The organism is Kibdelosporangium banguiense, assembly GCF_017876405.1.
In the GTDB taxonomy this organism is placed as follows: domain Bacteria; phylum Actinomycetota; class Actinomycetes; order Mycobacteriales; family Pseudonocardiaceae; genus Kibdelosporangium; species Kibdelosporangium banguiense.
In genome coordinates this window covers 1,028,482-1,256,091 of the sequence record NZ_JAGINW010000001.1, presented here as the reverse complement: position 1 = coordinate 1,256,091, position 227,610 = coordinate 1,028,482, and the positions used below count along the sequence as shown (strand labels likewise).

At 66.7% G+C, this 227,610-nt stretch carries 219 protein-coding genes, 1 other RNA gene, 3 pseudogenes and 1 riboswitch (2 of these 224 cut by a window edge); of the genes and pseudogenes, 142 read left to right on the top strand and 81 right to left on the bottom strand.

The window, feature by feature from the left end:
* The 3 genes from JOF56_RS05955 to JOF56_RS59995 all read left to right on the top strand — a co-directional run.
* Positions 1-505: the 3' portion of an ArsR family transcriptional regulator gene (locus JOF56_RS05955; RefSeq protein ID WP_209635302.1), read on the top strand. The gene continues 83 nt to the left of window position 1, outside the view; only the last 505 of its 588 coding nucleotides appear in the window; its start codon lies off the left edge, out of view; its stop codon occupies positions 503-505.
* Positions 505-972, top strand: a complete 468-nt coding sequence (locus JOF56_RS05950; RefSeq protein WP_209635300.1) for a hypothetical protein — start codon at positions 505-507, stop codon at positions 970-972. The genes JOF56_RS05955 and JOF56_RS05950 overlap by 1 nt, the downstream gene beginning before the upstream one ends.
* Positions 973-1,077: 105 nt before the next feature.
* Positions 1,078-2,127, top strand: a complete 1,050-nt coding sequence (locus JOF56_RS59995) for a restriction endonuclease (protein ID WP_504739832.1) — start codon at positions 1,078-1,080, stop codon at positions 2,125-2,127.
* A 177-nt stretch (positions 2,128-2,304) separates the two neighbouring features.
* Here JOF56_RS59995 and JOF56_RS05940 read toward each other — a convergent pair whose 3' ends face one another.
* Positions 2,305-3,528, bottom strand: coding sequence for a cytochrome P450 (locus tag JOF56_RS05940; RefSeq protein WP_209635296.1), 1,224 nt, complete (start codon positions 3,526-3,528; stop codon positions 2,305-2,307).
* A 779-nt stretch (positions 3,529-4,307) separates the two neighbouring features.
* Between JOF56_RS05940 and JOF56_RS60660 the strand changes: the two are divergent.
* Positions 4,308-4,481: pseudogene (locus JOF56_RS60660) on the top strand (response regulator transcription factor); the annotation flags it as partial.
* Positions 4,481-6,601 carry an ATP-binding protein gene (locus JOF56_RS05930; RefSeq protein ID WP_209635292.1) on the top strand — a complete coding sequence of 707 codons (2,121 nt, stop codon included), beginning with the start codon at positions 4,481-4,483 and terminating at the stop codon, positions 6,599-6,601. The pseudogene JOF56_RS60660 and the gene JOF56_RS05930, both read left to right, overlap by 1 nt.
* 70 nt (positions 6,602-6,671) lie before the next feature.
* On the opposite strand, the gene JOF56_RS05925 is transcribed toward JOF56_RS05930, so the two are convergent.
* The 5 genes from JOF56_RS05925 to JOF56_RS05905 all read right to left on the bottom strand — a co-directional run bounded on the left by JOF56_RS05925 (position 6,672) and on the right by JOF56_RS05905 (position 11,711).
* A complete protein-coding gene (locus tag JOF56_RS05925; RefSeq protein ID WP_307854944.1) occupies positions 6,672-8,474 on the bottom strand; it encodes an alkyl/aryl-sulfatase in 1,803 nt (600 codons plus the stop codon).
* A gap of 440 nt (positions 8,475-8,914) precedes the next feature.
* Positions 8,915-10,003, bottom strand: coding sequence for an IS630 family transposase (locus tag JOF56_RS05920; protein ID WP_209633336.1), 1,089 nt, complete (start codon positions 10,001-10,003; stop codon positions 8,915-8,917).
* 44 nt (positions 10,004-10,047) lie between these two features.
* The gene (locus tag JOF56_RS05915; RefSeq protein ID WP_209635290.1) at positions 10,048-10,626 is read right to left on the bottom strand and encodes a Uma2 family endonuclease; all 579 of its coding nucleotides are present in this window, start codon (positions 10,624-10,626) and stop codon (positions 10,048-10,050) included.
* A 55-nt stretch (positions 10,627-10,681) separates the two neighbouring features.
* Positions 10,682-10,858, bottom strand: a complete 177-nt coding sequence (locus JOF56_RS05910; RefSeq protein ID WP_209635288.1) for a DUF397 domain-containing protein — start codon at positions 10,856-10,858, stop codon at positions 10,682-10,684.
* A 1-nt stretch (position 10,859) separates the two neighbouring features.
* Positions 10,860-11,711, bottom strand: coding sequence for a helix-turn-helix domain-containing protein (locus JOF56_RS05905; protein ID WP_209635286.1), 852 nt, complete (start codon positions 11,709-11,711; stop codon positions 10,860-10,862).
* A 257-nt stretch (positions 11,712-11,968) separates the two neighbouring features.
* Between JOF56_RS05905 and JOF56_RS05900 the strand changes: the two genes are divergently transcribed.
* From JOF56_RS05900 to JOF56_RS05885, 4 genes are all read left to right on the top strand, one after another.
* On the top strand, positions 11,969-12,193 hold the full coding sequence (locus tag JOF56_RS05900; protein WP_209635284.1) for a hypothetical protein: 225 nt from the start codon (positions 11,969-11,971) through the stop codon (positions 12,191-12,193).
* A 141-nt stretch (positions 12,194-12,334) separates the two neighbouring features.
* Complete coding sequence (locus tag JOF56_RS05895) at positions 12,335-14,149, top strand: carboxypeptidase-like regulatory domain-containing protein (protein ID WP_209635282.1); 1,815 nt, start codon at positions 12,335-12,337, stop codon at positions 14,147-14,149.
* A gap of 145 nt (positions 14,150-14,294) precedes the next feature.
* Positions 14,295-14,678, top strand: a complete 384-nt coding sequence (locus JOF56_RS05890) for a VOC family protein (RefSeq protein WP_209635280.1) — start codon at positions 14,295-14,297, stop codon at positions 14,676-14,678.
* A 53-nt stretch (positions 14,679-14,731) separates the two neighbouring features.
* On the top strand, positions 14,732-14,887 hold the full coding sequence (locus JOF56_RS05885) for a DUF6131 family protein (protein WP_209635278.1): 156 nt from the start codon (positions 14,732-14,734) through the stop codon (positions 14,885-14,887).
* Between the two features lie 51 nt (positions 14,888-14,938).
* Here the strand turns inward: JOF56_RS05885 and JOF56_RS05880 are convergent, their stop codons facing one another.
* From JOF56_RS05880 to JOF56_RS05870, 3 genes are all read right to left on the bottom strand, one after another.
* Positions 14,939-16,303 carry a M20/M25/M40 family metallo-hydrolase gene (locus JOF56_RS05880; protein ID WP_209635276.1) on the bottom strand — a complete coding sequence of 455 codons (1,365 nt, stop codon included), beginning with the start codon at positions 16,301-16,303 and terminating at the stop codon, positions 14,939-14,941.
* A 143-nt stretch (positions 16,304-16,446) separates the two neighbouring features.
* Positions 16,447-18,504 carry an N-acetylmuramoyl-L-alanine amidase gene (locus tag JOF56_RS05875; protein ID WP_307854942.1) on the bottom strand — a complete coding sequence of 686 codons (2,058 nt, stop codon included), beginning with the start codon at positions 18,502-18,504 and terminating at the stop codon, positions 16,447-16,449.
* Between the two features lie 261 nt (positions 18,505-18,765).
* A complete protein-coding gene (locus tag JOF56_RS05870) occupies positions 18,766-19,062 on the bottom strand; it encodes a 4a-hydroxytetrahydrobiopterin dehydratase (RefSeq protein ID WP_209635273.1) in 297 nt (98 codons plus the stop codon).
* 24 nt (positions 19,063-19,086) lie between these two features.
* Positions 19,087-19,199: riboswitch (TPP riboswitch) on the top strand.
* Between JOF56_RS05870 and JOF56_RS05865 the strand changes: the two genes are divergently transcribed.
* The 3 genes from JOF56_RS05865 (at position 19,195) to JOF56_RS05855 (ending at position 22,750) form a co-directional block, all read left to right on the top strand.
* Complete coding sequence (locus JOF56_RS05865; RefSeq protein ID WP_209635271.1) at positions 19,195-20,199, top strand: thiamine ABC transporter substrate-binding protein; 1,005 nt, start codon at positions 19,195-19,197, stop codon at positions 20,197-20,199. It overlaps the preceding riboswitch by 5 nt.
* Positions 20,175-21,731 (top strand): ABC transporter permease, encoded by a 1,557-nt coding sequence (locus tag JOF56_RS05860; RefSeq protein ID WP_372447840.1) that lies wholly within the window; start codon positions 20,175-20,177, stop codon positions 21,729-21,731. The genes JOF56_RS05865 and JOF56_RS05860 overlap by 25 nt, the downstream gene beginning before the upstream one ends.
* The gene (locus tag JOF56_RS05855) at positions 21,731-22,750 is read left to right on the top strand and encodes an ABC transporter ATP-binding protein (protein WP_209635269.1); all 1,020 of its coding nucleotides are present in this window, start codon (positions 21,731-21,733) and stop codon (positions 22,748-22,750) included. The genes JOF56_RS05860 and JOF56_RS05855 overlap by 1 nt, the downstream gene beginning before the upstream one ends.
* On the opposite strand, the gene JOF56_RS05850 is transcribed toward JOF56_RS05855, so the two are convergent.
* Genes JOF56_RS05850 through JOF56_RS05840 form a run of 3 tightly spaced genes read right to left on the bottom strand, consistent with a single transcriptional unit; the run spans position 22,712 to position 25,601 of the window.
* The gene (locus JOF56_RS05850) at positions 22,712-23,548 is read right to left on the bottom strand and encodes an ABC transporter permease (protein WP_209635267.1); all 837 of its coding nucleotides are present in this window, start codon (positions 23,546-23,548) and stop codon (positions 22,712-22,714) included. The two genes, JOF56_RS05855 and JOF56_RS05850, sit on opposite strands and share 39 nt — an antisense overlap.
* Positions 23,545-24,507, bottom strand: coding sequence for an ABC transporter ATP-binding protein (locus JOF56_RS05845; RefSeq protein WP_209635265.1), 963 nt, complete (start codon positions 24,505-24,507; stop codon positions 23,545-23,547). Before JOF56_RS05845 ends, JOF56_RS05850 begins: the two co-directional genes overlap by 4 nt.
* On the bottom strand, positions 24,504-25,601 hold the full coding sequence (locus JOF56_RS05840; protein WP_209635263.1) for a LolA family protein: 1,098 nt from the start codon (positions 25,599-25,601) through the stop codon (positions 24,504-24,506). Before JOF56_RS05840 ends, JOF56_RS05845 begins: the two co-directional genes overlap by 4 nt.
* Before the next feature lie 125 nt (positions 25,602-25,726).
* Between JOF56_RS05840 and JOF56_RS05835 the strand changes: the two genes are divergently transcribed.
* Together JOF56_RS05835 and JOF56_RS05830 are read left to right on the top strand one after the other, a co-directional pair.
* Positions 25,727-26,443: a response regulator transcription factor gene (locus tag JOF56_RS05835; RefSeq protein WP_209635261.1), complete on the top strand. Its 717-nt coding sequence runs from the start codon at positions 25,727-25,729 to the stop codon at positions 26,441-26,443.
* Positions 26,444-26,487: 44 nt separating this feature from the next.
* Positions 26,488-27,765 (top strand): sensor histidine kinase, encoded by a 1,278-nt coding sequence (locus JOF56_RS05830; RefSeq protein WP_209648039.1) that lies wholly within the window; start codon positions 26,488-26,490, stop codon positions 27,763-27,765.
* On the opposite strand, the gene JOF56_RS05825 is transcribed toward JOF56_RS05830, so the two are convergent.
* A complete protein-coding gene (locus JOF56_RS05825; protein WP_209635259.1) occupies positions 27,760-27,951 on the bottom strand; it encodes a ferredoxin in 192 nt (63 codons plus the stop codon). The two genes, JOF56_RS05830 and JOF56_RS05825, sit on opposite strands and share 6 nt — an antisense overlap.
* A 338-nt stretch (positions 27,952-28,289) precedes the next feature.
* Between JOF56_RS05825 and JOF56_RS05820 the strand changes: the two genes are divergently transcribed.
* Complete coding sequence (locus JOF56_RS05820) at positions 28,290-28,733, top strand: (deoxy)nucleoside triphosphate pyrophosphohydrolase (RefSeq protein WP_209648038.1); 444 nt, start codon at positions 28,290-28,292, stop codon at positions 28,731-28,733.
* A 69-nt stretch (positions 28,734-28,802) separates the two neighbouring features.
* On the opposite strand, the gene trpS is transcribed toward JOF56_RS05820, so the two are convergent.
* Positions 28,803-29,768 (bottom strand): tryptophan--tRNA ligase, encoded by a 966-nt coding sequence (gene trpS / locus JOF56_RS05815; protein WP_209635256.1) that lies wholly within the window; start codon positions 29,766-29,768, stop codon positions 28,803-28,805.
* Between the two features lie 239 nt (positions 29,769-30,007).
* On the opposite strand from trpS, the gene JOF56_RS05810 reads away from it, so the two are divergent.
* A complete protein-coding gene (locus JOF56_RS05810; RefSeq protein ID WP_209635254.1) occupies positions 30,008-30,307 on the top strand; it encodes a YciI family protein in 300 nt (99 codons plus the stop codon).
* A 135-nt stretch (positions 30,308-30,442) separates the two neighbouring features.
* Here the strand turns inward: JOF56_RS05810 and JOF56_RS05805 are convergent, their stop codons facing one another.
* A complete protein-coding gene (locus tag JOF56_RS05805; RefSeq protein WP_209635252.1) occupies positions 30,443-30,595 on the bottom strand; it encodes a hypothetical protein in 153 nt (50 codons plus the stop codon).
* Positions 30,596-30,741: 146 nt separating this feature from the next.
* On the opposite strand from JOF56_RS05805, the gene typA reads away from it, so the two are divergent.
* The 10 genes from typA to JOF56_RS05755 all read left to right on the top strand — a co-directional run bounded on the left by typA (position 30,742) and on the right by JOF56_RS05755 (position 42,941).
* Positions 30,742-32,661, top strand: coding sequence for a translational GTPase TypA (gene typA / locus JOF56_RS05800; RefSeq protein WP_372448365.1), 1,920 nt, complete (start codon positions 30,742-30,744; stop codon positions 32,659-32,661).
* Positions 32,662-32,973: 312 nt separating this feature from the next.
* Complete coding sequence (locus JOF56_RS05795; protein WP_307854940.1) at positions 32,974-34,539, top strand: ABC transporter family substrate-binding protein; 1,566 nt, start codon at positions 32,974-32,976, stop codon at positions 34,537-34,539.
* 250 nt (positions 34,540-34,789) lie between these two features.
* Positions 34,790-36,613, top strand: a complete 1,824-nt coding sequence (locus JOF56_RS05790) for an ABC transporter family substrate-binding protein (RefSeq protein WP_209635245.1) — start codon at positions 34,790-34,792, stop codon at positions 36,611-36,613.
* 132 nt (positions 36,614-36,745) lie between these two features.
* Positions 36,746-37,744, top strand: coding sequence for an ABC transporter permease (locus JOF56_RS05785; protein WP_307854939.1), 999 nt, complete (start codon positions 36,746-36,748; stop codon positions 37,742-37,744).
* Positions 37,737-38,687, top strand: a complete 951-nt coding sequence (locus JOF56_RS05780; protein WP_245378166.1) for an ABC transporter permease — start codon at positions 37,737-37,739, stop codon at positions 38,685-38,687. Before JOF56_RS05785 ends, JOF56_RS05780 begins: the two co-directional genes overlap by 8 nt.
* Complete coding sequence (locus JOF56_RS05775) at positions 38,684-39,874, top strand: ABC transporter ATP-binding protein (RefSeq protein ID WP_209635243.1); 1,191 nt, start codon at positions 38,684-38,686, stop codon at positions 39,872-39,874. Before JOF56_RS05780 ends, JOF56_RS05775 begins: the two co-directional genes overlap by 4 nt.
* The gene (locus JOF56_RS05770) at positions 39,871-40,905 is read left to right on the top strand and encodes an ABC transporter ATP-binding protein (RefSeq protein ID WP_209635241.1); all 1,035 of its coding nucleotides are present in this window, start codon (positions 39,871-39,873) and stop codon (positions 40,903-40,905) included. Before JOF56_RS05775 ends, JOF56_RS05770 begins: the two co-directional genes overlap by 4 nt.
* 28 nt (positions 40,906-40,933) lie before the next feature.
* Positions 40,934-41,782, top strand: a complete 849-nt coding sequence (gene mshB, locus JOF56_RS05765; RefSeq protein ID WP_209635239.1) for an N-acetyl-1-D-myo-inositol-2-amino-2-deoxy-alpha-D-glucopyranoside deacetylase — start codon at positions 40,934-40,936, stop codon at positions 41,780-41,782.
* Complete coding sequence (locus JOF56_RS05760; protein WP_209635237.1) at positions 41,779-42,171, top strand: hypothetical protein; 393 nt, start codon at positions 41,779-41,781, stop codon at positions 42,169-42,171. Before mshB ends, JOF56_RS05760 begins: the two co-directional genes overlap by 4 nt.
* A complete protein-coding gene (locus JOF56_RS05755; protein WP_209635236.1) occupies positions 42,171-42,941 on the top strand; it encodes a hypothetical protein in 771 nt (256 codons plus the stop codon). Before JOF56_RS05760 ends, JOF56_RS05755 begins: the two co-directional genes overlap by 1 nt.
* On the opposite strand, the gene JOF56_RS05750 is transcribed toward JOF56_RS05755, so the two are convergent.
* The gene (locus tag JOF56_RS05750; protein WP_209635234.1) at positions 42,923-43,648 is read right to left on the bottom strand and encodes a GNAT family N-acetyltransferase; all 726 of its coding nucleotides are present in this window, start codon (positions 43,646-43,648) and stop codon (positions 42,923-42,925) included. The genes JOF56_RS05755 and JOF56_RS05750 overlap by 19 nt on opposite strands.
* A 154-nt stretch (positions 43,649-43,802) precedes the next feature.
* Between JOF56_RS05750 and fdxA the strand changes: the two genes are divergently transcribed.
* Complete coding sequence (gene fdxA, locus JOF56_RS05745) at positions 43,803-44,129, top strand: ferredoxin (RefSeq protein WP_033389506.1); 327 nt, start codon at positions 43,803-43,805, stop codon at positions 44,127-44,129.
* Positions 44,090-45,220 (top strand): succinyldiaminopimelate transaminase, encoded by a 1,131-nt coding sequence (gene dapC / locus JOF56_RS05740; RefSeq protein ID WP_245378165.1) that lies wholly within the window; start codon positions 44,090-44,092, stop codon positions 45,218-45,220. Before fdxA ends, dapC begins: the two co-directional genes overlap by 40 nt.
* Here dapC and JOF56_RS05735 read toward each other — a convergent pair.
* The gene (locus tag JOF56_RS05735) at positions 45,204-46,130 is read right to left on the bottom strand and encodes a CHAD domain-containing protein (RefSeq protein ID WP_307854938.1); all 927 of its coding nucleotides are present in this window, start codon (positions 46,128-46,130) and stop codon (positions 45,204-45,206) included. The genes dapC and JOF56_RS05735 overlap by 17 nt on opposite strands.
* A gap of 39 nt (positions 46,131-46,169) precedes the next feature.
* The gene (dapD, locus tag JOF56_RS05730; protein WP_209635232.1) at positions 46,170-47,147 is read right to left on the bottom strand and encodes a 2,3,4,5-tetrahydropyridine-2,6-dicarboxylate N-succinyltransferase; all 978 of its coding nucleotides are present in this window, start codon (positions 47,145-47,147) and stop codon (positions 46,170-46,172) included.
* 45 nt (positions 47,148-47,192) lie between these two features.
* On the opposite strand from dapD, the gene dapE reads away from it, so the two are divergent.
* On the top strand, positions 47,193-48,260 hold the full coding sequence (gene dapE, locus JOF56_RS05725) for a succinyl-diaminopimelate desuccinylase (RefSeq protein ID WP_209635230.1): 1,068 nt from the start codon (positions 47,193-47,195) through the stop codon (positions 48,258-48,260).
* 18 nt (positions 48,261-48,278) lie between these two features.
* Here the strand turns inward: dapE and JOF56_RS05720 are convergent, their stop codons facing one another.
* Positions 48,279-50,477 (bottom strand): M4 family metallopeptidase, encoded by a 2,199-nt coding sequence (locus tag JOF56_RS05720; RefSeq protein WP_245378164.1) that lies wholly within the window; start codon positions 50,475-50,477, stop codon positions 48,279-48,281.
* A 198-nt stretch (positions 50,478-50,675) separates the two neighbouring features.
* Here JOF56_RS05720 and JOF56_RS05715 point away from each other — a divergent pair, with 198 nt between their 5' ends.
* A complete protein-coding gene (locus tag JOF56_RS05715) occupies positions 50,676-51,437 on the top strand; it encodes an LOG family protein (RefSeq protein WP_209635226.1) in 762 nt (253 codons plus the stop codon).
* A complete protein-coding gene (locus tag JOF56_RS05710; RefSeq protein WP_372447839.1) occupies positions 51,437-51,994 on the top strand; it encodes an LOG family protein in 558 nt (185 codons plus the stop codon). The genes JOF56_RS05715 and JOF56_RS05710 overlap by 1 nt, the downstream gene beginning before the upstream one ends.
* 31 nt (positions 51,995-52,025) lie before the next feature.
* Here JOF56_RS05710 and JOF56_RS05705 read toward each other — a convergent pair whose 3' ends face one another.
* Positions 52,026-53,495, bottom strand: a complete 1,470-nt coding sequence (locus tag JOF56_RS05705; RefSeq protein ID WP_209635224.1) for a Dyp-type peroxidase — start codon at positions 53,493-53,495, stop codon at positions 52,026-52,028.
* Positions 53,496-53,734: 239 nt separating this feature from the next.
* Positions 53,735-54,403 (bottom strand): lysophospholipid acyltransferase family protein, encoded by a 669-nt coding sequence (locus JOF56_RS05700; RefSeq protein ID WP_209635223.1) that lies wholly within the window; start codon positions 54,401-54,403, stop codon positions 53,735-53,737.
* A 161-nt stretch (positions 54,404-54,564) separates the two neighbouring features.
* On the opposite strand from JOF56_RS05700, the gene folP reads away from it, so the two are divergent.
* Together folP and JOF56_RS05690 are read left to right on the top strand one after the other, a co-directional pair.
* Positions 54,565-55,380 carry a dihydropteroate synthase gene (folP, locus tag JOF56_RS05695; RefSeq protein WP_209648032.1) on the top strand — a complete coding sequence of 272 codons (816 nt, stop codon included), beginning with the start codon at positions 54,565-54,567 and terminating at the stop codon, positions 55,378-55,380.
* Entirely contained in the window at positions 55,377-56,300 is a 924-nt protein-coding gene (locus JOF56_RS05690; protein ID WP_372447838.1) for a glucosyl-3-phosphoglycerate synthase, read from the top strand. The genes folP and JOF56_RS05690 overlap by 4 nt, the downstream gene beginning before the upstream one ends.
* A gap of 107 nt (positions 56,301-56,407) precedes the next feature.
* Here JOF56_RS05690 and JOF56_RS05685 read toward each other — a convergent pair whose 3' ends face one another.
* The 3 genes from JOF56_RS05685 to JOF56_RS05675 form a co-directional block, all read right to left on the bottom strand.
* Positions 56,408-57,112, bottom strand: a complete 705-nt coding sequence (locus JOF56_RS05685; RefSeq protein ID WP_209635220.1) for an ATP-binding cassette domain-containing protein — start codon at positions 57,110-57,112, stop codon at positions 56,408-56,410.
* The gene (locus JOF56_RS05680) at positions 57,091-57,720 is read right to left on the bottom strand and encodes an ABC transporter transmembrane domain-containing protein (RefSeq protein WP_372448364.1); all 630 of its coding nucleotides are present in this window, start codon (positions 57,718-57,720) and stop codon (positions 57,091-57,093) included. Before JOF56_RS05680 ends, JOF56_RS05685 begins: the two co-directional genes overlap by 22 nt.
* Positions 57,721-58,175: 455 nt before the next feature.
* Positions 58,176-58,640, bottom strand: a complete 465-nt coding sequence (locus JOF56_RS05675; protein WP_209635215.1) for a cytochrome ubiquinol oxidase subunit I — start codon at positions 58,638-58,640, stop codon at positions 58,176-58,178.
* A 96-nt stretch (positions 58,641-58,736) separates the two neighbouring features.
* Between JOF56_RS05675 and JOF56_RS05670 the strand changes: the two genes are divergently transcribed.
* The 6 genes from JOF56_RS05670 (at position 58,737) to JOF56_RS05645 (ending at position 62,663) form a co-directional block, all read left to right on the top strand.
* Positions 58,737-59,075: a PadR family transcriptional regulator gene (locus JOF56_RS05670; RefSeq protein WP_209635213.1), complete on the top strand. Its 339-nt coding sequence runs from the start codon at positions 58,737-58,739 to the stop codon at positions 59,073-59,075.
* Complete coding sequence (locus JOF56_RS05665; protein WP_209635211.1) at positions 59,057-59,734, top strand: hypothetical protein; 678 nt, start codon at positions 59,057-59,059, stop codon at positions 59,732-59,734. The genes JOF56_RS05670 and JOF56_RS05665 overlap by 19 nt, the downstream gene beginning before the upstream one ends.
* A gap of 16 nt (positions 59,735-59,750) precedes the next feature.
* Positions 59,751-60,062 carry a DivIVA domain-containing protein gene (locus JOF56_RS05660; RefSeq protein WP_209635209.1) on the top strand — a complete coding sequence of 104 codons (312 nt, stop codon included), beginning with the start codon at positions 59,751-59,753 and terminating at the stop codon, positions 60,060-60,062.
* Positions 60,059-60,625 (top strand): DNA-3-methyladenine glycosylase I, encoded by a 567-nt coding sequence (locus JOF56_RS05655; RefSeq protein ID WP_307854937.1) that lies wholly within the window; start codon positions 60,059-60,061, stop codon positions 60,623-60,625. The genes JOF56_RS05660 and JOF56_RS05655 overlap by 4 nt, the downstream gene beginning before the upstream one ends.
* Before the next feature lie 288 nt (positions 60,626-60,913).
* The gene (locus JOF56_RS05650; protein ID WP_084429709.1) at positions 60,914-61,081 is read left to right on the top strand and encodes a DUF3117 domain-containing protein; all 168 of its coding nucleotides are present in this window, start codon (positions 60,914-60,916) and stop codon (positions 61,079-61,081) included.
* 88 nt (positions 61,082-61,169) lie between these two features.
* Entirely contained in the window at positions 61,170-62,663 is a 1,494-nt protein-coding gene (locus JOF56_RS05645; protein ID WP_209635207.1) for a leucyl aminopeptidase, read from the top strand.
* A gap of 334 nt (positions 62,664-62,997) precedes the next feature.
* Here JOF56_RS05645 and JOF56_RS05640 read toward each other — a convergent pair whose 3' ends face one another.
* A complete protein-coding gene (locus JOF56_RS05640) occupies positions 62,998-63,849 on the bottom strand; it encodes a LysR family transcriptional regulator (RefSeq protein ID WP_209648029.1) in 852 nt (283 codons plus the stop codon).
* Between the two features lie 109 nt (positions 63,850-63,958).
* Here JOF56_RS05640 and JOF56_RS05635 point away from each other — a divergent pair, with 109 nt between their 5' ends.
* Positions 63,959-65,104 carry an MFS transporter gene (locus JOF56_RS05635; protein WP_307854936.1) on the top strand — a complete coding sequence of 382 codons (1,146 nt, stop codon included), beginning with the start codon at positions 63,959-63,961 and terminating at the stop codon, positions 65,102-65,104.
* Positions 65,105-65,124: 20 nt separating this feature from the next.
* On the opposite strand, the pseudogene JOF56_RS57690 reads toward JOF56_RS05635, so the two are convergent.
* Both JOF56_RS57690 and glgA read right to left on the bottom strand, forming a co-directional pair.
* A pseudogene (locus JOF56_RS57690) lies at positions 65,125-65,367 on the bottom strand (GtrA family protein); the annotation flags it as partial.
* Between the two features lie 88 nt (positions 65,368-65,455).
* Positions 65,456-66,628, bottom strand: a complete 1,173-nt coding sequence (gene glgA / locus JOF56_RS05630; RefSeq protein ID WP_209635203.1) for a glycogen synthase — start codon at positions 66,626-66,628, stop codon at positions 65,456-65,458.
* A gap of 103 nt (positions 66,629-66,731) precedes the next feature.
* On the opposite strand from glgA, the gene glgC reads away from it, so the two are divergent.
* Positions 66,732-67,949 carry a glucose-1-phosphate adenylyltransferase gene (gene glgC, locus JOF56_RS05625; RefSeq protein ID WP_307854935.1) on the top strand — a complete coding sequence of 406 codons (1,218 nt, stop codon included), beginning with the start codon at positions 66,732-66,734 and terminating at the stop codon, positions 67,947-67,949.
* Here glgC and JOF56_RS05620 read toward each other — a convergent pair.
* A complete protein-coding gene (locus tag JOF56_RS05620; RefSeq protein WP_307854934.1) occupies positions 67,946-68,581 on the bottom strand; it encodes an O-methyltransferase in 636 nt (211 codons plus the stop codon). The genes glgC and JOF56_RS05620 overlap by 4 nt on opposite strands.
* Positions 68,582-68,978: 397 nt before the next feature.
* Between JOF56_RS05620 and sigE the strand changes: the two genes are divergently transcribed.
* The 4 genes from sigE (at position 68,979) to tatB (ending at position 72,185) form a co-directional block, all read left to right on the top strand.
* Positions 68,979-69,563, top strand: a complete 585-nt coding sequence (gene sigE / locus JOF56_RS05615; RefSeq protein WP_281065647.1) for an RNA polymerase sigma factor SigE — start codon at positions 68,979-68,981, stop codon at positions 69,561-69,563.
* Positions 69,560-70,141, top strand: a complete 582-nt coding sequence (locus JOF56_RS05610) for an anti-sigma factor family protein (protein WP_209635197.1) — start codon at positions 69,560-69,562, stop codon at positions 70,139-70,141. Before sigE ends, JOF56_RS05610 begins: the two co-directional genes overlap by 4 nt.
* Positions 70,142-70,236: 95 nt before the next feature.
* Positions 70,237-71,763 carry a S1C family serine protease gene (locus tag JOF56_RS05605; RefSeq protein WP_209635195.1) on the top strand — a complete coding sequence of 509 codons (1,527 nt, stop codon included), beginning with the start codon at positions 70,237-70,239 and terminating at the stop codon, positions 71,761-71,763.
* A 44-nt stretch (positions 71,764-71,807) separates the two neighbouring features.
* Entirely contained in the window at positions 71,808-72,185 is a 378-nt protein-coding gene (gene tatB / locus JOF56_RS05600) for a Sec-independent protein translocase protein TatB (protein WP_209635193.1), read from the top strand.
* A 5-nt stretch (positions 72,186-72,190) separates the two neighbouring features.
* On the opposite strand, the gene JOF56_RS05595 is transcribed toward tatB, so the two are convergent.
* Complete coding sequence (locus JOF56_RS05595) at positions 72,191-73,273, bottom strand: sensor histidine kinase (protein ID WP_245378163.1); 1,083 nt, start codon at positions 73,271-73,273, stop codon at positions 72,191-72,193.
* Positions 73,274-73,323: 50 nt separating this feature from the next.
* Positions 73,324-73,983: a response regulator transcription factor gene (locus JOF56_RS05590; RefSeq protein ID WP_209635191.1), complete on the bottom strand. Its 660-nt coding sequence runs from the start codon at positions 73,981-73,983 to the stop codon at positions 73,324-73,326.
* A 131-nt stretch (positions 73,984-74,114) separates the two neighbouring features.
* Here JOF56_RS05590 and JOF56_RS05585 point away from each other — a divergent pair, with 131 nt between their 5' ends.
* From JOF56_RS05585 to JOF56_RS05570, 4 genes are read left to right on the top strand one after another with little or no spacing between them, the layout of a single operon-like run.
* On the top strand, positions 74,115-74,660 hold the full coding sequence (locus JOF56_RS05585) for a DUF3558 domain-containing protein (protein ID WP_209635190.1): 546 nt from the start codon (positions 74,115-74,117) through the stop codon (positions 74,658-74,660).
* On the top strand, positions 74,657-75,742 hold the full coding sequence (locus tag JOF56_RS05580) for a peptidoglycan-binding protein (protein ID WP_209635187.1): 1,086 nt from the start codon (positions 74,657-74,659) through the stop codon (positions 75,740-75,742). Before JOF56_RS05585 ends, JOF56_RS05580 begins: the two co-directional genes overlap by 4 nt.
* Positions 75,739-76,419 (top strand): ABC transporter ATP-binding protein, encoded by a 681-nt coding sequence (locus JOF56_RS05575; RefSeq protein ID WP_209635186.1) that lies wholly within the window; start codon positions 75,739-75,741, stop codon positions 76,417-76,419. The genes JOF56_RS05580 and JOF56_RS05575 overlap by 4 nt, the downstream gene beginning before the upstream one ends.
* A 26-nt stretch (positions 76,420-76,445) precedes the next feature.
* The gene (locus tag JOF56_RS05570; protein ID WP_245378162.1) at positions 76,446-77,612 is read left to right on the top strand and encodes an ABC transporter permease; all 1,167 of its coding nucleotides are present in this window, start codon (positions 76,446-76,448) and stop codon (positions 77,610-77,612) included.
* A gap of 63 nt (positions 77,613-77,675) precedes the next feature.
* On the opposite strand, the gene JOF56_RS05565 is transcribed toward JOF56_RS05570, so the two are convergent.
* Positions 77,676-78,053, bottom strand: coding sequence for a hypothetical protein (locus JOF56_RS05565; RefSeq protein WP_209635181.1), 378 nt, complete (start codon positions 78,051-78,053; stop codon positions 77,676-77,678).
* A 393-nt stretch (positions 78,054-78,446) separates the two neighbouring features.
* On the opposite strand from JOF56_RS05565, the gene JOF56_RS05560 reads away from it, so the two are divergent.
* Positions 78,447-79,172, top strand: a complete 726-nt coding sequence (locus tag JOF56_RS05560) for a MerR family transcriptional regulator (protein ID WP_209635179.1) — start codon at positions 78,447-78,449, stop codon at positions 79,170-79,172.
* 178 nt (positions 79,173-79,350) lie between these two features.
* Here JOF56_RS05560 and JOF56_RS05555 read toward each other — a convergent pair whose 3' ends face one another.
* Entirely contained in the window at positions 79,351-80,484 is a 1,134-nt protein-coding gene (locus JOF56_RS05555; RefSeq protein ID WP_209635177.1) for an Mrp/NBP35 family ATP-binding protein, read from the bottom strand.
* Between the two features lie 87 nt (positions 80,485-80,571).
* On the opposite strand from JOF56_RS05555, the gene JOF56_RS05550 reads away from it, so the two are divergent.
* Complete coding sequence (locus JOF56_RS05550) at positions 80,572-81,033, top strand: MarR family winged helix-turn-helix transcriptional regulator (RefSeq protein WP_307854933.1); 462 nt, start codon at positions 80,572-80,574, stop codon at positions 81,031-81,033.
* Here JOF56_RS05550 and JOF56_RS05545 read toward each other — a convergent pair.
* Together JOF56_RS05545 and JOF56_RS05540 are read right to left on the bottom strand one after the other, a co-directional pair.
* On the bottom strand, positions 81,024-81,557 hold the full coding sequence (locus JOF56_RS05545) for a DUF1003 domain-containing protein (protein ID WP_209635176.1): 534 nt from the start codon (positions 81,555-81,557) through the stop codon (positions 81,024-81,026). The two genes, JOF56_RS05550 and JOF56_RS05545, sit on opposite strands and share 10 nt — an antisense overlap.
* Positions 81,550-82,818 carry a magnesium transporter MgtE N-terminal domain-containing protein gene (locus JOF56_RS05540; RefSeq protein ID WP_209635174.1) on the bottom strand — a complete coding sequence of 423 codons (1,269 nt, stop codon included), beginning with the start codon at positions 82,816-82,818 and terminating at the stop codon, positions 81,550-81,552. Before JOF56_RS05540 ends, JOF56_RS05545 begins: the two co-directional genes overlap by 8 nt.
* A 49-nt stretch (positions 82,819-82,867) precedes the next feature.
* Between JOF56_RS05540 and JOF56_RS05535 the strand changes: the two genes are divergently transcribed.
* The 5 genes from JOF56_RS05535 to JOF56_RS05515 all read left to right on the top strand — a co-directional run bounded on the left by JOF56_RS05535 (position 82,868) and on the right by JOF56_RS05515 (position 85,878).
* Entirely contained in the window at positions 82,868-83,176 is a 309-nt protein-coding gene (locus JOF56_RS05535; protein WP_209635172.1) for a hypothetical protein, read from the top strand.
* A 46-nt stretch (positions 83,177-83,222) separates the two neighbouring features.
* Entirely contained in the window at positions 83,223-84,005 is a 783-nt protein-coding gene (locus JOF56_RS05530; RefSeq protein ID WP_209635170.1) for a slipin family protein, read from the top strand.
* 90 nt (positions 84,006-84,095) lie between these two features.
* Positions 84,096-84,245 carry a hypothetical protein gene (locus tag JOF56_RS05525; protein WP_209635168.1) on the top strand — a complete coding sequence of 50 codons (150 nt, stop codon included), beginning with the start codon at positions 84,096-84,098 and terminating at the stop codon, positions 84,243-84,245.
* 79 nt (positions 84,246-84,324) lie between these two features.
* Positions 84,325-85,521, top strand: a complete 1,197-nt coding sequence (locus tag JOF56_RS05520) for an acyl-CoA dehydrogenase family protein (RefSeq protein WP_209635166.1) — start codon at positions 84,325-84,327, stop codon at positions 85,519-85,521.
* A gap of 66 nt (positions 85,522-85,587) precedes the next feature.
* Positions 85,588-85,878, top strand: coding sequence for a hypothetical protein (locus tag JOF56_RS05515; protein WP_209635164.1), 291 nt, complete (start codon positions 85,588-85,590; stop codon positions 85,876-85,878).
* A 2-nt stretch (positions 85,879-85,880) separates the two neighbouring features.
* Here JOF56_RS05515 and JOF56_RS05510 read toward each other — a convergent pair whose 3' ends face one another.
* Entirely contained in the window at positions 85,881-86,537 is a 657-nt protein-coding gene (locus tag JOF56_RS05510; protein ID WP_209635161.1) for a DUF899 domain-containing protein, read from the bottom strand.
* A gap of 82 nt (positions 86,538-86,619) precedes the next feature.
* Between JOF56_RS05510 and JOF56_RS05505 the strand changes: the two genes are divergently transcribed.
* The 9 genes from JOF56_RS05505 (at position 86,620) to JOF56_RS05465 (ending at position 94,042) form a co-directional block, all read left to right on the top strand.
* Complete coding sequence (locus tag JOF56_RS05505) at positions 86,620-87,078, top strand: winged helix-turn-helix transcriptional regulator (RefSeq protein WP_209635159.1); 459 nt, start codon at positions 86,620-86,622, stop codon at positions 87,076-87,078.
* A 45-nt stretch (positions 87,079-87,123) separates the two neighbouring features.
* Entirely contained in the window at positions 87,124-87,657 is a 534-nt protein-coding gene (locus JOF56_RS05500) for a YflT domain-containing protein (RefSeq protein WP_372447837.1), read from the top strand.
* A 189-nt stretch (positions 87,658-87,846) separates the two neighbouring features.
* Positions 87,847-89,163 (top strand): ABC transporter substrate-binding protein, encoded by a 1,317-nt coding sequence (locus JOF56_RS05495; protein ID WP_209635158.1) that lies wholly within the window; start codon positions 87,847-87,849, stop codon positions 89,161-89,163.
* Positions 89,160-90,113, top strand: coding sequence for a carbohydrate ABC transporter permease (locus JOF56_RS05490; protein WP_307854932.1), 954 nt, complete (start codon positions 89,160-89,162; stop codon positions 90,111-90,113). Before JOF56_RS05495 ends, JOF56_RS05490 begins: the two co-directional genes overlap by 4 nt.
* Positions 90,113-90,955: a carbohydrate ABC transporter permease gene (locus tag JOF56_RS05485; RefSeq protein ID WP_209635156.1), complete on the top strand. Its 843-nt coding sequence runs from the start codon at positions 90,113-90,115 to the stop codon at positions 90,953-90,955. The genes JOF56_RS05490 and JOF56_RS05485 overlap by 1 nt, the downstream gene beginning before the upstream one ends.
* Positions 90,956-90,957: 2 nt before the next feature.
* The gene (locus tag JOF56_RS05480) at positions 90,958-92,139 is read left to right on the top strand and encodes an ABC transporter ATP-binding protein (protein WP_209635154.1); all 1,182 of its coding nucleotides are present in this window, start codon (positions 90,958-90,960) and stop codon (positions 92,137-92,139) included.
* 66 nt (positions 92,140-92,205) lie between these two features.
* On the top strand, positions 92,206-92,532 hold the full coding sequence (locus tag JOF56_RS05475; RefSeq protein WP_209635151.1) for a transcriptional regulator: 327 nt from the start codon (positions 92,206-92,208) through the stop codon (positions 92,530-92,532).
* Positions 92,529-92,966, top strand: a complete 438-nt coding sequence (locus JOF56_RS05470; RefSeq protein ID WP_209635149.1) for a type II toxin-antitoxin system VapC family toxin — start codon at positions 92,529-92,531, stop codon at positions 92,964-92,966. The genes JOF56_RS05475 and JOF56_RS05470 overlap by 4 nt, the downstream gene beginning before the upstream one ends.
* Before the next feature lie 98 nt (positions 92,967-93,064).
* Positions 93,065-94,042, top strand: coding sequence for a hypothetical protein (locus tag JOF56_RS05465; protein WP_209635147.1), 978 nt, complete (start codon positions 93,065-93,067; stop codon positions 94,040-94,042).
* 1 nt (position 94,043) lies between these two features.
* Here JOF56_RS05465 and JOF56_RS05460 read toward each other — a convergent pair whose 3' ends face one another.
* Positions 94,044-94,880: a chromosome partitioning protein ParB gene (locus tag JOF56_RS05460; RefSeq protein ID WP_209635145.1), complete on the bottom strand. Its 837-nt coding sequence runs from the start codon at positions 94,878-94,880 to the stop codon at positions 94,044-94,046.
* Positions 94,870-95,541, bottom strand: coding sequence for a metallophosphoesterase family protein (locus tag JOF56_RS05455; RefSeq protein ID WP_209635143.1), 672 nt, complete (start codon positions 95,539-95,541; stop codon positions 94,870-94,872). The genes JOF56_RS05460 and JOF56_RS05455 overlap by 11 nt, the downstream gene beginning before the upstream one ends.
* Positions 95,542-95,717: 176 nt before the next feature.
* Between JOF56_RS05455 and JOF56_RS05450 the strand changes: the two genes are divergently transcribed.
* The 3 genes from JOF56_RS05450 to JOF56_RS05440 are packed head-to-tail and all read left to right on the top strand — an operon-like array spanning position 95,718 to position 98,099.
* Positions 95,718-96,911 (top strand): hypothetical protein, encoded by a 1,194-nt coding sequence (locus tag JOF56_RS05450; protein WP_209635141.1) that lies wholly within the window; start codon positions 95,718-95,720, stop codon positions 96,909-96,911.
* Between the two features lie 14 nt (positions 96,912-96,925).
* Entirely contained in the window at positions 96,926-97,300 is a 375-nt protein-coding gene (locus JOF56_RS05445) for a hypothetical protein (RefSeq protein ID WP_209635138.1), read from the top strand.
* Positions 97,281-98,099: an ESX secretion-associated protein EspG gene (locus JOF56_RS05440; RefSeq protein ID WP_209635136.1), complete on the top strand. Its 819-nt coding sequence runs from the start codon at positions 97,281-97,283 to the stop codon at positions 98,097-98,099. The genes JOF56_RS05445 and JOF56_RS05440 overlap by 20 nt, the downstream gene beginning before the upstream one ends.
* Positions 98,100-98,174: 75 nt before the next feature.
* Here JOF56_RS05440 and JOF56_RS05435 read toward each other — a convergent pair whose 3' ends face one another.
* Positions 98,175-98,318, bottom strand: coding sequence for a hypothetical protein (locus tag JOF56_RS05435; protein ID WP_209635135.1), 144 nt, complete (start codon positions 98,316-98,318; stop codon positions 98,175-98,177).
* Positions 98,319-98,391: 73 nt separating this feature from the next.
* A complete protein-coding gene (gene corA / locus JOF56_RS05430) occupies positions 98,392-99,468 on the bottom strand; it encodes a magnesium/cobalt transporter CorA (protein WP_209635133.1) in 1,077 nt (358 codons plus the stop codon).
* A 288-nt stretch (positions 99,469-99,756) separates the two neighbouring features.
* Here corA and JOF56_RS05425 point away from each other — a divergent pair, with 288 nt between their 5' ends.
* Entirely contained in the window at positions 99,757-100,260 is a 504-nt protein-coding gene (locus JOF56_RS05425; protein ID WP_209635132.1) for a MaoC family dehydratase, read from the top strand.
* On the top strand, positions 100,257-101,354 hold the full coding sequence (locus tag JOF56_RS05420) for a DUF2332 domain-containing protein (protein WP_209648023.1): 1,098 nt from the start codon (positions 100,257-100,259) through the stop codon (positions 101,352-101,354). The genes JOF56_RS05425 and JOF56_RS05420 overlap by 4 nt, the downstream gene beginning before the upstream one ends.
* Positions 101,355-101,360: 6 nt before the next feature.
* On the opposite strand, the gene JOF56_RS05415 is transcribed toward JOF56_RS05420, so the two are convergent.
* Positions 101,361-101,786 (bottom strand): NUDIX hydrolase, encoded by a 426-nt coding sequence (locus JOF56_RS05415; protein ID WP_209635131.1) that lies wholly within the window; start codon positions 101,784-101,786, stop codon positions 101,361-101,363.
* Positions 101,787-101,929: 143 nt separating this feature from the next.
* On the opposite strand from JOF56_RS05415, the gene JOF56_RS05410 reads away from it, so the two are divergent.
* The 6 genes from JOF56_RS05410 to JOF56_RS57685 are packed head-to-tail and all read left to right on the top strand — an operon-like array spanning position 101,930 to position 105,690.
* Positions 101,930-102,094: a hypothetical protein gene (locus JOF56_RS05410; protein ID WP_209649131.1), complete on the top strand. Its 165-nt coding sequence runs from the start codon at positions 101,930-101,932 to the stop codon at positions 102,092-102,094.
* Positions 102,095-102,112: 18 nt separating this feature from the next.
* A complete protein-coding gene (locus tag JOF56_RS05405) occupies positions 102,113-102,673 on the top strand; it encodes a PH domain-containing protein (RefSeq protein WP_209635130.1) in 561 nt (186 codons plus the stop codon).
* Positions 102,674-102,707: 34 nt separating this feature from the next.
* The gene (locus JOF56_RS05400; RefSeq protein WP_209635129.1) at positions 102,708-103,568 is read left to right on the top strand and encodes a PHP domain-containing protein; all 861 of its coding nucleotides are present in this window, start codon (positions 102,708-102,710) and stop codon (positions 103,566-103,568) included.
* A gap of 46 nt (positions 103,569-103,614) precedes the next feature.
* Entirely contained in the window at positions 103,615-104,244 is a 630-nt protein-coding gene (locus JOF56_RS05395; RefSeq protein WP_209635128.1) for a MarC family protein, read from the top strand.
* A gap of 10 nt (positions 104,245-104,254) precedes the next feature.
* The gene (locus JOF56_RS05390) at positions 104,255-105,088 is read left to right on the top strand and encodes a RecB family exonuclease (RefSeq protein ID WP_307854931.1); all 834 of its coding nucleotides are present in this window, start codon (positions 104,255-104,257) and stop codon (positions 105,086-105,088) included.
* Positions 105,085-105,690 (top strand): hypothetical protein, encoded by a 606-nt coding sequence (locus JOF56_RS57685; protein ID WP_245378159.1) that lies wholly within the window; start codon positions 105,085-105,087, stop codon positions 105,688-105,690. The genes JOF56_RS05390 and JOF56_RS57685 overlap by 4 nt, the downstream gene beginning before the upstream one ends.
* On the opposite strand, the gene JOF56_RS05380 is transcribed toward JOF56_RS57685, so the two are convergent.
* Genes JOF56_RS05380 through JOF56_RS05370 form a run of 3 tightly spaced genes read right to left on the bottom strand, consistent with a single transcriptional unit; the run spans position 105,687 to position 109,554 of the window.
* Positions 105,687-106,565: an alpha/beta fold hydrolase gene (locus tag JOF56_RS05380; RefSeq protein WP_209635127.1), complete on the bottom strand. Its 879-nt coding sequence runs from the start codon at positions 106,563-106,565 to the stop codon at positions 105,687-105,689. The two genes, JOF56_RS57685 and JOF56_RS05380, sit on opposite strands and share 4 nt — an antisense overlap.
* On the bottom strand, positions 106,562-107,911 hold the full coding sequence (locus tag JOF56_RS05375) for an Rv3212 family protein (RefSeq protein WP_209635126.1): 1,350 nt from the start codon (positions 107,909-107,911) through the stop codon (positions 106,562-106,564). The genes JOF56_RS05380 and JOF56_RS05375 overlap by 4 nt, the downstream gene beginning before the upstream one ends.
* Positions 107,912-107,952: 41 nt before the next feature.
* Complete coding sequence (locus tag JOF56_RS05370; protein ID WP_209635125.1) at positions 107,953-109,554, bottom strand: DEAD/DEAH box helicase; 1,602 nt, start codon at positions 109,552-109,554, stop codon at positions 107,953-107,955.
* A gap of 270 nt (positions 109,555-109,824) precedes the next feature.
* On the opposite strand from JOF56_RS05370, the gene JOF56_RS05365 reads away from it, so the two are divergent.
* Together JOF56_RS05365 and JOF56_RS05360 are read left to right on the top strand one after the other, a co-directional pair.
* On the top strand, positions 109,825-110,496 hold the full coding sequence (locus JOF56_RS05365) for a ferritin-like fold-containing protein (protein WP_209635124.1): 672 nt from the start codon (positions 109,825-109,827) through the stop codon (positions 110,494-110,496).
* A 37-nt stretch (positions 110,497-110,533) separates the two neighbouring features.
* Entirely contained in the window at positions 110,534-110,764 is a 231-nt protein-coding gene (locus tag JOF56_RS05360) for a DUF3107 domain-containing protein (RefSeq protein ID WP_209635123.1), read from the top strand.
* A 461-nt stretch (positions 110,765-111,225) separates the two neighbouring features.
* Here JOF56_RS05360 and JOF56_RS05355 read toward each other — a convergent pair whose 3' ends face one another.
* The gene (locus JOF56_RS05355) at positions 111,226-111,534 is read right to left on the bottom strand and encodes a DUF4873 domain-containing protein (protein ID WP_209635122.1); all 309 of its coding nucleotides are present in this window, start codon (positions 111,532-111,534) and stop codon (positions 111,226-111,228) included.
* Positions 111,531-112,232 (bottom strand): TetR/AcrR family transcriptional regulator, encoded by a 702-nt coding sequence (locus JOF56_RS05350; protein ID WP_209635121.1) that lies wholly within the window; start codon positions 112,230-112,232, stop codon positions 111,531-111,533. The genes JOF56_RS05355 and JOF56_RS05350 overlap by 4 nt, the downstream gene beginning before the upstream one ends.
* 63 nt (positions 112,233-112,295) lie before the next feature.
* On the opposite strand from JOF56_RS05350, the gene JOF56_RS05345 reads away from it, so the two are divergent.
* On the top strand, positions 112,296-113,201 hold the full coding sequence (locus JOF56_RS05345; protein ID WP_209635120.1) for an AurF N-oxygenase family protein: 906 nt from the start codon (positions 112,296-112,298) through the stop codon (positions 113,199-113,201).
* Positions 113,202-113,289: 88 nt separating this feature from the next.
* Complete coding sequence (locus JOF56_RS05340; RefSeq protein ID WP_209635119.1) at positions 113,290-114,741, top strand: serine/threonine-protein kinase; 1,452 nt, start codon at positions 113,290-113,292, stop codon at positions 114,739-114,741.
* On the opposite strand, the gene JOF56_RS05335 is transcribed toward JOF56_RS05340, so the two are convergent.
* Positions 114,738-115,364 (bottom strand): TetR/AcrR family transcriptional regulator, encoded by a 627-nt coding sequence (locus tag JOF56_RS05335; RefSeq protein ID WP_245378158.1) that lies wholly within the window; start codon positions 115,362-115,364, stop codon positions 114,738-114,740. The two genes, JOF56_RS05340 and JOF56_RS05335, sit on opposite strands and share 4 nt — an antisense overlap.
* Positions 115,365-115,456: 92 nt before the next feature.
* Here JOF56_RS05335 and JOF56_RS05330 point away from each other — a divergent pair, with 92 nt between their 5' ends.
* From JOF56_RS05330 to JOF56_RS05300, 7 genes and pseudogenes are all read left to right on the top strand, one after another.
* Complete coding sequence (locus JOF56_RS05330) at positions 115,457-116,434, top strand: alpha/beta fold hydrolase (RefSeq protein ID WP_245378157.1); 978 nt, start codon at positions 115,457-115,459, stop codon at positions 116,432-116,434.
* Between the two features lie 280 nt (positions 116,435-116,714).
* Positions 116,715-117,596, top strand: coding sequence for a DUF3152 domain-containing protein (locus tag JOF56_RS05325; protein ID WP_245378156.1), 882 nt, complete (start codon positions 116,715-116,717; stop codon positions 117,594-117,596).
* Between the two features lie 99 nt (positions 117,597-117,695).
* Positions 117,696-118,877, top strand: a complete 1,182-nt coding sequence (gene moeZ, locus JOF56_RS05320; RefSeq protein ID WP_209635117.1) for an adenylyltransferase/sulfurtransferase MoeZ — start codon at positions 117,696-117,698, stop codon at positions 118,875-118,877.
* Positions 118,878-118,935: 58 nt separating this feature from the next.
* Positions 118,936-119,553, top strand: a complete 618-nt coding sequence (locus tag JOF56_RS05315; protein ID WP_209635116.1) for a class I SAM-dependent DNA methyltransferase — start codon at positions 118,936-118,938, stop codon at positions 119,551-119,553.
* Between the two features lie 64 nt (positions 119,554-119,617).
* Positions 119,618-119,821 carry a hypothetical protein gene (locus JOF56_RS05310; protein ID WP_245378155.1) on the top strand — a complete coding sequence of 68 codons (204 nt, stop codon included), beginning with the start codon at positions 119,618-119,620 and terminating at the stop codon, positions 119,819-119,821.
* 24 nt (positions 119,822-119,845) lie between these two features.
* Positions 119,846-120,328: pseudogene (locus JOF56_RS05305) on the top strand (DUF6879 family protein); the annotation flags it as partial.
* A complete protein-coding gene (locus tag JOF56_RS05300; RefSeq protein ID WP_209635114.1) occupies positions 120,315-120,545 on the top strand; it encodes a helix-turn-helix domain-containing protein in 231 nt (76 codons plus the stop codon). The pseudogene JOF56_RS05305 and the gene JOF56_RS05300, both read left to right, overlap by 14 nt.
* Here JOF56_RS05300 and JOF56_RS05295 read toward each other — a convergent pair.
* Positions 120,442-120,819, bottom strand: coding sequence for a hypothetical protein (locus tag JOF56_RS05295; protein WP_209649130.1), 378 nt, complete (start codon positions 120,817-120,819; stop codon positions 120,442-120,444). The genes JOF56_RS05300 and JOF56_RS05295 overlap by 104 nt on opposite strands.
* A gap of 116 nt (positions 120,820-120,935) precedes the next feature.
* Between JOF56_RS05295 and JOF56_RS05290 the strand changes: the two genes are divergently transcribed.
* The 8 genes from JOF56_RS05290 (at position 120,936) to JOF56_RS05255 (ending at position 131,383) form a co-directional block, all read left to right on the top strand.
* Positions 120,936-121,730 carry a TIGR02569 family protein gene (locus tag JOF56_RS05290; protein WP_209648017.1) on the top strand — a complete coding sequence of 265 codons (795 nt, stop codon included), beginning with the start codon at positions 120,936-120,938 and terminating at the stop codon, positions 121,728-121,730.
* Between the two features lie 143 nt (positions 121,731-121,873).
* On the top strand, positions 121,874-123,850 hold the full coding sequence (locus JOF56_RS05285) for a molybdopterin oxidoreductase family protein (RefSeq protein ID WP_209648016.1): 1,977 nt from the start codon (positions 121,874-121,876) through the stop codon (positions 123,848-123,850).
* Entirely contained in the window at positions 123,847-125,265 is a 1,419-nt protein-coding gene (locus JOF56_RS05280; protein ID WP_209635113.1) for an FAD-dependent oxidoreductase, read from the top strand. Before JOF56_RS05285 ends, JOF56_RS05280 begins: the two co-directional genes overlap by 4 nt.
* Positions 125,266-125,277: 12 nt before the next feature.
* Complete coding sequence (locus JOF56_RS05275; RefSeq protein WP_209635111.1) at positions 125,278-126,624, top strand: nitrate/nitrite transporter; 1,347 nt, start codon at positions 125,278-125,280, stop codon at positions 126,622-126,624.
* A gap of 94 nt (positions 126,625-126,718) precedes the next feature.
* Positions 126,719-129,208 carry a nitrite reductase large subunit NirB gene (nirB, locus tag JOF56_RS05270; RefSeq protein WP_209635109.1) on the top strand — a complete coding sequence of 830 codons (2,490 nt, stop codon included), beginning with the start codon at positions 126,719-126,721 and terminating at the stop codon, positions 129,206-129,208.
* Entirely contained in the window at positions 129,205-129,525 is a 321-nt protein-coding gene (gene nirD / locus JOF56_RS05265; protein ID WP_209635107.1) for a nitrite reductase small subunit NirD, read from the top strand. Before nirB ends, nirD begins: the two co-directional genes overlap by 4 nt.
* 2 nt (positions 129,526-129,527) lie before the next feature.
* On the top strand, positions 129,528-130,652 hold the full coding sequence (locus tag JOF56_RS05260) for a uroporphyrinogen-III synthase (protein ID WP_209635106.1): 1,125 nt from the start codon (positions 129,528-129,530) through the stop codon (positions 130,650-130,652).
* An 11-nt stretch (positions 130,653-130,663) separates the two neighbouring features.
* A complete protein-coding gene (locus JOF56_RS05255; RefSeq protein ID WP_307854930.1) occupies positions 130,664-131,383 on the top strand; it encodes a sirohydrochlorin chelatase in 720 nt (239 codons plus the stop codon).
* Here the strand turns inward: JOF56_RS05255 and JOF56_RS05250 are convergent.
* The 4 genes from JOF56_RS05250 to JOF56_RS05235 form a co-directional block, all read right to left on the bottom strand.
* Positions 131,284-132,021 (bottom strand): septum formation family protein, encoded by a 738-nt coding sequence (locus JOF56_RS05250; RefSeq protein ID WP_209635101.1) that lies wholly within the window; start codon positions 132,019-132,021, stop codon positions 131,284-131,286. The two genes, JOF56_RS05255 and JOF56_RS05250, sit on opposite strands and share 100 nt — an antisense overlap.
* Positions 132,022-132,100: 79 nt before the next feature.
* The gene (locus JOF56_RS05245; RefSeq protein WP_209635100.1) at positions 132,101-132,427 is read right to left on the bottom strand and encodes an MGMT family protein; all 327 of its coding nucleotides are present in this window, start codon (positions 132,425-132,427) and stop codon (positions 132,101-132,103) included.
* A gap of 3 nt (positions 132,428-132,430) precedes the next feature.
* Positions 132,431-133,084 (bottom strand): LuxR C-terminal-related transcriptional regulator, encoded by a 654-nt coding sequence (locus tag JOF56_RS05240; protein ID WP_209635098.1) that lies wholly within the window; start codon positions 133,082-133,084, stop codon positions 132,431-132,433.
* 17 nt (positions 133,085-133,101) lie between these two features.
* Positions 133,102-133,869 (bottom strand): alpha/beta fold hydrolase, encoded by a 768-nt coding sequence (locus tag JOF56_RS05235; protein ID WP_209635096.1) that lies wholly within the window; start codon positions 133,867-133,869, stop codon positions 133,102-133,104.
* 101 nt (positions 133,870-133,970) lie between these two features.
* Here JOF56_RS05235 and JOF56_RS05230 point away from each other — a divergent pair, with 101 nt between their 5' ends.
* From JOF56_RS05230 to JOF56_RS05215, 4 genes are all read left to right on the top strand, one after another.
* A complete protein-coding gene (locus tag JOF56_RS05230; protein WP_209635094.1) occupies positions 133,971-135,500 on the top strand; it encodes a spherulation-specific family 4 protein in 1,530 nt (509 codons plus the stop codon).
* Positions 135,501-135,598: 98 nt separating this feature from the next.
* Positions 135,599-136,903 carry a nucleotide sugar dehydrogenase gene (locus JOF56_RS05225; RefSeq protein ID WP_307854929.1) on the top strand — a complete coding sequence of 435 codons (1,305 nt, stop codon included), beginning with the start codon at positions 135,599-135,601 and terminating at the stop codon, positions 136,901-136,903.
* The gene (locus JOF56_RS05220; protein ID WP_209635092.1) at positions 136,900-137,847 is read left to right on the top strand and encodes an NAD-dependent epimerase/dehydratase family protein; all 948 of its coding nucleotides are present in this window, start codon (positions 136,900-136,902) and stop codon (positions 137,845-137,847) included. Before JOF56_RS05225 ends, JOF56_RS05220 begins: the two co-directional genes overlap by 4 nt.
* Complete coding sequence (locus JOF56_RS05215) at positions 137,844-138,554, top strand: putative glycoside hydrolase (RefSeq protein WP_209635090.1); 711 nt, start codon at positions 137,844-137,846, stop codon at positions 138,552-138,554. Before JOF56_RS05220 ends, JOF56_RS05215 begins: the two co-directional genes overlap by 4 nt.
* A 42-nt stretch (positions 138,555-138,596) precedes the next feature.
* On the opposite strand, the gene JOF56_RS05210 is transcribed toward JOF56_RS05215, so the two are convergent.
* From JOF56_RS05210 to JOF56_RS05185, 6 genes are read right to left on the bottom strand one after another with little or no spacing between them, the layout of a single operon-like run.
* Positions 138,597-139,457, bottom strand: a complete 861-nt coding sequence (locus JOF56_RS05210) for an NAD-dependent epimerase/dehydratase family protein (RefSeq protein ID WP_209635088.1) — start codon at positions 139,455-139,457, stop codon at positions 138,597-138,599.
* The gene (locus JOF56_RS05205; RefSeq protein ID WP_209635086.1) at positions 139,454-140,197 is read right to left on the bottom strand and encodes a nucleotidyltransferase family protein; all 744 of its coding nucleotides are present in this window, start codon (positions 140,195-140,197) and stop codon (positions 139,454-139,456) included. Before JOF56_RS05205 ends, JOF56_RS05210 begins: the two co-directional genes overlap by 4 nt.
* Positions 140,198-140,214: 17 nt before the next feature.
* The gene (locus JOF56_RS05200) at positions 140,215-141,531 is read right to left on the bottom strand and encodes a hypothetical protein (RefSeq protein ID WP_209635084.1); all 1,317 of its coding nucleotides are present in this window, start codon (positions 141,529-141,531) and stop codon (positions 140,215-140,217) included.
* Complete coding sequence (gene pelF, locus JOF56_RS05195; protein ID WP_209635082.1) at positions 141,528-142,913, bottom strand: GT4 family glycosyltransferase PelF; 1,386 nt, start codon at positions 142,911-142,913, stop codon at positions 141,528-141,530. The genes JOF56_RS05200 and pelF overlap by 4 nt, the downstream gene beginning before the upstream one ends.
* On the bottom strand, positions 142,910-144,982 hold the full coding sequence (locus JOF56_RS05190) for an Agd3-related carbohydrate-binding protein (RefSeq protein WP_209635080.1): 2,073 nt from the start codon (positions 144,980-144,982) through the stop codon (positions 142,910-142,912). The genes pelF and JOF56_RS05190 overlap by 4 nt, the downstream gene beginning before the upstream one ends.
* Before the next feature lie 3 nt (positions 144,983-144,985).
* Entirely contained in the window at positions 144,986-147,067 is a 2,082-nt protein-coding gene (locus tag JOF56_RS05185) for an Agd3-related carbohydrate deacetylase (protein ID WP_209635079.1), read from the bottom strand.
* Positions 147,068-147,647: 580 nt separating this feature from the next.
* Between JOF56_RS05185 and JOF56_RS05180 the strand changes: the two genes are divergently transcribed.
* From JOF56_RS05180 to JOF56_RS05170, 3 genes are all read left to right on the top strand, one after another.
* Positions 147,648-150,833: an ATP-dependent helicase gene (locus JOF56_RS05180; RefSeq protein WP_209635077.1), complete on the top strand. Its 3,186-nt coding sequence runs from the start codon at positions 147,648-147,650 to the stop codon at positions 150,831-150,833.
* Positions 150,830-151,246 carry a Fic family protein gene (locus JOF56_RS05175; protein WP_209635075.1) on the top strand — a complete coding sequence of 139 codons (417 nt, stop codon included), beginning with the start codon at positions 150,830-150,832 and terminating at the stop codon, positions 151,244-151,246. Before JOF56_RS05180 ends, JOF56_RS05175 begins: the two co-directional genes overlap by 4 nt.
* A gap of 234 nt (positions 151,247-151,480) precedes the next feature.
* A complete protein-coding gene (locus JOF56_RS05170) occupies positions 151,481-154,714 on the top strand; it encodes an ATP-dependent helicase (protein ID WP_372447835.1) in 3,234 nt (1,077 codons plus the stop codon).
* Here JOF56_RS05170 and JOF56_RS05165 read toward each other — a convergent pair.
* Together JOF56_RS05165 and JOF56_RS05160 are read right to left on the bottom strand one after the other, a co-directional pair.
* Positions 154,701-155,447: an endonuclease/exonuclease/phosphatase family protein gene (locus JOF56_RS05165; protein ID WP_209635073.1), complete on the bottom strand. Its 747-nt coding sequence runs from the start codon at positions 155,445-155,447 to the stop codon at positions 154,701-154,703. The two genes, JOF56_RS05170 and JOF56_RS05165, sit on opposite strands and share 14 nt — an antisense overlap.
* A gap of 69 nt (positions 155,448-155,516) precedes the next feature.
* A complete protein-coding gene (locus JOF56_RS05160) occupies positions 155,517-155,876 on the bottom strand; it encodes a DoxX family protein (protein ID WP_209635071.1) in 360 nt (119 codons plus the stop codon).
* A 96-nt stretch (positions 155,877-155,972) separates the two neighbouring features.
* Between JOF56_RS05160 and JOF56_RS05155 the strand changes: the two genes are divergently transcribed.
* Positions 155,973-157,040: a potassium channel family protein gene (locus tag JOF56_RS05155; protein WP_209635069.1), complete on the top strand. Its 1,068-nt coding sequence runs from the start codon at positions 155,973-155,975 to the stop codon at positions 157,038-157,040.
* 33 nt (positions 157,041-157,073) lie between these two features.
* Positions 157,074-157,520: a hypothetical protein gene (locus JOF56_RS05150; protein ID WP_209635067.1), complete on the top strand. Its 447-nt coding sequence runs from the start codon at positions 157,074-157,076 to the stop codon at positions 157,518-157,520.
* Here the strand turns inward: JOF56_RS05150 and JOF56_RS59410 are convergent.
* The gene (locus JOF56_RS59410; protein WP_209635065.1) at positions 157,490-158,641 is read right to left on the bottom strand and encodes a neutral zinc metallopeptidase; all 1,152 of its coding nucleotides are present in this window, start codon (positions 158,639-158,641) and stop codon (positions 157,490-157,492) included. The two genes, JOF56_RS05150 and JOF56_RS59410, sit on opposite strands and share 31 nt — an antisense overlap.
* A 125-nt stretch (positions 158,642-158,766) precedes the next feature.
* Between JOF56_RS59410 and JOF56_RS05140 the strand changes: the two genes are divergently transcribed.
* Genes JOF56_RS05140 through nudC form a run of 4 tightly spaced genes read left to right on the top strand, consistent with a single transcriptional unit; the run spans position 158,767 to position 163,987 of the window.
* Positions 158,767-160,377, top strand: coding sequence for a DUF2207 domain-containing protein (locus tag JOF56_RS05140; protein ID WP_209635063.1), 1,611 nt, complete (start codon positions 158,767-158,769; stop codon positions 160,375-160,377).
* A 9-nt stretch (positions 160,378-160,386) separates the two neighbouring features.
* Complete coding sequence (locus tag JOF56_RS05135) at positions 160,387-161,670, top strand: M16 family metallopeptidase (protein WP_209635061.1); 1,284 nt, start codon at positions 160,387-160,389, stop codon at positions 161,668-161,670.
* Complete coding sequence (locus tag JOF56_RS05130; RefSeq protein ID WP_209635059.1) at positions 161,667-163,031, top strand: M16 family metallopeptidase; 1,365 nt, start codon at positions 161,667-161,669, stop codon at positions 163,029-163,031. Before JOF56_RS05135 ends, JOF56_RS05130 begins: the two co-directional genes overlap by 4 nt.
* A complete protein-coding gene (nudC, locus tag JOF56_RS05125; protein ID WP_209635058.1) occupies positions 163,031-163,987 on the top strand; it encodes an NAD(+) diphosphatase in 957 nt (318 codons plus the stop codon). Before JOF56_RS05130 ends, nudC begins: the two co-directional genes overlap by 1 nt.
* Positions 163,988-164,018: 31 nt before the next feature.
* On the opposite strand, the gene JOF56_RS05120 is transcribed toward nudC, so the two are convergent.
* Entirely contained in the window at positions 164,019-165,182 is a 1,164-nt protein-coding gene (locus tag JOF56_RS05120; protein ID WP_245378153.1) for an IS630 family transposase, read from the bottom strand.
* Positions 165,183-165,251: 69 nt separating this feature from the next.
* Here JOF56_RS05120 and JOF56_RS05115 point away from each other — a divergent pair, with 69 nt between their 5' ends.
* A complete protein-coding gene (locus JOF56_RS05115; RefSeq protein ID WP_245378152.1) occupies positions 165,252-165,575 on the top strand; it encodes a hypothetical protein in 324 nt (107 codons plus the stop codon).
* Positions 165,576-165,615: 40 nt separating this feature from the next.
* Here JOF56_RS05115 and JOF56_RS05110 read toward each other — a convergent pair whose 3' ends face one another.
* A complete protein-coding gene (locus JOF56_RS05110; RefSeq protein ID WP_209635054.1) occupies positions 165,616-165,936 on the bottom strand; it encodes a hypothetical protein in 321 nt (106 codons plus the stop codon).
* A 160-nt stretch (positions 165,937-166,096) separates the two neighbouring features.
* Here JOF56_RS05110 and JOF56_RS05105 point away from each other — a divergent pair, with 160 nt between their 5' ends.
* Together JOF56_RS05105 and JOF56_RS05100 are read left to right on the top strand one after the other, a co-directional pair.
* A complete protein-coding gene (locus JOF56_RS05105; RefSeq protein WP_209635052.1) occupies positions 166,097-166,909 on the top strand; it encodes a helix-turn-helix domain-containing protein in 813 nt (270 codons plus the stop codon).
* A 4-nt stretch (positions 166,910-166,913) separates the two neighbouring features.
* Complete coding sequence (locus tag JOF56_RS05100) at positions 166,914-167,105, top strand: DUF397 domain-containing protein (RefSeq protein ID WP_209635050.1); 192 nt, start codon at positions 166,914-166,916, stop codon at positions 167,103-167,105.
* Here the strand turns inward: JOF56_RS05100 and JOF56_RS05095 are convergent.
* On the bottom strand, positions 167,074-167,451 hold the full coding sequence (locus JOF56_RS05095; protein ID WP_307854927.1) for a TIGR03668 family PPOX class F420-dependent oxidoreductase: 378 nt from the start codon (positions 167,449-167,451) through the stop codon (positions 167,074-167,076). The genes JOF56_RS05100 and JOF56_RS05095 overlap by 32 nt on opposite strands.
* Positions 167,438-167,917, bottom strand: a complete 480-nt coding sequence (locus JOF56_RS05090; protein ID WP_209635046.1) for a gluconokinase — start codon at positions 167,915-167,917, stop codon at positions 167,438-167,440. The genes JOF56_RS05095 and JOF56_RS05090 overlap by 14 nt, the downstream gene beginning before the upstream one ends.
* Before the next feature lie 78 nt (positions 167,918-167,995).
* On the opposite strand from JOF56_RS05090, the gene JOF56_RS05085 reads away from it, so the two are divergent.
* Genes JOF56_RS05085 through JOF56_RS05075 form a run of 3 tightly spaced genes read left to right on the top strand, consistent with a single transcriptional unit; the run spans position 167,996 to position 169,663 of the window.
* Positions 167,996-168,508 carry a PH domain-containing protein gene (locus JOF56_RS05085; protein ID WP_209635044.1) on the top strand — a complete coding sequence of 171 codons (513 nt, stop codon included), beginning with the start codon at positions 167,996-167,998 and terminating at the stop codon, positions 168,506-168,508.
* 40 nt (positions 168,509-168,548) lie between these two features.
* A complete protein-coding gene (locus JOF56_RS05080; protein WP_209635042.1) occupies positions 168,549-169,133 on the top strand; it encodes a hypothetical protein in 585 nt (194 codons plus the stop codon).
* Between the two features lie 26 nt (positions 169,134-169,159).
* Positions 169,160-169,663 (top strand): hypothetical protein, encoded by a 504-nt coding sequence (locus JOF56_RS05075; protein WP_209635040.1) that lies wholly within the window; start codon positions 169,160-169,162, stop codon positions 169,661-169,663.
* On the opposite strand, the gene JOF56_RS05070 is transcribed toward JOF56_RS05075, so the two are convergent.
* The 3 genes from JOF56_RS05070 to JOF56_RS05060 are packed head-to-tail and all read right to left on the bottom strand — an operon-like array spanning position 169,660 to position 176,494.
* On the bottom strand, positions 169,660-173,724 hold the full coding sequence (locus tag JOF56_RS05070) for a TIGR02680 family protein (RefSeq protein ID WP_209635038.1): 4,065 nt from the start codon (positions 173,722-173,724) through the stop codon (positions 169,660-169,662). The genes JOF56_RS05075 and JOF56_RS05070 overlap by 4 nt on opposite strands.
* Positions 173,721-174,944 carry a TIGR02678 family protein gene (locus JOF56_RS05065; RefSeq protein ID WP_209635036.1) on the bottom strand — a complete coding sequence of 408 codons (1,224 nt, stop codon included), beginning with the start codon at positions 174,942-174,944 and terminating at the stop codon, positions 173,721-173,723. The genes JOF56_RS05070 and JOF56_RS05065 overlap by 4 nt, the downstream gene beginning before the upstream one ends.
* Complete coding sequence (locus JOF56_RS05060) at positions 174,941-176,494, bottom strand: DUF2397 domain-containing protein (RefSeq protein ID WP_307854926.1); 1,554 nt, start codon at positions 176,492-176,494, stop codon at positions 174,941-174,943. The genes JOF56_RS05065 and JOF56_RS05060 overlap by 4 nt, the downstream gene beginning before the upstream one ends.
* A 74-nt stretch (positions 176,495-176,568) precedes the next feature.
* Between JOF56_RS05060 and JOF56_RS05055 the strand changes: the two genes are divergently transcribed.
* Together JOF56_RS05055 and JOF56_RS05050 are read left to right on the top strand one after the other, a co-directional pair.
* Positions 176,569-177,504, top strand: coding sequence for a cobalamin biosynthesis protein (locus JOF56_RS05055; RefSeq protein ID WP_209635034.1), 936 nt, complete (start codon positions 176,569-176,571; stop codon positions 177,502-177,504).
* 1,328 nt (positions 177,505-178,832) lie between these two features.
* Positions 178,833-179,720 carry a TIGR04222 domain-containing membrane protein gene (locus JOF56_RS05050; RefSeq protein ID WP_209635032.1) on the top strand — a complete coding sequence of 296 codons (888 nt, stop codon included), beginning with the start codon at positions 178,833-178,835 and terminating at the stop codon, positions 179,718-179,720.
* On the opposite strand, the gene JOF56_RS05045 is transcribed toward JOF56_RS05050, so the two are convergent.
* Genes JOF56_RS05045 through JOF56_RS05030 form a run of 4 tightly spaced genes read right to left on the bottom strand, consistent with a single transcriptional unit; the run spans position 179,717 to position 182,298 of the window.
* Entirely contained in the window at positions 179,717-180,514 is a 798-nt protein-coding gene (locus tag JOF56_RS05045; protein WP_209635030.1) for an SURF1 family cytochrome oxidase biogenesis protein, read from the bottom strand. The two genes, JOF56_RS05050 and JOF56_RS05045, sit on opposite strands and share 4 nt — an antisense overlap.
* Before the next feature lie 13 nt (positions 180,515-180,527).
* A complete protein-coding gene (locus tag JOF56_RS05040; RefSeq protein WP_245378150.1) occupies positions 180,528-181,061 on the bottom strand; it encodes a DUF1349 domain-containing protein in 534 nt (177 codons plus the stop codon).
* Between the two features lie 5 nt (positions 181,062-181,066).
* Positions 181,067-181,891, bottom strand: a complete 825-nt coding sequence (locus JOF56_RS05035) for a fructosamine kinase family protein (protein ID WP_307854925.1) — start codon at positions 181,889-181,891, stop codon at positions 181,067-181,069.
* Positions 181,888-182,298: a low molecular weight protein-tyrosine-phosphatase gene (locus JOF56_RS05030; protein WP_245378149.1), complete on the bottom strand. Its 411-nt coding sequence runs from the start codon at positions 182,296-182,298 to the stop codon at positions 181,888-181,890. Before JOF56_RS05030 ends, JOF56_RS05035 begins: the two co-directional genes overlap by 4 nt.
* Positions 182,299-182,379: 81 nt before the next feature.
* Between JOF56_RS05030 and cobC the strand changes: the two genes are divergently transcribed.
* The 4 genes from cobC to JOF56_RS05010 are packed head-to-tail and all read left to right on the top strand — an operon-like array spanning position 182,380 to position 186,030.
* A complete protein-coding gene (gene cobC / locus JOF56_RS05025) occupies positions 182,380-183,399 on the top strand; it encodes an Rv2231c family histidinol phosphate aminotransferase CobC (RefSeq protein ID WP_209635020.1) in 1,020 nt (339 codons plus the stop codon).
* Positions 183,396-184,223, top strand: a complete 828-nt coding sequence (locus JOF56_RS05020) for a Nif3-like dinuclear metal center hexameric protein (RefSeq protein WP_209635018.1) — start codon at positions 183,396-183,398, stop codon at positions 184,221-184,223. Before cobC ends, JOF56_RS05020 begins: the two co-directional genes overlap by 4 nt.
* Positions 184,220-184,957, top strand: a complete 738-nt coding sequence (locus tag JOF56_RS05015; protein ID WP_209635008.1) for a zinc ribbon domain-containing protein — start codon at positions 184,220-184,222, stop codon at positions 184,955-184,957. The genes JOF56_RS05020 and JOF56_RS05015 overlap by 4 nt, the downstream gene beginning before the upstream one ends.
* Complete coding sequence (locus JOF56_RS05010; protein WP_209635006.1) at positions 184,954-186,030, top strand: bifunctional RNase H/acid phosphatase; 1,077 nt, start codon at positions 184,954-184,956, stop codon at positions 186,028-186,030. Before JOF56_RS05015 ends, JOF56_RS05010 begins: the two co-directional genes overlap by 4 nt.
* Here JOF56_RS05010 and JOF56_RS05005 read toward each other — a convergent pair.
* The gene (locus JOF56_RS05005; protein ID WP_209635005.1) at positions 185,999-187,342 is read right to left on the bottom strand and encodes an FAD-dependent monooxygenase; all 1,344 of its coding nucleotides are present in this window, start codon (positions 187,340-187,342) and stop codon (positions 185,999-186,001) included. The genes JOF56_RS05010 and JOF56_RS05005 overlap by 32 nt on opposite strands.
* A gap of 96 nt (positions 187,343-187,438) precedes the next feature.
* Here JOF56_RS05005 and JOF56_RS05000 point away from each other — a divergent pair, with 96 nt between their 5' ends.
* Positions 187,439-187,990 (top strand): TetR/AcrR family transcriptional regulator, encoded by a 552-nt coding sequence (locus tag JOF56_RS05000; RefSeq protein WP_209635003.1) that lies wholly within the window; start codon positions 187,439-187,441, stop codon positions 187,988-187,990.
* Between the two features lie 859 nt (positions 187,991-188,849).
* Here JOF56_RS05000 and rnpB read toward each other — a convergent pair.
* Positions 188,850-189,234, bottom strand: an RNA gene (gene rnpB / locus JOF56_RS04995) — RNase P RNA component class A.
* Positions 189,235-189,407: 173 nt separating this feature from the next.
* Between rnpB and JOF56_RS04990 the strand changes: the two genes are divergently transcribed.
* On the top strand, positions 189,408-189,944 hold the full coding sequence (locus JOF56_RS04990; protein ID WP_209635001.1) for an NAD(P)H-dependent oxidoreductase: 537 nt from the start codon (positions 189,408-189,410) through the stop codon (positions 189,942-189,944).
* Here the strand turns inward: JOF56_RS04990 and JOF56_RS04985 are convergent.
* Positions 189,910-190,665: a sugar phosphate isomerase/epimerase family protein gene (locus JOF56_RS04985; RefSeq protein WP_209634999.1), complete on the bottom strand. Its 756-nt coding sequence runs from the start codon at positions 190,663-190,665 to the stop codon at positions 189,910-189,912. The two genes, JOF56_RS04990 and JOF56_RS04985, sit on opposite strands and share 35 nt — an antisense overlap.
* 203 nt (positions 190,666-190,868) lie before the next feature.
* Here JOF56_RS04985 and JOF56_RS04980 point away from each other — a divergent pair, with 203 nt between their 5' ends.
* The 3 genes from JOF56_RS04980 to fxsT all read left to right on the top strand — a co-directional run bounded on the left by JOF56_RS04980 (position 190,869) and on the right by fxsT (position 198,136).
* A complete protein-coding gene (locus JOF56_RS04980; RefSeq protein ID WP_209634997.1) occupies positions 190,869-192,656 on the top strand; it encodes a VMAP-C domain-containing protein in 1,788 nt (595 codons plus the stop codon).
* The gene (locus JOF56_RS04975) at positions 192,634-193,728 is read left to right on the top strand and encodes an AAA family ATPase (RefSeq protein ID WP_209634995.1); all 1,095 of its coding nucleotides are present in this window, start codon (positions 192,634-192,636) and stop codon (positions 193,726-193,728) included. Before JOF56_RS04980 ends, JOF56_RS04975 begins: the two co-directional genes overlap by 23 nt.
* A gap of 121 nt (positions 193,729-193,849) precedes the next feature.
* Positions 193,850-198,136: an FxSxx-COOH system tetratricopeptide repeat protein gene (gene fxsT / locus JOF56_RS04970; protein ID WP_281065646.1), complete on the top strand. Its 4,287-nt coding sequence runs from the start codon at positions 193,850-193,852 to the stop codon at positions 198,134-198,136.
* 92 nt (positions 198,137-198,228) lie between these two features.
* On the opposite strand, the gene JOF56_RS04965 is transcribed toward fxsT, so the two are convergent.
* Complete coding sequence (locus tag JOF56_RS04965; protein WP_307854923.1) at positions 198,229-200,040, bottom strand: HEXXH motif domain-containing protein; 1,812 nt, start codon at positions 200,038-200,040, stop codon at positions 198,229-198,231.
* 366 nt (positions 200,041-200,406) lie between these two features.
* Here JOF56_RS04965 and JOF56_RS04960 point away from each other — a divergent pair, with 366 nt between their 5' ends.
* Positions 200,407-200,871, top strand: coding sequence for an SRPBCC domain-containing protein (locus tag JOF56_RS04960; protein ID WP_209634994.1), 465 nt, complete (start codon positions 200,407-200,409; stop codon positions 200,869-200,871).
* Between the two features lie 57 nt (positions 200,872-200,928).
* On the opposite strand, the gene JOF56_RS04955 is transcribed toward JOF56_RS04960, so the two are convergent.
* Complete coding sequence (locus tag JOF56_RS04955) at positions 200,929-202,044, bottom strand: winged helix DNA-binding domain-containing protein (RefSeq protein WP_209634991.1); 1,116 nt, start codon at positions 202,042-202,044, stop codon at positions 200,929-200,931.
* 583 nt (positions 202,045-202,627) lie between these two features.
* On the opposite strand from JOF56_RS04955, the gene JOF56_RS04950 reads away from it, so the two are divergent.
* The 11 genes from JOF56_RS04950 to JOF56_RS04900 all read left to right on the top strand — a co-directional run bounded on the left by JOF56_RS04950 (position 202,628) and on the right by JOF56_RS04900 (position 213,544).
* Positions 202,628-202,894: a hypothetical protein gene (locus tag JOF56_RS04950; RefSeq protein ID WP_209634989.1), complete on the top strand. Its 267-nt coding sequence runs from the start codon at positions 202,628-202,630 to the stop codon at positions 202,892-202,894.
* Between the two features lie 4 nt (positions 202,895-202,898).
* The gene (locus JOF56_RS04945; RefSeq protein WP_209634987.1) at positions 202,899-203,339 is read left to right on the top strand and encodes a hypothetical protein; all 441 of its coding nucleotides are present in this window, start codon (positions 202,899-202,901) and stop codon (positions 203,337-203,339) included.
* A gap of 142 nt (positions 203,340-203,481) precedes the next feature.
* A complete protein-coding gene (locus JOF56_RS04940) occupies positions 203,482-206,310 on the top strand; it encodes an ATP-binding protein (protein ID WP_209648009.1) in 2,829 nt (942 codons plus the stop codon).
* Positions 206,307-208,319 (top strand): hypothetical protein, encoded by a 2,013-nt coding sequence (locus tag JOF56_RS04935; protein WP_209634984.1) that lies wholly within the window; start codon positions 206,307-206,309, stop codon positions 208,317-208,319. The genes JOF56_RS04940 and JOF56_RS04935 overlap by 4 nt, the downstream gene beginning before the upstream one ends.
* Positions 208,320-208,331: 12 nt before the next feature.
* A complete protein-coding gene (locus tag JOF56_RS04930; protein ID WP_209634982.1) occupies positions 208,332-208,994 on the top strand; it encodes a RodZ family helix-turn-helix domain-containing protein in 663 nt (220 codons plus the stop codon).
* 2 nt (positions 208,995-208,996) lie between these two features.
* The gene (locus JOF56_RS04925; RefSeq protein WP_209634980.1) at positions 208,997-209,992 is read left to right on the top strand and encodes a C40 family peptidase; all 996 of its coding nucleotides are present in this window, start codon (positions 208,997-208,999) and stop codon (positions 209,990-209,992) included.
* 19 nt (positions 209,993-210,011) lie between these two features.
* The gene (locus JOF56_RS04920) at positions 210,012-210,491 is read left to right on the top strand and encodes a hypothetical protein (RefSeq protein WP_209648008.1); all 480 of its coding nucleotides are present in this window, start codon (positions 210,012-210,014) and stop codon (positions 210,489-210,491) included.
* Positions 210,488-210,688, top strand: a complete 201-nt coding sequence (locus tag JOF56_RS04915) for a hypothetical protein (protein ID WP_209634978.1) — start codon at positions 210,488-210,490, stop codon at positions 210,686-210,688. The genes JOF56_RS04920 and JOF56_RS04915 overlap by 4 nt, the downstream gene beginning before the upstream one ends.
* Before the next feature lie 54 nt (positions 210,689-210,742).
* Positions 210,743-212,152 carry an RNB domain-containing ribonuclease gene (locus tag JOF56_RS04910; RefSeq protein WP_209634975.1) on the top strand — a complete coding sequence of 470 codons (1,410 nt, stop codon included), beginning with the start codon at positions 210,743-210,745 and terminating at the stop codon, positions 212,150-212,152.
* On the top strand, positions 212,149-212,817 hold the full coding sequence (gene npdG / locus JOF56_RS04905; RefSeq protein WP_209634973.1) for an NADPH-dependent F420 reductase: 669 nt from the start codon (positions 212,149-212,151) through the stop codon (positions 212,815-212,817). The genes JOF56_RS04910 and npdG overlap by 4 nt, the downstream gene beginning before the upstream one ends.
* Entirely contained in the window at positions 212,789-213,544 is a 756-nt protein-coding gene (locus JOF56_RS04900; protein ID WP_209634971.1) for a helical backbone metal receptor, read from the top strand. The genes npdG and JOF56_RS04900 overlap by 29 nt, the downstream gene beginning before the upstream one ends.
* Here JOF56_RS04900 and pip read toward each other — a convergent pair.
* From pip to panB, 3 genes are all read right to left on the bottom strand, one after another.
* Positions 213,541-214,491 carry a prolyl aminopeptidase gene (gene pip / locus JOF56_RS04895; RefSeq protein ID WP_209634969.1) on the bottom strand — a complete coding sequence of 317 codons (951 nt, stop codon included), beginning with the start codon at positions 214,489-214,491 and terminating at the stop codon, positions 213,541-213,543. The two genes, JOF56_RS04900 and pip, sit on opposite strands and share 4 nt — an antisense overlap.
* A gap of 43 nt (positions 214,492-214,534) precedes the next feature.
* A complete protein-coding gene (locus tag JOF56_RS57670; RefSeq protein ID WP_245378148.1) occupies positions 214,535-215,860 on the bottom strand; it encodes a DUF2786 domain-containing protein in 1,326 nt (441 codons plus the stop codon).
* 188 nt (positions 215,861-216,048) lie between these two features.
* Positions 216,049-216,903, bottom strand: a complete 855-nt coding sequence (gene panB / locus JOF56_RS04885) for a 3-methyl-2-oxobutanoate hydroxymethyltransferase (protein ID WP_209634967.1) — start codon at positions 216,901-216,903, stop codon at positions 216,049-216,051.
* Positions 216,904-217,039: 136 nt separating this feature from the next.
* Between panB and lysX the strand changes: the two genes are divergently transcribed.
* The 4 genes from lysX (at position 217,040) to JOF56_RS04865 (ending at position 222,699) form a co-directional block, all read left to right on the top strand.
* Positions 217,040-220,309, top strand: a complete 3,270-nt coding sequence (lysX, locus tag JOF56_RS04880) for a bifunctional lysylphosphatidylglycerol synthetase/lysine--tRNA ligase LysX (protein WP_209634966.1) — start codon at positions 217,040-217,042, stop codon at positions 220,307-220,309.
* A gap of 116 nt (positions 220,310-220,425) precedes the next feature.
* Positions 220,426-221,367, top strand: coding sequence for a glycoside hydrolase family 6 protein (locus JOF56_RS04875; protein ID WP_245378147.1), 942 nt, complete (start codon positions 220,426-220,428; stop codon positions 221,365-221,367).
* A 76-nt stretch (positions 221,368-221,443) separates the two neighbouring features.
* Entirely contained in the window at positions 221,444-221,863 is a 420-nt protein-coding gene (locus JOF56_RS04870; RefSeq protein ID WP_209634965.1) for a YbaB/EbfC family nucleoid-associated protein, read from the top strand.
* A gap of 32 nt (positions 221,864-221,895) precedes the next feature.
* Positions 221,896-222,699, top strand: coding sequence for a hypothetical protein (locus tag JOF56_RS04865; protein ID WP_209634962.1), 804 nt, complete (start codon positions 221,896-221,898; stop codon positions 222,697-222,699).
* A 70-nt stretch (positions 222,700-222,769) separates the two neighbouring features.
* Here the strand turns inward: JOF56_RS04865 and JOF56_RS04860 are convergent, their stop codons facing one another.
* Both JOF56_RS04860 and secA2 read right to left on the bottom strand, forming a co-directional pair.
* Positions 222,770-224,485 carry an NAD+ synthase gene (locus JOF56_RS04860; protein ID WP_209634960.1) on the bottom strand — a complete coding sequence of 572 codons (1,716 nt, stop codon included), beginning with the start codon at positions 224,483-224,485 and terminating at the stop codon, positions 222,770-222,772.
* Between the two features lie 122 nt (positions 224,486-224,607).
* Entirely contained in the window at positions 224,608-226,944 is a 2,337-nt protein-coding gene (gene secA2, locus JOF56_RS04855) for an accessory Sec system translocase SecA2 (RefSeq protein ID WP_209648005.1), read from the bottom strand.
* 152 nt (positions 226,945-227,096) lie between these two features.
* On the opposite strand from secA2, the gene JOF56_RS04850 reads away from it, so the two are divergent.
* On the top strand, positions 227,097-227,610 hold the 5' portion of the coding sequence (locus JOF56_RS04850) for an alpha/beta hydrolase (protein ID WP_209634958.1). It continues 1,043 nt past the right edge of the window; only the first 514 of its 1,557 coding nucleotides appear in the window; it begins with the start codon at positions 227,097-227,099; the stop codon falls past the right edge of the window.

The window sequence follows — 227,610 nt, the reverse complement described above, 5'->3', positions numbered from 1 at the left end:
CCGCGAGTACGGCATCACCGAGCTCGCCGAGGCTTGCGGCGTCACGCCGACCGCCGTGCTGCGCGAAGTCGAGCGGCTGACCGATGGTGGCATTCTGGAAGATCGACGGGTCGGCCGGAATCGTCTCGTCAAAGCCCGCACGGATACCCCGCTCTACCGGCCGTTGACCGATCTCATCGCGGTCACCTTCGGGCCGATGCCGCTGCTCGCTGAGGCCTTGTCCGAGCTGGTCGGCGTGAGCGAGGCTTATATCTACGGGTCGTGGGCCGCGCGCTACAGCGGCGAACCGGGACCGCCGCCTGGTGATGTTGACGTCCTCGTTGTCGGTTCGCCTGATGCGGACGCACTTTTCGACTTGGCTGAGCGCGTGTCGCGGCGGTTGGGACGCGAGGTCAACGTCCATCGGATCTCATCCAAGTCGTGGGCGGGGAGCACCACGGATCCATTCCTCGCCAGCGTTCGCGAGCGTCCGCTGGCCCAGTTGAATCTCAACCAGGAGACCTGATGAGCCGGTGGAACCAGGGGCGCGAAACGATTGACGCGCTCATCGAACGCGGCGCCATTGAGCGGGTCCCGGCCTCTCGGGAGGCTGCCGAGGCGGAGCTTGGCAGAGCCCGCACGCACATCGCTTCGGCGCGGCTGCTGCTGGACTCGGATCCGGAAGGCGCTTACACGCTGGCATACGACGGCGCGCGTCGCGCACTGGCGGCCGTTTTGCAGAACCAAGGCCTGCGTGCGACGAGCCGTGGTGGTCACATTGCCATCTACGATGCTGTTCTCTCTCAGCTCGATCCTCCGCTGGGGTCGGTTTTGCGCCCCTTCAACCGGATGCGGGTCCGTCGCAATGAAGTCGCTTACCGATCCTCGGAAGCTCCTTCGGTGACCGCTGAGGACGTGACGGCCGATGTGTCGAAAGTGGAGGCACTCATCGAGGTTGCCGAGAAAGCGATCCCGAATATGCCACGCTACTGACTGCGGGTCGCATCGTGCGTCGCCAGCCGCTTGGTACTCCATGCTGGCGCCGAACGGTCGCTTCAACGTCTGATCCCAATCAGGCATGACGAGTGTGGGGTGTGGATGCGCGCGTGGCTAGTACGTGCAGGTCGGGCTGGGGAACGTGAGCAGTGGGCGCTCGCGAAAGGCTGTACGGGTGGCGGTTTCGCAGAGGTTCGAGATTTGTCACGCGCGAACGACCGTGACGCAGTGCTTGCCGCCGTGACCGAGGATGTAGCCGGAGTTCAGCAAGGCAAGGCGCGGAACTTCGCTGCTCAGCTGTGGGCGTTGCGTAATCGCATCCAGATCAACGATCTGGTTGTGATGCCACTGAAGAACAAGTCCGCCTACCTCGCGATCGGACGCATTCGGGGCGACTACTACTACGCGGCGGCTGAAGAAGATCCATCGAGACGTCATCGGCGTGACGTCGATTGGATCGCGACCGATGTTCCTCGTACGCTGGTGAAGCAAGATCTGCTGTATTCGCTGGGGGCCTTCTCCACTGTCTGCGAGATGTCCCGGAACGACGCGGCATGGCGGCTCGGCGAACTCATGGGCGGCAAACCTGATCCGGGCACCCGCGGTGCCGTGAAGTCGTCAAGGGTCGTTGAACCGAACGATGATGCCTCTGATGTCAGTCAGAACGCCATCGAAGTCGAGACCTATGCCCGTGACCGGATCACCAGCCGTGTGATCGAGAACTTCGCTGGGCATCGTCTGGCTGATCTGGTTGCGGCTCTCCTCGAAGCAGCTGGATACGTCTGCGAGGTCTCACCAGAAGGGCCTGATCAGGGCGTTGACATATTCGCTGGTACAGGTCTACTCGGCCTAGTTTCGCCCAAAGTGGTCGTCCAAGTGAAATCCGAAGCAAGCCAGGTCGGTCTGCCCGTTGTGCAGCAGTTGCAGGGTGCGATCTCCACTCACGGCGCTGATCACGGCTTGCTGGTGGCTTGGGGCGGGATCACGAAGGACGCCAGGCGGTACCTCTCTACCCAGCGATTCACTATAAGAGTCTGGACTTCGGAGGACGTCCTCCAGGCGATGTTCGCACACTACGACAGATTGCCTGCCGACATCCAACGTGACGTGCCGCTCAAGCGTGTGTGGGCTCTTGTCGAAGAGACTGGATGAGGTGAAACCTCCATAGGTTCGTGGAGCCGTCGTTACGTTGTTCCATGTCGGAACACTGTCGAGTTCCGCTTCAACATTTGACGAGCTTGCTCAGATCCGGCGTGATCGGGAATGGGACCGGCCGTCGCTACCGAACTGCTCGACCATCCCGATGCCGCCTGGATCAACCTGGTTGATCTAGGCCGGGGTGAACTTCACCGGCAGTGCCGACAGGCCGCGAAACAGCGGTGACGGCCGCCATGTCAGCGCGTCGGCCGGTACCGTCAGAGTTACGTCCGGGAGCCGGTCGAGCAGGACCTCGATCGCGGCCTCGGCGATGACCTTGGCGATCTCCTGGGCCGCGTACGGGCACCGGTGTTCGCCATAGCTGAAAGACATGTACGCCTGGTTGCCGGTCGACATCTGAGGGTCCGGTCGTATGAGCGGGTCATGGTTGGCCGCGGCAAGACCGAGGATGAGCAGGTCGCCCTTGCGGATCTGCCGACCGCACAGCCGCAGGTCGCGGACGGCGAACCGGCCCGGGAAGTTCTGGGTGGGCGTGTCCTCCCAGAGCACCTCGTTCAGCGCCTGGCCGACGCTCCGGCGTCCGCCGGACAAGGTCATCGCGAAGCGGTCGTCGGTGAGCATCAGCCGCAGGGTGTTGCCGATCCAGTAGGAGGTGGGCAGCTGCCCTGCGTTCATCAGGTGGAGCAGATCCTCGGTGATCTCCTCGTCGGCGAGCGCGGCCGGGTGGGCCAGTAGCCGCGACGTGACGTCAGGGGCAGGGTCCTCCCGTTTGGACTTGACCAGCCGCCACACCCTCTCCCGGACGCGCGCGTAGGCGTCATTCGCGCCCTCGCCGGCGGCATGCGTCTTGTAGACATCACGGACCAGGTTGGCGGTCTCCGCTTCCGGCACGCCTATCATCTGGGCGACGACGGGCAGCGGTACCCCATCGGCGTACTGGGTGATCAAATCCGCTTCACCGGTTCCGGCGAACGCGTCGATGAGCCGATCGGCGACCTGTTGGGCCTGCGTCCCCAAGGCGAACTGGTCGACATCGGCGAGTGCGCCATTGAACGCTTCGGCACGCCGCTGGTACGCGGCGCCCTCGGCGAACATCATGGTGGGCTGGTACCCGATGAGCGGGAGCAACGGCCAGTCGGGCGGAACTTGATCCCAGGCGTTCCAGCGCCGTGAGTCGCGCCCGAAAACCTCCGGATTGCTCACGACGTATTGCACCTCGCGGTAGCCCAGTACCAGCCACGCGGGCACGTCGCCGTCGAGCAGGACGGGGGCTACCGGCCCGTGTGCACGCCGCATCTCCGCATAGAGATCTGCGGACTTCCGCTGGAACTGCGGCCCGTATAGCGGTACCCGGGACTCGGCGAGCGGATCGCATGATGGCTGCGGGTTCGTCATGGTGCACTCCATTTGCATTACCGGAGGAATCTGTGACACGGATCCAGGCGGCGGTGAAGGTAACAGGCAGCCGGTCAGGACGCGCATCCCACCACCGACGGCCGCCCGACCAGCAAGTCCGACGCCGGCCCGAGGAACCTTGCCCCCTCCCACCACGACCACTGCGAACAGCAGGTCCGCACCGCGCTCGGGGATGAGCAGTTCATCGCGGCCTTCCAGCACGGCACCCGATTCACTCCCGACCAGGCCATCGACTACGCCCTCGACCAGACCAGCGACACAACAACCACAGTCCAGCCCGCACCGGCACCCACAGACTGGCCACCCTGCTGAGTCCAGACTGGCCAATAACGACGCTCAACTGGCCAACTGAAGCGCTCAGTCACACTCGGATGACGCCGCTGCCCTTGCATCGCCTGTCGGTGACACGGAAAGGCGCACTGTCTCGCTGGCGTTTGGTGGCCATTGTCGAGACTGCGTCTGTTCCTGCTGTTCCACCATGCCGGGCTGCTGCCGCATTCTTAACGCTGAAGTTGTGCCTGCTGCCTGGGTCTTCTTTCGGTGCGGAGGTTGGTGGAGTGCTCAGCGAGGGCCGGTACTGGCTTGACCGCGCCCTGGCCCAGCAGTTGCGGCCCTCCGTGGAGCGGGCCCGAGCCCTCTGCACCGACAGCATGCTCGCCGGGCAGCAAAGCGATGTCCCCGCCGCGTCGGCCCTCGTGGAAGAGGGACGGCAGGTCGCGGAGCAGTTGGGCGATGCCTCGACACGCGCGCTGTTCACGGTTGCCGAGCTGGTCGCGCAGGGATTGTCCGACAAGGACATCGCCGTCCGGTTGGTGATCGCCCAGCGCACCGCCGAGGGCCATGTGGAACGCATTCTGGGCAAGCTCGGCTTCACAACCCGCGTCCAGCTCGCCGCCTGGGTCGCCGGACAACGGGAAGGCCGGGACCGGTGATGGCCGGCGCCGGATCAGGCTGGCTGGTGGGCAATCTGCCGGGCGAGGTGACGAGTTTTGTGGGTCGCCGGCGCGAGACCGCCCAGGCCACGCGGTTGCTGCGGCGTGCGCGGCTGGTCACGCTGACCGGGGTGGCCGGGATCGGCAAGACCCGGCTGGCGTTGCGGGTGGCCGCCCAGGCACGTGGGGCCTTCCTGGATGGGGTGTGGCTGGTCGAGCTGGCCGCACTCACCGACGACGCGCTGCTGGCCCCGGCACTCGCCGACGTCCTGGATATCCACTATCCGCAGGGGCAGCGGTCTGCCACGGACATGCTGGTGGACTACTTACAGGACAAACAGCTGCTGCTGGTGCTGGACAACTGCGAGCACCTCCTCGACGTGTGCGCGGTGCTGGCCTGCAGGCTGCTGGCCGCGGCGCCCGGACTGCGGATCCTGGCCACCAGCCGGCAGGCCCTGGCAGCGTCCGGGGAGCACCGGCTGGAGGTGCCGCCGTTGCCGGTGCCGGATCCGGAACAGCCGATGACCCCGCGCACCGTGGCACGTCATGAAGCGGTGCGGTTGTTCGCCGAGCGAGGCGCAGTCGCCCGGCCCGGGTTCGTGATCGATCCGCACAATCGCGCCACGATTGTGCGGATCTGCCGGCGGCTGGATGGCATCCCGCTGGCCATCGAGCTGGCGGCGCTGCGGGTCCGGGCCATGCCGGTGAACGAGATCCTGCATGGGCTGGACGACTATCTGGGGTTCCTGGCCGCCGGGAGCCGCGTCGCGGTCCCGCGCGTGCGGACGTTGCGGGCGGCGATCGACTGGAGCTTCGCGCTGTGCTCGCACGAGGAGAAGCAGCTGTGGGCCCGGGCCTCGGTGTTCGCTGGCGGGTTCGACCTGGACGCGGCCGAAGCGGTCTGCAGCGGCCAGGGCATCGCCCGTGAGGACGTCGTCGACCTGGTGGCCGGACTGGTGGACAAGTCCGTCCTGACCCGAACCCACGAGGACACCGGCACCCGCGCGCGGTACCGGATGCTGGAGGCCATCCACCAGTACGGCCAGGAACGGCTGGCCTCGTCCGGGCAGCAGACGGCCATGCGCGCCCGGCACCGCGACCACTACCGCCGGATGGTCACGCGGGCGGAGCAGGAGTGGCTGGGCCCGAACGAGCTGGCGTGGTTCACCGCTTTGCGGTGCGAGCATGCCAACCTGCGGGCCGCGCTGGAGTTCTGCCTGACCGAACCCGGCCAGGCACGGGTCGGCATCGAGATCGCGGCCGCGTTGTGGCTCTACTGGTTTTTCTCATGCTCGCATACCGAAGGCCGCTACTGGCTCGACCGGGTGCTGGAGTCGAATCCGCAACCGAGTTCGGCACGGGCCAAGGCCTTGTGGCTCAACGGCGAACTCGCCGTCATGCAGTCCGACATCGCTGCGGGGCTGTCGATGGTTGAGGACTGCCGCGGTCTGGCGCACCGGCTGGGCGACGAATCGGCCCTCGCCCATGCCACCCGGATTGTCGGTGTGGCGACGTACTTTCAGAACGACGTTCCGGGCGGGGTCGGGCTCCTCGAGGACGCGCTCGGCCGCCTCCGCGGGCTCCGCAGCCCTGACGTCTGGGTTGCCCTGTTCCAGCTGACCGTGATGACCGCGACTCTCAACGAACCCGAGCGGGCCGTCGACCTCGGCGAGGAGTGCCTCGCGCTGTCGCATCCCCGCGCACACCTGTCCAGGTCCTGGACGCTGTGGGCGCTGGCCATCAGTCGCTGGCTGACCGACGACCGGCAGAGTGCCAACAGGCTGGTTCGCGAGGGCCTGCGCACCGACCAACCGTTCACCAACCGATGGGGCTTGGCCCACAGCATCGAGATGCTGGGCTGGATCGCGGCAGCCGAGGGACAGTACCCACGTGCCGCCCGGCTGCTCGGCGCAGCTGACCCGCTCTGGCGATCGACCGGCGTCCAGCTGACCATGGTGAGGTATCTGGCACAGTCCCACGAGCACTGCGAACACATCGCTCGTCACGCGCTGGGGGATGAGCAGTTCACCGTGGCTTTCCAGCACGGCACCCGATTCACTCCCGACCAGGCCATCGACTATGCCCTTGACCAGACCGGCGAACCATCCACCACGGTCTAGCCCACACCGGAAAATGACCGCCATGACCACCGCGACGCCGCTCGCGCCCATGCCGGCCGGTCGAATGAGCCTAGGGCGTGACGACCGCGAACGCCTCGTTGGGCGTCTCCAGCAGCCCCATCAGCCGGGGCAGCGCGGCGGGATCGCCGTCATGGTCGATCCCGTCCAGCCGTTGCGTGGCGAGCAGGCCGAGGAGCTCCCGTTCGGTGAGGGTGATGGTCAGGTCCGGCGTCGCCGGGCTCTTGGGGTTCTCAGTCTGGATCAGCGCCCCGTTGGACAAGGTCAGCCGCACCGTCGTGCCGCTGTCGGTGAACCGCCAGTCGATGACCAGGGATTCCGCCGCCGCGCGCGGACCGTCGAGCCGGACCGCGAGGCTGTCGAACAGTTGCTGCACGGTGAGCGCGGCCGCCATGCCGGCTGTGGTGACCGGTGACGGCTTGACGCCGTGGCGCAGCTCATAGGCGCCGGTCAGGTAGAAAGTGCGCCAGGTGGCGTTCTCGCAGCCGTAGCCGAGCTTGTCGTAGACCTCGGCGAGGGCGTCCCGGGCGGCGGCGTCGTTCGGATCGGCGAACACAGCGTGCTTGAGCAGTTCGGCGGCGAAGCGGAGGTCGCCGGCATCGGCATAGTCCTTCGCCTTGTCGCGCACCGCCTGCTGCCCGCCGATCACGTCCACATAGCGGGTCGCGGCGGCCTGCGGCGGGTGCGCCCAGAGCGACGAGGGATGGCCATCGAACCAGCCCAGGTAGCGCTGGTAGATCGCCTTGACGTTGTGGCTGACCGAGCCGTAGTAACCCCGTGCGTGCCAGGCAGCGTCCAACGTCGGCGGCAGCGTGAAGTCCTCCGCGATCTCGACGCCGGTCAGCCCGGTGTTCAGCAGCCGCAGCGTCTGGTCGTGCAGGTAGGCGTACAGGTCGCGCTGCTCGGCCAGAAACCGCACCACGTTGCCGGTACCCCAGACAGGCCAGTGGTGCGAGGCGAACGCGACGTCGGTGTCGGCGCCGAACAACTCGACCGCCTCGTTGAGGTAGCGCGACCACGCCCGTGGGTCGCGGACCAGTGCGCCGCGCAGTGTGAGCAGGTTGTGCAGGTTGTGCGTGGCGTTCTCTGCCATGCACAGCGCCCGCCGGTCGGGGAAGTGGAAGTTCATCTCCGCGGGCGCCTCGGTGTTCGGGGTGATCTGGAAGACGATGCGCACCCCGTCGACGATCTCGACCTGGCCAGTACGGGTGATGTCCACCGTCGGCGGGATCAGGCCCAGCGAGCCGGTGGAGGTGGCGATGCCCAGGCCGGTGCTGACCTGCCCGGTGGGGCTCTGGTCGAGCAACATGCCGTACATGTAGTCCGCGCGACGGGTCATCGCCACTCCGGCGTAGACGTTCTCCGACACCGCGTGCCCGAGGAACCCCTCGGGCGCCAGGATCGGCACGTCCCCAGCGCCATCGGGCAGGACTCCTTCCACGCCGCCGAAATGGTCGGCATGCGAGTGGGTGTAGATCACCGCGGTGACCGGCCAGTCGCCGCGGTTGCGCCGGTACAGCGCCAGCGCCGCGTCCGCGGTCTCGGCCGAGACCAGCGGGTCGATGACGATCACCCCGGTGTCGCCCTCGACGAGGGTCATGTTGGAAAGGTCCAGCCCACGCACCTGGTAGATACCGTCGGTCACCTTGAACAGGCCGTTCTTCAGGCACAGCTGGGCCTGTCGCCACAGGCTCGGATTCACCGTGTCCGGACACTCGCCGGCCAGGTAACGGTACGGCTGCAGATCCCAGATCGTCCGGCCATCCGCGGCCTGGACCATGCAGGGATCAAGCCTGTCGATGAACCCCCGCTCGGCGTTCTCGAAGTCCGTCCTGTCCGAATAGTCCAGTGGCACGGTCCCCACCTTCCTTCGCGAGCGAGACCGTCTCTACCGTCGGCAATCCTTCTCGCGCGAGCCGATGGCGGGCATCACCCAGAACAGGTGAAGGCGTGGGCGGAAGGCCGCGGGCAGGATCTCCAGATCCACACATTTGCCGCCGAGGTGAAGGTTGCGCTGAGCGATCGCGCGACGAGGATGCTCAACCATCCGTCGAGACGGCCATGGATCGCGGGCCGCTGGGCTGAGGCCGGAGATATTGACTGCTGGGACGCGATGCGGGATACCGGCCTGCGTGGCAGGCCGGTATTTCAGTCGGATTTGACGCAAAATGGATAGCGTACGGCGAAACGGGGTTATCGAGCAACCGGCAGAATTGTCATGACCTGATCGCGCGTCGTGTGTGAAGTGCGCCGTGTGTCACGGAGATTGCTCTGTATCGCGCACATGGCTTTGGTCTAGTGTCCCGAGTCGTTAATTCGTAGGCAGTAGGCTGCTAGTGTTTCGAGGATCTCGTCGGCGGTCTTGGTCCACACGAATGGTTTCGGGTCTTTGTTCCATTCGTTGATCCAGACGCGAACATCGCGTTCGAGCTCGACGACGCTGCGATGAGCGGAGCGGCGCAGCTTGCGCCTGGTCAGCTCGGCGAACCAGCGTTCCACCAAGTTCAGCCAGGACCCGCTGGTGGGGGTGAAGTGCAGTTGGAACCGTGGGTGGCGCAGCAGCCACTTCTGGACCTCAGGGGTCTTGTGGGTGCCGTAGTTGTCGCAGACCAGGTGCAGATCCAGCTCGGCCGGCACGGCTTTGTCGATCGTTTTCAGGAAGCGCAGGAACTCTTGGTGGCGATGGCGGCGGTGGTGCTCGGCGATCACCGAGCCGCTGTCCAGGTCCAGCGCGGCGAACAAGCTGGTAGTGCCGTGCCGGACATAGTCGTGGGTCATCCGCGCCGGGGTGGTGGGCATGATCGGCAGGATCGGTGCGGTGCGATCCAGCGCCTGCATCTGGGATTTCTCATCGACACAGAGCACCAGCGCGTTCGTCGGCGGGTCCAGATACAACCCGACGATATCCCGGACCTTCTCGATGAACTGCGGATCGGTGGACAGCTTCCACGTCTGCACCAGGTGCGGCTTCAAGCCGAAAGCCCGCCAGATCCGCGAGATCGCCGACTGCGACATGTCCGTGGCCGCCGCCATCGACCGCGTCGACCAATGCGTGTCATTGCGCGGTGGCTTCTGCTCCAGCGTCGCGGTGATCACCCGCTCGACCTGCTCGTCAGTGATCGTGCGCGGCGCCCCCGGCCGCGGCTCATCGGTCAACCCCTCCAACCGATCCCGCACAAACCGCGCCCGCCACTTACGGACCGTCTCCCGCGACACCCCCAGAATCTCGGCAATCTCGCTGTTCGACCGATCTTTCGCACACTCCAGCACAATCCGCGACCGCAACGCCAACGCCTGCGCGGTCATACGACGACGCGTCCAGCCCGTCAGAACCCGACGCTCCTCATCGGACAGTTCCAGCGGCACAGGCTTCGGACTCGGCATCCACCCAGTCTAGTCAACTGCCTAGAAACTTACGACTCGACACACTAGCTCTTCACACGGACCAGATTGTCGAGGTCCAGAGTGATCGGGAACGGCACCTGCACCTCGAGCTTGCTGCGGAAAATGCTGGCCGCTACATAGGCCCGGGTTGGTTCGTCCAGTTCGTAGACATGTACGACTGGTTTGCTGTCATGCTCCTCGACGATCCAGTAGTGCGCGATGCCGGCCTCGGCGTACTTGCGGAGCTTGACAGTGGTGTCACGGTGAGCCGATTCCGGAGATACGACCTCGACTGCGAGCAGCACGTCCGCAGGCGCGAACCAGGTGAGGTCGGGGTCGAATGGCGTTGTGTTCACCATGACGTCCGCCTCTAGGCGGTTGCGGTCATCCAGCCGGATGGTCATCCTGCAGTCCACCCCGACACCGGCCGGGGCATGGTGGGTGAGCGCGTTGGCAAGAGTGGTGACCACGCGGCCGTGCCATGACCGCTGCGGCCACAACATGAAGACGAGTGCTCCGTCGATCAGTTCCGTATGGCGAGGCGCTTCGGGGAGATGGTCCAGATCGTCCGCGAACCAGCCTTCGGGCCGAGGAGGATTCATCCATTCCGGCAGAGCGGTCATGGCTCTACTGTAATGCCTCTGTACGCCTGGTAGCGGCGTACAGAGGCGTCCTTGCTCAACGGTCGAACTGGCCTGTCTTGATGGCGTGCACTAACGCGGCCACATTTCCGTCCAGGGCGGAGCCGGTCGGACTTTTCGAGTCTCGAACCTGCTTGAAGGTATTGCGAATCTCGACACAGTTGGCGTCGTTCTGGCTGTACCGAGATTTTCGCCATGTATCTCCGGTTGCCAATTTACCTCTCCAATCTTTCTGCGAAGTCTGCGATCAGGGCGAGTGATGTCTCTGGAGGCAGGGATTTCTGGATGATCATTTGGATGGCGTTCTCGTAGGCCGCTACATCGTTGTCTTCGTGCAGCATCAGTACCGACCTGCGGGTGCCTACGAACACGATCGACGCTGCGGGCCTTGCAGGAGTTGCTTTGGACTTGATGCACGAAAAGGCGCCTTCCAGTCCTGGATGCCAGCCGCCATGGTCGGGCATTATCCTCAGGGTGATGTTGGGGCGTTTCGCCATGTCGAGCAAATGCTTCATCTGCTCGAGAGTGACCTGTTTGCCTCCGATGTCCTGACGCAGTGCCGCATGGCCGAGCAGGACGAGCAGGTCGGCGGGCCTGTTCTTGGTGATGATCTCCCTGCGGCCGATCCGGGAGGCCACCCGGGCGGCGATCTCGCCGGGCAGCACGCCTCCGCCGGTCATGATCGCCTGGATGTACTCGGTTGTCTGCAGCAGGCCGGGGATCAGCAACGGTGCGACTTCGACGATGCTGGTGGCGTTCTGTTCCCAGTCGATGTAGGCGACCATTTGCTGTCGCTGTTCCGGCAGGGTGGTGGCGACCCATAGCGATTCGTTGGTGCCGTAGGCGAGCGTCATGATCTCGTCGTAACGGTTTCCCTCGACACCCAGTTTAGTGAGAATCTGGGCGACTTGTTCCGGTTTCGGCGTCCGGTCGCCGGTTTCCCATCTGGACACCACGCCGATATCACGACTGACCGCTGCGGCGACCTCACGCAACAACAAGCGCTTGCTTTCCCGAGCCTCTCGAAGTGCCGCGCCCAGAGCTCGTGCCTTCGGTGTCCGAGCCATCCCATCTCCGTAGTTGTCGGCCGGTAACAGCATAGCGTGACCGGATTGCCGGTGGTATCACCCGTTGCGGGCAGGCAAATCACTTGTACGGATTACCTGGTTGTCCAAGACTGAACAAGTCCATGTCATCAATCTAACGCAATTATTCGAGAGGGCAACTCGTGCACATCAAACCGGCCACTGGAATCCCCAATCATGATATTCCCGGCCATTGGCTCGTGCCGCCGTGGCAGGCCCATGCCGATACCACTGAGGTCGTGAGGCATTTTCTCCGCTTCCATCCGCGCGGCGCCACCACGGCCCAGTGCCTCGACTACTACCAGGGGTACGCCAAGGCGCTCGCGGAGGCTTCGACCCAGCACTTGACCCAGCCCGTCGACTGGCGGTGTCACGAGGAGTTGCGTGACTGCATCGCGCGTTGTGTCCTGGCCTACCAAGAGAAGCTTCAGGCCGAAGCCGCCGGTGGTCAACTGGCGTCGTAGGTGTGTGTCCACCTGGCTCGGTGTCGCACGGCCGAACGGCTGCTGACAGATATGGCTGGCGCGCCTTAGATTGCTGGCCTGTTGTGCCGTGGTCGCCGTGGGGGTTCCGCCCTGCCGCGCCGGCGCCGGGGGAGGAAGGCAATGAGGATCCGACTGACGGCATTGGCCGCTGCGATCATGTTGCTTGTCGCGACGGGCGGTACTGCGAGTGCTGAGGTGGTGTTGGCGTACGGCACTGTTGCCGACAGGTTCACCGGCAAGCCGGTGGCCGGGGCCTGCGTCTCGGTGTACGACGCCGGGCAGGTCGAAGTCGGCCGGGACTGCGCCGACGAGGCGGGCAGATACGAGGTCAGTGGCCCGGACAGCGGGTACTACAAGATCAAGGCCACCGCGCCGGGATATGCCGACACCTGGAACGCGGATCTGCTTGGTGACGCCCGCGACTTCGACGGTGCGCAATCGAGGTATCTGTCCCGCGAGTTTCTCAACCTCGGGCTTCGCCCACCGGGTGAAGGGGCGTTGAGCGGCCGGGTGACGGCCGGCCACACCGTACGCGGCCAAATCCAGGTGCGGCCCTATGACGTCGACTATCCGCAGCAGCGGCTCCAGTGGGTCACTGTCGCGGACGACGGTACGTACCGGATCGCCGGACTGTGGTCCGCCCACTACAAACTTGAGATCAGCACGAGCTATGACGGAGACCAGTGGTATCGCCAGAAGGAGACGTTGTCCGAGGCTGATGTGATCACTGTGCCGGCAGGCCCGGACGTCGTCGTCGACGAGCAGATCATTCCACCTGGCACCATCGATCTGACCGTTGTGGACGAGGTGAGCGGTGCCCCGGTCAAGGAATTCTGTGTCTTCGCACCAGGAGTCGGCGCCGAACGGCCGTGTACGACGACAGGTCAGATCAGCTACCAGCTCCCGCGTGGCACGTATTATCTGGCGATCACCACGCAGAAGACCCATTTCTCGTCAAGCGTGGCTGGAGTTGTCGTCCGGCCTGGCGAGGTCACGAAGGTCGTCGAGAAAGCGAAGCCCGCCATCGCGATCCAGACGACTGTCAGGGACGCCGCTACCGGCAGGGCGGTAGCAGACACATGCGTGGAGCCCATCGAGGTGGCAGGCCACGGCGTTCCCGGTTCGGAGTTCGGCAGGAACGAATGGTGCAGTGACCAGAACGGGCAGATCACCATTGGCCCGCTCACCCCGGCCGCGTACCAGCTGCTGGTCCGGCCCAAGGACAAGAAGTACGGCATGCAGTGGGTCGGCCGGCTGAGCGGTGGCACAGGTGACCAGCGCTACGCCCGCAAGATCGACGGCCCGGGAGGTGTCCTCACCCGGCTGCCACCGATCCGCCTGGATCCGGCCGGCACTGTCTCAGGGACCGTCACGGACAAGCAGACGGGCCGGCCCATCGCCAATATCGGTGTCCTTCCATACGCCACAACAACTTCCTATGCCCGCGACGCGGTCCGCACTGATGAGCAAGGCAACTACCGGTTGACTGGGCTCGGCCCGTACTTCTGGCCGCTGGAGTACGTGAACATCCAGGGAACGTACGCGTGGCAGTGGTCGGGCGGCGCGGCGGATCGATTCGACGCCAAGATGCTGAAGGTCGACGCCGGCCGCGACACGAAGGCTGACGAGAGCCTGTCTCCCGGCGGCGCTTTCGCCGGCAGGACGAGCATCGCGGGGCAGCCGTACGGTTGGGTCGAGGTGAAGCCCGTCAACGCCCGGACCGGGGACGTCGCCGGTCAGGTCGAAACCGACTTCAGCCAGGGTTATGTCATCGACGGCCTGGCGACGCAGGACTTGAAGATCCACTTCCGTGAGGTGTCCTCGGCCAGGTACCGGACGATCTGGTACAAGGACGCGACGTCCTACGCGACCGCGACGCCGGTGTGGATCACCGCGGGCCAGACGGTCGGCGGCATAGATCAGCGAATCCAGTAGGACCGACCCGAGGTGTACACAGTGGATGATGGGGCGAATCCGGTTTCTGTCGCTAATCGGTGAGGAATCAACAGGGCTGGCGAGGAGTGGGGGACAGGGCTAGCGTGCGGGACGGACCACTTCGGACAACCTGAAGGGTACGGCGATGAGCGGCAGAGTCGTGCATTTCGAGATCCCGTTCGATGACGGTGAGCGGGCGCGGGCGTTCTATCAGGATGCGTTCGGCTGGAACATCATGGCCATGGGGGAGGACTACCACTTGGTGATGTCCGGGCCGACGGAGCAGGAGACCGGGCCGACGGAGCCTGGGTTCATCAATGGCGGGATGCTCGAACGCGGCAGCAACCCGGTGACGTCACCGGTCCTTGTGGTGGATGTACCGAGTATCGATGAGGCGCTGGAGAAGATCGAGAAGCTCGGTGGCGCGACGGTCACCGGAAAGACACCGGTCGGTGACTTTGGGTTCTCGGCTTACTTCAAGGACCCGGAAGGCAATCTGATGGGCCTTTGGGAATCCGTCGGGCAGTAGGTTTGGCCTCGGATCGGGTGGCTACTCCTTAGGTGTCCCCCTATGGAGGTGTCATGATCATCCTTGGTGCGATCCTGTTGGTGATCGGTTTATTGGCCGGTATCTCGATCCTGACCACGATCGGCGGGATCCTGCTGGTAGTTGGTTTGATACTGACGCTGCTGGGCGCCGTCGGCCGTCCGATTGCCGGCCGTAGGACGTTTTACTGACGCTCTCGCCGAGGGTGCCCGCCGCGAACGGCGGGCACCCTCGCGAGGGTTTCAGTGCCTGCGCAGCAGATCGTAAGACGCGGCACCGATCAGCTCGAGCGAAACCTGAAGGCGCTCAAGCGATACGTTGTCCGCAATGGTGTCCTCCGGCGTGTGATACGTCGGTTCGAGTGCAGCGGGGCCGCTTTCGCCTCGCCAGCTGAAGTTGCCGGACGCGATACCGCGTTCGTGGAAAGGCACGTGGTCACTGGAGCCGCGTGCGACGGGACCGCGTGTACGCGGGTCGTAGCCGAGGCGTTTTGCCGCTGCGGCAACGGCTTGAGTGCACGCGTTGTCGCCGCCGTCGACCGACAGCAGCCAGTACACGGTGGCTGGGTCGAAGCTTGTGGCGACCATGTCGTTCTGGAAACACCCCGCGATGCGGGACACGTCCGCGTCCACCAACTGGTTGACGTAGTGACGAGATCCCAGCAATCCGTATTCTTCCGCGCCCCACAAGGCGAATCGCACGGCTTTGGTCGTCGGCAGGTGCCGCAGCACGCGCGCCAGTTCGAGGCACAGGACCGTGCCGCTGCCGTCGTCGTTGGCGCCTGGTGAGCCAGGAACGCTGTCGTAGTGCGCACTCACCATGACAACGCCCTTGTCCCGGCTCGGGAAAGTCGCCGGCCGTTCGGCGATCACGTTGTGCGAAGTCAAATTCTTGTACTGGACGGTGGTCGCTTTCACGCGCACCGGTCCGGCTGCCAGCCGTTTGCGCAACCGTTCGACCTGAACCTGGGCAATGCCGAGAACCGGAATTGCCACCGGCGTGGGAAGGGTGGGCGAGAATGCACCCAAACGACGTAACGGATCTGCGCCCACTCGGCCGAGTAATACGGCAATCGCGCCACGCTGGGCCGCGGTCGAATAGGCGTCCGCGACATTCTGAACCGCCGCGATAAGGACAATTTTTCCGGTCAGATCGGCGGGCAGCGTGCTGCCGTCGCCCACGTCCACCACAGTCCCCTCGCGGGTGACGTCCTGCAAGGACTGTGGTGACGAGCCCGTCTGCCACGTGTCGCGGCCGACACGAACCGAACCCAGGAACTTGTCGGCGATCGCGAACGGCTGCACGGTGACCTGGTACCGCAGGTCCCGCAGCACCCGGGCGATGTAGTCCTTGGCCTTGAGTTCCCCTGGCGTACCGGCGATCCGCGGGCCGATCTGGTCGCTGAGCACCCGCAGGTGCTCCAGTGCACGATGCGCCCGGACCCGTGCGACTACCGGGTAATCGCCGAAACCCAGCGACGGCGCGTACTGCGCGCCCTGGCGTTGCCGGTTGGCGGACGCCGCCGCAACTGGATTCAGACCGACGGTCGCCGCCCCTGCGAGCGCTACCGCACCGGTCAGGACACCACGTCTGCGCAGACCAGCCATCGCCAGATCCCTCGATTCCTTGACGACACACCCAGTTCAAGTAGCCAAATCGATCCGATGGCCGCCCAACAACCCGCCGAAAGGCCCGTTTTGCACGAAAAAAGAGGGCCCTGCCGAAGCAGGGCCCTCAAGGTGACAGTTAGTTACGGGTAACGGTGATCAGTGGCCTGACCAGTGGCGAAGCTGTAGAAGATGTAGCCGCCCTGGAAGTCGCTGCGCAGCCCGCCCGGGGCCGGGTGCTCGTCGCTCGTCGGGAAGCCGAGGTACGAGGTCTCCCAGCCGAGTGCGGCCCACCGCTGCTTGATGAGGCCTTGGACGGAGTGTGCTCCGGTGGCGTTGGACCAGTAGATCGAGCCGCCCTGACCGGCGAAGTGGTTGTACCGGCCGAGCTTGTTCGGCGTCACGGTCTCGTCGGTGGTCGGGTAGCCGAGCACACCGGCCTCCTTGTTGAGCTCGACCCACTTGCCCTTGATCGCACCCTGGAGCGAATGCGCTCCAGTGGCGTTGGACCAGTAGATCGAACCGCCCTCACCGGCGAAGTCGTTGTAGCGCCCGCCGTTCGCACCGACGAGCTCGTCGGTGGTGGGGTAGCCCAGGAAGCTGTTCTCCCGGCCGAACTCGTTCCACTTGCTCTTGATCGCACCCTGGACCGAGTGCGCCCCGGTGGCGTTGGACCAGTAGATCGACGCGCTTTCCTTCTGGAAGTCGTTGTAGCGCCCGTTGGTGGCGCCCAGCTCGTCGCTGATCGGGTAGCCCAACGGCCCGGCTTCCTTGTTCAGCGCGGCCCACCGCTGCTTGATCGCACCCTGGACCGAGTGTGCCCCGGTGGCGTTGGACCAGTAGATCGAGCCGTCCTGGAACTCGAAGTCGTTGTACCGGCCGAGGGTGTCCGGTGTGGTCAGTTCGTCGGTGGTGGGGAAGCCGAAAACGCCGAACTCGAAACCGAGCTGGGCCCACCTGTCCCGGATGGCGCCCTCGATGATCCTCGCGCCGGTGCCTGCGGACCAGTACACCGACTTGCTGTCACCGGCGAAGGTCGCCCACCGGCCGCCCCGGCCGGAGTCCTGCTCCACCCGGAACGGGCCCTGCAGCGGGCCCGCGTCCGCGCCGGCCGCCTGCCACTTCTGGTAGATCGGGCTCGCGGTCCAGACACCCATCCGCTCGGTGACCTTCTGGCGGATCGTCGGCATCAGGTCGTATGCCTTCTGACCTGGGCATTCGGTGTTGCCGACGTCCCGGTGGGCGAAGATGACCGGCAACGTCACCGGGGTGCCCGCCGGGTACTTCGACGTTCCGCCACCGCCGGAGATCAGCGTGACTGTGCCGTTCGGGTCGCGGTAGCCGTTGGCGAACTTCCACGCCACGACCGAGGCCACGGCGTCGATCTGCGGGCCGGACGGCTCGATGTCCGTTTCGAAGTTGCCCATCATCGACACACCGAAGGTGAACTGGTTGAAGCCACCCGCGTGCGCTCCCCAGACCGGCGACTCGAGCCCGCCGATGCGGCCTTCGAAGATCTGGCCGAACTTGTCGACCAGGAAGTTGTAGCCGATGTCGCACCAGTCACGGTCGATGGCGTGGAACAGGTAGATGCCACGCATGATCGCGGCGGAGTCGGCGGCCGTGTAGTCGTTCGTGCCGGCCGTGTGGTGGATCGTGGCCGCCTTGATCGTGCTGGCGTACTCGATGCCGATCCCTTGCCGGGCAAAGCACGCGGTCCGGACCGATTCGTCCGCGCCCCACGCTGCCCGGCCGGCGATCACGGGCCGTCCTGCGGCCGCCGCGAGCGCTGCCCGCTGCCTCGGGCTGTCGGTCGCCTTCACGCCCGGGTCGATCAGTTTGAGCGCGAGGCCTGCCTGTTCGGCGCCACGCACCCGGATCGCTGTGGAGTGCCCCACCCACAACGGTTCAGTCTTGTTGTCGATCGCGTCATCGGTGTCCAGCGGCTCCCACGCGCCCCAGTCGCCACCCAGCCGCTTGACCTGGATCTCCACGCCTTCTGGAAGCTTCGCGGTGCCCGCGAGGGCGACCATGGCGAAGCGTCTGTCATTGATCTCGTTGACTCCTGCCGACCGTTTCGCCGCGGTGGATTCCAGCGCAACGGTTTCAATCCCTGTCCGGGCCGATTGAGCGTTCGCCACAGGAGCGAACAGCCCGGCTGACAGCACCGCTGTCAGTGTCAGGACGGCTAAAGAACGCACCAGCACCCCCAAGGTGGGTAACGGAAACCATTGATCATGGCCGTCGTGAGGGTACCGGGAGACCATCTGGGAGCATTGGGCATTACCCGGCTCGCCGCAATCTCGTGGACGTAACGGCGTAACGTGGCACTTGATCTTCGCAAAGTCAGGCGGGTGCCGGGCGTCAAAAACCGACATTGATGCCTCCCCTGTTCAACCACGTTACTCAGGGGGTCTGACGGTAATTCTGGGGAATTGTCCCGGCGAAACCGGGCATTACGGTCAGGTGTCGAGTGCCTCGATCACCGAGTCGATTTCGGTGGCCAGTGCGGTGTCCTTGGCGGTGAGCCCGCCTGCGGAGTGGGTGCTCAGTACGAAGGTCAGGGTTCGCCAGCGGATGTCGATGTCCGGGTGGTGGTCGTCGTTCTCGGCGATCTCGGCCACCCGGTTGACCACCTGGATCGCCTGCGGGAAGCTCGCGAGCTCCACAGTGCGCACGATGGTGTTGTCGTCCTGGCGCCAGGCGGGCAGGTGGCTCAGCGCCGATGTCAGCTCGTCGGAGGTCAGCAGTTCGGCCATCTGTCCATGGTGCATCTATGCTCACGGTTCTGCCACGGGAGTCCGGTGCGCCGGGCTGAGAGGAGGGCGATCCAGCCCTCGACCGTATGAACCTGATCCGGGTAATGCCGGCGCAGGGACGGGAGGACGAAGGTGAAACGGGTAGCAGCCGCCGCGCTCGTGCTGGTCACGGCCGGGTGTTCGCTTGCGACTGAGCAGCAGCCGAGCGGGCCCAAGAGCGTGACGCTTGTGACGCACGACTCGTTCAATGTCCGCAAGGAGTTGCTCGAGGAGTTCCAGAAGACCAGCGGCATCACCGTTGAGCTGCGTAAGTCCGGTGACGCGGGCGCGCTGACGAACCAGCTTGTGCTCACCAAGGCCAATCCGATCGGGGACATCGCGTTCGGTGTGGACTCCACGTTCGCGTCCAGGGCGCTGAGCGAGGGCGTTTTCCAGCCTTACGAGAGCCCGGAGGCCTCGAAAGGACCGCAGCGCTACAAAGCCGACGACAGCAACAAGCTGACCGCGATCGACGTCGGCGACGTCTGTGTGAACGTCCACACAGCAGGCCTGAAGGGCGTACCGGAGCCCAAGACGTTCGAGGACCTGGCCGACCTGAAGTACAAGGACATGTTCGTGGTGGAGAGCCCGGCCACGTCCTCGCCCGGCCTGGCGTTCCTGTTCGGCACGATCAAGCACTTCGGCGAGAACGGCTGGCAGGACTACTGGAGGAAGCTGAAGGCCAACGGCGTCAAGGTGGTCAGCGGCTGGGAAGAGGCCTACAACCAGGAGTTCTCCGGCGCGGGCAAGGGAACCAGGCCGATCGTGGTCTCCTACGCGTCCAGCCCGGCCGCGTCCCCGGACACCAAGGCGTTGCTGGACACCTGCTACCGGCAGGTGGAGTACGCGGGTGTGCTGGCCGGCGCCAAACATCCCGACGAGGCCAGGAAGGTCCTGGATTTCCTGCTCTCCCAGCCGTTCCAGGCCGAGGTCGCCGACCAGATGTACGTCTACCCGGCGCGCGAGGGTGTGGCGTTGCCTGAGGCGTGGCAGAAGGCCGCGCCGTTGCCGTCGAGCGCGGAGACGCTGTCCGCCGATGCGGTGACCAAGAACCGGGAGAACTGGGTCAACCAGTGGCGCTCGCTCGTCCAAGGGTAGGAGTCATCGCGCTGGCCCTTGTGCCACTGGGATTTCTCACCCTGTTCTTCGCTTGGCCGGTCGTCTCGATCATCGGCCTGGGCGTCCGCGCGCAGATGCTGGAAACCCTGGCGAGCGCGGACACCTGGAGCCTGGTCGGGTTCACTATCGGCCAGGCCGCAGCGTCCACTATGGTCGCTCTGCTGGCCGGGATGCCGTTGGCGTTCCTGCTCGCCCGGGTGAAACTGCCCGGCCGGGGCCTGGTCCAGGCGATCGTGCTGGTGCCGTTCGTGCTGCCCACTGTTGTTGTGGGACTGGCGTTCCGGACGTTGATGCCGGATGGCGGCGTTCTGTCGATCATCCTGGCGAACGCGTTCTTCAACGTGGCTGTGGTGGCGCGGACGGTCGGCGGATTGTGGGCCAACACGGACCGCAGAGCCGAGGACGCGGCGCGGGCCCTTGGCGCGACACGGTTCAAGGCGTTCACGGCAGTCGTGTTGCCTGCCCTGACTCCGGCGATCGGTTCGGCAGCGGCAGTGGTGTTCCTGTTCTGCTCCACCAGCTTCGGCGTCGTCCTGATTCTCGGCGGATCGGAATACCGGACACTCGAGACCGAGATATACCTGCGCACTGTCCAGCTGTTCGATCTGCCGGGCGCGGCGGCGTTGTCGATCATCCAGCTCGCCGCGGTGGTCGCTGCGCTGGCGGTCGGTGCCGTCGCGCGGAAACGACGGCAGGCCGCGCTGAAACTCCGTGGCCGTCAGGAGACCGCGCGTCGGCCGGTCGGCGGCGAGTGGGTCGTCGTCGGCATCGCGTACGGCGTGATCGCGTTGCTGCTCACGCCGATCATCAGCCTGATCGGCAACTCCAGCCTGGAAGGATTCCGGGCGCTGGCAAGTACCGGGCATGACAACAGCCTTGAGGTGACCGGGTTCCGGGCCGCGATGAACTCGCTGAGCACGGCCACGGACGCGACTGTTCTGGCTTTGATCCTGGGCGTGTTGTCGTCGGTCGCCTTGATGCGGCTGGGGCGTACGGCTGAACTGGTCGACGTGGCGATGATGCTGCCGCTGGGCGTTTCGGCGGTGACGGTCGGCTTCGGTTACCTGATCACCCTCGACGCGCTTCCGGGCGACCTGCGGACGTCGCCGTTGCTTGTGCCGCTCGCACAGGCGATCGTGGTCACGCCGCTGATCATCCGGATTCTGTTGCCGGTACTGAGATCCATCGACAACCGGCTCAGGCAGGCGGCGGGCACGCTTGGCGCGAGCCCGTTGCGGGTATGGCTGGAAGTGGACGTGCCGCTGGCCGGGCGGTCGCTCGTGACCGCGGCCGCGTTCGGATACGTGGTGGCGCTGGGGGAGTTCGGCGCGACAAGCTTCCTGGCCAGGCCGGACGCGCCCACGCTGCCGATCGCGATCGGGCGGCTCATCTCCAGGCCGGGCGAACTGAACAACGAGATGGCCTATGCCGCCTGCACACTGCTGATGGTGGTCACGATCGCGGTCGCGATCCTGATCGAACGCTTCCGGACCACCGTGGAGGAGTTCTGATGCGGATCAGGAACCTGACAGTCCAGTTCGGGGACCTCAAGGCCGTCGACGATGTCGATCTGGACATCGGCCGAGGCGAGGTCGTCGCGTTGCTGGGGCCGTCGGGCTGCGGCAAGTCGACGCTGCTCAGGTCGGTCGCGGGCCTGGAACCCGAGGCGCGCGGCTCCATTCACCGCGGCGACGTCGACCTGACGAAGGTTCCGGTGCACAAGCGGGACATCGGCCTGGTGTTCCAGGACGGCCAGCTGTTCCCGCACCGCGATGTCGCCGGGAACATCAAGTTCGGCCTGCGGATGCACAAGATCAAGGACACCGGCCCGCGCGTCGACGAACTGCTGGATCTCGTTGGCCTGAGCGGATACCAGCGCAGGCGCGTGACCGAACTGTCCGGCGGCGAGCAGCAACGCGTCGCTCTGGCCCGTGCGCTGGCGCCCAGACCCGAATTGTTGCTGCTTGACGAGCCGTTGTCCGCGCTCGACCGAGCGCTCAGAGAACAACTCGCGCTGGATCTCGCCCGGCTGCTGAGAAAAGCAGGCACAGCGGCGCTCGTGGTCACGCACGACCACGACGAGGCCTTCACGCTCGCCGACCGGGTTGCCTTGATGCGCAAAGGAAAGATCGTCCAGACGGGTACGGCTGAGCAGGTCTGGCGGCACCCGGTCGACGAACCCACCGCGACCTTCCTGGGCTGCGGCCTGATCCTCGACGCCGAGATCCGTGACCACGTCGTGGCCTTCGATCTCGGCGAGGTCGAGGTGGCCTGGGCGCCGGACGGGCCGGCCAGGATCGGTCTGCGTCCGCACGCCCTGGTCGCCGATCCGGACGGTGACCTGCAGGGCGAGGTCAGCGGCCGGGTGCACCGCCGTGACCACGTGCGCCTGCTGGTGAAGATCGAGCACCGGGAAGTGGACGCCGTCGCGAGCATCACCAACGCCCCCGAACCCGGCCAGAGCGTGCGCCTCAGACTGGACCCGGACGGGCTAGCCGTCCTTGGTGACCATCCGGGCCAGCGCGAGTGAGTACCCGATCACGATGTAGCACACCGCTCTGAGCAGGCCCGTTATCAGACCGTCCCACGGCATCGGGTCACGCAGGACGTCCACAATGGAGTCCCAGCTCTGGGTGATCAGGAACGGGTGCAGCCAGTCCAGCACCGGGATCGAGCTGAGCAGGCCGAACACGAACAGCCCGCCGATCACCGAGGCCATCACGAGCAACGGGTGCTCGGTCGCCGCGGACACCGCCAGCGCGATCGCGCCGATGGCCCACATCTGGACTGTCACCCACAAAGTCGCGATGACAACCCGCCACAACGCCTCGCCGACCGGCAATGTCGTGCCGGAGATCGTGACCAGGCTGCCCGGACCGGCGATGATCAATCCCGTCACGAACGCGATCACCGCGGTCATCACCGTCGCCGCCATCGACACGACCGCGACACCGAAAGCCTTGACCGCAAGCAGCCTCACCCGGCTCACCGGCGAGAGCAACAGCCCACGCAGCGTGCCATGCGACGCCTCGCCGGCCAGCGCGTCCGACGCTGTCATCGTTGTGCCCAACGGCAGGAAGAACAGCATGGTCGTGGACAACACGATCACCGGCAGCATGAGCCCGTTGCCGGCGACGGCCGCGACGATCGACTGGTTGCCGTTCGCCCGGACCGGCGCGTCGATCACCTGAGTGCCGATGCCGAACAGAATCGGGTACAGCGCCAGCAGACCGAGCAGGATCAACGTCCGTGGCCTGCGGAAGATCCAGCGCAGCTCCGAACGCAGCAGCCTGCCCAGCGGCGCCCTGGACACCGTGAAGGCGGTCATGTCGTCTCCGTGAGCTGGGCGAAGAGGTCTTCCAAACCGGTCCGCTGCCTGCGCACCTCGTAGACCGGCACATCGGCCCGCACCAACGTCGCCACGACTTCGGGCGCGGTCGACGCGGACAGATCCACCAGCAACCCGTCAGGCACGGCACGAGCAGGAATCCGGTTGTCCCGCAACGCGTCCACGGCGGCCGTGACCTCGGGTGTGGACACCAGCAGCCCGGCGTTGCTGGCTTCGAGCAGGTCCTTCAACTCGCCCTGCGCGACCACGGTTCCCTGATGCAGCACGGCCACATGCGTACACGTGGCCTCCACTTCGGACAGAAGATGCGACGAGACGAGCACAGTCGTCCCGGCGGCGTGCAGGTCCGCGATCACGGCACGGACCTCACGGGTCCCAGCCGGGTCGAGACCGTTCGTCGGCTCATCCAGCACCACGAAACGCCGTGGCACGAGCAAAGCCGCCGCCAAACCCATCCGCTGCTTCATACCGAGCGAGTAACCGCGATACCGCCGGTTCGCCGCGTCGGCCAGCCCGACTCGTTCCAGGGCTTCGTCCACCGCGCCAGGAATCGCCTTCGACGCAAGCAGCGGCTCAGCGGCGGCGCATCGCAGCAGGTTGTCGCGACCGGACAGGAAAGGGTGGAAACCCGGACCTTCGACCAGCGCGCCGACCTGCGGCAACACCGCCGCGGCTGCCTCTGGCAGGCGGGCGCCGAACAGTTCGATCTCCCCGGAGGTCGGGGTGGTCAGGCCGAGCAGCAGCCGGATCGTGGTCGTCTTGCCCGAGCCGTTGGGCCCGAGCATCCCGAGCACGGCGCCTTCGGGAACGTCCAGATCGACATGGTCGACCGCGACCGTGTTGCGGTACAGCTTGCGCAGGCCGCGGGTTTTTGCGGCCAACACGGGGGTGGGCACGGCCTCGGCCGTGCCCACCCCTGATGTTTCAGCGAACGTCACTTCACCTGCCCGATGGCCTCGGTGAGCACCTGCTCCGGGACGGCGCCGACCGCCACCCGGCCGTCAGTGGTCACCAGCGCGGTGCCCACCTTGGTGCTGAAAACGTACCCGCTGCCCCACGAGCCCGAGACCTCCTTGGCGAAGGACTTCAGCAGCGCGTTGGCGTCGAAGCCCTTGCCGCGGCCGTTGCCCTGCATCTGGCCCAGCATGCCGTTGAGGTCACCCGGCAGCTTCGCGCCCAGCACGGTGTCCCAGCCTTCGCCGATGGTCTGCAGCTTCAGGTTGCTCAGGAGGTTGCCCATGCCTTTGCGCATGTCGGCGTCGCCGCGGGCCCCCTTGTCGGAGCTGTCGCCTTCTTTCCGCTCTTTCACGGTCGCGCCCTGCGGCGGCGTGAACTTGAACAGGTCGGCGTTCTGCGGGCCGACCGTCAGCTCGGTGAACTCGACCTTGACCGCGGGCTCGGACTGGCCGTTGGCCAGCACCTGCAGCCGCAGCGGCAGCCTGGTCTCGGAGTCGACCGCGACCCGGATCTCCCGCAGCAACGTGCGCTCGGTCGGCTTCGGCGTCACGACCAGCTCGTACGCGGGGCGGGTGGCCACGCGTGCGGTGCCGTCGACCTTGACGTCGCTGTACTGGCGGACCAGGTTGAGCAGGTCCTTGCCCAGCGTCGCCGGGTCGCTGCCGGCCAGCTTCTCCTTGGTCACCGCGTCACCGTGCACGAACTTGCTCACGGTGTTGGACTGCGAGTCCCAGCTCCAGAGCGTGCCGCCGTCCTCGACGAACGTCTTCTCCGAAGTGCGGCTGGGCAACGTGGCGCGGTAGCGGTTCTGGCCGTCCGACCACACCGAGGCCGAGCCGGTGCCTTCCGGCAGCAGCTTCATCGGCAGCCCGAGGTTCTCGCTGGCGGTGACCTTGCCGGCCAGGGCAGGCACCTTCGCGGTCGCCACCGACTCGACCAGCTGGTCAGCGCTGATCTGGGGCAGTACGGGTGGCGGCTCGTCCGCGCCGGCCGGCATGGCCAGCACACCGAGGCCGATCACCCCTGCGAGCACCCCGGCCCCCGCGACGGCCAGTGCCGTCCTCTTGGTGTTCATCCGTTTCTCCCCGATCCACGTCGTTGATGTTCCCGCACCACAGAGGTTGCCGCCAAGCACCTGAGATGAGGCTGAGAGGCTGAGAGAAAGCTCAGAAATGACGGCCGTCTTGACCAAGTACGGGCATGCTGTGGTCCGTGAGACCTCGGGTTCTGGTTGTGGACGACGAGCCGGGCGTACGCCGGGCACTGCAGCGCGGCCTGACCGCGGAGGGCATGGATATCGTGGTGGCCGGGGACGGCCCCAGCGCGCTGCAGGTCGCGCGGACGGGCTCGTTCGACGCCATCCTGCTCGACATCATGCTGCCGGGTTTGTCCGGTTATCGGGTGTTACAGCAGCTCAGGGCCGAGGGGGTACGTACCCCCGTGCTGCTGGTCTCGGCCAAGGACGGTGAGATCGACCAGGCCGACGGGCTGGACCTCGGCGCCGACGGCTACCTGGTCAAACCGTTCTCGTTCGTGGTGCTGGTCGCCCAGGTCAAGGCGTTGCTGCGGCGTGGTGCGACCGAAGGCGGCGGGCACCGGCTCAAGCTGGGGGAGCTCATCGTCGATCGTGCCGCTCGGCAGGTCAGCATGTCCGGCGAGCCGGTGTCGCTGAGCCCGCGTGAGTTCGCGGTGCTCGACGTGCTGGCCAGCCGCGCCGGGTCCGTGGTCACGAAGGACGAACTTCTGCGGGCGGTCTGGGGCGACGAACAGGCGGCCACGCGCAATGCTGTCGAGGTGTATGTCGGGTATCTACGTCGCAAGCTCGACGCCGTCGGCGCGGGGTCCATCGTGCGCACTGTCCGTGGCCACGGCTATCTGGCGTCCACCGGTGAGATCGACGCGGTCATGGGCACGTGAACCTGAGATCAGCCTGGCTCCGGCGATCGGTGCGGTTCCGGATCATGATGATGGCGACCGCGGCAACGCTGGTCATTCTGCTGCTCACGGCCTGGTACACCGGCGGGCGGATCGGCTCGCTGCTGATCACGTCGGCCGACAAGGAACTGCAGCCGATCCTGCAGGCCGCGCTCGTGGACGTCTCAGCTGGCCTTACGCCGCAGCCTGACACGCCGTACGTGCAGGTCCGAGTCCTTGACACGGCCGGTGAACCAGTGGACGGCAAGCCCAAACCGGATCTCAACGACCGCGATGTCAGCGAACTGAAGGCGGGGGAGCCGATCCTGCGTTTCCCGGACGACCCGCCGATCCGCTGGGTAGGCACGGTGGTCACGGCCCCGGACGGCGCGCAGCGGCTCGTGGTGGCCGGGACCGGCCTGACCGGATATCAACAGGCACAACGACATGGCTTGAACTGGCTGCTGCTCGCGGCCGCCTTGGGCGCGGCGGCGACCGGCGTGGCGACGTGGTTCTCCGTCCGGTCGTCCTTGCGCCCGGTCGAACGGATGCGGCTGGCGGCGACAAGACTGCCTGCCGGGCAACGTCTGCCGTTGCCGGAGGCCGACGACGAATTGCGTTCACTGGCAGGCGCGTTGAACGGCCTGCTCGACCGGCGCGACGAAGCGACCGAACGGCTCCGCAGATTCACCGGCGACGCCGCACACGAACTGCGCTCACCGGTCGCGTCCATCCGCGTGCAGGCCGAGGTGGCCGTCGCCAACCCGGATCCCGAGCTGTCGCAGGAAGTCCTCGCCGACATCGTGCACGAGTCCGAGCGACTGTCCACTTTGGTGGACGGCCTGCTCACGCTGGCCCGTGCGGACGCGGGGGAGATCCCGCGCGCCGAACCGGTCGACCTGGTCGCCGCGGCGCAGGCCGCGATCAGCCGGTGCACAGTGGACACACCGAGAATGACACTGCAGGCGCCAACCGGTTCGGCGTGGGTGTCTGCCGCGCCCGCCGAAGTGGATCTGGTGCTGGACAACCTGTTGCGCAACGCTGTCCTCTACGCGCGGGCGCAGGTGATGGTCGGCGTGCTGCCTGCGGGCAACTCCGTGCGGCTCGTCGTGGACGACGACGGGCCTGGTGTGGCACCGGAACACCGCGAGAAGGTGTTCGACCGGTTCTATCGCGTGCAGGACGACCGGGCGAGACAGACCGGTGGATCCGGCCTCGGCCTCGCCCTGGTCGCCGAGATCGTCCGGCGTCGTGGTGGGACGGTCCTGGTCAACGAGTCGCCGGACGGGGGCGCGCGGTTCCAGGTGCGGTGGAAGTCGCTATGACGACAGCCGGACGGCGCCGGACGGGCACAACGTCGCCGCCTGCTTGACCGCGGCTTCCTCGTCCGCGGGCGGTTCGGCGGCGAGCACCGTGACGATGCCCTCGTCGTCCTGGTCGAACACTTCCGGTGCGGTCAGCACGCACATGCCGGCGCCGACGCAAACGTCCCGATCTCCTTCAACGTGCATAACCCACTCCTACCACTTCTGCAGGGCGCTGAACCCCGCTGTCAGGACAATGTCAGGTTTCGGTGCATGCTGTCGGGGTGCCCATCTTGCGAACGACGGCGCTGGTCGACGCGCCCGCCCGGCTCGTCTCGGCAGCCGTGATCGAACTGGCGTCGAGCCGGTCCGAGGTCGTCGACGTGCACGAATCCGGAATGACGGCCGTGCTGCGGGAAGGACCGTTCTCCTCGGCGCGGCTGACCGGTCAGTGCGCGGTGACGGGCGCGGGAACGTTGCTGACGTGCGAGCTGGACTGGGTGTCCCGGAACGCTGTCCTGGACGGTTTCACTGTGCGCCGCCCGATGTTGTCGCTGCTTGAGGCCGTTACCGAGGGCGCGAAGGCGCGAGCGGAGGCGTTGACCGGTGCCCGGGTCGTCGTCGGGACCGCGATCGTCCGTGACAGGCGGCTTTTGGCTCAGCAGCGCGCTTTTCCAGCCGAGGTGGCCGGGTTGTGGGAGCTGCCAGGTGGCCGGGTCGAGCCGGGGGAGAGCGATCAGGAGGCCGTGCGCCGGGAATGTGCCGAGGAACTGGGGATCACGGTCGTTCCCGGGGAGGCCGTGGGGCCGGACGTGATTCTGCCCAGCGGCAAGCTGCTGCGTATCTACCGCGCTTCGACCGACGGCGAACCCGTTGCCGTGGAACACAAGGCTTTGCGCTGGTTGAGCGCGGGCGACCTCACCGATGTCGACTGGCTACCCGCCGACCGCCTCCTGCTCCCCGTGTTCCGCACCCTCCTCAAGAGCTGAATCTGTGTGCCCCCAATGCCACATTGGTGGCATCGGATGTCCCCAATGTGGCATTGGGGGCACCCTCTTTCAACCGATGCCGGCGAGGCGGGTCACGGCTTCCAGGCGGTGTTCGCCGCGCTGCCGGGCACGTTCCGCCCCGGTGGCCCGGATCCGGTCCAGCTCAGCCGGGTCCGCCAGCAGGTCCTGCGTGCGTTTACGAACCTCGCGCAACTCTTCGACCACGGCATCGGCGACGGTTTCCTTCAGTTCGCGGTACGTCGTGATGCTCTCGGCCGCCACCCGCGGTGACTGGTCGGTGCACGCGCCCAGGATCTCCAGCAGGTTGGCCACCCCGGGCTGCTCGTCGGGCCGGTACTCGACCTGGTCGAGCCCGTCGGTCACGGCTCGCTGGAACTTGCGCCGGATCATGTCCGGGTCGTCCAGGAGGAACACCACCCCGGCCTCGTCGCGTGTGGACTTGGCCATCTTGCGATCCGGGTTCGCCAGGTCACGAATCCGGGCCGCGACCTTCGGCGTGACCGCCTTCGGCACCACGAAGGCCTCTCCGTAGGTGGTGTTGAACCGGCGCGCCAGGGTCCGGGCCAGTTCCACGTGCTGCATCTGGTCCTCGCCCACCGGCACCTCGTCCGCGCCCGGCAGCAGGATGTCGGCCGCCATCAGCACCGGATACGTCAGCAGGCCCAGCCGTACCGTCTTGGCGCCCGCCGACTTCTCCTTGAACTGGATCATCCTGGCCACTTCGCCGAACGTGCAGGTGCACTCCAGGATCCAGGTCAGGGACGCCAGTTGGGCCGTGATGTCGGACTGTACGAACACCCGATCGGGGGAGATCGAGGACCCGATCAGGGTGGCCAGCATCTCCCGGCTGAGTGATCTGAGCCGCTGCGGGTTGTACGACGTGGTCATGCCGTGCATGTCGCTCACGAAGTACAGGTCCTCGTCGGTGCCCTCTCGTGCCCAGCGCCGGATCGCGCCCAGGTAGTTGCCCAGGTGGGCGTGCCCGGACGGGGTGGCCGCGGACAGTCTGGTCATGTCTCCTCCTCGGTGCGGTCGGCCGCCGCCGGAGGGCCCAGACAAGCGAAAGGGCCGCCCGGTCGGGCGGCCCTTGGCTGAAGTTCAGCGCACAGCAGGTCGGCCGCCTCTGGCGGCCCACCACATCTGACAGGTGCTGTACACCCCTTCAGGCTATCAGGCCCGCAGGGCATTAAGAACGCGTATATGCGGCACTGTTTCGATTCCCAGTCCGCTAACCCGGGCGTACCGTAAATGCCATGTTTATAGTGAGGCTGGCCTACAAGGCGCCGACTGAAGAGATCGACTATTTGCTGCCCGATCATATCGCGTGGCTGACCAAGCACTATGACGCCGGATACTTTTTGTGTTCGGGCCGTCAGACGGTGCAGGACGGACGGGTGATCATCACCCGGCCCATGCCGCTGGCCAAGCTGGAAGCCTTGCTGGCCACCGATCCGCTCGCGGTGGCCCGGATGGTCCGGCACGAGGTGATCGAGTTCCAGGCCACCCGCACCGCCCCGGAACTGGCCAGGGTGAATGAGGCTCTGGCCGGCTGAAAAAGATTCGAGGGGAGCCGAACTGCCCGGATCGACCCGACGGCGGTCCGGGCCGGAATGCGGATTTGAATATTATTTTACTTTCCCGTTGATTGACCGGGAAGTATGACGCGCGTTCTGTGAGGTCGGGCCGGGCTACGCGGCCTTGGCCTTGATCTTGCGCAGAGCCAGGACCGGGCACTTCTTGCACCGGTCGGACGACTTGCAGCACTTCTTCTTGACCTTGCCGGCCTTCATGAGTTTCTTGACCTGCTCGGCCGGGGTCAGGCCTTTGTGTTTCTTGCCCAACGCGCGCTCCAAGCTCGACGACGACTTTCAGGTAAGGCTAGGTTAACCTTGCTTGATCGTCCTGTGCGGCTGGTCACACAAGGTGTCAGGGTACCCTTTGTGCTGGGCTCTCCGCGCACTGAGGCGACCGGGCCCTCCTCCCCGCTATCGAGTACAGGAGTTCCCGCGTGCCCGCATCAGCCACCGCCAGCAGGACCAGGACGGACCTGCGAAACGTTGCAATCGTGGCGCACGTCGACCACGGCAAGACCACCCTCGTCGACGCCATGCTGCGGCAGTCCGGTGCCTTCGCGGCCCGTGCCGAGCTCGTCGACCGCGTGATGGACTCCGGCGAACTCGAGCGGGAGAAGGGCATCACGATCCTGGCCAAGAACACCGCGGTGCACCGGCAGACCCCGGACGGGGCCGTGACGATCAACGTCGTCGACACGCCTGGGCACGCGGACTTCGGCGGCGAGGTCGAGCGTGGACTGGCCATGGTGGACGGCGTCCTGCTGCTGGTCGACGCCAGCGAAGGCCCACTGCCGCAGACCCGCTTCGTGCTGCGTAAGGCGCTGGCCGCAGGCCTGCCCGTGGTGCTGGTCGTGAACAAAGTGGACCGCCCCGACGCCCGGATCGCCGAGGTCGTGGAGGAATCCCACGACCTGCTGCTGGACCTGGCCGGCGACCTCGAACTGGAAGACCTCGACGCCGTCCTGGACCTGCCGGTCGTCTACGCCTCCGCCCGTGCCGGCCGTGCCTCGCTCACCGCGCCCGCCGACGGCGAGCTGCCCGACAGCGAGAACCTCGACCCGCTGTTCGACGTGCTGCTCCAGCACATCCCGTCGCCGACCGGCGACCCCGACGCGCCGCTGCAGGCCCTGGTGACCAACCTGGACGCCTCCAGCTTCCTCGGCCGTATCGCGCTCTGCCGGATCCACGCCGGACGCCTGCGCAAGGGCCAGACCGTCGCGTGGCTCCGCGCGGACGGCTCCGTCTCCAACGTCCGCATCGCCGAGCTGCTGATCACCGAGGCGCTCGACCGAGTGCCCGCCGAGCAGGCCTCCGCGGGTGACCTCGTGGCGATCTCCGGAATCCCGGACATCACCATCGGCGACACCCTGGCCGACCCCGACGACCCGCAGGCGCTGCCGCGGATCACCGTCGACGAGCCCGCGATCGCCATGACCATCGGCGTCAACACCTCCCCGCTGGCCGGCCGCAACGGCGGCACCAAGCTGACCGCCCGCGTCCTCAAGGCCCGCCTCGACGCGGAACTGGTGGGCAACGTGAGCGTGAAGGTGCTGCCGACCGAGCGTCCCGACACCTGGGAAGTCCAGGGCCGTGGCGAGCTCGCGCTGGCGATCCTCGTGGAGACCATGCGCCGCGAAGGCTTCGAACTGACCGTCGGCAAGCCGCAGGTGGTCACCCGCACCATCGACGGCAAACTCTGTGAGCCGTTCGAGCACCTGACGATCGACGCCCCCGAAGAGCACCTCGGCGCGATCACCCAGCTGCTGGCCGGCCGCAAAGGCAAGATGGAACACATGGGCGGCCACGGCACCGGCCGAATCCGCCTTGAGTACGTCGTGCCGGCCCGTGGCCTGATCGGCTTCCGCACCGAGTTCCTGACCGAGACTCGCGGCACCGGCATCGCCAACCACGTGTTCCACGGCTACTTCCCGTGGGTGGGCGAACTGCGCACCCGCCACAGCGGCTCCCTGGTCGCCGACCGCACCGGCCCCATCACCGCCTACGCCATGATCCAGCTCGCCGACCGCGGCACATTCTTCGTCGAACCCGGCCAGGACGCCTACGAAGGCATGGTCGTCGGCGAGAACCCCCGCGCGGAGGACCTGGACGTCAACGTCGCCCGCGAGAAGAAGCTCACCAACATGCGCTCGTCGACCGGTGACGAGCTCGAGCGTCTCGCCCGGCCCCGCAAGCTCGGCCTGGAAGAGGCACTGGAGTTCTGCGCGAGCGACGAATGCGTGGAGGTCGCCCCCCAGGTCATCCGCGTCCGCAAACTGATCCTCGACTCCACCCAGCGCGCCCGAGCCCGCTCCCGCGCCAAGACCCAGAGCTGAGCGAAGCAGTCCAAGGGCCACCTGTTCGCAGGTGGCCCTTTCGCGCGCCCGAATCCGCGTCCCTGCCCCGCCCGGGGCCGGCCGAGGATGAGGACACTTGCTATCGCCCGCTTGGGGTTCTGGGGCGGGAGATGTGGCTTCTGGCCCATGGGGTGATGGGGTTCTGGGAAACTCGGGTGCGTGGGTTCTTGGAGAGTGGCACCATCCGGGGCAAGGGGGTGTCGAGCCGTGCGCTTGGCTGTGGTTGTTCTTGCTGTGGTGGGGGTGCTTGCTGGGTGCTCGAATACGCCGCCGCCTCCTGTTGTGGGGACTGTGCCGGCGCGGCCGTCGACGGCTCCTGCGGCTAAGCCGGGGGAGATTGTGGTTGGGGTCGACAGCATCGCGGGTGGGTACAACCCGCATGCGCTGGGGGATCAGTCGACGATCACGACGGCTCTGTCGACCATGTTGCTTCCTTCGGTGTTCCGGACCGCGCCTGACGGTAGCCCTCAGATGGACCGGACCCTCATGGTTTCGGCGGAAGTTACCAGGACTGAGCCGTATACCGTTACTTATCGACTGCGCGGGGACGCCGCCTGGTCTGATGGGGCGCCAATTGCCGCGGAGGATTTTCTTTACCTACGAGAACACATGCGCGATGAGCCTGGCGGTGTTGATTCGGCGGGTTACAGGTTGATCTCGGACATCAAGGCCGAGGAGGGCGGCAAGGTCGTCACGGTCACCTTCGCCGCACCGTATCCGGGATGGCGTTCGCTTTTCTCCGCACTGCTGCCCGCCCACCTGTTGAAAGATGCTCCCGGTGGGTGGGATCAGGTTCTGGAAACCGGGTTCCCGGCGACCGCCGGGCCTTTTTCGATCAAGCAGCTTGATATACCGCGTGGCGAAATCGTTCTGGAACGAAATGAGCGCTACTGGGAGCAGCCTGCGGTAGCCGATCGGGTGATTTTGCGGCGTGCCGATCAGGCTGGGCTTGTCGACGCGTTGCGGACTGGGCATGACCAGCTTGTGGTCGCGCGGACCGATGAAGCCGGTGTGGCGATGCTTCAGACGTTGGGGGCCAAGGTCACGGTCAAGGCGGCGCCCCGGCCGACCGTGCTGAACCTTGTGTTCCGGCAGACTGGGCCCGACCTTCAGGACGAACGGGTCCGGACGGCTCTCACCCACATCCTCGACCGGGACGCGATCATCAAAGCGGGCACGGGCGGTGGCCCCAGTGTCCGCGCGGACGCCTTGGTGCTGGCGCCTTCCCAGGCGGGTTACGCCTCAACTGGCCCGCAGGCGCATGATCCGGCCGCCGCGCAACAACTGCTCACCCAGGCTGGATACGCGCTCACATCGGGTGTCTGGACGCAGGAAGGGCGCCCTCTGTCGATCACGATCGGTGCTCCGGCCGACAAGGAGCCGTACGTGATCGTCGCCAAGGAGGTCCAGAAGCAGCTTGTCGCCGCGGGTGTCCAGGTCAAGCTGGTCACGCCGACCGCCGATCAGTTGCTGCGTCCCGCGACCGCCGCTGAGGCGGGGCCGAACATCCTGGTCGCGCCGCGTCCCGTCGGCGACAACCCGGCGGCTGTGCTGGCGTCGATGTATGGTTGCCCGGCGCGATCAAATGACTCCAGTGTGGTGCCGCCCGGCAACATCGCTGGTTTTTGCGATCCGAGCATGCAGCCGGTAATCGATGCCGCGCTGACCGGCTCGATGTCGCTTTCGGACGCTATCGCCAACCTCGAGCCGAGGCTCTGGCGTCAATCGGTCGCAGTGCCGCTCTTCCAGTTGGCCGATTCGGTCGCCGCCCGTTCGGAGTTGGCCACCGGCGAGCTGACCGCGCCATTGAACGCGCCGTTCGCTTCGGCGGTGACTTGGCGCAGAAATCCAAATTGACTCGAAAGGCACGCTGTGTGCCCATTCGACTCCGGAATTGTACCGGCCGGTAACGAACGAGTTGCCGACTGCTATCAACGTGTCACCCTTTGGTCACGATCGCCCTCGTAACAGTGACCGACGGCAATTGGCTTCCTAGCGTTCCACGGCAGCGCCGCCCCACGGCAGTCGGGCGCGCCTTAGAGTCATGGGTGCTCTGAAGCGGAGATCGGCTTCCAGAGGCAACCTTGTGCTAGGAGGGCACGTGTCAATGAGGAGATCAAAGGCAGTCTCCGCGATTGCGCTGTTCGCCGCCGCGAGCATGGTGCTGGGAGCGTGCAGCTCCGGTACTGACGGCTCAGGTGGCAGCGGGGCCAACCAGCAGCAGGACCAGAAGCCGGGTGAGATCGGCGGCGAGGACCAGGTCTACAAGCGGCCGCAGGTTCCGGACATGGGTGAGGTCACCACTGTCACGGAGGAGAACTTCCACGACACCAACAACCTGATCGGCGCGACCAACAACGCGTCGAACCTGCTGGTGTCGGTCGCGACCCTGCCGTCGCCGTACATCGGCGTGGTCAAGGACGGCAAGTTCCTGCAGATGATCGACGGCGACCTGATGGAGTCGGTCAAGGTCACCTCGACCAGCCCGCAGGTGGTCGAGTACAAGTTCCAGAAGGCCGCTGTCTGGCAGGACGGCGCACCGATCGGCTGCAAGGACATGTACCTGCAGTTCCTGGTGCGCGGCAAGAACACCGGCGCCAAGTTCGACTCGTCGACCGCGGGTTACGAGGACATCAAGGAGCTCAAGTGCTCCGATGACCTCAAGACCGCGACGCTGACCTTCTCCAAGCCGGTCGCCGACTACCGTGGCCTGTTCTCCTTCACCAACAACGACGGCCTGCTGCCGGCGCACATCCTGGAGAAGAACGCGAATGTGCCCGACATCACCAAGCTGACCCGGGAGAGCCCGGAGCTGCTGGCCGACCCGGTCGTGAAGTTCTACACCGAGGGCTGGCTGGGCTGGAAGAAGGAGCTGGGCATCTCCGGCGGCCCCTTCAAGGTCGAGAGCACCGACCTGCGTGACGTCACCGTTCTGGTGCGCAACGAGAAGTACTGGGGCCCGAAGGCCGGTCCGTCCAAGGTGACCGTGCGCACGAACACCAACGCCCAGTCCGCGTCGCAGCAGCTGCAGAACAAGGAAGTCCAGGTCATCGACGTCCAGGCGGACGGCCCGACGGCGATCCAGCTCAAGAACATCCCGACGGTCAAGACCGTCGCCCAGGGTGGCCAGACCTACGAGCACATCGACTTCAACATGGCCAAGCCGCTGTTCAAGGACAACCCTGAGATCCGCAAGGCGGTCGCGACCTGCATCGACCGGCAGTCGATCATCGACAACCTGGTCAAGGACATCGACCCGAACGCCAAGCCGCTGGGCAACTTCGTCTTCATGCCGAACGAGGCGGGCTACGAGGACCACTACAGCGACATCGGCAAGGGTGACGTGGCGTCGGCCAAGAAGATGCTCGAGGAGAAGGGCTGGACGCTCGGCTCCGACGGCATCTACACCAAGGGCGGCACGCGTGCCCAGTTCGCCCTCGGCTTCAAGACGCTCGACCGTCGCGCCAAGACCCACCAGCTGGTCGCGCAGAAGTGCAAGGAAGCCGGTATCCAGATCGACGCCGCGCAGTCCGACGGCTTCAACGCCGACCAGCTGCCGGCCAGCGCGTTCGACGCGGCTCTCTTCGCCTGGGTGGGTGGCCTGACCAAGTCCAGCGCCTACCAGAACTACCAGACGAAGGAAAAGGGCGGCAACGCCAACTACAACAACTACTCCAACGCCGAGGTCGACCGGATCTGGGGCGAGGCCAACAGCAACCTGGACTTCGCCGCTCGCACCAAGCAGCTCAACGAGGTCGACAAGCTGATGGCCGCCGACATGGCCTCCATCCCGCTGTTCCAGCTGCCGGACTTCTCCGCGCAGGACGCGAGCATCGGCGTCATGGGCTCCGACGGCAAGGTGGGCGACCTGACCTACCTGAACTTCGAAGGTGGCCCGACCTACAACATGTACGCGTGGGTCAAGCGCTGAGAAAGTAAAGCTCGACTAAGTGACCGTTAAGGTCCACTTGGGAGGGGGCCGGTGCCACGAGCACCGGCCCCCACTCGCGTTCATACTCTGGCTACTCTGGCCACCGCTGGGAGCCGGCTTCTAGGAGAGCAAGTGTTCCGATACATAGTGCGGCGGATCCTGATCACGATCCCGCTGCTGCTCGTCGGTTCGTTCCTCGTTTTCGCCCTGGTCCAGGGCATGGGTGATCCACTCGATGAGTGGAAACTGCAGAAACCGAGGAGCCCCGAGGAGATCGCGCTCGCCTACGAGCGCACGGGTTACAACGACCCCTTCCTTGAGCGTTACGCCAACTGGGTCGGCGGGTTCGTCACCGGTGACTGGGGTACAACGGTCATTCCGGGCAGCGGGGCCAAGGACGTCCAGGACGAGGTGATGCACAGCCTGTGGACCACCCTGCGGCTGGTGATCGGCGCGGAGCTGCTCGCGCTGTTGATCGGCATGGCGGTGGGGGTGATCGGTGCGGTCCGCCAGTACTCGATCTTCGACTACTCGGCTACCGGCGTCGCGTTCATCCTGTTCTCCATGCCGGTCTTCTGTATCGGCCTGATGCTCAAGAGCGCGGCGATCCCGTTCAACGACTTCCTCGAGTCCATCGGCATGGACAGATGGATCACCACAGCCGGGCCGCCACCGGGCGGCTTCACGGGCAGCTTCGGCCATCAGATCACCCAGTACATCGGCACCTTCCTGCTGCCGACGATCTCGTTGCTGGCCATCCAGTTCGCGCTCTACAGCCGGTTCCAGCGGGCGTCCATGCTGGACGTGCTCGGCCAGGACTACGTGCGCACCGCGCAGGCCAAGGGCCTGTCCAGTGGCCGGGTGATCTTCCGGCACGCGTTCCGCAACGGCCTGATCCCGGTCCTCACGGTGTTCGCGGTCAACTTCGGCCAGCTCGTCGGCGGGGCGGTGATCACCGAGACGGTGTTCAACTGGTCGGGCATGGGCAAGCTGCTGATCCGCAGCATCTACGAGAAAGAGCCGTATATGGTGCTCGGCGTGGTCATGGTGACCGCGGTCGGCGTCGTGGTATCCAACCTGATCGCGGACATCCTGTACGCCCGCCTGGACCCGAGGATCCGTCTTGGCTGACCAAACCACCACAGTGACCACGGCGGAGCAGGCCGCCGCCGCGGGAATCGACATCGCCAAGCCGCGCAAGCAGTGGCAGGTGATCACCCGCAGGTTCTTCCGGCACAAGGCCGCGATCGCCGGTCTGATCATCTTCGTGCTGCTGATCCTGTTCGCCATCGTCGGCGACATGGTCTGGAAGTACGAGGCGGGCGACCTGAACCTCGGCCGCTACCAGGCGCCCAACGGCGACCACCCGTTCGGCACCGGCCAGATCGGCGACGACCTGTTCGCCAAGGTCATCCGCGGTACCGGCTTCTCCATGCAGATCGCACTGGTGGCCGCCGCGATCAACACCGCGCTCGGCGTGATCCTGGGCGCGCTCGCCGGCTACTACCGGGGCTGGGTGGACAGCCTGCTGTCCCGGCTGACCGACCTGGTGCTGATCGTCCCGGCGTTCCTGATCGCCGCTGTGCTCTCGCGCAGCACGTTCTCCACCGAGGAGATCGCCAAGGGCGGCGGGTCGAGCAACTGGCTGCAGGTTGCCATCATCATCGGCCTGACCAACTGGATGACCGTCGCACGGACCGTTCGTGGCATGGTGCTCTCGTTGCGGGAGAAGGAGTTCGTCGAGGCGGCCAAGGCGCTCGGCGGCGGCCCCGGCCGGGTGATCTTCCGCCACATCCTGCCGAACACGATGGACGTGGTGATCGTCAACGCCACCATCGCGGTCGCCCAGGCGGTGCTGATCGAGTCCGCGCTGTCGTTCGTGCAGCTGGGCGTGAAATATCCGGACACCTCACTGGGCCTGCTGATCAGTGAGAACCAGAACGAGTTGCTCGTGCATCCCTGGCTGTTCTACTTCCCGTTCCTCTTCATCGTGCTGATCTCGTTGTCGGTGAACTTCGTCGGTGACGGGTTGCGGGACGCGTTCGATCCACGGCAGAAGCGGGTGCGGGCATGAGTGACTTCACGGATTTCGGTGACACCGCGCTGAAAGGCACCACGCGCCAGGACCCCACGACCGACATGCTGCTCGAAGTGGACGATCTGTCGGTGGACTTCGGCACCGAGGACGGTGCCGTGCACGCCGTGCGCAACGTGTCGTTCTCGTTGGGACAGCGGGAGGTCCTCGGCATCGTCGGCGAGTCCGGGTCGGGCAAGTCGGTGTCCTCGATGGCGATCATGGGCCTGCTGCCCAAGACCGCGAAGGTCACCGGCTCGATCAAGTTCCAGGGTGAGCAACTGGTCGGCCTGACCTACAAGCAGCTGCGCAAATACCGCGGCAACCGGATCTCGATGATCTTCCAGGACCCGATGACCTCGCTGAACCCGGTGTACACCGTCGGGTACCAGCTGCAGGAGGCCTACCGGGCCCACCACGACGTGTCCAAGGCGGCGGCCTGGTCCAAGGCCGTGGAAACCCTTGCCCTGGTGGGCATTCCGCAGCCCGACCGGCGGGCCAAGCAGTATCCGCACGAGTTCTCCGGCGGTATGCGCCAGCGTGCGGTGATCGCCATGTCGATCATCAACGACCCGGAACTGATCATCGCCGACGAGCCGACCACGGCGCTGGACGTGACCGTGCAGGCGCAGATCCTGGAGACGCTGCTGTCCATCCGGGACGAGGCCAACGCGGCGATCATGATGATCACGCACGACCTGGGCGTGGTGGCCGGCATGGTCGACCGCGTGCAGGTGATGTACGGCGGCACGATCGTCGAGACCGGTGGCGTGGACGAGGTCTTCGAGACCCCGCGGATGCCGTACACGGTCGGTCTGCTCGGCTCGATCCCGAACCCGACGCTGCTGGGCCGGCGGCTCACGCCGATCAAGGGCGCACCGCCGTCGTTGATGAACCTGCCCACGGGGTGTTCGTTCTCGCCGCGTTGCCCGCTGGTCACCGACGAGTGCTACACGGCTGAGCCGCCGTTGGCGCCGACCGGACACAGTGGACATAGCGCCCGCTGCATCCGCTGGGAACACCTTGCCGGTGTGGAGGATCCGCGCAAGCTCTTCGCCACCGAGGAGATCGGTGTGGTGGAGAATCCGGCCGCACTGGTGGAGGAGCTGCCCGACCTCGTGCAGGTCGAGGACGTCGCCGAAGTGGAGAAGCGGCTCGACGAGCAGCGCTCGGAGGAGGGTTCATGAGCACCGAGGTGCAGCAAACAGCGAGCGCCACCCCGACCGCGCCGCTGCTCGAGGTCACCGATCTGGTCAAGACGTTCCCCGTACGCGGTGGTGGCGTCATCCCGCGCACGATCGGACAGGTGCACGCGGTGTCCGGCGTGAGCTTCTCGCTGTCACCCGGCGAGACGCTCGGTCTGGTCGGCGAGTCCGGATGTGGCAAGTCCACCACCGGCCGTGCCGTCCTGCAGTTGCACAAGCCGACGTCCGGTTCGGTGAAGTTCGACGGCCGGGAGCTGACCAAGCTGGGCAGCCGCGACATGCGTGGTGTGCGGCGGGACATGCAGATCGTGTTCCAGGACCCGTACGCGTCGCTGAACCCGCGGTGGCAGATCAACGACATCGTCTCGGAACCGTTCAACATCCACGGTTTCGAGGGCTCCGCGACCGAGCGGCAGCAGCGGGTGGACGAACTGCTCGAACTGGTCGGCCTCAACCCGGAGCACCGCAACCGGTACGGCCACGAGTTCTCCGGTGGCCAGCGGCAGCGCATCGGCATCGCCCGTGCGCTGGCGTTGAACCCGCGGATGGTCGTGCTGGACGAGCCGGTGTCGGCGTTGGACGTGTCGGTGCAGGCGGGTGTGGTCAACCTGCTGGAGGAGCTGCAGGAACGCCTCAACCTGGCATACCTGTTCGTGGCGCACGACCTGTCGGTGGTCCGGCACATCTCGCACCGGGTCGCGGTGATGTACCTGGGCAAGATCGTCGAGATCGGGCCGCGGGAGGACATCTACAACCGTCCGACGCACCCGTACACCCAGGCGCTGTTGTCCGCGGTGCCCGTGCCCGACCCGCGCCAGGAGCGGGAACGGCAGCGGATCGTGCTGACCGGTGACGTGCCCAGCCCGGTGAACCCGCCTTCGGGCTGCCGGTTCCGGACGCGTTGCTGGAAGGCGCAGGACATCTGCGCGTCGGAGGAGCCGCCGTTGGTGCCGCACGGTTCCGGTGGCCTGGCATCAGCTTGCCACTTCGCTGAGGAACGCCAGGTGCTGTGACCCCGGGCCCGTTGCCTAGGCTTGGATCGTGATACTGACTGCTCCGCCGAGGTTGTTGCTGGTGCACGCCCATCCGGACGACGAGAGTCTCTGGACGGGCGGCACCATCGCCCGGTACGCGGCCAACGGCGCCCACGTCACCTTGGTGACCTGCACGCTGGGCGAGGAGGGCGAGGTCATCCCGGATGGCCTCGCCCTGCTCGCCGCTGACGAGTCCGACCAGCTCGGCGGGTACCGCAACGGCGAGTTGCGGTCCGCGTGCGCCGCGTTGGGCGTGGTGGACCACCGGTACCTGGGCGGGATCGGGCGCTGGCGGGACTCCGGCATGGTCGGCGTGGCGTCCAACGCCAAACCGCGGGCGTTCATCCAGGGCGACTTCACCGAGCAGGCGTCCGCGCTGCTGGAGATCATCAAGGAAGTCCGGCCTGACGTCGTGGTCACGTACGGCCCGGACGGCGGTTACGGCCACCCGGACCACATCCGCGCGCACGAGATCACGACTGTCGCATGTGCACAGTCCTCGGACGTACGCCGGGTCTTCCATGTGGTGACATCCAAGCGCGCCACCGAAGCCGGTGTCGCCGAGCTCTCGGCTGTGCGGGATCTGCCTTACCGGCTACCGGAACCAGGCGAGCTGCCGGTCACGCCGGACGAGCAGATCAGCACAGTTGTGCAGGTCGCCGACCACCTGGACGCGAAACTCCGTGCCCTGCGGGCACACCAGACCCAGGTCACGGTCTGGCAGAACGACTCCGGCTGGTCGTGTTACGCGTTGTCCAACGGCATCGCACAGCCCATTGTGGACTCCGAGTACTACATCCTGGCCAGTGGCGTGCCGGACGGCATCGCCGACGACTTGTTCGGCGGCCTGGGATGAGCGGCCGGGACGGGCTGCGGCTGGCCGGTCTGCTGCTGCTCAGTGCCGCCCTCGCGGCGATCGAACTGCTCTATCTGCCGCTGCGGTTCGACGGTTACCTCCTGCCGATGCTGTGGCGCGGTTTCCCGCTGCCCATCACAGCTGTGGTCGCGGCGCTGACGTTGCCCGCCCTGGTCTCCCGGGCCGGGAACATCTCGCCCCGGCTGGCCATCGCCGGTTCACCGCTGTGGATCTGGCTGCTGTGCGTCCTGGTTTCCGCGCTGCCGGGTCCCGGTGGCGACATCGTCCTGGTCGGTGACTGGCGGGCGTTGCTGCTGCTGGCCTGTGGGGCGTTGCCTGGGGCCGTGGCGCTGGGCGGTGTCCTGGGACGCCAGGCGAAAAGGCCCTGATGGCCGAGGCGATCACCGACGAGCACGTGTCCGCCGTGCTGCGGGTTTTCGTGCGCAGGTGCGAACCCATGGTGCAGCGCCTGCAGGAGGACGGCGAGCCGGTCGAGGTCGAGGACGATCCGGAGATCGACCGCAACGTGCTGGACAAGCTGAAGTCGGCCGTCGCGAACATCAAACGGCCTGGCATGCGGGGCTGGGCGTTGCTTCCGGTCGACGAGCGGGTCGACTGGTGGGTCAGCCGCGTCGGCCGGTTCACCTCGTTGCTGGCCTCGTTCACGGGCCTGGCCGGCGCGTTGGGTGACCGGTTGCCGCTGCAGGACATGCTCGGCTCGGCCAGCCAGGGATTGTTGTTGTGCGCCATCGCATCCGAGCGCGGTGTGGACGACATCGGCACGAAGGTCCGGCTGCTGGGCGCGGTTCTGTTCGAACGGGCCATCGATCCGGACGTCGCGCGTGGCAAGGGCGATGCGGCCGCGGACGAGCAGACTGTGGAAGATCTGGCGCCCGGCGACGACCTGCCCGCCGAGGAACCGGCGAAGGGCAGGAAGTACAGCATCAAGGCGGGCGCCAAGTGGCTGTGGCGGCAGGCCCGGATTCTCTTCTCCATCACCGGAGAGCTGGAGAAACGCCCGCAGGGCCGGTTCTACCACAAGATCCTGGGGATGCTGCCCGTCGTCGGGATGGCCGGCGACTACCTCGGTGAGCGGTCAGCCCTCAAACGGGTCGCCAAGGCAGGCACGAAGTGGCTCGCTCAGGAGGGGATCCAGTAGCGGTAGCGGTGGTGTTCAACACAGCCGAGACCCTCGTACAAGCGGATCGCTGGCGTGTTGTGTTCCGCCACCTGCAACGCCTGACGCCGTGCGCCGCGTTCGTACGCCCACGCGTACAGCGTCTTGAGCATCCCTAAGCCGAGTCCGAGACGCCGATGTGACGGCCTGACCGCCAGTCTCGAGATGTGCAGCAGGTCACCAACGACCGCACCCCGCACGGTCGCGACGAGTTGACCGTCTTTGACGAGAGTTCCGTACCCGACGCCGGGCATGGAGCTGAGCACGTGCCGTTGCGCGACGGTCGGCCGCGCTGAACCCGCAGCTAGTTCCCACCATGTGGACGGCGGCGTGTCGGCGATTTCCGCGCCTTCGTACGAGCCGGGTGTCAACGGTCCGGTCATCACCAATGACTCGGCCCCACCTGGGTGAGCCTCGTTCACCACCCAGCCCTGGCCGGCTATCTCGCCCTCAACCGGCGAACCCACCACCACGTGCGCGCATGGGTCGATGCCGTGCCGCTGCGCGAAGCCGACCGCGTTGTCCAGGGCGGACGCGATCCCGACACCTGGATCACCCAAGGTCAGTGTGCTGTTCGCGCGCCCGGTGAACCCGGCCGCGGCGCGCATGCGCCACTGGCCGAGCGGCTCGTCGACCAACGCGGGCCACGCCGCGGCACACTCGGATTCCAGCCGGATGATCGCTTCCACGGATCGATTCTGCCAATACCGCCCGCCCCGCAATGCTGAGATAGGGGTCACGTGTGGCACCGGGTACGCCTCGACGGTCCCGGCAGGGGATACTTGGGACAACGCGTACCTCCCGAACGCGCGTGACCAAGGTTTCCAGAAGGAGCAGAGCACCGTGACCTACGTCATCGCCGAGCCCTGCGTCGACTTGCTCGACAAGGCGTGCATCGAAGAGTGCCCGGTCGACTGTATTTACGAGGGCGACCGGATGCTCTACATCCACCCTGACGAGTGCGTCGACTGCGGTGCCTGCGAGCCGGTCTGCCCGGTGGAGGCCATCTACTACGAGGACGACGTCCCCGATCAGTGGAAGGACTACACCAAGGCGAACGTCGATTTCTTCGACGAGCTGGGCTCGCCAGGCGGGGCCTCCAAGGTGGGCAAGGTCTCGGCCGACCCGCAATGGATCAAGGACCTGGCGCCGCGAGAGACGGAGCATTGATCTTCAGCCTGCCGGACTTTCCGTGGGACTCGCTCGCCGGCCCGGCCGCCCGGGCCCGTGAGCACCCCGGCGGGATCGTCGATCTGTCTGTCGGTACCCCGGTCGACCCGGTGCCCGACAAGCTCAGAGCCGCGTTGGCGTCAGTCTCGGACCGTGCCGGATATCCCACCACGCATGGCACGCCTGAGCTGCGCCAAGCCGCCGTCGAAGCGCTGAGCCGCCGATACGACGTCGGCGGTGTCCCTGCCGACGCCGTCCTGCCCACGATCGGTTCGAAAGAACTGGTCGCGTGGCTGCCGACGTTGCTGGGGGTCGGCGCGGGCGACCTGGTCGTCATCCCTGAGCTGGCATATCCCACATACGAGGTCGGCGCGCTGCTGGCTCGTGCGTCGGTGATACGCACCGACGGGCTGACCGCTCTGGGCCCGCAGCGGCCCTCGATCATCTGGCTGAACTCGCCGTCCAACCCGACAGGCCGGGTACTTCCGGTCGCGCACCTGCGCAAGGTCGTGGCGTGGGCCCGTGAGCGCGGCGCCATCGTCGTGTCCGACGAGTGCTACCTGTCGCTCGGCTGGGACGTCGAGCCGGTGTCGGTGCTGCACAACTCGGTCAACGAGGGCAGCCTGGACGGCATCATCGCCGTGCACTCGCTGTCGAAGTCCTCCAGCCTGGCCGGCTACCGGGCCGGGTTCATCACCGGCGACTCCGGCCTGGTCGCGTCGCTGCTGGAGATCCGCAAGCACGCCGGGATGATCGTGCCCAGGCCCGTGCAGGAAGCCATGACGGCAGCATTGTCCGACGACGACCATGTCAACGTGCAGCGCTCGCGCTACGAGGCCCGTCGGACCGTGTTGCGCTCAGCGCTGCTCGACGCCGGGTTCCAGATCGACCACTCCGAGGCAGGGCTCTACCTCTGGGCGACCCGCGGCGAGGACGCCTGGACGACAGTGTCCTGGCTGGCCGAGCGCGGAATCTTGGTCGCTCCAGGCACCTTCTACGGTCCCACCGGCGGATCGCACGTCCGCGTGGCCCTGACCGCCACGGACGAGCGAGTCGCCGCCGCCGCGGAACGCCTCAGATCTTCCGGTTGAACTCGGGCGCGAAGGCCGCGACCGCGGCCCATTTGTCTCGCCACTGTTCGCGGTACTCGACACGGCGGGCGTGCTCGCGTTCGACCAGACGGCCGGCCACAAAGATCACTGCCAGGTCTTCGTGGCCCGCCATGAGGCGGCGGATGGTCTCCTCGGCCACGGCGGCGTCCTGGTGCTCGCCGAGTACTTCCTGGAACGCCTTGGTGGCTTTGACCAGCTGTTTGACCGGTTCTTTGCCAGCCGGGCCGACCAGTTCGGCGGCGTAGCGCAAGCGTTTGCCCTTGATCCTGAGGGCGTGCAGCTGCTCGTCCGGCGGGTTCTCGCCCAACGCCTCCACAGCCTTGTACAGCTTCCGGTACGGCTTGTAAATCACGCTGATGACGGCTGCTTCCTGCTGGCCGTTGGTTTCCGCGATCGGTGAGGACACGGTCGCTGCTGCCAGGGACGTGAGAAGCGTGGAGTATCGCTTGGTGCGCATGGCGGCGAGCATCCGTCGACGCGCGGCTTTGCGTTCGTTGACCAACCCGGTGAGCAGACGCTCGACCGCGGTGCGCTCGTCGTCCTCGAAGCCGACAGCTTCCGCGCGCAGACGCTCAAGCTGTACGTCCAGGTCGCGTACGGGGCCGAGCGCGTTGCCCAGCCATTTCAGCTCGTCCTGCAGAGGCGTGGCGGTCTCACCCAGGCCCGCGCCGTCCGCGATCACTGCCGCTCTCAGCCGCCTGATCGTGACTCGCATGTCGTGCAGGTCTTCGGGATCGACGCCCGAACGCGTGCCGGCCTCGTGCGTCAGCAGCGCGCGCAGCTGACTGTCGAGCCGGACACGCACGTGCACAGCTGGCGGGTCCTTGCGGCGTGCGGTCCTGGGCTCGGCGGGTAGCCCAAGATCCACCGGTGTGAGAGATGTGGTCACACGGTGAATCCTAGGTGAACAGAGAGTGTTAGTCGTAGGTCAATCGTTGGCATGCAACGCCGCGTTCAGGGCAATCCCTGAACCGGCACGCTGAACGGCTTCGACCGCGCCAGTGCTGGAATTGCGCCGGAACAGCAGCCCGTCGCTCCCGGTCAGATCGCGCGCCTTGACCAGCCGGCCATCCGGAAGTGTGACCTTTGTCCCCGCGGTGACGTAAAGACCGGCCTCGACAACGCAGTCGTCGCCCAGCGAGATCCCGATCCCGGCGTTCGCGCCGACCAGGCACCGCTCACCGATCGTGATCGTCTCCTTGCCGCCGCCCGAGAGCGTCCCCATCACCGACGCACCACCGCCGATGTCCGAGCCGTCGCCGACCACAACACCCTGCGAGATCCGGCCCTCAACCATGGATGCGCCCAGCGTGCCCGCGTTGAAGTTGACGAACCCCTCGTGCATCACCGTCGTCCCGCTCGCGAGGTGCGCACCCAACCGCACACGGTCCGCGTCCGCGATCCGCACACCCGTCGGCACGACGTAGTCGACCATTCGCGGGAACTTGTCAATGCCGTGCACCGTGACGGCACCGCGCGCCCGCAACGCCAGCCGTGTCTCCGCGAAGTTCTCCACCGGGCACGGCCCGTGGTTCGTCCACACGACATTGCTGAGCAACCCGAAGATGCCGTCAAGGCTGACCGAGTTGGGCCGCACCAGCCGCGACGAAAGCAGGTGCAACCTCAGGTACACGTCATACGCGTCATGCGGCGGCTCAGCCAGCGCGATGATCCCCGTCCGGACCGCGATCACCTCGACACCACGGTCGTCATCGGGGCCCAGCATCGCCGAAACCCCGGCCCCCAGCTCCTCGGCCGCCTCCTGCTCGGACAGCCGCTGCGTGTTCGGCGCCGGCGCCTCCCCCAGCTTGGGCTTCGGAAACCAGCAGTCCAGCACAGTTCCATCAGCGGTCACAGTGGCAAGACCGACGCCATACGCGCCGCTCGACTCGGGGTTCGCACTCACGCGCCAACGGTAACCAACCCGCAGGCAGATGTAGCGTGCTGGGTCGTGACCGTTGAACTGGATCTGAGTGCCGACCCGATCGATCTGACCGTTGCCCTGGTCGATGTTCCGAGTGTCTCGGAGAACGAGGCCGAACTGGCCGGCGCGGTCGAGCGGGCCCTGCGCGGGCTCGGCCATCTCGAAGTCGCCCGATCGGGTAACGCGGTGCTGGCCAGGACGAATTTCGGCCGGCCGCAGCGGGTGGTCTTCGCCGGTCACCTCGACACGGTCCCCATCAACGACAACCTCCCGTCCCGGAGGGAAGGCGACATCCTGCACGGTTGCGGAACGGTCGACATGAAAAGCGGTGACGCGGTCATGCTGCACCTGGCAGCGACCGTGACCGATCCACGGCACGACCTCACGTTCGTCTTCTACGACTGTGAAGAGATCGAAGCCGCACGCAACGGCCTCGGCCGGATCGAGAGGGACCTGCCGGAGTGGCTGCGCGGTGACATCGCGGTGGTGTGTGAGCCGTCCAACGGCGTGATCGAAGCCGGCTGCCAGGGCACGATGCGCATCGAGATCCGTACCCAAGGCAAGCGCGCGCACACGGCCAGGGCCTGGATGGGCGTGAACGCGATCCACGCGCTTGGCGAAGCTCTGCGAAGGCTTGAAGCGTACGAACCGAGGATTGTGGACATCGACGGCTGCACGTACCGCGAAGGCTTGCAGGCCGTGAAGATCCAAGGTGGTGTGGCGGGCAATGTCGTGCCGGACGCGGCAGTCCTCACCGTGAACCACCGCTTCGCGCCGGACCGCAATCCCGAGCAGGCCGAGAAGCATCTGCGGGAAGTGTTCGACGGTTTCGACGTCACAGTCACGGACATCGCTGCGGGGGCGTTGCCGGGATTGCAGGCCCCGGCGGCGAAAGAGCTCGTCCAGGCAGCCGGGGGAGCGCCGGTGGCGAAGCTGGGCTGGACGGACGTGGCGAGGTTCGCCGCGCTCGGGATGCCCGCGGTGAACTTCGGCCCGGGCGACCCGACTTTGGCGCACACCAAGGAAGAACACGTCTACGTTCAGCAGATCCGGGACTGTGCAAGGGTTCTGACCGAGTGGGTGGGCCGCGCGTAGCGACCCACCCGTCGGCTGTCAGACCGTGATGGTCCAGGTGTCGAGCGTGCCGGTGTCGACGCTGTAGGCGTCTGTGACGACCAGCGTCCATGTGCCTGAAGCGTTCTCAGTGGTCACAGGGACGTCGTAGGTCTTGGTGCCGAACTGGCTGCAGCCACCGGTACCGGACTGCTTGGCGGTGTAGGTCCGTCCACTTGGGCCGACGAGCTGAATACGCAGGTCGTAGGCGCAGGTGTGGTTGATGGTCACCGACAGTTTCACCGGTGACACGGCGGAACCCGTCGCGGTCGACGAGACCGGGCTGCGAACCGTTGCCAGGTCGGCGATTGGGAAGTCCGTGCCGTTGGTGAACGTACGCGTCCCCGTCGTGCCGACGGTCAACGTGAACTGGGCGGTGTGGTCGACGTCGGCGCCATCACCGGTCACGGTCACCTGGTAGGTGCCCGCTGGGGTGCTCGTCGTTGTGGCGACGGCCAGCGTCGAGGAAGCACCGGACTGCACGGAACCCGGGTTGAAGGTCGCCGTAGCACCCGACGGCAGGCCGCTGGCGCTGAAGGTGACCGTTTGCGCGTTGCCGGCCGTGATCTGCGTGCCGACGGTTGTGGACGCGGAACCACCAGGCTGTACGGAACCGGACGCCGGCGTCAGAGCGATGGAGAAGTCGTTGCCGCCGTTCGGGGTGCAGGTGGCCTCGCCGCTCTGCACGGGCACGCTGATCGCGTTCCACGCGGCCTTGGTGGCGTTGTATTCGGCGCAGCTGCCCGGGAACAGGCTGACCGCGGCCTGAAGGGTGGCGCGGCGGGCGGCAGCGTGGTTCCACGAGGTCGTCTTCTGCAGCAGGCCGTTGTAGAAGATCTTGCCGGCCTTCTGGATGCCGATCCCGGTCACCGTGCTGCCGTCGCAGGTCGGGCTGGCAGGCTTGCCGCCACCCGGGTTGCTGCCCTCGGACAACAGGTAGAACCAGTGGTTCTGCGGGCCGGCGGCGGCGTGCACCGAGCCGGGCAGCGAGGTCGACCAGCAGTTGGGGTGACCGGAGATCCGGTTGGGCTGGTACATGTAGCGGATCGGGCCGTTGCCCACGAGGTTGACCTCTTCGCCGACCTCGAAGTCGGCCGGGTCGTTCGGGTTGTTGGCGTAGGCCTCGGTCAGCGCGCCGAAGATGTCACCGGTGGACTCGTTCATGCCGCCCTTCTCGGTGCCACCGCCGCCGGAGCCGCCCGGTGTGGTCTGGAAGATCGCGTGGCCGAACTCGTGGCCGACGACGTCCATCGGGGTGACCTGGCGCTGGCTGTCCTGGGTGCGGCCGAACTGCGTGTAGCTGCCGGTCCAGTAGGCGTTGACGTCCGGCAGGCCGACGTAGGCCGGGAAACCCTTGCCCTGGCCGTCGATTCCGTTGCGCCCCAGCCAGTCGCGCAGCATGTCCCACTCGCGCTGCACGGCGTAGAGCGCGTCGGCACAGGCGGTCTCCAGGTCGGTGCCGGATCCGTTGCCCCAGTTGTCGTCCGGACCGGAGAAGACGGTCTTGTTGCTGTCCCGGCCACACAGGACGCCACTGCGCGTGGGGTCGGCCATGCTGAACGTGCCGCCGGACGACGTGGTGTCGAGGTTGACGTCGCCGTTGTAGTACGAATCGCCGGTGCCGGCTTTCACGTCGTCGTAGCTCTCCACGACTGAGCCGTTCGTGGCGTCGACGAACACATGCAGGTTGCTGGGGGTCGTGCCGTTACGGCCCAAGACCACGACCTCGTACGCCAGCTTCGGTGACGAGCCGGCGAGCACGACAAGTTTGGGGGTGTCCACGGAGTTGACAGTGGACACCTTGCTGCGCGCGGTGTTCGCGGCCGTAGCGGCGTCGATCTTCGCGGTTGTGCCGACTGTGAGCGGCGCGGTGTCCGCAGCGGTCGTGTCGTGGACGCGGCCCTGGCCGTCGGTCACGACGACTGCGTCGCCGCCGACCACCTTGAGGCCGCGGTAGGTCCGCTCGTAGGAGGAGTAGAACAGCCCGGCGCCACCAGCGGTGGTGCTGACACGGCTGAAGGATTCGTCGGCGCCACGGGCAAGTGCATCGAGGCCGGTGGCAGCGGCCTGGTCAGCGGCTGCGGTGGCACGGGCGACGGGATCGGCCGTCGGCGCGGCCTGGGCTTGCGGCAGGGAGACGGTCACCGGGACCGTCAGCGCTAAGGCGACAAGCGCCGATAATCCTCGTGTTCTTCTCAAGGCATGCTCCTTTTGGGCGCGTCTCAGCGCCCTTCGCAGGGGGAGTGGCGGTGTTATGCGCATAACCGCATCGATGAGTAAAGAGCTCGTCAAGTCCGCCGGGCAACGGCCGATCGTCGGTAGCCGCTCACCGTTTTTCACCAAGCCGTTCCGGCCAGGTCACCGGCTGGCCGCAACGGCACAACTAGACTTGAGCCGATGACGACGAACGAGGATCGCCCCAAGGAAAAGCAGCGGGGCCCGGTGACTCTGCGACGGGGTCGCAGCGAGGAATCGACCACCACTGACCAGCGCCTGCTCGACTCGCGAGGGCCCTCTGACTGGGTGCACACCGACCCGTGGCGGGTCATGCGGATTCAAGCCGAGTTCGTGGAGGGCTTCGGCGCGCTGGCCGAGGTGCCGCGTGCGGTGACCGTGTTCGGTTCCGCGCGCACCCAGCGTGACCACCCCGAATACGAGCTGGGCCGCAAGATCGGCGCCGCGCTGGCGGAGGCCGGATTCGCCGCGATCACCGGCGGTGGCCCGGGAGCCATGGAGGCGGTCAACCGCGGCGCCTCCGAGGCCGGTGGGCTGTCGATCGGGCTGGGCATCGAGCTGCCGTTCGAACAGGGCCTCAATCCCTGGGTCGACCTGGGCGTGAACTTCCGGTACTTCTTCGTCCGCAAGACGATGTTCATCAAGTACGCGCAGGCGTTCATCTGCCTGCCCGGCGGGTTCGGCACCCTCGACGAGCTGTTCGAGGCGTTGACGCTGGTGCAGACCAAGAAGGTCACCAAGTTCCCGATCGTGCTGTTCGGCAGCGAGTACTGGGGCGGGCTGCACGCCTGGCTGCAGGACGTCGTCTACAAGAGCGGCAAGGTCGGCGAGAAGGACATCGCACTTGTGCACGTGACCGACGACATCGACGACGCGGTCCGGGTCGTGGAGGACGCCTACAGCGCCTGGGAGGAAGTCCACTAGTGCGGATCTGCGTGTTCTGCGGCTCGGCGACGGGCCGTGCCCCCGGATACGCGTCCGCCGCCGCGGCGTTGGGCCGGTTGCTGGCCCAACGTGGCATCGCACTGGTCTACGGCGGTGCCTCGGTGGGGACGATGGGCGTGATCGCCGACGCGGCCGTGGCCGCGGGCGGCGAGGTGATCGGCGTGATCCCGTCGGACATGGTCGACCGGGAGATCGCCCACCAGAGCCTGAGCGAGCTGCGCGTGGTCGGCAGCATGCACGAGCGCAAGGCGCTGATGGCCGAGCTGGCGGACGGATTCCTGGCGTTGCCCGGTGGCGCGGGCACGCTCGACGAGCTGTTCGAGATCTGGACGTGGGCCCAGCTCGGCCTGCACAGCAAGCCGATCGGGCTGGTCGACACGGACGGCTTCTACCAGCCGTTACTGCGGATGGTCGACCATATGGCCGCGGAGGGATTCCTGAAAACGGACTACCGGAAACTGATTCAGGTATCCGCCGACCCCGCCGCGCTGCTGGATTCCTTCGAACTCGTGAGTGGCCGGCCCGGTTGCGGCTAGGGCCGGCCACTCACATATCGTCAATCACATATCACGGTCGCTGCGCGAGACCACGCAGCGTGCTGAGCGCTGGCGCGAAAGCATAGATCGTTCCTTCCGTGCGAACGAATTGCGCGAAGTGGAGCTTCTTTCCGCCCGGCAGCGTGTCCAGTTTGAGGTTCACGTCGGTGTCCTGCCCGATCACCGGGTCGCGACCGGTTTCCTGCTGGCGGAAGTCGGGATTGTTGATCCACCGCCGCTGCAGGAACTCGAACTGGAAATCAATGTCGGACATATAGGCGATGAAAACGAGCCCGCGGTCGGCATCCGGGCCGTGACCGTCGCCGGCAGCCGGGTCGAAAGGCTGCCCGTACGGGATTCCCCGTCGGATGATCCGGCGGACGTCCGCGGGATTGTGGCCGTTGCCAAGGCCATCGCGCGGATTGGTCTTCCGGATGTGGGCGAAATGCGGGGTGACGTGCCCCTCCGGGTCGTCCACGTAACTGATCATGTTGTCGTCCGGCGCGCCTGGTTTGGCCGGCGGCTCGGCATTCGGGTTGTGTGCCACCGACGCGCCGGAACGCCATCGGCCCACCGCGCGAGCGGCCAGCCATTCGGTGCCGGTGCCGGGCGGCAGCTCGACCCCCTCGCGATCCAGCTGCCTACGCACGGCACCGGCCTGCGCCCACCACGCCGGCACATCCTGCGCGAGCCGGCGAACCACCTGGAACGATCCGTTGCGGGTCCATTCCGGCAGCGTGGACGGTTCCCCTTCCAGCTTGGGATGCCCCAGCACGAACTCGCCGGCGGGCACGATCCGGGTCCCGGGCTTGCCGGCGACGTGCACCGGGTCGCTCGGGTCCGGACGGTCGAAACCGGCCACGCCGGGCTGGCTCACCCCGTCCTTGAACCCGAAATGCTCGTGTCCCTTGCTGTTGCCCGGCAGAGTCGCGCCCGTCTGCTCGAAGACGACCGTCAGCCCTGCGCGTGCAGCAGCCACTCGCAGTTCCGATGCCCGTACTTCGAGCAGAGCCTGCTCGTCGGAGGCAACGGTGATCACAGCGTGCACTGGCTGTTCGTCCCGGCCGAACAGCCAGTTCTCCGGTGTCGAGTCCCCTTCGTCACCGTTGATTCCCGCACGCTGGGACGCGCCCTGAACAAATGCCTGTACCCCCGGTGGCGTCTGGTCAGGGAATGGTTCGGCGCCCATCAGGAATTTCAGCCCGGCGTAGGTCAGGCTGAGATTCACCCAGGTCACTCTCAGGCCGGCCGGATCGGTTCCGGCCAGGTTGTGCCGTGCGGCACTGAACTCCGCGTTGAACGCGGCGATCTGGCGGGTCGTCGCGATCTGCGGAATCAACCGGCGCAGCCATTGCCGGACCGGCGCCGGGTCCTGTGGAAAACGCAGCAGCAGGACTGACTCGTGGTCCTTGCGGAAACCGGCGAGAATATCCCCCTGAATCTCGTCGGAATCGCGCAGCGGAAGTTTACGGGCAGCCTCTTCTGCAAGGTGTTCGGTCATGCATCCCCCTGGATCCCCCTGGTGGCGGTGGACAACTCCCCATTTGTTGTCCGGCCTACTTCCAGTGAGCCTGAGGCTAGCAGCTCCTTCAAGTGACTTCACTCGATCGGGCTAAGGATGGGCCAATTGGACCGAATGACGGATACTCTCAGCTGTCAAACCAAGGGCTGATTCATCGGATCTTGTGGCGTTTGTTCGCCGATGTTTGTGCTATGGGAAAAGTTCAGTGCATCGTCTAATCAGGCCGCTTCCGGCCGCTTGTGATAGACGTCCACGTATTCCTGGCCGGACAGTTCCATGATCGAATACATGATCTCGTCGGTGACCGCCCGGCGGATCGCCGGCGACGCGGCCATTCCGTCGTAGCGGGAGAAGTCCAACGGCTTGCCGATCCGGATGGTCACCCGCCGCGGGCGAGGGAAGCGCTGGCCAGGCGGCTGGATCCGGTCGGTGCCGATCAACGCCATCGGGAGCACGGGCGCTCCGGAGGTGAGGGCGAGCTGGCCGACCCCGGTGTGGCCGCGGTAGAGCCGCAGGTCCAGCGACCGGGTCCCCTCCGGGTAGATACCGAATGCCCCGCCGTTTTCCAGCACCTGTCCTGCCACCTCGAGCGCAGCGACGCCCGCCCGTGCCTGCCCGCGCTGCACAGGGATCTGACCGATCGTGCGCATGAACGCGGTCCGCAGCCGCTTGTACGGCGAACGGCCGGTGAAGTACTCCTCCTTGGCCAGGAAGTTCACCTGCCTCGGCACGACCAGCGGGATCAGGATGCTGTCGAAGACGGAGAGATGGTTGCTCGCCAGGATCACCGCGCCCTTGGCCGGGAAGTTCTCCAGCCCTTCCACAGTCGGCCGGAAGAGGGCCTTCGCCACGAAGGCCAGCACGGTACGCAGCGCGCGATAGAGCACAGGGGACCTCCTGCGGTGGGGGATAAGGTCCACTCTAGGCGCCGGAATGTTAAAACAGTGGTCGCCGTAAGTAACTTCACTGGCGGTCATGGCACGATCAGGACGTGCGACCTTCCCTGCAGTTCGGTACCCGTGCGGTGGCCCAGGACCGCGCGTTGGTGATGGCGATCGTCAACCGCACCAGGGACTCCTTCTACGACCGTGGCGCCACGTTCGGTGACGAGGCAGCGATGGCGGCCGTCAGGATGGCGGTTGCGGACGGTGCGGACATCGTGGACATAGGCGGCGTACGGGCCGGAGCGCACGGCGAGCCCGTGGACACCGATGAGGAGTTGCGCAGAGTTGTCCCGTTTGTGGCGGCTGTCCGTGAACGATTCCCGGACTTGGTGATCAGCGTCGACACGTGGCGGCACGAAGTCGGGCGCGCGGCATGTGACGCCGGAGCCGATTTGCTCAACGACACGTGGGCAGGCGCAGACCCCCGGCTTGCCGAAGTCGCTGCGGAGTACGGCGTCGGCATCGTGTGCTCACACACAGGTGGCGCACCGCCGCGTACGGACCCGCATCGTGTGCAGTATCAGGATGTCGTTGCGGAGGTCGTAGCCGAACTGGAGCAGCGCGCAACCCGCATGGTGGAGCTCGGGGTACCCACGCAGGGCGTGCTGATCGACCCGACCCACGATTTCGGCAAGAACACCTGGCACAGCCTGGAACTGCTACGGCGGATGGACGAACTGGTCGCGACCGGCTGGCCGGTGCTGATGGCGGTGTCCAACAAGGACTTCATCGGTGAGACCCTGGATGTGGAACTGAGCGACCGCCTGGACGGCACACTCGCGGCGACATCCGTGGCAGCCATGGCGGGCGCCCGGGTCTTCCGTGCGCACCAGGTGCGTCAGACGAGGAAGGTGGTCGAGATGGTGGCCGCGATCGCGGGCACCCGGCCGCCCGCCCGAGTCCTGCGTGCGCTCGCGTGAACCCGTTGGCGCAGGAGTGGTTCCAGGACCGTACCTGGCAGGATCCACAGTGGAGTGTCGAGGAACTGTGCGCTGCCAAGCGGGGTAGAACTGTCAGTGTGGTGTTACCGGCGCTGAACGAAGAGGCGACGGTGGGTGATGTCGTCCGTACGGTTCGGCCCTTGGTCGGGCCGCTTGTGGATGAGATCGTCGTGATGGACTCGGGGTCTACGGACCGTACGGCTGTCGTAGCTGCTGCGGCCGGTGCTCGGGTTGTGCGGCGGGGGGACGTTGTCCCGTCGCTGGAACCGTTGCCTGGCAAGGGTGAGGTGCTGTGGCGTTCGCTCGCCGCGACAACCGGTGACCTGGTGGTGTTCCTCGACGCTGATCTCGTCGACCCTGATCCGGGGTTTGTCCCTGCCTTGTTGGGGCCGTTGCTCCTGGTTGAGGACGTGCACCTGGTCAAAGGCTTCTATCGGCGGCCGTTGCGCCTGGAGACCGAGGATGTGGGCACGGGTGGCGGCCGGGTCACCGAACTGCTGGCGCGTCCGCTGCTGGCGGCTCTGCGGCCGGAGCTTTCTGGTCTGGTGCAACCACTTGGCGGCGAATACGCGGGCACTCGTGACTTCCTGGAGTCGGTCTCGTTCGCGGCCGGATATGGCGTTGAGATCGGCCTGCTGCTTGACGCGTGCGCGGAGCGTGGCCTCCCTTCCATCGCGCAGGTGAATCTGGGTGTGCGCAAGCACCGCAACCGCAACCTGTTGCAACTAGGTGTGATGGCGTCCCAGATCCTGGGCACAATGCTGCGCCGCTGCGGCATCTCCTCGGCCACAGGTCTCACGCAGTTCGTGCAGGTCGCAGGAGAGTGGCTGCCTGACACAACGGAGACCGTCGTCGCCGACCGGCCGCCTATGCGGTCGGTACCAGCTGGATCCCGGTGACCTTCTGTCCACTATGGATTGATCCACGTTAGGGTGAACCCCCCGATTGGCAAAGACATTCACATTTTCGCCGGGTAGCGTGGACGCCATCGGGGAAGCACCAAAGGTCAGTGTGCGAGTGTGATGAGACGTTCAGCTTCCCAGGAGTCCCGGTAGTAGCCAGGTTCGGCGACCAGTGTGGCATGTGACCCGCGCTGGATCACCTTGCCCGCTTCCAGGACCACGATGTCATCGAAGGACTCCAGCCCGCTCAGCCGGTGCGTGACCTGGACGACGGCGCGGTCCCAGGTCGCCTCGAGAACGTCGGCCAGGATCTTCTCGCCCTGAGCGGGTTCGAGCCCCTCGGCCGGTTCGTCCAGCAGTAGAACAGGGGAGTAGCCGACCAATGCCCGCGCCAGAACCAGCCGTTGCCGCTGACCGCCCGAGATCGTCTCAGCACTGATGCGCGTGTCCCAGCCGTCCGGCAACGACCGGATCCAGGAATCGATCTGCACAAGCCTGGCAGCGCCCTCAAGGTCGTTGCCCGCAAAGGAAAGGTTGTCACGAATGGACGCAGTGAAGATGTGGGCGTCGGCCATGGCCCCGCGAGCGCTGGGCCGCCGGTGGGCGATCGCGGCGAGCAGCGTGCTCTTCCCAGCGCCGCTGGGCCCGACAATCGCCGTCTGTTTTCCCGCCGTCAAATCGATCTCAACCTCCACCGCGGCCCTGGGCGGCGTGGCCGGCGCAGCCAGCAACGACGAAACCCGCCTGACCGCCGGCCGGACATCGGCCCACAGTGCGCCCGCACCTATCAGCGGCAGAAACACTTCCATCCCAGTAAGAACACCGAGCACCAACGCCGCCGAAACAGGCCCGGCCGGCAACGAGCCCCATAAACCTCAAGCTCAGCCGCGCCATGAATCAGATCGACCATATGCTCGGCCAGTTCCACCCGCGCCTCAACGCTCGACCGTGCCGTCCGAGCCGCCAACTTCGCCGACAGCAATGGCAACAGCACCATCACCATCAACCCACAAGCCAACACCCAGAACCCTGTACCCGAAACCATCCCCATCACCACAAGCCCAACAACCCCAACGCAACCAGCAACAAAGGCAGGAACAATGCACCGCAACAACCAGTCCTGGACAGCATCCACGTCAGACACAATCCGCGTCAGCGCGTCCCCCGACCGCACCTCCCTGCGACGCGTCAGAGCCCCATACACCTGACCTCGCAACTCCGCCATCGCCCGCAACATAGCCCCATGCCCCGTAAGCCTCTCCGTATACCTCAACCCACCCCTCGCGATCGCCAACGTCCGCACAACCACAATCGCCACCGCCAAGGCCCCCAACGATGGCTGCCCAGCCGCACTCACAAACAACCACGCCGCCGTCGCCCCCAACCCAACCCCCGCCAACTCCGCAACAACCCCCACAACCCCAGCCCCCACAACCCCAGCCCTCAAAACCTTCCCCACCAAACCCTTCACCGAACCCACCCACTCTCATTCATCGGACAAACAGTGATGCCAGCCAGCGCCCTCAACGCTCCAGAAGAACTCCCGTACTCCCGAGTGCGCCGAAGCAGTACGTGGATGCTCTCCCAGCTAACAGATCGACGTGTCGGCCGAGCCGAGTCAGGCCGAGTACCGGCCGGTTCGGCAGTGACCAGTCGGTTCCGTATAGCTCGGGTACATAGCCTTTGCGTCATCGGTTGTGTCTGCACGTCGTGTCCTCCTCATCCCGACCACAATCCAGCCGCGATGCCAGTCGTCCCAGCGGCAGAATCGGAGCCGCCATCCACCCCATTCATCCTCATCGATCAATTTCCGCATCAGCGTGTTGGGCACCGCCTTCTCGTCAACTCTGTTGTGCAGCGGCAGCAGCAGGGTTAGCTCAGCCACTGCCGTCGGGGTGTTTCCGGCCAGCGTCGTCCGTGCGGCGGAAGGTAGTCGCCTGGCCCGAACCTGGCCCCGCCTGCGGCCTGGATCGCGGCCCGTTGCGCGGCGTCGCCGAGTTTGGCCGGCTGTACCTGGTTGAGCACCTCGAACTGGCCGAACCCGAAGTTGATCAGGAAAACCACGGCGATGGCGGCCACCGCGAGGCCGAGCCGCATCGACCGGCGGAAGAACTCTGCCTCCGGGGTGCGCCTGATGAAGTGGTAGGCGCTCACGCCGGCCATGAAGAACCCGGCAGCCACCAGACCTGCTGTCAGGACGTGCCCGAGCGCGTCCCACAGCGACGGATTCGACAGCAGCGCCCCGAAATCGGTCAGCCGCGCCACACCGTTGTCCATCCGGTAGCCGACTGGGTTCTGCAGGAGCGGGCGATGGTCACCAGATCCATAGGTCGGCACACTATATATTGCCTGTCTATGTATCAATCAGGGGCTTCCTTGAATCTGTGGGAAACCTCTGGGCGGTGTGACTTCCAACCCGTAGACTCGCTACGTATGAAGCCCGACGTGCTGCGAGGTCATCTCGATGCGCTGCTGCTCGCCACGCTCGACGGCAGGCGACTGCACGGATATGCCATCATCGAGGCGCTTCAGCTGCGCAGCGGCGGCGCGCTCGACCTGCCGACCGGAACGGTCTATCCAGCGCTGCGCCGGCTCGAGCGAGCCGGATATGTCAGCAGTGAGTGGAGCACTGTCTCCGGCAGGCAGCGCCGTACTTACCATCTGACGAAGTCAGGGCAGCGTGCGCTCATTCAGGAACGCACTGCTTGGCGTGAGTTCACGGCGGCGATCGAGGGCGTACTCGGGGAGGGGCCATGGCCGGCGCAAGCGTGATCGACGACTACGTCGCCGATCTGGACACGCGGTTGCACGGTCACCAGCGAACCAAGATCGACCTGCTGACCGAGGCCCGGCACAGCCTGCTGGACGCGGCCGAGTGCTATCGCGACGCGGGTTTCTGCGAGGACGACGCCCAGCGCAAAGCAGTCGACGACTTCGGCCCGGCGGCCACGATCGCGCGCAGCTACCAGGGGGAACTGGCTGCCGCGTACGGCGCCCGGACGTTGCGCTCGATCCTGTTCCTGCTGCCGGTGGTGCATCTGATCTGGGAGGCGACCAGGGGCATCTGGTACGGCTCCTGGGACAACTTCCCCGGTGTCACGCCGCCCGACTGGTACTACCCGTTCGCCCAGGTCAACGACAGCATGGGCTGGGCGGTCGCGTCCGCGACCGGGCTCGCGCTGCTGGTCTGCCGGTTGATGTCGCGCCGCGTTCCGGACAGCCGGCTGATCGCGCGGTGCTCGGCGGGCGTCGCGCTGGTCGCGGTCTGCGGTTCCATCTCGGCCACCAGCGCGTTGATGATCGCGACGATTGCCTTCGAACCAGCCAGGATGGTCGCGTCACCACCGCTTTTCCTGGCGTCGGTGGTGGCTTTCGTGGTGATGTTCCGGCTGGCGTTCATGGCCCGGCGAACGGTCCGATTCTGCGTGTAGTGGCAAGATTGTGACCGTGACCACCGCGTTGTTCTACCTCGTTGTCATGGTTTTCGTGGCGGCCGTGGTGTTCCTGCTCGCCTCGGTGCTGTTCGGCCGCGGCGAGGAGTTGCCCCCGTTGCCGCCTGGCGCATCGCCGACCAGACTGCCCGCCAGCGGCGTCACCTCGGATGACCTGCGGAATGTGCGGTTCCAGCTGGTACTGCGGGGTTACAAGATGTCCGAGGTGGACTGGGTGCTGCAGCGCCTCGGCGACGAGGTGGACGGCCTGCGCTCACGGATCGCCGAACTCGAGCAGCAGCTCGAGGAGAAGGCGGCCGCTCAGTGACCACTGGGGCGAAGCCGGTGAAGGACCTGGTCCGGTGCTCGTGGGGGGACTCGGCGCCGGACTACGCCGCCTACCACGACGAAGAGTGGGGAACGCCACTGCACGGGGAAGTGGCGATGTACGAACGGTTGTGTCTGGAGTCGTTCCAGTCGGGCTTGTCCTGGATCACGATTCTGCGCAAAAGAGAGAACTTCCGGCGCGCGTTCGCCGGCTTCGAGCCCAAGCTGGTCGCTCAATTCGGCGACGCGGAGGTTGCCCGGTTGATGGCCGACGCGGGCATCGTGCGTAACCGCGCGAAGATCGATGCCGCGATCCGCAACGCGCGTTCAGTGCTTGAGCTGGATGTGCCCCTGGACGAGTTGTTGTGGTCTTTCCAGCCCAAGCGGCACAAGCGGCCGCGCACGATGGCGGATGTGCCCGCGGTGACTGATGAGTCGAAGGCGATGGCCAAGGAGCTCAAACGGCGAGGTTTCGTGTTCCTCGGTCCTACCACGTGTTATGCGCTGATGCAGGCGACCGGGATCGTGGACGACCATATCGCCGGCTGCCATCGGGCGAACTGAAATGCGCCGGAAAATGGTCCTTCTCCACTGTGGGCGGTTACGTGACCAGGTCGTTACCAAGAATAGTTCCGGCGTGTCGCGCTTCGGCGTGTCGCGTCAGGGTTTGGTAGTTGTCGCATGTAGACGTCCTGGTTCCAATCCGTCACGGCAGGTCGGCGCGTGGTCACCAAACGACACGCAAAAGATCGGTTCGATTTCGTCGCGGTGAGTGGATAGGAGAGAATGACGCTTAGCCGAGGCTGGTGGACCCGGTCTGCGGTGGGCAGGCTATGACGGAGGGAGCACGCTATGGCGGCCATGAAGCCCCGGACCGGTGACGGTCCCCTCGAGGTGACTAAGGAGGGTCGGGGCATCGTGATGCGCGTCCCACTGGAGGGTGGTGGACGCCTGGTGGTGGAGATGTCACCGGACGAGGCCAGCGCCCTGGGGGATGCGCTCAAGGCCGCCGCAGGCTGACGCCCCCGTCCAGAGTCACCGCGCGCCCCGGTATCCACACTGGAGCCGGGGCCGCGTTACGTCCGCGAGCCGCGAGGAGGTCCGCAAGGTGCGCACGCCGGTGCCATCGTTACCGAGTCCGTTGCCAGAGTTCGAGGTGACGGCCGCGCCACGGCGAGGCCTGCCTGTGGCCGTACTCGCGCACGCAGGGGACTCGCCGCTGCTAGGTCCAGGCGGCGCCGATCTCGGTGCGGACTGGGCCGCGGCGGTGGGGCTGACCGGCAAGGCGGGCGAAGTGCACACGGCGGCCACCCAGGGCGCGGGAATCCGCTGGGTCGCGGGCGTAGGCGAGGGCTCGGCGGCCGAATGGCGCAAAGCCGGCGCGGCGCTCGTGCGGGCCTTCGAATCCCGAGCGGCCACAGACGCCGACGCAGGTCGCCGCGTGGCCCGATCGTTGCAGCTCACGCTCCCGCCGGATGCGGAATCCGAGCAGATCGCAGAGCTGGTGCTGGGCGTGAGCCTGGGTGGTTACCGCTTCACGGTGACCGGCAAGCCGGCCAAACCCCGGCTGCGGTCGTTGCGGCTCGTGACGTCCTCGCCCGATGAGTTGCGGCCCGCCGTCGAGCGTGCGGCAGCTTTCGCGGCAGGCACAGCAGCGACGCGTGACATGGGCAACGCGCCTTCGAACGTCAAAGACCCCGCATGGCTCGCGTCGACGGCGGTCAAACTGGCGGCTCAACTTCCTGGCCTGCACGTCGACGTGCACGACGAGCAGTGGATGGCCGCACAGGGCTTCGGCGGCGTGCTCGCCGTCGGTGCCGGTTCTGTCCGGCCGCCTCGGTTCGTCGAGTTGTCGTGGCGTCCGCCCAGGCCGGTTGGCCCGCACGTCGCTTTGGTGGGCAAGGGGATCACCTTCGACACAGGCGGCATCTCGATCAAGCCCGCGGACGGTATGCACCTGATGCGCACCGACATGTGCGGTGGCGCAGCCGTGATCGCGGCCCTGGTGACGGTGGCCCGCCTCGGTCTGCCCGTACGCGTGACCGGCCTCGTTCCCATTGCGGAGAACCATGTTTCCGGCTCCGCGTACCGGCCCGGCGACATCGTCACGCACTTCGACGGCCAGACCACCGAAGTGACGAACACCGACGCCGAAGGCCGCATGGTGCTCGCCGACGCCATGGGCTACGCGGTCAGCCGCGTGAAGCCAGACCTGATGGTCGACGTCGCGACCCTGACCGGAGCGATGAAGATCACCCTCGGCCTGCGCACCGGCGGCCTCTTCGCCACCGACGACGACATCGCCGACCGGATCGTGCAAGCCGGCAAACGCTCTGGCGAGGCCTGGTGGCGCATGCCCCTGCTGCCAGAACTTGAAGAAGGCGTGGTCAGCGACATAGCCGACTGGCGCCAATGCCCACCAGGTCCCAGCGGCATCACCGCGGCCTGGTTCCTCCGCCAGTTCACCGGCGACATTCCTTGGGCCCACCTCGACATAGCCGGCCCCGCTCGGGCCGACAAAACCTATGACGAGGTAGTCCCCGGCGCTACCGGCTTCGCCACCAGAACCCTCGTGGAACTGGTCGCCTCCTACGCCTCCTGAACCAGTTCCAGCCCTGTGGACAACCGGCGGTCTGCGCCGTCACGCCTGGGCGAAGGGCGGCCACGGCCCCCTGTGATCCAGCGTAATCCTGGGTACCGACAGAAAACGGGTGGACAGGGCAGTCCACAGGCTGTGCTGTGGACAAGTCAGCGCCTGTGGACAACCAGGGCCTCGTCACCCACGATCTCGACTTTCTGTCAGACCGCAACGATAGGCTGGAAAACGGGGGGCCGTGGCCTAACCCAGTGCCTGGCATAAGGGTCCGCTCGCCCGACAAGTGAGCTGTTCCCGCGCGCCACCCATGCCGACCTGACACCGGCGCCGGGTGGAAGGTCTATCTGGGGCCTTTGATCAGGGCGAAGTCGCGGAATGCCCGGACTGCCGGGGTCAGGTGGTCGTGGGACGGCCAGGCCAGGGCGACGGTTCGGGTCGCCTTGGGCAGGACTGGGATTTCCACCAGGCGTGGTGCCGGGTGTTCGGCGGCGGGCAGGATCGCGATGCCCAGGCCCGCTGCGACCAGGCCGCGGACTGTGTCGGATTCTTGGCCTTCGAAGGCGAGGCGGGGAGTGAAGCCGGCCGCCTCGCAGAGGTCGTCGGTTATCCGGCGGAGGCCGAAGCCGTGTTCCAGGCCGACGAATTCCTCCTCGGCGAGTTCGGTCACGCGGACCCGGGCGCGGGTCGCGAGCCGGTGGTCCTCGGGGAGCACCAGCATCAGGTCCTGGCTTTGGAGCGGCGCCCAGGCCAGGTCGGGCTCGTCCGGCGGCGGCCCGAAGAACGCCAGGTCCACCTCACCGCCACGGACTCGTTGAAGGATCTCCGCCCGGGAGGCCTGGACCAGCCCGATTCGCACGCCTTCGTGACGCTCCCGGAAGGACTTCACCAGTTCCGGCACGAGTGTGCGGCCAAGCAGGTGCAGGAAGCCCAGTACGACCCGCCCGCTGCCTGGGTCGACTTCTTCGATGACCCGGCGGGTTCCGGCTTCCAGAGCACCCATCGCGGAACTGGCCGCGTCCACGAGCAGCAGGCCCGCACGCGTGAGCCGCACTCCCCGCCCGTCCTTGACCACCACGGGTGCGCCGACTTCGGAGGCCAGGGCAGCGAGCCATCGGCTGACGGTCGGCTGAGGGACGCCGAGCACTGAGGCTGCTTGCGTCACGTTCCCCGACTGGGCCAACGCGCGCAGCATCGCGAGCCGCGGCGCCAAAGCAGCGGCGAGTGATTCATGCGCTGGCGTATCGATAAATCAATACTGCCGTATTGGACGTATGAATCCCAGCTGCTTAGCGTCAAAGTCCGTGGACAGGATCACGATCGGCATCGCGGCCGGTGGGCTGGCGAGCTTCGCGCTGCTCTACGCCCCGCAGCCGGTCCTGCCTCAGTTGGCGCACCAGTTCCAGGTCACGCTGGATCAGGCGTCGCTGGTGGTGGGGGTCGCGACGGGTGCGTTGGCGCTGGGCGTGATCCCGTTGTCGCTGCTGTCCGAAGTGGCCGGCCGGCGCCCGGTGGTCCTGCTGTCCGTCGTGGTCGCGATTGTTCTCGGGTTGGTCCTGCCGTTCGTCTCGGACTTCCATCTCCTTGTCGGCCTGCGTGCGCTGCAGGGGCTCGCGCTTGCCGGGTTCCCGGCTGTGGCCATGGCGTATCTCGCTGAACAGGGCCGGGTGAAGGCGATCGGCATGCTGGTCGCGGGCAACACGTTCGGCGGCATGGTCGGCCGCCTCGCGGCTGGGCTGACCGGCAGTACGGCACCTGTCGCGATCCTCGCCGCGGCTGCGGCGGGTGTCCTGATCTGGGCTTTGCCGCGAAACGCGGAGCAGACCACCACGAGAGCCGGGATCAGTCTGAGCTCGGCGGTACGCCGGCCGATCCTGTGGGCGTTGTACGCGGTCGCGTTCCTGGGGATGGGTTCGTTCGTGGCGCTGTACAACGCGATCGGCTTCCGGCTGGCCGCGCCGCCGCTCGAAGTCAGCCCGCAGGTCGCGTCGTTGGTGTTCGTGGCCTACGCGATCGGTGGCGTCAACTCGGCCACCCTGGGCCGTCGCGCCGGTCGGCAGAAGGTCCTTTTTGGAATGCTCGGGCTGACCACGGCCGGTGCCCTGATCACGATCCCGGCCCATGTCGTGCCGATAGCCATCGGATTCGTGCTGCTCACGGCCGGCTGGTTCGCGGCACACGCGGCCGCGGGCGCCTGGGTGAACGTCGTCGCGCCGCACAAGGGCCCGGCGTCAGGCCTGTACACCGGTGCCTACTACGCGGGGGCCTCTGTCGGAGGCACGGCAGGCACCGCGGTTTACGCGGCGTGGGGCTGGACGGTGCTTGTGTCGGTCTCGGTGTGCTGGCTGTCGTTGTCGGCGTCGGGCGTGTGGTGGATCTCCCGCCGCCGGAAGACCTTGTCCAGTGCGAAGAACTTGAGCAGGAACACCGGCGCGCCACTGGCCAGGTAGGCCACGACCAGGCCGATCGTCCGCCAGCCGCGGTCGGTGATCAACGGATCCAGCAGCCAGTCCATCACCGTGGTGATCCCGATCGACAGCACGCCGCCCGCCGCGGTCACCACGATGTAGGCCAAGATCTCCGCCTGCCGCCCGGCCTTGCCCTTGTTGCCCCAGGCCCAGCGCCGGATCATCAGGAAATGCGGCAGCGAGCCGACCAGGAACGCGATCGTGCTCGCGGTCATCGCGTCGGCTTCCCACGCCCAGTACAACACCAGCAGCACGACCTGGCTGATGCCCGTCGCGATCAGCGAGGCCACCGTGTACCTGGTGAAGATCCGAGTCACACCACGAGGTTTCTCCTCAATCACTGAGGACGCCCTCAGGCAACACCGCGCGGTACACGTCCACAGTCTGCTGCGCGACGGTCGCCCACGCGAACTCCCGCTCGGCCCGCTCCCGGCCCGCGGCGCCCATCGCGGCCGCCCTGGACGGGTCTTTCACCAGCGTGTTGACCATTTTCGCGAGGTCGTCGCGGAAGGCCTCGGTGTCGTGTTCGTCATAGTGCGCCAGCAGCCCGGTCTGGCCGTCGGCCACGACCTCGGGGATCCCGCCGACGTCCGAGGCGACCACGGCTGTGCCGCACGCCATAGCCTCGAGGTTCACGATGCCCAGCGGCTCGTACACCGACGGGCACACGAACACCGTCGCGTGGCTGAGGATCTGCCGGACCTCTGCGGGCTGCAGCATCTGCTGGATCCAGAACACGCCCGCCCGTTTCTCCGCCAGCTCGGACACGGCCTGACGCGTCTCCTCAGCGATCTCGGGCGTGTCGGGTGCGCCCGCGCAGAGCACGAGCTGGGCGTCCGGGTCCATGTTGTGCGCGGCCGCGATCAGATGCCCGACGCCCTTCTGGCGCGTGATCCGGCCGACGAACGCGACGATCGGACGGCCCGGGTCGATGCCGTAGTGCTCGAGTGCGTCCGTTTCGCTGACGGGGTGGTAAGCGTTCGTGTCGATGCCGTTGCGTACGACGTGCACGCGTGACGGGTCGAGCGCGGGGTAGCAGTCGAGCACATCGAGTCGCATGCCGTCGCTGACCGCGATGATCGCGTCAGCCGCCTCGTACGCCGTCCGCTCCACCCACGACGACAGCCGGTACCCGCCGCCGAGTTGCTCGGCCTTCCACGGCCGCCGTGGCTCCAGGGAATGCGCCGTGATCACGTGCGGCACGCCGTGCAGGATCTTGCCCAGATGCCCGGCCATGTTGGCGTACCAGGTGTGCGAATGCAGCAGGTCAACGCCTTCGGTCGCGGCCGTCATGGCCAGATCCACCGACAGCGTCTGCAGCGCCGGGTTGGCATGTTCCAGCCCCGCCGCGGCGTTGTGGGAGTGCGCGTCGGCGCGGTGCCCGCCGAAGGCGTGCACGTCCACATCGATCAGCTCACGGAGCCTGGGGACGAGAAAACCGACATGAACCCCCGCACCGCCGTACACCTCAGGCGGATATTCACGTGTCAGCAGACCGATGCGCACACCTGGTCACACTAGTTGCCGATGCTGCTCTTGGGTGAACGTCACGCCAAACGTGCCGTTTCGATCTGGCAGTGATCGTGGTCCGGACACTAGTGTTCCGTGCGTGACAGGCCAGCCGAAGGTACTCGGGATCGTGCTGGCGGGCGGCGAGGGCAAACGCCTCTGGCCCCTGACCGCCGACCGAGCCAAGCCAGCCGTCCCGTTCGCGGGCAACTACCGGTTAGTCGACTTCGTACTGTCCAACTTGGTCAACGCCGGCTATCACAAGCTGTGCGTGCTGACCCAGTACAAGTCGCACTCACTGGACCGGCACATCTCCACCACGTGGCGACTATCGAACATCCTCGGCCAGTACGTGACCCCGGTCCCGGCGCAGCAGCGCCTCGGGCCGCGGTGGTACACCGGCAGCGCGGATGCGATCTTCCAGTCGCTGAACCTGGTGTACGACGAGCGGCCGGACCACATCGCGGTGTTCGGTGCCGACCACGTGTACCGGATGGATCCGTCCCAGATGGTCAACCAGCACGTCGAGTCGGGACTCGGGGTGACGGTGGCCGGGATCCGGGTGCCGAGATCGGAGGCGAGCGCCTTCGGCTGCATCGACTCCGACGAGTCCGGCCGGATTACCCGGTTCCTGGAGAAGCCCAAGGACCCGCCGCACGTGCCCGGCGACCCGGACGTGACGTTCGCCTCGATGGGCAACTACGTCTTCCGGACCGAGGTGCTGCTGGAGGCGCTGCGCGCGGACGCCGCGAACCCGGACTCCGACCACGACATGGGCGGCGACATCATCCCCATGCTGGTCGACGACAACAACGCGGCGGTCTACGACTTCGACGACAACGTCGTCCCGGGCGCCACCGAACGCGACCGTGGCTACTGGCGTGACGTCGGGACGCTCGACGCCTACTACGACGCGCACATCGACCTGGTCTCCGTGCATCCGGTCTTCAACCTGTACAACCAGGCCTGGCCGATCCGGACCGCGACCCCGCCGCTGGCCCCGGCCAAGTTCGTCAACTCGGGCTCGGCCGTGGAGTCGATCGTGGGTCCAGGAACGATCGTGTCCGGAGCGTCCGTGCGGGAGTCCGTGATCAGCGCGGACGTCGCCATCGAGGACGGCGCCACGGTCGAGGGCAGCGTGCTGCTGCCCGGCGTCCGGATAGGCAAGGGTGCCGTGGTCCGCCGGGCGATCCTGGACAAGAACGTGGTCGTGGCCGACGGTGCGCAGATCGGCGTGGACATCGACGCCGACCGCGAGCGCTACACCGTCAGCGCGGGCGGCGTCATCGTGCTGGGCAAGGGCGCCCGGATCTCCTAGTTCTTGGCCGCGACGAGCAGGCCGTCGCCGACCGGGAGCAGGACCGGGACAAGGCGGTCGTCCTCCTTGACCAGCCTGGTGACCTCGCGCAACGCGACCGTGTCCTGGTCCTTGTCGGCCGGATCGGCGACACGGCCATGCCACAGCACGTTGTCGAACGCGATGACGCCACCTGGCCGCAGCAGGCGGACGCCCTCTTCGTAATAGCTCGGGTACTCCGTCTTGGCCGCGTCCACGAAGATCAGGTCGTAGCCGGAGTCGGTCAGCCTGGGCAGCACGTCCAGGGCCCGGCCCATGATCAGCCGCGTCCGGCCGGGAGCCACCCCCTCGGCCGCGAACGCCTGCTTGGCGGCGGCCTGGTGCTCAGGTTCGACGTCGATCGACGTCAGCACGCCTTCCGTGGCCATGCCACGCAGCAGGTAGAGGCCGCTCAGGCCGGCGCCCGTGCCCACCTCCACAACGGCCTTCGCGCGCAGCGCGGTGGCAAGAAACCGCAGCGCGGCGCCACCAGCAGAACCGATCGGCACACAGCCCAGTTCCAGGCCACGCGCCCGTGCGGCACTCAGCGTCTCGTCCTCGGCCAGGTAGTCCTCGACGTATCCACGTAGCCCGGCCGGCCATTCGGGTGTCACAAGCAGCGAGGTTAGCTGTGTTCGATTGCCCTCGCTTCGCTCGGGCGGGCTTGGTCGCCGAAGCCGGGCGCTGTTACATGCCGACCCCCTACGGGGGCCGCCCACCCCCAACCGCGGTCCACCTCGCCCCACGCGACCGGCAACTTCGCTCGGGGCTGGCCGCCGCTGTAGCTGGGGCGATGCCGGGCGTGTTGCGATGCGTAAACGACCGGCGCGACCAAGCCGGCTTGGGGTGAAATTTCTCAGGTTCGTCTTAGCTGGTTCTCACGCCCCCCATAACGGGGTACCGGAAGCTATCGACATCAAGGGGAGTCGATTGACCGAAGTGGGGAACACCGTGAACGAGGTCCGCGTTGGTGAACGTAGTGGGCAGTCAAGTCCGCGGGAGGATACCCACCTGATGAGCGATTCCGACGTTGCGCTGGCCGAGCCGGTCGAGCTGGGCGACCAGCCGGCCTGGACGCCGCCGACCTGGGACGAGGTCGTGCGTGAGCACGCCGACCGTGTCTACCGGCTGGCCTATCGGCTGACCGGCAACTCGCACGACGCCGAGGACCTCACCCAGGAGACCTTCATCCGGGTGTTCCGTTCGCTGGCCAGCTACAAGCCGGGCACCTTCGAGGGCTGGCTGCACCGCATCACCACGAACCTGTTCCTCGACATGGCGCGCCGCCGTTCGCGGCTGCGGATGGAGGGGCTGCCGGACGACACCGACCGGCTGGCGGGCGACGATCCCTCGCCCGAGCAGGTCTACTCCGAGACGCACCTCGACCCCGACCTGCAGGCCGCCCTGGACGAGCTGCCGCCGGAGTTCCGGGCAGCGGTCGTGCTCTGTGACGTGGAAGGCCTGTCCTACGAGGAGATCGGTGCGACCCTCGGCGTGAAGTTGGGTACTGTTCGCAGCAGGATTCACCGTGGCCGTCAGGCCCTGCGTGCCTCGCTCGAGCGGCGCCGCGAAGTGACCCGGGAGGCTTCCGCATGACCGATCTGCGCGGGTGGAGTCTGCCCGAGCAGCACCTGATGCCGGATGCTGTCGTGGCGTTCGTGGACGGGGAACTGTCCGCCAACGCTCGTGACCGCGTGGCCGTGCACATGATGAGCTGCTCGTTCTGCGCCGCTGAGATCCATGCTCAGCGGCAGGCCCGCTCGGCCGTACGGGCCGCGGACGCACCATCGACCCCCGCGGGCCTGCTGGCCAGCCTGCGGGCGATCCCCCAGAACACCGAGCTGCCCGGTATGCCGGACGAGCTCGCGATGACCGACGACGGCCAGCTCGTGGCCTTGCAAAGACCGGACCGCGCGGGCAAGACCCCTTTTGGATCGAAGCCGGCACTGGGTTCGCAGCCTCGGCTCGGGGAAGGGCCGAACGTGCTCGGTCGCGGTCGCCGTACCGCGCAGGGAGCCGGCGTTGTCGTCTCGGGCCTGGTGCTGGGCGCGCTCGCGCTCGTCGCACCTTCAGGCGCCCCGGCGAACGGTGACGTGGCCGCGCCCGGCCGGGTTGTCCGGCCCCCGGTGCAAGTAGCGCCGGTGCTGGTGGGCCCTGGCCCGATCATTCGCTGAAGACCTTCCGCATAGGACATGCAGCCCCCGTCGCCTGACGGGGGCTGCATGGTTCTTACCGGGCTTTCACCAGCTGAAGAGCACCCTGGACAGTGATGAGCCAGCACCCTGAGCAAGACCCGCGCCCCGAGCCAGGCGTGGAGTCACCTGACCGGCTCGGCCCTCGCCCGTTGAGCCGTCCCTCGGTGGATCCGGCTCAGGCCGCGGTGTTCGGGCGACCGGACGGCGTGGACAGCGCCTTCGCGCGGACGAACGGCAGTCACCCCGACCCGGCGTTGCGTTCCGCGCCACCGCCCGCCGCCGCGCTGATCGAGGCGTTCAGCCGTCCGCCGGACAACTCGGGTGTCATGCTGCAGCGCCCGCCCGGCGACCAGCAGGCCGACGGGGCACGGACCGAGTCCGCTTTGTGGTCGCCGAAGGATGGCGACCCGTGGCGTGACCCGGGTGCCGGCGCGATGATCGGCCCGCCCGCGGTGGACCAGCAGGCGACGGAGTCGGAGACGAAGAAGGCCCGCGCCGCCGGCGCTCTGCTGAGCGTGCCCGAGCTGCTGTTCGGCCGGCGCGTGAAGACGTCCGCGCTGATCATCCTGGCTGTGGTCGCGTTGGTGATCGGTGGTGCGGGTGGGGCGGTCGGCTGGTGGATCGCGCGGACCGGCAACGACCTGACGAGTGATGTGACGTTGGCCGAGGTCCAGCCTGGCGTGCAGCGTCCGCCCGGCTCGATCGCGGATGTGGCCAAGCGCGTGGCGCCCGCGGTCGTCTCGGTCGAGGTGCGCGGGACCAACAGCGGCTCTGTCGGGTCCGGTGCCGTGATCAACGGCGAGGGCTACATCGTCACCAACAACCACGTCATCGACCTGGCGGCCAAGGACGCCTCGATGAAGACGACCGCGGTGTTCCCGGACGGCAGCCGGGCCGACGCCAAGATCGTCGGCCGGGACCCGAAGACGGACCTGGCCGTGATCAAGGTCCAGGTCAACAACCCGACTGTGCTGCAGTTCGGCAACTCCGACAATCTGCAGGTCGGCGACGCGGTGATCGCGGTCGGCTCACCACTGGGGCTGTCCAACACCTTCACCGAGGGCATCGTCAGCGCGCTGCACCGGCCCCGGCTGGTGGCGGGCAATGGCGGTGACCCGCCCGTCGCGTACGACGCGATCCAGACCGACGCCGCGATCAACCACGGTAACTCCGGCGGCCCGCTGGTCGACGCGACCGGCGCACTGGTCGGCATCAACTCGTTCATCGTCGCGCCCAGCGAGGACGGCGGCTCGATCGGTCTGGGCTTTGCCATCCCGGCCAACGACGCCCGCAAGATCACACAGGCCCTGATCCGTGACGGCCAGGTCAAGCACGCGGAGATAGGCGTCAACGCGGTCAGCGACGTGAGCGCCGAGTCCTCCCAGGGTGCGCGTGTGGCCAACGTGGCCGACAACAGCGCAGCCCAGAAGGCGGGCATCCGCGAAGGCGACATCATCACCAAGGTCGGCGACCGTATCGTGCGCAACTCCGCCGAGTTGACCGTTGCGACACGGGCACATGACATCGGGGCGAAGGTTCCGGTTGTCCTGGTCCGCGATGGGCGGGAGATGACAATCGAGGTGGTTTTGCAGTCCGACTGAGTCGGTAAGCTGGGTCTGGGGCGACTCAGGCGGAGGTTGGGGTCATGTTCGACAGCATTGGTTGGTGGGAGATCCTGGTCCTGCTGCTGGCTGCTCTGTTCATCCTGGGCCCGGAACGGCTGCCGTCCGCGGCGGCCTGGATCGGCAAGAGCATCCGCAAGGTCCGTGACTTCGCCACCGGTGCCCGTGACCAGCTCCGCTCCGAGATGGGCCCGGAGTTCGACGAACTGCGCAAGCCGCTGGAGAACCTCCGCGAACTGCGCAATTTCGACCCGAAACGGATGGTCACCCAGCACCTGTTCAACGACGAACCGGCCAACGGCACCAAGCCGAACGGCTACACACCACCGCCACCGGCCGCGTCCACTCCGCCGCCCCTGGCTCCCGGCGAGAAGCCGCCGTTCGACCCGGACGCCACCTGAGAGTTTCAGCGCAGCGACACGGTCACCTCGAGGCCGCCGTCATCTCGGCTGCGGCTGTGCACAGTCCCGTCGTGGGCCCGCACAATTGAGGCCACAATGGACAGACCGAGCCCGACGCCCCGGTCGGTTCCGGTCCGTGCCCGGGTCAGCTGCCGGAACGGCTCGAACAGGGCATGCACCGACTCAGGCGGGACCTCGGGGCCCGTGTTGGCAATCACGATCGTGCTGTCGCCACCCACCCGGACCGACACCCAGCCGCCGTTGTTGTACTTGATCCCGTTGTCGACCAGGTTGCAGATCAGCCGCTCAAGCAGGACAGCGTCGCCCCGGACCACGCACGGCTCGGTCGAGATGCTGAGCTGTACGCCAGCGTGCGCCGCAGCTGTCTCGTAGGTCGCGACGGCGTGCTCGGCCAGCGCGTCGATGCGGACGTCCGATGCCTCGTTGAGCCCACGGTTGCTGCTCGCCAGCATGAGCAGCCCTTCGATGAGCGATTCGCTGCGTTCGTTCATCGTCAGCAGTCGATGGCAGAGCTGGCGGGTGTAGTCGTCGGTGGCCGGTCGGCGGATCGCCACCTCGATCATGGTTCGCTGAGTGGCCAGCGGGGTGCGCAGCTCATGCGAGGCGTTGGCGACGAAGCGGCGCTGGCTGTCGAACGAGTCAGCCAGCCGGTCCAGCATGTCGTCGAACGTGTCGGCCAGCTCGGTGAGCTCGTCGCGCGGGCCTGGCATGCGGATCCGCTGGTCCATGCTGTCCGCGCTGAGCGTGCGCGCGGTGGACACCACGCCGTGCACCTGACGCAGCATCCGGTTGGCGGCGAGCCGGCCGAGCAGTAAAGCGAGGGCCGCGGTGCCGACCAGGGTGAGCCCGGACTGCACGAGCAGCGTGTTCAGCACGTCCGCGCGATACTGCGCGGTGTCCACCAACCGGTCGGTGGAGGCGCCCGGAGTCGTGTTCGCCGAACCGTCCACTTTGGTCTCGGCCGGTACCGTTCCGGCGTTGGGCAGCTCCCCGCCGGCCGGCGGCAGCGCGGCGCGGACCAACAGGTAGTTGGCGCCCAGCAGGATGACGCCGCTGATCAGCAGCAAACCGCCGACGAGTACCGCCAGCCGGGTCTTGATGGAGAACCGGCGCCGGCTTACTCGCCCAGCCGGTAGCCCACGCCCGGCAGTGTGTGGATCACCGCCGGCGTCCCCAGTTTCTTGCGCAGCGTCATCATGGTCACCCGTACCGCGTTGGTGAACGGATCCACGTGCTCGTCCCATGCCTGCTCCAGTAGCTCCTCGGCGCTGACCACCGCGCCTTCGGCCTGCATCAGTACCTGCAGAACGGCGAATTCCTTGCGTGCCAAGGGAACTAGTTGGCCGTCGCGGCGCACCTGGTGCTTGGGGATGTCCAGTTCGATGCCGCCGGACCGCAGCACCGGAGGCAACGCCGGACGCGCCCGCCGGCCCAGCGCCTGCACCCGGGCGAGCAGTTCCTCCCAGGCGAACGGCTTGGTCAGGTAGTCGTCGGCGCCGATGCTGAGCCCGTGCACCCGTTCCACCACCTGACGCGCGGCGGTGAGCATGATGACCCGGGTCGCGCCGCCGGCCGAGACGATCTCCCGGCATACGTCGTCGCCGTGCACCGTCGGCAGATCGCGGTCCAGGATCACCACGTCGTACCGGTTGACCGCGACCATCTCCTGGGCGATCCCCCCGTCGAAACACAGGTCGACAGCGATCGCCTGCTGGCGCAGGCCCTCCGCGATGGCCTCCGCCAGCAGCACCTCGTCTTCGACCACAAGCACCCGCATCCGACCAGTGTGCCCTGTCCAGCCATAAACAGGCCGTAAGCAATAGGCACTTACGGCCGAAATATCCCTCCCACTGTAAATAGGGAACCAACGCCGATCGGCGACCCATTCCGGGGACGAGGAGCATGGCGATGCGAATTCGATCATGGGCAGTTCTGGCAATCGGATCCTGCGTGCTCGCCGCAGGCTGTGGCGCGAGCGAAGCCGGACCGCAGGTCGCGTCTGTTTCGACACCGGGCAGTGCGTCCAGCGGGCCTGCGCGGCCGGGCGACCCGAACAAGGATCCGTTCAGTGAATGCATGCGGCAGCAGGGAGTCGAGCCCCGCAGCGTGGACGACTCGGCAGGCGGCGGGGGCAGCGGCCAGGACCAGGCTGGCCAGCCACCCGCAGGCGATCAACGTAAACGGCAGGAGGCGTTGGACAAATGCCGGCAGTTCCTGCCGGACGGTGGTCAACCCAAACCGATGAGCGCTGAGGCCTTGGAGCAGGCTCGTCAATTTGCGAAATGCATGCGAGGGCTGGGTGTCGCATATCCGGACCCCGATCCGAACGTCGGCGGCGGGGCAGGCACGGCCCCAATCCCCAAGGAAGTGGATATCACTGACCCAGCCGTACGGCAGAAGCTCAACAAATGTTCCGCGGAAACCCAAGGCAGCAGCACGGGGCCGACGCGATGACGGTTCAGGACGGTATCGCCGTCGGGGTACGCCGGCGTCGGCGGCGCAGACGGCTACTGGCCGCCGCGGTGAGCGTCGCGGTACTCGGCACCACTGGCGTGGTCGTGTTCACCCGGCTGACCACGATGCCACGGGTGGCCGCGACACAGCCGGCACCTGAGCCCGCCACCGTCGAGGTGATCCGACGGGACCTGGTCGACTTGGTCAGAGTGGACGGCACGCTCGGATACGGGCCGGCCACCGCGGTCAACGCGCGCCGGACGGGAACGTTGACCTGGCTGCCTGCGGTGGGCACGGTGATCAACTGCGGCGAACCGCTGTACGCCGTCGATGCGGTCGGCGTGCCTGTCCTGTTCGGCAGCACACCCATGTACCGCGAGCTCGCGGAGGGTGTTTCGGACGGGCCGGATATCAAGCTGCTGCAGGAGAATCTGGTCAAGCTGGGGTATTTCAAGGGCGGCGTGCCGGACGGCGACTTCGGCGCCGCGACGACCCAGGCGGTCAAACGCTGGCAGAAGGCCCGCAAGGTGGAGGAGACCGGCCGGCTGGCCCTGGGTGAGGTTGTCGTGCTGGATTCAGCCGTCCGCGTCGACAGCGTCACCGCGCAACGCGGGGCACTTGCGGAGGGCGAGATTCTGAAGGTCAGCAGTGTCGAGCGGTTGGTGACCGTGAAGCTGGAGGAAGTCCAGGCAGGCTACGCGGCGGTCGGCGCGAAGGTCACGGTCGAACTACCGGGCGCGCGCACGGTCGGCGGCACAGTTCGTGCGGTGGCCAATAAACAGGCCGAGGAGAACACCGAAAAGGCCGCCAAACTGGTCGCCACGATCGGCCTCGATGACCCCGGTGCGGCACCGGACACCGGAACGGTCACGGTCGCCCTCACCGCGCAGCGGCACGCCGGGGTGCTGGCCGTGCCAGTGCGAGCGCTGCTCGCCCTACGCGAGGGGGGTTACGGACTGGAGGTGGTGGATAGCGGTCAGCGTCGCCTGATGGCGGTGCAGGTGGGCATGTTCGGTGACGGGATGGTCGAGGTGTCCGGAGACGGTGTGGTGGAAGGCATGCGGGTGGTGGTCCCCGAATGACTCCGGTACTCGAACTTGACGACGTCTCCAGGACATACCCCGGCAGCGTGACCGCCTTGCGGAAGGTGTCGCTGCGGATCCAGGCCGGGGAACTGGTGGCGGTGGTCGGCCCTTCCGGATCGGGCAAGTCCACGATGCTGCACATGATGGGCACCCTGGACCGGCCGAGCACCGGGCGTGTGCTGGTCAACGGTCATGACGCCGGCTCGCTGCCGGACCGCAGGCTGTCGGCGCTGCGGGCCTCGTGGATCGGCTTCGTGTTCCAGCAGTTCCACCTCATCGACGGGCTCACCGCGCGGGAGAACGTGATGGCGGCACAGGTCTACGCCGGAACGCCCGTGCGCCGCCGGGGCGCGGAGGCGGACTTGGCGCTGGAGCGTGTCGGCCTCGCCCATCGGGCCGAGCATCTGCCGACCGAACTCTCCGGCGGCGAGCGGCAGCGGGTCGCGATCGCCCGTGCGGTGGTGAACCGGCCGTCGATCGTGCTGGCCGACGAGCCGACCGGCAACCTTGACTCGACCGTGGGCGCTGGGGTGCTCGCGTTGCTGCGCCGGCTCAACGCGGATGGCACCACGATCGTGTTGATCACGCATGACCGCGCGATCGCCGCGTCGGTGCCGCGCCAGATCGACATGCTCGACGGCCGGATCAACGCAGACACGGGGGCAGGGCAATGACTATGAAACTGCCTGGGCGTGTTCGGATGGCACCGTGGGACACGGTCCGGCTGGGGATGATCGGGTTGCGCACCCGGCCGCTGCGCACTGTGCTTGCCGCGCTTGGCATAGCGATCGGTATCGCCGCCCTGATCGCTGTGGTCGGTGTGCCTGCGTCGAACCAGGCGGCACTGCGCAACGAGCTCGCCGGGCTCGGGCCCAACCTGCTCACCGTGGCGCCCGGCGCCGATCCGCTGACCGGGAAGAAGGCCGTGCTGCCTGCGGAGTCGGTGACCATGATCAAACGGATCGGCCCGGTCCAGTCGGTCAGCGCGATCGGCATGACGACGGCGTCGGTGCGGCGCACCGACCGCGTGCCGAGTACCGAGGGCGGCGGGCTGCGGGTGGTGGCAGGCAATCTGGACCTGCTCGGCGTGCTCAACGCCCGGGTGCGTACTGGGGGATTCCTCGACGCGGCCACCGAGCGGTTCCCGGTGACCGTGCTCGGCGCCCGGGCGGCACAGCTGCTCGCGGTCGGACCGGGCGTGCTGGTGTGGATCAAGGACCGGTGGTTCACCGTGGCCGGCGTGCTGGAGCCGGTGCCACTCGCGCCGGAGGTGGACAACTCGGTCATGGTCGGCTGGCCGGCGGCGCAGACCTACCTCGGCTTCGACGGGCGGCCTGGCCAGATCTACGTGCGGGCGGACGAACGCGCGGTGGACGACGTGAAATCGGTGCTCGGCCGGACCACGAATCCCGCGCGCCCCAACGAGGTGCTCGTCAGCCGCCCGTCCGACGCGCTGGCCGCGCAGCGGCTGGTGGACCAGGCCTACTCGTCGTTGTTCATCGGACTGGGGGCGGTCGCACTGCTGGTCGGGGGGATCGGCGTGGCCAACACGATGGTCATCTCGGTGCTGGAGCGACGCCGTGAGATCGGGCTGCGCCGGGCTCTGGGAGCCAGCCGGCGCCAGATCGGCGGGCAGTTCCTGACCGAGTCGATCGCGCTGGCCGGGCTGGGCGGCGGCCTCGGAGTGCTGCTCGGCACGGCGGTCACCGCCGGCTACTCGGCCTACCAGGGCTGGCCGACGGTGCTCCCGGCGGGGATGCTGGCCGGCGGTGTGGGTGCCGCGGTGCTCATCGGGGTGATCGCCGGTGTGTATCCGGCAGCCCGGGCGGCCAGGCTGACACCGACCGAGGCGCTGGCGACCACCTGACCCTGGCCCGCACAGGGTGTGACCCCCGGTGATGAGGCACCGGGGGTCACAAAAGGAGTGAAATCAGTCGGAGAAATTACGCCCGAACGAGCCGAGTGTGTAACTGCCGCAGTCGACCCACAGGTGGTGCTGGCCGACGCCGACCCACCCTGTGTAGACGCGGCCCCAGCCGATGCAGTCAGCCCACACACGCACGTACCCCGCGCGCACGGTGCACTGGTAGTCGACCCTCTTCGAGTTCCAGGACCAGCTGCACCACACGTCCCAGGGGATCTTGGCCGACTCGACGGCCTGTACCGCTGCCGGTGCCTTCGCCACCTGCACGACGGCGGAGTCGCCGGTGGTGTCGGCCGCAGCGGTGGCCGGTGACAGGCCCATGCCGACGAACAGTGCCAGGCCGGCCAGCAGTAGTTTGATCGCGTTCCGGAAGGACAAATTCATACTCTTTCCTCTCCCGCACGGAGGACAGCGACAACAACCCCGAAAGGATGTCGCCCTGCCCCGTGAAATGGAGAGAGTTGGAGACAAGCCGGTCCTGTGGAAGCAAATGCTTCCACGAGGTGTCCAGCCATTTTCTGGCCCATCCGGGCGATTTGATCACACGGGCCGTCGCCGGGACGACTTATGCCCGGCTTATACCGGCGCTGACATACTTGACCGGCTTGTGTCAAGCGCCCGCAAAATCATCAACCTTGGGGGGTTCCTGGTGAGTCATGCGGACACGTTATGGACCTGCGTCGTTTGGTGCCAGTTGCCCTGGTATGGCCGAACTAGATCAATTCCGCACTCGTGACCAGGTTACCGCTGCCTACCGCGGGCGCCGGACGGCGTTCGATGACAATTGGACAATTCTCGGCCGAGATCGGTCTCACGCCACGGACCGTGCGCTCCTACCACGCGCGCGGGCTGCTCCAGCCGCCGGCGCGGGTGGGACGGACCCCGTACTACGGCCGCGGCCACGTCATCCGCATGCGGCACATACTCCACCTGCAGAGCCAGGGCCTGCCGCTGGAAGCGGTCCGTGCCCTGCTCGAGCCGGACATGGTGCTGGACAAGCTGCTGTCGGTCAGCCAGCTGGTCAGCGAAGTGGTCCGCGGCCGTCCGACCCTGCTCAGCGAACTGGTCGCCAGCGGCGTGCTGTTCTGGGCCGTCGACGGGCGCCTCGAAGTGCGCAACGTCCGCGCGGTGGTGGCCGCCGTCGCGGGCATCCGGCATGATGCCGCCCTCGGCCAGGCTCTCCTGCTGCTCGCGAGGGCCGTCAACGAGGTCATGCCGCACGCCGCCGACGCACTGGACAGTCTGCAGGCCACCGTATTGGCACATCCCACGGATTCCGGCCCGGCACCCGACGACATCGTGGAACTGGCGGTCGAGGTGTTCCGGCTCTGTGCCATGCGGCTGAAAATGCCGGGCGACGGGACCGTTCACTCCAGAACAGACTCGGCGACCGGCGATTCGGGATCTGTCGAACCCTTTCCCGAGCCGAGACAGGCGTCGAACATGAGAATTTTTCCGACGCCGTCGTCGCGACCCCGGCGGTGGAGTAACGGCGCCGAGTAAAGAGGCCGAGTCTGCCGGAAACGACCGGGGAATTCACTGGGCGATGTGATCGGAATCCCTGTTTTGGACCGGGCGTCCGCCGGATGGACGAGTTCTTCTCACGGAATTTCCGGCAGAAGCGAATAACATTCGTCCTTCTTGGCCAACGAGCTGGCCAAGAAGGACGAATGCGATCTGGTCAGCGGCCTGCCGGGGAGACCGACAGCATCCGGCCGGCCAGGCCGCGGGCCCGGACGGTCAGACGTTTGGCAACGTCCTTCAGCACAACCGATGCCGGGGCCTCGGGATCCAGCGTGACCAGGGGAGTGCCGGCGTCGCCGCCTTCGCGCAACCGCGGGTCCAGCGGAACCTGGCCGAGCAGGGGAACCTCGGACCCCACGGCGCGGGAGAGCGAGTCCGACACGGTCTGGCCGCCGCCCGCGCCGAAGATGTCCATCCGCGAGCCGTCGGGCATCTGCAGCCAGGACATGTTCTCGATCACGCCGGCGATGCGCTGACGGGTCTGCAGCGCGATCGCGCCCGCTCGTTCGGCAACCTCGGCGGCGGCCTGCTGCGGGGTCGTCACGACGAGGATCTCGGCGTTCGGGATCAGCTGGGCGACCGAGATGGCGATGTCACCGGTGCCGGGCGGCAGGTCCAGCAACAGGATGTCCAGATCGCCCCAGAAGACGTCCGCGAGGAACTGCTGCAGGGCGCGGTGCAGCATCGGGCCGCGCCACACCACCGGCGTGTTGCCGGGGGTGAACATACCGATCGAGATGACTTTCACGCCGTTGGCCTGCGGCGGCATGATCATCGATTCGACCTTGGTCGGTTTGCCGGTCGCGCCGAGCATCCTGGGCACGGAGTGGCCGTAGATGTCCGCGTCGACGACGCCGACGGAGAGGCCGCGTTCGGCCATCGCGACAGCAAGGTTCACGGTGACGCTGGATTTGCCGACGCCACCCTTGCCGGACGCGACGCAGTACACGCGGGTCATGGAGCCGGGTTCGGCGAACGGGATCTTGGGTTCGTCGCCACGCAAGGACTTACGCATCGCGGTGCGCTGCTCGTCGTTCATCACGTCCAGCTCGACGCGTACCTCTTGGACGCCTTCGAGCGCGGAGACGGCAGCCGTCACGTCACGCGTGATCTTGTCGCGCAACGGACAGCCGGCGACGGTCAAGTACACGCCGACGTCGACAAGGCCGTCCGGGTGCACCGTGACGTCCTTGACCATGCCGAGGTCCGTGATCGGGCGGTGGATCTCAGGGTCCTGCACGCCTGCGAGCGCCTTACGGACCGCTTCGACAGTGGGTATCACCTTTCTCATGCTACTTCCGGTAGGGCGAAACCTGACGCGCCGCCCGTTCAGTGGGGCGCTATGCACTCACTTGCGCGCGTTCCGTAACATCGGCTTGTGCCGGAGTTAGGTGCAACCCGGTTGCCCACCCGAAGCGAAATCGACGCATGGCGTGCTTTCCTGCGCTCACATGCCAAAGTGACGCGTTGCCTCGAAGCCGAATTGCTCGCCGAACAACGTCTTTCGCTGGGTGCGTACGACGTGCTCGCACAGCTCGCCGAAGCCGAGGACCAGCGGTTGCGGATGGCGGAGCTCGCTGAGGCCGTGTTGTTGTCACGTTCGGGCGTGACACGTTTGGTCGACAGGCTGGAACGGGCCGGGCTTGTGATCAGGGAGCGCGTCGACGGCGACGGCCGTGGCGTGGTCGCACGGTTGACGCCCGCGGGCGCGAACCGGCTGGGCATCGCCGCGCGTACGCACCTCGCAGGTGTTGTCCGTCACTTCGTCGAGTTGCTGGATGAGCAAGAACTCGCCACCATCGCGCAGTTGACACAGCGGATCGCGGACGCTCAGCCCTGATCCTGCCAAGCGGGGTTGTCCTTGATGTTCTCGGCCGACGCCCGGCGGCGCGGTTTGGCGTTGAGATCGGTCCGTAGCCGGTCGAGCTCGCTGCGCAGGTAGTCGCGCGTGGCCACTTCGCCGACCGCCAGCCGCAACGCCGCGATCTCCCGCGCCAGGTATTCGGTGTCCGCTTTGGTCTGTGCCGCGCGTTTGCGGTCCTCGTCGAGCGAGATCCGGTCCCGGTCGTCCTGCCTGTTCTGCGCGAGCAGGATCAGCGGCGCCGCGTAGGCGGCCTGCGTGGAGAAGGCCAGATTGAGCAGGATGAACGGGTACGGGTCCCATTGCATCGACGCGGCCGCCAGGTTGAGCGTGATCCACACGATCACGATCAGGGTCTGCCAGAACAGGAACTTGCCGGTGCCGAGGAACCTGGCGAGCCGTTCGGAGAACCGGCCGAACGCCTCCGGGTCGAACTCGAACCGCAGGAACCGGCGCGGCCGGACGGGCTGGTCGAGCCGGCGGCGGGGCAGCAGCTCAGGCATCGGTGGTGGCCTCCCACAACCCGTTCTCCCGCCAGCCTTCGGGCAGCAGGTGGTCGAGCACGTCGTCAACGGTGACCGCGCCGAGCAGATGCTCGGTCTCATCGACCACAGGGCCGCACACGAGGTTGTACGCGGCGAAGTACCGCGTCACCTCGCCCAGCGACGCGGTCGGCGGCAGTTTGGCGAGATCCGCGTCCAGCGCGCCGGCGACAAGCTCGGACGGTGGCTCACGCAACAACCGTTGCACATGTACGCACCCCAGATAGCGGCCGGTCGGCGTGGCGGACGGCGGTCTGGTGACGAACACCATGCTGGCGAGCGCAGGCGTGAGATCGGGGTTACGAACCCGCGCAAGGGCCTCGGCAATCGTGGCGTCCGGCGTCAGCACGACGGGCTCAGGCGTCATCAGGCCACCCGCGGTGTTCGACGAGTACTCCAGCAGTCGCCGGACCGGAGCGGACTCCTCGGGCTCCATCAGTTCCAGCAGCCGGTTCTTGTCCAGTTCGGACAGTTCGGCGAGCAGGTCGGCGGCGTCGTCGGGGTCCATCGTCTCGAGGATGTCGGCGGCACGCTCGTCGTCGAGGTGGGCCAGGATGTCCTTCTGGTCGTCCTCAGGCAGTTCCTCGATCACGTCCGCCAGGCGCTCGTCGTCCAGTGCGTCGGCGACTTCGTAGCGCCGCTTGGTGGGCAGATCCCGGATCGCGGCGGCGACGTCGGCCGCGCGCATGTTGTCGAACACAGCCACGAGTTGTTGGGCGCCTTGAGGTTCCGCCGCAAGCTCAAGGACACCCGGACCCCGGACGTCCTCCCACTTGAGGACCCGGACCGGACCGCGGCGACCGAATCGCCCGAGACGTTCGCGCACGGCGACACGGCCGAGAACCCAGTCCCTGGTGCGGGTGGGCTCCATGCCGACATCTTCGACGACGGCCGCGGCATCGCGGGACTCGATCGTGACGCGGGCATCGAAGAGCTGGCCGACGACAAGAACTTCGTTGGGGCGCTGATGGAAGTGGCGCAGGTTGACCGAGCCTGTGGCGAGGGTCAGCGCGGTCGGCTCGATCGACGTGACCCGGAGCATGGGCACGAAGATCCGGCGCCGGGTGGCCAGTTCGACGACGACACCAAGGACCCTGGGCGGCTGGCGGTCGGCCCGCAGACTCGCGACGATGTCGCGCACTCTGCCGATTCGTTCGCCGTCCGGACCGTAGACCGGCAGTCCTGCCAGCTGACCCGCGAAAACCCGGTTTGTGCCCGCCACGTGATCAGGTTAGTAGCCAACGGCGTGGGCTGCGCGGCATCCTACGGCCATGGAGAGACCACAAGATCCAGTTCCGGCCGGTGGGCCGATCCAAGGCGAGTGGTGCGTGCTGGTGGAGGAGAACATCGGGTCGGATGCGCGGATCTGGGGTCTCAGCCATGTCCGGACTTTTCCGACTCGTGAGGCGGCACTCACCGACGGCGCGATGATGGCCCGGCAGTATCAGCCGCGGCATCCGATGTCCGAGCGCGGCCGCCGGATCTACCGGACCGGCGAGGACATCTGGACTGTTCAGGTTCAGGGTGTCACCAGGACGTTTCACTTCCGGCTGAGTGTCGCCAGAGCAGAGGCCCGGTAAAACGACCGGCGTAGCATTGGGACCATCGAGGATTGGTGGTGCTGCCATGCTCGTCGAGATTCTCACCGGGATCATCGCCATTGGCGGTGTCTGGCTCGGAACCAGTGCGCGGGTCGTCAAACAATATGAGCGGGGTTTGGTGCTGCGCTGGGGCAAGGTGCACCGCAGGCCACGGGATCCCGGGCTGACTTTCATGCTGCCGATCGCCGATCGCATGCGGAAAGTGAACATGCAGATCGTGGCGATGCCGGTGCCCGCGCAGGAGGGGATCACCCGCGACAACGTGACGGTGAAGGTCGACGCGGTGGTGTATTTCCGGGTCATCGACCCGGTGCAGGCGATCATCGGTGTCGAGGACTACCGGTACGCGATGGGGCAGGTCGCCCAGACCTCGTTGCGGTCCATCATCGGCAAGAGCGAACTGGACGATCTGCTGGCCAACCGGGAACGGCTCAACGAGGGCCTGGAGATGATGATCGACAGCCCGGCGCTGGAATGGGGCGTGCACATCGACCGGGTGGAGATCAAGGACGTCGCGCTGCCCGAATCGATGAAACGCTCGATGTCCCGGCAGGCCGAGGCGGAACGGGAACGCCGGGCCCGCATCATCACCGCCGACGGCGAGTTCCAGGCGTCCCAGAAGTTGTCCGAAGCGGCCGCTGTGATGGCCAACACGCCCGCCGCACTGCAACTTCGTCTTCTTGAGACCGTCGTAGAAGTAGCAGCCGAGAAGAATTCGACGCTCGTATTGCCGTTCCCGGTCGAGTTACTGCGTTTTCTGGAAAACGCGTCGAAGGTCACAGAACGATTACAGGACAAATCCGAATAATTACGCTGTGTATCAGGTTGCTATGAGCAGACCCACATTATGTATGAGAAATTTGCCTTTCCCGGGGGTGTTCGGGCAACGCTGGAGGTCATGAGCAAACGCATTCGGATCTTCCGCCGGCGTGAGCAGGACGACTTACTGGAACGCAGCATGCGCACCTGCCCGGGGTGCCGGCGTGATGTGCACGTCTTCGCCGCGGCCTGCCGGCACTGCGCGCGGCAACTCGATATCGCCAGCTGAGAGCCGCTTCACACTGCAGGGCTGTGGCAAAGCGCGATACTGACCGGTAACTGACATCGACGTTTCCCGGGAGCGCACCATGGCTCGCCTCGCCCAGACGGCCGGACTGACCGACATCCAGCGGGAGATCCTCTCGACGGTCCGTACCTTCGTGGACAAGGAAGTCATCCCGCACGCCCAGGAACTGGAGCACGGCGACACGTACCCCGCGGACATCGTCGAGGGCATGAAGGAGATGGGCCTCTTCGGCCTCACGATCCCCGAGGAGTACGGCGGACTCGGCGAGTCGCTGCTGACGTACGCCCTCGTGGTGGAGGAGATCGCCCGCGGCTGGATGAGCGTGTCCGGCGTGATCAACACCCACTTCATCGTGGCGCACATGATCAAACAGCACGGCACCGACGAGCAGAAGCAGCACTTCCTGCCCCGGATGGCGACCGGCGAGGTCCGGGGCGCCTTCTCGATGTCCGAACCGGATCTCGGTTCGGACGTGGCCGCGATCAAGACGCGCGCCAAGCAGGACGGCGACGGGTACGTGATCGACGGTCAGAAGATGTGGCTGACCAACGGCGGAAGCTCCACTTTGATCGCTCTGCTCGCGAAAACCGATGAAGGAGCTTCAAAACCCCACCAGAACCTGACCGCCTTCCTGGTCGAGAAGCCGACCGGCTTCGGTGAGGTCGCGCCCGGCCTCACGATCCCCGGCAAGATCGACAAAATGGGCTACAAAGGCGTGGACACAACCGAAGCGGTGTTCTCGGGATTCAAGATCGGTGCCGACCGGGTGCTGGGTGCCGCGCCGGGCAAGGGTTTCGCCCAGATGATGGACGGAGTCGAAGTCGGCCGCGTGAATGTCGCGGCCCGCGCCTGCGGCATCGCGATCCGTGCCTTCGAGCTGGCGGTGGAATACGCCCAGCAGCGCAGGACTTTCGGCAAGGCGATCGCCGAACACCAGGCCATCGCCTTCAAACTGGCCGAGATGGCCACCAAGGTCGAGGCCGCCCACCTGATGATGGTCAACGCCGCCCGCCTCAAGGACTCCGGCGCCCGCAACGACGTCGAAGCCGGCATGGCCAAACTGATCGCCTCCGAGTACTGCGCCGAAGTGACCCAGGACTCCTTCCGCATCCACGGCGGCTACGGCTACTCCAAGGAGTACGAGATCGAACGCCTCATGCGTGAGGCGCCCTTCCTGCTGATCGGCGAAGGCACCAGCGAGATCCAGAAGACCATCATCAGCCGGGGCCTGCTGCGCGAATACAGGTCCCGCGGCTGAGATCCACCGCTGTGCGGGCAAAGTTGCCCTGGTGGGGCCGAGTTTTGTCGTGCTGTGCTTGGTCCCATGTGGGGAGGCGCCGGTAGGGCGGTCAGGCTGCGTTGCCTGGTGACGGTGATGGTGGTGCTGGTCACCGCCGGCTGCGAGCAGGCTGGTCCGCAACCGCCCGGCAGCGTCGGACCGGCGCGTGAAGTTCGTCCGGCAGATGTGCAGGATCCCGCAGCGGCGCCGAGCGCCTCGCCGGAGTCGGCCACCTGCGGGGATCCCCGGGCGAGCCTGCGCCCGGACGGACCGCCGGCCGAGCCCGGCCGCATGCCACCCGGGTCGACGATGGACGCGATCGTGCGCCGGCCGTGATCTCAGTACTCGTCGCGAAGCCGGACCCGGTTCCAGGTCGGTTCCTGCGGCCAGCCGTCGGGGGAGTCCTCCCAGACTTCCTTACGGCCGTAGGGCGTGAGGTCGAGCAGGTTGAAGTCTGTGCGCAACCGGTCGACGCCCCGCGCGGACGTGTAGTAGGTCCGGAAGACGTCGGAGCCGTCCCGGAGCAGCACGCTCAGGCCGAACCCGTCACCAAGGTCCAGATCCGAATAGAAACTGTTGCCGTAGCCCGAATACCACGGATGGGTCCAGCCGAAGCGATTGCGGACCACGGAAATCTCCGACTGCGGCGCCGGAGACATCAGGATCAGCCTGGTGTCCCGGGCATTCAGATGTGTCTGGTCGGTGGCGAGGTTGTCGGTGAACGAAGAGCAGCCGCCGCAGATGTGCGACGAACCGGGCGAGAGCATGAAGTGGTAGACGACCAACTGTTGCTTGCCGTCGAACAGATCCAGCAACCCCGCGGGGGAGCCGGACGGCGCAGCGAACGAGTAGCCGGTGGACAGCTGGACCATGGGCAGGCGGCGCCGGGCGGCGGCCAGCGCGTCGGTCGCCCGGGTGAGCTCCTTCTCGTGGACGAGCAGCTCGTCGCGGGCCGCCTGCCATTCCGAAGCCGATACCACTGCCGGTCGGTTCATGATTTTCCTCCAAACGAGGGTTCCCTGAGGAAACCCAAGCTAACAGTTCCTTCAGGGAACTCGCAAGGCGTAACCTCGGTCCATGCAGAGGACGAACTTCGGTGACATGGCGTGCTCGATCGCGCGCACGCTCGATGTCATCGGTGAGCCGTGGTCGCCACTCATCCTTCGTGACATCTATGTCGGCATCGGCCGGTTCGATCAGATCCAGCAGGACTTGGGCATCTCGCGCAAGGTGCTCGCCGAACGGCTCAAGTCCCTTGTCGCCAACGGTATCGCCGAACGCCGTCAGTACGAGGCCAACAGGTGCGAATATGTCCTGACCACCAAGGGTTTGGAACTTGCCGATCTGTTGCTCGTGATGGTCCGCTGGGGCGACAAATGGACTGCGGGCGAGGCCGGCCCGCCCGTCCTCTACCGCCACCACGACTGCGGTCAGGTCAGCCACGTCGAGCTGACCTGTTCGACGTGTGGCAAGCCGATGCACGCGGGCGATGTCGACGTCCTGCCAGGCCCAGGAGCAGCCGGGTTCGCGTCCTGATGTCCGGCTTGGCAGGATGGTCACCATCGGTGCAGGTGTGGAGAGGTGACAGTCGTGGCCGGTGGGTTTTCTGGGCAAGGGCGGCCCAATCCTGGGCTGCCGCGGTTGCCGACGCCGCCATCCGGTTGGCCGATCGGTTCCTATGACACGTACGAGGGGGCTCAGCGGGCCGTCGAACACCTGGCGGGAGCCGACTTCCCGGTCACCGAGGTGACCATTGTCGGTGTCGACCTGATGCTGGTGGAACGGATCGTGGGCCGGCTGACTTGGGGCAAGGTGCTGGGGACCGGCGCGTTGTCGGGCGCTTGGTTCGGTCTCTTCGTCGGCATTCTGCTCGCGTGGTTCTCAAGTCAGACCGTGTCGCTTGTGCCGGTGTTGGTCGGCGTGGCGGCAGGTGTGTTGTTCGGGCTCACGTTTGCGGCGGTCAGTTACCTGTCGACGCGTGGCCGCCGCGATTTCGCATCGGCCAGCCAGTTGGTCGCCGGTCGCTATGACGTGCTCTGTCAGCCGCGGAATGCCGAACTGGGCCGCGACTTGCTTGCCAAGTTGTCAATGCGCCCAACGGGTGGTACCCCGTAAACCCTTGACGTAATCGTGTCTGCAGTATTGTGCGATTGGCTTGCGAGGGGTGATCAACCCGCCTAAGTTCAGTGAGCCCGAGCGCGTTACAGGTGAGGTTGGGCACACCCGTCGCGCCCGGGGGCACAACGAGGTGCCGGGCGCTGTGAAGGGGCAAGCCCGGCTTCTCGCAGGACGAGGAGGCAGGGCATGCGCAGCGCCAGTCGCACGTCGCGGCGGCGCCTTGTCGCGGCACTGGGGGCAGCGGTTCTCGCCGCCCCTTTGCTTGCCGCGTGCAGTTCTGAGTCGGGCACGACGATCAATGTGTATTACTCGCCCGAGCAGAACTTCGACAAGGTAGTCGCGAAGTGCAACGAGAAGGCCAACGGCAGATACACCATCGTCTACAACAAATTGCCACGGGAGGCGGACGGTCAGCGTGAGCAGATGGTCCGCAGACTGGCCGCCAACGATTCCGAAATGGACATTCTCGGACTCGACGTGGTCTGGGTAGCGGAGTTCGCCGAGGCCGGGTGGATTCTCGAATGGACCGGGCAGAACAAGGCCGAAGCGGAACGGGATGTCTTTCCCGGCCCGCTGAAGACCGCGACATGGAACGGAAAGCTCTACTCCGCGACGAAGAACACCAACGTACAGCTGCTCTGGTACGACGACCGGCTGGTGAGCACGCCGCCGACGACGTTCGACGAGATGATCTCCCAGGCGCAGCGGCTGCATGGGGAGAACAAGCCGTACCAGATCCTGATGACCGCGGCCAAGTACGAGGGATACGTGGTGCAGTACAACACCATCGTGAACTCGGCTGGTGGGCACATCCTGTCCGACGACGGCAAGAGCGTCGTGATGGATGCGGGCGCGGTCAAAGGCCTTGAGGTTCTCAAGAAACTCGCCACCTCGGACGTCACCAACCCGGCACTGGGCAACTCCAAGGAACAGACCGTCCAGAACGGGTTCGAGGCGCCCAACAGCCAGGCGGCGTTTCTGCTGAACTGGCCGTACGCCTACAGCTCCATCCAGAAGGCCAATCCGGACCGCGCCAAGCATTTCAAGTGGACCCGGTATCCCGGCGTGAACCCGGGCCAGCCGGGCAAAGCCACGGTCGGCGGGTTCAACCTCGCGGTCAGCGCGTACTCCCGGCATCCGCAGGAGTCCTTCGAGGCGACGTTGTGCCTGCGTGCCGCCGACAGCCAGAAGTACCAGGCGATCACCGAAAGCCTGCCGCCGACGATCTCCACGATCTACGACGACCCGAGTCCGGTCGACCCGGCCAAACCGGCCGACGCCAAGGACAACCCGACGATGGACCAGGCGTACCCGATGAAGGACGCGATCCTGGAGTCGTTGGAGAACGCCCAGGCACGGCCGCTGACCCCGGCTTATCAGAACGCTTCCACGGTCATCGCCAACATCCTGTCGCCGCCGTCGGCCATCGATCCGCAGGCGACCGCGAACCGGCTGCGCAGTGAGCTGACGGATGCCTTGAATTCCAAGGGGGTTCTGCCGTGAGCCACGCCGCACCGGAGACCACGGCGGAGAAAACCTCGCCGCCGGCCGGGAAACCGCCGAAGAAGAAGGAAGTCCTCAGCGAGGGCAAGCGCGCTGAACGCAAGCTCGGCTGGCTGCTGTGCGCACCGGCCGCGATCGTGATGCTCCTGGTGACCGCGTGGCCGATCATCTATTCGATCTGGCTGTCGATGCAGCGCTACGACCTGCGGTTCCCCAACCAGACCGAGTTCGTGTTCCTGGACAACTACGCCACCGTGCTGGGCAACGGGTACTGGTGGGACGCCTTCGGCCTGACCTTGCTGATCACTGTCGTGTCGGTGATCATCGAGCTCGTGCTCGGCATGACGCTGGCGCTGATCATGCACCGGACCATCGTGGGCCGTGGCCTGGTCCGCACCGTCACGCTGATCCCGTACGGCATCGTGACCGTGGTGGCCGCGTTCTCCTGGAAGTACGCCTGGCAGGACACCACCGGTTATCTCGGCCAGTTGGTCGCGCCCGGTTCGGACCTGTTGTCCGACCAGGTGCCCGCCTTCTTCATCGTCGTGCTCGCCGAGGTCTGGAAGACCACGCCGTTCATGGCTTTGCTGCTGATGGCGGGTCTGGCCCTGGTGCCGGACGACCTGCTCAAAGCCGCGGCGATGGACGGCGCCGGGCCGTGGCAGCGGTTCACCAAGGTGATCGTGCCGGTGATGAAGCCGGCCATCCTGGTGGCGCTGCTGTTCCGCACGCTCGACGCGTTCCGCATCTTCGACAACCTGTTCGTGCTCACGCCGGGCCTGTCGTCGGTGTCCATCCAGAACTACAACAACCTGATCCGCGGCCTGAACCTGGGCATCGGCTCGACGATGTCGGTGCTGATCTTCATCACCGTCGCGATCATCGCGTTCCTCTTCATCAAGGTGTTCGGCACGTCGGCACCGGGCTCCGATTCGGGAGGTAAGCGCTGATGGCCATGATGATGACCCGGACACCGGGCCGGGTGACCCGCTGGACACTGATCGACATCGTGGTGGTGATCTACGCACTGGTGCCGGTGCTGTGGATCCTGTCGCTGTCGTTCAAGACGACGGCCACACTCACCGACGGCAGCTTCATCCCGACCGAGTGGACGTTGCAGAACTACATCGACATCTTCCAGACCACGGACTTCCTGCGGGCACTGGTGAACTCGATCGGCATCGCGGTGATCGCCACCGTGATCGCCGTGGTGCTCGGCACGATGGCCGCGTACGCCATCGCCCGGCTGGACTTCCCCGGCAAGCAGGCGCTGGTCGGTGTGTCCCTGCTGATCGCGATGTTCCCACAGGTGTCGCTGGTGTCGCCGCTGTTCGACATGGAGCGTGCGCTGGGGCTCTTCGACACGTGGCCCGGCCTGATCCTGCCGTACATCACGTTCGCGCTGCCGCTGTCGATCTACACCTTGTCCGCGTTCTTCCGCGAGATCCCCTGGGAGCTGGAGAAAGCGGCCAAGATGGACGGCGCCACGCCGGCACAGGCCTTCCGCAAGGTGATCGCGCCGCTGGCGGCGCCGGGCGTGTTCACCACGGCCATCCTGGTGTTCATCTTCTGCTGGAACGACTTCCTGTTCGCGATCTCGCTGACGTCGACGAACGCGTCCAGGACAGTGCCGGCGGCACTGCAGTTCTTCACCGGTGCCTCGTACTTCGAGGACCCGACCGGAACGGTGTCCGCGGCGGCCGTCGTGATCACCATCCCGATCATCCTGTTCGTGTTGTTCTTCCAGCGCCGCATTGTCGCGGGGCTGACTTCCGGCGCCGTGAAGGGCTGATCATGGCTGAGATCATTCTGGACAAAGTGACCAAGCGGTATCCCGACGGCGCGCTCGCGGTGTCCGAAGTGGACATCGAGATCGCCGACGGCGAGTTCATCATCCTGGTCGGGCCCTCGGGCTGCGGGAAGTCCACGACCCTGAACATGATCGCCGGGCTGGAGGACATCTCCGAGGGCGAGCTGCGCATCGACGGGCAGCGGGTCAACGAGAAGGCCCCGAAGGACCGGGACATCGCCATGGTGTTCCAGTCCTACGCGCTCTACCCGCACATGAGCGTGCGGGAGAACATGGCCTTCCCGCTCCGGCTGGCCAAGGTGGACGACAAGATCGTCCGGCAGAAGGTGGAGGAAGCCGCCAGGACGCTGGACCTGACCCAGCACCTGGACCGCAAGCCGGGCAACCTGTCCGGTGGGCAGCGCCAGCGCGTGGCGATGGGCCGGGCGATCGTGCGTAGCCCCAAGGCGTTCCTGATGGACGAGCCACTGTCCAACTTGGACGCCAAACTGCGTGTGCAGATGCGGACATCCTTGTCCAAACTGCAGAAGCAGCTCGGCACCACGACGGTCTACGTCACCCACGACCAGACCGAGGCGATGACGCTGGGCGACCGGGTCGTGGTGCTGCGCGGCGGTCTCGTGCAGCAGATCGGCTCGCCGCAGTTCCTCTACGAGCAGCCGGCGAACCTGTTCGTGGCCGGGTTCATCGGCTCGCCGTCGATGAACTTCCTGCCCGCGACCCTGGCCGACAACAACGTGAACTCCCCGCTGGGGGAGTTCACGCTGACCGACCGGATCCGGTCGCTGCTCTCCAGCGCCGACGCGCCCCGCGAGGTGATCCTGGGCATCCGCCCCGAACACTTCGAGGACGCCCGGCTGCTGGACGACTCGGCCAAGGCCGGTGGCGGCACGTTCGACGCCCATGTCGACGTGCTCGAGTCGATGGGCTCGGACAAGTACGCCTACTTCACCGTCGAGGGCGACCAGGCGACCTCCAAGGAGCTGGACGAACTGGCGGCCGACTCGGGCTCGGCCGACGTCCCCGCCAGCGGTTCCCAGATCGTCACCAGGCTTTCGGCCGCCTCCGAGGCGACCGAGGGCACGTCGGTGCCGATCTGGTTCGACGCGGACAAGGTGCAGCTCTTCGACCCGTCCAGCGGCAAGAACCTCACCTACTCGGGCTGAGATCCAGGCGTCATGCTTGCATGCAAGCAGGTTGCTGTCATGGCAGCACACTGCTAGCATGCAAGCATGACGCAGGTGAGCTGGCGGGCAGAGGAAGCGTTAGTGGAGCGTGTCCGCAAGGCGGCCGCAGACCATCGGCGCAGCATGAACGACTACATCACCATGGTGCTGGAGGCGGCGACCAATCCCGACCTGGCTCACGACGAGTACACCCGGATCAGGGAGAAGTTGGCCAGGGTCGATCTGGTCGTGCCTGAGCTGGATGTCAGGATGCGGGCCGAACTCCAGCAGCACCAGGTTCATGCCTCCGAAGAGGAGATTCAGCAGGCCATGGCAGCCGCGGGTCGGGGCACGAGCCTGTCCGACATCGTCAGCGAGGGGCGTGGCGGGTGACTGTATTCGCTGACACCTCGGCCGTGGTCAAGCGCTACGCCAAGGAACCGGGACAGGACTTGATTCGCCAGATCCCGATCCTCGTCGTCTCACAACTCGCCCGGGTGGAAGTTTCTGCCGCATTGTGGGGCAAGGAGCGAATGGGGGAGATCAGTCATCGGGAAGCCGCGGTGCTGGAGTCCTTGTTCGAGCGCGAGTACCACCACCTGGATGACGGTCCACGTGTGTTCAGCCCGGTGCGCGTGACTCCCGTAGTGCTCGAAGCGGGAGCACGGCTGGCTCGCAAGCACAGGTTGCGGGGTTTTGACTCGATCCAACTCGCCTCGGCCATCCTCGCGGCCGAGACCGCACCGGAGATCACCGAATTCGCCGCATGGGACAAGCGGCTGCGTGAAGCCGCCGCGGCCGAGGGATTCGCCCTGATCCCGGACTAGGCCGTCTGGCTGATCCGTGCTGACCTGCGGAAATGTCACTCGATCGGCCCCGGAAAGTGTCAGAGGGCAGTGCCACCATGTACGAGGGGTGAGCGATCATGGTGGAAAATGTCACGGTCGGTTGGCAGGTCGGGGCTGATGTCACCGACTGGCAGCTGACGGTCGAGTCGCGGGCGCGGCGCGTGCGGGCCGATCTGGCGGCGTTGCCGGCCGCGGAGGCCACGGAGGTGGCGCGCAAGGCTGCCGAGGTGTCGTTGGAAGTTGTCGACGCGGCATTGCGCAGTGCGGACAACAAGTGGTGGCGGTCGGGTGCGTCGTGGTGGTCGGGCTGGCACATCGAGCGTGCGTGGCGAGCCTTGCATGAGGCCGAGATCTATTTGGCGGCAGCGGATCCTGACCTTCCGGCGAAGCTTCCCGGGCTGCGGGCCCGGGTCCGGATGTACCTCGACGAGACAGACCCGCGCAGACAGGCGATGGAGCAGCCGGAGCCCGACAAGGCGATGGTGATCGATGCGATGCGTGCGGCGTTCGACGCGTCGGACGATTCGCACGCGGCTGCGAGAGCGTTGCGGAACAAGCTGATTGTCATCAGCCTGGCGTTGTTCGTGCTGAACACCGTGCTCGGTCTGATCGGCATCTTCAAGCCCGGCGTGGTCCCGATGTGCATGCCGCCCAACCTGGCTTTGCAGCAGGCGTTGTGCCCCACGGGAAGCGCCACGCCGAGTGGCTGGGATGTGTGGATGGTCCAGCTGTTCGGTGCGCTGGGCGCGACGATCTCGGTGGTGCTCTTACTCATCCGGCGCCGGCCGGATCTTTCGCCGTACGTCCTGGTCGGCTACCAGGCGTTGGTGAAGATCCTGCTCGGCGCCGCGCTTTCGGCCGTCGGTCTGCTCGCGTTGGGAGCGGGCCTGGTCAGCGGGATCGTCTATGTCGGATCGCAGGCCGCGTTGTTGCTCTGGGCAGTGCTTTTCGGTTACGCGCAACAGGTTGGCACGAGACTGCTGGACAACTACGCAGACCGGCTCATGGACGAAGTACGGCCATTACCCGAGAGAGTCGCCGGCCCGAAGCGCTAGTTCACCGTGTCCGCAAGGTTTCGATCACCTCGTCGTCCCAGCGGTGCGTGCGCATCAGCCGGTAGCGTTGTTCGCTCACCGCGAGGTAGGCCTCTGCCTCGGTCCGGTTGCCGACCAGGCCTGCCTGGCGGAGCATGCCGACCACGGGTTCGAACTCCTCGGTGTAGAAGCGGGCGGCGACCTCGGCGCGGTTGAGGAACCTGCACTCGTCCTGCATCAGCCGGAATCCCCAGGCCTCAACGGTTTCGCTCAGGATCGTGTACGCCCACGGGTCGCTGAGGACCATGGCCGCGCGGGCGGGCCCGGACAGCGGGACGCGTTCCAGGAACAGGCGCCGGTCGTTCTTCACGATCAGGTCACCCCGGAAGCGGATGCCGTTCGCGGAGATCTTCGTCTGCACCTGCGTGACATACGCCTCGATCGTGTCCTGGCCGAGCGCGTGTGCCACTGAGACCCGGTGGTGCCCGTCGGACACGAAATGCATGTCACCGACCCGGTAGACCTCGATCGGCGGGATCGGTTCACCGCGGCGCTGGGCGAGGGCCAGTCGCTGCCAGCGTTCGCGTAGCCGCCCGGATGTCGGGCGGAAACGGCGGTCGAAGTCGTGGGTGCGGTCCATGCTGCCGACGATCGAGTCCAGGCGGATCACCTGCAGGCCGAGTCTGCGTTCGCCGGACCGGCCGAGCGCGTCGACCACTTCGTCGAACGGCAGCATGATGTTGACGTCGTCGGGTTCGCGGCGCAGCCACGCCGCCAGCCGGGACAGCACCTGTCCGCGGCGGGCCCGCAGGAAGTCGTTCTCCGCGTCGGCACTGGGGAAACCGGTGTCAGCGGGCATGATCTCCTCCTGGCTGGATGTCCAGGATCCGGTAGCCGACCGTGTTGACGACCCTGGTCGAGTCGAGCCGCAGTTCAGGGATGTTCTCCCCGTGTGGGTGGATGTGCCCGTGCAGCAGCAAAGCCGGCCGGATCCTGCGCACGGCGTCGTGCAGGCAACGGAAACCTCTGTGTGGTGGGTCCTCGCGGTCCCCCAGACCACGCGGTGGCGAGTGCGTCAGGAGCACGTCGACGCCCCGTCCGTCTCGACGGTACCTGCGGTGCGCGGCCCTGACGAGCCGATTCGCCCGCCGTGATTGTTGTCGCTCGGTCCACTGGTTCGGACCTTCGCTGTAGCGGATCGAGCCGCCCAGCCCGGCGATCCGCAGCCCGGCCACGTCCACGATCCGGCCGTCGGTGTCCAGCCAGCCCTGAGGTCCCGGCCAGCGAGCGGGAAAGCCGTCACGCAGCCACAAGCCGTGTTTGCGGGCGAACCCACCAAGGTCGGCGTCGTGGTTGCCGGGAACCAGCACACACGGTTGCTCAAGCGCGTTGGCCAAGTACTCCAGATAGTCGAAGGGCAGGTCGCCGGCCGCCAGCACAAGATCGACCGAATGGCGGCGGACCTGGTCTGTCCACAGCGATTCGACCACTTCGTCGGACACGGTCAGTACCCTGGTCACGGCCTTGAGCGTACGACGGCAATAAGGCCGTCGCCCGGGGCGCGAGGGTGCACTACGGTAAGCGACGAAACGGACTGTTGTGGCCTAGGGAGGACACACCGGTGCAGGCAGATCAGAGTGGGGTCTTAGGCGGGCTCGGGCCTTTCTACCAGGGACTTCTCCAGCAGGTGCAGGGGATGCTCGGCACTCAGGGCGGGCGGGGCGCCAGAGCGAGCCGTCGTGTGGGCGACCACTACGTCACCGGCGGCACGAACTGGGGCGGCTACAGCCTTGAGTCGCTGATCAAGATGGTGGCCAACGACGCCAACCCGGCGCAGCTGCAGTTTCTCGCCGACACCTGGCGCAGGCAGGGCCAGAAGCTCACCGCCAGCTCGGACAACCTGCAGCGGTCGTTGGTGACGTTGATGCAGTTCTGGTCCGGTGCGGGTGCCGAGGCGGCCGCCAGCACGGTGGCCCGCAACTCCAAGTGGATCTCGAACATCGGTGACGTGGCGACCCGGATCGCCGAGCCCGTCGACGACTCAGGCGGTGCGTTGCGGTCCGCGCAGAGCACGATGCCCGGCGCGCCCAAGGGCGGGTTCTGGTCCGGGCTGGGCACTGCCGGTGGCGCTGCCGCAGCCGGGTTCGCGGTCGGCGGTCCGTTCGGCGCGGCCGCTGGTGCGGTCCTCGGCGGGATCGCTAGCGCGTTCGGCTTCGGCAACAGCAAGAAGAAGCTGAAGCGCAAGGCCGTGCAGACCATGACGCGGTACGAGACCGCGATCCTGGGCATCGACCGCGCGACGCCGCAGTTCACCGAGCCCGCGGACGGGATCATCGACCCGATCTGGAACCGGCCTGGTGGTGGTGACGGCGGCGTGGGCACGTTGCCGCCCGGTCAACGTCCGCCTGGCGGTGGCCTCCCGCCGAATCCGGGCGGTGGCCCGGGAACCCCGGGCTGGCAGTACCCCGGTATCGGCGGCACCGTACCGTCCTTTGCGGACAGTCCGAGCTCCCGTTGGGGCTCGTTGACCGGTGTCGGCCCGCTCGGCGCTGGTGGTGGTGCCGGGGTCGGCTTCGGTTCCCTGGGCGACGAGGCCGCGCGCAACAGCCGGCTGTTCGCTGGTGGCGCTGGTGGCGCAGGCCTGGGTGCGGGCATGATGCCGCCGATGGCGGGCGCGGGTGCCGGACGCGGCGGGGATCTCGAGCGTGGTGCGAACAGGTTCGGCAGGGCCGGAGCCGCCGGCGGGCTTGGCGGGTACGGGCCGGGCGGGATGGGCGCCGGCGGCGGCGCACGCAAGGACGAGGACCAGGAGCACAAGCGCCGGGTCCCGATGGAAGAGGACTTGTTCACCGGTGACCTGAAGGCCGCGCCGCCGGTCATCGGGCTGTAGAGGGGATTTCCGCCATGTACGACGACGACCCTTCGAAGCCTTCGGCCGGCACACCGGCTGCGATCGCCCCGGGCCACGGCTGGGAGGTCTCGCCCGAGCAGGTGCGTGACTTCGCCGCGGCCGTGGCCCAGGTACGGGCCGACCTGGACGAGGTCCGCCGTGAGGTGGAGGAGTTCCGTGACCCCGCGCTGGCGCCGAAGCTCGGCACCAGCCCGCCGGCCAGGGAGCTCTCGGAGAAGTTCGCCGACCGGATCGCCGGGGACAACGGCCTGGCCGGTCAGCTCGAGACCGCGTTGGCCAACCTGCAGGAGTTCGTCGATGGCGCCCAGCGGACCGCAGCGAAGTACCAGGAGTCGGACGCGTCCGGGCGTGACCGCTTCCGTGAGTGAGGACGTCGCGCTGCACCCGGTCGAAGTCGACCTGCTCTGCACGTTCGCCGAAGTCGAACCGCCGTTCCCGCTGGAGATCCCGGAGACGGGCCGCACAGATGCCGAACGGGCGTTGATGTTCCGTGGCGCCCGTGAGCAGCTTGCCGAGCGCGGGCTCGCCGACGACGAGGGCCCGCTGGGCCTGGCCGACGAGTTCGTGCATCTGCTGCGGTTCGGCAGCGGCGTGCTGGATCTGGTTGTGGCACAGGAGAAGACCACGGTCGGTGCGGTCGTTCTGGTGGACCGGAGCGACGCGCTGATCGTGGTGCAGCGCGCCGCCGATCCGTTCGGGACTGTCGTGCTGCGACAGGTGTCGCTCGACGAGGCGGTCGAGGAGCTGGTGCGGATCGTCCCGCGCCTGGACGCCGCCCAGACCACGCCGTTCACGTTGCCGCGCAAGGCTTTGCAGGCCGCGTTCGAAGCGATGATCGCGGACATGCCTGCCGACGACGAGACGAAGCCGAACCGGCTCGCACCGCACCAAGTCGAGGAAATCCTTGCCCGCAACGGAGTCGGCGACCGCGTGTCACGCCGGATGGTGCAGTACATGCAGCCGGTGCTCGGCAATGGCCAGGCCGGTGTGGCCCGCAGGTCCGGGCCCGCCGACGACTGGGACCGTGTCGGTGACGAGGTTCGTTGGCTGGACACCGAGCACGGCCGCTACCAGCTCGCCGGCGACGGCGAATGGATGAGCGTGAACCCGTTCGCCCTCGACGAGATCCGCTCATCCCTGCGAAAACTCGCTTCGGTACTGCGTTAGTCGTTGTGTCCCCAATGCCACATTGGGGACGCTGGATGCCCCCAATGTGGCATTGGGGGCACAAGAACCTCTGGGTTAGTGGGCGGCGACCTCGGAGGCGGGCAGGGTCTGCGCCCGGGCGCCCTCGGGGTTGCTGGCGATCGACATGGTGACGAACACCATCCAGGTCAGGATGATGGCGATCGCCCAGAACAGTGGGTTGAACAGAAGCCGGGACACGATGTGACCTCCCTGCGGGATCAGGGGGTGGACGGGGGAAGGGACCGTGCAGCAGCCGGGCGTCATTGCCCGGCTAGAGCCATCGGTTCTTCCGGAAGACCCGGTAGAGATAGCCGCAGACCACCAGGATCACGAGGATCACCAGTGGATAGCCGAACTTCCAGTGCAGTTCGGGCATGTAGTCGAAGTTCATCCCGTAGACACCGACCAGCATGGTCGGGATCGCGATGATCGCCGCCCACGCGGTGATCTTGCGCATGTCGGTGTTCTGCTGCAGCGTGATCTTCGCCAGGGTCGCGTCGACCAGTGTGTTGAGCAACTCGTCGAACGCCATGACGCGCTCGGACACTGTGGTCAGGTGGTCGTCGACGTCACGGAAGTACGACCGCACCTGCTCGGGGACAAGCGGTGTGTAGCCCTCGGCCAGCCGGCGCAACGGGTTGGCCAACGGCGTGACCGCGCGGCGCAGCTCGAGAACCTCACGCTTCATCAGGTAGATCTGCTCGGCACTGACCCGGGAGCGCGGCGCGAAGATCGCGGCTTCCATCTCCTCGATGTCGTCCTCGAATGCCTCGGACACATCGAGATAGCTGTCCACCACGCGGTCCGCGATGGCGTGCAGCACCGCTGCCGGGCCGACCTTCAGGCGGTCGGGAGACTTGTCCAGTTCCGCGCGCAGCGACGCGAGGCCGGAGTGGTTGCCGTGCCGGACCGTGACGATGAAGTCCTTGCCCAGGAACGCCATCAGCTCGCCGGTCTCGACGATCTCGTTGGTGGTGTCCGGGGTGTCGTGCTCGACGAAGCGAACTGTCTTGAGCACCATGAACAACGTCTCGTCGTAGCGCTCCAGCTTCGGGCGCTGGTGCGCCTGCACCGCGTCCTCGACCGCGAGTTCGTGCAGGCCGAACGTGTCGGCGATGCCCTTGATCTGCTCGCCGTCGGGCTCGTGCAGGCCGATCCAGACGAATCCCTCGTCGTGCTTGCGCACCTCGGCGATGGCCTCCGCGTGCGTCCACCGGCCCGGCACACGCTTGCCGTCCCGGTAGATCCCGCAGTTCACGACGTACGCCGACAACGGCACCGGCAGCGGCGGCGTGACGCGCCGGTCCGGCTTTCCGCGCAGATTGCCCAGCGGGCGAATCGAAGCCATGTGGGGCCTCCAGGGTGTCGTGCTACGGGCGTGCATCACGCCGAGGGGACCTTCAGTCCTCCCCGGCCTCGGAGCGTCCCGGCCGGTACCGCTGGGCCTACTTGACCCGCCCGGAGGAGACGCTGTTGGTACTCGGCGCGCTATCTGTGCCACTCACGAGCGTCCTCACCTCCTTGGGTCGGGTGGTGCGAGCGGTGGAGTCGCTCACACACCAGTTGCACAGAATACTCCCTGTGCAACCAGACTGTCGTCCTCGCCCATCGCCAGCGTTACACGGAGGTACGCCAAGTGCAGTTCGGCCGCTACTACGAAGAGTTCGAGATCGGCGCTGTGTACAAGCACTGGCCTGGTAAAACGGTCACCGAGTACGACGATCACCTGTTCTGCCTGATCACCATGAACCACCATCCGTTGCACATGGACGCGCACTTCGCGTCCGAAACAACCGAGTTCGGCAAAAACGTGGTGGTCGGCAACCTGATCTACTCGCTGCTGCTGGGCATGTCGGTGCCGGACGTGTCGGGCAAGGCGATCGCTAACCTCGAAGTGGAATCGCTCAAACACGTCAAGCCGACGTTCCACGGTGACACCATCTACGGCGAGACCGAAGTGCTGGACAAGACTCCGTCGAAGTCCAAGGACGACCGTGGGGTGGTCTACGTGGAGACTCGTGGGTACAAACAGGACGGAACCGTCGTGTGTGTCTTTCGTCGCAAGGTGATGGTGCCCAAGCGCTCGTACGGCGACGCGCGCGGCGGTGAGCAGCCAGGTCGCCCGGAGCCCGTGGTCTGATGACATCCCTCGAGCGGGCCAAGCAGCGGCTGGCCACTTTCGCCGTCAGCGAGGCGGCCGGGATCTCGCCGCTCTACGAGCTGCTTGGCCACGCGGCCAAGGACGACGACGAGGTCGCCGGGCTGCTGACCGCGGCGCCGGACGACTTCGCGCACGGCACGCTGTTCTTCGCCGCCGCCCAGCGGCTGGTGCAGGCCGAACCGTGGATCCCGCTGGCGAACTACTACCTGACCATGGGTGGCGGCTACGGCCCCGACGACCAGGTCTGGCCGCTGTTCCGGGAGTTCGTGCTGGCTCGGGCCGACAAGATGCGCGAGCTGATCGCGACCCGGACCACGCAGACCAACGAGGTGCGCCGGACCGCGACGGTCTTTCCCGCCATCGCGCAGGCCGCCAAGGAGGCCAAGGGACCGATCGGGCTGCTGGAGGTCGGCACGAGCGGCGGCCTGCTGCTGGGCGTGGACCGTTACGGCTTCCGGTACCAGAACGAGTCGGGCGAACAGGTCAACGCCGGTCCGGCCAAGACGCCGCTGGTGCTGACCTGTTCGGTGTCCGGCAGGCCGTTGCCGAGGCTGCCGAAGAAGCTCAACGTCGCCGCGAAGGTCGGGCTGGACCGCCGGCCGATCGACCTGAGCGACGAGGAGGAGCTCGCGTGGCTGGAGGCGTGCGTCTGGGCCGATCAGCCCGAGCGCTCCCGGCGGCTGCGCGTGGCGGCCGAGATGCAGGTCAAGGACCCGCCCACGCTCGTCACCGGGGACGCCATCGACGACCTCGCCAAGGCCGCCGCGGAAATCCCCGCTGAGCTGCCTCTCGTCGTGCTCACGAGCCACGTGCTGCCGTACCTGCCGGATGACCGGCGCAAGGCGTTCGTGGCCGCTGTGGCGGCGCTGGGGGCCTCCAGGCCGGTCTGGTGGGTCAGCCAGGAGCACTACCTGGCCGCGATGACGTACTTCCTGCCCGGCCGGAGCGATCTGGAGGGCCGGCACAACGAGATGTGGGGCGTGCTCGGGCTCGTGCACTGGAAGTCCGGGAAACCGGATGCCCGAGTGCTGGGACGCACCAGCGCGCACGGCCAAAGCCTGGTGTGGCTGTAGGGAAAATCATGCGCGAGGCAGCATGTCCCAGTCCCGGAGTGTGGGACCGAGCGCCTCGGTGAGCAAATTCGTCCGTTCGAGTGTGGTGAACGTCGCCAGGTCGATCCAAGCGGCCTCGGCGGCGTCGTCACCGGGGGCCAGAACGCCACCGATCACGTGGCATTCGTAGTCATGGATCTCGTACAAACCGCTCGCAGCCGGACGAGTGATCGTGCCGACCAAACGGCCTACTCCAGCTATCAATCCGGTCTCTTCTCGCAGCTCACGGGCCACAGCGAGGGCATCGGACTCACCGGGTTCGACCCGGCCGCCGGGGATCGACCACAGTCCGCGACCGGGGTCGTTGGCCCGCCGAACCATCAAAAGGCGTCCATATGTGTCGTGGGTCACCCCTCCGACGCACCTGATCTTACGAATCGGTCCACCTTGCACGAACACGCAGCGTAGCGATATCCGCCCGCCGGTCCAGGTGTGTGCTCCGAGTGCTGTACAACTCTCGTCAGCCGCCCACCTGGTGCGGTACAACGGTTTTCAACAGGCGCCATTGGGTGCGGAGAAGGACGGGGTTGGTCGTCGTGAACACGAAGAAAATTCTCGTGTTGACCGGAGTCGCTTTGCTCGTGTTCTTCCTGGTAACTCAGCCGACGCAGTCTGCGGGCATAGTGACATCCATCATCGACACGCTCAAGGATGCGGCGGAGGCGCTGATTACTTTCGTCCGTAGTGTATTCCAGGGCTAGGCGCGAGATACTGGACACATGTTCGCGCCCAGGGACCCAGACGAGTACCTGCTCGACTCGGAACGAAGAGTCATCCGGGTGCGCCGGCACTGGTCGGCGCTGGCGTGGGACATCTTCGAGGCGGCGGCGCTGCTTGCCGTAGCCGTGATGATCTCCTACGTCCTGCCGCCGTCGATGTGGTTACTGCAGAACGTGCTCTGGTACGCGGCGCTCATTGTGCTGCTCCGGTTCGCCTACCTGGTGCTTGACTGGTGGGTGGAGCGGATCGTGGTGACCGACAAGCGGTTCATGATGACCACTGGCGTGTTCACCACGAAGGTCCTGATGATGCCGATCGGCAAGGTGACGGACCTCACGTACGAGCGCTCATGGGTAGGCAGGCTCTTCGGCTACGGAACGATGGTCGTGGAGTCGGCCGGGCAGATCCAGGCCTTGAACAAGATTGCCTATTTACCCAAGCCGGAGCAGGTCTACGACGCCATTTCGGAGCTGGTGTTCGGCGACAAGAAGGCACAGGCCGAACGGTTCTCGATGATCAAGGCCAAGAAGGCGGCCTTGGGCAAGAAGAACGCCGGCTGACCGGTCGTCACCAGGCATCCAGCACACTGGGTGCATGGTGATCGACCTGCACACGCACTCGTCCGTCTCGGACGGCACGGACACCCCTACGGAACTGATCACCACCGCGGCCGCAGCAGGCCTGTCCGTGGTCGCGCTGACCGACCACGACACGACAGCCGGCTGGGACGAAGCCGCGGCGGCGCTTCCGCCTGGGTTGTCGCTGATCCGAGGCGCCGAGTTGTCGTGCGCCTCGCCCAACGGGCGCGGTGGAACGGTCACCGTGCACCTGCTGGCATACCTGTTCGATCCGTCCGCGCCCACAATCGTGGCTGAGCAGTCGCGACTGCGGGCCGAGCGCCGGGTCCGCCTCGAGCGCATGGCGGAACTGATGGCCGAGGACGGGTACCCGATCGACCCGGCCGCCCTGATGGCCGGGCTGCCCGCGGACTCGCCCGCCGGCCGTCCGCACTTGGCCATGGCCATGGTCGCCGCCGGTCTGGTGGCGTCGGTCGACGAGGCGTTCGCCAAGTTCCTCAACACACGTGGGCGTTATCACGTGAAGCGCCGGGACACGCCTGTGCACACCGCGATCCAGATGATCGCCGACGCGGGCGGCGTGACCGTGTTGGCGCACGCGTTCGCACGTCACCGCGGCCCCACTGTGACCGCCGAAGTGATCAAGGAGCTCGCCGCGGCCGGCCTGACCGGGCTGGAGGTCGACCACCCGGACCACGACCCCGCCACCCGCGCCGAACTGCGCGCACTCGCCGAAGACCTGAGCCTGGTGCAGACCGGGTCGAGCGACTACCACGGAACCAACAAGACGATCCGCATCGGCCAGGAGTCGACCTCGCCGGAGGCCCTCGACGCCCTGATCACCCGGACATCGGGCGTTCCGGTCCTGCCCGGGTAGGGGGCCGCTACCAGCGGTTTCGGTTCGGTCCTGTTTGGATGGGCCGGTGGCGCTGACCGACTACTTCGATGCGCGGTTGTTCACCGCGACGACCATCACCCTGGTCGTCATCATGGACCCGCCGGGCACCATCCCGGTGTTCCTCAGCCTGGTCGGCCGCAAGTCGCGGCTGGCCAGGGCACGTGCGGCGCGCCAGGCGGTGCTGGTCTCGCTGGCGGTGATCACGCTGTTCGCCGTCGGCGGCCAGGCGATCCTGGCGTACCTGCACATCGGGATTCCCGCGTTGCAGGGCGCCGGCGGCCTGCTGTTGTTACTGATCGCGCTCGATCTGCTGACCGGTCGCGGCACCGCGGAGCCGCAGGAGGTCGAGGACGTCAACGTCGCCCTCGTGCCGCTGGGCACGCCATTGCTGGCCGGACCAGGCGCGATCGCGGCGACGATCGTGTTCGTGCGTCAGGCCGACGGAAAGACCGGGTCGTATGTAGCGCTGGCATTGGCGATTCTCGCGGTGCACTTCCTGCTGTGGATCTGCCTGCGGTTCTCCGGCCTGGTGATCCGGTTGATCAAGGAGAGCGGGATCGTGCTGCTTGCCAAGATCGCCGGATTGTTGCTGGCAGCGATCGCGGTGCAACTGCTTGCCGACGCCGTGCGCGGTTTTGTCAGTGGGTCCGGGTAACTTGGGGGTTGTGCAAGGGCAGCTCGGATTCGACAGCATGCCGAAGAAGCTCGTACGGGTGACGCCGTCGAAGCTGGCGACGTGGGCGGACTGCCCACGCCGCTATCGGATGACGTACGTGGACCGCCCGACGCCGCAGCGCGGCGGTGCGTATGCGCACAGCACCCTGGGTGCCGTGGTGCACAACGCATTGCGCGCATTCTTCGACTTACCGTTGGAGAAGCGCACGCCCGAAACCGGTGCCGCGCTGGTGACAACCCATTGGAAGGACGACGGTTTCGCCGACTCGGCGCAAGCCGCGACCTACCGCGACCGTGCCCAGGGCTGGGTCGCGGACTACCTCAGCCAGGCCGACGTGTCCATCGACCCGGTCGGTCTCGAGCGCTGGGTGTCCGCACCGGCCGGCACGATCGTGGCCGAGGGTCGAGTCGACCGCATCGACGACCGCGCGGGCGAACTCGTGATCGTCGACTACAAAACCGGGCGCCAGGCGCTGACCACCGACGATGCCCGCGGCTCCCAAGCCCTCGCGCTGTACTGCATCGCCACAACCAGGACCCTGCGCCGCAAGTGCCGCAAGGTCGAACTGCACCACCTGCCCAGCGGCTCAGTCGCCGTCTGGGAGCACACCGACGAATCCCTTGCCCGCCACCAGACCCGCGCCGAGGAGGCCGCCGACGAGCTCCAACTCGCCACCGACACCCTCCAGGCAGGTGGCGACCAGGACGTTCTGTTCCCGCCCCAGGTAGGCCGCCAGTGCTCCTGGTGCGACTTCCGCCGCCACTGCCCCGAAGGCCAGGCCGCGGGCCCACCGACCACACCGTGGGGAATGTTGCCCCCATGAGGCACGAACCCACCACGGACGAACTGCCCATCATCGGCAAAACGGTAGAACTGCCCGACAGCGCCGAAACCACCGAACTACCAGCCAAGCCCTCCAGCACTGCTGCTGACTCGGCGAAGTCGTCGGGTGGCGGGGACAGTGGGGCTGTGCCGGAGCGGCGGACTGTCAAGCTGACTGGTGAAGGTCTTGGCGGGGCCGCTGAGCAGCCTCGGCCGGATGATGGGCCGACAGCTGAGTTGCCTGCACAGCAACAAGCCGGTCAGCAGCAGGCAAGGCGGCATCGGCCTGAGATGGTGCAGCAGGTTGCTCAGGGCAGTTCGGCGCCGCGGAAGCGAGGGCGGTTCTGGCGTGAGGTGGCTGGCGCCCTTGCGGTGGGGACTGTGCTGCTTGCGACAGCTGTTCTTGTGCTGCAGGTGGTTGCGTGGGTCAACGGGATGCCGGGCTTGGGGATTGTTGTGCTGCTTGGGCATCTGGGTGGGGCCGCGCTGGCTGTTGCCGCTCAGCGGATCGTCGACCGGCGTGGCGGCAGGCCTGCTTTGCTTGCGGGGCTTGGCCTTGGTGTGACTGTGGTCGCGATCCTGGTGCTGTTCTGGTGGATCTAGCCGGCGAGCCACATCCGCCAGGTGGCCAGCAGAATTCCCAGTAGGGCCTCGGGATTCTCCATCGCGGGGGAGTGGCGGGCCCCAGGAATCACGGCGAAGTCGGCGTCGAGACGTTCGGCCATGTCGCGTTGGGCGGCGACAGGCCAGGCGTCGTCGTCGGCTCCGCAGGCCACGAGGCAGGAAGCGCTTGTGGTTTCCAGTTGCCGCGCGAGGATGTCGACCAGGTCGGGTTCGGTGCGCAGGCCCGCGGCCATGCCCAGCAGTGATTCCGCACTGGTCAGGCGGAATCGTTCGCGCAGGAAGTCCTTCAGCTCATCCGGCTGGGCCTGCCAGAGTGGGTCGTTCTGGTTGAGGGCCTCACGGAATTTCACCAACGTGCCGACGCCCTGATCACGCAGTACGGGTTCGGCCAGGTCGAGCATCTGCCGCCGCGGTCCGGGCGGGAGTTCGCCGGGCCCGCTGCTCAGCAGGGTGAGACCACGGATCGGTGCGCCTGCGAGCACGGCGCCGCGGGCGACCAAGCCACCGTACGAATGGCCGACGAGCAGCACCTGACGGCCGTCGGCAGCGAGTTTTCCGACCAGTTCGGCCACCAGGGTGCCCAGGGAGGCCGGTAGGTACGCCTCAAGCTCGTGCGGGCCTGGGGACTCGTACTGGCCGGGCAGGTCGATCGCGATCGGTTCGATACCGGCGTCGGCGATCGGGTCGACCAGCGGCGTGAAGTCCTCTTTGGACCCGGTGTAGCCGGGGACGAGCAGCGCGATCGGTGCCTGGCCGGAAACCCGGCACCGGATCGCGGCGAGGGTGCCGTAGCGCCCGGGCAGGTCGATCCGGGTGGCCCGGGTGGGGCCGACCTGTGAGCCACGTCTGATCATCGCAATGCCACCAAAGTCGGTCCGCGCTGTTCGAGCACCACCGGCCCGAGTGTGGCCATCTCCACCGGTCCGTTGTAGCTGTCCCGGTTGACCTGCGTCGTTGCCATGCGGGCGCCGGTCTCCTGGTCGATCACCGCGAGCCCATCTTTGACCGGCAGCAACAGGTAGCCCGCGTACGTCGTGCCGGCTCCCAGCGTGCCATCGATGGTCCATAGTGGACGCAAGTCTGTTGTGGACAGTGCGATGGTCTTCGAACCGGTGAACCAGAACACCGCGCCGTTGCCCTTGGCGGTCGGCACGACCTCGCGTGGCGGGTCGCCGGCCAGGTCGGACGCGGGGATCGTCAACGGGTACGAGGCGATCTCGTTGCCGGTGCCGTCGAACACGACGAGCCTGGCCGGGTTGGGCATGGCGACGGCGATGTACGTCTCGTTCATCGCGACCACCCGCGCGCCTTTGACGCCGATCGTGTTGCTGAAGTCGACCGAAGGGTTGTCGCTGTCCTTGGCTGTCGGCTTGTAGACCGACAGGCGGTCGTCCTCTGTCGCGGTGGGATCGGTCTTCGACTGGCAGCGCTCGATCACGGCGATCCGGCCCTGCGTCACGGCGATCGAGCCGTACGTGCAGCCGACGCGCGGCTGCTTGTCCGGGTTCACCAGGTCTGGGACCGTGCCGTACTGCATGGTCAGGACCATGTCGCTGCGCCATGTGTTGATCAGCTTCTTGCCGGTGGCGGTGACGTGCACGCCGTCGGACAGCAGCCGGGTGTCCAGTTCGGCGTCGCCGTTGCGCTGCCGGTCCCGCTCACCGCCGGCGCCTTTGAGCGTGGTCACCTCGCTGCAGTTGCCCTCGTGGTAGGTCTCGCCTTCCGGCAGTGCCGTGGAAGTCCTGCGGTACACGGCGATCGCGTCGCCCCATGCGGATCCGACTGTGCACAGTGGAATGTCGCGGGCGTACCGCCAGCGTGTCTTGCCGGTCAACGGATCACGGCCGAGGACTTCGTTGCCGTCGCCGGTCACCACAGTCGGGCCGGCCACGACAGGAGCCTGGGTGGCGCCGCTGGGCGCCCGCCACACCTCGCCGAACGAAGGCGGCAGTGTGCTGGGCGCTTCCGGCGTCTCGATCTGCTGCGGGCCGGTTTGCGACGTGGTCGCCTCGATGTCGCTCGACGTGCCGAGCAGCACTGCCGCGACCACCACCGCGACCATGATCACCACGACCGCGACGAAGTCCCCGCGCCGGTGGAACGACGTTCGGGGCTGTCTCGGCGGCGGTTCGTGGACCGGTCCGTCAAGGACGTCTTCGGAAGGCGTGCCGTGCCCATCGTGCTCGGTTGGGTCCGGCACGTCGTCCTCCTCGAAAGCTCGTAAGTCCTATATCAAGGTACTCACGAGGACTCGCCCGCGTCAGGCGATACCTCAACGCCCGCGCGACGGCGACGACGGCGGCGAGGCGCGTCTTCGCTCTTCGTGCTCGGCTCCTGCGTGGCAGGAACCTCTTCACTGGAGCTGGTCGTGGTGACCTCCGCACCGGCACGACGACGCCTGCGCTGACGCTGCCGCGGCGGGCGCTCCTCGCCCTCGGTCGTGGTCGCTGGGGCCTCGGTGGCGCTGCTGCTGCGGGAACGTGTCCGCGATCCGGCCCGCCTGCTGCGGCGCTTCTTGCCGCCCGAGAGGTCCTCTTCCGGCTCGGCCTCCAGGCCCGCGCGGGTGCGCATGCCCAGCGGCAGCCGACCGGTGGAGCCTTCGGGGATGCCCAGGTCGGCGAACAGGTGCTCGGAGGTGGAGTACGTCTCCACCGGCTCCGGCTTGCCCAGTTTGAGCGCGTCGTTGATGGTCTTCCAGCGGTATTCCTCGTCCCAGTCGACCAGCGTGATGGCCACGCCCTCGCGCCCGGCCCTGCCGGTGCGGCCGATCCGGTGCACGTAGGTCTTCTCGTCCTCCGGGCACTGGAAGTTGATCACGTGGGTGACGTCGTCGATGTCGATCCCGCGGGCGGCCACATCGGTGGCCACCAGCACGTCCACCTTGCCGGACCGGAATGCCCGCAGCGCCTGCTCACGCGCGCCTTGGCCCAGGTCACCGTGCACGGCCGCCGCGGCGAACCCGCGTTCGGTCATCTCGTCGGCGACCTTCTGGGCAGTGCGCTTGGTCCGCGCGAAGATCATCGTGAGACCGCGGTCCTCCGCCTGCAGGGCGCGGGCGATGATCTCCTCTTTGTCCAGCGAGTGCGCGCGGTAGACGAACTGCCTGGTGCGCTCGTGGACGGCGCCCTGGTCGTTCTCCTCGGCCCGGATGTGGGTCGGCTGACGCAGGAACGTGCGGGCCAGCGTGATGATCGGGCCGGGCATCGTGGCCGAGAACAGCATGGTCTGCCGCTGGTCGGGCACCATGCCGAGGATGCGCTCGATGTCGGGCAGGAAGCCCAGGTCGAGCATCTCGTCGGCCTCGTCGAGCACCAGGCCGCGGACCTTACCGAGCACCAGGTGGCGCTGTTCGGCCAGGTCAAGCAGGCGGCCCGGGGTGCCGACGACCACGTCGACGCCCTTGCGCAGCGCGGAGATCTGCTGCTCGTAGGGGCGGCCGCCGTAGATGGCCAGCAGGCGGATGCCCAGGTGTTTGCCCGCGTCGGTCAGGTCGTGCGCGACCTGCAGGCACAGCTCGCGGGTCGGGACCACGACGAGCACCTGCGGGGTGCCGTCGCCGGGCGTCTGCACGCGGTGCAGCAGCGGTACGCCGAAGCCCAGGGTCTTGCCCGTGCCGGTCCGGGCCTGGCCGATGATGTCCTCACCGGCCATCGCCAGCGGCAGCGTCAGCTCCTGGATGGCGAACGTACGCTCGATGCCGGCGGCGACGAGCGCTTTGACGATCTCCTCGCGGACGCCGAACTCGGCGAACGTCGGGGAGTCGGATCGGACCGGGGCACCGGCGGTCAGCGGGTGGGAGGTGTCCGTGTCCGGGACTCCCGCCTCGCTGTGCTCCAGTGCCACCGGATCTAGTTCTGTTGTGTCGTTCCGGGTCGAACTCAGGGTGATCGCCTCTCTTTACCAGTGCGCACTGCCCTGGTCGGGCCGCTCGACCGCTGCCGGACGCTGGGGTGCGTCGGCGCGGGAGGGCCAGCGTGGCGTGCACACACCCTCCACGTGACGAGCCGTGCCGTCACGGTCTGCAAAACGTCGCCACACGGCGTTTTCCGTACTTCGGTACGCCGGGCGTCACACCGAGTCTACCTGGGCTGTCGCTTCGTTACGCTCACCGACATGAGCGAGGCTGATTCGGTCGTGCAATCCTCCCGGCTGCGGGACGGTGTAGTTGATCTACTGGGCGTGCTGGCGTACGGCGAGCTCTCGGCGTTCGACCGGCTGGCGGAGGACGCCCGCAGCGCGCCGAGCATCGAGGGCCGGGCGGCGCTGGCGGTGATGGCGGCGGCCGAGATCGGGCACTACAGCAAGATCGAGTCGTACCTGACCGGGCACGGGGTGCAGCCCGCCGACGCGATGCAGCCGTTCATCCAGCACTTCGAGGCGTTCCACGCGTCCACCCCGCCGCGCAGCTGGCACGAGTCGCTGGTGAAGGCGTACGTGTTCGACGGCCTGGCGGCGGACCTCTACAGCCAGCTGGCGCACTGGCTGGACGAGTCGACCAAGGAGCTGGTGCTGGATGTGCTCGCCGACACAGGGCATTCCGCGTTCGCTGAGCGCGAAGTCCGGGCGGCGTGCGAGGCGGACCGGGCTCTGCGTGACAGGCTGACACTGTGGGGGCGTCGCCTGCTTGGCGAAGGCCTGACGCAGGCCCAGTACATCGTGGCGGAACGCGACGGGCTGACCGAGCTGATCGTCACCGGGTCCGGGGACCTCGCCGGGATCGCGGCGCTGTTCCGGCGGCTGCAGCAGGCCCACGGCAAGCGGATGACCGCCCTCGGACTCGGCTAATCTTGCCGGGGTTGAACGGTACTAGCTGGAGGTCAGCGTGGAGGTCAAGATCGGCGTGGTGGACAGCCCCAGGGAGCTGCTCCTCGTCAGTAACCTGACGCCGGACGAGGTTGAGGCGCTGGTGGCCGACGCGCTGAAGAACCCCGCGGGGCAACTGACCCTCGTGGACGAGAAGGGCCGCCGCTACATCATCCCTGCGGCCCGCGTGGCATACGTGGAGATCGGCACCGCGGACACCCGCAAGGTCGGCTTCACGGTCAAGGCCTGAAGCAGGCCGGCTACAGCCCGGTCCGGCCCGCGAGGGCCAGACCGGGCTGCTGCGTTTCCGGCGACTGCAATGGCCTCCGCCATGCTGAGCCGATGAAGAGAATCCTGACGGTAGCCATTGCCACGCTCATCGCATTCGGCTCCATCGCCGGTTCGGCACCAGCCTTCGGGCAACCCGACCTGGAGGCAAACTCGGAGAAGGTCGCCCGCTAGCCTTGCCACGACCATGCCTTTGACCTGCTGATGCTGAGTCTTGGGGCGGCCCTCGGCCCCCCGGAATCCAGCTTACCGGTGGGGACCGACAGTTTCGGTGGACTCAAGATCCACTACTGCGAACTGTCCACAGTGCGCGCCCATCCACATCGGAAGCCCGCCACCATCCGGAACCGTCGGTCTTCCTGCCTGGTCTGGATTCCGGGGGCCGGAGGCTGCCGGGGCTCGCCTTTGGACCGGTTTGACCAGCTATAGCGTTGTCAGGTCGGTGGTGAATGGCGGGCGGCTGGTGCCCATGATCCGGTAGCGGTCCCATGGGTCTGGATCGGACAGTTCGCCGCCTGCTTCGCCCTGCGGGGTTGTGAGCTGCGCCGGGGTTTTCTTGCCGCCCAGCAGAGTGCTCAGCTCTGGGTTTGCCTTCACGCGTCCGTACCAGCGGTAGTAGCCGTCGATCGGCTGGAAGTAGCCGCGTAGCTCCACTTCGACCGCCAGCGAGGTGTCGTGCACCAGCAGGGTCGCGGGCCCGGTGTAGCCCTCTTCGTCGTGTTCCTCTGTCACTGCACCCTCCTCAACTGCACGACCTTGTTGACTTCGAACGGTTTGTCCGGGGCGAGCTGCATGTTGTGCTGGCGCAGGTAGCCGTCGATGGCGGCCCAGATGATGGTGGTCAGGTACTCCACGACGGCGTCGCGGGTCATCGACCGGCGCTCCAGCCACCATTCGCCGGTGGTCTGCACCATGCCGACGATCGAGTACGCCCATGGTTCGGCGGCGCCGGAGTCGAGGTTGAGCGCGCGCATGTAGTCGCCGAGCAGGCTGGTGATCGCCGCGGCGATCATCTCCTTGTCCTCGCGCACCGGGTCGGACTCCAGCGGCCGGTCGCCGAAGGAGCGGCGGGCGAGCAGCCGGTAGAGGTTCGGGTAGTCCTCGATCACGCTGAAGAACGCGTGCAGGCTCTTGCGGATCCGCGGGACGGGCGCCTCTTCGGTGTTGATCGCCGGGATCAGCCGTTCGAAGAGGATCTCGGTGCCGCGCTGGCCGAGCGCCACGAACAGGTCCGCCTTGTCGGTGAAATGCCGGTACAGCACGGGTTTTGTCACCCCGGCGGCACTGGCCACGTGGTCCATGCCGAGGTCGGGGCCGTGCTCGTCGAGTGCCCGCAGCGCCGCTTCGACGAACTCGGCCCGGCGGGCCGCGCGGTGTTCCCGCCAGCGCTCACGCCGTGCGTCACCGTGTCCCTTGACACCTTCGCCCATGTCGGAGCATGCTACCAGAAGTAACTGTTACTTCCGGTAACGCGTACTGAGAAGGGGTGTCCGATGAGCCGCGCGTTGCGAGTTGCCCAGGGTTCCGACCGTGAGAAGACCGCTGAGCGGCTGCTGAACTCGTCAGCCGACAAGTTCTACGACCCCGAGGTGGACATCGACTGGGCCGCGCCGTTGCAGGACGGCAAGTACTACGCGCCCGACCACCGGATTTCCCTGTACGGCACCGAGCTGTGGGACAACATGACGCCTGAGCAGCGCGTCGAACTGGGCAAGCACGAGGTCGCCAGCATTGCCAGCAACGGCATCTGGTTCGAGGTGCTGCTGATGCAGATGCTGCTCAAGGAGGTCTACCGGATCGATCCGACGAGCAGACACGCCCAGTACGCGCTGACCGAGATCGCCGACGAATGCCGTCACTCGACGATGTTCGCCCGCGCCATCGAGAAGGTCGGTGCTCCCGCGTACGGCCCGCCGCCGATCCTGCGTCAGCTCGGCAAGCTGCTTCCTGTTGTCGGCTACGGCCCCGCGCTGTACGGCTCGATCCTGATCGCCGAGGAGATCCTCGACCGGATCCAGCGTGAGAGCATGGCCGACGAGAACGTCCAGCCGCTTGTGCGCATGGTCAACCGGATTCACGTCCTGGAAGAGGCCCGGCACGTGACGTTCGCCCGGCAGGAAGTCGTGCGCGGCATGTCCGAGCTACGCAAATGGGAGCTGCCGTACCAGCGGCTGCTGATCGCGACGGTGGCGTTCTCGATCACCCGCAGCTTGATCAACCCGCGCGTCTACGCGGCCGTCGGTCTCGATCCGAAGCAGGCGCACGCGGTCGCTCTGGAGAACCCGCACCACCAGGAAACGCTGCGCTGGTCGGGGGAGCGGATCATGAAGTTCCTGACCGAGGCCGGCCTCGTCGCGGCCCCCGGTATGCACTGGTGGCGCCGGTCCCACCTGCTCTGACCAGCGGAAACAAGGAAAGTTTTCCGGTCGGGCGGCGAAAGCGGGCAAACTGGCGTGGGAAGGGAATCACCCACGGCAGTGGAGACCAATGAGCACGGGACGAGTGATCGGCGACCGTTACCGGTTAAGCAGGCCGCTCGGCGGTGGCGGCATGGGCGACGTCTGGGAAGCCTGGGATGTCCGGCTGGACCGCCGCGTCGCGGTCAAGCTGTTGCGTCCGGCGGCATTCGTTCCCGGCGGCGACGCGAACGCGCTGGCGGTCCGGTTCGAGCGTGAGGCCCGGATGACCGCGCGCCTGAACCATCGTGGCGTGCCGGTCGTGCACGACACCGGAGCCGACCAGAACGACATGTACCTGGTGATGGAACTCGTCGAAGGCATGGATCTCGCGGAGTTCCAGGCTGCGAACCGGCCGATGCCGGGCGAGTGGATCGCGGCCATCGGCGCGCAGATCGCCGCCGTGCTCAGTGCCGCGCACACGGCTCAGCTCGTCCACCGGGACCTCAAACCGGGCAACGTGATGATCACACCGGCCGGTGAGGTCAAGGTCCTGGACTTCGGCATCGCGGTCCTGCGCGATCCCGGCGTGCCCCGGCTGACCCTGACGTCCGAGGCGTTGGGCACCCCGGCCTACATGTCGCCTGAGCAGGCGATGGGACAGACAAGCCCGAGCAGCGACCTGTACTCGCTGGGCTGCGTGCTCTACGAATTGGCGGCCGGCCGGCGTGTTTTCGACGCGCCGACGCCGTTGGCGTTGATGCAGCGCCATTACGCCGAGCGGCCCGTGCCGCTGCGGGACATCCGCCCGGACCTGCCCGTCGAACTGACGGCTCTGGTGGACCGGATGCTGGCCAAACAACCGGCTCACAGGCCGGCGCACGCACGAGAGGTCTACGACCGGCTCATCCTGCTGGTAGGCAGGACGCCCGTCCGGCCCGAGGCCTTGATGGACCCGACGCGCCCGTTCCGCGACCCGCTGGCCGACGCCGACTCCGGCCGCCCGGCAGCCACGACGGGCGACCCGGCACCGGCGAAGCCGCAACCGGACCCGAAGCCGAAACAGACCAAGGCTGTCTCGCAGGCACCGGCCGCCGAAGTGAGCCGTCCCGTGAGCACCCCTGCCGCGCCGATCGTGGAGGGCCTGCTGATCTGCGGTGGCCTGCTGCTGCTCGGCCAGCATCTGGCCAGCGCGGTCGCCGGGTTCCCGCGCAACGACATCGGGATGAGCTTCGTCTTCGCGTTCGCCATGCTGTACCTGGGCGCTGTCCTGCGGCAACGCCGGCTGGGCCTGCGCAAGTTGTGGACGGTCCGCACCGGCATCCGGTGGGACAAGCCGCCGCAGCCCATGACCGGGATACACCGGGCGATCGAGGTCTTCCTGTTCATCGTCGCCGGCGCGGGGTTCCTGGCAGGGCTGGCGACCCTCTCGCCCCACAACGACTCGGCTGCGAGGGCCTTCGTGTTCGCTGTCGTCACGTTCGTCCCCGCCGCCGTCATGCGGCAGCGGCGGCTCGGCAAGACGTACCCCTGGTCGCGTTAGGGGTGCTGCAGGGGGTAGCCGCCGCCGATGCCGCGCCACGCGAGCGTCGAGATCAGCTTCACGGCTTCGGCCTTCTCGATCGGACGGTCGCTGGCCAGCCATGACTGGGCGGCGACCTGGCTGGCACCGACGAGGCCCACGGCCAGCAGGCGCGCTCGTTCCACGTCCATGCCCGCGTCCGCGGTGATCGTGGCGGTGATGGCGTCCACACAGGCCTTGGTCGCGCGCTCGATCGTCTCGTGCACGACCGGTTCGCCGCGAATGTCCGATTGGAACACCAGTCGGAACGCCTCGCCCTCGCTGTCCACGAAGTCGAAGTACGCGCCCACGGCGGCCTGGACACGCAGCTTGTTGTCGGTGGTCGACTCAAGCGCGCCGGTCACGCCGTTGATCAGCTCGTCCGCGTGGGTCTGCAGCAACGCCAGGTAGAGCTCGAGTTTGCCGGGGAAGTGCTGGTAGAGCACCGGCTTGCTGACACCGGCGCGCTCGGCGATCTCGTCCATCGCGGCGGCGTGGTAGCCGTTGGCGGCGAACACTTCACCCGCGGCGGCGAGCAGTTGCGCGCGCCGTGCGGTCCGGGGCAGCCGCGCGCCCTTGGTTCCCTGCGCCATCGTCTCCGACATGGCTCAAATCTTACTCGCCGGTACGCATCCAGAACCGAATCCTGGATATTCACTGTCCGATGGTTGTCTCGCAGTCCATGCACACTGGACCGATGGACACCACCCGCGAGCGCGCCCCGTTGACCCGTGTTCCCTTGTCGGACGCCCCGCGGCCGCCTCTTGACCTGACCCTGCCGCCATGGCCTGGCGAGCACGTCGAAGCAGGCGGAGTCCGTCTGCACATCCGCCGTACACCTGGTCCAACGGATGAGACAGCTGTCTATGTGCACGGCCTCGGCGGGTCGTCGCTCAACTGGACAGACCTGTCGGCGCAGCTCTCCGGGCACGCCCAGGGAATAGCCGTGGACCTGCCGGGTGCCGGCAGATCCGAACCACCCGGCGGCTACAAGTTCGACCTTGTCGACCATGTGGACACGCTCGCGAAATTCATGCGCGGCATGGAGCTCGGCCCGGTGCACCTGTTCGGCAACTCCATGGGCGGCGCCGTGTCGATGGTGCTCGCCGCGAAGTACCCGGAACTCGTCCGCACGCTCACGCTCGTGTCGCCGGCCGTGCCTGACCTGAGGCCGTTGCCGAACCGCATGTCGGACCCGCGGATCCCGTTCGCGATGATGCCGTTCATCGGCGCCCGCTTCCGCCGCCAGCTCGCCGCGCTGACCCCGATGCAGCGTGCTCAGCAGCTGGTCAACCTGTGTTTCGCCGTCCCGTCGATGGTGCCGCCGCACCGGATGGACGAGACGGCGCAGGAGTTCGCCGACCGCGCGAAGATCGCCTGGGCCGCGCAGTCGCTGATGGCCACCACGATGGGGCTGTTCCGGGCCTGGCTCGTGCCGCCGTCGCAGTCGCTCTGGCGGATCGTGCCGAAAATCACCGCGCCGACGCTCGTGGTGTGGGGCACACAGGACAAACTCGTCACTGTGCGTAAGGCTCCCCGGACCGCGCGGCTTTTGCCCCGTGGTCGCCTGCTTGTCCTGCCGAACACCGGACATGTGGCACAAATCGAACGTCCGGAGACCGTGGCCAGGGCCGCACTGGGTCTCTGGGAAGCCGCCAAAGAGGACATCTGGTGACTGGCCAGGTCGCGCATTCGTTATCGGAGAGTGATGTGGCACCCTTAATCCCGTGAGCCGGATGACCCAGGGAGGAAACGTCTCGCCGCCGAAAAAGTCACGCTCCGGAGCATCACGTGCGGCATCTAAGGGACCTCAGGGACGCCGCGAGGGTGAAGATCGCTATCAGCGCGGGTCACGCCGTGCCCCTGGCGAACCGCTTGCCGCAGCGTGGCAGCCCGACAGTGAGACCGCTGAGGAGTCGTACCGACGTATCCCGGCGGTCAGACGCCGTGGCATCTTGTCGGTCTACGGCTGGCGCCTGTACGCCGTCCCGGTCCTGCTGGTGATCACGGCTCTGGTGCTCTGGGACACGTCCAGGACGCCGCCGGTCGAAGCGCAGGGTTCCGGCTCGGATGCCCGGCAGAACGCCGCCGCGGGCGGTGGCCAGCTGCCTGACCCCGACGTCACGCCGGACGCCACGGAGATCCCGGCCAAGCCGATCGAGGCCAACATCCCGACGGCCGAGCTGCCGCCCGGTGCCGAGTTCACCCCGTCTGGGCCCGGCACGTTCCGGATCATTCCCGGCCAGGGCCCGAAGGTCGGCCAGGGCACGCAGAGCACGTTCACCTACACGATCGAGGTGGAGAACGGCATCAAGCCGGCCGAGATCGGCGGCGGCGACGACGCCTTCACCGATCTGATCGACCGCACGCTCGCCGACCCCCGTGGCTGGACAAGCGATCCGCGCATCGCCGTGCAGCGTGTGTCCGACAAGCCCAGGATGCGGATCACTCTCGCCACGCCCGACACGACGCACAAGCTGTGCGGCCGGACGATCCCGTACGAGTCGTCGTGCCGGTTGAAGCAGGACGGCCGAGTGGTGATCAACCTGTCCCGGTGGGTGCGCGGCGCACTGGCGTTCAACGGCGACATCGGCAATTACCGCACGTACGCGATCAACCATGAAGTCGGTCACGCGTTCGGCCGCGGCCACGAGGGCTGCCAGGAGAACGGCGGCCTCGCGCCGGTGATGATGCAGCAGAGCTTCGGTGTCGCCAACGACTACGTCGCGCAGCTCAACGACGCGGTCCCCGGCAACCCGGACCCGGTCAAGAAGGACGGCAAGGTCTGCCGCTTCAACCCGTACCCGAACCCGCAGGGCAAGGCACCCGGTAGCTGACTGCGTTTTGTCCGGTCCCACGGATCCCGGAATGTGGGCACGGGGAAGACTCCTGGCTCGTCCGGTGTTCTATGTACGCGGGACCACTAGGAGGAGTCGATGCCAGGAAGTTCGCTGCCGCCGCTGGTGGAGCCAGCCGCGGAGCTGACCAAGGACGAGGTCGCGCGCTACAGCCGCCACCTGATCATCCCGGATGTCGGCGTGGACGGTCAGAAGCGGCTCAAGAACGCCAAGGTGCTCGTGGTCGGCGCGGGCGGCCTGGGCAGTCCGGCGCTGCTGTATCTGGCCGCGGCCGGGGTGGGCACGCTCGGGATCGTCGACTTCGACGTGGTCGACGAGTCGAACCTGCAGCGCCAGGTCATCCACGGCCAGTCCGACGTGGGCAAGCCGAAGGCCGTGTCCGCGCAGGAGTCGATCGCCGAGATCAACCCGCTCGTGCGGGTGAACCTGCACCAGGAGCACCTCAACTCCGAGAACGCGCTGGACATCTTCCGGGACTACGACCTGATCCTGGACGGGACGGACAACTTCGCCACCCGGTATCTGGTCAACGACGCCGCGGTGCTGCTGGGCAAGCCCTATGTGTGGGGCTCGATCTTCCGGTTCGAGGGCCAGGTCAGCGTCTTCTGGGAGGACGCGCCCAACGGCCAGGGCCTGAACTACCGGGACCTCTACCCGGAGCCGCCGCCTCCCGGCATGGTTCCGTCGTGCGCCGAGGGCGGCGTGCTGGGCGTGCTGTGCGCGTCCATCGGCTCGATCATGGTGACCGAGGCGATCAAGCTGCTGACCGGCATCGGTGAGCCGCTGCTGGGACGTCTGATGGTCTACGACGCACTCGAGATGAGCTACCGGACGATCAAGATCCGCAAGGACCCCGAGTCGCCCAAGATCACCGAGCTGATCGACTACGACGCCTTCTGCGGCGTGGTCTCCGATGACGCCCAGAAAGCCGCGGCGGGCAGCACGATCACCCCGCGCGAGCTGAAGGAGAAGTTCGACCGGGGCGACACCTTCGCGCTGATCGACGTCCGCGAGCCGCACGAGTACGAGATCGTCAAGATTCCCGGCGCGGTCCTGATCCCCAAGGACCGGATCCTCTCCGGCGAAGCCCTGGCGGAGTTGCCGCAGGACAAACCCATTGTCCTGCACTGCAAGTCCGGTGCCCGTTCCGCGGAAGCCCTTGCCGCACTGCACAAGGCTGGCTTCTCCGACGCGGTGCACGTAGGCGGCGGAGTCCTCGGCTGGGCCCGCGACGTCGACACAAGCCTGCCGACATACTGAGTTTTTTCCGAGAAAGGGGCACCCGGCCGGGTGCCCCTTTTCCATTAGGGTCGCCCAGGTGACCGACTACCTGACCATGACCCGCGACGCGTACGACACCTTCGCCGAAACATACGCCTCAGAGGTCCCTGCCCGCTTCGCCAAGGACCCCGTCCTCCGGTCGATGCTCTCCGCGTTCGCCGCCCAGGTCACCGGCCCGGTCATGGAGGTCGGCTGCGGCCCAGGCCACGTAACCGCCCATCTCGCTTCGCTGGGCCTGTCCGTGTCAGGCACAGATCTTTCGCCGCGAATGATCGAAGTCGCCCGCCGGACGTATCCAGACCTGCAGTTCTCCGTAGCGTCGATGACCGCGCTCGACCTGGCGGACGGAACGCTGGGTGGCCTCGTGTCGTGGTGGTCGCTCCTCCACTTGCCGCCCGACGTAGTACCCGTGGCATTCGCCGAGTTCCGTCGCGTACTCGCCCCAGACGGCCTACTCGTCGTGGGATTCGCCGTGGGAGACGAAATCCTGCGCCCAGAGAGCGCATACGGCCACGACGTGACGTTCGACGCCTACATGCGCCAGCCGAAAGACGTCGAAGCCCATCTCACCCAGTCCGGATTCGCAGTAACCGCGACCATGACCATCATCGGCCCCAAACGCCCCGGGGTCGTGCTGATGGCCCAGAAGCAATGACTCTTTATGCGAAAGCTCGACTAAGAATCGAAATCGTGCATCACGCTGTGCTACCAAAGTGCTCATGAAACTACGCAAGGTGTCCGGCTGCGAGGATGGGTTCTGTCCAACGGTCTATGTCAGTGACAGAGGTACTGGCGTAGCACAAGGCGCGCCGGTGGTCGAAGCTGAAGGCCTGGCTCTGGGTCCTGGTGAAGTAGCTGTAGAACTTCCCCTGGATGTGCTCAAGGATGCGCTGCGTGCTCTGCAGGTGGAGGGGAAGCTATGACAGTGCGGCCGGGAGGAATGGGAGCGCTTCTGGGATGGCTTCAAGCGGTCGGCCTGGAGGCTGGAGGTCCAGCAGACCTACACCATCCCTGGTGAGCAGTTGGCCAGATTTCTAGCCGGAGAGCCGAAGCCGCCAGGATTCAACGAGCGTTGGCAGAACAATATCCGCACATGGGCTGCCGAAGGAAAATCTGTCAGCAGAGTGCGACTGGTTAGATTCCCGCTCAGTGACTACCAGCGATACATCTTCTCCTGGGGTGTGCCAACCAATATAGCTGCAGGTGAAGATGTTCGAGTTTTGGATATCACTGACGAGAGTTTCGGCCTCCCGGATCAGGATTTCTGGATCTTTGATGACTCGATAGTGGTTCACTTGAACTTCAACCCGGACGGAACGGTGATCAACGCGGAGCTGATCGACGAGCCGGACATGGATAAGTATCACGGCTGGCAGGCGATCGCTTTGAAGAACTCTGTGCCATTCGGCGAGTGGGATGCTCGACCCTGATCGGCAGCAGCAAGAACGAAGAGATCTTGCCGACACGCTGAGGGCCTTGCGTAAGGCCGCTGGCCTTTCGGGAGAGAGGCTGGCCGCCCGTTGTGCCATGTCCCAGTCGAAGATCAGTCGGATAGAGCAGGGGAAGGTACTGCCGTCGGTGATCGATGTGCATCGACTATCACCTCAACCTGTTCGAGTACTTCTGGCGGCATGCTCTTACTGGTGATGATGCTGCCGCTCTTCTCCGCTCTATTGTCGATGAGTTTATGCGGGAGCTCGACTGAAACTCGCTGCTTCGCACAGCCGGGTTTTACATTTTCATTGTGAATCCTGTGTTTGGCGGTCCGGCGATGGCGTATCTGCCTGAGCCGTGGGAGGTTCGGGCGCGGGCGGCGGAAATACTCGCCGCGGTTGGGCTCGTCGGGTTGCGGCGGATCGCGGTGGCGCGGGCGGCCAAGTGGGCTGATGTGGCGTCTGCCAAGGATGATGTCGATCCTCATTTTGCCAGGCTCGCGGGTGTCAGGGCGGCTGAGTGGTGGCGGATCGGGACGGCTGCGACGGATTCAAGGCGTGGCGGGCACCGGATTGGGTGACCGACGCGGTAGCGTGCCTGGCGATGGGAACCCTGCAACCGCCCCCACCACACGTCCGGTCCGCTTTTGGACAGCGTGACGCGGAGCCTGAGCTGATCGACGCCGGTCCGCTCTGGCGTTGTGGTGACGGCGCGTTCAAGCCGGCGAGTAGCCCAGCCGAGGCCGCCTGGGTGGCGAAGGCGTTGGGTGAGTTGCACGTGCCTGGGCTCAGGATCGGGCGGCCGTTGCGGTCGACTGACGGGCGCTGGGTGGTTGGTGGGTGGGCGGCCTACCGGTTCATCGAGGGGCATGCCGAGCCGAGGCACGACGAGGTTGTGTCCGTCTCCTTGACGCTGCATGAGGCGTTGAAGGGGCTGCCGAGGCCGCGGTTCATCGATGCGCGCCAGGATGTGTTCGCGGTGGCCGACCGGGTGGCCGGCGGTGATCTGGAGATGCCGCTGAAGCCTGATCGTGGCGGCCTGATCTTCGAAGAGCTGGTCGCCAAGCGTAAGCCCACCAAGCTGACGCGGCAGGTCGTGCACGGGGACCTGTTCGGCAACGTGCTGTTCGACGGGGATTCGGACCCTGGGCTGATCGACTTCACCCCTTATTGGCGGCCGCCGGAGTGGGCTGCTGCTGTGGTCGTGGTGGACTCGCTGGCGTGGGGCGGTGCGGACGACGGCATCATCGGCCGGTGGTCGCACCTGGCTGAATGGCCGCAGACGATGCTGCAGGCGCTGCTGTTCAGGCTGGCTGTGCATGCCTTGCACCCGAAGTCCACTGCGGAGTCACTGTCGGGGCTCGCGCGTGTGGCGCAGTCCGTCGACCAGCTCCTATAGCACCCTCACCGCGAATTTCAGGGGTCGGAGCAGGCAATGTCGCACGGCCGAAACACTTGCACATAGCTAGGTAACAACCGCTGCTTAGCGTCATCGCCGTGACGGTCGAGACGCATTGCCCATACTGCGCACTGCAGTGCGGGATGACGCTCGCCGGGGCTGAGGTCAAGCCGCGGGAGTTCCCTACCAACCGTGGCGGGTTGTGCCAAAAAGGATGGACGTCCGGGGCGCTGCTCTCCTCCCCGGCGCGGCTGACAACGCCGTTGTTGCACGGCAAACCTGTGACGTGGGACACGGCGCTTGACTTTGTCGCCGAACGGATTGAACGAATCCAACGGCAACACGGCCGTGACGGTATGGCCATCTTAGGTGGCGGCGGCCTCACCAACGAGAAGTCGTACGCGCTGGGCAAGTTCGCCCGTGTGGCCCTGCGGACCTCCCAGATCGACTACAACGGGCGGTTCTGCATGTCGTCGGCGGCCGCGGCGGGCAACCGGGCGTTCGGTGTGGACCGCGGAATGCCGTTTCCCGTCACGGACCTGGACGATGCCGACGTCGTGCTTCTCATCGGCGCGAATCCTGCCGAGACCATGCCGCCGTTCATGCAGCATCTCAAAGCCGGGCTGATCGTGGTGGATCCGCGCCGGACGGCGACCGCGGAACGCGCCATGCTGCACCTCAAGCCCAGCCCTGGCACTGATCTGGCGCTTGCACTCGGAATTCTGCATTCAGTGTTCGTGGATGGGCACGCGGACAAGCAGTACATGAACGACCGCACCACAGGGTTCGACGAAGCCTGGCGTATCGCGGCAGCGTGGTGGCCGGAGCGCGTGGAGCGAGTCACCGGCGTCTCAGCCACAGACCAGCGCACGGTCGCGCGACTGCTGGCAAACGCACGCAACGCGTACATCCTGACGGCCCGCGGCACGGAACAGCACGCCACGGGCACGGACACTGTGAACGCGTGGATCAACCTCGCACTGTCGCTTGGCCTGCCGGGCAAGCGAGGCAGCGGATACGGCTGTCTGACCGGGCAAGGCAACGGGCAAGGCGGCCGTGAGCACGGCCAGAAAACCGACCAGTTGCCGGGCTACCGCAAAATCGACGATCCGGCAGCGCGCGAGTACGTCGCCGGGGTCTGGGGCGTGTCCCCGGATTCTTTACCTGGGCCCGGCCGGTCGGCATATGAACTGCTCGACGCGCTGGGCCGCCCGCATGGGCCGCAAGGCCTGCTTGTGTTCGGCAGCAACCCGGTTGTCTCGGCGCCCCGCTCGGCGCACGTAGCCGAACGGTTGGCGGACCTGGACTTGCTGGTGGTCGCGGACTTCGTGCCGAACGAGACGACGGCCCTCGCCGACGTCGTACTACCGGTGACCCAGTGGGCCGAAGAGGAAGGCACGCTCACCAACCTGGAAGGCCGAATCCTGCACCGGCGCCCAGCGCTGCGCCCGCCGGACGGCGTCCGCACGGACCTGGAAGTCCTGCAGGAGCTTGCGATCCGCCTCGGCCAGCCCGCCGAACGGTTCCCGACCGACGCGGAGACGGTCTTCGCCGAGCTCGGACGCGCCTCGAAAGGCGGGGTCGCCGACTACTCGGGCATCACCTACGACCGGCTACGCGCAGGCGAAGCACTGCATTGGCCGGTCCCGTCGGCTGATCATGCCGGCACGCCAAGGCTGTTCCTGGACTCGTTCGGGCATCCCGACGGCAAAGCTCGATTCATCCCGGTCGACCACAAGGGCCCAGCGGAAGATGTGGACGCGGATTTCCCGTTGCGTGCCACCACCGGCCGGGTCCTGGCGCACTACCAGTCAGGCGCTCAGACGCGGCTGATCAAGGAGCTCACCGACGCCGTTCCGGAGTCCTATGTGGAGGTACATCCGGACACCGCGGCCCGGTCGGGCCTGGAGCACGGTGACCTCGCCAAGGTCACCTCACGGCGGGGCGAAGTCCAGGCGCGGGTCCGGATCGTCGCGTCGATGCGGCCGGACGTGGTGTTCCTGCCGTTCCACTTCCCCGGTGACAACAACGCGAACCGGCTGACCAACCCAGCGCTCGATCCGTCCAGCCGGATGCCCGAGTTCAAAGTCTGCGCGGTCCGACTTGAGGGGACAACATGAGTCCACGTTCTGTCGTTGTCGCGGGATACGGCATGGCCGGGGCCCGGTTCGCCGAGGAGATCCTGCGCCGTGATCCGGACGGCGAGCACGTCGCCCTGACCATTCTCGGCGAGGAGAAACACCTTGCCTACAACCGTGTGCTGTTGTCCGGGGTCGTGGGCGGGTCGATGAAGGCCGAACACGTCACGCTGCACGGCGGGGAATGGCGCTCACGTGTGCGGCTCGGCGTGAGCGTCGCCTCCATCGATCGCGCCACCCGCAAGGTAGTGCTATCGGATGGCGAGGCGATCTCCTACGACGCTTTGGTTCTGGCGACCGGAAGCCGGGCCTGGCTACCGCCGGTGGAAGGGCTGACCCCGGACGCCCCTGGCGTGTACACCTTCCGGACACTGGACGACTGCGAGCAGATTCTCGCCGCGGCTCGTCCGGGTGCGCCGGTGGCCGTGCTCGGCGGTGGGCTGCTGGGCATCGAGGCGGCGCGAGGCCTGGTGGGCCGCGGCTGCCAGGTGACGGTCGTGCATCCGGTCGGGCACCTGATGGAACGCCAGCTCGACGCGGGCGCGGGAGCTGTGCTGGCTCGCCGGCTCTCCGCTCTGGGCGTCGAATTCCGCCTGGACGCCCGCGTGAACGGTTACGTGCCAGGCGATGGGCTGAAACTGGACGACGGCCTGGTTCCTGCCGACATCGTCGTCGTGACGGCCGGCGTGAAGCCGGAGACCTCGGTAGCCAGTGCCGCTGGTATCGAGGTGGACCGGGGGATCGTCATCGACGATTGCCTGCGTACCAACGATCCCCGCGTGTACGCGATCGGAGACTGCGCTCAGCACTCAGGTGCCGCGGCCGGCCTGGTGCAATCGGCCTGGGAACAGGCCGAAGTTCTGGCCGATCTGTTGACCGGCACCAACGTTGCCGCGCGATACCGCGGGACGCCCGTGGTCACCAGGCTCAAAGCCCGGGACGTGGACCTCGCGGCGCTCGGTGACGTGCACGTGGATGTCGGCACGGACGAGGCAGAAGTGTTGTGCCTCAACGATCCCAGCCGTGGCCGCTACGCCAAGCTGGTGATCAGGCAGGACCGGGTGGCAGGCGCGATCCTCATCGGCGCGCCGGATGCCGCCGCCACAATCACCCAGCTGTACGACGGCCGCATGCCGGTGCCGTCCGACCGGCTGGCGGTGCTGCTGGGCCGCGCCTTGCCTTCGGAGGCAACGGTGGCGAGCAGCCCAGCCGAGTTGCCGGGCGCCGCCATGGTGTGCCGCTGCAACTCGGTCACGAAATCGCAATTGGTCACGGCGTGGCGCTCGGGCGCCACCGGCGTGACCGAGCTGGCGTCGGCGACGAGGGCGACGACCGGGTGTGGCAGTTGCCGCGAAGTTGTGTGCGGCATTGCGGAATGGCTCTCGACCACGACGTAGTAAGGGACGTACATGAAGCGTTTTGGTGGACGGTGGATCGACCAGTGGGAGCCAGAGGACCAGCAGTTCTGGGACAACGGCGGCCGCAAGATCGCCTCACGCAACCTGTGGTTCTCGATTTTCGCCGAGCACCTGGGATTCTCGATCTGGACACTGTGGTCGGTGATGGTCCTGTTCATGGGCCCGCAGTACGGCCTCTCGGCGGCTGACAAGTTCCTGTTGGTCTCCACGCCGACCGTGGTCGGCGCGCTGATCCGGATCCCGTACACCTTCGCCCCGGCGAAGTTCGGCGGCCGCAACTGGACGATCTTCTCCGCGGGCCTGTTGCTGATCCCGACCATCCTGGCCGCGGTCGTGATGCACCCGGGCACGTCATTGGGCACGTTCATGCTGGTGGCCGCGCTCGGCGGCGTCGGTGGCGGGAACTTCGCCTCCTCCATGGCCAACATCAACGCGTTCTTCCCCGAGCGCAGCAAAGGCTGGGCGCTCGGCCTCAACGCGGGTGGCGGAAACCTTGGTGTGGCGGCGATCCAGCTGATCGGTCTGCTCGTGATCAGCACCGCGGGCCCGAGCGCGCCGAGGATCGTGTTGTTCGTCTACATGCCGCTGCTGATTCTCGCGGCCATCGGGGCGTTGCTGTTCATGGACAACCTGGCCTCGATGAGCGGCGACACCAAGGCACTGCGGGAAGTCGTCAAGGACCCGCAGTCCTGGGTGATGTCGTTCCTCTACATCGGCACGTTCGGATCGTTCATCGGCTACAGCTTCGCCTTCGGCCTGGTGCTGCAGAACCAGTTCGGCCGCACGCCCCTGCAGGCGGCGTCGCTGACGTTCCTCGGGCCGTTGGTGGGCTCGCTGATCAGGCCGGTCGGCGGCTGGCTGTCCGACCGGATCGGCGGCGCGAAGGTCACCCTGTGGACCTTCCTCGCACTCGCCGCGGGGACCGGCGTGACGATCGTGGCGTCCAACCTCAAGTCGCTGCCGCTGTTCGTGGCCGGGTTCATCTCGCTGTTCATCTTCTCCGGCCTGGGCAACGGCTCGACGTACAAGATGATCCCGGCGATCTTCCGGGCCAAGGCCCAGTCGGCGATCGAGGCCGGGGCCGAGGAGAAGGCGGCACTGCTGCGGGCCCGGCGGCTGTCGGGTGCGCTGATCGGACTGGCCGGTGCGATCGGTGCACTGGGCGGGCTGTTCATCAACCTGGCCTTCCGTGAGGCCTTCCTCACAGCCAAGAGCGGGGTGCCGGCGTTCGTGGCGTTCCTGGTGTTCTACGGCGTCTGTTTCGTCGTCACCTGGGCCGTCTACCTGCGCAAACCGTCCTCTGTGCAGGCTACGGAGCCCGCTCTGGCCAGGGTGTGACCTGCGCGGGGAGGTTGCTTTAACGCGCCGGAAACATCGCGGAACCCGGCCTGACACGCCCGCCACCCAGCATGGAAAACGAGGAGGGAACCGGATGACGCGCACACTCGTGGTTGTCGGCCACGGCATGGTCGGCCACCGCCTGGTTCAGGCGGTGCGTGACCGCGACCCGGAGGGCACCTGGCGGATCGTGGTGCTGTCCGAGGAACCGCGGCCTGCCTACGACCGCGTCGCTCTGTCCTCCTATGTGGACACGTGGGACGCGGACGACCTCACGCTGTCGCCTCTCGACGGCGTCGAGGTCAGGCTGGGCGAAACCGCGGTCGAGATCGACCGTGACGCCCGTGTGGTCATCACGACCAAGGGTGAGCGCATCAACTACGAGGCGCTGGTGCTGGCCACCGGCTCCACCCCGTTCGTTCCACCCGTTCCCGGTCGGGAGCTGCCGGGATGCTTCGTCTACCGGACGATCGACGACCTCGACGCGATACGGGCGGCTATCGAGGCCGCCGGTCGTACCGGTAGGCGAGCAGGAATGGTGCTGGGCGGTGGTTTGCTCGGTCTGGAAGCAGCCAATGCCCTGCGCGGTATGGGTCTTTCCCCGCACGTGGTCGAGCTGGCGCCGCGGCTGATGCCGATCCAGGTCGACGAGGGCGGCGCGGGCCTGCTCAAGAACCTGGTCCAGAAACTGGATCTGACCGTCCACACTGGAACATCCGCCGAGGTGATCGAGCGCGACGGCGACCGGATGCTGGTCAAGCTGACCAACGGCGTCGAGCTCGATGTCGATGTCGTGGTGTTCTCCGCGGGCATCCGGCCGCGTGACGACCTGGCCCGGCAGATGGGCCTCACGGTCGGTGCGCGCGGCGGCATTGTGGTGGACGAAGGTTGCCGCACAGACGACGAGAACATCTACGCCATCGGCGAATGCGCGTGCATCGACGGAATGGTTTACGGTCTTGTCGCGCCTGGCTACGCGATGGCCGAGGTCGTCGCGGACCGGCTGCTCGGCGGCACCGCAACGTTCCCGGGCGCGGACACGTCGACCAAACTGAAGCTGCTCGGCGTGGATGTGGCCAGCTTCGGCGACGCGCACGCCGCCACGGAAGGCGCGCTTGAGGTTGTCTTCAACGACGCCGTGGCCGGGACGTACGCCAAGGTGGTCGTCTCCGACGACGCCAAGACTCTGCTCGGCGGCGTGCTGGTCGGCGACGCCAGCGCGTACACGATGCTGCGGCCCTTGGTCGGCCGGACATTGCCGGGCGACCCGGCATCGTTGATCGCTCCCGCCGGCGCTGCGGTCGCGATGGGCGCACTGCCTGACGACGCGCAGGTTTGCTCCTGTCACGCGGTGACCAAGGCTGCTGTCAACGGTGCGATCGCCGAGGGCTGCGCGGATGTTCCCGCGCTGAAGTCGTGCACGAAGGCCGGAACAGGTTGTGGCTCGTGCGTGCCGATGCTCAAGCAGTTGCTTGCCGAAGCCGGTGTCGAGCAGTCGAAGGCGTTGTGCGAGCACTTCGAGCACAGCCGGGCTGAGCTGTTCGAGGTCGTGCGCGGCACTGGGATTCGTACGTTCAGTGAGCTGATTGTCAGGTACGGCAAGGGAAGCGGATGCGACATCTGCAAGCCTGCCGTCGCGTCCGTGCTCGCCTCACTGGGCAACGGGCACGTGCTGGACGGCGAACAGGCCTCCTTGCAGGACACCAACGACCACTTCTTGGCCAACCTGCAGCGCAACGGCACGTATTCGGTCGTCCCGCGGATCCCGGGTGGCGAGATCACCCCGGACAAGCTGATGGTGATCGCCGAGGTGGCGCGCGACTTCGGCCTGTACACCAAGATCACCGGTGGTCAGCGGATCGACCTGTTCGGCGCCACAGTCGACCAGCTCCCGCACATCTGGCGGCGGCTTGTCGACGCGGGCATGGAGTCCGGGCACGCGTACGGAAAGTCTCTTCGCACAGTCAAATCCTGTGTCGGTACGACCTGGTGCCGTTACGGTGTGCAGGATTCCGTGGGGCTGGCGATCCAGCTGGAGCTTCGGTACCGGGGTCTGCGTTCGCCGCACAAGCTCAAGTCGGCCGTCTCCGGGTGCGCCCGCGAATGCGCTGAGGCCCGCAGCAAGGACTTCGGCGTGATCGCCACCGAACACGGCTGGAACCTCTACGTCGCCGGCAACGGTGGCTTCAAACCACGGCACGCGGATCTGCTTGTGTCCGATGTGGATACCGAGACGCTGATCAAGCTGATCGACCGGTTCCTGATGTTCTACATCCGGACCGCTGACCGTCTGCAGCGCACAGCGGCCTGGATCGAGGCGATGGACGGCGGGCTCGACCACTTGCGGGAGGTGATCGTGGACGACAGCCTGGGCATCTGCGCGGATCTCGAGGCCGCGATGCAACGGCATGTCGGCTCGTACGCCGACGAGTGGAAAGGTGTGCTGGACGACCCGGAGAAGCTCGCCCGGTTCACCTCGTTCATCAACGCGCCCGGGGCGCCTGACCCGACGATCTCCTTCCGGGAGGAACGCGGCCAGCGGGTCCCGGTGCAGCTGGGCATTCCGGAGGTGGCGTCCCGATGACTGTCGTGTTCCCGCTGGCGAGGCTGATGCCCAATCGCGGAGTGGCCGCACTGCTGCCTGGTGACGTGCAGGTCGCGGTGTTCCGCACCAACGACGACCAGGTGTTCGCACTGTCCAACATAGACCCGTTCTCCCGGGCAGCCGTGCTGTCGAGGGGTATCGTCGGTGATCGGGCGGGCGTTCCGGTTGCCGTGTCACCGGTGTACAAGAATGCCTTTGACCTGCGTACAGGCGTTTGCGTGGAGGATCCGGACGTGTCGGTCGAGGTGTACCCGGTGCGAGTCACCGAGGGCATGGTCATGGTTGGAGTTCCGTGACGGTGACGGTCGAAGTCCCACCACTGGCTGGTTTCACGGTCGGCGTCACGGCCGCACGCCGTGCTGACGAACTCGCGGCGCTGCTGGACCGGCGGGGCGCGAACGTCCTGCACGGACCGGCGATCCGGATCGTTCCGCTGCCGGACGACGCGGAGCTGCAGGCGGCGACCGAGAACATGATCAAGAACCCGGTCGACACCGTGGTGGTGACGACGGCCATCGGGTTCCGTGGCTGGGTGGAGGCGGCTGAGGGCTGGGGCCTGGGCCCCGATCTGTTGCGGGTCATGGGCAACGCGAGCGTGCTCGCCCGCGGTCCCAAGGCCAAGGGCGCGGTCCGCGCCGCCGGGTTGGTGGAGAGCTGGTCGCCGGTTTCGGAGAGCAACTCCGAGGTGCTGGCACATCTGTTGGAGTCCGGAGTGGACGGTCATCGGATCGCTATCCAGTTGCACGGCGAACCGCTGCCGCACTTCGTGGACTCCTTGCGTGATGCGGGCGCTGAGGTCGTCGAGATTCCCGTGTATCGGTGGACTTTGCCCGCCGATGTGACTCCGTTGGAAAGACTGCTGGACGCGGTCCTGGCCGGCGGTGTCGATGCGCTCACGTTCACCAGTGCACCCGCCGCGGCGAGCGTGCTGGCGTTGGCAGAACGGCAGGGACGTAGTGCGGACTTGCTGAAAGCGTTGCGCGGGCCCGTGTTGGCTGTGTGTGTCGGTTCGGTGACCGCGGGTCCGCTTGTCGAGGCGCAGGTCCCGGTGGTGCAGCCGGACCGGCCCAGAATCGGGGCGTTGGCCCGGACGGTCGCGGTCGAGTTGCCGGCTCGGGCGACGCGGTTGCAGGTCGGTGAATGCCGGCTGGAACTGCGTGGCCAGGCCGTGGTGGTCAACGAGGAACTCCGCGGTGTGCCGCCCGCACCGATGGCCGTGCTGCGTGCTTTGGCCCTACGCCCAGGGCATGTGTTCTCCCGGCCTGCTCTGATCGGCGTGTTGCGGCGGCATTCCGGCCGTGAGGACGATGTCGACGCGCACGCGGTGGAGACCGCGATCGCGCGATTGCGCTCCGCTCTGGGTGATTCCTCGCTTGTACAGACTGTGGTCAAACGCGGCTACCGATTGGCGACAACCATATGACTCTTGTGCTTGTGGCTCATGGCACTCGTGATCCGTTGGGCAGCCGCGTCATCGAGGACCTGGCGGCTCAGGTGCGGCTCCGTCTGCCCGATGTGGACGTTCGGGTCGCGTTCGCCGATGTATGCGCGCCCAGCGTGACCGAAGTCCTGCGGGAGATCCAAGGCCAGGCCGTCGTGGTACCCGCCTTCCTGGCAGCCGGATATCACGTGCGAGTCGATATTCCCAAGCAGATAGCGGAATCCGGCCATTCCGAAGTCGCCTTGACCGACCCTTTTGGACCCGCGCGCACCCTTGTCGCCGCAGCACATGAGCGGCTGATCCAGGCCGGTTGGGTGGACGAGCCGATCGTCCTGGCAGCGGCGGGGTCTTCGGACGAACGGGCATTGGCCGACGTTCACCGTGCGGCTCGTCTGCTGGCGAGCCTGACTTCGGTAGATGTACAGGTTGCTTACGTGACAACGGCAAGCCCGCGAGTCACAGATGTGGCCCGCGGACTTGCCGTCGCGTCATGGCTGCTGGCTCCGGGGTTGTTCCATCGCGTTGTCCGCGATGCCGGGGCCAAAGTTGTGGCCGAGCCCATCGGCGCCCACCGGAACGCCGTCGAGCTCGTCGTCCGCCGCTATCTCAACGCTCACTTGCCCACTGGCTCGGTGAGCTTTCCGTTGTCGTTGGCGGCGGCCACGCAGGTTCCGCCCCGGTCCTTCTGCTTCCAGGACTCCGCGGTCGGGTAGAAGTACAACATGTCCAGCCGGTCGGTGATCTTGCTGCGATCCAGCCGGTCACCCACCTTGTCGACGCACAACTGCTCGACCTCGGCCGCGACCTTGTCGGTGCCCGGGTAGGTGGCACTGGTCGTGGTCATCGTGATCAAGGCGAGCACCTCGGCGTCGTGCGGCTGGCCGCACGGCACGGCTTTCACGGTCTCGACCTCTTTGTCATCGGCAGGCGCGTTGTCGAAACAGTCGCCTTCCTTGAGGTCGAACACAGTCAGCGCGCCCTCTTTGGTGACCTGGCCCGTGGCCTCGTCGCGCTTGGCCGTGTTGCTGAAGACATAGGCGACGACCCCGGCGACAGCGAGGAGCGCCACGATGACCGCGATCGTCACGATGGTCTTGGTCCGCTGCGGCTTCGGCGGGACGGGCGGCGGCAGGTTCGGCGGCGGTGGTGACATGTACTGGCCGCTGAACTGGCCCTGCGGCGGCGCACCATACGGGCTGGATGGCAGATTCGCCACCGGTGGCGGGGCACCGTACGGGTCCTGTGGTGGTGGCGGTGGTGCGCCATATGGGCCTGGCGGTGGCGGATCCTGCGGTCGTTGGCCGTATGGCCCCTCCGGCGGAGGCGGCATCATCGGCGGTGGCTGGGTCACTTGAGCATGATGACCGAAATGCCTATACGCCTCAAATACAAACTGCAGGTGTCATCAAATCGTTCAATCGGCGCCGGGCCTACAGATCGAACAATGACGCAGGACCGTCATCGGCTTTGGTTTCACCCCAACGGTACGTCCGCATGTTGACACGGTTGCCGTCTGCCAGGACGCCTTCGGCGCGCAACAACTCCAGCTGTTCGTCCTGCAGATGCGGTGCCGGCGTGCCGTCGGACCGCAGAACCCGGTGCCACGGCAGGTCGTGGCCGTCCTCGGCCAGGATCCGGCCCACCAGACGCGGCGACGGAGCGTGGGCAAGCTCGGCGATGTCGCCGTAGCTCGCGACATTTCCCGCGGGGATCATCTTGATGACTTCGCGCACCTTCTCGTGCAACTGCTCGTCCATGGCTCAGCCGTTCGTGTCGTTCAGATATGCCAGCACTGCCAGCACACGCCGGTTGTCGTCCTCCGACGGCGGCAGCGTCAGTTTGCTGAAGATGTTGTTGGTGTGCTTGCTCACAGCCTTCTCGGTGACGAACATCCTGGCCGCGATCGCCGCGTTGGACCGGCCCTCGGCCATGAGTCCCAGCACTTCACGCTCGCGGGGCGTCAGGGATCCGATCGGCTCATCGCGTTCCCGCCGGGCCAGCAGTTGCGAGATGACGTCCGGGTCCATCGCCGTGCCACCGGCCGCGACCCGTTTCACCGCGTCCACGAACTGGCCGACCTCGGAGACCCGGTCCTTGAGCAGGTATCCCACGCCGCCCCGCCGATCGGACAGCAGTTCCCGCGCGTAAAGCTGCTCCACGTACTGTGACAACACCAGTACTGGCAGTCCAGGCACCTCCGCACGGGCCGCGATCGCTGCCCTGAGGCCCTCATCGGTGAAGGTCGGCGGCATCCGGACGTCCACGACCGCCACATCCGGCTGGTGCTTCAGCAGGGCCTCCAGCAGTGCTGGGCCGTTGTCGACCGCTTCGACCACTTCGAAGCCGTGCGCCGACAGCAACCTGATGAGACCGTCTCGCAACAGGACGAGATCCTCGCCGAGCACTACGCGCACAGCTGCACCTTACTGGTTCACCCTTCGATGAATCCGGCGATCAGGTCGGCTGTCTCGGCCGGGCGTTCCAGGTACATCATGTGGCCGCAGTCCATCTCGGCCAGATCGAGGTTCTCTCGCATGGTCACCTGGCAGGCCTGCACGAAGGCGGGCCGGACGATGCCGGCTTTCGGCGCGCAGACAAGCAGAGTGCGGGTGGCCGGCGGCGGAAGCTGGGCGGCCCGGCACATTTCGCTCCACGCAGTGCACACCGCGGAGTGGCTGTACTTGGGCAGCCAGCGGCCGCTGATCTGCATGAAGTTCTCGTGCAGCTCTTCCTCGACGTCGCGCAGGCTGATGCCGGCCCATTCGTTGCGCTGCCACTCGCCGGCCTTCTCGATGGTGGGGAACACGTGCGGCCACGGCGCCATGGTCTCCAGGGCGAACTTCGGGTCCAGGCCGATGGACGGGTCGAGCAGGATCAGCTTTGTCACCCGTTGCGGGGCAAGGCGTGCGAGGTGGATCGCTGCCGCGCCACCGAAGCAATGGCCGACCACGGGCAGGCCGGTGACCTTCAGACTGTCCAGGACTGTCAACAGGTCCGCGGCGTGCTGTTCGAGTGTCCACGGTGGAAGGTTCGTGGACATGCCGTGGCCACGCAGATCCGGCGCGATCACGTGGTAGTCGTAGAGGTGCTCCTCGGCGAGGCGTTTGAACCGGGCACCGTGGCCTGTGATGCCGTGCAGCATCAGCACCGGCGCTCCGTCCGCGGGGCCGAACTCGTGCACGTTCAACACTGGGCTCACACCGGACATGATCGCATCCCGGCGGGAATCGTTCATCCGGTCACCGGGTGATCGATTTCCCGGCCGTTTTCTTCACCGGGTTCTGCCATTACTGTGAGGACATGGTCCGTAAGCTCGCGCTGACCGGTGTGTCAATCCTGGCCGCCCTGCTTCTTCCTGTTCCGGCCGGTGCGGCCGCGACCAGCCAGCAGACCGCGATTCCGGCGTACTGGGGCCCGGATACCCCCGACGGCATGGCGATCTTCCACCGGCTGGCGCAGAACCGGCCGACCAATGGAATTGTCGTGATCAATGGCAGCCGCAGCCGGCCGGAGGTGCCGTTTCATCCGGCGTGGGCCGGTGCGATCGGGCGTATCAGCGCGTCCGGCGCGAAAACGCTGGTATATGTGGACACTGGCTATCTCGGTGTGGACTTCGGGCACGGCAGGCATGTCACACGCTCGGGCGGTACGTCAATTCCCGAATGGGTCGATCAAATCAAGCAGGACGTCGACGAGTGGTACGCCGTTTACGGATCTTCTGGTGTGGACGGCATCTTTCTTGATCAGACCGTACTGCTGTGCGGGACCGGCAACGAGTACGCGAACGTCTACACCGCGATCCGGGACCACATCCGGGGCAAGGATCCCCACGCGTACATCGTGATCAATCCGGGTGCGCCGGCCGAACAGTGTTACGAGAACGTCGCCGACACGATGTTGTCCTTCGAAGGCGACGCCGCGGCCTATCTCGCGTTCCGGCCGCCGGACTGGCAACGCACGCACCCCGACCCGAAGAAGTTCTGGCACCTGATCCACGACGTGCCGGCCGAACGCGACATGATCGGGGTCATCACCCGCAGCAAGGCCATCAACGCGGGCTTCGTGTACGCCACCGAACGCACGATGACGCCGTTCCCGTGGGGCGGGCTCGCCTCCTACTGGGACGCTCAACTCGTTGCGGCATCAGGGATCTCGGACACCACTCCGCCACAGACGCCGACCGGGTTGACGGTGTTGACCCGGTCGAGCGAGACGGCGGCACGGGTCCGGCTGAACTGGCAGACCCCGGCCGACGACGTCGCGGTGTCCGGCTACGAGGTCCACATGAACGGCGCCCGCGTCGCCGAGACCTACGACAACGCCTACGAGGCAACAGGATTGCCGCACGCGACGACGTACACAGTGACGATCAAGGCCCGTGACGCCGCCGGAAACCTCTCTGCGGCAAGCTCACCGCTTGTCGTGACGACTCCATCGCCGGGGCTGTCGGTGACCCGGCCAGCGGCGTGCCTGAGTCCGCAGATCGCGGAATACCGGGCGAGTTTCGGCGCCGCATTCGGCCACCACCGGGTGTTCGTGGACTCCGACAACGATCCCGCCACCGGCTGGCATCTTCCCCCCGGACTGCCCGCCGGCGTGGACGTCTTGATCGAGAACTCATTTCTCTATCGGTATACCGGACCGGGCTGGAGATGGCAGCCTGTCACCGGCGTTACGCCATTGGTGTCGGAATCGGATGGCACTTTCGTGTGGCGTGTCCCGGTCACCGGGCAAACCCGCCAGGTGGTCGTGTTCAGCGGTTTCACCGCGGATGATCCGCCGGACGAGTACAGCGCGCCGATTACCGTGGATCAATCCGATCACTGTTGAGCGATTCACCCGTGAGGAGGAGTCAAAGCTGTTAACACGGCCTGCGGGTGTGCCGAATAACTCTTTGGCCGGTGGGAAATAATCCTCAAGGAGTGAGCGTGACGGTGCACATGCCGGATTTACGCAGAATCGGCATCGTCGGAATGGGTTACGTCGGCTTGACGCTGGCGGCCGCGATGGCGCGCAAGGGTTACGAAGTACACGGCGTGGACACCGATCCGCTGGTGCTGGAATCGCTGTCCCGCGGTGAACCGCACATCTTCGAACCGGGTGTCGCCGAGGCGTTCACCGAATTGATCAATGAGCGGATCTTCGTCGGCAAAGAACTGCCGGACGGCGGGGTGGACGCGGCGATCATCTGCGTGTCGACACCGGTCGACGAACGCACCCACGAACCGCGCCTGAAGAACCTGGCCGCGGCGGCCGAGCACGTCGCGGACCGCTGCGCGGCGACAACGCTGGTGGTGGTGCGCAGCACGGTCCCGGTCGGCGCCAGCCGGTCGGTCGTTCTGCCGGTGCTGACCGAGAAATGGGGCACCGCGCGCCTGGTGATGGCGCCGGAACGCACCATCCAGGGCCAGGCGTTGCGTGAGCTCGTCGAGTTGCCGCAGGTCGTCGGCGGCCTGGACGAGGAAAGCCGGGATCTGGGCGTCCGGTTGTTCGGTGGCCTTGCCGCGCAGGTCGTCCCAGTGTCCACTCTGGAGACCGCGGAGCTGGTCAAACTCACCAACAACTGCCACACCGACGTGATCTACTCGTTCGGCAACGAGGTCGCGATGCTGACCGAGCGGCTCGGCCTGGACCCGCTGGAGGTCATCCGGGCCACGAACCTCGACTATCCCCGGCCGGACATCGCCAAACCGGGATACGTGGGCGGCGGCTGCCTGTCCAAGGACCCGTACATCATGCTGACCAGCGGCGAACGCGTCGGCTACGTGCCGAAACTGATCGCCGCGGCACGCACGCTCAACGAGGAGACCCCGGTCCACGTCGCCCACCGCATGGTCGAGCTGATGGCGGAGCACGGCGCGCGGACGTTGACGGTCCTCGGCTGGGCCTACAAAGGACATCCGCCCACCGACGACATGCGCGGCACACCGATCGCGGCGATGATGCCGGTCTTCAGCGAGGCCGGGATCAAGGTGCTCGGCCACGATCCGCTCGTCAAGGCCCGGGTGATCCGCGAGTACGGCGGTGAACCGGTTGACCTGGCCGAAGGCTTCCAGGCCGACGCCGTCCTGGTGATCACCGACCACCCCGACTACAAGGCGATCGACGTCGACGAAGTGCTCGCCGGCGGGAACGTCAAGGTGGTCTACGACTCCTGGCGCATCCTCGACGCCGCCAGGATCACGGCGCACGGCGTGCACTACGCCGGTCTGGGATTCGAGGTGCGGGCATGAGGGCCCTCGTCCTTGGCGGCGCTGGGTTCATCGGCGTGCACATGACGCGTCGGCTGCTCGCCGAAGGCTACGAAGTCACGGTCGTCGATGATTTCTCCCGTGGCCGCAACGATCCCGAGCTGTCCGCGCTCGATGTCCCCATCATCTCCGCGGATCTCACCGACCCCCGGGCGTTCGAGGAGATCCCGCACGGCTGGAATCAGGTGTACATGCTGGCCGCGGTGGTCGGTGTGCGCAACGTGGAGAAGGACCCGGCCCGGGTCGTCCGCACCAACACGTTGGCGTTGCTGAACACCCTGGACTGGATCCAGCCGGGGGAGAAGCTGTTCTTCGCCTCCACCAGCGAGGTGTACGCGGGCGGCGTGAGCGCGGGCATTGTGCCTGTTCCGACGCCGGAAACCGTGCCGCTGATGATCGAAGACATCACCGCGCCACGGTTCGCCTACGCGGCGAGCAAGATGCTCGGCGAGGAAGCGGTCGTGCACATGGGCCGTGCCAAGGACATCCCGTTCGTGATCGGCCGGTTCCACAACGTCTACGGCCCGCGGATGGGCGCTGACCACGTGATTCCGGAGCTGTCGCTGCGGGCGATCCGGCGTGAGGACCCGTTCAAGGTCTTCGGCACCGACCAGTACCGCGCGTTCTGCTACGTCGACGACGCCGTGCAGGCCATGCTCAGCCTGATGAACAGCGAGCAGGCGGCGGGTGAGATCGTCCACATCGGAAACGACAGCGAGGAGACCAACATCGGCGACCTCACCAAGCTGGTGCTGCGCGTCGCCGATCATTTCCCGACGCTGGACGTGGCGGACGCACCGGCCGGGTCGGTCGCCCGGCGCTGCCCGGACCTGACCAAACTGCGTGCTCTGACCGGGTTTGAACCTGTGGTGTCGCTGGAAGAGGGAGTCCGGCGAACGTTCGAATGGTATCGCGGGCGCGCGTGAGACGTCCGCTTGGCGAGCCGATCGCCTTCTACTACGGCACGAACCAGGTTGATCGGCTCGCCACGTTCGATCGCGTGGTACTGCAGTCGGACGCGTACTCCGAGCAGGACATCGCTGCGCTTGTCGTACGCGGCGTGCGGCCGTTGGGCTACCTGTCGCTGAGCGAGGACGTCGGCCCGGCCGCGGAGTGGCAACGCGCCGACCGCAACCCGGACTGGGGTGGCGCGTTCGTCCATGTCGGACACCCCGGCTGGAGTGACCACGTCCTGGCGAAGGTCCGGGCCATGCGGCGGCTGGGCCTGCGGGGATTCTTCCTGGACACGCTGAACATCGAGCTGACGTTCCCGCAGGACCTGCCGCACCTGCTGACCCTGGTCGCGGCGATCCGTGAGCTGACGTACCCGGACTACCTGCTGGCCAATCGTGGCTTCGGCCTGCTGCCCGACCTGGCCGACCTGGTCGACGGCGTGCTGTTCGAGTCGTTCACGTCCCGGTGGGTCGAAGCCGGTTACGCGCCCTGGCCGCCGGACGTCCTGGAAGTGCATTCCCGGTACGCGGAAATGTTGCTGGGATTGGATATCGAGGTCTACGCCCTCGACTACGCCGACACCCCAAGACTTGCCGAGTACGCCCGTGCCCGCGCTGCGCGGTTCGGCATGCCCTGCTTCGTCGGCACCCGGGACCTGGGCACACTGCCCGCCCGGTGAAAGGCCGGGGTGTGCAGCGAGTCGGCCGCACACCCCAGCGCATCAGGAGATCATCGCCCGGACCGACGATTCGAGATCATGCTCCGGCTGCCAGCCCAGCGTCCGGGCGATCCGGGTGGTGTCGGCGGCGATCCAGTTCACCGCGCCGGACCGTTGCTGAGGCGCGTCGGATTCCCTGATCTCACCGGCGAATCCGGCCACCTCGGCGAGCAGTTTCACCGCGTCGCGGATGAGAACGGCATTCCCTGAGCCGACATTCAGCACGGTCTCACCGATGTGCGGCGCGAGGGCCGCTGTGGCGATGGCACGCGCCACATCCCGCACATCGACGAAATCGCGATAGGAACCCAACGGCCCCAGCAGAATCTCGTTCGAACCTTGCTCCATCGCGGCACGCATGCACGCCGCGGCCCGGCCGAGCACGGTGTCCGTCCCGGAGCCAGGCCCGATCGGGTTGAACACCCGCAGCGACAACGCATCGAGCCCGGACGCCTGGATCAACGCCGTACTGGCGAGCTTGGTGATGCCATACGCCGCAACCGGAATGGTCGGGCTGTCCTCCGTCACCGGCTGCCCAGCGGGGACAACGCCGTACTCACCTGCCGAACCCAGCACGATCAACCGCGCTTCAGGCGCTGCCGCTTTGACCGCGTCGATCAGGTTCGCGGTGGTGAGTACGTTTCCGGTCACCAGGTCCGCGGCGGATCCTGATAAGAGGCCAGTGCAGTTGACCACCACATCGGGTTCGGTCGAGGTGATCAGCGCGGCCAGTTCGGCGGTGCTGTCCTTGACCAGATCGTGCTGCCGGCGACCGACGATGATCAGGACGGCAGTGGGTTCGAGGACCGTGGCGACCTGACTGCCGAGAAAACCGCTGCCACCGAAGAGCAGAACCCGTTTCAACGCAGTGCCTCCAATGCGGTGGCGTGTTTCGCTGCCGGTAGCAGGATCGGCCGCAGCCGCTCGAAGTTCCGGTTGGCTTCGTCGTAGTCGTCGGGCCGGCCGATGTCCAGCCAGTAGCCGTCGAAATCGTATGCGGCCGGTTGTTCCTGCCTGGTCAGCAGGTCGAGCACCAGTTCGTCGAGCCCGAACGGGACGTTGCGTGGGTACGGCGCCAAAGTCTTGCGGGACATGGCGTACACGCCCATGCTCACGCCGTAGGACAGCGTGGGCTTCTCGACGAAGTTGACGATCCGGCCCTCGGCGGTCTCCAGCGTGCCGAAGTCGATCTTCACCTTGCGCTGGTACGTGGCAATCGTCAGAGGCGCCCGGGTTTCGGTGTGGTGGCTGAGCAGGTCGACGTAGTCCAGGTCGGTGAGCACGTCGCCGTTCATCACCAGGAAGTGCTCGGGCAGTTGGTCCAGGAAGTTCAGCAGTGGGCCGATCGTGGACAGCGGCGCCTCCTCCTCGGCGTAGTCGACCACGATGTCCCACCGTGAGCCGTCGCCGACGAACGCCCGGATCAGCGAGCCGAGATGGCCGATCGCGAGCGTCGCGCGCTCGAATCCGTGTGATCTCAGCTGCTGCATGATGATGTCGAGGATGGCGTACTCCTCGCCGATCGGCACCAACGGTTTCGGCAGAGCCGTCGTGTAGGGCCGCAGTCGTACTCCCCGTCCCCCAGCGAGTATCACCGCGTGCATGTTGAGACCCTCCTTCTTCACCGGTACCGCCGGACTTGGCCGGCGGTCACTCGGAGCACCAGCAGGAAACCGACGAGCAGCACGGTGCAGCCCGTCAGGAAAACCGTGACTTCGTTACCGGGGGCGTACTGGTTGACGACGACGTTGGCGATCAGTACGACCGACAGGATGACCAACAGCGAGTTCATGCCCTCGTAACGCATCAGTACGAACCCGAGGAAGAAAACGCCGCCCAGCAACACGTGCGCGTCCACTAGCAACGCGCCTCGTGTGGTGAGCAGCCCGAACTGGCCGAGCGCACCGAGCAGCAGGATGCCTAGGCAGCCGACGATGACCAGGCACGTGGCCAGTTCACGCACCAGAAGCCACCACGTGTCCCGGCGGAACGCCGTCACGCTGCGGCTGCTGGTCAACAGGTCGAACGCCTGCTCGGAGTATCGGTGCGCCCGCCACTCCACAGCGCCCATGCCCAGTACCAGCGGGGCGACGGCGATCCCGAGGTCCAGATTCGCCGTCACGAACTGCGCGTCCGTGTTCAGCATGAACCCGGCACAGAGCGCCGAATACGCCACACTTGGTGCCGCGAGCCGCAGCAACGCGGGCATCCGTGGCGCTTTCCTGGCGTCCGGCTTGGCCTGTCCCGTGACATACCAGGAAGCCGCCAGCATGAGCACAATGGACAGTGCGCCGCCGTACAACGCGAGCGGCATCACGTTGAACAGTAGGTCGGCCACTCCGCCCGCGCAGGCGGGAATCATCAGAATCGCGACCCACGCCTCCCGGCGGTAGGTCACGAGTACACAGGACGCCACCTGGAAACCCACCTGTGCCAGGCAGAACATCCATAACCGCGGATCGATCAGGAAAGCACCGGCGGTCACCGCGGCGAGCCCGATCCCGCCGGAGAACCGCAACGAGCGGCCAGCGGCGTGGTCGAGTCCGTGCCCGGACAACCGGTACGCGACCAGGCTCATTCCCATCGACCACCACCAGCCGATGGCCGTGGCGAACACAAGCCCATGCACCATGGTCGTCCCGCCGAGCCATTCGTACACCGCCGGATAAACCGGGCTCGGCAGGACGTAGAGCGGGCCGTGGGACAGTTCCCGGATCGTGCGGATCCGGGTTTCCGCCCGGGGTTGACCTATTTCCCGGGGCAGTTTCCGGAACACCGCGCCGGCCAGTGCGAAAACGTCCGGCAGGCCGTAGTCGTCCCTGGCGGCCTGGTCGGTGAAACCCTGGCTTTCCAGGACCGCGGCCACCTGCAGTTCGTCCACCGCGGTGCCGACCATCGGCGCCACCCGATTCGCGAGTTCGTCCACGGGTTCGGTCATCGCGTCACCAACTCGGTGTAGATGCCGCGATAGGTGTCGTTCCACTTCTGCAACGTGAAGTTCTCCAGTACCCGTTGCCGGGCGGCCAAGCCGAGCTTGCGCCGCAGCGGTGTGTCTTTCAGCAGTTTGACGCACGCCTGGGCGACCGCGGCGTGATCACGTGGCGGGACAACGAATCCCGCGTCGCCGACGGCTTCGCAAACCCCGCCGACATTCGTGCACACCTGTGGCCGGCCCGCGGACATCGATTCGACGACGGTGAACGGGAATCCTTCGGAAACGCTGGTCAACGCGACCAGATGACCGGCGTGATAGGCGTCGATCTGACGCGGCACACGGCCTTCGAACACGGCACAATCGGTGAGGCCGAGCTCGGCGATCAGTTTCACACAACTGGCGTGGTAGTTCTCGTTGGCCGGGGTCACCGGCCCGAACATGCGCAGCCGTGCGTCCGGGATCTCCTTGCGCACGAGCTGGAACGCGCGAATCAGGGTGTGCAGGTCCTTCAGCGGATCGATCCGGCCGACGAAGACCACGGTCGGCTGATCGGGTTCGCTGTCCACCGGCGGGAAATCAGCCGGATCGATTCCGTTGTACATCGTGCGCATGCGTTGTTCGTCCGCGCCGTTGTGCAGCTGCCACCGGCGGTTGTAGCTGGAATGCGGTGCCAGCATGTCGGATTCGCGGTAGGCCGCACCGGCCAACGCCCGGAAGAAGCTCAACAGCAGCACTTTCACCGCGTGCGGGGACGGTTCGTTGACAATGCCGAGATATCGTTCCCGCAGGTACACGCCGTGCTCGGACATCAGGATCGGCGTGCCGTAGGTCCATTTCGAGCACATCGCGACCAGAGCGCTCAGTCCGTTCATCGAAAGGTGGCTGATGTCCGCCTCGATCGGGGGATACGACAGCGGCCGCAGCATGTGTTCGATCAGGTCGGCCACGGTCAGGGCGTCCCGCAGTGTCAGTGGTGCCGTCCACATCGTCAGCAGCCGGTCGATCGCTTCGTTGGACAGCAATGCCTTGCGCAGGTCGGCGGTCTGGGCGAACTCGAACATCGGCCGGAGTGCCCTGAGCAGTGCGTCCGGATCGCCCGGCGGTGTCAGAGATTCCAGGAACGCTTGGTGGATTTCGTCGAAGTCACGCCTGCGGGTGCGTTTCGGTTCGGGTGCACGGCCCCACAACGGCAGATTCACGATCCGGTCGAGATTCGCGGGTGCCGGCCAGGTGCTGCGTTCCGAACCGTCGACCGTGAGCGCGACCGCGGTGAATTTGTGCTCGGGCATGCCATTGATCAGCTGATCGCACCAGAGGCTCACCCCACCCGGGTGAAACGGATATGCGCCTTCGGAGATCAGCGCGATCCGCAGGGTGGCTGTCATGAGCGTGGGGTTGCGGTCAGAGTGATCGCGGACCCGGGCGTGACACCGAGCCGCGACACGGAGTCAGTGCCGTAGAGCTCGCTTTCGTCCGGGTTCGAATCGTCGTCCGCGGTGGCCGGCCGGGTTTCGATACCGGTGACGAACACCGAGCCGTCGGTTTTCGGTGTGTAGGTCACGCTGTTGGTGATCCGGTTGAAGACGGCGTCCTGACCGGCGGAAACCTGACCGGAATGGGAGTTGCGGCTCTCGACGTACCTGGCCAGCGTGACCCAGTCGGTGTTCTTCAACGGGACCCGGTAGTAGGAGCTGTATCCGGCCAGTACGGCTTCGATCCAGTCGAACGCGAGGCTCTTGCCTTTCGCGTACTGGTGCAGGTTTCCCTGGTGCAGTGTGTGGACGTAGGCCGATCCGCTCATCACGTGCTGCAGGGCGACCTGCGCCTCGGAGTCCACGATCGCCGGATAGCTGTGATTGCCGTACTGGGCGTTGTAGAGCGCGGCTTGTTCGTCCGGCGTGACCGCCTCGAAGGCGATGTTGGTCGGCCAGTCCGGCACGACGAACACATCCCGTTGCAGCGGATGGTAAATGCCGCAGTTGAAGCAGGACGGCCGGTGCCCGGCGAAGGACATGTTGCCCTGGACGTATTTCACACCGAGATCGCTCGCCGCGCGCAGCATCTGTTTGTTCGAGCCGGTCAGTCCGTGATCAGTCGGGGGATCGGGCGAATCCGGGTCGGGGTTGTAGACGCCGAGACCGGAATACTCGGGTGTTTTGAGTACCGAGTGCGGAACCTGCAGTCCGCCCGCCGCGGCGTCGAGGAGATTGCGGCGGATCTCGGTATGGCTGCGGTCGTAGGAAGTGTCGTTCATCTGCGGGTGGGTGCTGGTGTGGTTGATCCACCGGAACTCACCGGCCAGGCATTTGGTGTAACTGCTCAGTGGTTCGCTCGTGTTGTCACTGCATTCGGCCGGTGCGGTCACGTCGAACTTGCTGGCGTTGTAGGGAAGATTCAGGGTGAAGTCCCCGGCCGGCGGATACTGCTCCCGGACTTTGCGTTGCTGGCCGGCGACCTCGGCGGCCTCCGGCCCGGTCAGCCGGTAGACGTCCTTGGTGCCGTCCGGCAGCTGGCGCAGCGTGCTGCTGAACCAGTCGTCGACGTCGACACCGAACCAGTGTCGTTGCTCGCCAAGGAAAACACCGCGTGTGGCCCACCTGAGCAGGCCGTACCCGAGCAACCGGGTGGGTACCGCGTCCGGGCCGACCGAGAAGGTCAGTGCGGCCCGCTGCCTGCCGTCGGGCGCCTGGCTGATCACTCCGACGACGTCGTCGCCCATCTTCAGAAAAGGCTCGGCCGCACAACCGGGAGCGAGCTTCGTCCGGTACACATAGGACTGAGCGATCGGGACTCTGGCGTCGGCTTTCAGGTAGTCGAACACGTCCCGGCCCGGCCCGGTCAGCGCGGCCAGCTCGGGTTTCGTGCCCGCCGAGCCTTCTCTGACCGGCCGCAGGCAGTAGTCCTCCGGGGTGCTGCCCGGAAAGGTGTTCAGCGCCACCTGCCTGACCTGAAACGCCTGTTCGTAGTCCCACAGTGCTTTCCACTGTGGAGCGTCGAGTGCGCTCTGGAACGAGCCACCCTTGAACTCGTACAGCAAGGCGTTGTTGGTCAGCAGGATGGCGTTGTACTTGCCGACACCATCCGGGCGGACCAACCGGCTGATGTCCAGCCGGTCGGTCCGCGCGAGCAGCACGTCGTACGGTGTGCCGATGCCGTCCAGGACGGATCTCCACGCGGCCAGGCCGAAATCGCTGCCGTCCGTCGCGACCACCAGTTGCCGCAACGCGACCCGTGTACCTGGCCCTGTGTCCTTGTCGCCCGCGGCTGCACGGACGGGGACGCGTTGCTTGCGCGGTAATGGCGGCTGGGCAGGCAGTGCGGGCGCCGCGTTGCCGGGCGTGCTGGCTGCCTGATCCATTCCCGACGGGCTGACCAGCGTGATCGTCACCAGCGTGAGCGCCACGATGACCAGCAACGGGATGGGCAGATTCCGGCCGAGCCGGTGAAGATTCATCGCCTACCTCGGCTGGGCGAGCAGGATGAGGGGCAGACCCGGGCGGACGGCGGCCTGCGTGATCAGGTCGGCGCCGTACCGTTCGGACGGCACAGTGAGGAACCCGGCGCCGGTGACGAACAGCGTCCCGGTCGTGTCGGCGTTGACCGTCACGGTGTTGAGCACCTTGTCCCACACGGGATCCGGGCCGGTCCGGGTCTCGTTGAAGTGCTCGGTCCGGGCCTTGGTGTACTCCGCGAGCGTGACCCAGTCCGGCGACTTCAACGGCACCTGGTACCAGGAGTTGTACTGCCGCACGACTTCCTCGGCCCAGTCGAACAGCAGGCTCTTGCCTGCCGTGTAGTGGTGCGCGTTGCCCTGGTGGAACGTGTGCGAGTACGCCGACCCGCTCAGCACGTGCTCCAGGCCGACCTCGGCCTCCAGGGCGAGGATCTCGTCGTACGCCAGGTCCCGCGGGTGCGTCGGGAACTCGCCGTCCGGGCCGTAGAGGCTGTTGTACAGGTAGGTCTGCTCATCGGGGGTGGTGACCTGGTAGCCGATGTTGACCGGCCAGTCCGGCACCACCGAGATGGTCGGCTGCAGCGGATGCGGGATCGAACAGTTGAAGCACGACGGCCGGTGCCCGGCGAAGGACATGTTGCCGTGCAGGTACTTCACGCCGAGATCCTTCGCGGCCTGCAGCAGCGCCGGGTTGGACGCGGGCAGGCCGTTGTCGGTCAGCGGGCCGCTGGGCGACGCGCTGAACACGCCGAGCCCGGAGTACGCGGGCGTCTTGAGCACCTCGGTGGGTACCACCAGACCCGCGTTGCGCCCGACCGTCAGGTTGTTGCGGATCTCGTTGACGTTCTGCGTGTACGGCGTGTTGTCCATGGTCGGGTGGGTCAACGTGTGGTTGATCCAGCGGAAGTTGTTGGCCTCACAACGCGAGAAACTCGTGAGCGGGTCGGGCGTGTTCACCGCGCTGCAGCGGGACGGCGCGTTCGGATGCAGCAGTCCGCCGTTGTACGGGACGTTCAGGTTGAACTCGCCGGCCAGCGGGTATCGGTCCCGCAGCGAGTTCTGCTGGGCGTGCGTGGCCGACACCTCGGGGCCGGACAGCCGGAAGCCGGGATTGGTCTCCAGCTGGCCGTCGGGGTACAGGTGCGCGGTGTGGTTGAACCAGTCGTCGACGTCGATGTTCAGCCAGTGCCGCTGCTCGCCGACGAACACGCCGCGGGTCGCCCAGCGCAGCAGGCCGTAGCCGAGCAGGTCGGTGTGGACCTGGTACTCGTTGGAGGAGAACGTCAGCGCGGCGCGTTCGCGGCCGTCGGCTGTCGTCGCCGTCACACCGAGGACGTCGGCGCCTGCCGTCAGCAGGGGCTGGGCGCCGCAGCCGGGCGCCACCCGCGACCGGTAGGCGTAGGAATCGGCGATCGGAATCCGCGCGCCGGCTTTGAGATAGTCGAAGAACTGGGCGCCTGCCTGCGTCAATGTCGCCTGGACAGGTGTGGTGACCGGACCTTCCGAGCCCGCCCGCAGGCAGTAGTCCTCGGGAAATGTTCCGTAGGCCGAGTACAGGGCCACTTGACGAACGTCATTGGCCCGCTCATATGACCACAGGACTGACCACTCGTTCGAATCAAACGCGCTGGTACCCTGGCTGATCAGACCGTTGTCGGTCAGCAGGATCGCGTTGTATTTCGCTGTGCCGTCATTGTTCACCAGCTGGGCGGCTGTCAACGACTGGCTGCGGGCCAGCATCACGTCGTACGGCTGACCGATCTTGTCCAGGATTGACTTCCAGGTCGGCAGGCCGAAATCCTGGGCGTCCGTGGCGATTACCAGCACCCTGAGCCGGACCTTCGTCAAGGCGCTGATCTGCACATTCTGGAGGCTCAGCGACTTGGTGGCCAGCGTATTCAGCACTGGCAGCCGGGGTGCCGGCGGCGGTTTCGGCCGGGCGATCTCAGCGCGGATGAGCGGATGTTCGTGGGCTTGCTCGATGTGCCCGTCACCAGGGGCTGCGCTGGTCGCGGGGCTGGCGACGGAGCTGGTCACGGCTGCTGCGAGCAGCACCGGTAAAACCAGCGTCCTGATCCTTTTCATGGACGGGTGTACCCCTCTTTTGGTGTCGTTTTCCGGGCATGGAGGCATGGCGAGTGCACCCACTCGCTAGTTCTATGAAAGTTGACTCCCGGTAAGTGGAACACGCTGGCAATGACTTATCCGGGTAAGCGCATGATCCTCCCGGTTGCAGGGCGGGGAGCAGTGATCAAAAATGTGCGTCGCAATGCAACTAGGGCTTCGTCGCCGATTCGCCGGGCGTTACACCGATGTTGGGTCCGGGCAATTTGTCGATCAGTGGGACAGTTCGGATGCTTGAGAGTGCAATTGTTCTCCCCGTGTGTTTCCCCAGGTGCCGGTATCCCTGTATGCCCTGATCGGGTGCTTCACTGTGCCCCGTTCGGCGGTAAGCCTCACTCTGGTGAACGGTCCATCCGATACTTGTCCATCGAATGGGTGGCAAATGTTCTCGGTAGCGCTTCCATTGGTTATGCCGCCGGATTGTTCACCCAATTCGGTGCTAACACTTTTGGCGCGCCCCGTTCGTGGCGGGGCAGTGATCGTTCTGCCGGCTGCGGGTGTCGGGCGCGGAACTGTCGGTGGGGCGTGATTCCATCAGGGTGTGGTGACGAAGTCCGCGCCGCTCCTCGTCCGGGCTCCGCACCGCCCTCGCACGGATCTGAGCTGGGACGACGCGGCCGCCCAGCTGCTGGAGGGCGGTGGCGGGTCCCACCGTGTCCTGGGCGGGCCGGGCACGGGCAAGACGACCCTGCTTGCCGAGATCGCGGCGAAGCGGATCATGGCCGGTGCCGACCCGGAGAGCCTGCTGATCCTCACGGCGAGCCGGCGTGCCGCGACGGCGCTCCGTACGCACATCACGGGCCTGATCAATGACGGTGGCATGCGAACGGTGAGAGATCCGCTTGTGCGGACCGTTCACTCGTATGCGTTCGCGGTGCTGAGGTTGCAGGCGTCACTGCGAGACGAGCCGGGGCCACGGCTGCTGAGCGGGCCCGAGCAGGACGCAGTGGTGCGTGACCTGCTGGAAGGTGACCTGGAGAAGGGCGCCGAGAGCTGGCCGCCCCGGCTGCGACCGGCGTTGACCATCCCAGGATTCGCCGACGAACTGCGTGACCTGCTGTTGCGGGCGGCCGAGCGAGGGCTCGGCCCGGAGGATCTGGTCGCTCTCGGGCGGCGATACGGGCGAGACGAATGGGTCGCGGCCGGCCAGTTCGGCAAGCAGTACGAAGAAGTCACGCTGCTGGCCGGTGCGGCCGACACCGGTATGGCGCAGGCGAGCGGGCCCGCGCTCGACGCAGCGGAACTCGTGGACAGTGCGCTGGTCGCGTTCGAGACGGACGACGAGCTGCTCGATCGGGAACGCGCACGGGTCCGTCACCTCTATATAGACGACGCGCAGCATCTTGACCCGCTGCAGTACCGGCTGGCCACGACGTTGGCCGAAGCCGCGACCGAGTTCATCCTCGCCGGTGACCCCGACCAGGCCATCTTCTCGTTCCGGGGCGCCGACCCGCAGCTGCTGGCCGACGCGGATCCCAGCGGTCACAACACGATCGTGCTCGCCACCGGCCACCGCATGGCCACGCAGGTCCGTGAGGCGGTCGCCCGGCTGGCCGGTCGCCTGCCCGGAGCCGGGCCGCAGCGTTCCATGCGTGAAGGACCAGCCGTTCCGGCCGACGGAAACGTCGCGCTGCGCCTGCACCCCTCGGCCGCGGCCGAGGCGAGCTGGGTCGCGGACCAGTTGCGGCGCGCGCACTTGATTGACGGGGTCCCGTGGTCGGAGATGGCCGTCGTCGTCCGGTCGGTGACGCGGTCGTTCCAGGTGCTGCACCGGGCATTGGCCGCGGCAGGCGTTCCGGTCGCGCTTCCGGCAGATGAGCTGCCGTTGGCGCAACAACCTGCCGTACGGCCGTTCCTCGCGTTGCTCAAGTGCGCGGCGGACAGTTCGGCGTTGGATGCCAACGTGGCCGCGATGTTGCTGTCGTCATCGGTCGGTGGCGCTGACCCGATGGCGTTGCGACGGCTGCGGCGGGGGCTGCGGCGCCTTGAGCTGGCTGCGGGTGGCGAACGGTCAAGTGACGAGTTGCTTGTCGAAGCGATCGATACGCACGACAAGCTCGCCGCGTTGGAGGACGCCGAGGCCGCGCCGCTGCGTCGCGTGGTGGGGTTGCTGTCCGGGGCGCGTGCGGCGATAGCTGACGGCGCGAGCGTCGAACAGGTGTTGTGGGGCATGTGGCAGGGCAGCGGCCTGGAGCGGCGATGGGTCGCGCAGGCAGGGCGTGGCGGAACGGCTGGTGCACAAGCCGATCGTGATCTCGACGCCATCGTGGGCCTGTTCCACGCGGCTGAGAAGTACACAGACCGGTTGCCTGGCGCTGGTGTCGGCCGTTTCGCGGACTACCTGACCGCACAACAGATCGCGGGCGACAGCCTTGCGCCGCAGACCCCGATCGGGGAGTCCGTGGCGTTGCTCACGGCGCATGCGGCTGCAGGACGTGAGTGGACTGTCGTCGCTGTGCCCGGAGTGCAGGAGGGTGCGTGGCCGGACCTCCGGCTACGGGGCTCGTTGCTGGGCGTCGAGCGCATGGTTGACGTGCTCTCGGGCGTCGATCCGTACGAGTACATCTCGTTCACTGCGCCGATCCTTGCCGAGGAGCGGCGGTTGTTCCTGGTCGCGGTGAGCCGTGCGCGCTGGCGGCTGCTGGTCAGCGCGATTCGCGGTGAGGAGGAACAGCCGTCCAGATTCCTGGCCGAGCTGGCCGAGTTCGAGGACGAGGAACTCGCCTTCATCTCGATGTCCGGCACTCGGGCGCTCGTGCTGGCGGACCTGGTCGGCGAGCTGCGCAAGGTCGTGTGCGACGGCGAGGAGTCCGCACCCCGCCGCAGCCGCGCGGCCGTACAACTGGCTCGCCTGGCCGAAGCCGGTGTCCCCGGCGCCGATCCCGGCTCCTGGTACGGCCTCGCCGAGCTGTCCAGTGCGGCGGCCCTGCGCGAGAAGACCGAACCAGTCCGCGTCTCACCATCCACAGTGGACGTTCTGGCCAAGTGCCCGCTGCGCTGGGTGGTCGAGCGGCACGGCGGCCAGGACCCCGTCGAACTGCACGTGGTCACCGGAACCCTGGTACACGCCCTCGCCCAGGCCGCGGCCGAAGGCGCGAACGAGAAAGAGCTCCGCGCCCAGCTCGACGAGGCCTGGAAACAGGTCGACGCCGGCGCCCCCTGGTATTCCAAACGTGAACAGCAACGCGTGCACGGCATGCTCGACACATTCCTCAGCTGGCTCACCGGCAGCCGCTCCCAGCTCACACAGGTCGCGATCGAGCAGGAGGTGACTGTCGACCTGCCGCAGGAAGAGGACGGTCCCGTGATCCGCCTGCGCGGCCGGGTCGACCGCCTCGAAGCCGACCAGGACCAACGCCCCGTCGTGATCGACATCAAGAGCGGCAAAACCCCGGTCAGCAAGGACGACGCCGCCCAGCACCCCCAGCTCGCGGTCTATCAGCTGGCCGCGGCCTACGGCGCCTTCGTCAAACTGGGCCTGCAATCCGAACCCGGCGGCGCCCGCCTGGTCTTCGTCGCCAAGAAGGACCGCAAAACCGGCGCCGCCGAACGAACCCAGGATCCAGTCTCCGGCGAGGCGACCGAAGAATGGCTCACCATTGTCCGCAAAGCCGCCGCCGACAGCATCGGCCCCGACTACGACGCCCGCGAAAACCCCGACTGCCCCCGCTGCCCCGCCAAAACCAGCTGCCCCATCCACCCCGCCGGCCGCCAAGTCACCGAGTGAAACTGACTGCGCTGTTCACGACTCCCGCGCTCGACGTGGTCGACGACGCGGTGCTGGCGCTCGTTCACGACCAGCACCGACGGCTCAGGTCGCTGGTCGCTGCGTCTCAACGCTGGAGTGGACTACTGCGGCGATTGACGATGGCACGCGCGGTGCGCGGCTCGAACACCATTGAGGGGTTCACGGTCACTGTCGATGACGCGTTCGCTGTACTCGACGATCAGGAACCACATGAAGCGACGGAACTCGCGTGGCACGCGGTGCGTGGCTACCGCGATGCGATGACGTATGTGCTTCAGCTGGCCAAAGAACCGCGATTGGACGTCTGCTCGCACACGATGCGCGCGTTGCACTTCATGATGCAGCACTCCGTGGACGTCGACCCCTACGAACGGGTGACCAGAAGGCCATAGCGGCTGAATCTCCTCGGGTGAAAGAGCTCACGCGCGGCGCGGCGCAACCCGGTGCCGAAGCTCCCGCGAGGGATGCTGGGGGTGCCTGGTGCGAGGTGAGCAGATGGACGGAGCTAAAAAACCGCTGGTAGACACCTGTTCGACTACTTGGTGTGAACCCGGATTCACTATGCGGCGTTACGGTTATGCTGCGCGGTTGTCTTTGGGCCGCGATGCGTATGAGATGGCGCAAGCATGAATATGACCCCGAGGCAGTTGGCCCTCGCGTTGGGGCTGCCGCCGCCGACGGAGGAACAAGCGACCGTGATCGCGGCGCCGGCTGAGCCGGCGCTGGTGGTGGCGGGCGCGGGCGCGGGCAAAACCGAGACGATGGCCGGCCGGGTGGTCTGGCTGGTGGCGAACGGCCTGGTCACGCCCGAGCGCATCCTCGGTCTGACGTTCACCCGCAAAGCGGCCCGGCAGCTGGCCGACCGGGTGCGGGCGAGGCTGCGCAGGCTGGCGGGCTCAGGCGTGCTGGAGCGGCTGGACCCGAGTGGCGAGCGCAAAGCCGCGGTGATCACAGGTGAGCCGACCATCCTGACGTACCACGCGTACGCAGGCCGTCTGGTCGGTGAGCACGGCCTGCGGCTGCCGGTCGAACCGGCGGCGCGTCTGCTCACCGAGACGTCGTCGTGGCAGCTCGCGCACCGCCTGGTGAGTACGTGGACCAACGACCTCGACACCGACCGTGTCCCTGCCACGATCACGCGCTACCTGCTGGATCTCGCCGGTGAGATCGGTGAGCACCTGGTCGAGGAGGACAAACTCGCCGAGCACGCCGAGCGTCTCTGCTACCTGATCGAGAACGCGCCCAGGGGTCCGAGGCAGGCCGCGGAACCGTCTCAGAAACTGAAGGAAATCATTGCGGCCCAAAGGTTCCGGGTTGCGCTGCTGCCGATGGTGAAGGCCTACGCGGACCGCAAGCGCCGCGACGGCGTGCTCGATTTCGCCGACCAGATGGCGATGGCGGCGCGCCTGGCACGCGATCACGAAGAAGTCGTGAAAGGCGAGCGGAGCAGGTACGGCGCGGTCCTGCTCGACGAATACCAGGACACCGGCCACGCCCAGAGAGTGCTGCTGCGATCGCTGTTCGGCCGTGACGACCCGATGACGGTCACCGCGGTGGGCGACCCGGCGCAAGCGATCTACGGCTGGCGAGGTGCGTCCGCGGCGAACCTGCCCCGGTTCACCACGGACTTCCCGCGCGAAGGCCTGCTGCCGGCCACGAAGTACGGCCTGCTGACCAGTTTCCGCAACCCGCCTGAAGTGCTCGAACTCGCCAACACGATCTCGGCTCCGTTGCGCCGTGCCGGGCTTGAGGTCGATGAGCTGCGCGCGAGGGACGACGCCGGCCCTGGTGACGTGCACTGCGCGTTGCTGCCGGACGTTCAGGCCGAGTTGGAGTGGATGGCGGATGCGGTCACCGCCCGGTGGCGCGCGGCAGTCGAGGACACCGGCAAACCGCCGACGGCCGCTGTCCTGGTCCGTCGGCGCTCGGACATGGCCGACATCGCGACATCGTTGCGGGCCAGGGGATTGCCGGTCGAAGTCGTCGGCCTCGGTGGTCTGCTTGACGAACCGGAAGTCCGCGACCTGGTCAGTACTTTGCGCGTGTTGGTGGACCCGCTCGCAGGCACCGCGGCGACACGCTTGCTGACCGGGTCGAGGTGGCGTCTCGCAGCCGCCGACCTGGCCGCTTTGTGGCGCAGGGCAACAGAACTGGCCGGGCTGCACGCGCCGGACCAGATGGACCCGCTGCTCGGCGCGGTGCCGGGGGAGCGCGCCGAGCAAGCCGGACTCGTTGACGCACTTGATGATCCGGGTGACCCGAAGCGCTACTCGACCGACGGCTACAACCGGATCCGTAGCCTCGGCGGCGAACTGACCCAGCTGCGGCGACGCCTCGACCAGTCGCTGCCGGAGCTGGTCGCGGACGTGGAACGCACAATGCAGCTGGACATCGAGGCATCCGCGCGGCCAGGCCCGATCGCCCGCGTACACCTCGACGCGTTCGCCGACGTGGTCGCGGACTACGCCTCCCACAGCCCATCCGCGACCTTGATGTCCTTTCTGGACTATCTTTCCGCCGCGGAGGACGCCGAAGACGGCCTGGAACCGGGCGAGGTCGAAGTGGCCGAGGATCGTGTACAGGTGTTGACGGTGCACTCCGCCAAGGGCTTGGAATGGAAGGTCGTCGCGATTCCGCACGTGGTCGCGGACGTCTTTCCCTCAAAGCGCCGCGGGTCGAGCTGGCTGCGCGCGGTGACCGAGCTGCCCGCGCCCCTTCGCGGTGACGCACAAGACCTTCCTGAGCTGCGCGTCTCCAGCGACATGAACCGTAAGGAAGTCGAAGAGGCCCTTGCATTGCACAACGAGGGTTTCGCCGAGCGTGCGCTCACCGAGGAACGCCGCCTGTTCTACGTTGCCCTTACCCGGTCCGAGCACAGCCTGCTGGTGTCCGGCCACTGGTGGGGCCGGACCGGCAAGGAACCCAAGGGCCCGTCGGACTTCCTGACCGAAGTGTCCGAAGTAGACGCGGCATTGACCGATCACTGGGCGCCCGCACCGGCCGAAGGCGAGGAGAACCCGATCGCCAACGCCGCCCGGATCGCACGCTGGCCGATCGACCCGCTCGGCAAACGCCGCCAGGACGTGCTCGACGGCGCCGACCAGGTCCGCGCCGAGCTGGCCCGGCTGCGCAAAGGCAAGCCTCCCAACGAAGACCAGCTGTTGCTGCCCTTGGAGGACGACGACCCCGACGGCTGGAAACGTGACACCGACGTGTTGCTCGCCGAGCGTGCCGCGGCTTTGACCCGGCGAGAGAAGATCGCGCTGCCTGGTCAGCTCTCGGTCAGCCAGCTCGTCGAACTCGCCGCGGACCCGGACGCCCTCGCCCGAAGGCTCCGCCGCCCACTGCCGTTCCCCCCGAACCCGGTGGCGCGCCGCGGGACCGCGTTCCACACCTGGCTCGAGCGCCGCTTCGGCTCAGGCCGTCTGCTGGACCTCGACGAACTGCCCGGCGCGGCGGACGACGGCGCCATCGACGACGAACTGGGAACATTGCGGGAAGCCTTCATGGCCAGCGCGTGGGCCGACCGCATGCCGCACGAAGTCGAAGTCCCCTTCACCTGCGACGTCGACGGTCTGTCCGTCCGAGGCCGGATGGACGCGGTCTACTCCGACGACGACGGCGGCTGGACAGTCGTCGACTGGAAAACCGGCCGCGTCCCAGACGACGCACACCTGCCCGCGCTGGCAGTCCAGCTGGCCGCCTACCGCCTCGCATGGGCCCAGCTCGCGAACATCCCGGTCGAACGCGTACGCGCCGCCTTCCACTACGTCCGCGAAGACCACACTCTCAGGCCCGCGGACCTCCTGGACGCTGACGGCCTACGCGCCCTGATCCGTTCAGTACCTAGCCCAGAGTGACCAGCCAGCCAGGGTGATCTGTGGTGCCCATCATGTCGATCTCGGCGGTCGTCACGAACGACAAGTCGTCGCTGGCATACACATGCAGAACGCTCCGTGTGCCTCGGCGTGAGAACCCGCTGCGATCGCAGTCCCGCATACCCCCGTCCCGAAGATTGAAATCCCCGGCGACAACAGTCGGCCCCGGAAAGCCGGCCGCGCGACTCATCAACTCCCGGCACTGAGCCAACGCAGTCGGCGCATTATCCGAAGACAGATGCGTCGTGCACGCGCTGAGCGTCGCCGCCGGAAGACACGCCCAAGCCCGCAACTCGCCGATACCGTCCGCAGCCGTGTACTGGGCGGCGTAGACACCGGACTCCTCGGCGGTGCCACCGAACCTGGCCGAAACCATGATGATGTTGCCGTACTGCCCATCACTGCCACTACACATCACAGGCGAGCCATCCAGATTGCGCGCCGCGACAAACAGCGCCCGCGCAGGCCCCATAGCCGGCCGAAACCGGTCGACATCACCAGAACAAGTCTCATTCACAGACAGAACATGCGGCTTGCTCATCCGGATCACCTCGGCGGCCTTGACCATCACCGCATCGCCCCGATAGCACCCAGCCATCCCACCATGACAAATATTGAGCTCAAGCACAGTAACCGAGGCCCCAGTCCCCGTCGCCGCCGCCGACGGCGCAACCAGAAGCGCAAGCGTCGTCAGAACAATGATCACGCGTTGCATGGCCCCGACATAAACAGACTCCCCACCCACCCACAACAACCCGATGCCGGCCCCGCATCCGGATCTTGGTCAGGCGTGGTCGCGGACGCGCAGGGCCCACCTGACCAGGGGCCATTGCAAGGGGAGGCGTGCGATGGCGATGGCGCGGCCTGGGTTGGCTTTGGCGTCGAGTGCCATCTTTACGTTGCCTGGGAACACGGCCACGAAGAGCAGCGCGGCGAGCAGACCGCCCAGGCGCCTGGTTCGCGGGATGGCTATCAGTAGGGCTGTTCCGAGTTCCGCGAGGCCTGAGGCGTAGGTCCAGGTGCGGGCGGTGCCGGGGAGGGCCGCGGGGATCAGTTTGTCGAACGGGCGCGGCACCAGGAAGTGCAATGTGCCCATGTTGCCCAACAGCACAGCCAGCAGAATCGCCCGGCGGGATTCGGTCATGGGTAAACCCTACTGGTCAGTAGCGCGACGTACGGGCAGAAGTGCGACACGCTGGCGCTAGTCTGCGCGGCGACGGAGTCCGGAGGGGGAGTGCACATGATCAGGCGGCTGCAGGCCACCGACCGGCTCACGGATCGGCCGGATCATTCGCTGGTCGGGGTCATCCGGATACCTGAGGGCACGGTCAGTCCGGTGACGTCGATCGTCCGGCGGGTGATCGGCGCGATTCTGGCTCTGGCCGCCGCGGTTGTCATCGTCTATCTCGATCGGGACGGGTATCGGGATGTCAACGAGGACGGCCTGTCGCTGCTCGACACGATCTACTACGCGACCGTCTCCCTTTCGACCACGGGGTACGGCGACATCACGCCGGTCAGCCCGTCGGCCCGGCTGGTGAACGTCCTGGTGATCACGCCGCTTCGCATTCTCTTCCTGATCGTGCTGGTCGGTACCACCCTCGCGGTGCTCACCGAGCGGTCCCGGCAGGCGTTCAAGATCCAGATTTGGAGGAAAAAGGTGCGGGACCACGTGGTGGTGATCGGGTTCGGCACTAAGGGCCGATCGGCGGTCAGCGCGGTGATGACCGACGGGATGAAACCCGGCCAGATCGTTGTGGTCGACACCGACCAGAACTCGCTCGACGCCGCGTCCGCGCTCGGCCTCGTGACTGTGCACGGCTCGGGCACCAGGTCGGACGTCCTGAGGGTGGCTGGGGTCGACCGGGCGAGGGCGGTGGTCGTCGCGGCCAACCGGGACGACTCGGCCGTGCTGATCACGTTGACAGCGCGGGAGATGGCGCCCAAGGCGCAGATTGTCTCGGCGGTCCGCGAAGCGGAGAACGTGCACCTGCTGCGCCAGTCCGGAGCCGATTCCGTGGTGGTGTCCAGTGAGACGGCCGGCCGTCTGCTCGGCATGGCCACGCACACGCCGACTGTCGTGGACATGGTCGAAGACCTGATCACCCCGGACAGCGGTCTGGCGATCGCCGAACGGGACGTCGAGGAGAGCGAGATCGGCGGCTCGCCACGGCACCTGTCGGACATCGTGCTCGGTGTGGTGCGTGGCAAGAAGCTCTACCGCGTCGACTCGGCCGAGGCCGACGCGATCGAAGCGGGCGATCGCCTGCTGTACGTCAAGAAAGTCACTCCTCCTGCGGAACAGTGACAGTCGGCGTTCTGCCACTCTTATGGAGTGGAGGTGCGCCCGGACACGGTTCGGCTCGGCATTGTCGTACTGCTCTCAGTTGTGTGGTCCCTCGCGTTATGGCTGTTGGCGGCAGGGTTATTCGGCTTGGACGAGGATGCCCCCGCGGCCACACAGGTCACCGCGACCGTGATGAAAGGCTCCGGCTGCGCGGACGCGGGGGACGGCGAGCTCATCACGTTCAAGCAGGACGGCAAAGAGCATCACGCGAAGCTGGACGGTTGCGGTCACCGTGAAGGTGAACCTGTCGATGTGAGCGTGCCGTCCAACACCAGCGGAGAGTTGGTTGTGCATGCGGCCGCAGCCGCGATGGGTGACAGCGACGGCCGCCGCCCGCTCGCGTTCATCCTGTTGATGTTAAGCGGCTTCGCCGGCGGCGGTTTCGCGGTTCTGTGGTTCAGACCCCCGGCTCAGCTGACGCTGTTCGCCGGTGCCAAATAGGTGTTGCACTGGAAAGTGCGGTTCTTCTTGTAGCCCTGTTCCTGCCAGGATCCGTAGTTCTTGCGTGCGCCGTGGTCCCGGGGTTGTTTCGGGTTGTTGTCGTCGCCTCGCTGGTAGCCGTCGTCGATCATCTCGCGGACGACCTGGTCGGTGACGAATCCCTTGCCGTTCCAGGCCGCGGCGAACCACATCCCGCCGAGGCACTGGGCCTGCAGCTCGATCCGCCGGGAGACCTCCAGGCCGGCCGCGCTGTCCGGGCCGAGGTCGTAGATCTGCTGGTCGGCCGCGCGCAACGAGCCGCTGATGGACTGGATGTGGTGGCCGAACTCGTGCGCGAACACGCTGAGGTAGCTGCCCGGCCTGTTGCCGATCTTCTTGGTCTCCAGCCCGGTGAACGGCATGTACATCGCGACATCGGGCGGGCAGTAGAACGCCGCGGCCTCGTCCTCACGCACGGTGCCGCACCCGCTCGTCCACACCTTTCCGGTGGGGAACACCAGTTTCGGCCGGATATACGGCAGGTTGGCGCGTTGCATGACCGGCTGCCACGCGGCTTCCAGGCACGGCAACGCGGCGGTGAAGAAGGCTTCCGCTGCTTTGGGGTCGCTGCGCCACGCCGGCAGGTTGCACGTGACCGTGTTCGTGCCGTTCTCGCCCACGAACAGCGGGTTCTCTTTGGTCTTGTAGACCGGCTGCGGCCCGCGCGGTGTCGTCCCAGTTGTCGTCTCTGCTGATGTTGTTGTGCGCGTTGGGGTTCTGGTCGGGGTTGAAGGTGTCGGCTTCGCTGCACTTGTCGGGAACGGATCCGCTTGCGTAGAAGGCGGCGTGTAGTTCGTATAGCCCGAATCGGCGACACTTGTCGTGCTCTTCTTGCTGGTCGCTGCGAGCACGGCAATCAGCGCTCCGGTCAGCGCCAGAACACTCACGAGTGAGAGCGTGACGATCATGCCTGTGTTGGACTTCCGCCGGTATGGCGGCGCCGTATGCCATGCGGGCGGCACCGGCGGTGGATACGCCGGTTGCTGGTAGCGCTGGTGGTATTGCGGTGGAGGCGGCGGCAGCGGGGGACGCATCTGCGGCGGCCGCATCGGCATGGCACGCGGCGGCGGCGCGACCGGCATGGGTGGTGGAAACCTTGGCGGTACTGGTCCCCCCGGACCCGGCCCGTACGGCGGTCGCGTCATTCTTCCCCCAATTTCCTCCGACGGGGCGTGAGCATATGCGTGCTCCGCTATCGTCCGCAGGCGTGTTGACAAAGTGGGGGATCGCGGCCGCATTCGCCGCCGTTGTCGGATTGAGCGCAGGCCAGCCGCCGTCCATTCCGAACATCCCGATCCTGCCGGAGCCGACCGGTGAACTGCCACCGTCCTCATCGGACCCGGATGCCGGCACGCCGGAGCTGCCGACCCGCACCCAGCTCGCGCTCAAACTGGAACGCGACGGACTGTTGTCGGTCGAGGAGACCATCACGGTCCGCAAGGGCGAGCGGCTCAACCGCGATTCCCCGTTGCGGATCAAGACGTCCGACGCCCAGGACCGGGTGTTCGTGATCGTCGATCCGCGACTGGAAGGCAACGGCACTGCCGAGGCGACTGCCGACAATTTCGTCGTGCGTGTCGGCGAGGGCAAGTCGGTGCTGCGTTACAAAGTCGACGGTGCCGTGATCGACATCGGCAACAGGCAAGAGGTGCGCTGGCAGATCGCGGCGGGCTGGGACACCACCCTGAGTCTGCTGAAGGCGACGTTCATCGCGCCTGAACGTCCCGTGTCGGTTACGTGCCTCGGCGGCGTACGTGGGTCGGACACCCTGTGTACCAGGGCCCGGACTGAGTCGAACGGTGTCACACGTGTCGACATGCAGAACTTGACCGCGGGCGATCGAGTTGATCTTACGATCGGCCTGCCAGGCGGGACTGTGCCGGCGAACGCCAAGTTCGCGGCGACCGCCTCGGTCGCCGGCCCGTTCGCCCTCACCCCGTTCTCCGGATTCGGACTGCTCGGCCTGACCGCGTTGCTGCTCGCCGGGTTCGCGTTGCTGTGGGCCGCCCGCGGGCGGGACGCCAAGGCGCTCGCGACCGACGTCGGTCCGGTGGACGTGCTCATCCACGACAACGGGACAGTCGCCTTCGCTTCACCCGATGGTGTACTTCCGGGACAGATCGGGACAGTCACCGATGAGCGCGTCGACCCGGTCGACGTGTCCACGACGATCATCGATCTGGCTGTCCGCAACTACTTGTGGGTGGAACAGCTCCAGGACGACTGGCGGATCGTGCCCCGCAACCCGGCCGACGAGTCACTCAGCGCATACGAGCGCGCTGTCTACGAATCCGTCCCGCAGGACGGCGTTACCGTGTCCAATTTGTCTGTCGACATGGCACGGATCAAGGTCGCCATGTACTCCGACGTCGTCGAACGCGGATGGTTCAAGCGGCGCCCGGATCGTGACCGCGCGCTCTGGATGTGGGTCGGGCTGGGTCTCGCGGTCGTTGGCGCGGCGTTGACGACCGTGCTCGCGCTGACCGTGGGTAATGCCCTGATCGGCCTTGCCGTTGTCATCGCGGGTATCGCGCTTGTCCTAGGTGCGCGGCTCATGCCTGCCCGAACCAAGCGGGGCAGCGCGCTGTTGGCGCAGGTCCGCAGCATGCGGGAGTACCTACGCAACGCAGGTCCGGCGAACATTCCGGACGCGGACCGCGAGCTGGTGTTCTCCCGGTCGCTGCCGTATGCGGTGGTCCTTGGCGAGGCGCCGAGGTGGCTTGACGCATTCGCCTCCGGCAATGAGTTGTACTGGTTCAGCGGTGGGCGGAACCTCCAGGGCTTCATCACGGCACTGGACCGCGCGCTGGCCAAGTAGGCTCGTGCCATGGCTGCACCCGACCTGCACACCTTCACCCTTCCCAACGGTTTGCGTGTGGTGCTCGCGCCGGACACCACATCACCGGTCGTCGGCGTCAGCGTGCACTACGACGTGGGCTTCCGATCCGAACCGGAGGGCCGCACCGGCTTCGCCCACCTGTTCGAGCACTTGATGTTCCAGGGCAGTGAGAGCCTGGAGAAGCTGGCGCATTTCCGTCACGTGCAGTCCTCCGGCGGCACGTTCAACGGCTCGACCCACCCGGACTACACCGACTACTTCGAGGTGCTCCCGTCCGCGGCGCTCGAGCGTGCGTTGTTCCTCGAAGCCGACCGGATGCGCGCGCCCAAGCTGACGCAGGAGAACCTCCGCAACCAGATCGACGTGGTCAAGGAGGAGATCCGGCTCAACGTGCTGAACCGGCCGTACGGCGGATTCCCGTGGATTCTGCTGCCGCCGGTGCTGTATCAGACGTTCCCGAACGCGCACAACGGCTACGGCGACTTCACCGACCTGGAGCAGGCCAGCCTGGACGACTGCGCGGCCTTCTTCGACACGTACTACGCGCCTGGCAACGCTGTGCTGACTGTGGCCGGCGACTTCACGGTCGACCACGCCCGCTCACTGGTCGAGAAGCACTTCGGCGACGTGCCCGCGCGGGCGACGCCGCAGCGCCCGTCGTTCGCCGAGCCGCCGCCCCAGAGCGAGCTGCGCGGCGAACACGTCGACCCGCACGCCCCGCTGCCTGCGCTTGCGCTCGGCTACCGCATGCCGGACCCGATCAACGAGCTGGACGCCTACCTGGCGCACCTCGTGCTCGCGTCGGTGCTCACCGAGGGCGACGGCTCCCGGCTGCAGCAGCGGCTCGTGCACAAGGAAGCCCTGGTCACCGACATCAACGCGGGTGCCGGTCTCTTCGGCCCGTTCGAGGCGCGTGACCCGGACACCTTCAGCGTGACCGCGATGTACTCGCCCGAGGTCTCCGCCGACCGCATCCTCAGCGCGGTCGACGAGGAGCTTGAGCTGCTCGCCGCGACGCCACCGACCGAGCAGGAACTGGCGAAGGTGACCACTCGCTGGGTGTCCAGCCTGCACAAGGAACACGACCGCGTGGTCAGCCGGACGCTCGCGCTCGGCTCGTTCCAGCTGCTCTACGGTGACCCGGCGTTGATCTACCAACTACCCGAACGATTCGCGGCCGTCACGCCTCAGGACGTGGCCGGTGCGGCGAAACTGCTGCGCCCGGACTCCCGTGCCGTCCTGCAGGTGACCCCGGCCGGAGGTGCCGAGTGAGCGTCCAGACACACCGGTCTGCCGAGGAGATCGGCCGTACCGAGCTAGGCCCGCGCCCGTTGCCGCCACTGGGCGAGCAGCGCGCCGCGACTGGTTTGTCCACTGTGGACACAACGTTGTCGAACGGCCTGCGGGTCATCGTGGTCCGGCAGTCGGCCGTGCCGCTGGTCGAGCTGCGGCTGCGGATTCCGTTCGCCGGAACCGATCCGATGCACGCGGCACGGGCCGAGGTGCTCGCGTCCACGATGTTCTCCGGGACCGCGCGGCGTGACCGGGTCGCTATCGACACGGACCTGGCCCTGGTCGGCGGCGAGCTGGACGCGTCGGTCGACCCGGAGCGGTTGAGCATCGGCGGCAACTCGCTGGCCAGCGGCCTCGACACATTGCTCGACGTGTTGACCGACGCGTTGACAGGGGCCTCCTACGCCGACGACGAGGTGCTCCGCGAGAAGGCGCGCTTGGTCGAGCGGATCGCGATGGCGAAGTCTCAGCCGAACGTGATCGCCCGTCAGGCGCTGCAAAAGCACCGGTACGGCGACCACCCGGCAACCCGCGAGATGCCCGAGGCGGAGGACGTCGCCCAGGTGAGCGCGGACGAGGTCCGTGCGTTGCACCAGGCTTCCGTGCTGCCGCAGGGTTCCGTGGCCGTCCTGGTCGGTGACGTGGACCTGGACGACGGCGTGGCCCGGCTGGAAGCCGCGCTGGGCAGTTGGACCGGCTCCGGCTCCGCGCTGGAACTCCCCTCGCTGCCTGCAGTCGACGGCGGGGACTTGCTGTTCGTGCCGCGTGCGGGCGCTGTGCAGTCGCAGCTGCGGCTCACGGCAGAGGCGATCACGCGGACCGACCCGAGGTACGCCGCGCTGCAGCTGGCGAACCTGGCATTCGGCGGCTTCTTCTCCTCACGGCTGGTCGAGAACGTCCGTGAGGACAAGGGATACACGTACCACGCCCGGTCCTACCTGGAGTTCACGCCGGGCGGCGCGACCCTGCTGATCGACATGGACACGGCCAGCGACGTCACCGCCAGCGCACTGTTGGAAACCCGCTACGAGCTCGGCCGGATCTTCCTCTCACCGCCTTCCGAGACCGAAGTGGACACTGTCCGGCAGTACGCGATCGGGCAGTTGCTGACCGCGACCGCGTCCCAGGGCGGACTGGCGTCCCAGCTGATCGGGCTGGCCGCGCAGGGCCTGGGCGTGGACTGGCTGGTGGCCCACCCGGGCAGGCTGCAGGCCGTTACGGCGGAACAGATCGCCGAGGCGGCGCTGGACTTCTTCGCCCCGGCCCGGTGGACCGGCGTGATCGTCGGCGACCCGGCCCAGCTGCCGTCGCTGAGCGTCCTGGGTGGCGTGAAGCAGTAGTGAACGCGTTCCAGCTGGACAACCTCCCGGTGCTCTCCCGCTCCACAGTGGAGCGGGAAGAAGGGCTCCGGGAGGACACCAAGCGCCAGGCCGAGCTGTGGCAGAACGGCCGTGTCATCGAGGTGGACCAATACGGCCGTACCCCGATCAGGGCAGGCGGAACGGTCCTCGCCCACCGCCCGGCCGCCGGCGCCGAGCCACCTGCCGGCGCCTTCCTCCTCGGTGAGGAGAAAGGCGTCGGCTACTGGGCGGTGCGGATCAAATCCGAGTCCCCGCCCGCCGTGATCGACTGGCGTTCCTGGCAGGAAATCGGCGAAAACGACGGCGAGCAATGGCTCGACCTGCGCGGTGCCGGTTCCTTCCTGGACGCCACCTCCGCCGGTCTGTTCACCACCGCGGTGGCGCTGGCCAGTTGGCACTCCCGCGGCAAATTCTGCGCCAAGTGCGGTTCAGTCGTGCAGCCGGTCAAGTCAGGCTGGGCAACACACTGCACAGGCTGCGGCCGTGAGGAATATCCGCGGACCGACCCCGCTGTGATCTGCCTTGTCCACGACCGCGACGGCGTGAACGGCTCCCAGGTTCTGCTTGCCCGCCAACCGATCTGGCCCAAAGGCCGCTACTCCGTGCTGGCCGGCTTCGTGGAGGCGGGGGAGTCCCTGGAGGCCTGCGTGGCACGCGAGATCTGCGAGGAAGTCGGGGTGGATGTCAGCGACATCCGTTACCTCGGCAGCCAGCCATGGCCGTTCCCAAGATCCTTGATGCTGGGCTTCGCCGCCAGCGCCGACGTCGACCAGCCCTTGAAACTGGCTGACGGCGAGATCGAAGAGGCCCACTGGGTTACGCGCGAAGTCGTGCAGGAGGCGCTCGCCGCCGAGGCCTCAGGCGCCGAGCACTGGCTGGGCCTGCCCGGCCCGACCTCGATCGCCCGTCGCATGCTCGAATCGTGGGCAGCTTAGTGGTCGGTTTCGGAAGTTCCTCGTAGGTTGATCATGCGGCAGCGGGGAGCTCGACGGTGACCGCCTGTTGTTCGTGTTGGCTGATGCGAGCGAGCAGATCGTGGAGGTCATCGCGGGTGAAGGTCCACCGGAACGGTTTCGCGGTCGCGTTGTAGCGTTTCTCGAAGTCGGTCAGTCGTTGCTCGACCTCGGCCAGGTCGGTGAAGTCGTTGGGAGACACCACCTTGCGTTGCACCACCGAAAAATAGATCTCCACCTGGTTTAACCATGAGGCATGCACCGGCGTGTGTACCATGACCGCGTTGGGAAACCGGCGGGCCAACCGATCGATCGCGGCTTTGCCGCGATGGGAGGATCCGTTGTCCACCACCCAGAACACCCGCTTGGCCGAGACATACGGCTCGCTGGTCATGACCTGCTCCACCAACGCCATGAACGGCACGATCCCCGTAGCCGGCGCGCACCGGCCGAACACCCGAGCCTGATGCACGTCGTAGGCAGCCAGATAAGCCAGCGCCCCACCTCGCTCATACTCATGGTTGACCCGCATCATCCGCGCCCGGCCCGGTGGCAGGCTCGGATGGCAGCGGCACCGGGCCTGGATCGAGGTCTTCTCATCACTGGAGATCACATACTCATCCGGCCGGAGTTTCCTGCCCTGCCAACGACGTTCATACAAGTCCAGCACCCGCTCAGCCTTGGTGGCGAAGTCCGGGTCACGGGGAAACAACCAGGATCGGTACTGCCAGGGCTTGATCGCATCCCGCGCCAGCCACCGGCGCACCGTGGCCGCTGAGATCGCGTCGGTGACGCCCTGGGCGACGGCTTCGCGGGCCAGTTCCGGGCACGACCACCGGGCCAACGGCGCGCCGGCCTGGGCGGGCAGTTGGCACGCCAGCGCGGTGACCTGCGCGCGGTGCACCGCGCTGAACCGCGACGGCCGCCCCGAGCGAGGCCGATCCCGCAACCCGGCCAGGCCGTGCTCGGCAAACCGGCCCCGCCAGGTGCGCACGGTGTCCACACTCACCCCGAGCGCGGCCGCGATCTGCGTGTTGGTCTGCCGGTCGGCGGCCCGCAGCACGATCTGCGCGCGGATCTTGTCCCGATACGCAGTCTTCTGGCCCCGGGCCCGCCGGATCAGCTCCCGACGCACGGCACCGGTCACCCGCACCAGACACGCCACCACAACCGGCATCGCCACCCCACATACATGATCAACCGCCATCAACGGCGGTCACCCTGCCAGTGCGGCACGATGACGGTCATGGCCACCCCGCCCGAGTCCACCAAACACTCCCTGCACTACCGGCTCGTCACACACGCCCGGGCGCGGTGGCCGCAGATCACCGACCTGGATGTGCGCTACCGCGGCCAGTTCGCCTACGCGACAGCCCACCTGGACGACGGAACCACCCAACCGCTGATCCGGCTGCGCTACGGCGGATCAGCCCACCACTGGGGCTTCGGGCTCTACCTGGCCAGCAGCGACCGCTACGAGGACCAGATCCTGCCCAGCGGACTTCCCATCGGCAGCCCCGAAGAAGCACTCGACTGCGCCTGCGGTCTCTACCTTGGTGACCCCACCTGACTACCCGACCAACCCCCGAAGGACTTCCGAAACCGACCACTTAGGATTTCTGAGCGGCCCATACGAGATGGGGAGTGGTGCCGGGTCCGCCGCGCAGGTAGTTCAGGGCGTTTTCGGGTGCGGCGAGTAGATACTGGTTCACGCTGTCGGTGGTGATCACGTATGCGCCATCGTCGAGTGCCATGCCCCAGGCGACGATTTCGGCGTCGGCATGCTCGCCGTACTCCAGCACGATCGCGAACACGCGAGGCGCCTCGTCCGTGACCATCTCCGACACCAGTTGGGTGAACTCCGCGTCGGTGGGGAACGGCTCGGGTTCGGCGTTCTGGTCGACAGTGGACTGTTCGGTCATGTTGGACAAGGCGATCTCCAAGTGACGGTGTGTTGCTGCGTTCCCACGGTGTGTTGAGGTCTAGACTGGCAACACGAGTGCGAGTTTGCAACGCTTGCGATGCTGTCAGTGTTGTTATCACCCGATTGGGGTTGCCGTGGTGAACGTTCCGTCGCTGAGGCGCCGGCGAGTGGCCAACGCCTTGTTCCAGCTTCGTCAGCAAGCGGGCTTCACGCTCGAGCAAGCGGCTGAGGCAATCGGGTTCGACAAGAGCAAGGTCTCTCGCACCGAGAACGCGCTGACGGGCATCACGGGCGACACCGTCATCGCGTTGTGCGAGGCGTACGGCGTGGAAAAGCACATCACCAACGCACTAGCCGACCTGGCGCGGCAGAGCCGGAAGCGCGGCTGGTGGCACGAGTACTCAGCGGACCTCAATCCGAAACTCGCGGACTTGTTCGAGCTGGAAGCGGACGCGGTGACCTGTCAAGTGTTCACCATCGATGTGATCACTGGCCTGTACCAAACGCGTGAGTACGCCGAGGCGTTGATGCGCCTGACTAATCCGACCATTGACGTGGATGTGCTCATGCAGCGTGTTGATGTCAGGCTGGAGCGACAGGCTCAGGCGCGCAAGGCCGGGACCCGGGTGTGGGCTGTGATCGGGGAGGCGGCGCTGATTCCCCCGGTCGGCGGAGGCGAGGTCATGGCTGCTCAACTCGAGCACATCGTGCATTTGGTCGAAGACCGTGTTGCCACAGTTCAGGTGCTGCCGTTGTCTCTGCCTGGGCACTTCGCCATGGGTCTCCCGTTCACGCTCTACCATCTCCGAGATGGTGCAACATTTGCGTTTCTCGACACATTGACCGGTGGTCTCTACCTTGAAGAACAGAGCGACGTCGAGGCTTATCAGGGTGCGTGGACTCAGTTGACGGCCAACGCCCTGGATTTCCACCAGTCGGTGTCGATCTTGAAGAAGAAGGTTGTGGAGCATAGGAGTTGAGCGCATGTCCAGCCTCGATCCGCTGGAGTGGCGGACATCCAGCTACTCGGCGAACTCTGCCAACTGTGTTGAGGTAGCAATGCCTGCTGATGTGCTTGTGCGCGACAGCAAGGCGCCTGAAGACGGATACCTGGTTGTCCCGTCTGGTTCCTGGGCTCAGTTCCTCACGAGGATGACCAGCGGGTTTCACGGGTGACGGTGATCAGGATGAACGGGCCTTCGGGCGGATTTTCCTGGTACTGCGGGTATTTCTCGATCAACCAGGCCTGGGTGTCTGTGTTCTCGGTGATCCGTGCGGTTCCGTCCGCGCGGATCCACCACAGCCGCGACCAGTCCTCGTCGTAGTGGTCGACCAGCACCGAGACCTGCGCATTGACCCGGATGTTGCGCAGCCGCTTGAGATTCCGGGTGGACTTCGGCTTGTGATCGACGGCGATGACGATTACTCCGTCGCGGTGGGCGAACGTGACCGGGACTATGTGTGGCCGGCCGGTCTCGTCGACCGTGGCCAGCCTGGCGACTCTGGCTTCATCGAGTTGCACGGATTGCGGCTTCGGTGAGTTCTTCCGGCGTGGCATCGATGCTGATCACGGCGCCGCGCTCGTCCTCGTGTAGCGGTTCGAGGTCTGCGAACTGCGAGTCCAGCAATGCGGGCGGCATGAAGTGGCCCTTACGCTCGGCCAGCCTGCCCGCGATCAGCTCCCGCGTGCCGTCCAGGTGCAGGAAGAAGACGTCGCCGCCGCGGGCGAGGACGTCCCGGTACTTGCGCTTCAGCGCCGAGCACGTCACCACGCCACCTTGCGGATGGTTCCCGATCCACGCGGCGATCGCGTTCAGCCACGGCCGGCGGTCGTCGTCGTTCAGGGGAGTGCCCGAGGACATCCTCGCGATGTTCTCCGGCGGGTGGAACTCGTCCGCCTCGGCGTAGTCCACGCCGAGCCGTGCCGCCAATGCCTGCCCGACCGTCGTCTTGCCTGATCCGGACACGCCCATCACCACGATGACCATGGGCCAAGAGTAGATGCCCACCGATCACACCGGGATTTCACTACAATGTGCGTAAAAGCCGATCAGTCGGGAGAATGATTGCTCACTCTGAAGTGGCGGCGCGTCGCGCCGCGATGGGGTGCGATGGCGGTCACCGGGGGTCTTGCGGTGCTGGCAGCGGTGTTCGCGCTGGGCGTCGTGACCGGAGTGGTGAAGGCCCTGGCCGGTGGTGCGGAGTTCGAATTCGGCCAGTTGCTGGCCGTCCTGCTGATCCTGGCAGGCACAGCTGCCTTGGTGCAGCTCTTCCGGATGGACCTCTACGTCAGCAAGGAAGGCGTGCGCCAGCGCGGTTTCCTGCGGACAAAGACCTGGTCGTGGTCGGCGATCCAGGAGTTCCGCCTCAAGCCGAAGGCCGCCATGAAAGTCCTGGGCGGCTACTCGATCTGGATCCGTCTGGCCGACGGCACCGAAGCCGAAACATCAGTACATTACTCGGAGTCACTGCCCACAACACGTGGTGTGTTCCTGACCGACCTCCAAACCCAGGACATCCTCACGCAGCTGCAGGGCGCGCTCACCCGCTCTCGCACAGCCGCGAGCAAACCGACATAGCCACTGGTTCTGCCCGCTTGCTGAGGGGGATGCTGTGGGCATGTTCAAATGGCGGCGCGTTGGCGGGACTCCCGTCCAGGTCGTGGCCCCGTTGGTGTTCACGGCGGTAGGGGCCGCCGCGACCTTGGGCGTGCTGTTCCTGGTGATCCGGGGCATCATCATCAGGGGCCACCTGCAGCCAGGGTGGCCCGCTGTGCTTTTGGTGGTGCTGTTCCTTGCCGCGTGGACGACCTTCGCGTTCCGGATGAGTCGGATCGGCGTGTTCGTCAGCGACATCGGCGTGCGCAACCGCTCGATATTGCGAACACAGACCATCCCGTGGGCGAACGTGAAACGATTCGAGACCCGCCCCATGATCAAAGGCCTGGGCAGTTCATACGCGGGAATGCTCCGAGCCCACGCGGTCTGGATCCTGCTCAGGGACTCCTCGGCACTCCAGACCAGCCTGGTGTTCCGCGACAAAACCTCGTTCCTGCCCGCGAAGGGCATGACCAAACTCGGCGATGTCGTCGCCGGCCCCGCATTCGCAGCCGGCGAGGAAGTCGGCATCGGCCTCACAGACAAAGCCGTCCAGCACGCACTCCGCGAACTCCGCGCCGCACAAAAGACCTGGGGGCAATCATGACCGGGAACAGATGGAGACATCTCGCGGTGAACAGCAAGATCATCAACGGGTGCACCACATTCGCGTTGATCGGTGCCAGTATCGCCGGGCTGCTACTGGTGGGCTTGCTGACCGAGTGGAGTCCGGTGCTCAGTGAACAGGCGCATCCTGCGACGCTGGCCTTCGCGGTGGCGTTCAGCGCCCTAGCCCTCCGGATGCGCACATGCGGCTGTTTCGTCAGCGATCACGGCGTACGAAACCGTTGGGAATTCGGCACAAGCACAGTCCGCTGGGCCGACATCGACCACTTCGAGGTCCGGCCGTCCAGAGTCGCTCCGCTACGCGGCTCACCAACGGTCATGGCAGCCTGGCTGGTCCTCAAGGACGGCCGTGCCCGCCACACCATGCTCTGGTTCCGCGAACGGAAGCTCGACGGCCTCGACGGCCCAGCCAGCAACGAGGAACACATGAACATCCTGCCCCCATCGCGGTTCTCGCAGGCCTACGAAGAGCTCCGCAAGCTACACGCACGCCATACACAAGTCGGCTAGGGGTCGATGCGGTCCATGGCGGCTCCGTCCCATGTTGTCTGGGTGCAGGCGACGCCGCGGCCGTTGCGGGGGCGGAGGACGTCGTAGATGTGCATGCGGGGGATTTTGTCGGAGACGCCCCAGCCGCTGGGCCAGGTGATGACCCAGTCCATGTCGAGGTCGACCAGGAGGCCGAGCATGCGGGCGATGGTCGGGTCGTCCAGGCGTTCGAAGGCTTCGTCCAGCAGTACCAGGCGCAGGGGGCTGAAGTCGTCGGATGTGCTGCTGACGGCGTCGTAGAACGCTGCTGCGGCAGCGAAAAGCGTTACGTACGACACGAGCCGTGTCTCGCCTGAGGACAGTTGGCGGAGCCGCCTGACGCGTTGGCCGCCGTCCGGTCCTGTGTCGGCGACGCGGACGGTGAAGGCGTGCCAGGAGCGGTAGTCCAGGGCGCGGGAGAGGATTTCCGCGTAGCCGCTGGAATGGGTGTCCCGTTCGGCTTCGATGCGCTCGGTGAAGACTCGGCGCAGAGTTGCGTCCTGCGCCGAAGTCCTTTCGCCGTACGGCATCCGGACCAGAGACAATGCCTGGCGCGTTTCGTCGTCCAGTGCGGCGGAAGGCTTCCACTCCAGCTGGACGTGCACGCCCTGGCTGGACTGGGCCTGGCCGAGGACCTCGTTCATCCGGCGGGCCAGATCTTCGGCCACGGTGATCTGGCCGCGCAGCCACTCCGCGAGGTCGCGGATCAGGTAGTCCGCGAAGATTCGCTGGTACTGCTCGTCCAGGAAACCGCGCTGCTCCGCCAGTTTCGTGGACACCTGCTTGGCGGCCAGGGCGACCGGCCGCCCGCCCTCTTCGCCGGCGACGCTCACGGTCAGCAGGCCGGCGTGTTCCGCGGCGGCGATGTCGTAGCCGCCGGCCAAGGCTGTCTGCAGGTCCTGAAGCTTGGTGATCACCGCGGTTTCGCCTGCGGTCTTACGGTCCGAAGCCGCGACAACCGCTGCCCGGACCGAAGCGAGATCCGTCTCCTCCAGTTCGGGCAGGGCTGCGGGCAGCACACCGGGAGCCGAGACGACCTGCGAGAAGTGCGAGTAGGCGGCAGCCTGGACTTCCTCTGAGGAGGCCAGTTGCTCGGTTGCGGTGCCGAGCAGCGCGTCCAGCTTCGCTGCCTGCTCACGCAACTCGGTGATCTTCTCGCGCACGTCCTTCATCTCGACGCGCATGCGTTTGCGGGACGACTCCAGCTCGGCGAGCCGGGAAGCGATCTCCTTGGCCTCACCACCCACCGCGCCGGTCAGCTCGGAAAGCGTGCCCGCTTGGGCTGCGTACTCCGCACAGCGCTGGTCTGCCTCGGCTTCTGCGGTGGTGCGGTCGGCGACGGCGGTGTGGTAGCGGTGCGTCGCGTCGACCAGATCCTCAACGGTGCCACGGCATCGCTGCCGTAGAGCCTCCGCGAGGCGCTCGGCCGCGCCCAATGCCTCCGCTGCGGACTGCTGCGCCTGTCGGAGGTCTTCGGAGCGCACGGACAGTCCGGCGTCACCAGCTTGACGGATCAGGTCCGCGGTTGTGGCCTGCCAGCGGGTCTGCATCTGGTCGTGCTCTTCGCGCAGTTGCTGGGCGTGCTTGTTGGCGCGCTCTGTTGCTTCCTGCTCGGTGCGCATCCGTGTGTGCTTGGCGATCAGTTCCTCGTCGCCGGGGAACTTCTCCAGGTGCCGTTCCCATTCGGCGACAACGTCATTCGCCGAACGCTGCTGCTCCTCGGCTGCTGCCAGCGAGGTCCGCAGCGTGGCCAGTTCCTCTTCCAACTCGGCGATCCGGCGCTGCCGTCCAGCCGCCCGCGCGCCCGCGCCGACGAACTCCGCGGCAGGCTTGGACCACAGGCCGTGCAACGAACCAGCACGCCAGTGACCGTCCACAGACAACGTCATGCTGGCGTCACCAGAGCCTAGGCCGATGCCACGCAGCAGAGCGTCCACGCGCGAAGCCGGAACAGGACTGTCCGGAACCTCAACGGCGACAAGCACATCAGCCAGAGTCGGGCCGTCGACGCAAGCGCCTGGGCTGGCCAGCACGTCCGGGAGATCCGGCACGGCACCCTCAGGCGTGACCCACGCGTTGAGCAGCCGCGAAGCCTCCAACGCGGACTCGATCCCGGCCCGGTCGGCGTCCGGCAGATCCGGCCGGAAGTCCACCAGACGGTAGAAGGCAGCGCCGGTCGCCGCGTCCCGGTCCGGGGAAATCGGAGCACGTTCCTTGCCTGCGCGCAAAGCCGCAAGCTCGGCGTCGCGTTCGGCGATCGCGTCCCGTGTCTCAGTCCTGCGCTGTGCCGCCGAATGCGCCGCGTCCCGGGCTGTCTGCACGAGCGGCGCGGTCCACTGGCGGGCGGCCGTGGCCAACGAACGGGCCTCGGCCGGGTTGGCGCACAAGTCCTCAATGGAGGGCAGCTGCAACGGCCGCTCCGGGCTCGCGCTCGCCAGCGGCCCGGCCTCGCGCCACACCCGGACCTGTTCGAGCCAGACGTCCGACTCGGTGATCAGCTCCTGATTGGCCTGGTTGCGCCGCCCGGCCGTCTCGGTCGCCTCCAGCTGGGCGGCCCGGGCCGACGACCGCAGCGTCTCGACCCGCTGCTCCTGCTTCTCTTGCTCCACAGCCTGTTGGTGCAGGGCGAGCGTCAAAGCACTGCGCTGCCGGGCTTCCTTGGCCGCGCGCCCGGCCCGCTCGGCGGCCTCGGTCAGCGCGGTGAGCAACTCGTCGCCCGCGACCGGCGGCGGGACCTTGCGCTCGATCGGCAACGGCTCGGCTTCCGGATCGGGTTTGGCCCGAACCCGCTCGGTGATCGTCTCGCCGTCGTGCTCGGCCATCCGCGGCAGGGCCGGGACCAGTGACGGGTCCAAACCCGTTGCCTGCAAGGCGGTTCGCAGCGACTCGCCGAACTCTCCGGCGGAGTCGAGGTCCTGCGCCAGCCGGCGGAGCAACCGGACCACGCCGTCGACCGTGGCGTCCTCGGCCACACGTTGCTTGGCGGCCACGTCCAACGCCGCCGAAGCCGCCGACCGCGATGCCGCGACGAGCTTCTCGCGGCTCTGCAGGTCTTGCAGGTCACGGAACGCGGGCAGCTCCTTGAGCGCGCCGATCGTCTCCTCGGCCTGCTGCTCGCCGCCTTCCAGCTCCGCCTCGGCCCGCTCGGCCTCGGCTCGGTCCGCGCGGGCGCGTTCCAGCTCGCCGGTCAGCCGTTTGGCCTGGGAGCCAAGCTTCTTGACGTTGTCCTCGCTGGCCCGCAGCCGGTCGGCGCCCGAACGCAGGCCTGCCAACGCGTAGTCGGAGTACGTCTTCAGGAACGTCCGCAGGGCCTTGTCGGCCGTGCCGAGCCGGGTGATGTTCTCCCGGATCGACTCCAGGTCGTCGAACGACGTCGCCAGCTGTTCGATCATGGCCGCGTCCAACGGGGGCAACGCGTCGGACAGGATCTGCTCGAGCTGGCCTTCGAGCACCTTCAGGCCGACGTCCGGGTTACGCAGCGTGCGCTGCAGGTGCAGCAGGTCGCCGTACCGCCCGGCGGGCACGCCGTAGACGGTCTCGGCGATCTTCGCGCGGAACGCCGGCTCCTCCAGAACACAGTCCGCGCCAAGCACTTCACGCAACTGCGCGGAGCCCAGCGGCACCCGGTCGGCGCCCACGAGCTGGAAGTCGAACCCCACCCGGGAGGGCGTGATGAACCGCCACGAGTCGGAGATCTGCTGCGAGGTCTTGGACGCCTTCACGCCAAGTCCGCAGGTCAGCGTGTGTTCCTGGTCGCCGGACCCACGCCGCAGCTCCACCCACGCGTACCCGATCCGGTTCGGGCCGCCGTCGTAGTCGTCGAGCATCAGCCGCCGGATCGACACGGTGTCGAACCCCTTGGAGCCCAGCTGGCGCAGATCGCCGTCCAGGCACAGCGGCAGCAGCAGCTCCAGCGTCCGGGACTTGCCGGAACCGTTGGTGCCCTGGAAGATCGCGCGCCCACCGGAGAAGTCGAAGGTCTGTTCGGCGTACTGCCAGACGTTGACGATCCCGCCCCGGTGCAACCGCCAGCGATCCGTCATGCGCCGCCCTCCTCGTCGAACAGTGACCACCCCGGCACCTCGGGCGCGGCCGGTACCTCGGCGACCTCCCGCTCCGGGTCGCCGTCCGGCTCGGGCCACCAGCGGGCCGCGGCCGGCGACAGCCACCAACGCTCGCCATCTGGTACCGCAAGTCCCATATGGACGAACAGGGCCAGCACCTCCGCGACAATCCCGTCCAGGTCCTCGGCGGCCGCCCGGGACCAGGCCGCCGGGTAGTCAGCCACCAGCCGCTCGCACACCGCCAGCACCGTTCCGGCAGTGACCGGCCGGCGTCCCGCACTGTCGACTTCGGACTCTTCTTCGTCCTGTGCCAACAGGTCCGGCAGCGCGAGCAATCCGATTCTGGCGACTGTACTGGTACCCGGGAACATCACGTCGGACAGGTACTCCTCCGGATCGGCCGCGAGGATGCCCTCCAGCCGCGTCTCGGTGAACAGCCCGAAGCACCGCTCCAGCAGGTACGACTCGCGCCTCTGGTTGCGCAGCAGCCATTCCCGCTCGTCGTCGGCCAGCTCCGCGTACAGCACCACGGGCGACTCGACGAGTTTGCGGCGGACCTGGAAGTCGACCCGGCGGGGTGCGGTCCGGGCCGCGAGGCTCACCAGCGACGGTCCGTCCGGCGCGTCGGCGACCGGTCCGGCGAGCAACTGGCCGAGCAGGTCGGTCTCGATTGTGATCAACGCCTCGGCCGGCGCGTCCTGGCTCGCCGACGCGACCGAGCCCTCGGTCTCGGTCAGCACACCCAGCGAGACGAGGTGCCGCAACGCGGCGGTCAGCGCGCGGCGGTCGGAGATCGTGTCCACGACGTCGATCCCGGCCTCGACCGCGGCCGAGCGAACGTCGGAGACCAGCCGCGACAGCAGGACCTGCCGTCCGGTCCCGGTCAGCGCGCCCATGGTCAACGCCAGGTAGGCGTATCCCCGTGGGGACAGCTCCGGCACGCCCCGGGTCGAGTCCCGGCCCGGCCCGGACTTGTACAGCCGCGCGAACTTCCGTTCCACCACAAGGCGATAGCCCAGCAGCGCGGTGAACATCTCGCCGAGCACCACACGATGCCGGTACACCAACGGAAGCAGTTCGCCGTCGGGCCCGCCGAGCCGCAGCAAGGGCCGGCGCAGCAGCGTCCGGGCACAGCGGACCACGTTCGCCGCGTCGATGTCCGCCAGGCCGTCAAGCGGATCGGCTGCGCTGATTCTCATTTCACCACCAGCCGGGAGTCCCGCAGTGTGAGCGTGCCGCCGGTGGAGCGCACCTGGGTCGTCTCGCCTTCCGCGTATTCGATCCGGACAGTCAGCCCCCGGACCTGGTCTTCGGCCGAGCCCGCGTCCTTGGCACTGTCGCGCTGCGCCATCGCCATGGTCAGCAGCTCACACAGGACGCCGAGCGCGCCCGCGGAGAGCGTGACCTCGTTGAGTTTCGGCGCTGCGGCGGCGAGTTCCGCGACGTCCGCGGCCCTGCGCTCGTCTGCCAGGCGTGCTTCGGCCAACAAGGACTGTTCGGTGATCGGGTCGTCCATGATCCGGGACGTCCGGCCGCGTGCGCCACGGTCGCTACGGCTGCGCACGCTGACGGTCACATCGCAGACCGGGCCTTCGCTCCACGGCGTTCGTTCGTCGTCCGAGTCATGTTCTGGCGCGGGCAGGACGTGCCGTGACGAGTACAACCCGAACGAGGCCGCGTACATCTCCGCGCATTCCGCGGGGGAGGCGTCGTCGAACCACTTCGCAAGCTTGAGCAACTCCGCTCGTCGACCCGGCAACAACCCGCCGCCTGCGGTCGCGCGCTTGACGCTCGCGAGCAACGAACCGATCGCCCGCGCAGTCGCCTCACGCAACACAGTGACCTGCGATGGACGCCCAGGACGGTCCACGAACCAGTCAGTCAGCTCCTGCCAGTCCGCGCTGCTACGGCCCCGTGCGCGCTCGACAGCAGGCCCTAGGCCGTCCGTCGGGCCGAGGAGGCGTAGGAGCTCAGGACGGGCTGTGGCGAAACGGCCGGTCAGGTGCTCGGCGATGGCCGGGGTCTGCCGCAGCACGTCCTCGACGACTTTTTGGATGTACTCCACGAGCAGGTTGCGGAATCCGGAGATCTCCTCGGCCGCCAAGTGGTGCCTGGTCACGACCTGGCCCAGGTAGGCGTAGAAGTCCCGGACCGTGGCGGCCAGTTCGGCGTGCTGCAGGAACAGGGTCGTGACCTGCTCGGACAGCAGCTCTTTCGCGCGTGTGGCTGCGGCGGACTCGGCGTCGCGCTGCTCCTGGCTCACTGCGTTCGCGAGCGACTTACCCAGCTGGTTGAGGCCGCGCTCGATCGCAGGCAGCAGCTCGCGGGAGACCTCGCGGGCGCCCTCGGGGACCCGCAGCAGTTCGTCGACGTCACGCTGGACGCGGACGGCGAGCTTGCTGACCTGGTAGCGGACGCTGCCGTGCTGGAACTCCGCGATGCTGGCGGCGACCACCTCACGCCGGCCCTGCACCAGGTTGCCCCACTCGACCAGCTGCTTGAGCCGGATGATCACGTTCTCGATGCGCGACTCGCCGCGCTCGACCGTGCCCTCCCGCTCGGCCGACGCGAGCGCCGCGGCCACGTCACCGGCCGAAAGATCGGCCAGCAGGGTCGCGGTGAACAGGCGCATGATCGCCAGATACGTGCCCTTGTGCTCCCTGGCCTGCAGGTACGCGTACAGCCCGAGCCGGTCGGTGTTCGAGCGCGCGGCAGTGTCGGCCGCACGGTCCTGCTGCTCGGGGTTCACGGCTCGCCACCCTAGCTTCTGCGAGTGATCTTGGCGGCGCTACCGTTCTGAACAGGGACTGGCTGGGAGGGCTGTTGACCGCGGGACGGGCTGTGGGGCTGCTGCTTGGCATCGTCGCGGACGGTGTGTTCGGCGATCCACGTAAGAGACATCCGGTGGCGGGTTTCGGCGCGCTCGCGCAACGCGTTGAGCAGCTGACTTACCGCGACAGCAAGGCGCCAGGCGTGGCGTACACAGCAGTGCTGGCCGGGTCGGCGGTCGCTGTCGGTATCGCTGCCGAACGCGTCGGCAAGCGTCACCCGTTGCTGCGCGTGCTGACGACCGCGACAGCCACTTGGATCGCACTCGGCGCGAAATCCCTGGCCCGCGAGGGCACGTCGATGGGCCGTGAGCTCGACGCCGGTGACGTCGCAGCCGCCCGCAAGCGTTTGCCCAACCTCTGTGGCCGCGATCCGCAGGCTCTCGACGCGACCGCGCTCGCCCGCGCCACCGTCGAATCCGTGGCGGAGAACACATCCGACGCGGTCGTCGCCCCGCTGTTCTGGGGCGCGCTGTTCGGCGTGCCCGGCCTGCTCGGCTACCGCGCGGTGAACACCCTGGACGCGATGGTCGGCCACCGATCACCCCGCTACCAGCAGTTCGGCTGGGCCTCAGCCCGCCTGGACGACGTGGTCAACCTGATCCCGGCCCGCGCCGCCGCAGCCTTGACCGTCGCGGGCGCCCCAGTGGTCGGCGGCTCCGCCCATGGCGCCTGGCAGGCCTGGCAACGCGACGCCACCGCCCACCCCAGCCCCAACGCAGGCCGCGTCGAAGCAGCCTTCGCCGGAGCCCTGGAAATTCGCCTGGGCGGGCGAACCGTCTACGCCCACGGCGTCGAAGAACGCCCAGTCCTCGGCACAGGCCGTAGCCCCGACGCCGGCCACGTCACACGAGCGGTTGAACTTTCCCGCGTCGTCGGCGTCCTGGCCGGCGTCGTCGCCGCCTTCCTGTCCTTGTTCCGCCGCCCCTGAGAAGCGTTTTTGTGCCCCCAATGTGGCATTGGGGGCATCTAACGTCCCCAATGCCACATTGGGGGCACGTTGAAGCGGCTCAACGGAAGGTGATTGCTGGCCGCGGTCGCATCGAGGCCACGGCGTAGGCGGCCTTGAGCTCCCTTATCACCCTCGCCGGATCGCTTCGAAGCAGGGATGGAAGGGTTTGCACCAGCACGACGCCAGCTGCCGCGTATCGATTGTTGCGGCTCAAAGTCGCCGCGTAGCCGTCCGCAGTGAAATGAAACTCTTTCGAGTCTATTTCCCAGGCCAACGCCACTTCGTCACACCACGCGTCGGGGCGTGCGATACGTCGCCCGTCGGCGCTGAGTATTTCGACGTTCCATTCGCACTGAGGCAACCTTGCTCGTTTCCATAGTCGCCAAGCGGTGCCCTCGGCGGCAGATCGTGCCCCGCCGGATATTTCGGCGAGGATACGCCGGGGCAGTGCCGAGCCCCGGTCGCTCCCCAGTGCGAGCTCGTTACTCAATGCGTCCGGTTGGCAGAACCCTCGCTGCACGGTCTCAGCCAACATGGCTCGAACCTCATCGGGCTTCACCATTCGCCTGGCCGCGTCGAGTACTGCCCGTTCTACAGGAGCCAGTGGCACGCCGTCCCGAAGGGTTCCGCCAGGGAACCGGGTTGTCCTCTCCACCAGGACGAAGCCTGTGCTGGTTATCTCTCGCGTGTCCGGCACAAGAATGTGGACAGTGTCGGGTTGAGGGATTCGCCGCAGGCCATACAGACGTGCTGCCCATAGGGCTGTGATCAGAGTCGGCCGACCACCTCGGAGAAGTGCCGCGGAAATCCGTTGCCGATCGGTAGGTGGGCTGGTTGTAAGCAGGATGATGCCTGGCAGGAGTCGACGCCACGGCCCGCCGGGCAGGCAACGTCGGTAGATCGTTCGCCTCGGTACACCCAGGCTTTCCAGTTCGGCGGTGCGAACTACATCTGATTTCTCGCAGCGGCGGGCCAGATCGCTGCTGTCCGCCCAGGCTCCTTTCTTCATGCGATCAAGCATGCCGAGCCGGGGCCGCGATGCCAATGACGAACCCGTGCGAACGGTCCGTTCGTACGGGTTGGTGTCCCCAATGCCACATTGGGGACGTTGGATGCCCCCAATGTGGCATTGGGGGCAAAGCAGCCGAGGTTTAGGGCTTGTTCACCAAGATGGCTCTATGTTGGGAACTGGCGGACGGGCTGTTCGCGCACCTTGGTCATGTAATCGTGAGGACGAGTCTCTTTCGAGGGGGAGGATTTCTGCTTCTCGGCCGTCTATCATCCGGGCTGGGGAGAAGGAGGGCCCGATGGAGCCTTGGGGAATCAGCGGGCCGCAGTTCGTGTGGCTGTACATCGTGGGTCTGCTCGCGGTGCTGGTGGTCAGCTTCTGGGTGCGGCGTCGCTTCTGGAGTGTGCCGCCGCCTCCGCCGCAGGCGCCGGTCAGTATTGAGGAGCTCGCGTTCCTGACCGGGGGCATGAACCGCGTTGTCGACGCGACGATCGCGCGGCTGGTCGAGTGTGGCGTCCTCAGAGTTCAGCGCGACGGCACGTTGCAGCACACCGGAACGTCTGTCCGGAACGCTCTGGACAGCGAGATCGTGCAGGTCGTTCGCCGGCATCCGCAGACTGCGCCGCAGATTCGGCGGGCGCTGCGTCAGCACTCGATCGCCGAGGACATCCGGCGCCGGCTGGGGGATCGCGGGCTGCTGCATCGCGAGAACTTCGGCCAGAAACTGGTCATTCAGCTGCCGGTGATGGTACTGGGTGCGATTGGCACCGCGCGGCTGGTGAACGGCCTCGAGGCAAACCGCCCAGTCGGGCTGCTCACCGGATTGCTGTTCATCACGTTGCTGTTCTTCTTGTTCCGGTGGAAGATGCCGCAGCGGTTCATCAGCACCAAGTCGGGGAAGCAGTTCGTCGATCGGGTGCGGCAAGCCGGTCCGAGCCAGGCGCACCGTCTGCTGCCCGTGGCCGCGCTGACCGGCGCGGCTGGGCTGGTTGTTGTCGGTGGTCTTGAGGCGTTCCCGGATGACGAGATCGCGACGGCGCTGGGGCCGTCGGCGCCGATCAACACCGTGAGCAGTTCCTCGTCGTGCGGATCGTCGAGCAGCTGCAGCAGCAGTTCCAGCTGTAGCTCGAGCAGCAGTTGCAGCAGCGGAAGCAGTTGTGGCGGAGGCAGCAGTTGCGGCGGTTAGGTCGAGGCCTTTTCACGTTCGGCTGCTTCTTCTTCCGCGACCATCTCGGCCACGGACTTGCGGCGTGGCCGTTCGGTCGTCAGCGCGCCGCCGGGTAGCAGTTCACGCCAGGTGAAGTAGATCCAGCCCAGGATGGCCATGGAGCCGAACGCGATCCACTGCAGCGCGTACGACCAGAACGGGCCCGCGTCCAGCTCGGGCAGCGGCAACGGGCCGAGCACGCCGGGCTGATCCTTCTCCAGCTGCAGGTAGCCGGGTTCGATCTTCAGGCCGGTGGCACGGGCGACCACCCGCGAATCCACGCTGTACGCCTGCCGTTTGCCCTTGGTGCTGTCGTCGGCGAACGCGTCCCGGTTCTCCGGGTCGTTCTCGTCACGACGCAACCGTGCGATCACCTCGACCTGACCGTTAGGTGGCGGCGGGTAGTCAGGTACAGCGGACTGCACGGGCCGTACGAACCCACGGTCGATCAGCACGACCCGGCCGTCGGTGAGCCGGAACGGGACTGTCACCTCGAACGCGGGCTCGCCCTGGACGGTCCGCAACCGGGCGACGATCTCCTGGTTCCCGACATATTCGCCGGTCACCTTGACCAGCCGCCACTCGTTCATGCCTGGTTCGAGCGGTACCGGATCGGCCTTGCGCGAGTCCGTGATCTGGTTGTTCGTGGTCGTGCGGTCGTCGTCGCGGCGGAACTGCCACGGCGCGAGCATCATGAAGCAGGCGGTGGCGAAGATGATCACCAACGCGGTCAGTCCCAGCCAGCCTGGCCTCAGCAGATTCCGCAGCCGCACACGTCCACGGTAGCTACCCCGCGAACACGTCCGAGAACCTGACCCGGAAACCGCCGCCGACGGGTGCGGCGCACATCACTCCGGCCAGCACCGGGACCTCCGGCGGCAGGTACGCCTGCCTCAGCATGTTCCCGCCGGAAGTGACGGTCACGGTGTCGCCGGTCCGCACCGCCTCGATGGTGATCTCCTCGGTGTCCGGCGCGGGCACGACCGACCAGTCCGAGACATCCCTGGTCACCACCACCGACAGCAGCCTGCGGTCCTCGACGATCTCGATCCCGGTCTTGATCCAGTTCCGCTCGTCGATCCGTAGCGCGATCCCCGCCTGGTCGTACTGGTCCTGGTACTGCCCGGTGAACGTCGCCCGCACGGTGAAGTCGCCGGTCAGCTCGCGGCCGAAGATGTGCCCGGTGTCGCGGATGAGCCCGTTGTGGGTCGTGCGCCAGAAGTCCGTATCTCCTACCGCGGTGACCGTCAGCCCGTCATCGGCCGACCACTCCGCGGGCTCGTTCAGCCATTGCCACCCGTCAACCCCGAATGCCTGCATGCCGATCATGCTCGCAGAGCGGCACGGGCTGCGGAAATTGTTTGGCTCGCGTATCCATTGCCGAAGAGCAGAACATGCACCAGCAGGGGAAACAGTTGGTGCAACGGCACCCGCGCCTGCCAGCCCGGTGCCAGCGGGTAGACCTCGTTGTAAGCGCCCAGCACCCGCTCCAGCAGCGGACACCCGAACAGTTGCAGCATGGCGAGATCGGTTTCGCGGTGGCCGCCGTGGGCCGCCGGGTCGATCAGCCAGGCGCGGCCGTCTGTCGCCCAATGCACGTTGCCGGACCACAGATCTCCATGCAGGCGGGCGGGCGGCTCGTTCGGGACGAGTTCGGCGAGCCGCGCACACACGGCCTCGAACGGTCCGGGCGGGAGGGTCGTGCGCCTGAGATAGGGCTCGATTCGTTGCGACGCATAGAACTCAGGCCAGCTGTCCACTGGACGGTTGGCCATCGGTGCGAGACCTATCCAGGCGTTGGCCGGGCCATCTGGAGGGGCGGAGCCGAACGCGGGCGCACCGCTCAGGTGCAGTTCGGCCAGACCGCGACCGAGCGCTTCGGCGTCCTGCGGAGTACCGGGCTCGATCTGTTCGATGACCAGCCAGTGGTCGTTGTGGCCGCGTACCGCCGGGACCGGCAGCACGCCCGGCTCGGCGATCCAGTCCAGCGACTTGGCCTCGGCCAGGACAGCGGTCGGCTGCGAGTGCCGTTTGGCCACGACAAGATCGCCGTCGGCCAGTTCGACCTCGTAGACCGAACCGCTGATCCGGTGCGCCTGCTCGGCGGGCACCCCGGTGAGTTCCGAGACGGCCGCCAGCGCGTCGGTCACAGGTTCTCCCGCACCCATTCGACCAGGCCCGGCGTGGCGGCTTCGATCATCGCGAGCACGATCTGGAAGCCGTCGTTGCCGCCGTAGTACGGGTCCGGCACGTCCAGGTCGCCGGTCGCCTTCGGGTCGAACGACCGGAACAGCCTGATCTTGTCCGGATCGGTGAGCCGGCGCAGGTCCTGGGCATGCCCGGAGTCCATCGCGAGCAGCAGGTCGGCGTCCAGGTGTTCCGGCCCGACCTGGGCCGCGACGTGCGCGGACGGGTAGCCGTGGTCGATCAGGACCTTCTGTGCCCGGCTGTCGGCGGCGTCGCCGACATGCCAGCTGCCGGTGCCCGCGCTGGTGATCTTCACCTGGTCGAGCAGCCCGGCCCGGCTGAGGTGTTCGGTCACCACCAGGGCGGCCATCGGCGACCGGCATATGTTGCCTGTACAAACAAAGCTGAGGTGCACGGGGAGCAACCCTACCGATCTCCTAGAATCCCCACGATGACCAGCGAAGACCTACGCCACCACGGCGACAAGGACACGGCGCCGGGCATGGTGGACTTCGCCGTCAACGTCTGGCTGCCGGCGCCGCCGCGCTGGTTGCACGACCGGCTCGCGGCAACACTCGAGCGGCTGGCCACGTACCCGTCCGACGCGGATGATCTTGCCGCGCGGGAGGCCGTCGCGTCCCGGCACGGCCGGACACCAGGTGAGGTACTGGTGCTCAACGGCTCTGCCGAAGGGTTCGCGTTGTTGCCGAATCTGCGGCCGAAGCTGGCCGCGGTGGTGCATCCGTCGTTCACCGAACCCGAAGTGGCACTGCGGAACGCGGGTGTGCCGATCCACCGCGTGCTGCTGGACGGCGACTACGTGCTGCGGCCGGAACTGGTGCCGGACGAGGCCGACATGGTCGTGATCGGGAACCCGACAAACCCGACTTCGGTCACACATCCCGCCGCGTTGATCCGATCCCTTGCCCGTCCGGGCCGGTTGGTCGTGGTCGACGAGGCGTTCATGGACGCGATTCCCGGCGAGCCCGAATCGCTCGCCGGTGACTCCGATGTGCTGGTATTCCGCAGTTTGACCAAAACCTGGGCGCTCGCCGGGCTGCGTGCCGGTTACGTGCTGGGCAGCCCGGACGTCCTGGCCCGGCTGGCGACTGATCGTCCACAGTGGCCTGTTGGGACACTGGTCCTGGAGGCGGTGGCCGCGTGCTGCTCGCCTGGGGCTGTCCGGGAGGCCGAGGACAAGGCGCGTGAAGTGCTCGAACACAGGGACGCGTTCGTGGCCGCGTTGCGTGCCGCGGGCACCGAGGTGGTGGCCGAGCCGACCGCGCCGTTCGTGCTCGTGCGTGTCCAGGATGGTGCGCGGTTGAGGGAAACGTTGCGGGAAAAGAAGATCGCTGTCCGCAGGGGGGAGACCTTTCCGGGGTTGTCGGCCGATCACATCCGGCTCGCGGTCCGGCCTCCCGCGCAGACGGCGCGGTTGTTGTCAGCCTGGCCGGTGGAGGTTCGTGCGTGATTACGGTTGGCCAAGTGGTCGCGGCGCTGGAGGCGGCGTATCCGCCTGAACTCGCGGAACCCTGGGACGCGATCGGCCTGGTCTGCGGGGATCCGGGCGAGTCCGCGGCGCGTGTGCTGTTCTGCGTGGACCCGAGTGAGTCCACAGTGGAGGAAGCGATCGAGTGGGGTGCGGGGCTGATCGTGGCCCACCACCCGCTGCTGTTGCGGGGCGTGCACGGGGTCCCGGCCAGTACGCCCAAAGGCAGTCTGGTGCACAAGCTGATCAGGGCGAACGTGGCTTTGTACTGCGCGCACACGAACGCGGATTCCGCGTTTCCCGGGGTTTCCGACGCCCTCGCGGACGCGATCGGCCTGTCGGTCCGTAAGCCCTTGAGCCCCAAGGACGAGACGACAGGTCTGGGCCGGATCGGCGGCCTGCCTGAGGCTGAGCCGTTGCAGGTGTTCGTGCAACGTGTCGCGGATGCCTTGCCAGAGACCGAGCAGGGCGTACGCGCCGCGGGTGATCCAAACCGTCTGATTAGGACGGTCGCGGTCTGCGGCGGGGCCGGTGACTCACTGTTGGCCAACGCGGTGACTGAGCGTGTGGACGCGTACGTCACCGCTGATCTGCGGCATCACGTGGCCGGCGAGCACATCGACTCCGCGCCGGACGCGCCCGCACTGGTGGACGTCTCACATTGGGCCAGTGAGTGGCCGTGGTGCGAACAGGCGGCGGGCATCGTGCACGCCGCGTTCGGGAGTAACGTCGAAACGCACATATCGACTCGCCGCACCGATCCCTGGACCCTCCGGGCGGCCAAAACCGGGAGGATCACGCCTTGAAAGCCGACCCAGCCGTGCAGCGCCGGCTCCTGGACCTCGCCGAGGCCGACGCCGAGCTGGCCCGCATCGAGCACCGGCGCCGCACGTTGCCGGAGATCGCCGAGATCGCCGCAGCCGAGCAGAACGAGCGCACCAAGCGGGACGCCCAGGTGGCCGTGACCACGCAACTCGGCGACATCGACCGCGAGGTCAAGCGGCAGGAAAAAGAGATCGACCAGGTCAGGGCCCGTACCGAGAAGGACAACAACCTGCTGCAGTCCGGCACGGTCGCCGCCAAGCAGATGACCGACATCGAGCACGAGATCGAGACCCTGAAGCGTCGCCAGGGCGCGCTCGAGGACGACCTGCTCGAGTTGATGGAGCGCCGCGAAGCGCTGGAGATGGACAGCCAGCACGCCGACGCCGAACTGGGCAAGGCAGAGGCAGCGGTGGTCGACGCGACCCAGCGCCGCGACGAGGTCTTCGCCGACCTCGCGACCCAGGAAGCCCGCGCGACGGAGCGCCGTTCCGCCATGCTGCCGGAGTTCCCCGACCCGTTGCTCGCGCTGTACAACCGAGTCCGGGAACACAAGGGCACCGGCGCCGCGCTGCTGCGGTCGCGGCGATGCGGGGCGTGCCGTCTGGAGCTGGACCGGGTCGTGATCTCGCAGATCAAGGCCGCGGCAGCCGACGACGTGGTGAACTGCGAGGAGTGCGGCGCCATCCTCGTGCGGACTGGAGAATCCGGCCTGTGAAGGTACTGATCGAAGCCGACGGCGGGTCCCGGGGCAACCCGGGCCCAGCCGGCTACGGCGCGGTCGTGTTCGACGCGGCCACCCACGAGGTCCTCGCCGAGCGCTCCGCCGGAATAGGCATGGCCACAAACAACGTCGCCGAGTACGGCGGCCTGATCGCGGGCCTGACAGCGGCGGCGGACCTGGGCGCGACCGAGGTGGAGGTCCGAATGGACTCCAAACTCGTGGTCGAGCAGATGTCCGGTCGCTGGCAGGTCAAACACCCGGCCATGCAGCCACTCGCGGCGCAAGCCCGTTCCCTGGCCGGAAAATTCGACCGGATCACCTTCGAATGGATCCCCCGGGAGCGCAACAAGCACGCCGACCGGCTGGCCAACGAAGCCATGGACGAACAGGCCGGAATCGAGAAAAAACCAGAGCCAGTCAAATGGACCGGAGCCCGCGGCACCCCAACCCGGATCCTGTTGCTACGCCACGGCCAAACCCCGCTTTCGATCGAACGCCGCTATTCCGGCCGAGGCGAGCCCGCGCTGACCACATTGGGAGAGCAGCAAGCCGCCGGAGCAGCCGCCCGCCTGTCCGCAATGGACAGCGTCGACGCATCGACGCCGATCATTTCGTCTCCGCTGGGCCGGACCCGGCAGACTGCGGCTGCTGTGGCTTCGGCCACTGGCGGCGAGCTGGACGTGCATGAAGGCCTGATTGAGACCGACTTCGGCAGCTGGGAAGGCCTGACATTCACCGAAGCGGCGGAGCGTGATCCTGAGCTGCACAGTCGGTGGCTTTCGGATTCATCGGTTCCGGCTCCTGGCGGGGAAAGCTTCGATGAAGTGCACCGGCGAGTCCGTAAGGCCCGCGATGAGCTGATTACCGTGCATGGCGGCAAGACGATAATTGTGGTCAGCCACGTCACGCCGATCAAATCTTTGCTTCGGATGGGTCTGGATGCCGGGCCGTCGCTGCTTTACCGGCTGCACCTGGATTTGGCTTCGCTGTCGATCGTGGAGTTCTATCCGGACGGTAATGCTTCGGTTCGTCTGGTCAACGACATTTCACATCATCCCAGGTCGTGACGTAACCGTCCGGACGGACCAGAATCGGCTGTGCCACAGGCCGCACAGGCTTGACGACCCGAACGAAGTCAGGCACCTCGGCTGGTTCGTCCGTGACGAGCACGAAATGCCCGCCCCGCAACGCCTCGAACAGCCGGCCGGTCGTGAGCTCGATGTCCTCGATACGTTTCTGTGCGCCGTAGTGAATGCCGATGCCGGAAACCTGACCGGCGACCTTGCGCAGAATGCCCGGCCTGCTCAACGCGAATCCGCCGATGACGCCCCGAACGGCCTGGCCAAGCCGTGACTTGACCATGGCCAGCCGGATGATCGCGCCACTGCTGCGCAGAACGGCCTTGCCGACGGGGTGCCGCTCTTGCTGGTAGGTGTCAAGCAGTTCATCCCTCGCGTGGCCGTGTAGCACCGCGGCCAGCTTCCAGCCGAGATTGGCGGCATCCTGGATGCCGGTGTTCATGCCCTGGCCACCCGCGGGCGAATGACAGTGTGCGGCGTCGCCCGCCAGGAACACCCGACCGACCCGGTACTTCGGTACCTGCCGTTCATCACTGTGGAACCGCGACATCCAGCGTGGGTCGTGCATCCCCATATCTGTGCCAAGTGCACGCTTGGTGACCGCGCGGATCTCGTCGAGTTCCAACGGAGCCTTGTCATCCACCTGGTGGCGCCGGTCCCATGCGAAAACCCGATACCAGCCATCACCGAAGGGTGCGACAAACGTGAACCCGTCCCCGACGGCGTTGACTCGCAGCACATCCTCGGGCAGTTCGGTCAGCCGGACATCCGCCAGCATGATCGACTTCACTACGGCCTTGCCGGGAAACGGCAATCCCAGCAACTGCCGGACCTTGCTGTGCACGCCGTCCGCACCGACGAGATACTGCCCTGTCCGGGTGCTGGTCTCGCCGTGCTCGTCACGGATCTCGACTGTGACGCCGTCCTTGTCCTGCGTTAGCCCGACGACCTCGGCCCCGAGCTCGATCTTGACGCCCAACCGGTCGGCCCGTTCCAGCAAAACCTTCTCGACCTCGTACTGCGGCGTGATCAGCAGATGGTTGAACCTGCTGGGCAGCACACTGAGATCGACCTGCACCCGGTCGAACAACCGCAGTCGCTGGACAGTCTGACCAGGCAGTTTGTCCGCCAGGCCGCGCATGTCGAGCTCCTCCAGAGTCCGGGCGTGCACCCCGAACGCCCTGGTCATGTTGGACTCGCTGGTCCGGCGCTCCAGGACCGTCACCTGAACGCCTGCCTCCGCCAAGTCCCCCGCCAGCATCAAGCCGGTCGGTCCCGCTCCCGCGATCAGAACATGCATCGTGACCTCCGAAGTCAACACCTGTTGTCATCGTCCGTTGAAAAGGTAGCTCGGGCCCCATGGCGTGTCAACACGTGTTGGCCTACGATCGTTGACATGTCCAGACCCCGCCGTTCAGACGTCACGCGGGCCGCGATCCTCGTCGCAGCCCGCGAACGCTTCGCCTCCGACGGCTACGAACGCGCCACAATCCGGGCAATAGCCGCCGACGCCGCAATCGACCCCGCGATGGTCATGCGGTATTACGGAAACAAGGAGAAACTCTTCGCCGCCGCGGCCGAATTCGATCTGCGACTGCCCGACCTGACTGTGGTCCCGCCAGCGGAAATAGGGTCGGTGCTCGCCCGGCATTTTGTCACGCGCTGGGAAAACGACGAGACCATGATGGCTTTGCTGCGCGCTGGAGTGACCAATGAGAGCGCCGCGGAACGGATGCGGTCGATCTTCGCGAGTCAGTTGGGTCCGGTGGCTGTCACTGTTTGTTCCGACCCGGATGGTGCTGCCACGCGGGCCGGTCTCGTGGCCACTCAGGTTCTCGGGTTTGCCCTGTGCCGGTATGTTCTTCGGCTTCATCCGGTAGTAGCGATGACCGAAGACGAGATCGTTCGATGGCTCGGTCCTACTTTGCAGCGCTACCTCACCGAGTGAACTCTCCTTGCTGTGTGTGGGTTTTTCGCTGGGTACTCTGCTTGGGTTCCGGCTCGGCGCCGGTGGCCGGGCCTTGGCTTTTGTTTTTGCTTCGGTGTTGGTGGCTGGGGCGCTCGATTTGACACGGAGACCTCTGAGGCGGCCTCGGTTGGCTGAAGAGGCAGGCCCCCTGATTCAATCCGTGATCCCGGCCAAAGCCGTGTCGGGGGCCAGCCTCGCCAGAAAGCTTAAGGCCGCCTCCACTCCGTATAAAATCGAGCCTTTCGGGCCGTTGGCCGACGTCCCAGCGTGGTTCGGAGCCCTCGCGCGCCCAGACTCAGTCTTCACCCTGGCAGCAATTCCCACTGGCAGCGATTCCCAGAAATCCCGCCCTTACATAAGAGAGCAGCCCCCGCCACTCCCTGGGGGGCGTCCCTGTTCCAGTCTATCGGGGGAGCATGATCGAGAGGGGGACTCGGGCACGTTGTGGATAACTAGATTTGTGAGTGGAGCCACTCGTACGAAAGGGCCTGGTCCAGAGCCCGGAGTCAGAGTCAGAACCGGGACCACCAAGGCCAGATACTAAAGCCCGGGGCGAAGGCCGGGAGCCTGACCCGGAACCCGGCTGGAACGTCGGCCGAAGGCCTTTCCAAGCTCGATTTTATACGGGGTGGAGGCGGCCATAAGCTTGTCGGCGCGGCAGGCCCCTCATGGCTTTGGCCGGGAACCCAACCCTAATCATTGGGCCTGCCCTTTGGTCCTGACGTGCCTCAGGGGTTTCCCGTGTCAAACCGAGCCGTCCCAGCCACCGACACCAAAGCAAAACAAAAGCCGAGCGCCCAACCTCTCAGACATCAAAGCAAACCAAAACAGAGGAGCGCGGACGAGCCGGCCGTAAGCCGGATTCTGTACCCGGGCCGGAGCCTGGGTGGCGGCCATCCATCTAGGCCTGCCGTTGCCGGCAGGCTCGTGCGGCCTACCCGCAGGCTTGGGCGGGCAGCCCTCGATCACCTGCGCAGGCACCGGAGTGCCCTTTTGGCCTTGCTCCGGGCGGGGTTTACCTAGCCACCCCGGTCACCCGGGGTGCTGGTGGTCTCTTACACCACCGTTTCACCCTTACCTCGGCCGTGGCCAAGGCGGTCTGCTTTCTGTGGCACTGTCCCGCGAGTCGCCTCGGGTTGCCGTTAGCAACCACCCTGCCCTGTGGAGTCCGGACTTTCCTCGACAGCCCTTTCACAGGCTGCCGCGGCCGCCCTGCCGACTCATCCGCATCCGCCAGCCTATCCCACGGTTCGGAACTGGTTGCCTGGGTGTTGGCCACGCCGCTTTACTCGGCCGGGTGACAGGCGGTCACCGACTGGGAGCTGATATGTCCACAGGCGACGAGGCAAGGCACGTGTCTACTCGGGACGATACGGACGCTGGGGTGTGATCGGCCATGGCCAGGATTCTTGTTGTGTCGGGCAGCCCCGCTCCGGAGGCGCCCACTGGGATTCTGCTTGGGCATGTCGCTGAGTCGCTGCGGGGGTCGGGTCATGAGGTGCATGTTCTCGCGGTGCGTGATCTGCCGACGATCGCTTTGCTCAGCGGTGATCTGCTTGATCCGATGATTCGGCATGCGATGGAGCTCGTCGAGCGGGCTTCCGGTGTTGTGGTGGCGAGTCCGGTTTACCGGGCGGCGTACAGCGGGCTGGTGCAGTCCTTGCTGAATCTGCTTGGCAAGAGTGCTTTGGCCGGCAAGGTTGTGCTGCCGTTGGCCAATGGTGGGACGCAGGGCCATTTGGTGGCGATCGACTACGCGTTGCGGCCGTTGTTGGTGGCGCGCGGTGCGACTGATGTTGTCCCGGGGCATTTCGTTTTGGACGCGGACATTCGTGACGAAGTGTCTGTCGGGGCTTCGGCCGACCTGGATCTGGCTGTGCGGCGTTTCGCCAACGCGGTCACCGAACGTCCTGGCCTGGCGACCGCTTCATAAGCGCGGCGAAAGCGGCGAGGGATTCTTCGAAGGGCGCCGCGTCGGCGTACCACTTGGTTTCGTGTTCGAGCACGATCGGTCCGGTGAAACCGGCTGCCGCCGCGAGCGTCTCCTGGATCGGCACCGCGCCTGTGCCTGGGATCATCGGCCGCCGGTCGGTGTCGGACGCGGCGTCCTTCAGCTGTAGTTCGCCCAGCCACGGCAACAGGGCCGCAGCGGCCTCGGCTGGGGTTTCGCCTGCTCGCCAGGTGTGCATGGCGTCCCAGACCGCACCCACACCACGCACGCCTGACTTCGCCAGCACGGCCGCGATCTCACTGCCACGCAACAGAAGATCGTGGGTCTCGACCAGAAGCGTGATGCCCTCGGCGACGTCGACCGCCGCGGCGAGTCGTTCCGCCGCCAGCTCGACCGATGTTTTCTCCGACCGGCCGGGGAAGATCCGGATCGCGGGCGCCCGCAGATCGTGCGCCAGTTGAACATGTTCAGCCAGCATCGAGACATCGTCGTCGCAGAGCCGGTAATACGACGCGAGCGCGGTGATGCCCAGGCCGTCCAGAGCCGCGAGCGCGGCCTTTCGTTCCGCTTGGGAGATCCCGGCGTGGACGGGTTCGTCGGCCGCGCACCGCAGCTCCACGAGCGGAATGCCGTGCTTACGGGCCATCGCCGCGACATCGGCGAGCGGCAGACCGGGGCAGCCGAGCGTCGAGAAACCAAGCATGCCGCCTACCTTACGAAGTAGTTTCGACGTCAGCAGCCGGTGTGCCGCACAGCGGCAAACCCGGCCGTGTCTGTGTCATTTGGCATTGATGGGCAAAAACCTGACAACCAGAATCATGATCGCGACTACGCGAACAGCGGTACACGACCACGTGGGACTCGCCGGTACGTTTGCCACAGTCGTCCTCGTCGGGGAGGGGTCCTGTGCAGCATTCTCCAGCGATCCACCACACGATCGTGGTTGTGGACATCGCTGACTACACCAATCCCGTGCGCACGGAGCTACACCAAGCCGCGATGCACAACGGTCTTTACGGCGTGCTGGAAACAGCTTTCAACAGAGCGGGTGTCCGGTGGGATGCGTGCAGACGGGAAGACCGCGGCGACGGCGTGCTGATCCTTGTGCCGTCGGAGTTCTCCAAGACACTGGTGGTCGACCAGTTACCGAATCTGCTGGTCGCGGGGTTGGTCAGGTATAACGCGGTGCACGCGCGGGAAGCGCTCATTCAGCTGCGGATGGCGGTGCATTCCGGCGAGGTTCACCACGAGGCGGAAGGCAAAGTCTCCACCGCGCTGAACAACACCTTCCGCATCCTTGACGCGGAAGCCGCGAAATCGTCACTGCGTGAGACCGGCGGTGTGCTCGCGATGATCGTGTCGGATCCGTTTTTCCAGGACGTCATCGCGGCCGATCCGGCCACCGGGCCGGGCTATTTCCAGCAGATCCCGGTGGCGGTCAAGCACACCAGGGCACCGGCCTGGTTACGCGTTCTGGGCACTGTCAGTGACCAGACCCGCGTTCTGCCGGTATTCCAGGAGAGCGCGTTGCAGCGTCTGCAGAACCTGATCGGGACCGTTGCGGTGCCAAGGCTTCCGCTGCTGCTCGCCCAGGCGGCCGGTCACGGCGTGCAGCCGTTGCGGCGCGAGGCCGATGTCTGGGAGGCCGTGGAGTACCTCCTGGATCTCAACGCCGAACCGGGTGGGTTTCCCAGGCTGATGACCTTCATCGAGTTGCTGGCCGATCAGCTCGGCGACACGGCGGTCGGAGCCAATCTCAGGGAGTGGAACGACGCACAGGCGCAGCATCTGCGTCAGACCACGGCGCTGGCCCGGCACCGCGCGGCGAAACGGGCCAGGTCAGACGTTGACCAGGTGCTGCATCTGATGATCCAGATCGAGCACGACGGACTCGATCACGACCGGTTCCTGATCTCTCACTGGCGCCAGGATGTGCCCGGTGAATGGCCGCCGGCTCGCGGTGAGGCCAAGATGGCCGGTAGTGGCGATCTCGAGGCGGCGGTCGACGAAGTGATCCTGGAAGCGGAAGAGGCCTGGTCAGAGCAACACGTGGAGGTGGCACTGGAGTTTGTGCTACCGCGTGCGCTGCTCAATCTGCCAGTCGATCGCTGGCACTCGGAACCGCGATCGCGTAATCCGCGTCCGCTGTCGCTGGACTATCCGATTGTCGTGCGCTCCCTGGAGCGAATGACGGCCCGCCGTTGGTGGCGGGTGTGGCACGCCAAGTGGCGCGTGCTGCTTGAGGATCCGGCCGGTGCCCGCGTATATATAGCGAGTTCCGCGGACTTGGATCGGCCATATAGTATCGACGTCAGGTTAAAGGATCCTCAGGTTGTGTCTTTGATGCTCACCGGACCCCCACCACGCGATGTTCAACAGCACGACGAGTTGAGTACCGCGTTGCGCGCCGGGCTGCCCGCGATCATGTGGAGCCGGGACGAACGGCACACGGATGCCTTGGCCGAGTTACTCGCCCATTTGGTGCAACCTGGCGGTTTGCTGGATCTTCCGCAACGGGTTCACAAGGTGCGCCAAGCCGCGCTCACCGCTTCTGATCGGCAAACGCAGGCGGATGTTATACAGAATTTGGTGATACTGTGGGACAATCCACTCCGCACGCTGTATCTCGATCAGCCGCCGCGCCCCGCGCGACTGGAGGGGGATACCGCAGATGAACGCGAACGAGCGTCCTGATCGGGATGAGCCGGATGAGCGCGAACGTTCCTCCGACGTGCCCGATTGGTGGATCTACCGGGGAACTGGCCAGCCGTTGCACGACGGCGTCCGGCTGGACCAGCTGTTGCCGCAACCACCGCCGTGGCGGCGTTTTCCTGGTGCCCTCCTCGCCGACAATGACGCGCCGCCCGAGGACGAGGGCGAAACAGAACGGCGTCTGGGAATTCAGCAGTTCGCCTCCCCGGCAATGGTCAATCCACACGAAGTGGACATGGTGAACGCGGCGCTCTATCTGCGTCGGCCATTGTTGCTGACCGGTCCGCCGGGTGCGGGAAAATCGGCGCTGGCATTCCAGATCGCGAAGGAACTGCGGCTCGGCCGGGTCATCCGCTGGCACATCACCAGTAATTCGACGGTGAAATCAGGGCTTTACAACTATGACGCGATCGGCCGTGCCGAGGCGATCGCGACAAGGCACGCGTCCGGTGATGAGGCCGGGCCCGCCGAGCAGATCGGCGATTTCGTCCGGCTGGGCCCGCTGGCGACCGCGTTTCTGCCCAGCAGGCTGCCCCGGGTACTGCTCATCGACGAGCTGGACAAAAGCGAGATCGATCTGCCGAACGATCTGCTCAAGATCTTCGAGGACGGGTCGTTCCAGATTCCTGAGCTGGAGCGCATCGCCAGCCACACGCCGGAAGTCGCCGTTTTCACCGACGACCCGGACCGCCGGTCGACGATTGCCGGTGGCCGGGTGACCTGCAGCGCCTTCCCGGTAGTAGTGATGACCAGCAACGGTGAGCGGGATTTCCCGCCGCCGTTCCTGCGCAGATGCCTGCAGGTCGACATCAGGCCGCCGGATGTCGAGAAGCTCACCGCGATGGTCGCCGCGCATCTGGGCCGTGAGCACGACGACGAACTGCGCCACGAGCTCATCCGGGATTTCGCCGAACAGAGCGAGCGGGCCGGCGGCATCCCGGCGGACCGGCTGATCGACGCGCTGTTCCTTTCGACGTCCGGAGCGTACGCCCGCGATGCCGCATCGTGGCCGAGGCTCAAGGACGCGCTCTGGCGCGACTTGAAGGCCGTGTGACGTGGCAGAGCCCGCCGGAGCTCCGCGAAGGGACCTCGACCAGTCGGCGAGGGTCCGCCGGTCCGCCGGTTCGAAACCCGCCGCGGCGCGGTTTCCGGGCGCGGCCGGCGGGAACACCGATCTGCCTGCGTGGTTCGAGATCGCCGATGCCATCTGGCTGACCAAGTTCACCGGGAGCCGGGAACAACCGGCCCCGCAGCAGCCCACTCCGCCTGATGTCGGCCTCCCTCGGGACAGCCCAGCGCCGCAACCGCCCAGAAAAGACAAGCCCCCGCAGGTAGAAACGAAACCGGCTGATGACGGATCCACGGCGCCTCCCGGTCGGCCGCTGCGTAGGCCCCAGCCTGAACCAGCCGCGACGACGACAGTGCCTCAGCCGTCGGGCAACGGCTTCACGAATGCCCCGCCGGTGACCGCCGCGCAAGTCCCGCCGTTGCCGGACGCCGCGCGTATCGTCCGGGCGCTGCGGCCGTTGCACCGCACTGTCTTGTCTCACCATTCGGACACGTACGAACTGGACGAAGAGGCGACCGCGGAACGTGCTGTCCAAGATGGACTGTGGTGGCCGGTCGTCCGGCCACCGGCCGAGCGCTGGCTCGATCTGACGCTGGTGGTCGACTCCGGTCCGTCGATGGCGCTGTGGCGGTCGACCGTGGTGGCCTTCGAGTCGTTGCTGCGCAGGCTAGGCACGTTCCGGACGATCCAGCGCAGGCTGCTGGACACCAACCGGCCCGGCGAGCAGGCGCCTGTCCTGCGCGGCGGCACGCCGGAGGCGTCCGAACGTGGGCCTGCCGAACTGCTCGATCCGAGCGGCCGGCGGATCGTGCTGGTGCTGACCGACGGGGTGAGCCGCAACTGGCGGTCGCCCGCGGTCTACGGGATGCTCGCGAAGGTCGCCGGCGCGATGCCGACCGCGCTCGTGCACCTTCTGCCGCAACGGCTTTGGCGGCAGACCGGGTTGAACGTGCACCGTGCGCGGCTGAAACCGCGCGGCCGGCTGGCGCCCAACAGCCGGTGGTCGGTGGCGTTGCCCGACGCGTGGCTCGAACCGGTCGCCGTCGCGCCCGAGCGGGACGGCGCGGTCGCGGTTCCGGTGCTGGAGATGGAATCCCGGTGGTTCGACCGGTTCACCCGGCTGGTGCTCGGTGGAAACGACCCGGTCGACGCCACCGTGGTCCTCGCGCACGAGTCGGCCGCCTATCACTCCGACGAAGATGAAATCACTTCGGATAATCCCTCGTCAGCGGATCGGGTGAAGGGCTTTCTGAGCACGGCGTCGCCCACCGCATTCAGATTGGCGACGTTGCTCGCCGCCGTTCCGGTAAGCCTGAAGACGGTCTCCCAGGTGCGGGCGGAAGTCGTTCCGGAGATTAAAAACGAGCATATCGCCGAAGTACTTTCCAGCCCCCTATTCGAGGCCGAACCCCATACCCACGTCGATAGTCCGTGGGATACGATCACGTTCAATGTCCGGCCCGGAGTCCGTAAAGAGTTGCTCAGCAGCGCGCGCCGCTCGGAGACAGTCCATGTCATCCGGGTCGCGGACTCGATGGGGCATACCCGGGCAGCGCTCGATTCGCCGGACAGCACTCCCGAACCGACCATCGATACGGTTTCGGCGAGTGACATCACCATCCAGCGTATTGTTATGGAAGCTTTATCGGGTCCGTATCTTTCCCGGGCGGAACGTCTGGCCGCCGCCGAGGAAAACACGTACCCAATCGGGGATACCACCACTTCTCCTAGCGATACAGTGAGTAACCACATGTCAAGCGCAGCCGACCCACGCCTCGCACATTTGAGCCACCCTGACCGGCCGGCTGAGCCGCACCATCGCCTGCCGCCGCCGGATCCCGACAGCCCGTCCACACCACGGCTGGTCACGCCGTGGATGCCGGTCGAAGGCGTGCAACGGCAGCCGGGCGACGTCCCGCCGATCTGGGGCAAGGTGCCGCCGCGGAATCTCAACTTCACCGGCCGGGCCGCCCTGCTGCGGGAACTGGGCGACCGGCTCGCGGTCGGGATGACCGCGGTCCTGCCGAAAGCGCTGCACGGTATGGGCGGCATCGGCAAGACCCAGACCGCGGTCGAGTACGTCTACCAGCATCTGGACGACTACGACCTGATCTGGTGGATCGAGGCCGCCAAGGGCACCCAGATCACCGCCTCGCTCACCGAGCTCGCCCAGGCGCTGGGCCTGCCCGGCGGCGCGGAGGCCAACACCGCTGTCCCCGCTGTTCGTGAGGCACTGCGCCGGGGCAAGCCGTACGGCCGCTGGCTGCTGGTGTTCGACGCGGCCGAAGGTCCCGAGGTCGTCCGCCCGTTCTTCCCGACCAACGGGTCCGGCGACATCCTGATCACCTCGCGGAACCCGGAATGGGCCAGCGTGGCCCGGCCGCTGGAGGTCGCCACGTTCGAACGGCCCGAAAGCGTGGAGCTGCTGCGCCGCCGCGGCCCGGAGATCGACGACGAGGACGCCGACCGGCTGGCGAACACACTCGGTGACCTGCCGCTGGCGATCGAGCAGGCGGCCGCCTGGCGGGCCGAGACCGGAATGCCGGTCGACGAATATCTGCGCCTTTTCGACGAGAAGGTCGCGGAAATCCTGGACACCTCTGCCCCGCAGGGGTACGAGCTTTCCGTCGCCGCCGCGTGGAACGTTTCCTTCGACGAACTGAAGAAACGCAGCCCGGTCGCACACCAGCTGTTGCAGATCTGTGCCTTCTACTCACCCGAGCCTATTTCCCGGCATATCTTCAGTGGTGTCCGCGGTATCTCGATCGCGCCGGATCTCGACCGGGCGCTGCGTGACCCGATGCAATTGGCGCGGGCCATCCGGGATGTCAACCGATACGGCCTGGCGAAGATCGACCACCGGAACAACACGCTCCAGCTGCACCGTCTGGTGCAGACCGTGCTGCGTAACCGGATGTCACCGAGACAGCAGGAGGAAATGCGGCACGGCGCCCATCTGCTGCTCGCGAACTTCGATCCCAAGGATCCGTTGTCACCCACCCAGTGGCAGCGTTACCGCGACGTTCTGCCCCACGTCTACGCGGCCGACCTGATCTCGTGTGACGACGAGTGGGGCCGTGAACTCGTGGTCAATCTGATGACCTTCCTCTACCGGTGGGGCGACCACGACGAGGCGATCAGCCTGGCCGAGCGGGCACTGGAGAAATGGCAGGAGTCGCCCGGCAAACAGGACGCCCAGACCCTGCAGGTGGCCAGCAGGCTCGGCTACTACTACTGGATCATGGGCGAGTTCGCCCACGCGGCGGAGCTCAACCGGGAGACGCTGGAGATCCGGCGCCGGGTCGACGGCGAGAACAACGAGGACACCCTGGCGGCCCAGGTCGCGGTCGCGACAGACCTGCGCACGGCCGGGGACATGGCCGGGGCGATCCAGGTGACCGCCGACGTCTACCAGAAGGCCAGGGCACTGTTCGGCGAGGACGACCCGGCGACGCTGCGGTTCGCCCGGATCTACTGTGTCGCCCTGCGGCACGTCGGCCAGTTCCAGGAGGCAGCGCAACTCGACTACGACACGCACCGGCGGCTGATCGAGGTGCTCGGCAACGACCATCCGGAGACACTGAGCGCGCTGGGCGGCCTGATCCTGGACCGCCGCGAGGCGGGCGACTACCTCTGGGCCCGTAGCGAGCAGGAGAAGCTGGCCATCCGGGCCCGCGAGGTGCACGGCGACAACAACGCGGACACGTTGCGCCGCCTGGGTTATCTCGCTGTCGCGCGGCGGAAGGCCGGTGACCACGACGGTGCGCTGGAACTGTCCACGGAGGTCCTGGAACGGTTCGAAACCCGGTACGGGCAAGGCAACTTCAACGCCATGGCCTGTGCGCTGGGGCGTTCGATCGACCTGCGCCACGCGGGAGATCTGCGCGGCGCCAAGGCGCTCGGCGAGGAAACCCTTGGCCGGTACCGGTCGAGCATGGGCGATGATCACCCATTCACCCGTTGCGCCGAGGTCGACCTCGCGGTGACCCTGCGCCTGCAGGGCGATCCTGCGGCCGCACGCACACTGAACGAGCGCGCTCTCGAGCAGTTGCGTGCGACTCTTGGTGCGGACCACGTGCACGCGATTCTGTGCTCCATCAACCTTGCCAGCGACCTCGCCGCTCTCGGCGAAAGCGAGGCCGCGGTGGCGTTGAACACCGATGCCTACGAGCGCGGTGAGCGCGTTCTGGGCCCGGATCACCCGACCACCCTTGCCGCCAGCCTCAACCTGGTGCTCGACCTGCGTTCGGTCGGCCGCGAACCGGACGCCGAGAAGCGTTACGCGGACGTTCTCGCCCGCTACCGCCGAGTCCTGGGCGAGAAGCACCGTGCGACGACCAACGCGTCGATGAACGTCCGCGCGGACTGCGACATCGACCCGTTGCCGCTGTAACCACCCACCAACGCGGGGGGTTTGTGTGCCCCCAATGCCACATTGGGGGCATCAGATGCCCCCAATGTGGCATTGGGGGCAAAAGTTTTTGCTCAGAGGACGGTCTGGCCGAGCCATTCGGCCAGGCCGTCCACTGTTATCGCCTGAGTTGTGTGCTCGCGGACAGCCCGGTGCACTGCCCGGACGAGTTCGGGGCAGCGCAACAGGATCCGGGTCGCCGGGCTTGAGTCCACAGCGGACAGTGCGAGGGTCAGTCCGGTGATCGAGGCCGGCCGGTCCGGGTCCTCGGCCAGCTCCGCGCGGAATCCCCGGATCGCGTCCGGGAAGCGGCCGGTCACCAGTGCGAGGTCGGCGTGCGTGGCGCCTGCCACGGTCAGCCACGAGGACATCCCTTTGGTGACAAGCAATTGCGTCAAGTCGGCACGAGCATGTGACCAGCCGCCGTCCGGGACCGGTGTCGGCGGCTGATCCGTCCCGGCTTCGAACGGACTTGTCGGCGAGCCGTCAAGCCACGCCTTGGCGAGATCGCACACCAGCGCCGAGTCGGGCCGCACGTGCCGTAGCCGCCATCCGAGGTAATGGTCCTTGGCCGTTCGCGCGGCGGCTTCGATCATGTCCGTCGCGATCGGCTCGGTCAGCCAGGGCTGGAGTTCCTCGGCGATGGCGTTGACGAATCGGCGGCCCGTCGGGGTCAGTGCCGGGTCGTGCCGCACAGCCGACACCGTGCGCCAAGCGACTTCCCGGTGGTAGGCGAACTCGAACGAGCCGCGCCGGTCGCCGCATCTCATTTGTGCCCGCCAGAACGCGGTCATCCCGAAGAACGCGTACAGGCCCTGGAAAACACCGCCGATCGGGCGTGGATCGTCCCGCCACGGCGCGTAGAGGCGTTCCCGCGGGTCGTTTTCCCACAGCCGCGTCAGGTGCATCAGGCCGGTGAGCCTGCTGTGCTGGAATTCGTGGACGAGCATCGATGCCAGACTCGCGGGGTCGGCCGGCCGATTGATGATCGCGCTGCCGAAAGCGTCACTGCTTGACGCACTCGGCGCCCGGAACAATGTCAGCGGACGTGGTGCGACCGAATCGAACCCGACCCGCAGTGCCTCGGCGAAGTCCGGCAGGCCGTCGGCGATCAGGCGCCACGCGTGGCTCATCAGGCCTTGCCAGGCAATGGTTTCGCTCTCCGGCAGACGCTGCGGCCCCAACGGTTCATGCGGTCCGCGATAGGGATCGAGGTCGTCCAGCCGTACGGAGAATGTCCGGCCATTGGCCCGCGTCACCAGCCGGCGAATGCTCCACCACTCGTCCGTGTCAGTGCTGAGGTCGGTCGGCAGGCGGATGGTTCCCGTGCCGTACCGCACTTCGACCCCGTCCGGCGAACCGTGGATCTCCGCTGTGTCACAGCAATCCAGTCGCACCAGGCCGAGCGTCGGCAGAATCGCCTCGCCCTGCCAGGCCGGGATTCGGATGTCGAATCTGATGCCCGCTCTGATCGCCGCCGCGGCCGCGAGTGCGTTCACATAACCGATGTGCACCCACAACGGCCACACACCGCTGATCTTCTGGGTGAGCAACCGGGTTGTGTAACCGGCCCACGAGCCGGTGTACGGGTGCGCCAGAACGAGATCCAGCACAGTCGGCGCCGCTTGTTCGACTCGGGCCAGCAAATCCCAGGCATCCACGGGAGACGGCAACGGATCCGCCAGCTCGGGTGATTTCGCCACCTGGTCGACAAGCGAGCGCAGCAACAACAGGCGTCTGCTTCGTTCGGCGCGCCTGAGCTGGCGGACTACGCGGGCCCCACCGCTGCCCTTCGCCATGGCGTCGAAATCGTGCCAGGAAATGTGGTGGCGCGGAAAAGCGTCGGGTGGGGCGTCATCGACGATCAGTTGCCCCAATCGTTGCACTGCGACTGTTCGTACACAGCTGATTTGCCGGCCCGGTGAACAGCGTTGTGCATCGCTGCGCGTACCGCGCCACTACGCCATCGGTGTGCTGCCGACATGGACATCGACCCCAGATCGATCAGATCCGACTCGATGCCATTCCTTGAATCCGCAGGGATTGTGTCCATGATGCCGATTCCCCTCGCTGTCGCGGCCAGAGCCCGGATCACGCACCTTCCATGATGTCGTAATCGCCGCCGGGCGGGAAGCCTTCCGACGTCCGGTGGGTGCCGATCGGGTCAGCGTCTGCAGCCGAAGGAACCATGGTTGACATGTGACTAAAAGGTCACCTATCTTTCCGTCATCCCGACGAACTGGAGGCAGAAGATGGCGACCGTGCAGGTGCACCGCGTGTACATCAAGGCGACGGCGCAGGCGATCTGGGACGCGATCACGCAGCCGGAATGGTCCGTGCAGTACGGCTACCAGGCGCCAATGCGGTACGACCTGCGCCCAGGAGGTGAGTTCAAGGGGCTGGCCAGCGAGGTGATGAAGCAGCACGGCTCGCCGGACGTGCTCATCGACGGTGAGGTGATCGAGGTGGACCCGCCGCACAAACTAGTCCAGACGTGGCGCGCGATCTGGCTGGAGGAAGGGTTCACCAAACTGACCTTCGAGATCGCCGAGAAGACCGACGGCGTCTGCATGCTCACCGTCACGCACGATCTCGAAGGCGCGCCGCTGAGCGCGGCGCAGGTCATGGGTGAGGTCGAGAACGCGGGCGGCGGCTGGCCGGAGCTGCTCAGCGACCTCAAGTCGTTGCTGGAGACCGGTAAATCCGTCTACGCGTGAGATACCGGCATCAGTACGTGTTCAACCTGGATGGCTCCACCGGGCAAGCGGGACTTGCTAAGCGTGGCCGCCCACTGTCACCAGGCCAATGGTGACAGTGGGTTTCGCCTCCAGGATGACGCCGACGCGCTCGGCCTGTTCGTCAAGCCGGGCGTGTTGACGTTTGGTGAGTTTCCTCAACGGTTCCACCGTGATGTCGACCTTGCGGCCGGACCTGCGCTGGTGCCACAGCCCGGCCACCTCGCCGTCGATCACCAGGTTCTGGAAGTTGCCTGGCAGCACCCGGTCCTTGGCCCTGCCCGGGTACATCAGGCCGGACGGCTGGTTGCCGACCCGGTAGGAGTAGCCGTCGAAATACGGCAGCAGAAATACGGATTCCACCGGCGCGGGAACGTCGAGATCGCCGGGAACGATCCAGGCCCGGGTGCCTTCGACGGTCACCTCCTCAAGATCCATCGATTCGAAGACCGTGGTGGCCCACTTGACCGGCGCGCTCAACCAGTGCGCGAACCGTTGCGGCGTCGAGGGACCGTACGCCCGCAGATATGCCTCCACGACATGTTTGAGGGATGCAGCCTCGGGCGCCGGCCGCACCCCCGGGCTGGTGTAAGTGATCTTGCGGCCTTTGTTCGCCCCGAAACAGAGCACGCCCCGCATCCCGGCCACGTGGGTCACCTGCCGCCACCTTGCCCAGTTGCTCTGGAACGCGAGCATCACGAGGTCGCCCGCCCATGACCCGACCGTGCCGACCAGCGCATCGGTCAGCTCGTCGACCGTCAGTTCGACGCCGTCGAGTATGTGCCCGATCGCGGCCAGGACCTGCTCGGTCTGCTCGTCGGTCATCCGCACGTCGTCCGTCCAGGGCGTCGGGACCGGCGGAGCGGCCGACAGCGCTCCGACCCAAAGCGGCAATTCCTTGGCGGGTAAGAAATGCACGGTCCCGCGAGGCCCGAAGGTCTTGACGATACTGCGATCGGTCCACAGCGCCTGTCGCACGTCCTCCCGGGTTGCATCGGCGAGACGCAATCCGATGGCGAGCTCAGCCGCCGACATGACCTGCGCGTGCGTCCCTGCCATCGCGCTCACCACATCCGCGGGGCTGTTCGCCGAGGGTGTGGTCAGGCCGTGGTGGGCGAGACGGCGGGCGCGGACATCGCTCCAGGAGAAGTGCATGCGGTCAGACTAGAACCCATAGCGGTCAGTTTCCGGCCGCAATACCGAACCGCCGGCCGCAATGATGGAACCCCTGTGCCCGATTCCGGACACGCTGCGGGGAAAGATCGAGCCGGTATACTCGAACACATGTTCGATACATTGGTGATCTTGCGTGAACGATTACGAAGTCGTCTCATACTGGGGGCAAATTTCACCTGATCGAGGCCCTGAGCTGCCGATCTGTCCTACCTGGACACCGGTGACCTGCACCGTAGTGTGATGGCTGGCTGGGCCGATCGGGGGATGGTAAGTCAGCTAGACTCTGGCGGGCCGGTGACTTGCCACACCAACGGTGATCATAGGTCGGTCGGGCGGGTGAACTCCGCATGATGTTGGGCGAATTGGGTGGTCATTGCATACGAGCGACGCCCGCCACCCCATCATGGGGGGAGTCGGATATATCCCTTGGCCCGCCAGGAGGTCGAACTGGATCTACGGTGCGTCCGCCGCCCACTACACCTCGTGAAGCCGACATGTTCTACTCGATAGGCACAGCGGGACCTGGTTCCGCTTCGCTCGTCGTAATTGGGAGTTCGAGATGATGACGGCCCTGATCACCCTCGCTCAAGACCAGAAGGGTTTGGGCACCGGTGGGCTCCGCGAATGGATCCTCAACAACCTGGTGCCGTTGTTGCTGCTCGTGGTGGCGATCCTGCTGCTGTGGCTCGGTGGCGGCAGGGGCGACAACGCGGGTGTGATGCGCAGACTCGCGGGCGTCATCGTCGCGCTGGCGATCATCGGCCTGGCGGTCACCACCAGTGCCGGTCAGGACATCGGCGAATGGATCGCCAGTTTGTTCCGGGCCTGATCGCGTGCGGATACGTACTGACGACGAGGTCTACCGCGTCGACGCAGTATGGCTGGGACCGCCAAGGGCGACGTTCCCGTGGCGCGCCCGCTATGTGGCGTGGGGCGTGGGTGTCGTCGTTTTTCTTGTCTCCTTGACCGTCGAGCGGTGGATCGGGCTTGGTTTCGACTTCTTCAACACAGCGTGGGCGATGGTGGCCACGGTCCTGATTACCCGATTCATCTGCTCCCGAATCAGCCACGAGCGACCTCTTGGCGCAGTTCTCGCCATGTGGACGCGAGAACTCACCGCGCCGCGTGAGACGAGCGCCGGAGAGGGTGGCGCGGTGAGCGCCACCCGAGTAAGGGTGAACGCTCAACGGCCACGGCCGAAACAGAAACGAGGCCGTGTGACGCAACGCAGGCGGGAGGTAAGCGGTGTTCGGCCGACGCAAGTCCGGGCCTGACCAGGCACCAAGGGACCAGGCGAGGCAACCGCGCCCGAACGACTACCCGTTCGAGCCACCAGCACGCCAGGCTCTGCCCCCGGCACAGCACGACTCGCAACACCCACGGCACCGGCATCGGGCCAGCGGGCACAACAACTTCATGCCCCCGCCGCCTGCCACCAAGGCCGGTCGCAAGGCGCAGGCCAAGGCAGCCGCCAAGCGCAACAAGCGGCTGCCGGGTGAGCAGGGCACCCCCACCTACACGCCGGAGATCTCGGCGCGCAGCATCGACGGGCACCTGCTGCGCACCGGCGGCGACGTGTACGCGTGGTACCGGCTGGCGCCGCAACGCTGGTCGTTCCGCAGCGACTCGCAACGCCAGGACCTCATCGCGGCCATCGCGGGCCAGTACGCGGAGCTGCACGGCCGCTGGATGCACCTGCGCGTGACCGCGCGGCCGTATCCGATCCGGATGTGGGCCGAGGCGCACGTGCACAACGCCGTGGGCCGCCTGCCGGACGTGCCCGGGGCGATGTCGTTCGACGACTACCTCGTCGGCGAGCAGCAGCAGCTGATGGGCCGGTCCATGGCCGAGAAAGAGGTCTACCTCGGCGTCCAGGTTCAGACGCGCAACATGGTGGACAGGGCGGTCGAACGGGCCGCCCCCTTGCTGCGCAAGATCTTCCCGGACGCGGTGGACGCCGAACTGGTCGCGCTGGACAGCGAGGTCGAGCACCTCGATCAGGTGATCGGTTCCGCGGGCCTGGAAGGTCGGCCGGCCACGGCCGAGGAGATGTCGTGGCTGATGCACCGCTCGTGTTCGCTGGGCCTGCCCGCGCCGCGCAATCTGCCCGCTGTGCCGGGTGCCGCGTGGGAGCCGGAGGACCTGGCGAGCTTCACAGACGCCGCTGACTTCCATCAGGACCCGTACTCCCCGACGGTGACCGTCCGAGGCCGTACAGGCTCTAACGCGGGTGTCACGAGGCACGTGGCGGTCATGACCGTCGGCCTCATGCACGGCCTGCAGATCCCTGAGATCGACGACCCGTGGGTGCAACGCTCCGACCGTCTGCCCGCGACCGTGGAGTGGTCCGCACGGATCTACGTCCGACGGCCCGAAGAGGTCCAGGGCGAGCTGTCCCGGCAGATGAACAAGGTCCGCTCGCAGGTCAAGCACTACACCGACGAGCACGGCCTGGAACCGCCGCAGTCCCTCGCGCGGCAGGCGTCCCGGGTCCTCGAGATCGACGACGAGATGACCACCGGGTTCACCGCGCTGGCCACCCGGGTCCGCTCGTGGTGGCGCCTGGCGGTGTCCGGTCCGACCGAGCGGGACGCGCTCCGGCTGGCCCAGCAGCTGCTGGACCTCTACAAGCCCAAGGTCGCCATCGAGCACCCGGAGGCGCAGTACGCGCTGGCCCGGGAGTTCATCCCGGGTGAGCCGCTGGCCTCGGCGGCGTACCTGCGGCGCGGCTCGGTGATGTGGGCGGCCTCCTCGGTGCCGACCGCCACGGCGGAAGTCGGCGACCGCCGGGGGATCCTGCTCGGCGAGACCTGTACGGCCACCAGGCGCCCAGTGGCGTGGGACCCGTGGATGGCGCAGGAGTTGCGAGACTCCTCGGGCCTGACCGCGATGGTCGCCGGTCTTGGTGGTGGTAAGTCGTTCCTCGGCGGTGGCGTGGTCTACAAGACGCTGCGGTCCGGGGCGTACTGGACCGTGCTCGACCCGTCCGGCCCGTTGGCCAGGCTGTGTGACCTGCCTGAGCTGCGGCCGTACGCGCGGCCGATCAACCTGCTCAACGCGCAGCCGGGCATCCTGAACCCGTACCGCGTGGTCGCCGAGCCCATGATCGAGCATTTCCTCGACGAGGACGATCCCGAACGCGCCTGGCGCCGGGAGAAGGCACTCGCCGCGGCCACAAGGCGACGGCTTGTGCTGGATGTGCTCACCGGGTTGTTGCCGTACGAGGTCGCGAGGATGCCGCAGACCAGGATCGTGCTGCTGCGCGCGGTCCGGACGGTCGGTGGCCGGTTCGACGCGCACCCTGGTGTCGTGTTCGACGCGTTGCGACGCGACGCGAGCGAGCATCATGAGCACGCGGTCGTGGTCGCGGACTTCCTGGACGAGATGCGCGAGCGCATGTCGTTGCTGATCCCGGAAGACGACGCGGACCCGTACAACGAGACGCGTGACGACAGGCTGACCGTCCTGACGATGGCTGGTCTGACGCTGCCGAAGGACGGCGTGGGGCGTGAGCACTGGACCGATGCGGAGTCGCTCGGTGTCGAGATGCTCAACCTCGCGGCGTGGCTGACGCAGCGCTCGATTTACGAGCGGCCCAAGGACTTGCGTAAGGGCGTCTGGATCGACGAGGCGTTCTTCCTGTCCGAGGTGCCGACCGGCCGTGTGCTGATGAACAGGTTCGCCCGTGACTCGCGTAAGTGGAACGTGCGTGTCCTGCTCTCCAGCCAGATCCCTGCGGACTTCCTGCGAATCCAGGGTTTCGTTTCGCTGCTGGACTCTGTGTTCGTGGGACGGCTGGACGACGACGCGGCGCAGGCGGATGCCCTGCGGTTGCTGAAGGTCCCGATCGGTGCGGGTTACGAGCAGGTGGTGGCGAGCCTCGGCCGCCGCCCGGCGCAGCGCACCGAGCTGGAAAAGGACCGTGCGCCAAGGCAGTTCATCTTCGCCGACGGTACCGGCGGGGTGGAGCGCATCCGGGCGGACTTCTCCGGTCCGCACCTGGAGCAGTTCCGAACGATCATGGACACCACGCCGGACGCCCTGCGCGACCCGGCCCGTGCGGCGGACGCGGCGCAGCAGCACGCGCCCGAGCCTGAACCGCCGCAGCCGCCGTCGCAGTATGCCGACGCGGACGCGGATTTCGAGCTGGAGGCTGACTTCGAACTGGGCCTCACCGATGAGCCGGTCGGCGAACCGGTCGGCGGTGGCGGGGGGAAGAAGTCCGGGCAGGAAGACGCCGCATGAACATAATGGTCGTGGTGGTGGTCGGTGCCGCGCTGCTGTTCGCAGCGCGGCGCCGACACAGACGTGGCCGTCCCAGTGTTGCTTTGGGGCGGCGTAAAGCTTTTCTGGTCGTCGCCACGATCCTCGGCCTCCAGCTCGTGGTGTTCGCCCCCACCGCGATCGCGCAGGACTGTGCGGAGGCACCCAACCCCGGGCGTCCCACCGCGGGCATGGTCGCGGCTCTGGACGCGCCCCGGCCGTCACACGGCGAGCCCGGCTCGGTGTACGGCCAGTACGCGTACGCGGGCCAGGTCTGGCATGTCTACGACGACAACTGCGGGATCGTCGGCAAGGCGATCACCGACCCGAACACCACTATCGGCACCTGGATGGGCAACCAGCTGTTCGATATCGGCAAGAACTTCGTCGCGGCCACCAACGGCCTGCACTACGCACTGGCCTACGACGAGCTGATGGGCCCGCTGGACAACGCGATCAGCGGTGCCACCCGGCTGTTCTACGACAACATCTACGTCAAGTGGTTCGGCCTGGCCGCGGTGATCCTGGCCGTGCTGCTGTTCCGCTACATCTGGCGAGGCGACCTCGCGACGGTGTCCCGCAAGGGAATGTGGGCGCTGGCCGCGATGTGGGTGGCCACGTCGTTCGTTCTGGTCGGCCCGCTCTACAAGGAGATGGAAGAGCGGTTCCTGTCCAAGACGACCCAGATCCAGGCGGGCTTCCTGGCCGACGACGCGCCGGAGTCCGAGCTGCACACGTTGCCGAACGCGTTGCACGACCGCGTGGTGTACCGCAACTGGCTGCGCGGCGAGTTCGGCAGCGAGGACGCGCCGGAGGCCAAGCAGTACGGCGCCGAACTGCTGGCCGCCCAGGCGTGGACCAAGTTCGACACCACCGACACGCTCGACCAGACCGCGCTGGACGCGAAAAAGGCCAAGTACAAGGAGATCGCCGCCAAGCTCGGCCCGACCAAGGGCTACTTCACCGGCAGCGACGGCAGCCGGACCGGCGCCGGGTTCCTGGGTCTGTTCCAGGGCATCGTGTACTCGCTGTTCCAGCTGTTCGCCAAGCTCGGCGTGCTGCTGGCGCAGGTGCTGCTGCGGATCTTCCTGCTGGCCACGCCGCTGATCGGGCTGATCGCGATCCTGTATCACGACCTGCTGCGCAAGGTCGCCCGCGCGGCCGCGGCGGTCGTGCTGAACGTGCTGGTGCTGGCGGCGTTGGCGGGTATGCACGTGCTGCTGCTCAACGCGATCTTCAACGCGGGCGACAACCTGCCGACGATCGCGATGATGGCGCTGGCCGGGCTGATCACGGTGATCTTCTTCGTGATCGGCAGACCTGTGCGCCGGATGTGGCAGATGGTCGAGCTGTCGGTCGGCGCGGTGGGCGCGGCCATGCCTTCCGCCGGGCCGGGGGTCTTCTCCCGGTTCCGTCGCAAAGGCGAGCAGCGCACGCCGCAGGACGAGTTCTGGGACAACGTCCGCGACGCGGATCAGGACGAACCGATCGTGCGTCGCGACGGCCGCAGGCCACGCCCGGAGGCCGCGAACCCCGTCGCCGCGAGCGCGGAGCGGATGGATCGTCGTGCTCCCACCGGTTCCGGCAGCGCCGCCATCGGCGGCTCGCAGATGTTGCTGGGTGCTGCCGGTGCCAGCAGCGGTGGCTTACCTCCGGCCAGAGGCCCGGCGGGCGCGTTGCCACCGGCTCAGCGCGGCAGCCGGATCGTCGACACCGCACCGGTCGCCGATCCCGTCTGGGACCGCGGTGAGGACTCGGTGATCGTGCCGTCGCGGGTCGTCGCGCCTAGGCAGCGCGACGATGTGACGGTCTACGACCCGCAACCGGTCGCCGGTCCGAGGCCCGCGGACACCGAGATGGTCGCCGGCCGTCCGGTCCACGTGATCTTCCGGCCGTCCCGCGGTCTTGAGGTCCGGGACAACAATCCGCCACCCCGTCGGCCCCTACCCATGCGGGACGGCCCGCGCGAGACCGATGCGTATATCAGGTGAGAGGAGGACTGAATGCCCATCCGGACCAACCGGGGCCGGGCGGCTGTCTACCGCCGGCTTTGGGGCTGGCCACTGAGGTCTCCGAGACATCTGGCCGCGGTAGCGGTGTTCATCCTCGCGATTGTGTTGTTCCTCAGCTATATCCTGCCGCGGGTGACCGGCGGGTCGCAGTCCCCGCAGAACACCGCGGCGGGCTCGACCACCTCCACCAAGGCGACAGGCGCCTCAGCGGTCCCATCTCAGGGCGCGCCAGGCATTGTGCCCCCGGCCACGCAGTCGCCGGCGGGCAGCAGCCCGCAGCAGTCACAGACGCCGACCCAGACCCGGCAGTCCCCTTCGGAGAACAAGACTCCCGCCAGGGCCGACCCGAAAGCCGTTGACGCGGCGCTGAAATGGGCCGAGGCGTTCGTCAACCACCCGGACGGCGTGAGCGCCCAGGACTGGCTGAACTCGATGCGTGACCTGACCACCGAGGAGTACTTCGCCACCAGGCTCTCCACGATCGACCCGAAAACCGTGCAGGCGAAAGCGATCCGGGGCGGCCCGCGGGCCACTGCCGAGTCGTACACCAGTTCGGTGACCGTCGAGGTCCCCACGGATTTCAAGAAACTGAGCATCACGGTGATCAAGACCGGTGACGGATGGCGGGTCAACGAACACACTGAGGTGGACTGACTATGCGCGTAGCGGTGTTCGTCGGCATCGCTGCCGTACTGGTCATAGCGGCGATCCTGACCACGGGAGCGGTCACGTCTGTCGTGCAGTCCGGGCAGAATCCGCAGAACGTGGCGTTGAGCTGCAACGCCGCGCTCGGGCCCATCACCGCCGAGGGACCTGGCGGCCAGACGGACGCGGCCAACCTGACCGAGGAGCAGCGCGGCACGGTCACGTTGATCGTCGCGATCGGCAAGGAGCGCAAGCTGCCGCCGCTGGCGTGGCAGATCACCATCCAGGCCGGGATGACCGAGTCCGGGCTGCGCAACCTCAAGTACGGCGACCGGGACTCGCAGGGCATCTTCCAGATGCGGCCCTCGATGGGCTGGGGGAGCGTCGAGCAGGTCACCGACCCGGTCTACGCCGTGCACAAGTTCTACGACGTGCTCGAAGCCGTGCCGAACTGGAAGGAACAGCGGCCCGGCGACTCCGCCCAGGACGTCGAACGCTCCGGCTTCCCCGACCGGTATCACCGGTGGGAGTCGATGGCCTCGCATCTGATCGGCAGCGTCGGCGACGTCGCCGACCCGGCCGGTTGCGGCCAGGGCGTCGGCAACCTGCTGCCCGCGCCGACCCAGGCCGCCGCGAAGGCGATCGAGTTCGCGCTCGGCCAGCAGGGCAAGCCGTATCTGTGGGGTGCCTCGCTCGCCCGGCAGGACGCCTACGACTGCTCAAGCCTGATGAATCAGGCATACCGGTCGGCCGGCGTCATCCTTCCGAGGGTTTCCAAGGACCAGTACCGGGCAGGCGCACTGCTGCCCGTGGAGCAGGCGCAGCCCGGTGACCTGCTGTTCTGGGCCTACGACCCGGGCAATCCGGTCACCATTCACCACGTGGCGATGTATCTCGGGGATGGGAAAATCGTCGAGGCCCAGCAGACCGGCGTGCCCGTGCATGTCCGGCCGGTGAAATGGGGCGAACCGGAACTGGTCAGCCAAGCCGTCCGGCCGGGAGTGTGAGGAGAGTTCCAAGGTGACCATGTACCCACGCGAACAACCGATCCCACGTCCGACCGGCGCGCCTGCGTCGAGTACGCCGTTGCGCGACTACTTCGCCAGCGGCCCGTTGCCCGCTGTCGTCGACGGATACGCGGTGCTGCCGAGATCGCTCGCCGAGGGCATGCCGTTGGGCTGGCAGCAGCAGATGGCGCATCTGATGGCCGAGTTCCACCAGGCCTTCGGCCACCTGTCCTGGCCGGTCTACCGGGTGGTGCCGTCCCGCTACGAGGTCATCGCCGATCTGGACGAGGAGCAGCTGGCCGAGGTCGGCTGCATAGTGGAGATCGACGGAGACGGAGAACTCGTCTACCGCGAACGCAGCGGCAAACGGATCGCCGACCCGGAGCACACCAAGGTGCTCGTGTCCTGCCTGGACCCGATCCCGCGGGAACACGCCGCGGACCTGCAGGACACACCTCCGCGTGGCTTCCCGGCGCCGCAGAACTGGAGCTCACGTTGACCGACCCCAACCCGGACCCAGGCTGGTTCTACTGCACCAAGCACAACCGCGTGGAGCACGGCCAGACGTGCCGCGCCGTCGACCTCCTCGGGCCCTATCCGGACAAAGCGACTGCGGAGCGTGCGCTGGAGATCGCCCGTGAGCGCACCAAGGCCAACGACGAGGCCGACCGGCGCTGGAACGGCGACGACGACTGACATTTGTGAGCTCAACTACTCACGTGTGACGCGAGGTGCGGTTAGGGTGCCGTCATGGAAACGTCGGACGGCACCGCGATGGACTTCAGCGGTGTCCGTGCCGAGTTCCGGCTGCCGGCCCAGTTCCCCGCGGCCGCACTGGCCGAGGCCGAGCAGGCCGTGGCCGACCGGCAGTTCGGCGACCACGAGGACGCCACCGGCCTGCCGCTGGTGACGATCGACCCGCCGGGCTCCAAGGATCTTGACCAGGCGCTGTTCGTCGAGACCCGGCCGAACGGCTTCCGTCTGCACTACGCGATCGCCGACCTGGGCACGTTCGTACAGCCGGACGGCGCGCTGGACGCGGAGGTCCGCCGCCGCGGCCAGACGATCTACCTGCCCGACGGGAACGTCCCGTTGCACCCGCCTGTGCTGTCCGAGGGCGCAGCGAGCCTGCTGCCAGGGCAGGTCTGCCCATCCGCACTGTGGACGGTCGACCTGGACGCCGACGGCGAGCCAACGCAGATCCGTGTGCGGCGCGCGCTCGTACGGTCGACCGCCCAGTTCGACTACGACGGTGTGCAGGCGACCATCGATGCAGGCAACCCGCATCCGTCGATCGCGGCTCTGCCCGCGCTCGGACGGTTGCGGCGCGAGCACGCAGTCCGACGCGGAGCCGTGGAACTGCAGCTGCCCGAGCAGGAGGTCGCGTCGGACGGCAACGGCGGCTGGATGCTCACCCTGCGGCCTCGTAACAACGTGGACGCGTGGAACGCCGAGATGTCGTTGCTCACCGGCATGAGCGCCGCGTCGCTGATGATCGAAGCGGGGATCGGTGTCCTGCGGACGTTGCCCGAGCCGGACGACGGCGCGGTCGAATGGCTTCGCCGGTCCGCGCGGTCGCTGGGGATCACCTGGCCGAAGTTGATCAGCGTCGCCGAAGTGCTGGCCGGGCTCGAACCGCGTAGCCCGGAATCGCTCGCGCTGTACATGGACGCCACGCGGCTGCTGCGCGGTGCGGGGTACACGGCCTTCGACGGCACGTTGCCCGAGCTCACCACACATGCAGGTGTGGGCGCCGCCTACGCGCACGTCACTGCGCCGTTGAGGCGTCTGGTCGACAGATTCGGTGCTGAGATCTGTCTCGCAGTTTCCGCTGGGAAGCCGGTACCGGACTGGGTGCGGGCCGTGCTGCCTTCGTTGCCGGGACTGATGGGCGGCTCGGACTCGCTGGCCAGCAAGGTCGACAAGGCCTGTCTGGACCAGGCCGAATCCTGGGTGCTCGCCGACCGGGTCGGGCACGAGTTCGACGCGGTCGTGCTGCGTGCCGAGGCGAGCGCGGCCGAGGTCTTCCTGGCCGAACCGCCGGTGATCGCCAAGTGCACCGGCGAGAACCTCCCGGAAGGTGGGCGGATCCGAGTCCGGTTGCTGGACGCGGATACCGTGAAGCGGAAGGTTTCGTTCGAGCGGGTGGAGAACCAGTGACCGAGGTAACAAGCCTGACCGTCGGCGTTTTCGGCGGGACCGGGCCGCAGGGGCGAGGGCTGGCGTTGCGCTGGGCCAAGGCCGGACTCAAGGTGATCGTCGGCTCGCGCAAGCTGGAGCGTGCCGAGGAGACCGCCGCCGAGCTGCGCGCACTGTCCGGCGTGGAGACCATCAGCGGCCTGGACAACCTCGAAACCGCACGCCAGGCCGACATCGTCCTGGTGGCGGTGCCATGGGAGGGCCACAGGGCGCTGCTGGAGTCCCTGCGCGAGGCACTGGCCGGCAAGATCGTGATCGACTGCGTGAACCCGCTCGGCTTCGACAAGCAGGGCCCGTACGCGCTCCCCGTCGAGGAAGGCAGCGCCGCTCAGCAGGCCCTCGCGCTGTTGCCGGAGTCCCGCGTGACGGCCGCGTTCCACCACGTCTCCGCGGTGTCCCTCGAGGACCTCTCGGTGTCGACAATGGACAGTGATGTGCTGGTCCTCGGCGACGACCGCGAAGCCACCGACCTGGTCCGCGCGCTGGCGGAGACCATCCCCGGCTTCCGCGGCATCTACGGCGGCCGTCTGCGCAACGCCCACCAGGTCGAAGCTTTCACCGCGAACCTGATCGCCATCAACCGGCGGTACAAGGCCCATGCCGGCATCAGGATCACCGACGTTTGACGACCTCGGCGAGCCCGTACCGGTCTCGTCGCCGGTACGGGTCGTCAGCCTGGTCCCCTCGCTGACAGACGCCATCGAGACGAGCGCACCCGGCCTGCTCGTGGGTGCGACTGACTACTGCACACACCCTCCGACGCTGAACGTCGCCAGGGTCGGCGGATCGAAGTACCCGGACGTCACCCGAGTGCTCGACCTGCAGCCCGACCTGGTCGTCGCCAACGCCGAAGAGAACCGTCCGGAAGACGTGGACCAGTTACGCGCCAACGGAATCCCGGTATGGGTGACGTCCGCGGCCACGAGCGTCCCCGACGGGTTGCGGTCCGTGCGGCGCCTGCTGACCCAGGGCCTCGGCCTGACCCAGCCCGGCTGGCTGGTCGAGGCCGAGGAATTATGGTCGGCGACGACCCGGATGAGGATGCGCGCGATCATCCCCGTCTGGCGCCGCCCATGGGTGGTGATCGGCCGGGACACCTTCGCGGGCGATGTCCTGTTGCGGCTGGGCGTCGCGAACGTGTACTCGGATCACTCCGAGCGCTACCCCCGGCCCAAACTCGCCGAGCTGCAGTCCCAGGATGTCGACCTGGTCGTGTTGCCCGACGAGCCGTACCTGTTCACCGCCTCCGACGGGCCCGAGTCCTTTCCGGGAATCCCGTACGTCCTGGTCAGCGGCCGTCACCTGACCTGGTGCGGCCCATCGTTGGTGGCGGCCCGCAGGCTCTTGGACTAGTTCGCGAACTTGTCCGTCGCGGCAAGAAGTTGCTGGGCCACGCCAGGATCAGCCACGGCGTGGCCGGCCGCGTTCAGCACAGTCCCCACCGACCCCGGCCATGCCTTCGCCAGGTCGTATGCGGTGATCAGCGGGGTGACGACGTCGTAGCGGCCGTTGATGATGACGCCGGGAATGCCTTTCAGTTTGCCCGCGTCCCGAATCAGCTGGCCCTCTTCCAGCCAGCCCTTGTTCACGAAGTAGTGCACCGCGATGCGCGCGAAGGCGACCGCGAACTTTTCGTCCCCGTACGAGTTGACCGGATTCGGCTGGGTCGAGGCGGTCGCGCCTTCCCACAGACTCCACGCCATCGCCGACCGCAGGCTCGTCTTGGGATCGTCGTGGAAGACCAGCTTGTGGTAGGCCCGCAACATGTCGTCGCGTTCATGCTCTGGGATGGGCTCGACGAACTTGTCCCAGGCGTCCGGGAAAAGGTGCGCGGCTCCGCCTTGGTAGAGCCAGTCCAGTTCGGACTGCCGGAGAGTGAAAACGCCCCGGAGAATGATCTCGGTCACCCGATCCGGGTGCTTTTGTGCGTACGCCAGTGCCAGCGTCGCTCCCCAGGAACCTCCGAACAGCTGCCATTTTTCGATGCGCAGGTGTTCCCGGAGCTGCTCCATGTCCGCGACCAGGTGCCAGGTGGTGTTGGTATCGAGATCATGCTCGGGATCGCTCACATGCGGGGTGCTTTTTCCCGCTCCCCGCTGGTCGAAAAGGACAATCCGATACCGGTCCGGATCGAAATGCTGCCGGTGGGTCCCGACCGTGCCGCTTCCCGGGCCGCCATGCAGCACAACGGCGGGTTTACCGTCCGGGTTGCCGCTGACTTCCCAGTAGACGTGGTGGCCGTCGCCGACATCGAGCATGCCCGACTCATACGGCTCGATCGGTGGATAGAACGCGCGCATGCCCCCATGCTGCCGGATCAGCGCCCCGCATCGGTGCTGAACGTCAGCTGTTGACCGCCTGCCGCTCGACGGTCAGGTTGGCGCGGTCGGCGGCGGCTCGCCCCGCGTGCCAGCCCGCTCCGTTGGTGACCGACGTCGACCGCTGAACGGTGTTGCTGAACATCGCCTGGAAGGTCTCCTCGACAACACGGGAGCGCTTGGCGAGCACCGGAAGCAAGCGCTTGTCCTCGACCGGATCGTGTGCCCGAGTGCCTGCCTCATCGAGCCGTTCACCGATGCGATCGGCATAGGCGATGAGGAAGGAACGCCGGAAGGAGCGGGTTCGGGACGTCCCGTCCCGCATGGTGTGGCTGCCTTCGGCCACCATCGCGCGAGTGGCCTGCACCAGCAGCGACATGGCCAGCAGTTCGGTGATCTCCAGGTCCATCTCCTCGCCCACCAGCGCGACGAACCCAAGCTTGGCGTAGAAGACCGCCTTGCACCGGTTGGCGTTGGCGATCGCGGCGACCAGGCTGGACTTCGCCTCCACATACGGGTTGTCCAGCCACAGCCGGATCGAGGTCGCGACCTGCTGCCGTTGCGCGTCGGCGTCGAGCAGCGCGCGCTCGAAAGCGTGCCGGTTCATCAGTTCCTGAGCCTTGGCCGACAACGCTTCCGCCTCATCGGGGAACTGAGTGGACTCGGCCTTGGCCAGCAGGGCCCGCACCCGGGCCAGGATCTTCTGGTCGACCCCGGAAGCCGAAGCGGCCTGCCGCCGAGTCGCGGTCCCCGGCAGCGGAACAATCCGCGCCAACTTCGGCAGCGTCATTATTCCGGCCATCAACGTAATCGTGGTCCGCAACGCCTCTTCGAACCCAACACCACCGCGCTCGGCCCATTGCGACAGGTGCGGACGGCCACGGTCCCACCAGACTTCCGCCCCCAGTTGCTGAACCTGAGCCATCCACCGATCGTCCACAGTAGACGACGCATGTCGAGCGGTGTTCTCGGCGATCATGTCCACCAGCAGACTGCTCGCGGAGCTGTCGCCGCTACGCCGGGTGATCTCCCAGATGTCAGCAGGCATCCACCCCAACTGCCAGAGCCGATCAAGCACGGCGTCCAGCGCGATACCCGCACCCCTGCCCACAGTCCGTTGTTCGAGCTTCGACAACTCCCCAGCACAAGCCGCCGCAGTGACATCCCCGTTGGCGTGCGCCCGCGCCGCCTCAATCAACGCATTCCCCAACAGCTCAGCCGTCAACCCAGGCGGCGGCGTCCAGAAATCGCCGTCCGACCCATACGGAAATCCTTGATCAGGAGCGGCAGCACTCTGGCGCGGCCGGTTGCGCTTCTTCGCCGCGCGCTTCTCCCGATTCCGCTTGCCCATCAGAAATCTCCACATGCTCAGACGACCACGCCACTGCCTTCGAAGATAGCGAACGCCTCGGTCCGCACCTGTCACCGGCGAGGACGTCCCTGGTCCAGGCTATCGGGAAAGGGGTCTGAGCAGGGGTTTTCCAGCCGCGAACCGGTGCGAAAGGTCCATTCGCACCGGCTTCACACGACTGGGTGAACTTAGTGGAAGGCGTGCTCCGGGCTGGGGAACTCGCGTCCACGGACCTCCGCGGCGAACTGCTGGACGGCGCCGGAGAGGACTCCGGCCAGGTCGGCGTACCGCTTGACGAACCGGGGAGCCTTCCCTGTCCGCAGCCCTGCCATGTCCTGCCAGACCAGTACCTGTGCGTCGCAGTCCGGGCCGGCGCCGATTCCCACGGTCGGGATCTCCAGCTCGTGCGTGATCCGCTTGGCGACCTCGGCCGGGACCATCTCCATGACGACCGAGAATGCGCCCGCTTCCTGCAATGCGACTGCGTCGGCCACCAGTGAGTCGCCGGCGGCGCCGCGGCCCTGGACTCGGTATCCGCCGAGGTTGTGTTCACTCTGGGGGGTGAATCCGATGTGTCCCATCACGGGGATGCCTGCCGCGGTCAGCGCGGCTACGTGCGGCGCGAAAGCGGCCCCGCCTTCCAGCTTGACCGCGTGGGCGCGGCCTTCCTTCATGAACCGGACGCCTGTCTCGACGGCCTGCTGAACCGAGACTTGATAGGACCCGAACGGCAGGTCGGCGACGACCAGGGCGCGCTGGGTAGAGCGCGTGACAGCGCGGACCAGAGGGATCAGCTCGTCGACGGTCACGGGCAGTGATGTGTCGTAGCCGTACACGTTGTTCGACGCTGAGTCGCCGACGAGTAGTACGGGGATGCCTGCCTCGTCGAAGAGAGCGGCTGTGTACATGTCGTACGCGGTGAGCATGGGCCACGGTTCGCCGCGGTCCTTCATCTCGCGTAGGTGATGGATACGTACCCGCTTGGCCGGCGGCTTGTCTGTCGGTGCGCCGGAGCCGTATGGGGCCGTGAGCTCAGAAGACATCGTCGTCCACCTGTCCCTTTCCTCGAGGCCCGCACGCGGGTCCCCGGGTTGTGGCTTCTCCAAGAGGGTGACACCACGGCGGGCTCTGCGCAGGAGGGTGCGAGCAGAGTCACAAATCGGACCAGGCCATGATGCGATGGTGCGAGCACCTGAGCTCTGGAAGCGCAAGGCGGCCGGAATCGTCGCGTCGGTCGTTCAGGTCGGGGCGTTCATGTCCCTGTTCCTTGTCCTTTTCACCGACGACAACCATGTGCGCCGGTTCGTGGTGACTGTGTCATCGCTGTTCGGGCTGCCGGTGGACGAGAACATCTTCATCTTCGTCGTCCTGCTGGTGCTGGGCGCGGCGCTGCGGCGGCGCAAACGGGCCGCGTTGTGGGCGTTGGTCCTGTTCGAGGTCGGGACGATCCTGTCCGCGGCGATCTACGAGGTCACGCTGGTGCTGGACCCCGAGGTGCTGGACGACGGCATCGACTCCAACGACGTGTTCCTCTGGCTGGGCATCAACCAGGGCGTCGCGATTCTGACGATCGCCCTGCTGGTGGTGCTGCGGCCGGCGTTCCCGGCGCAGGTGGCGCCGGGCGCGTTGCGCAAGGCGATCTCGATCCTGCTCAGTGGGCTCGCGAGTGTCACGGTGGTCGGCTGGGCGTTGACGGCGCCGTTCCCGGGCACGCTCACCGAGGCGGGTGAGAAGTTCCTGTGGTCGGCGAACCAGGCGTCAGGTGAGGTGCTGCGGCTGCGCGCGCTGGGTGTCGGACGCGGGCCTGACTGGCTTTCGCTGCTGTTGGACATCCTCGGTGCGTTTGTCGCGGTTGTCGCTTTGTACGTGTTCTTCCGCGGCGTGCGCGGGCAACGTTTGCTCGCGCCGGGGGAGGAACTGCAGGTACGGGAGTTGCTCGCCGAGTACGGCGAGCGGGATTCCCTGGGTTACTTCGCCACCAGGCGTGACAAGAGCGTGGTGTTCGCACCGTCCGGCCGTGCGGCGGTTACGTACCGTGTCCTGGGTGGCGTGAGTGTGGCCAGCGGCGACCCGATTGGTGACCACGAAGCGTGGCGGCACGCGGTGGACGCGTGGCTAGCTGAAGCGCATCGATACGGTTGGACAGCGGGTGTCCTTGGCGCGAGCGAGGACGGCGCGCGCGTGTACACGTCGGCCGGGCTGAAGGCGTTGGAGATCGGCGACGAGGCAATTTTGGACGTTCGCCAGTTCACGCTGGCCGGCCCGGATCGCAAATCCATCCGCCAGGCCGTGAACCGGATCGAACGTGCCGGGTACACCTGCCGGGTGCGCAGGCATGCCGAGATCTCCGAAAGCGAGATGGAGACGCTACGGAGTGCCGCGCAGCACTGGCGTGGCGCACAAACCGAGCGGGGATTCTCCATGGCGCTCGGCCGGTTGGGCGACGCGACGGACGGTCGTTGCGTCATGGTCGAGGCGTACGACCTCGCGGGTCGGCTACGCGGGTTGCTGTCGTTCGTACCGTGGGGGAGGCGTGGACTGTCGCTCGACCTGATGCGCCGTGACCGGGAAGCCGGAAACGGGCTCAACGAGTACATGCTGGCCGGGCTCATCGACGCGAGCGGGAAGATCGGCGCGCAGCGGATCTCGCTGAACTTCGCGATGTTCCGCTCGGTGTTCGAGGAGGGCGAGAAGATCGGCGCCGGCCCGGTGCTGCGCGCGTGGCGCAGGACGTTGAGTGTGGCGTCCCGGTTCTTCCAGCTGGAGTCGCTGTACCGGTCCAACGCGAAGTACGGCCCGGAATGGGAACCGCGTTTCCTTTGCTACGCCAGGACTCGGCGGTTGCTGAAGGTCAGCATCGTGGCCGGCGCGCTGGAAGGGTTCGTCCCGACGTTGCAGCGCAAGAAGGTCCTGCGGGCCGAGCCGGTGAGCGAGGAATTCCTGGAGCAGGCCAAACAGATCGAGGAGCGCGCGGCGACGGCGGTGCCCAAGCAGGCTCGGCGGCCGGAGCAGGTCCGGGTCCGGCTGGCGAAGCTGGATCGGTTGCGGGAGGCCGGTCACGACCCGTATCCGGCCGGGTTCGACCGCGAAGTCACGCTTTGCGAGGTCGTCGACCGGTTCTCCGGGCTGGAACCCGACACCCGGACTGGCCGGCACGTACGAGTCGCAGGCCGGGTGGTCGCCAGCCGCGACCTTGGCGGTCTGTGTTTCGTGCGGTTGCGGGACTTCAGCGGTGAGCTGCAGGTCATGCTGACCGGTTCGAGCCTGCACGACTGGCGGTCCCTGATCGACCTCGGCGATCACGTCGGGGTGGCCGGCGAAGTCGTGACGTCCCGACGAGGTGAGCTGTCGGTGCTGGCCGAGGACTGGGCCGTTACGGCAAAGTGCCTGCATCCCTTGCCGGACAAACGCAAAGGCCTTTCCGATCCGGAGACGCGGGTCCGTCAGCGATACCTCGATCTGGTGGTCAATCCTGACTCGTCCCAGATGCTCAAACTACGGTCCACAGTGGTCCGGGCGATTCGGGATACCTTGCATGACAAGGACTATCTCGAAGTCGAAACGCCCATGCTGCAAACTGTGCACGGCGGCGCGAACGCGCGTCCGTTCGTCACCCACATCAACGCCTACGACATGCGGATGTATCTCAGAATCGCGCCGGAGCTGTACCTCAAACGACTGTGTGTCGCGGGCGTGGAACGTGTCTTCGAACTGAACCGGAACTTCCGGAACGAAGGCGTGGATGCCAGCCATAATCCGGAATTCACCATGTTGGAGGCGTACCAGGCCTACGCCGACTACACGACGATGCGCAAACTCGCCCAGCATCTCGTGCAGCAGGCGGCCCGCGCGGCTTATGGCGCGGAAGTGGTCCGCCGGGACGGTGCGGAGTTCGACATCTCCGGTGACTGGCCGGTGGTCAGCGTGCACAGCGGGGTTTCCCAGGCGCTTGGCGAGGAGATCACCCCGGACACGCCGGTGAAAACGTTGCGCGCGTTGCTCGGCAAGGCCGGGATTGTGCTGGACGACGAGTTCGGCCACGGCCATCTGGTGCAGAAGGCGTACGAATTCCTGGTCGAGGGCAACACCGTCGAACCGACGTTCTACACCGATTTCCCGACCGACACATCCCCGCTGACCAGGCAACATCGCGTCGAACGACGGCTGGCTGAACGCTGGGACCTCGTCGCGTTCGGCAGCGAGATCGGCACGGCCTACACCGAGTTGACCGACCCGATCGAACAGCGCCGCCGGCTTGAGGCGCAGTCCTTGCGAGCGGCCAGCGGTGACGTCGAGGCGATGGAACTGGACGAGGATTTCCTGCGTGCGCTGGAACACGGCATGCCGCCGACCGGCGGGATGGGCATGGGCGTGGACCGGCTGCTGATGATGCTGACAGGCTCGTCGATCCGGCAGACCGTGCTGTTCCCGTTCGCCCGGCCACGCTGAGTTCACCTCTGTTGGATGAATGAATCACCGGGGGTTACCGATGGCCGGTGAATCTGCTTCAATGCGTCTGGGAGCGCTCCCAGAAACCCTGCCTCAGTGTCGAGAGAGGAGCAGCGATGCGCCGGATTGTGCTCGCCTTGGCAGCCGCGCTGGCCCTGGCCCCCACCCATGTCGCACTTGCCGCCGACCCGATCGGGATGACCAGCGGCTTCTATGTCGACCCCTACTCCAACCCGGCGAACTGGGTCCGCAACAACGGCTCCGACGGCCGTGCGCAGAGAATTCAGGCCGCCATCGCCAGCAAGCCGATGGCTCGCTGGTTCGGATCGTGGAGCGGCGACATCACTTCGGCCGTCAGCAGTTTCGTCGGCGCCGCCGACGCGGCCGACAAACTCCCGGTCCTGGTCGCCTACAACATTCCTGGCCGGGACGCGTGCGGCGGGCATTCCGGCGGTGGCGCGGGCTCGCCGGAGGCGTACCGGACCTGGATCTCGGGCTTCGCGGCCGGCCTGGGCAACCGCCCGGCGATCGTGATCCTCGAGCCGGACTCGTTGGCGGACTTCAACTGCATGAGCTCCAGCGCGATCGCCACCCGCAACGGGATGATCAGGTACGCGACCGAGCAACTGCGTGACCGCGCCACCAACACCTGGGCCTACCTGGACTCCGGAAACGCCCGCTGGGTGCCCGCCAACACCATGGCGGGCCGGCTGGACAGCGCGGGCCTGCGCAACATCCACGGCTTCGCGATCAACGTGTCCAACTACTACACCACATCGGAGACCGCCGCCTACGGCAACTCCGTCAGGTCCTCGCTGCCGGGCTACCAGAAGCCGTTCATCATCGACACCAGCCGCAACGGCAACGGGTCCAACGGCGAATGGTGCAACCCGGCCGGCCGCAGAATCGGTAGTACCGCCCAGACCGGCGGCGGCGCGGAAATGCTCGTGTGGGCCAAGATCCCCGGCGACTCGGACGGATCGTGCGGGATCGGCGCCGGGATCCCGGCCGGCCAGTTCAGCCCTGACTTGGCCATCCGGCTGATCGACGGCCGCTGATGAGGGCTGTTCTACCCTCCTGATCATCAGGCATGAGCCGATACCTTGGCGGGTAAGCAAAACCAGGGAGGTGCTCGTGCCTGGTGCGGAGTGGGAACAGCAGGTCGAGGCGACCGCGGCCGGCTACCGGCGGATGGCCGAACGGATCGAGCAGATCCTGGTCACCGAGGCGTCCACGGACGGCGCCGTCCGGGTCACGGTCTCAGCATCGGGCCTGTTGACGGACCTGCAGCTGGCCGACCGCGAACTGGCTGCTCAAGTCCTGGCGTGCATACGCAAGGCGCAGGCCAGGATCCCGGACCTGATGCGCACGGCAATGGTGGAAACCGTTGGCACGCAAGATCCGAACACGCACCTTGTGCTCGCGGCGGCTGCCGAACGCTTTCCTCCGTTGCCTTCCTCCGCGCCGCCGCCTCCGCGTGCGGACATGGTCACCGGGGCCGAGGGGGACTGGGACGAACGTGCTGTCCTCGAAGACATCGGCGGGCCGTCATGACGTATGAGAACCTGCAAGCACTCTCGGCCTCGATGAGGCCAGTCAGCGCGTTGTCCTCGGCCGGGCTCGGGCAACTGTCAGGCCTGGTCACGCCCCTGCAAGGCGTGCTGGACCGGTTGGCGGGCAACGCTTCGGCTGTGCACTCGTTCGTCGACGCGTGGAACACGGTGAACCAGCGAATCACCCAGATCCAACGTCAGCTCGAACAGTCGGTGACCTCAGGGACCACGGACTGGAAAGGCGACTCAGCCGACAAATACCGGCGCCGCACGGACGATTTCGCCAAGTCGCTCAGCCAGTTCGCGGCAGCCGCGGCGAAGGCGGCCGCCACGGCCCAAACTACAGCCGCCGCCGTCGCCAGCGGCCGTTCCGCGGCGAACGACCTCATCACCGACCTGATCCAACGCCTGATCTCCCTGGTCCGCCAACTGATGGCAGCCGAAGGCGGAATGACAGCGACCGTCCTGGCCCAGGCGGGCCAGCTCGTGAACAGTTTCGCCAAACCGGTCGCGAACATCGAACGCCAAGTCCAGACAACGATCAGCAACGCAGCCAAACCCCTCACCGAGGTGACCACCCTGCTGGGCGCGATCACCCGCCTCTGGGACAGCTACGCGGGCATGGACGGCGACCGACCTGGGACCCAGCTCGCCCAAGCCATGCCAGCGACGCGCGGAACCAAGAAGCCAAACCCAATCGTCGCCCCCGACGACGACAAACCGCCACCGCCGGCCCACGAACTGACCCACGTACAGCAGCAGAACGGCAAGGCGTTGCCCAGCGGCAACGGCCGCGGCGAGGAACCGGGGAAAAAGAAACAGGTCCCTCAGAGCTGAGGGGGAGTGGGCCCCCGATGTCCCGTTGGTTGCACCCGACGCAACCAATGGGACATTGGGGGCACCGGGCTCAGCCCTCGCGCCAGGCGCTGGTGATAGGCAGGCGGCGGTCACGGCCGAACGCCTTGAGGGTGATCTTGGTGCCTGGCGGGTACTGGCGGCGCTTGTATTCGGCGAGATCCACCATTCGCAGGACCTTGTCGATCACTTCGGCGGAGAAGCCCTGGGCGAGCAGGTCCGAGTAGCCGCGGTCGCCTTCGACGTAGTCGTCGAGGATGTCGTCGAGCAGTTCGTAGTCCGGCAACGAATCCGTGTCCAGCTGGCCCGGGCGCAGCTCGGCTGAGGGCGGTTTGGTGATGGAGTTCTCCGGGATCGGCGGGATCTCACCGCGTTTCTCGGCTTCGGCGTTGCGCCACCGGGCGAGTTGCCAGACCAGGGTCTTGGGCACGTCCTTGATCGGGGCGAAACCGCCGACCGCGTCGCCGTAGATCGTCGAGTAGCCCACCGCGAGCTCGGTCTTGTTGCCGGTCGCCAGAACCAGGTGGCCGTGCTGGTTGGACAGGCCCATCAGGGTGACGCCACGGCACCGGGCCTGCACGTTCTCCTCAGCCAGCCCGGTCAGGCCGAGTTGACGCACGAACACGTCGACCATGTCGGCGATCGGCTGGACCGAGTAGTGCGCACCGATGCGCCGCGCCAAGTCGGCGGCGTCGTCCTTCGAGTGTGAGGACGAGTACGTCGAAGGCATCGAAACGCCGTAGATCGCCGACCCGCCCAGCGCATCCGCAGCCAGCGCAGCGACAACGGCTGAGTCGATCCCGCCGGACATCCCGAAGGTCACCGAGCGGAACCCGTTCTTGTGCACGTAGTCACGCAACCCGGTGACCAGCGCGAACCACACCTCGGCCTCCTCCGGCAGCGGCTCGGCGACCGGCGGCGGAGGCAATGGCTGGTACGACGGCACCGGCGCGGAAGACAGTGAGATCCGGCGTACCAAGAACTCCCCGAACTGGCCCTCCGTGCGCGGGGCGGTGCCAGGCAGGTCCATATCCAGCACGGTCAGGTGCTCGACGAACTGCGGCGCACGAGTGAGCAAGGTGCCGTCCACGGAGACCACCATCGAGTCGCCGTCGAACACGAGCTCGTCCTGGCCGCCGATGAGGTTGACGTACACCAGGGGAGCGCCCGCCTCGGCCGCACGCCTTGCCACCAGAGGAAGCCGCTGGTCGTCCTTGTTGCGCTCGTAGGGCGAGGCGTTCGGCGACACCACGAGGTCGACGCCGGCCTGGCCGAGCGCCGCGACCGGCCCGCCGTCCTGCCAGATGTCCTCGCAGATGACCATGCCGACCTCAAGGCCGTGCAGCTGGACGATGTCCAGCTCCGTGCCCGGCTTGTAGTAGCGGCGCTCGTCGAACACGCCGTAGTTCGGCAGATGGTGCTTGAACTGCGTGGCCACGACAGCGCCCTCGTAAAGCACCGCGGCGGCGTTCCGCGGGCCCACGGAGTCAGCGTCCAGATAGCCGACGTAAGCCGCCACAGACCCGCAGCCGGCATCGGCCAGCCGGACCGCGAGATCCTCCAGGGCACGCTTGGACGCGGCGGCGAACGACTCGCGCAGGGCGAGATCCTCGACCGGATAGCCGGTCAGGCACATCTCAGGGAACACCACGAGGTGCGCACCCTGCTCGGCGGCCTTGCGGGTCCACGCCACGATCAGGTCGGCGTTCCCGGCGAGGTCCCCGACCCGGCTGTTCACCTGGGCGGCGGCAATGCGGAGCTGAGGCATACGGCTATCCTCTCGCATGTTTTCGCCTCTGAGGCGGAAATGTGGCGCACGGATCATTCATGCTGCCACGACAGGTAACCCCTTGCGAATCACTCACAAGGGGTTACCAGGCCAAATGGGGTTTAACGCTCCGCGCGGACCTTCTTGACCTGGGCGCGGACCTTCTTGAGGGCCTGTTCGGCGTCGGAGTCGAAGGGGTTGTCGTAGATCATGTAGGTCCACGTGGAGGTCGGCCGTTTGAGGCCGGCCTCTTCCAGCTCGGCGCCCTTGGCGCTGATCTTCACGGTTTCGAAGGAGTCCGTGGCTGTCTCGTGGGCCTCGGGCACGATCTGGTTGAAGGCCGGGACGACGGCTCGGTGGAACTCGTCGATCGGGGTTTCCTTGGCCAGGGCGCGCAGGTGAACGGTCTCCCGCACGTCCGAGGTGAAGCCCAGGTGGTCGACCCAGCGCCGGTCCAGGTGGTACAGCACGATCTGGCGCGCGGCCTCGGCCACGAGGTCCTCGCCGAACTCCTCGAGAAGTTCCTTGTGCCGTTCGGGGGAGTGCTTCTCGAACAGTTTGTCCGCGACGTCGCTGTGCAGGATTTTGTCGCGGTGCTCCATGATGATGTCGCGCTGCTGCTCGATCAGCCGGGTGTAGCGCCAGGTGTTGCGGTGGATCTCCAGTTCGACGCCCTCGGCCACGCGCTGCGCGTGGCCCACGTACGCCCGTGCGGTCTTGTCCTTGATCAGGCCGTTCTCGCCGGGCGGCTCTTTGAGCACGTGCAGCTGCACTTCGGGCGAGTACTGCACGAGCTGCTCGTCTTCCATGCTGGAGAAGAACACCGAGCCGCCTGGGTCGCCCTGACGGCCCGCGCGGCCGCGCAGCTGGTCGTCGAGCCGTGAGGACGGGTAGTGCCCGGTTCCGATCACGTACAGGCCGCCGAGTTCGGTGACCTTGTCGTGGTCGGCCTCGTCGTGCCCGCCGAGCCGGATGTCGGTGCCGCGGCCGGCCATCTGGGTGGACACAGTGATCGCGTTGTACGCGCCGGCCTCGGCCACGATCGCGGCTTCCTCGGCGTCGTTCTTGGCGTTGAGCACCACGCACTCGAGGTCGTTCTCGGCCAGGCGCTTGGCGATCCGCTCGGACTCGGCCACGTCCAGGGTGCCGACCAGGATCGGCCGGCCGGTCTCGTGCGTCTTGACGATCTCTTCGATCAGCGCGTCTTCTTTGGCGTCCTCGGTCGTGTAGAGCCGGATCAGCTCGTCCTCACGGACACACGGCTTGTTCGGCTCGATCTTGGCGACCTCGAGCTTGTAGAACTCGCGCAGCTGCTCGGCGACGGCGACAGCGGTACCTGTCATGCCGCAGACCTGCGGATAGCGCGCGATGAGCGCCTGCACGGTGATCGAGTCGAGCACCTCGCCGCTCTCGGTCGCCGCGACGGCCTCCTTGGCCTCGACGGCCGCCTGCAGACCGTCTGGCCACCGCTGCAGTGCCGCGATACGGCCACGCGACGTGTTGATCAGCTGGACCTTGTTGTCCCGCACGATGTAGTCGACGTCCCGCTCCAGCAGTGCGTGCGCGTGCAGCGCCACGTTCACCGCGGCCAGGTACTGGCTGTCCTCGGCGTACAGGTCGACGCCACCGAGCGCCTTCTCTACGGCCTTCGCACCGGACGGTGTCAGCCACGCGTTACGGCCGTCGTCGTCTTCCTCGTAGTGCACGCCCGCACGCAGCCGACGCACGATCTCGGCCATGTCGGCGTCACGCTCGACGCCCTCGGCCGTGCCTGCCATCACCAGCGGCACTTTGGCCTCGTCGACGAGCACGGAGTCGGCCTCGTCGATCAGCGCGACCTCAGCTGCGTTGGGGATCTGCACCTGGTCGGCGGGGTCTGTGGCCAGCCGGTCGCGCAGCAGGTCGAAGCCGATCTCGCTGACCGAGCCGTAGCAGACCTCGGACTCGTATGCGTCGCGCCGGTGCTCGGTGCTGACGGCCTCGCCCACGTACCCGACGGTCACGCCGAGCAATTCATACACCGGACGCATCCACTCCGCGTCACGCTTCGCGAGGTAGTCGTTCACGGAGATGACGTGCACACGCTTGCCGCGTACCGCGTACCCTCCGGCGGTCAGCGCGCCGGCGAGCGTCTTGCCCTCACCGGTGGCCATCTGTACGACGTGACCGGACAGCATGCCCATGACGCCCAGCAACTGCACGTCGTACGGGCGCTCGTTCAACGCCCGGCTGGCCGCCTCACGGGCCAACGCACAGTATTCGACAAGCTCGTCATCAGCGAAGTCCCGTTGCGAGCCCCGCAGCTTCGCGACCTTCTTGGTCAGCTCGGCGTCGCTGAGTTCCGCGACCTCCGCCTCCCGGTCGGCGATCTTGGGCAGCAGGGCTTCGTACTTGGTCAGCTCCACCGACGCAGGTCGTTCCAGCAGTCGGCGGAACCGACCCTTGACCTTGGCGAGCATCGTGGCCACGCGGCACCTCCAGCAGTACGGCTATGCACAGCCTTAACGCGACGGTGTTCATATCGAGTTCCGCCCGGCCCGGCTTTTACTCCCGATGGCAGTATCGAGATGTGACACTGCCGGGCCGTACGTGGCGATCATCCCTCGCATTCATGCTGGTCGCAGCACTTGCGGCCTGCACTTCGTCCACCGGAGCGCCCGCCGCTCCGATTTTCACAGAACAGCGGGGGCCGACGGGCACGGTACCCGCCGGACTGGAACGTTTCTACGGCCAGTCGCTCACTTGGGGTGACTGTGTCCGTTTTGCCCAGACTGCCAGCGACGAGAGCACACTCAAGGCCAAGGACGCCAGGTGCACACGTCTGACAGTCCCGCTGGACTACGCCAAGCCGGATGGCGCCACGATCACGATCGGTATCCTGCGGGTGCAGGCCAAGGACCAGGACCGGCGGATCGGCTCGGTGCTGGTCAACCCGGGTGGGCCGGGCGCCTCCGGGTTGACCTCGGCGATCCGCCTCGCGGGCCAGGCCAAGGACAGTGAGCTGGGCAAACGTTTCGACTTCGTCGGTTTCGACCCGCGCGGTATCGGGTCGAGCGAACCTGCCATCAGGTGCCTGACCGATCAGGAGCGCGACGCGGAACGAGCCGAGGACGACGAGCTCGACT

Excerpts from the sequence above, each read along its gene's own strand:
- JOF56_RS05950 (WP_209635300.1), top strand. The coding sequence starts at position 505 with ATGAGCCGGTGGAACCAGGGGCGCGAAACGATTGACGCGCTCATCGAA.
- JOF56_RS59995 (WP_504739832.1), top strand. The coding sequence starts at position 1,078 with ATGCGCGCGTGGCTAGTACGTGCAGGTCGGGCTGGGGAACGTGAGCAG.
- JOF56_RS05940 (WP_209635296.1), bottom strand. The coding sequence starts at position 3,528 with ATGACGAACCCGCAGCCATCATGCGATCCGCTCGCCGAGTCCCGGGTA.
- JOF56_RS05930 (WP_209635292.1), top strand. The coding sequence starts at position 4,481 with ATGGCCGGCGCCGGATCAGGCTGGCTGGTGGGCAATCTGCCGGGCGAG.
- JOF56_RS05920 (WP_209633336.1), bottom strand. The coding sequence starts at position 10,003 with ATGCCGAGTCCGAAGCCTGTGCCGCTGGAACTGTCCGATGAGGAGCGT.
- JOF56_RS05915 (WP_209635290.1), bottom strand. The coding sequence starts at position 10,626 with ATGACCGCTCTGCCGGAATGGATGAATCCTCCTCGGCCCGAAGGCTGG.
- JOF56_RS05905 (WP_209635286.1), bottom strand. The coding sequence starts at position 11,711 with ATGGCTCGGACACCGAAGGCACGAGCTCTGGGCGCGGCACTTCGAGAG.
- JOF56_RS05895 (WP_209635282.1), top strand. The coding sequence starts at position 12,335 with ATGAGGATCCGACTGACGGCATTGGCCGCTGCGATCATGTTGCTTGTC.
- JOF56_RS05890 (WP_209635280.1), top strand. The coding sequence starts at position 14,295 with ATGAGCGGCAGAGTCGTGCATTTCGAGATCCCGTTCGATGACGGTGAG.
- JOF56_RS05885 (WP_209635278.1), top strand. The coding sequence starts at position 14,732 with ATGATCATCCTTGGTGCGATCCTGTTGGTGATCGGTTTATTGGCCGGT.
- JOF56_RS05880 (WP_209635276.1), bottom strand. The coding sequence starts at position 16,303 with ATGGCTGGTCTGCGCAGACGTGGTGTCCTGACCGGTGCGGTAGCGCTC.
- JOF56_RS05870 (WP_209635273.1), bottom strand. The coding sequence starts at position 19,062 with ATGGCCGAACTGCTGACCTCCGACGAGCTGACATCGGCGCTGAGCCAC.
- JOF56_RS05855 (WP_209635269.1), top strand. The coding sequence starts at position 21,731 with ATGCGGATCAGGAACCTGACAGTCCAGTTCGGGGACCTCAAGGCCGTC.
- JOF56_RS05850 (WP_209635267.1), bottom strand. The coding sequence starts at position 23,548 with ATGACCGCCTTCACGGTGTCCAGGGCGCCGCTGGGCAGGCTGCTGCGT.
- JOF56_RS05840 (WP_209635263.1), bottom strand. The coding sequence starts at position 25,601 with ATGAACACCAAGAGGACGGCACTGGCCGTCGCGGGGGCCGGGGTGCTC.
- JOF56_RS05835 (WP_209635261.1), top strand. The coding sequence starts at position 25,727 with ATGCTGTGGTCCGTGAGACCTCGGGTTCTGGTTGTGGACGACGAGCCG.
- JOF56_RS05830 (WP_209648039.1), top strand. The coding sequence starts at position 26,488 with ATGATGATGGCGACCGCGGCAACGCTGGTCATTCTGCTGCTCACGGCC.
- JOF56_RS05825 (WP_209635259.1), bottom strand. The coding sequence starts at position 27,951 with ATGCACGTTGAAGGAGATCGGGACGTTTGCGTCGGCGCCGGCATGTGC.
- JOF56_RS05820 (WP_209648038.1), top strand. The coding sequence starts at position 28,290 with ATGTTGTCGCTGCTTGAGGCCGTTACCGAGGGCGCGAAGGCGCGAGCG.
- trpS (WP_209635256.1), bottom strand. The coding sequence starts at position 29,768 with ATGACCAGACTGTCCGCGGCCACCCCGTCCGGGCACGCCCACCTGGGC.
- JOF56_RS05810 (WP_209635254.1), top strand. The coding sequence starts at position 30,008 with ATGTTTATAGTGAGGCTGGCCTACAAGGCGCCGACTGAAGAGATCGAC.
- JOF56_RS05790 (WP_209635245.1), top strand. The coding sequence starts at position 34,790 with ATGAGGAGATCAAAGGCAGTCTCCGCGATTGCGCTGTTCGCCGCCGCG.
- JOF56_RS05775 (WP_209635243.1), top strand. The coding sequence starts at position 38,684 with ATGAGTGACTTCACGGATTTCGGTGACACCGCGCTGAAAGGCACCACG.
- JOF56_RS05770 (WP_209635241.1), top strand. The coding sequence starts at position 39,871 with ATGAGCACCGAGGTGCAGCAAACAGCGAGCGCCACCCCGACCGCGCCG.
- JOF56_RS05760 (WP_209635237.1), top strand. The coding sequence starts at position 41,779 with ATGAGCGGCCGGGACGGGCTGCGGCTGGCCGGTCTGCTGCTGCTCAGT.
- JOF56_RS05755 (WP_209635236.1), top strand. The coding sequence starts at position 42,171 with ATGGCCGAGGCGATCACCGACGAGCACGTGTCCGCCGTGCTGCGGGTT.
- dapC (WP_245378165.1), top strand. The coding sequence starts at position 44,090 with ATGGATCAAGGACCTGGCGCCGCGAGAGACGGAGCATTGATCTTCAGC.
- JOF56_RS05715 (WP_209635226.1), top strand. The coding sequence starts at position 50,676 with ATGACGACGAACGAGGATCGCCCCAAGGAAAAGCAGCGGGGCCCGGTG.
- JOF56_RS05705 (WP_209635224.1), bottom strand. The coding sequence starts at position 53,495 with ATGACCGAACACCTTGCAGAAGAGGCTGCCCGTAAACTTCCGCTGCGC.
- folP (WP_209648032.1), top strand. The coding sequence starts at position 54,565 with ATGGCGATCGTCAACCGCACCAGGGACTCCTTCTACGACCGTGGCGCC.
- JOF56_RS05685 (WP_209635220.1), bottom strand. The coding sequence starts at position 57,112 with ATGGAAGTGTTTCTGCCGCTGATAGGTGCGGGCGCACTGTGGGCCGAT.
- JOF56_RS05670 (WP_209635213.1), top strand. The coding sequence starts at position 58,737 with ATGAAGCCCGACGTGCTGCGAGGTCATCTCGATGCGCTGCTGCTCGCC.
- JOF56_RS05665 (WP_209635211.1), top strand. The coding sequence starts at position 59,057 with ATGGCCGGCGCAAGCGTGATCGACGACTACGTCGCCGATCTGGACACG.
- JOF56_RS05650 (WP_084429709.1), top strand. The coding sequence starts at position 60,914 with ATGGCGGCCATGAAGCCCCGGACCGGTGACGGTCCCCTCGAGGTGACT.
- JOF56_RS05640 (WP_209648029.1), bottom strand. The coding sequence starts at position 63,849 with ATGCTGCGCGCGTTGGCCCAGTCGGGGAACGTGACGCAAGCAGCCTCA.
- JOF56_RS05610 (WP_209635197.1), top strand. The coding sequence starts at position 69,560 with ATGACCGATCTGCGCGGGTGGAGTCTGCCCGAGCAGCACCTGATGCCG.
- JOF56_RS05605 (WP_209635195.1), top strand. The coding sequence starts at position 70,237 with ATGAGCCAGCACCCTGAGCAAGACCCGCGCCCCGAGCCAGGCGTGGAG.
- tatB (WP_209635193.1), top strand. The coding sequence starts at position 71,808 with ATGTTCGACAGCATTGGTTGGTGGGAGATCCTGGTCCTGCTGCTGGCT.
- JOF56_RS05590 (WP_209635191.1), bottom strand. The coding sequence starts at position 73,983 with ATGCGGGTGCTTGTGGTCGAAGACGAGGTGCTGCTGGCGGAGGCCATC.
- JOF56_RS05585 (WP_209635190.1), top strand. The coding sequence starts at position 74,115 with ATGCGAATTCGATCATGGGCAGTTCTGGCAATCGGATCCTGCGTGCTC.
- JOF56_RS05580 (WP_209635187.1), top strand. The coding sequence starts at position 74,657 with ATGACGGTTCAGGACGGTATCGCCGTCGGGGTACGCCGGCGTCGGCGG.
- JOF56_RS05575 (WP_209635186.1), top strand. The coding sequence starts at position 75,739 with ATGACTCCGGTACTCGAACTTGACGACGTCTCCAGGACATACCCCGGC.
- JOF56_RS05570 (WP_245378162.1), top strand. The coding sequence starts at position 76,446 with ATGGCACCGTGGGACACGGTCCGGCTGGGGATGATCGGGTTGCGCACC.
- JOF56_RS05565 (WP_209635181.1), bottom strand. The coding sequence starts at position 78,053 with ATGAATTTGTCCTTCCGGAACGCGATCAAACTACTGCTGGCCGGCCTG.
- JOF56_RS05560 (WP_209635179.1), top strand. The coding sequence starts at position 78,447 with ATGACAATTGGACAATTCTCGGCCGAGATCGGTCTCACGCCACGGACC.
- JOF56_RS05555 (WP_209635177.1), bottom strand. The coding sequence starts at position 80,484 with ATGAGAAAGGTGATACCCACTGTCGAAGCGGTCCGTAAGGCGCTCGCA.
- JOF56_RS05545 (WP_209635176.1), bottom strand. The coding sequence starts at position 81,557 with ATGCCTGAGCTGCTGCCCCGCCGCCGGCTCGACCAGCCCGTCCGGCCG.
- JOF56_RS05535 (WP_209635172.1), top strand. The coding sequence starts at position 82,868 with ATGGAGAGACCACAAGATCCAGTTCCGGCCGGTGGGCCGATCCAAGGC.
- JOF56_RS05530 (WP_209635170.1), top strand. The coding sequence starts at position 83,223 with ATGCTCGTCGAGATTCTCACCGGGATCATCGCCATTGGCGGTGTCTGG.
- JOF56_RS05525 (WP_209635168.1), top strand. The coding sequence starts at position 84,096 with ATGAGCAAACGCATTCGGATCTTCCGCCGGCGTGAGCAGGACGACTTA.
- JOF56_RS05520 (WP_209635166.1), top strand. The coding sequence starts at position 84,325 with ATGGCTCGCCTCGCCCAGACGGCCGGACTGACCGACATCCAGCGGGAG.
- JOF56_RS05515 (WP_209635164.1), top strand. The coding sequence starts at position 85,588 with ATGTGGGGAGGCGCCGGTAGGGCGGTCAGGCTGCGTTGCCTGGTGACG.
- JOF56_RS05510 (WP_209635161.1), bottom strand. The coding sequence starts at position 86,537 with ATGAACCGACCGGCAGTGGTATCGGCTTCGGAATGGCAGGCGGCCCGC.
- JOF56_RS05505 (WP_209635159.1), top strand. The coding sequence starts at position 86,620 with ATGCAGAGGACGAACTTCGGTGACATGGCGTGCTCGATCGCGCGCACG.
- JOF56_RS05495 (WP_209635158.1), top strand. The coding sequence starts at position 87,847 with ATGCGCAGCGCCAGTCGCACGTCGCGGCGGCGCCTTGTCGCGGCACTG.
- JOF56_RS05485 (WP_209635156.1), top strand. The coding sequence starts at position 90,113 with ATGGCCATGATGATGACCCGGACACCGGGCCGGGTGACCCGCTGGACA.
- JOF56_RS05480 (WP_209635154.1), top strand. The coding sequence starts at position 90,958 with ATGGCTGAGATCATTCTGGACAAAGTGACCAAGCGGTATCCCGACGGC.
- JOF56_RS05475 (WP_209635151.1), top strand. The coding sequence starts at position 92,206 with ATGACGCAGGTGAGCTGGCGGGCAGAGGAAGCGTTAGTGGAGCGTGTC.
- JOF56_RS05465 (WP_209635147.1), top strand. The coding sequence starts at position 93,065 with ATGGTGGAAAATGTCACGGTCGGTTGGCAGGTCGGGGCTGATGTCACC.
- JOF56_RS05460 (WP_209635145.1), bottom strand. The coding sequence starts at position 94,880 with ATGCCCGCTGACACCGGTTTCCCCAGTGCCGACGCGGAGAACGACTTC.
- JOF56_RS05450 (WP_209635141.1), top strand. The coding sequence starts at position 95,718 with ATGCTCGGCACTCAGGGCGGGCGGGGCGCCAGAGCGAGCCGTCGTGTG.
- JOF56_RS05445 (WP_209635138.1), top strand. The coding sequence starts at position 96,926 with ATGTACGACGACGACCCTTCGAAGCCTTCGGCCGGCACACCGGCTGCG.
- corA (WP_209635133.1), bottom strand. The coding sequence starts at position 99,468 with ATGGCTTCGATTCGCCCGCTGGGCAATCTGCGCGGAAAGCCGGACCGG.
- JOF56_RS05405 (WP_209635130.1), top strand. The coding sequence starts at position 102,113 with ATGTTCGCGCCCAGGGACCCAGACGAGTACCTGCTCGACTCGGAACGA.
- JOF56_RS05400 (WP_209635129.1), top strand. The coding sequence starts at position 102,708 with ATGGTGATCGACCTGCACACGCACTCGTCCGTCTCGGACGGCACGGAC.
- JOF56_RS57685 (WP_245378159.1), top strand. The coding sequence starts at position 105,085 with ATGAGGCACGAACCCACCACGGACGAACTGCCCATCATCGGCAAAACG.
- JOF56_RS05380 (WP_209635127.1), bottom strand. The coding sequence starts at position 106,565 with ATGATCAGACGTGGCTCACAGGTCGGCCCCACCCGGGCCACCCGGATC.
- JOF56_RS05365 (WP_209635124.1), top strand. The coding sequence starts at position 109,825 with ATGAGCGAGGCTGATTCGGTCGTGCAATCCTCCCGGCTGCGGGACGGT.
- JOF56_RS05350 (WP_209635121.1), bottom strand. The coding sequence starts at position 112,232 with ATGGGCGAAGGTGTCAAGGGACACGGTGACGCACGGCGTGAGCGCTGG.
- JOF56_RS05345 (WP_209635120.1), top strand. The coding sequence starts at position 112,296 with ATGAGCCGCGCGTTGCGAGTTGCCCAGGGTTCCGACCGTGAGAAGACC.
- JOF56_RS05340 (WP_209635119.1), top strand. The coding sequence starts at position 113,290 with ATGAGCACGGGACGAGTGATCGGCGACCGTTACCGGTTAAGCAGGCCG.
- JOF56_RS05335 (WP_245378158.1), bottom strand. The coding sequence starts at position 115,364 with ATGTCGGAGACGATGGCGCAGGGAACCAAGGGCGCGCGGCTGCCCCGG.
- JOF56_RS05330 (WP_245378157.1), top strand. The coding sequence starts at position 115,457 with ATGGACACCACCCGCGAGCGCGCCCCGTTGACCCGTGTTCCCTTGTCG.
- moeZ (WP_209635117.1), top strand. The coding sequence starts at position 117,696 with ATGCCAGGAAGTTCGCTGCCGCCGCTGGTGGAGCCAGCCGCGGAGCTG.
- JOF56_RS05310 (WP_245378155.1), top strand. The coding sequence starts at position 119,618 with ATGAAACTACGCAAGGTGTCCGGCTGCGAGGATGGGTTCTGTCCAACG.
- JOF56_RS05300 (WP_209635114.1), top strand. The coding sequence starts at position 120,315 with ATGCTCGACCCTGATCGGCAGCAGCAAGAACGAAGAGATCTTGCCGAC.
- JOF56_RS05295 (WP_209649130.1), bottom strand. The coding sequence starts at position 120,819 with ATGAGGATCGACATCATCCTTGGCAGACGCCACATCAGCCCACTTGGC.
- JOF56_RS05290 (WP_209648017.1), top strand. The coding sequence starts at position 120,936 with ATGGGAACCCTGCAACCGCCCCCACCACACGTCCGGTCCGCTTTTGGA.
- JOF56_RS05285 (WP_209648016.1), top strand. The coding sequence starts at position 121,874 with ATGACGCTCGCCGGGGCTGAGGTCAAGCCGCGGGAGTTCCCTACCAAC.
- JOF56_RS05280 (WP_209635113.1), top strand. The coding sequence starts at position 123,847 with ATGAGTCCACGTTCTGTCGTTGTCGCGGGATACGGCATGGCCGGGGCC.
- JOF56_RS05275 (WP_209635111.1), top strand. The coding sequence starts at position 125,278 with ATGAAGCGTTTTGGTGGACGGTGGATCGACCAGTGGGAGCCAGAGGAC.
- nirB (WP_209635109.1), top strand. The coding sequence starts at position 126,719 with ATGACGCGCACACTCGTGGTTGTCGGCCACGGCATGGTCGGCCACCGC.
- nirD (WP_209635107.1), top strand. The coding sequence starts at position 129,205 with ATGACTGTCGTGTTCCCGCTGGCGAGGCTGATGCCCAATCGCGGAGTG.
- JOF56_RS05245 (WP_209635100.1), bottom strand. The coding sequence starts at position 132,427 with ATGGACGAGCAGTTGCACGAGAAGGTGCGCGAAGTCATCAAGATGATC.
- JOF56_RS05230 (WP_209635094.1), top strand. The coding sequence starts at position 133,971 with ATGGTCCGTAAGCTCGCGCTGACCGGTGTGTCAATCCTGGCCGCCCTG.
- JOF56_RS05220 (WP_209635092.1), top strand. The coding sequence starts at position 136,900 with ATGAGGGCCCTCGTCCTTGGCGGCGCTGGGTTCATCGGCGTGCACATG.
- JOF56_RS05205 (WP_209635086.1), bottom strand. The coding sequence starts at position 140,197 with ATGCACGCGGTGATACTCGCTGGGGGACGGGGAGTACGACTGCGGCCC.
- JOF56_RS05200 (WP_209635084.1), bottom strand. The coding sequence starts at position 141,531 with ATGACCGAACCCGTGGACGAACTCGCGAATCGGGTGGCGCCGATGGTC.
- pelF (WP_209635082.1), bottom strand. The coding sequence starts at position 142,913 with ATGACAGCCACCCTGCGGATCGCGCTGATCTCCGAAGGCGCATATCCG.
- JOF56_RS05190 (WP_209635080.1), bottom strand. The coding sequence starts at position 144,982 with ATGAATCTTCACCGGCTCGGCCGGAATCTGCCCATCCCGTTGCTGGTC.
- JOF56_RS05185 (WP_209635079.1), bottom strand. The coding sequence starts at position 147,067 with ATGAAAAGGATCAGGACGCTGGTTTTACCGGTGCTGCTCGCAGCAGCC.
- JOF56_RS05170 (WP_372447835.1), top strand. The coding sequence starts at position 151,481 with ATGAATATGACCCCGAGGCAGTTGGCCCTCGCGTTGGGGCTGCCGCCG.
- JOF56_RS05165 (WP_209635073.1), bottom strand. The coding sequence starts at position 155,447 with ATGCAACGCGTGATCATTGTTCTGACGACGCTTGCGCTTCTGGTTGCG.
- JOF56_RS05160 (WP_209635071.1), bottom strand. The coding sequence starts at position 155,876 with ATGACCGAATCCCGCCGGGCGATTCTGCTGGCTGTGCTGTTGGGCAAC.
- JOF56_RS05155 (WP_209635069.1), top strand. The coding sequence starts at position 155,973 with ATGATCAGGCGGCTGCAGGCCACCGACCGGCTCACGGATCGGCCGGAT.
- JOF56_RS59410 (WP_209635065.1), bottom strand. The coding sequence starts at position 158,641 with ATGCCGGTCGCGCCGCCGCCGCGTGCCATGCCGATGCGGCCGCCGCAG.
- JOF56_RS05135 (WP_209635061.1), top strand. The coding sequence starts at position 160,387 with ATGGCTGCACCCGACCTGCACACCTTCACCCTTCCCAACGGTTTGCGT.
- JOF56_RS05120 (WP_245378153.1), bottom strand. The coding sequence starts at position 165,182 with ATGCCGGTTGTGGTGGCGTGTCTGGTGCGGGTGACCGGTGCCGTGCGT.
- JOF56_RS05115 (WP_245378152.1), top strand. The coding sequence starts at position 165,252 with ATGGCCACCCCGCCCGAGTCCACCAAACACTCCCTGCACTACCGGCTC.
- JOF56_RS05100 (WP_209635050.1), top strand. The coding sequence starts at position 166,914 with ATGTCCAGCCTCGATCCGCTGGAGTGGCGGACATCCAGCTACTCGGCG.
- JOF56_RS05090 (WP_209635046.1), bottom strand. The coding sequence starts at position 167,917 with ATGGTCATCGTGGTGATGGGCGTGTCCGGATCAGGCAAGACGACGGTC.
- JOF56_RS05080 (WP_209635042.1), top strand. The coding sequence starts at position 168,549 with ATGTTCAAATGGCGGCGCGTTGGCGGGACTCCCGTCCAGGTCGTGGCC.
- JOF56_RS05070 (WP_209635038.1), bottom strand. The coding sequence starts at position 173,724 with ATGACGGATCGCTGGCGGTTGCACCGGGGCGGGATCGTCAACGTCTGG.
- JOF56_RS05065 (WP_209635036.1), bottom strand. The coding sequence starts at position 174,944 with ATGAGAATCAGCGCAGCCGATCCGCTTGACGGCCTGGCGGACATCGAC.
- JOF56_RS05050 (WP_209635032.1), top strand. The coding sequence starts at position 178,833 with ATGGAGCCTTGGGGAATCAGCGGGCCGCAGTTCGTGTGGCTGTACATC.
- JOF56_RS05040 (WP_245378150.1), bottom strand. The coding sequence starts at position 181,061 with ATGCAGGCATTCGGGGTTGACGGGTGGCAATGGCTGAACGAGCCCGCG.
- JOF56_RS05030 (WP_245378149.1), bottom strand. The coding sequence starts at position 182,298 with ATGGCCGCCCTGGTGGTGACCGAACACCTCAGCCGGGCCGGGCTGCTC.
- cobC (WP_209635020.1), top strand. The coding sequence starts at position 182,380 with ATGACCAGCGAAGACCTACGCCACCACGGCGACAAGGACACGGCGCCG.
- JOF56_RS05005 (WP_209635005.1), bottom strand. The coding sequence starts at position 187,342 with ATGCATGTTCTGATCGCGGGAGCGGGACCGACCGGCTTGATGCTGGCG.
- JOF56_RS05000 (WP_209635003.1), top strand. The coding sequence starts at position 187,439 with ATGTCCAGACCCCGCCGTTCAGACGTCACGCGGGCCGCGATCCTCGTC.
- JOF56_RS04990 (WP_209635001.1), top strand. The coding sequence starts at position 189,408 with ATGGCCAGGATTCTTGTTGTGTCGGGCAGCCCCGCTCCGGAGGCGCCC.
- JOF56_RS04985 (WP_209634999.1), bottom strand. The coding sequence starts at position 190,665 with ATGCTTGGTTTCTCGACGCTCGGCTGCCCCGGTCTGCCGCTCGCCGAT.
- JOF56_RS04975 (WP_209634995.1), top strand. The coding sequence starts at position 192,634 with ATGAACGCGAACGAGCGTCCTGATCGGGATGAGCCGGATGAGCGCGAA.
- JOF56_RS04960 (WP_209634994.1), top strand. The coding sequence starts at position 200,407 with ATGGCGACCGTGCAGGTGCACCGCGTGTACATCAAGGCGACGGCGCAG.
- JOF56_RS04955 (WP_209634991.1), bottom strand. The coding sequence starts at position 202,044 with ATGCACTTCTCCTGGAGCGATGTCCGCGCCCGCCGTCTCGCCCACCAC.
- JOF56_RS04950 (WP_209634989.1), top strand. The coding sequence starts at position 202,628 with ATGACGGCCCTGATCACCCTCGCTCAAGACCAGAAGGGTTTGGGCACC.
- JOF56_RS04940 (WP_209648009.1), top strand. The coding sequence starts at position 203,482 with ATGCCCCCGCCGCCTGCCACCAAGGCCGGTCGCAAGGCGCAGGCCAAG.
- JOF56_RS04935 (WP_209634984.1), top strand. The coding sequence starts at position 206,307 with ATGAACATAATGGTCGTGGTGGTGGTCGGTGCCGCGCTGCTGTTCGCA.
- JOF56_RS04930 (WP_209634982.1), top strand. The coding sequence starts at position 208,332 with ATGCCCATCCGGACCAACCGGGGCCGGGCGGCTGTCTACCGCCGGCTT.
- JOF56_RS04925 (WP_209634980.1), top strand. The coding sequence starts at position 208,997 with ATGCGCGTAGCGGTGTTCGTCGGCATCGCTGCCGTACTGGTCATAGCG.
- JOF56_RS04920 (WP_209648008.1), top strand. The coding sequence starts at position 210,012 with ATGTACCCACGCGAACAACCGATCCCACGTCCGACCGGCGCGCCTGCG.
- JOF56_RS04910 (WP_209634975.1), top strand. The coding sequence starts at position 210,743 with ATGGAAACGTCGGACGGCACCGCGATGGACTTCAGCGGTGTCCGTGCC.
- JOF56_RS04900 (WP_209634971.1), top strand. The coding sequence starts at position 212,789 with ATGCCGGCATCAGGATCACCGACGTTTGACGACCTCGGCGAGCCCGTA.
- pip (WP_209634969.1), bottom strand. The coding sequence starts at position 214,491 with ATGCGCGCGTTCTATCCACCGATCGAGCCGTATGAGTCGGGCATGCTC.
- JOF56_RS57670 (WP_245378148.1), bottom strand. The coding sequence starts at position 215,860 with ATGGGCAAGCGGAATCGGGAGAAGCGCGCGGCGAAGAAGCGCAACCGG.
- panB (WP_209634967.1), bottom strand. The coding sequence starts at position 216,903 with ATGTCTTCTGAGCTCACGGCCCCATACGGCTCCGGCGCACCGACAGAC.
- lysX (WP_209634966.1), top strand. The coding sequence starts at position 217,040 with ATGGTGCGAGCACCTGAGCTCTGGAAGCGCAAGGCGGCCGGAATCGTC.
- JOF56_RS04875 (WP_245378147.1), top strand. The coding sequence starts at position 220,426 with ATGCGCCGGATTGTGCTCGCCTTGGCAGCCGCGCTGGCCCTGGCCCCC.
- JOF56_RS04865 (WP_209634962.1), top strand. The coding sequence starts at position 221,896 with ATGAGGCCAGTCAGCGCGTTGTCCTCGGCCGGGCTCGGGCAACTGTCA.
- JOF56_RS04860 (WP_209634960.1), bottom strand. The coding sequence starts at position 224,485 with ATGCCTCAGCTCCGCATTGCCGCCGCCCAGGTGAACAGCCGGGTCGGG.
- secA2 (WP_209648005.1), bottom strand. The coding sequence starts at position 226,944 with ATGCTCGCCAAGGTCAAGGGTCGGTTCCGCCGACTGCTGGAACGACCT.